Here is a 230,686-nt window from a genome sequence, read left to right as displayed (position 1 = left end):
AAAACGTATTTATTACCAACCTTAAACTCTTTGGTATCCATCCAGCAAAGCATTGCTTCGACAGTCTGGCTACTGATAGGTTGGATATCGGATCGTACGATGAGGTCGCCCCGGCTAATATCGACATCCGTTGCCAGGTGTAAAACAACTGACATCGGCGTAACGGCCTCATCCAGCTGGGTTTCAGCTATTTCGATGGCATCAATAGTCGATGTTTCTCCGGAAGGTAATACCGTGATTGCATCGCCTTTGCGAAAGATACCACTGGTTATTTTACCCGCATAGCCCCGATAATCGTGTAACTCGGCAGTTTGTGGGCGGATCACATACTGAACTGGAAAACGACCCGGATGATGATCTTCCGTCTCTCCGTTGGCATCGTCATCGATCACTACCGTTTCCAGGTGTTCAAGTAAAGTCTGGCCTTCATACCAGGGCATCGTTTCTGACCGATCGACAACATTATCGCCATTGAGCGCACTCATTGGAATGTATGTGACATGATGAACATTCAGCTTTTTCGCTAGCTCAGCGTACTGAATGCAGATATCGGAGAACACATTCTGAGAATAGCCAACCAGATCCATCTTATTGATTGCCACAACAATGTGCGGAATGCCAAGAAGCGAAGCAATCAGCGAATGCCGACGGGTCTGTTCAGCCACGCCATGCCGGGCGTCGACCAGAACAATAGCTAACTGACAGTTCGATGCACCCGTCACCATGTTGCGGGTATACTGAATATGACCCGGCGCGTCCACAATGATGAACTTCCGTTTCGGTGTCTGGAAATAGCGATAAGCGACGTCGATCGTAATCCCCTGTTCGCGCTCCGAGCGAAGGCCATCGGTCAACAAGGCCAGGTCAATTTCGCCGTCGTCGCGGCTTTTGCTGGCTCGTTCGATCGCTTCGAGCTGGTCGGCCAGAATGGATTTAGAATCGTAAAGAAGCCGCCCGATGAGCGTACTTTTGCCGTCGTCTACCGAACCGGCGGTTATAAATCGTAAAAGATCCATTAACTCAATGAGTGATTGAGTGAACGAGTGAATAAGTGAATGATTTTGCGGCTGTTACTATTCGCGCATTCGCTCATTCAATCATTCACAATTAAAAATAGCCGCCTTTTTTGCGGTCTTCCATGGCTGCTTCGCTGAGTTGATCATCCATGCGGGTTTCGCCCCGTTCGGAGATGCGCGTAGCCTGAATTTCGTCTATAACTGCGTCGAGCGTATCGGCCTGCGATTCAGAAGCCGCCGTGCAGGAAATATCACCCACTGTGCGGAAGCGCACACGCCGGGTCACGAGCTGATCATCGGCTTCGGGTTTGATAACTCCACCGGCAGTGGCCATTAGTTTACCATCGCGGATGAGTAATTCGCGTTCATGAGCGAAATAAATGCTGGGCAATTCGATCTTTTCGCGCCGGATGTAATTCCAGACGTCAAGTTCAGTCCAGTTCGAGATCGGGAATACACGCACATTTTCGCCCTTATGTATCCGTCCATTGTATAAGTTCCAAAGTTCAGGACGCTGGCGTTTCGGATCCCAGGAGCCAAACTCATCCCGTACAGAGAAAACGCGCTCCTTAGCCCGTGCTTTCTCTTCGTCGCGTCGTGCACCTCCAATACAGGCATCGAATTCAAATTCTTCAATGGTATCGAGCAAAGTGAAGGTTTGCAGGCCGTTTCGGGTCGCATTCCGGCCCGTTGGCTCCTTGAGTTTTTTCTCGCGGATCGTGTCCTCAACGTACCGGACAATGAGTTTTTCGCCGAACCGTTCGGCCAGGTTATCGCGGTAATCGAGTGCTTCCTGAAAGTTATGGCCCGTATCGATGTGCACGAGTGGAAACGGAAATTTCCCCGGTCTGAAGGCTTTCAAGGCAAGATGGACCAGGGTAATGGAATCCTTGCCACCCGAAAACAGCAGCGCGGGACGCTCAAATTGACCGGCAACCTCCCGCATAATGTGGATGGCTTCGGATTCGAGCTGATCTAAATAATCGAGTTTCATTCGTTTAATGAGTGAAAGAGCAAATGAGCGAAAGAGTGGAGAACAATCGCTCAGTCACTCTTTCACCTTTACGCTCATTTAACATGTAATCCACACTCTTTCTTCGAGTTATCTTCCCACCACCAGCGGCCAGCACGGAAATCTTCGCCGGGTTGAATGGCGCGGGTACAGGGCTGACAACCGATACTGACGAAACCCCGGTCATGGAGCGGGTTATATGGTACGTTATGGTCTTTTACGTATTGTTTCACCTCCTCAAACGTCCAGTCCATCAGCGGATGAAATTTAAAGAGGCTGTGAGAATCGTCCCATTCGAGTTGGGTCATGGTCTGTCGGTTAGCCGACTGTTCGGCCCGAATGCCCGTAATCCAGATTTTCTGCCCTTTCAGTGCCCGGTTCAATGGTTCTATTTTACGAATACCGCAACACTCTTTCCGATTCTCGACCGAGTCATAAAAGCTGTATGGGCCTTTTGTCGTCATTAATGTCTCAACGGCATCCGCTTTCGGGAAGTAGGCTTCAATCTTTGCATCATACCGGTCGTTCGTTTTCTTCCAGACTGAGTAAGTTTCTGAAAACATCCGACCCGTATCAAGGGTGAAAATCTTGATAGGAATATCATTGGCCAGAATCAGGTCTGTTATGACCTGATCTTCGTAACCCAGACTAGTCGAAAAAATAACCTCGCCCGGAAATAGCTCGGACAGTGTTCGCAGTGCTTCAATATTGCTCAGGCCGTGTAATCGCCCGGCCAGACTTTCGAGCGTATAGGTGGTAGGTTCGGCAATCATAATTTCTGTTTTATTGATACGGCCCTACGGTTTTAGCCAACTGGCGGGCAGCACCAAGAATTTCCAAAACAATCACATTGTTCCCTAATGACGTTAATTCATCCGGTTTAGTTTCCACATGAATGTGCTTTGCAGACTACGCAAACGGGTCAGTGGCAAGGGCTTCAGGCTATGAAACTTCGCTGGCCTGTTCTTATTTTTGTCTTACAGCCGAATCCGCATTCGGACTTCATACACCGTAAAGTCATAACCCGTTTGCCCGTCTAATTTCCCGTCTTTTCGGGCAAAAAACCTGTTCCGGGAAACCTGAATGCTCGTCTGTTCAAACGGCCAAGAAAAAAGTTGTCAACCCCCCAACGCTTAGCCGTGTGACGCATACGTTAGGCGACTTTCTCTTTAACCACTTCGGCAGATTTTTCTACTGCCTGCGTGAAATCCTCGATCAGATCCTCAATCGCTTCCAGACCCACCGAAATACGAATGAGGCCCGGCGTAATACCTAAGGCAGCCTTTTCGTCAGGCTTCAATTTGGCATGTGTCGTTGTGTTCGGGTTCGTTACAATGGTACGCGAATCGCCGAGATTTGATGAAAGGGTAGGAATAGTCAATGCATCGAAGAATGCTTTCACACGCTCGAATCCACCTTCAAGCTCGATCGTTACAATGGCGCCACCCGCGCTCATCTGCCGCTTGGCCAGATCATATTGTGGATGGGAGGGAAGGAATGGATACAGCACCCGTTCAACTTCGGCGTGTGTATCCAGCGCTTCGGCCAGTTGCAGCGCATTGCGACAATGACGCTCCATACGTAAATCAAGCGTTTCCAGACTTTTCGATAAGATCCAGGCATTAAACGGAGATAGCGACGGCCCCGTATGCCGCGCAAAGAACCGAATCGGCTGAATCAATTCTTTTGAGCCAACAACGATACCACCCAGTACACGTCCCTGACCATCCATAAATTTGGTAGCCGAATGAATCGATAAATCGGCGCCAAAATCAATTGGGGTTTGCAGAATGGGAGTGGCAAAGCAATTGTCGACGTTCAGAATAAAGCCGTATTTCTTTTTCAATCGGCTCAGCATTTCCAGATCAACCAGTTCAAGACCTGGATTCGAGGGAGTTTCCAGGTAGACCATCCGGGTGTTGGGTTGCATGGCAGCTTCCCATTCCGCTTCGGAGGCTGTGGCGTCTACATAGGTATGTGTAATGCCCCATTTGCTGAGAATCTGCGTGATGATCTGATGGGCCGATCCGAACAAGGCCCGACAGGCCACCAGATGATCACCTGATTTTAATAAACCAGCCATACTCGCAAACACGGCCGCCATGCCCGTACCGGTGGCAATGCCATCTTCGGCATTTTCCAACATGCAGACCTTATCGACAAACTCGGTCACGTTCGGGTTCGAGAAGCGCGAGTAAATATTGCCTTCTTCGGTTTCTTCAAACAAGGCTTTTCCCTGTTCGGCACTTTCGAAGGCAAAACTTGATGTTAGATACAGCGGTACAGAATGTTCGCGATTTTGCGATTTCTGCGCCTGAGTACGGATGGCTTTGGTTTGTTTTTTCATACTTATCTGAGCCAGATTTCAGTTTGGCCCGTGTAATTTGACAGGCGAAGTTCCCGCTTGGCCCAGCTACTAAAAGAATAGAATAATTTTGCGCAAACTTACCAAAATCACCACGATTCCGACTAAAATCATCATCGTTTTAACGGGTAGTTTCTGCGACAGAATAGCCGCAATGGGAGCCGCAATCATACCACCGAGAATCAAACCTAAAATAACAAGGCCATAATTCCCTAGTCCGGCGTAGAGTGCAAATACGACTGATGAGGCAAAGGACACAAAAAACTCGGCCAGGTTGACTGAGCCGATGGTATACCGAGGGTGTCGTCCCGAAGCAATCAGCGTTGTGTTCACAATTGGCCCCCAGCCTCCTCCACCAATGGCGTCGACAAAACCACCAAACCAGGCCAGCAGCCCAATTTGACGAACCGGTTTTTTCTTCGTCCGTTTGACAAGGGCTTTTTGGAGAATAAGAATACCTAAAATGGCGGTATAGACTGAAATTGCAGGAGAGAGATACTTGGACACTACTTCCAGGTCAGCCAGTTTGGTGATCAGAAAAGCTCCGAGCGCTGCTCCAATGACACCTGGAATGAGCACAATTTTAAACAACCGACTATTTACGTTGCCAAATTTCAGGTGCATATAGCCCGAAACACCCGAGGTGAAAATTTCAGAGCTGTGTACACTGGCTGTTGCAAAAACCGGACTGATTCCTACGCTGGTTAGAAAAGTGGTGGCCGTCACGCCGTAGGCCATACCCAGCGCCCCATCAATCATTTGGGCTACAAAACCCGCCAGTATAAAATAGAAAATGTCGGGAGTAAGGTCGATATCATTGGCAAGCAACGTCAAACGGTCCAGCGTAAAATAGCTGAAGAGCAAATGACCAACGATCATCAGAGCGAGTGCTGCGAAAACGTAGATCGCAATTTCGGTGCGGGTGCGACGTCGAAGTAATGGTTGCTTAAATCGGGGAGGAGAATCGGTCGTGGTTATGATCTCTGCGTCAGGAAAAGCAGCCCGAAGCGCAATAGCTTGGGCTTCAGTCTGATTCAGGTTGCCCTGTAAGTTGATTTTTAAGCCGTTTAGATCAAATGGAAGTGCGGTCGGTGCGACGGTTGCTCCGGTTGATGCCAGTTCGGTCTCGTCCTGACTATTCATAGTGCTTAAATTCTATCGAATAAATAGATTTGTGTATTTATGAAAAGCGGCACAATAAAGTGCCGCTTTAGTTTAACGAAGTGCGAGGGTACAAAGATACTGTAATGAGATGTGTAAATACAAATTACTGACAAATTTCGTATAAGGCTCAGCGTATCAGTGCAATGCTGCCTACTCGTTTTTGGTGATTTTCCCCCCGGAGGATAACATCGGCTTCGTAAGGGTATTGTCCCGTTGGCATCCGAACCCCCCGATTCGTTCCGTCCCAACATTCTCCTGGATTACTGCTGTTTAGGGGAATATCACTGGCGTCGAAAATAATTTCGCCCCATCGATTCCAGATGCGCAGTCGTACAATACGCGTTACGCCCGTGTCGCCGAAGAGTGTCCAGGTATCGCCAATTCCATCCGAATTGGGGGTAAACGCTTCGGGTGCCACAACTTCGCAGGGCAGTACATTTATGGCGTCCGGGCGACTGCTTGAATCGGCACAAACACCCTGATCGTAGCTGACGGTCAATTTGACATCATAGCGGCCTGGTGGTAGCGCCAACTCTGGTTTGGGTGTTGTCAGGACCTGACCATTACTGAGTTGCCAGCGGAATTGCGTGGCATTGGGGTCGGTGCTAATAAGCCGAACAGGGCCAGGTGTACATACATCGGCTCCGCCTTCAATGCTAAAATCGGGTTTTGGCGCATCCCGAACACTGACTGGTTGGGCTAATGTAGAGGAACAACCGGGTGTAGCGCCTATAACAGTTAGCGTAACGTTGTAATTGGTTTGTGTTCCGGAAAACGTGTGCTTAGGGGAAAAGTTGACGGAATCGATGGGGGAGCCATCGCCAAAATTCCAGCGGAACCGATTCGCCGGATTGCTTTTATTCGTGAAAGCGACCGACAGACCACGGCACACATACGGAGCTGCCAGGGCGAAACTCGCCGGTGGAGGAGTTGTTGTCTGGATGGTTCGACGTAGGGAATCATAACCGCAGGGTGTATACGCGATCAGGGTGATCGTATAGGTTTTATTTGCTTCGGGGAAACGATGTTGGGGATTCGGGCTTGTTTCTGTGGTTCCATCGCTGAACCGCCATACCCAGGACGTTGGGCGCGGAACGGTTGCATCCGTAAACTGAATCGCTTCTCCCGCACACGGGCGAGCATTCGACAGGTTAAACAGGGGGCGCACAAGACTCGGATAAACCCGAATCGAAACGGCATCCGTATCGCGGCCACAACTGTTCTGGACAATAAGGCTCACCCGAAAGGTTCGGGCAGAATCGCGGGCCGAGAAGAGGTGCAAAATAGTATCCTGCGTGGTTTGGCGGGAAGAACCATCCCCAAAATCCCACAGGCTGGTTTGTCCCTGGCCAACGGAGCGGTTCGAGAAACGGATGGTTGCGGGTGTGCAGCGAACATTGGTCGAATCGACGCCAATTTCCGCAAAGGCAAGTGGTCGAACGGTAAGACCGGCGGTCGCGGTTTGCGAACCGCATCCGTTAGCTGCTGTTAAAGTTGCCGTGTAGGTTCGGGTCGTTTGCCCCGCGTTCTGGTAGGTATGACCTGTGGCGGTGAAATCAGTGGCGGTCACGCCGTCGCCATAATTCCAGCGGTAGGTAACACCGGCCTGAGCAGTTCCATTGACAGCGAACGTAACGGCCAGGGGCGCGCAGCCCGCTGGATTATTTGGGGTGAGGATCACGGTAGGAGGGGGAGCCGTTAGGGTTACGACCTGCTGGGATTCGTTCTGGCAACCCCCGGATTTAACCCGCAAGGTTACCGTTTGAGGACCAGCCGGTAAGGTTAATGCTGGTTGCCGACCAGTTGCGATGGTCATACTATTGACGATCCACTCATAGGTGTCGGCTCCTGTTGAGGTGTTATTGACAGTGACCGGTTTATCGCTGCATTGACCAGTGATTGAAAACGCGGCCTTGGGTTGTCCCACTGTAACCGTAAAATTAGCTGAAGCCTGACAGCCACCCGCATTGCTTACCTGATACGTAAATCGCAGCAGGTTGCTCGTCAGGCCGCCTAATATGAGCGAATCGTTCCGTATACAACCCGAGCAATCAGTCGTTGTCCAGGTTCCTCCCGCCGGGCTACCCGATAGCTTGACTCGCCCTTCGCTGGCGCAGGCTGTAATGTTACTGGCCGAAACGCCAACGCCCGAAACTGTCACCTCAACCTGGTCAGTTACGCGGCAGGCGCCCTGACCAAGTGAATATTCGAGCTGGACCGTGCCGCTACCGCCAACGATCAGCGTTGTATCGCCTGCCCTTGCATTAAGTTGTATGCCCGATATGGTATTTTTCAGGGTCCAGGTTCCACCGGGTTGATCCGCCTTTAGCTTTATCGGATTACTGTTTGCACAGACGGTAGATGATTTTGGTAACGAGGTTATCTTAACATCGCTGGGTTTGTTGACAAAAAATGTAATTGAAACAGGCCGGGAACCACAGAGATTTGCTGTGGAGGCCGAAACAACATAGGGCGTTGACGTGAGTGCTAATGGGACGCCTACAATGGGGTCAAAAGGCTGCCCATTGAGCGTGTAAGTAGCGCCGGAAATAGGATTTGCGACGGTATAAGTGAAGGGTTCACAAACATTGGGCTGCGATTTTAGCGTGGGACTTGGTAAGTCCAACACCCGCACAACAAGTTTGATCTGACTTGGAATACGACATGGATTATCCACACTAAGCGTTACTGTATAATCGCCCGCTCTGGTAAACTGTACCTTAGGCTTAGGGGAATTGCCGTTGGTTTTATCCAGATAAGTAACTGATCCCGGAATGTTCCAGTTATAGCTGGTAGCTCCGGTAGAATTTGTCCCATCGAAGCGCAGGATTGCTCCGCTGGTCAGGCAAACGAATGCCGTATCGTTACTCATTTTGACAGCTCCTGAATCGGCAATAGCCGCTTTTGCTTTTTCCAGGACCTCTATCGGTGCAGAATAAGGGCCGCTGGTTCCACAAACACCCGATACACTTAACGTTGCCGTATATGTGCCTTTGTTGGCATAGGTGTGGCTGTTGCTGGAACTGGGTAGACCCTGGTCACCAAAAGTCCAGGAGTAAGTGTTCTGACTGCTGAGTGGACAAGTCTGGTTCTGGAGGGTAATTTGTTGACCAGCACAAATGGGTGAGGCTGTAAATTTGGGCCGTGGCGTATTTCGGAAGGTAATGTCGAAACTGTTGTTGGCTGGATTTCCCGAGCCGCAATTATCGGTCTGCTTAAATTTTATGGTTTTGTCGTCGTCATTCGAGCATCGTTCAACGAAATCTTTAACATCGTACTCATGCGATAGCTCCAGTTTATTCGGATCATAAACGATCTGATCGACTTTGCCATCGTCCCATTCGATCTTAAAGTTGTTGAGGGTACAGGTGGCCCCTGCCGGAACATCGAGGAGAATTGTAACTGTAACTTTGGTCTGACCTTCTTTCAGGCAGATGTCGTAGCGGCCATCTTTCGGTTTAATCGATGGCCCGATCTGACCCAATGCAGAAATAGCCGGTAGAAGCATAATCAGCACTAAATGGCTGATTAATAGACGAAGTGTTGAGGTTCGCATTTTTGAATAAGGAGTGGATGCTGGCAATATAGTAACGTTTACTCAACTCGCTGGCAATAGTGGGTCAATTTGTTGGTGAAACTACTTTTCGGACGTTTCTTTGTTAATCCACTCCAATTCGTAAAGGTAACATGCCCCTATTCCTCCGAAACGTTGTATTAAGCGCTTTGCTGGTCTGCTGGTCAATACTAAGTTATGCCCAGGACCCTCAATTCTCCCAGTTTTACGCCAACCCGATTTATCACAATCCTGCGTTTGCGGGCGGTGCCGGATCTGCCCGACTGATTGCCAATTACCGAAGCCAGTGGCCTGCCTTACCAGCCAGCTACCATACCGCAGCTTTTTCGTTCGACTCCTACGATGAAGACCACCGACTGGGGGCTGGTGTTCAACTTATCGGTGATTGGCAGGGGAGTGCTTTTCAAACCACCCAGGTTAGCGGTCAGGCATCGTATATGGTGCCACTGATGCAGGATTCTGATCGGGAAGCCCGACTGATTTTTGGGTTACAGGCCGCTTACATTGGTAACCAGATCAATCCGGGTGGTATGTCGTTTGCCGATCAGTATGCATTGGGAGGGCTGGTTAATCAAGTGAGTAATGACCCGTTATCGCAGGGGACGTTTACGCGGAAAAGTGTCGATTTTACGGGTGGCCTCCTGTTTGAACACGAACTTGGCGATAATCTGGCATCGTACTGGGCCGGGCTTACGGTCAATCACATTGGACGCTCGCAGCTTCGGGGCGATTGGCTGGGTCAGCGAATTAGTGGTATGGCCGGTATCAAATTGCCATTTGAGGGGCGGGTCTGGAATAAAGGATACGCGCATCAGCAAAACCGAGACCAATCCATTGGCCTGACAGGTTATCTGCGCCAACAGGGAAACAATCTGCAATTGGATGTTGGGCTGAACCTCATTTATTCACCCTTGATGCTGGGACTCTGGTATAGGGGCATTCCGCTTCGAAAAATAGGGCAAACAACCTTTCAGAGCGACGCGCTGGTAGGTATCATCGCCTTTCAGTTCGATCAACTGATGGTTCAGTACAGTTATGATGTGACTCTGTCATCCATGCGGTATGCGACAGGTGGAGCCCACGAAATAAGCATCTGGTATGGCTTTGATTCCCTTTTTCAGTTTGGTGGCAAGAATCGCAACCTCAAACGACAACGCCGTTGCCAGCAGTTTTGATTGGTTTAGCTGTTCATTTCACGGCTTGCCAAACTTCCAGTGGCCGATCTGTAGACATAATGTCGGCCCCGTTTTCGGCGAATTTTTTATAGGCCTGATCACCTTTGGCCGCAGCCTGTTTGTCCAGGTTTCCGAGGGTGCCCAGAATGCAGGCTATACCTTTTTGATGCAGAAATTGATACAGCTCAAGTTCAGGTTCTTTAACGCCAACGAAGGCAACCATCCGATTGTCAGGAATACCCAGTTCATGAAGCCGATCATATTCTGCGTGATTCCGGATCGTGACCGAAATCATTAAATTCGGATCGAGCTTATTGAGCCTGGCCGCATCCTGGGCATTGTAGGTGATTACAGCCGCATAATCGGCCATCCCGGTTTTGCGAACCATATTTATGACCTTTTCAAAGGACACATTGCGTTTGACATCGAGCGTAAACGCAACCTTCCCTTTTCCCCAATTGAGTACTTCTTCCAGCGTAGGAATTTTGTATGGCGTTGCGTTCCCCAAGTTGTCTTCCAGTCGATACTGGGCTAGCTCGGCGTAGGTTTTGTCGATCAGTTTGCCTGTACCGGTCGTTGTGCGGTCGAGCGTGGCATCATGCATCATCACCATAACGCTGTCTTTGGTCAGGTCAATATCGCATTCAATAATGACGGGTAACTTTTTAGCCAGAAACGCAAACGATTCAATGCAGTTTTCGGGGTAGCCTTTCAGATCACCTCCGCCCCGGTGGGCCGAAATTTTTGCCGGACCGTTGTTGGATTTATAGCTGAAAAACGTTGGGCCACCACCCGTTGGAATTTTAGTGTAAGTGGCTGGTGAACAGGTAGCCAGGCTGAATCCTAAGCCAAAGAGTAAGATGTATTTTGTCGTCATGCGTATTAAAAAAAAGCAGCAGGAATTCCCGGAAAGCGTTATGTCACTATATACTCCAAGGAACCGTTCTGATAAGTCGTATTGTTGCTGAAGCAGTGATTTGCCGATTGACTGAATAATAATGGGTGGTATCTGACCCTGTAAACGCCGTGAAAATAGAGTCCCCAAGCCACAATTCATAACCGTTTCCGGTTGCTACGCAACGCCAGGTCTATTTAACAGCAAGAATTGACCATCTCCATTTTCATGGGCTATTCTTTTAATGAATTAATAACCAGGGTTTTCGCCCGAAGCCGTGCCACGGTTAACTAAATTTCATACACAAACCGTGGCACGGCTTCGGGCGAAAGCCCAGATTACATCAACGAAGTATGATTCCCTTTTCAATTCTGGATCTTTCACCCATTGTTGCCGGTAGCACCGCATCGCAGGCTTTGCATAATTCACTGGACCTCGCCCGGCATGCCGAACAGTTGGGCTTTAATCGCTACTGGGTCGCCGAACACCACAATATGCCGGGGATAGCCAGCGCGGCTACTTCGGTTGTTATCGGTTATATCGCCGGTGGTACAACAACGATCCGGGTAGGAGCGGGCGGTATTATGTTACCTAATCATTCACCCCTGGTGATAGCCGAGCAGTTTGGTACGCTGGAGTCCCTTTATCCGGGTCGGATCGATCTCGGATTAGGCCGTGCACCTGGTGCCGATCAGGTAACTGCCAGGGCGCTCCGCCGGGAGGCTACCGATGTCGATACGTTTCCGCAGGATGTTGTTGAACTGATGCACTATTTTCAGCCCGATGAGTCGAATCAGTTTGTGCAGGCTATACCGGGTGTAGGGCTCGCTATTCCTGTCTGGATTTTGGGTTCGAGCTTATTTGGGGCACAACTGGCCGCCATGCTTGGATTGCCCTATGCGTTTGCTTCCCATTTCTCCCCAACGCAGCTCATGCGGGCGCTGGAAGTTTATCGGTCGCGGTTTAAACCATCTGAGTACCTGAAAGAACCCTACGCAATGGTCGCAGTAAATGTGGTCGCGGCTGATACGGATCAGGAAGCAGAACGCCTGTTTACATCGGTTCAACAACAGTTTCTGCACATTCGTCGCGGAAAAGCCCGCCAGATGCAACCTCCCGTCGATGACCTGACTGCTCTCTGGCCAGATTATGAACTGGCGGGAATCGAACAGGTACTTAGCTGCTCAGCAGTCGGTTCACCCGAAACTGTTCAGCGCGGACTGGCCAACCTGATTGAACAGACCAAAGCGGATGAATTGATCATTTCGGTTCCAATTTTTGATCATCAGGCGCGTCGACACTCGGTCGAAATTGCGGCAAAGGTACGTGAAGCACTGGCTTCTCAGCAGGCCGTGTCGAGTATAAAGTAACGGACATCAGTTTAATTTTATCTCACAGGGCTTTGGCATGTTTTTCTCACATCCAGACGAACGGCATGACTAAGCCCTGCGGGGAATTCCAGGCTATTAAAAGCTTGCCCTGTCCTGAACCCGGATGCTGTATTCATCTCTGGGGAAAAGGTCGGTATTGATTTCAAGTTGCAGCCCGGTAACCTTTGGCAACAGGCGCATTTCCAATCGGTAATGATTCAATAGTGGCCAGATATCGATTCCAGATCGGGCAAAATGTTGCTGGCTGAAGGGGGTCTTCGCCCGTTGTTCAATGACTGGCCAATCTAGAGAAATAGGCTGATTGCTTCCGAGCAAAACCAGTTTGTCGCAATAAGCAACATAGGGGAAAACTGCCCGAAAAGTATGCAGCACACGGGCTGTAGGACACCAGGTAACGGCAATCCCGCCTGGCTTAAGTCGTTCCCGAATCAGTTCAAAATATTCTTTTGAGTAGATGTTACCGGAATAGGCTGAAAGGGGACGGAGCGCATCTGCTTCGATAACATCATACCGAGTTTTACTGTTGCGAATGGCATAGCGCCCGTCACGGAAAATCAAATGCAGTCGTGGATCACTCAACACCCTATTCACAGTAGTATCGCCAACGCGGTCGGCATAATTGGCTAATACCAGCGCCTGATTCGATGCGATCTCAAAGCAATCGATCCGGTTCGTTTCCGATCGTCCGGCAATTCCATTGACCGTTCCACCCGAGCCCAGTCCAATTACGGCAACCTGCTTCGGATTGGGATGAACCATTACGGGTAATGCGCCCAGAAGCGTATGAACAGCATCAATATGATATGGGAGGCCACTTTGCCCAAGGCCATTTACAAATACAGTGCCTGTTCGTTGATCGGGTCCTATTTTGATAACTGATACTGCTGATTCGTTTTCATCAAAAACAAAAAGCTCTGATTTCGTCACTCCATTAAGTAGCTGCCAGAATCGGGCGTTGTCGGGAATACTTAGCATCGCTGCTAGAGATAATGCCCCAGCCATCATCGTAGTCAGTACAGACCAATGCCGACGGAGGAGTAAAATAACCATATAACCAATACTTAGTGCGGCAATACTTTTTAATAGCGTTGCTGTACCGATATAGGAAAAACCGATCCAGGTAACTGCCCACGCCCCTAAAGCTGAACCCACGATGTTAATAAACTGCAACCAGCCCACCTTTCGACCCACCTCGGTGTAATTGTCCTGAATCAACGACTGTGATAAGGAAAAACTCAAGCCCATCAGGAAGGTAGGAAGACCCAATAAAAACAGAGGCACAGCCCCATATGTAAACAGGCTGAAACGGGGGCTTAAAACAGGTTCACCACTGTTAAAATAATCCCAAAGAAATTGTAGACCGGATAGTCGACTGATGGCAATGACAAACACACCTGCCGACAGGGCTGTATAACAGTAGAGTAGCACCTGAGCAACCAGAAAGGTTCGTTCCCGGCGGGCGGTTGACTGATACACAGGTCGGCGCACGAGCCAGGTACCTACTGCTGTGCCAATGGCTAAAGAGCCAAGGTAAACGGCAAGAAGCATGGCGAACGTTAGTGACACGGATTTAATCAATGTTTCCAGTATACGGAACCAGATAAGCTCCAGCGAAAGAGCCGCAAAGCCTGATAAAGCATACTGAACTGACCAAACCACAAGCGTACGCGTTAGACGGAAGGGAGTTGGTTGCAAATCGATGTTTTTCAGCATCGATTCCCCGAACTCGCTGTGTCTCTTCGATGCTTTATTTGAGATTTCTGACCAGCGCCCCATGCTCCATGCACCAATTACACAGAAACCATTCATTAGGGCACCAACCCAGATGGCGTTATCGAAGCCAATTCGGCGAACCAGCAAAAAACCGGTAACAAAAGCACCTACAGCGGCTCCGAGCGTATTGATAAAATACAACATACTGATGTATCGCGACTGCTGCTCCATATCGCCGAATTGAAAGGCGCGCGACAAGACAGGTAAGGATACGCCCATTAAAAAAGTAGGGAACAGGACAATACTAAATACAATGGCATACACGGCCAATGGCTGATCCGTTGGTAAATTATTGGACTGATAAAGAACGTCGTAGAGAATTGTTTTGCTGAAAAGGGCAAAAAACATAATGCCCAGCTCAGCTCCTACAAAAAAACGCAGATTCTGCTTCGGCGACGACCGATCTGCCAGCGATCCGCCAACCAGGTAGCCAATTCCTAAGCCCGTCATAAAGGCCGATACAATCAGACTGATGCTGACCGTATCGGAACCTGTATAGAATACCAGCAGGCGCTGCCAGACTACCTGATACAGCAGAGCCGCAAAACCAGATAAAAAGAAGAGTAGCAGCACCACAAGGGGCTGGCGGGTCGTAGAGGTAGGCATAGTCAGGTTAAGTAAAGGAATACGAAAAGAATAAAGCCGACATGCTGCCGGCTTTATTCTTTTCAATGACACTGTGAATTAGGAGTTAAATGACCACATTCACAATTCGTTTTGGTACGACAACGACTTTCTTCGGCGATTTTCCCTCCAGCCATTTCTGGACGATTTCGTCGGCCAGCACTTCGCGTTCGATTTCGGTCGGGGCGCGGTCGATGGCGAAACTGATCGTAGTCCGAACTTTGCCGTTGATCTGGATCGGGTATTCGAACGCATCCTCAACCAGATAATTCGGGTTGAACGTTGGGAATGTTGCTTTGGAGATGGTTCCGGGTTCATTGCCAAGGGCGGCCCACAACTCCTCCGTAATGTGTGGAGCATATGGCGACAGAATCAACACCAGATCCTGCAAAATGGCGCGTTTGTGGCAATTTAACGTGGCCAGCTCATTCACGCAGATCATAAACGAACTGACCGACGTGTTGAACGAATACGCATCTATATCGCTTTCCGCTTTCTGAATCGTCTTGTGCAGAATTTTTAACTCAGCGGGTGTCGGCTGCTCATCGGTGACAATCCATTGACTTTCGCCGGTAGCGTTGTCTTTGTAGAATAGTCGCCAGAACTTACGGATGAAGCGATATACACCATCAATACCGTTGGTATTCCAGGGTTTAGCCTGCTCAAGCGGACCGAGGAACATTTCGTATAACCGCAAGACGTCAGCACCGTATTTCTCCACGATCATATCGGGATTGACGACGTTGAACTTCGACTTCGACATCTTTTCAACCTCTGCGCCAACGATATAGCGACCATCTTCTTCCAGAATGAACTCCGCGTTTTCAGTCAAATCCGGGCGGGATTTTCTGAATGCGTCAATGTCGAGCACATCGTTTTCAACGATATTGACATCGACGTGTAAAGGAGTAACCTCACGATTACCAACCTGACCCAGCGAAATGAAAACGGGCGAAGACCCTTCGACTCCCGTACCTTTCAGGCGATACACAAAGTTTGACCGTCCCTGAATCATGCCCTGATTGATCAGTTTCCGAAATGGCTCTTCCTGAGGGACATTGCCACGGTCTTTCAGGAATTTGTTCCAGAAACGGCTGTAAAGCAAGTGGCCTGTCGCGTGTTCGGTTCCCCCGATGTAAAGATCCACGTTCTGCCAGTAGTCAATGGCTTCTTTGCTCGCGAAAACCGAATCGTTCTGCGGGTCCATGTAGCGATACCAGTACCAGGACGAGCCCGCCCAGCCCGGCATCGTGCTCAACTCATAGTCATACTCGCCCTTGTATTTCCAGCCTTCGGCGCGGCCCAGCGGTGGTTCACCTGTTTCGGTAGGTAGATATTTATCAACGGCAGGCAACTCCAGCGGCAAATCGCTTTCGTCGATCAGATAGGGTAATCGACCTGTCGAACCGCCATCCTTGAAGTATACAGGAACGGGTTCACCCCAGTAACGCTGACGGCTGAATACCGCATCGCGCATCCGGTAGTTGATCTTTCCACGGCCTAATCCTCGTTCTTCCAGCCAACTAACCAGCAAGGTAGTGGCTTCTTTATAGGTCAGTCCGTTAATGATCCCTGAGTTGATGTAGTGACCTTCTTTTGTGTTATCAGCCTGTTGGTCGATATCCTTCTGGGCATCCAGAATCGGTATAATCGGCAAACCGAAATGGGTGGCAAAATTCCAGTCGCGCTGATCGCCCGACGGAACGGCCATGACTGCACCGGTGCCATAACCCGCTAAAACGTAATCGGCCAGATAGATCGGGACTTCTTCACCAGAAAGCGGATTTATGCAGTAACTGCCCGTAAATACACCCGTAACGGCTTTTGTATCAGCCATCCGGTCGCGCTCGGAACGGAGTTTAGCCGCGTCGATATAGGCTTTTACGGCTTCCTTTTGTTCGGGAGTGGTCAAGTCGGCGACCAGTTCATGCTCAGGAGCCAGTACCATGAACGAAACGCCATAAATCGTATCGACACGGGTCGTAAAAACTTCAATGTAGGATGAAGGCACGGACACCTCTTCGCCACCAATGCGCTGTTTCGAGCTGATCGGGAATTTTACACTGGCTCCGACTGATTTGCCAATCCAGTTGCGTTGCTGTTCTTTCAGAGATTCGGTCCAGTCGATCGTGTCCAGACCCGTCAAGAGTCGGTCGGCGTAGGCCGTGATGCGCATCATCCACTGGCGCATGAGCTTCTGCTCGACCGGGTAGCCACCCCGCTCCGAAACGCCGTCTTTTACTTCGTCGTTTGCCAGAACGGTACCTAATGCCGGACACCAGTTTACAACGGCTTCCGCCAGATAGGTCAGGCGATATTTTAAGGTTATCTCGTAAGATTCCCGCGTTGACATGGCATTCCATTCGGCGGCCGTGAATGTCGGAACATCATCATCACAAACCGCATGGACATCAGTTGTGCCGTTGGTGGCAAACTTATCTGTGAGCGTCTCAATCGGTTCAGCCCGGTCAGTGTCTTTATTGTACCAGCTGCGGAACAACTCCATGAAGATCCACTGCGTCCATTTATAGAACGCCGGATCGGAGGTGCGAACTTCGCGGGTCCAGTCATAACTGAAACCGATGTTTTTGAGTTGTTCGATATAGCGGGTCAGGTTCTGCTCAGTCGTTAAGGCCGGATGCTGCCCTGTTTGGATGGCATACTGTTCGGCTGGTAGACCAAACGAGTCGAAACCCATAGGATGCAGCACATTAAAGCCCTTCAGCCGCTTATAGCGCGACACAATGTCGGATGCAATGTAGCCGAGTGGGTGCCCAACGTGCAGGCCTGCGCCCGATGGATACGGAAACATGTCGAGTACGTAGTACTTCGGACGGGCCGTATGAGTTTCTGGTTTGTAGGTATGGTTATCGTCCCAGAACCGTTGCCATTTCTGCTCGGTCTGGCGGTGATTGTAATCCATATGAACGGATAAAATAACTGCGAAAGAATGCACAAAGATACCAAATTTTGACCGTTTTGGCTGTTCCTGGTGAAGAAGTGCCCTCAGTCTGTTTATACATATGATGAAAAATGCGAGAATTGCCGGTTTAGGCTATTATGTTCCGGATCGGGTTGTGCCCAATGTTGAGCTGGCTCCGCTGGTTAATGTTTCTGAAGACTGGATACAGGGACGAACAGGTATCGAGCAACGCCATTACCGCAAGAAACATGGCGAAACGACTACCACGATGGGGGCCGCAGCTGCCCGCATCGCCATCGACCGGGCGGGTATTTTACCCGCGGACGTTGATTTTATCATTTTTGCCACACTTAGCCCCGACTATTATTTTCCCGGCAATGGCGTATTGCTACAGCGTGAGCTTGGCATCACGCACCAGACCATGGGTGCGCTGGACATTCGGAATCAATGCTCGGGCTTCATTTATGCCCTCTCGATTGCCGACCAATTTGTGAAAACCGGGAAATTTAAAAATGTGCTGGTGGTAGGGGCTGAAACGCATTCGAGGAATCTGGACTTTTCGCCTTCAGGGCGTGATGTGACGATTCTGTTTGGCGATGGAGCAGGTGCCGCTGTCATTCAACCCTGCGACGAGCCGGGGCGCGGCATTCTAACGACTCACCTCCATGCTGATGGTACATATGCCGAAGAACTGGCCTGTTTCAATCCTGGAGCCCATGCGGGTTATTACTTTGAAAAAGATCATTTTAAGTTTACGGATGAGGAAATAGAGTTTATTTCACTGCACGACGACCATACCAGTATTCCGCACATGAATGGCCAGACGGTTTTGCGCCATGCGGTAACCCGTTTTCCGGAGGTTATACTGGAAGCGCTGGATGAAATGAACCTATCGCCGAAAGATATTGATCTGCTGGTACCGCACCAGGCTAATCTTCGCATTGCGCAACTGGTGCAGAAACGCCTGGGCTTAACCGACGAAAAAGTGTTCAACAACATTCATAAATTTGGGAATACCACGGCTGCATCCATTCCAATTGCGTTATGCGAAGCCTGGGAGCAAGGAAAAATCGAAGATGGTTCTTTACTTTGCGTGGCCGCGTTTGGGAGTGGCTTTACGTGGGGTTCGGCCCTGATTCGGTGGTAGATGCGCAAAAACACGCTTTGGTATATCGCATTAATTAGTCTGACGGCCGGGCTGGGAAGCCTGGCCGTTGGTGATTTCAGCTTACCGCTATCCGACGGAAATGATACGGATCAATATGAATACGTCGGCTATTTTTTCAACAAAAACTTAATGCTCTGGCCGCTGCCTCACCTGAACCTGTTTAACACCCAGACGTTTTATCCGTATGGTATCAATCAGGTTTTCCTGGACTGGGGGTTCGAGCGCGACTATTGGTATGCCCTGTGTTATCGGCTATTTGACGGGCCGGGGCCCTACCTTCAGTTTTATTACGTATACAGTTTACTCGTTACTGCCGTTGGAACGTTTGCGCTTATTGAACCTCGTTTTGGTCAGCTAAAAGCTTTCATTCTGGGTTTGATCGTATCGGTATTCAATTTCTATGCACTCTGGAAGTTCCCCGTTCACATGAATGTCTGTGTCGATCACTGGACGGTTCTGTGCATGGTGGCGACTTACCGACTGTTGCTGGATGTTTTGGATCGGCGTACTATTTCCCTTTCGTTTTTGCTGGTCTGGGTATGGCTCCATCTTCAGGTACTGGGGCAGGAGCTCGGCTATGTGGCAGGATATGCACTGACCTTAACAACGCTGACGATGCCTGTTTTGGTGGGGACGCTTTTTCGGCAGTTTTCAGTGCCTGGTCGGTGGCCGTTGCTGGTCCGGGACTATATAGTCGTCCAATGGAAACACCAGTCAATGCTTATTTTAGGTTGCCTGATAATCATAGCTTTAAGTGCATGGCTATATCTGCCGCTGACCATGCAAATTGCGATAACAGCCTGGCAATTCGATTTTGGGGTAGTGCCGGAACTCAGGGCTTGGTCGCACCCTGTGCGATTACTAATTCCGCATCTACCGGGCTTTCATACGTTCGATTTTGATTATAAACCCTATTTGCGGGACACATTCGAGAGCTACGCTCAGGGCAGTCCGGGTTTATATCTGGTTGTTTTAGCGGGTATTGGCTGGTGGCAAATCCGACGGCGGGTCGGGTTATGGCTGCCTGGTGTACTAATGCTTCTTTTGTGTCTTCTATATCATCCCGTTTTGTTGCCTACCCTTAAGCTATTCCCCTGGTTTAGTTTTAACCGACATGGGGGTCGATCCAGTTTAATTTACCCAATTTTGCTGGGTATGCTGGCTATATGGGTAACTCCGCCCCGCCGGCTGCCGGGTCAAGTGGTGGTGGGGCTGCTGGTTGTACTCATGGGAGCGGAGTGGTACACGGGCTATTCCCAGCGATTAAGAATGCCCGTCAATCTGGCTTCTGAAAGTCTGATTCAATACTGTGATTTAGTGAAGAAACAGCCCGGCGTTGCTGTTCTTGACTGGCCGTTCTGTACGATTGGGGCCGATGGTGTAGGGGCGAAAGAAGGACTTTGCCCGTATTACGACCAGCAAAATGCCGTTTTTACATTCCGACGGTTCTACGATAAAAATGGTGTCGGGCAATATTTTGGGCGGCTTCATCCCGATCAGATTCAACCCTTTCTGCGCGATGGCTGGCCCCGACTTCTAAAGCCCGGTTATTCGTTTACAGATCAGGATTGGCAATTTCTCGATTCGTTTTTGCGTACCAATAATTTCGCTGGCATCAATCTATATCCTGATTTATTGACACCCGAACAGGCAACCGCTTTCTACCGCCGATACGGGAATCCTATCGCAGAAACCCGGTTTCCGGCGGCCGGACGGGTCGTGTTTATACCTCTTTCCAGAAAATAATTGATAGCGTCGATAAGGTACGCAACGACTTTTCCGTTTTCTGCGTATATCTACCTAAACGAACGATTATCGACTGAGCATGAAGTGATTTGTACGCTATTATTAGTTTTTTCTTTCTTCACTTTCGTACAGACTCATGCGACGTTTACTCCCGTTTGCGACACTAATCAATGTCGCTCTTGTTGGCGTTAGTTTATTCGGCTGCCAGACTGATAGTACGCTCGAACCGACCGGCTTTTCGGCCGACTGTCTGGTTAAAGCTTCTTCGAATAATGGGGTGGCCATTGCCGGTTCTTACATTGTTACGTATCAGCCGACAGAATCACTGCCTACTGCACCCGGAGCCCGAATCGCTGCTGCCGAAACCTCAGCCGAACAATTCCTGATACACTATCAGGTAGCCAATGTTCAGGTCGAGGTGCTGGGATCGGGCGAACAGACCAGTTTTCTGGCGAATCTGACGACCAGCGAGCTGGAGCGGGTACGACTGGACCCGGCCGTGGCATCGATTGAGCAAGACCGGATCATGTCTATTTGCAATTGTGTAGATGTGCAGACAACGTTGACACTGCTCTGGAACATTCAGCAGACCGGATACGGGCGTGGTGATCTGCAAACGACCAAAACGGCCTGGATTATTGATACCGGCATCGATCTGGATCATCCGGATCTGAACGTCGATACGGAGCGTAGCCGATCTTTTGTGAGCGGACAAACATCGGCCGATGATGAGAACGGACACGGCACTCATGTTGCCGGGATCATCGGCGCGAAGAACAACAACGTTGGTATAACAGGCGTTGCTTCCGGCGCGCGTCTGGTTGCACTGAGGGTTTTGGACGATGATGGAGAAGGCCGGTTGTCGGGGATCATACAGGCGGTTAACTATGTGACGCTAAACGGTAAGGCTGGCGATGTTGTCAACATGAGCCTGGGGGGTGAAGGAATTTCGGCAACGCTGGAAAACGCCATTCTGAAGGCAGCTAATGCTGGTATTCTGTTTGCAATTGCGGCTGGCAATGACAGTAAAAACAGCGACAATTATTCGCCTGCCCGCGTCAATCACGCCAATGTCTTTACTGTATCGGCAATGAGCCAGACGAACCAGTTCGCTTCGTTTTCCAATTTTGGCAGCAGCGTGGATGTCTGCGCCTACGGTGTACGGATCACATCGACCTATAAAGATGGAAAATATGCTACGTTGAGTGGTACATCGATGGCGGCCCCTCACGTTGCGGGGTTATTGTTTATTCGGGGAAATAATCTGCCAACGCACGGCACTGTTCAGGGTGATCCGGATGGAACCCCCGATCCAATGGCGGGAGAATAAAAAAGTAGCTGAAATTACCGTCTTTTTTCCTGAATGAATTGCAATGGACGGTTACCACAGATTTCCAGAAAATTGTTGCTGAAGGTAGACAGGCTTTCGTACCCGACAAGATCGGCTAATTGCGAAACATTGTCATGACCCGTCTCGATCAACTCCAATGCTTTCATGATACGGGCTATTTTGCAGAAGCTCGAAAAGGAAGTGCCCAGTTGCTGTGTAAATAGCCGGGTTAACGTGCGAACCGATAGCCCAAAATGACGGGCTATCTGCTGGATGTTGACTTTTTCGGACAGATGCAACTGGATATAATCGATGACCTGAGCTAGCTTCTCATGCCGGGTAGAAGGTAAACAAACAGGTATTGCCTTTTTGATCTCATCCGGCAGCAGATTCTGAATCGCCTGCAAAAACGTATGGACAGGCAGCTCCTCCTGATCGCTCTGGCTCCATTTTTCAGTATAACGGATCATTTCCCGGAGCAAAGCCGAAACGGGAAACACGGAAAGCTGATCGTTGAGGGACTTGTTGACAGGCGATACCGGAAAGCAGATCGCCCGCATGTGTAGATGAACACTGTCTGACCAGATTTCGTGGTATGTATCGGCTGGAATCCAGGCACCATACCAACCAGGAAGTAATATGGTTTTTCCTACGCAGGTTAGATGGACACAACCCTTTTCGGCATAGATCAGTTGACCCCAGGAATGCTGATGCCAATCGGAGTGAAAACAGCCCAGTTGCTGATGATAGATAACGAACGGGCTGGTTGTCTGGTCAATAATTGATGAACAGCTTACAAATTGTCTACTCATGGCCTAAACAAACAAAACTTAGTCCTTTTTTCATAATTTCCCTGCCGTTGATGCACCTAGCTTTGCAGCCAGATTTATAACGCTAGTCAAATCGATCATGGCAAACCATCCTAATCTCGACCTTATACATAAATTTTTTGAGGCATACGCAACCAACAATCTGCCAGCCATTGAACAAATTCTTTCGCCTGCTATTCGGTGGCATATTCCTGGAAATCACCCGTTGAGCGGTGTGAAAAACGGCATTGCTGAGGTTATGGCCTATTTTTCTCATTTAGGTAAGGCTGCTTTTCAGGCCAGCCCGATTGTGATTGGGGTTAATGATCACTTTGTAATTGACTGTCACCAGAACTGGAGTTCGCTGGAGGGTGACCATAACCTGAATGCAATGTCGTGCCTGCTCTGGAAAATTGACGGTGGAAAGATCGTTGAAGTCTATAATTTTCCTGAAGATCAGCACAAGGTAGATGCATTCTTTCAAGCCGTTTATGGCGATTAACAGTTTATAAAACGATGAATGACCTTGACCGACTACACCAGCGATTCAATGAGTTAGTCCCGTTAACGGATGAACAATGGCTTCGTTTCGTTCCGATCGTTGAGTCAGTTGACTATGACAAAAATGAGTTTCTGATCGAGGCTGGGGAGGTTGAGCGATACATTTATTACATCGCTGAGGGAATGGTACGTTTATCGTTCAATCATGACGGGAAAGACATTTCAATTGACTTCGTGTTCAAACACAATTTTGTTTCGGCCTATTCATCCTTTCTGACAGAGCAACCCAGTGAATTTAGTGTACAGGCCTTGACCGATGTGCAGGCATTGCGGTTCAGCCGCACAAATCTTTATCAGTTGTATGAGGAGTCTCACCCAGCCGAACGCATTGGCCGACTGATTGCCGAGCAGGCTTTTCTGCGGAAAACAAGCCGCGAGGTTCAGTTTTTGACCAGTACAGCCAGGCAGCGTTATGCTCAGTTGGTTGACCAGAATCCGGTTCTGGTTCAGACGATTTCCGTCCGTCATCTCGCTTCCTACCTTGGCATTGAACCCGAAAGTCTGAGTCGTATTCGTAGAGCGCGTTGATTTCCTAACAAATGTTAGTGGATAGGGGCGATCTGCGCCGGAATTTTGCCATACGAATTAAACGACACATTCATTATGGCTTTCTTCCTTGGATTAGTATCGATTGCCGCTTTACTATACGGAATCGGCTGGATCGCTCAAAATAACTATTTACTGACTTTCCACAATGACATGCTTTGGGCCACTACCACGATGTTTGTGCTGATTGGACTAATGCATCTGCGCAAACCGGACCAGCTTACGTATATGATTGCCAACTTTATGCCTAATGCACGGTTGCTGGTGTTGTTATCGGGGGTTGCCGAAGTTATGCTCGGTATTGGTATGGTGTTTTCCGAAACCCGCATCTTGGCTGCCTGGGGCCTGATTCTACTGCTTATGGCCATGTTTCCCGCCAATATCAATGTTGCTGTCAACAAGTTGCCTCCTCCGGGTAATTTGCCAGCCAAACCGTGGTATGTTTGGTCACGGCTGTTGTTTCAGCCTATCTATATTATCTGGATCTGGTATGCTGTTTTTGGGCGGTAGCCGGGTGGCCAAACAGGCTAGCTTCTTTTCTTTGATTTAGCATAATAAACCTATAGTTATAAATTTATGCTGAGGAATGGGTAATTGGCGATTAATTATTTCTCATACTTTAGGAATTGCCGTATATTGTGCTGACTGCCTTTGTGGATAATTTTTTCACTATGGCCATTTCTCAGTATACTTTCCCTGCTCGTGGCTGACTCTATTTTTATTCTCTTTGTACTTTGCCTGAACGTTATTATCTGTGAATGGCTCATTAAAAAGCCAGGTTTTCGTCATATCGGAACGGCTTTACTGGTGATTATCCTGACCGCTATCGAGTCGAATCTAAAAATCATTCCCACGACCGAAACGCCCGTCTATGAGGGCATCTTTAGTTATGTTGCCCCTTTTGCCCTTTTCCTGTTACTTCTAGGTGTAAATCTGAAAGATTTGCGACAGGCTGGCCTGCCGATGCTGACAATGTTTCTTATTGGGTCGGTCGGGACAATAATCGGCGTTTTAGTCAGTGTGTGGGCGTTTTCGGCTCCACAAACTGTCGGGCAGCTGTTTTATGCACTGGCTGGTATGTTTACAGGAACCTATATCGGTGGAGGAATTAACTTTAATGCGGTTGCCCTGCACTATAATGTTTCTAAAGCGGGTAATCTGTTTGTAGCTGCTACGGCCGCCGACAATATCATGACAGCGCTCTGGATGGTGGTAACCTTACTGATACCCCGCTTTTTACAACAGCGTTTTCCGCATCAGAAAACAGCCAGTCAGATTACCACGCAGCCAACAACGGCGACCGATATGATCGATGACCCTTTTTCGGATACAGAAACGATGACCCCCAATGATCTGGCCCTATTGCTTGCCCTGGGGTTTGGGGCTATTTCTCTGTCAAAACTACTAGCGTTTTTTGTTCCTGCGGCTCCATTCGTGTTGATCCTGACGACTCTGGCGCTGCTATTGGCGCAATTCCGGATAATCAATAACCTTCGTGGGAGTAGATTACTGGGCATGTTTGGCGTCTATATTTTTCTGGCAGTTATTGGAGCTTATTGCGATGTTGCCGCTCTGATCGACGATGGCCAACTCGCTTTTGTTCTGTTTGGAATGATCCTTTTATTGGTTCTGATTCATGCCGTTTTTGTTTTTGGCCTTGGAGCCCTCTTTCGTCAGGATTGGGCAGTACTGGGAATCGCATCGCAGGCTAATATAGGAGGAGCCACGTCGGCATTGGCTTTGGCGAGGAGTCTGAACCGTTCGGATTTACAGCTTCCGGCTGTTTTGGTCGGCACCCTCGGTAATGCGATCGGCACCTATCTGGGCATTTTTGTCGCAGAAATGCTACGGTGAAAAACGATATGGGTTTTTCGGAGGGCTGGCGTAGTCCTACCGAAAAACCCAAATAAAAGTCTAACTCTGCAAGCCCGTTTAAAATGAGTATCGCAAGCCCAACTGCATCCGCCAGCGAGACGTCAGTTGGGAGTCGTTGAAGAACGTCGATTTCTGGCTTGTATCGAAGCTATAGGTCGGAACCCCGGTGCCATCTGTAGTAACGCCCAGCGGTTGTGCCAGACCCGTATAGGAGGCAAACTGACGAACTCCCCAGTTACTATTGAGCAGATTGCCAAAGTTGAGAATATCCAGGCTCAACTGGATGGTATGTTTGTTGGCCAGCATCAACTCCTGCAACACGCGCACATCGAGAGTGGAGAACCAGGGGGTAAAACTGGTAAATTTCTCTGCAACCTGACCCCGGTGTGAACTTAGATATTTATCCTGCTGAATATACGATTCAAAGCCTGCCCGTTGCGCAGTCTGCTGAACATCTGTACCTGTAAATTTCATCTGCCCTAACTGGCTGCTGGTTGGAATAAACAAAAGGTCGTTGTCGAATGCGCCGTCGTTGTTGATGTCGCCCGCGTACGTGAAGCTGAATCGGCTTCCTTCGGTATATTCGGTTACGGCCGATAGGGTAGTTGCCCAGCGTTTGCCATAGATAAATCGTTTGGAAGCCGACGCCACTATGCGCTGACGGCTACCATAAGAAGCCTGCCCAAGCATGGCCACATTCGAATTGCCATAGGTTGGATTGCGGTCGTAGGCATCCGACGAAATCTCGGCGCTTAGTGATGATACTTCCTTCGCTGCCAGAAAATTATATCCTACACTTACGTAGAAACCACTGGCCCATGTCCGTTGCACCTGAAGACTCGTATTGAACGAATTGCCTAAACTCGTATTGGTGAAAACGAACGCATCGGTTTGACCGCCAAAGGCATTGACCGCCCGATCCGATACTTGATAAATGGGACGGCTACTTGGGTCCTGAAGGCGCCCGTTTGGCGTTTTTAGACCATAGTTCCGGACCACCATGGCGTTGATGTCTTTATTGTAAAGAATATCCACAGACGTGATCCAGCCGTTTTTAAACTTATGATCGTATCCCAGACTACTCTTCCAGACTTGTGGAAATTTGAAGTTCGGATCGGTGGTACAATAGAAAAAGAAGCTGGGATTGGCCACCTGGTTGCCAATCCAGACAAAGGGAAACCGACCGGTGAAAATGCCCGTTCCTCCGCGCAGTTTCTGTGTTCCATCACCCTTGATGTCGTAGTTGAAACCAACTCTTGGCGAAAACAGGGGCGTTTGCTTCGGCAGATCCAGTGAATTCAGCTTAATAGGATTGCCGTTGGCATCGTAATACTGGTTATCAGGCTGATAGTTGGCTCTGTTGCGGTCGATGTTCTCCTGAATTTTCTGTTTCGTATCGAAATACATGGGAAAATCGACTTTCAGACCGTAAGTCAGGATAACTTTTGGCGATACGGCAAATTCATCCTGTGCATAAAGCCCTAACTGCCCAACGCGCGTTTGGGCCAGTGCCCAGTTGCCCGTTTGGAACGTGTTACGGGCATTGCTCACTGATGTTTTGAATGCATTGCCGGAGGCCGCCGTTATAAAATCCTGAACAGATGTGAAATCGGAGAAAGTACCGTCGTAAGTGCCCAAATTAAAGGAATTGTCGAAGCTGAATTTTTCGAAACTGCCTCCGAGCGTAACGGTGTGTCGGCCTGCGTAGATGTTGAAGTTGTCTGTGATTTGAAATACATCCTGCGTTAATCGGTTGTTGATCGAAAAGGGTTCATGCCCGGCCACAATATACCGAACGCCGTCTTTGCCGATATTGACCGTTGGAAAGGGGGCTGAAAATGGATCACGCGTGTCGCGGAAAGCCGTATAACCGACCTGTAACTTATTGGCGTACTTGCCGTTGAAGTTTGAGTTGAGTTCAACAATGCCGCCGTTCAGCTTATTGTTAATCCGGTAGCCTGAACTATAATACTGCAACGTCAGAAAATCCGGTCCGCGCCGACCCAGGGCCGAAGGGTTTGCCGGTTTGTCCTGAAAGGCATCCAGAAAGTTATAAATCACCGATAGTTTGTGCGTCTGGTTGATGTTCCAGTCGAGTTTGGCAATACCTTTCGAGTTTTGGGTCTTGTGCGTGAAATTTTCGTAAGGGCCTGTATCATAATTATAAAGCGTTTTCAACGTACTCGACACCAGGTCGAGGTCCGATGCCGACACCCGCGAGACGTTGGCACCCGTTAAGCCCGGACGAGCGGCTACCCAACCAGCCGTACCAAGGTCTGAGCGACGGTCGAATTCGGCATTGACAAAAAAGAACAGCTTGTTTTTGATGATTGGGCCACCGACGCTAAACCCATATTGGATTTGATTCGACTCCGGAACAATGATGTCGGTTCCTTTTACCTTTTTTCCGGTCAGGTCCTGGTTGCGGTAAAAGCCAAACGCGGTCCCATGAAACTGATTCGTGCCTGACTTTGTAACCGCATTCACACCCGCACCCGTGAAACCCGACTGCGTAACGTCGTAAGGTGACAGCGCCACCTGAATCTGTTCGATCGCATCGAGCGAAACGGGTTGCGCATCCGACTGACCCCCCGGTGTCGAAGCATCCAGACCAAAGGGATTGTTGAAAATGGCCCCATTCAACGCGAAGTTGTTGAAGCGGCTATTTCGTCCGCCAAACGATCCATCTCCCCCGGCCATTGGATTCAATCGCGTGTAGTCGAATACCGAACGCTTGATGGTGGGAAGGTTGCGTAATTGCTCACTGCTGATATTGGTTTGTGGGCCGGTTCGTGTATTATTCAGCACGTCGTTGGCATTCGACCGAACGACAATCTCGCTGAGTTGATTCGAGCTACTTTTCAGCGTAAGATTCAGCGGTAGTTTCTGCCCCAGACTCAGCGAAATGTTTTCAATGGTTTCTGACTGATAACCAACAAACGAGATGGTGATGCGGTAAGGACCGCCTATTCGCATATTGGGGATGTTAAATTGACCTTCGGTCCGGGTTGTAACGCCGTATGGAGTGCCCGTTGGCAGGTGAATGGCCTGTACCGTGGCACCGGGTAAGCCGTTACCGCTTTCATCGCTGATGACTCCCGAAATGGAAGAGGTAGTCACCTGAGCCTGTGCAGCATAATGGCCAAAACAGGTAAGTAAAACGAATAAAAATAAGTAGCGCATAATTGAATAGGATATGGTCTATGGTCGAATTTAGATGAAATGAACTCATTATTAAAATTTTGACAAAAAGATAATATTAGATTTATAATATTGATGTTTAATAAATCAGTAAAATAATATTTGTAAAAAAAATAAAGCAGATGATGGCTCAGTTTGAAATTTGAATGATGATCTATAGAGGATAGTACTTTCTACGTGGGTAAAAGAAATGAAATAAATTAGTGTATGACTAAAAATAAACGAGATTTGAAAAGGTAAAGAAAGTAACTCATAATTCACTGGTTGCTATGAACGAACAAGAACAAATCGACGAGTATATTACCAGCCAACCTGAACCAAAACGTAGTGACATGGAAGAGTTGCACAGGCTCATTCTTCAAGTTTTACCAGGATGTAAATTATGGTTCGACTCGGGTAAAAACAGCGAAAATAAAACAGTTACTAACCCTACTATAGGCTATGGATTTCAAACCATAAAATATGCTGATGGAAAGGTCCGGGATTTTTTTCAAATAGGTTTGAGCGCAAACAAAACCGGAATCTCAGTCTATATCCTTGGGGTCAACGATAAGACCTACTTAGTCCAGACATTTGGGAAAGAAATAGGCAAGGCGAGCGTGACCGGGTATTGCATTCGATTCAAAAAATTGAAAGATATAAACATCAACATACTTGAAGCGGCAATACGATATGGGGTTAAGTTTACAAATGATAATTAACTATCAAACGGAGACACTATCTAAAAACAAGAAACGCCACTCAGTTATAAGTGGCGTTTCTTGTTTTATTCAGTAAGAAATCTCAGTGCATCATTCTGCTACTGTAATGATTGGAGCAACTTCTTCAGGATCGTTATCCGGCGATGCTTTCTTCGACTTAAGTGCTTTTCTGGCGGCTTTTTTCAGCGTCACGTCATAAAGGTCTGTCCGGCGGTCTTTGAGTACCTGTACGGAGCCATGTTCATGAAGCTCTTTCAGCAGACTCAGGTCGACATCGGCAATGAGCACCATCTCGGTGTTGGTCGTTGCTTCGGCCTTCACCGCATTGGTCGGGAACTGAAAGTCGGAAGGTGTAAATACGGCCGACTGTGCGTAATTGATATCCATGTTGTGGACTTTGGGGAGATTACCGACGCATCCCGAAATCGCCACATAGCATTCATTCTCAATAGCGCGTGCCTGTGCGCAATGTCGCACCCGAGAGTAGCCATTCTGGGTATCGGTCAGGAACGGTACAAACAGGATCTGCATGCCCTGCTGAGCCAGAATCCGGCCGAGTTCGGGGAATTCGACATCGTAACAGATCAGCATACCAATTTTTCCACAGTCGGTGTCGAATGCCCGAATTTCATACCCACCTACCATGCCGTAATGCCTTACTTCATTAGGTGTAATATGGATTTTCCTGTATTCTTCCCAGGACCCATCCCGGCGGCAGAGGTAAGCAACATTATACAACTTCCCATCATCGTCTACGAGGGGCATGCTTCCGCCCACAATATTGACGTTGTAGGAAATGGCCAGTTCACAGAGCTTTTCGCGCACAGGCTCCGTAAAATCGGCCAGTTTGCGAATAGCTACCGGCTCCGGCAGGTCGTTGAAATCGGCCATAAGGGGCGTGTTGAAAAACTCCGGCAGCACCATGAAATCCGCCCGATAATCACTGACCGCATTAACGAAGAACTCGATCTGATCCAGAAATGAATCCAGATTTTTAAACAGCCGCATCTGCCACTGAATCACACCCAGCCGAATGATTGAATCGGTATGCGGTTTTTTGTCCTTCTCAACAACGTAATAAATGTTTATCCACTCCAGTAACGTAGCGTATTCCTTCGACTCCGTATCGCCGGGCAGGTAACCACGCAGGACTTTCCGAACGTGGAAATCGTTGGAGAGCTGAAAGGTCAGCGTAGGATCATAAATTTCTTTCTGCTTTACTTTCGCGATGTATTCACGCGGGGTCAGGTCATCCGCGAATTTATTGTAATTCGGAATGCGCCCTCCTGCCAGAATCCCTTTCAGATTCAGTTGTTCGCAGAGTTCCTTGCGGGCGTCATAGAGTCGACGACCGAGCCGAAGGTCGCGGTAGTCAGGGTGCACAAAAACCTCAATGCCATAGAGGTAATCGCCCTCATCGCTGTGCGTTTTGAATGTGTATCCCCCCGTTATTTCGTAGTAGGTGTGATTATCGCCAAACTGATCGTATTTAACCCGAATTGCCAGGGCACTGGCTACCACCTTACCATCTACTTCGACGCAGAACTGCCCTTCCGGAAAAATTGACAGCAGTTTTGTAATCGAGCTTTTGGGCCAGTAATCACCCCCAATACCACTATAGACCTCAATCATGGTTTCTTTGAGGTCGTGATAATCTTCTTTTTGCAGTGTTCTGGTTTGTATATGCATTTTTAGCGTGTTGGCCTGATGGACAGTAGTGAACAGGCAATGGAAACTGGATTTCAGGCGTTCATTCCAATGGCCAGAATCCCATACCTAACAACTGCTATCCAGCGTCATCTTTTTCTCCATTTCCGTGATCATCTCATCTGTCAAATCCAGATGCGTGACAAAGCGCACCAGGTGCTTGCCAAACTGAACGCCACGAATGCCTTTGGAGTCTAATTGTGCAACGTAATCGGCGGCTAAGAGGTTTGCCGGAAGCCTAAAAATCACGATGTTCGTGTCAATCGGGAGAATTTCTTCGACTTCGGGCAGTTTTTCGAGAATAGCGCCAATTTTTCGGGCGCGGGCATGATCAATTTTTAACCGGTCGATGTGGTGATCCAGCGCGTAGATGCCCGCTGCGGCCAGGAACCCCGCCTGTCGCCAGCCGCCCCCCATCAGCTTACGGTAGCGCCGGGCCTGGCGAACCATAGCTGCTTTGCCGAGCAGAAGCGACCCTACCGGACAGCCTAAACCTTTCGACAAACAGATACTGATCGAGTCGAACAACTGACCGTACGCTTCAGTCGGTTCGCCCGTTTCGACCAGGGCATTAAAAAGCCGCGCCCCATCGAGATGCAGGAGTAAGCCGTGTTCGTCGCACACATGCCGGATGGCCGCAATTTCGGGAACGGTATAATAGCAACCCCCGCCTTTATTCACCGTATTTTCGAGTACAACTAACCGAGACAGTGGCTTGTGCGAATCAGACGGGCTGTAAATGTAATCGCGGATAAGGTCAGGAGTGAGCTTACCGCGTTCGCCGTGGGCCAGACTTGCAGACGCGAGTGCATTCACCGAAATACCACCCCCTTCGTACTGGTACACATGCGACAGGTAATCGCAGATGACATCGTCGCCGGGGCGGGTGTGGGTACGAATCGCCAGCTGGTTCGTCATCGTACCGGAGGCACAGAACAAAGCGGCTTCCATGCCTAACATGGCGGCAGCTTTTGCTTCGAGGGCATTGACAGTAGGATCATCGCCGAGAACATCGTCGCCCAGTTGGGCCGTAAACATAGCCTCGCGCATGGCGGGCGTGGGTTGAGTAATTGTATCGCTACGCAGGTCAATCGTCATAAAACAAAGGTCGCACAGAATGGAATTACGGGCAACCAGACAGCCCTTGTTTCCGCTTTTTTATATCTTGGCCTCTCAAAATCGGCCTACCTAACGAATGACCACGAACGTTTCAGCCCAATCTTCCCTCGATTTAGCCGCCATCACCCGCGACATTTGTACAATTGCCACCGATGCCGGTGCATTTCTGCTTCAGGAGCGAAGCAAATTTCAGCGAGAAGCCATTGAATACAAAGGCTTGAATAATTTAGTGTCCTATGTCGATAAAGAAACGGAAAAACAACTGGTTGTTCGCCTGAGTCAGTTGTTGCCACAAGCCGGATTTATAACTGAAGAGGGAACTACTGGTCAGGAAGCCGACCCAACTGCGCTCAACTGGATCATCGATCCGCTCGATGGTACAGCCAATTTTATTCATGATCTACCCGTTTTTTCAGTCAGTATTGGGCTGGCTCAGGGCAGTACACCCCTTGCCGGCGTTGTCTATGATCCGAACCGTGACGAATGTTTTTCGGCCTGGAAAGGGGGAGGAGCCTATTGCAATGGTACTAAAATTTCGGTTTCCCCGGCAACTCAACTGGGTGAGAGCCTGATTGCAACGGGTTTTCCGTATTATACCTTCGACAAGATGCCGAAGTATCTTCAGATTCTGGAATCATTGATGAAGCAAACCCACGGTCTGCGTCGGCTGGGTTCAGCAGCGATCGATCTGGCTTACGTTGCCTGTGGCCGATTCGAGGCTTTTTATGAGTACAATCTTCACTCCTGGGACATGGCAGCGGGCGTACTGCTCGTACACGAAGCGGGCGGGATCGTCACTGATTTTGAGGGTGGCGACGCATTTCTGTTTCGGGGCGATGTCATTGCGGGGTCAGGCATGCAGCCGGAATTACTAAAAGCGATTCAGGAATACTGGCACTAACTGGTTTCCGGTTTATCGAGTACAGCAAGCTAAACACCGAATCAGGTAAACCCTAAATCGAATAAGTTACAAACTATGCAGGAGCAAGACCTATACAATCTCCGTTACCCCATTGGCGATTTTGCGTATGGGAGTATTTTTACAACTGAGCAGAATCACGAACACATCGCGATTATTGCCGGGATGCCCAGGAAACTGACCGAACTCGTAGGCAGGTGGGACGATGAGCGCCTTGATACGCCCTACCGCCCCGATGGCTGGACCGTTCGGCAGGTCGTACACCACGTCGTTGATAGCCATATTAATGCGTATGTGCGGGTTAAACTGGCTCTTACGGAAAACAATCCGACCATTTCACCCTACGAGGAAGGCGATTGGGCTAAACTAGCTGACTATACACTTGACGTTGCCCCATCTCTGGTCATCTTAAGCAATTTACACCTGCGCTGGGTAACGGTACTAAAATCACTTACTGAAGACCAACGGCAACGCACATATTTCCATCCGGGAAGTCAGCGTTCTTTCCCCATATCGGAGGTAATTGGGATCTATGCCTGGCATGGCGAACATCACTATCAGCACATTAATCAACTGGCCGTTCGGAACGGTTGGGTATGAAAAAATGTTGGGCAATTGACCGTTGACTCTCCGGTTTTGGACTTCAGACGTAAGCAACCAATCGGGAAGAGCTAACCGATAGAAATTCAAATCATGCAGGAGTTCATCATCTTTCTGATCTTTGCTTTTGCCGTAGGTTATATGGGTAACCGGGCTTACCGAAGTTTCTTCAAAAAGCAGGCAGGCTGTGGCAAAGGATGCGGTTGTGAAACCGACGCAAAAACGTCGGCGATAACTACCGCGAAATGAATATCCGTTTACTTAATTAACATTTTCGAAATCTGATAGTTTGATGTTGCAGTGAACACTCAACGTCTCATCGGATTTTTTATAGTATTTGCGGCCCTTCTGGCTTCCGTAAGTTGTAATCGTGTCCGGTCAAAGCCGCCGGCAGCGCAGGATTTTGAGCCGGCCATTCCCGACCCAATATCGTATGTGGCAGGCGATATAACGTTTAAGATCGCAGATCTGGAGCGGAAGATCAATAAATCGCTGGGCGTTGTGCTGGTTCCTGAAGAAACCTTCGAAGGAAAGAAAGGTGAAGCCTGGCACATTCGCGTCGAACGAACAGGCCCCGTTCGTATTCATTATGCGAACCGAAAGGTTTCTTTCTCGGCCCCCCTGCAAGTGTGGTACACCAATCCGATTGGGCTGCGTAAGATTCGGAAACGACGTCCGCTTTGTGCCCTGGCAGTTAATTTTGTAAGCCCACTTTCAATTGGTTCCAACTGGCGATTAGCCACCCGATCGAGGTTTGAAAACTACCATTGGATACATAAGCCAACGGTTCAGATGTTGGGCATAAAAATTGGCGTAACGAAACTGGCCGAAAGCATTCTTGATAAACGAAAAGCCGAAATAGAGGCCGCTATCGATAAAGCAGTACATACGGAATTGCGGCTGGACCGGCATGTACGGAAGGTTTGGCGCGATATGCAGAAACCCTTGCGCATCGCTAAAAAGCCTGAAGAAATCTGGATCATTCCAAAACCATTCAGTATTGCAGCCGCCCCCGTTTTCGGGGATGAAAAACGCATTACGGTTCCGCTGCAAATTGCATTTCGGGTCGATACAAAAGTAGGCCCAAAACCAATCGTAACGGAGCTTGAACGGCTGCCGCGCTTATTAAGACGCGCCAAAACGCCGGAGGCATCGCGTCTGGAAGTGCGGGCTTTTATTCCCTTCGAGGATGCTAACCGGGTGTTAGCCAAAGCACTGGAAGATCAAAAGATCAAGCTGGCGGGTGGGAAAGTGAAAATTAAGAATGCTACTGTATATGGCGGTGGACGCTCGTTGATTGTGAAAACAGAAGTGACTGGCGCTGTCAATGGCACTTTATATTTTCATGGGCAGCCTAGCTATGATACATTAAACAATACGCTGGAGATCAAGTCGCTGGATTTTGATGTAGATACCAAAGAACGCTTATTTGCTACCGCTGACTGGTTACTGCACGATCACTTTCGCGATTCTCTTCAATCGGTGATGGTTATTCCCTTACGGCATCAGATTTCTGAACTGCCCGAAAAAATTGAAACAGCTTTTGCCCGCGGTGGAGCCGGGCGAAAGACAACGCTGAATATCGATTCGTTCCGATTGGTGCCGCAGCGGGTTGTGGTTCGACCCGAGGGCGTTCAGGTTCTGATTAAAGTAGAGTCGAAAGTGGCCGTCAGAGTGAAAAAGTTATAACATACAGTGTACCGCTAACCACTACCCTTCGCTTAGAGCGGCTTCCAGCGCCATAAATACCGACTGGCTGTTGTTCGGTAGGGTCGCCAGGCGTCGGCAATCTGATGCAGGGCTTTGTAGAGTGCTTTACCCGTCAGACCATTGGTTTGCTCTGGATACGCCAGCAACATTCGCTGACGAATGACCAGATCGTCGATCGGGAAAACGTCTGGTCGATCCAGTACGAACATAAGCAGCATCTCAACCGTCCAGCGGCCAACTCCTTTAATTGGCAGCAGGTACTGCACGATTTCTTCGTCCGTCATCGGATCAAGATGAGCCCGGTCCATTGGATTGGCCAACGAAAATCCGGCTACACTTTGCAGGTACTTGATTTTCTGGAACGACAAACCGGCACTACGCAACTCGTCGGCTGACTTCAGGAGCAACTCATTGGGATGTGGATAACCATCGGCGAACAGTTGCCGGAATCGGGAAAAAATGGCATCGGCTGCCTTCACCGAAATCTGTTGGGAAACGATACTTTCGAGCAGGGCCAGATAGACATCACCGGCATAGTCATTAAAGATTTTGGGTGATGGTGTCTCCTGTATCAAACGAGCCATAACGGCGTCCTGAGCAAGATAGTCCAGCGGGGAAATGAGATCGGTAGCGGGCTGCATGAATAAATGATTGTGCCGACTAAGATACCCATTTTTGCCGTAAATTCAGCGGATAAAGTACCGGATATATCCGCTGAATTTCACTCAATCAGGACTTTTGCTTCGAGCCGTGCCACGGTTACTAATGATGAGCATACAAACCGTGGCACGGCTCGAAGCGAATGTTCCGCCATTGGGAGAAACCGCAGATTCGGGTTATAGGTCAATCAGTCACGTATGTTCCTGAGTCTGCCAGATTCCTTTCAGATTATCCAGATATTTCTGACCAGATCCTGTATTCAGCAGCAGAATGTGTTCGTCAGAACGTAACCAGCCCTCGTGTAGCAATTGCTTCGTAGCGGCCCAGATTGCACCACCTTCGGGGGCGACAAAAAGTCCTTCATGACGACCCAATTCTCGAACGCCCTCCAGCATCTGTTCTTCTGAGACAGCAATAGCCGTACCACCCGATTCCTGTAATACATTCAGCATCAGTGGTTCCCCGATAGGCCGGGGAACCGCCAGCCCATTCGCGAGGGTAGGGCGGCCCATGTATTGTTTACTGTTGGCCTGCCTTCCCCAGAACGTTTCAACAACGGGACAACAGTTTTCTGCCTGAACCGCCACCAGTCTGGGCAATGGCTGGTCTGCTGAGAGCCAGCCTAGTTCTTTCATTTCCTGAAACGCTTTCCAAAGGCCAATGAGCCCCGTTCCACCGCCCGTAGGATACATGATCACATCGGGTAGCTGCCAGTTTAATTGTTCGGCAATTTCATACCCCATTGTCTTTTTACCTTCCAGCCGATACGGTTCTTTCAGGGTAGAAACGTCGAAATAATCGCCGTAACGGTTCAATTCCTGAACTTTAGCCGCACAGTCATTGATCAGACCGTCGATTAGGATAACAGTAGCTCCATACGCGAGGCATTCTTCCCGAAATGCTTCCGGAGTGTGCCGAGGCATAACCACGACAGCCTCAAGCCCGGCCCTGGCACAATAGGCGGCCATGGCAACCCCGGCATTACCGGCCGTTGGCACGATGCAGGCCGTTTCGCCATTTTCCTTAGCCTTTGAAATCGCCAGACTCAGTCCACGCGCTTTAAACGATCCGGTTGGGTTAAGGCCTTCGTCTTTAAGCGTTAGCTGACGCATCGAATACGTATTAGCCAGCCGGGGAAGTGCCAGCAGTGGTGTAAAGCCTTCACCTAAACTAACGCGGTTTCTGGGGTCAAGAACCGGAAGGAGTTCGGCATAACGCCAGAGCGATTTTTCTCGGAATAACAGTTCTGCTTTGTTGAGTCCCTGATTGAGTTGATAACTTGCCAGCAAAGGCATCTGGCAACAAACCGACACCGTTTGTCGGGTGAATGGCGAATAGCTCTGTCCACATTGCGAACAGTGCAGCGATTGAAGTAGTGATGAAGAGATGGCTGTATCCATGGCCGGTTAACTTTTTTGCAAGTTGTCCGACCGAAGCGTTTAGCGCAAACGACGTTTTGATATGAGTTATTCCATTTCTGAATAGTAGCGCCGGGTATATCGAATGAATGCGTTCACGAGTTGATTGTTTTCGGTACCCTTGCGCTGGATAAACTGGAACGTACGCTCAATGGACAGGTTCTCGATCGGCACCTCAACTAACTCACCGGTAGCCAGTTCTTTCAGAATGGCCCGCTTCGGCAGAAAAGCCAGGCAGGTGTCGGCCAATACGAAATTTTTAAGCGCTTCAGTACCACCAAGGCGTATAAGAATCCTTAAATCGGCTTGTCGAATTCCCTGTTTCTGCAACGTATCCTCAACGACAGCGAGCGTACCTGACCCTTGCTCACGAAGGGCTAAAGGAAGTTGAGGAATTTCGTCAATGCGTAGTGTTCGGTTACGAAGTGGGCTGTTTCGGGAGCAGACTGCCAGCACCTGATCGGTGATAAAAGGTATGTATGTCAGCGTGTTAACCTGTGTTAAGGTTTCAACGATGCCTACATCGATTTCATGATCGAGCAATGCTTTCTGGATATTGCTTGAGTTGCGGTTCAGCACCTGAATCTGCATGTTGGGATGCTGACGCAGATAGGCCGACAGAACGGGAGGCAATACATACAGACTAATGGTAGTGCTTGACCCTACCGCCAGCCGGGTTGTGGGTAAAAAACTGGCACTGAGTTGCTGTAGTTGCTGGTGTAATTCGGTTTTTAACTGACTGGCTTCCAGTCCTTTCTGGTATAATAGCTGACCTGCCTGCGTTAGGCTGATGGTATTGCCATGGCGTTCGAATAATGCCGTTTTATAAAACGCTTCCAGGGCTTTTATGTGTTTACTAATGGCTGATTGGCTCAAAAATAAGATCTGACTGGCTTTGGTAAAGCTAAGCAGGCGGGCGACTTCCAGAAAAATTTCGTGTTGTAACGAGAGCATATAAAGCAAAGCTTTCAGCAAAGAAACGAAGCCGTTTATAAATAATAGATACCGTGTATCTCGAAAAATAGCATGATCCGGCGATTACGATGAAACGACTACATTACTTGATTTTCCTGATAATCTCCTCTGGTCCGACGGCTTCAATCTCTGGTGGTCCAGCGGGGTAGTAGCGAAACGACGTTTTCTCGATCAGCGATGGGTAAGGTTTGAACGTAATCCATCGTAAGGGCAATTTGCGAACCCATAAAGCCCCCCTGATTAAGCCGGTAAACCAGCCAGGGGGGAGTTTATAGCCAAAAGCCAGCCGCAATTTGTCGTTAATCAAAGCGGCAAACGTTGGCTGTACCAGGGCATGTAAAAAACCTGGAAACCAGCCCTGCACAATCTTTACGGTCGAGTCGGCAATCCGTCGGTTACTTTCCGTGTATCGAAAGTACTGCGCTTCGTAGGCATCGGTAAACGCCCTCATCTCGGCTGGTGTTTCGGGCAAGTTACTGAGATTCATCTGACGGCCAACTTCCCGGAAAAAGTAAAACAGAGCCAGTTCCTCCGTGGTGGTTAGTTTTCGCCAGCCATATTGATTGAGCCAGTCAATCGGATAAAAAACAAACGTGGCCAGCACAAACAAAAAGTCCGCGTTGTCGATGCGGTAATGCCCATGAATCAGATTCATGTGGGCAATGGCTCGTTGCCCTTTTTCACTCGCATAACCCGACTCCATAAATTCTGAAATCAGGCGACTCGTGTCGTCGTACCGTTTTTGTCCATGACGCTCGAATTCGCCCGTGCGAGCCAGCAAGCCCGACACGCGTGGACTGGCGTAGGTATGAAAAAGCGCCAGTTCGAGCGCGCGGGTAATGTCGAACGGAAATTCATAGGCCGTCAGCAGATGAACCATGCGCTGGTGATCGCGGACTGGATCTAACGTTTGCAACTCCTTTTGAACCGCTGGATCGCGGAATATGCCCAAACGTTTTTTATAAACAACCGGCATGTTTTTTTATAGTTAGCAGTAGGCAGTTAGCAGTGCCAACTGAAGACTGGGAACTGCCTACTGAATTTACCAGACAGGTGGCGGATTAATTTGCGAGGATACGGCACGTTGGTGCCAGTAGGGATAAATAGGGTCCCGGTGGCTGGCTGCATCGAGCCGGGCAACCTGCTCTTTCGTTAAATGCCAGCCGATTGCTCCCAGATTCTGGATCAGTTGTTCCTCATTGCGGGCACCGACAACCAGGGTTGAAACCGTAGGGCGCTGCAAGAGCCAGTTCAAGGCTACCTGCGTTACCGATTTTTCGGTTTCGGCTGCAATTTCGTCCAGCATATCAATGATTCCGTAAAAAAAATCGTCTGGAATAGGAGGACCTTCGCCACCACCCTGAGCAATTCGGGCATCTTCGGGTATTGGCTGATTCCGGCGGTATTTACCGCTTAACCGACCGGCCGATAGGGGACTCCAGACCAGCGTACCCACGTTCTGATCCAGGGCTAGTGGCATCAATTCCCATTCATACTCGCGACTGACGAGCGAATAGTAAGCCTGATGGCCTATATAGCGTGCCCAGCCATATTTTTCGGATATTGCCAGCGACTTCATCAAATGCCAGCCCGAAAAATTAGAGCAGGCAATGTAGCGCACTTTTCCACTTTGAACCAGACCATTTAGTGTATGCAGCGTTTCTTCAACCGGAGTGAGTCCGTCGAAGCCATGCATGTGGAAGATATCGATGTGATCGGTGTTTAAGCGACGAAGGCTGTCTTCACAGGATTTGATAAGATGGTAGCGTGACGAACCCATGTTATTCGTTTCGGCGCTCATCGGGAACGTTGCCTTGGTCGAAATAATCACTTTGTCGCGCAGACCCGTGAGGGCTTTTCCCAGAATTTCCTCTGATATACCTCTGGAATAGACATCGGCGGTATCGAACAGGTTCACGCCAGCATCGAGGCAGAGATTGACCATTCGGCTGGCCTCGTCGACCTGCGTGCTGCCCCAGGCTTTGAAAAATTTAGTACCGCCCCCAAACGTGCCAGTGCCAAAGCTTAAAACGGGTACTCTTAAACCAGAAGCCCCTAATTGCCTATACTCCATGAATTACGTTGATTATTGATTGGAAGTCTCAAATATAGTTCACGAATAAAAGCGTGATTCAGGATTTTACGTTAACTGTGAATTGGTCGGGTGTCATGAAACTAAGATAAGCACATTCACTACCGTTTCTAAGCCTAAAATCAATAACTTGCCATGAGCAAAACAGGCCGTCCTGAGCTGGCAATTTATTGACAATGTCTGACGAATATGCTGTTGACTGCCCACTAAAGACACCAAGACCATCATCAATCGAACAAGTATGCAAGACACCCAGCCCAACAACCCGTTGCACGGCAAAACGCTCGAAACAATCCTCAATGAACTGGTGGATTATTATGGCTGGCAGCGGCTGGGCGACCGGATTGCCATCCGCTGCTTTACCGACAATCCAAGTGTTAAATCCAGCCTGACTTTTTTGCGCAAAACGCCCTGGGCGCGTCAGAAAGTAGAAGAACTTTATCTGAACCTGAACCGATAAATGCGCAACAACTAATGCGAAAACGACTACCTGACACCAGACTGATACTCCTGCTTTTTTCGGTATTCCTGTTCTGTGCGTGGATAGCTTCTGACCAGAATCAATCCAGCTTGCATACCGATGACGAGTTTCCGGCAGAGCTTGTTTCATTTACACCGTATAAAAACAATCCGGTTTTTGCGGGTACGGGCGAAGATACCTGGGATCTGAAAATTCGTGAACGCGGGTATATTCTGCATGAGGGGGATACCTATCATTTGTGGTATACGGGCTACCGGGAAAGTGGCGATAAAACGAAATACCTTGGCTATGCAACTTCGCCGGATGGGCTGACCTGGGTGCGATCGAAGAATAACCCAATATTTAAGTCAGATTGGGTAGAAGATATGATGGTGGTCAAAGCTGGTGAAACATACTATATGTTTGCCGAAGGTAAGGATGATATTGCGCATCTACTGACATCAACTGACCGTATCAACTGGAAAGAGCAAGGACCGATCAACATTCGATACACCAATGGACAGCCGCTGAGTAAAGGCCCCTATGGAACCCCAACGGCCTGGAAGGAAGGCGATGTGTGGTACCTGTTTTACGAACGGAAAGATCAGGCAGTTTGGCTGGCCACGTCAAAGGATCTGAAGGTATGGACGAATGTGCAGGATGAACCCGTATTGTCGAAAGGCCCCGGCGACTATGACCGATATGCGGTTGCCATGAACCAGGTAATTCGACACAAAGGATTGTATTACGCCTATTACCATGCATCGGCGTTTGCGGACTGGCATGAATGGACGACTAATGTGGCAGTGTCGAAAGATCTGATTCACTGGAAGAAATATTCGGGGAACCCACTTGTTGGCGGCAACAAATCGAGCGGTATTCTAGTTAATGACGGCCAGAAATACCGACTCTACACAATGCATCCGGCTGTGAATGTTTTCCTGCCAAAATAGAGTCGTTTCTGAAAACACGGGTGGTGTATCGAAACATATCTGAAACGCAATGAGAGTGTACTATTTATTGCCCCGCGTTTTCATCAGCATGATTTTAATCGTGCTGGTTGCTTATGGCTGTAAGCGGAATGCTGACCCCGTACCGACCCCTGTCTTACTGACCGACTTGTTTGCACGTACCTTAACCGATTCGCTCCAGAACCGGAATCTGGGGTATGGCTTCGTTATCTACGAAGGCAACGAATTCAAAGCATCGGGTAATGGTGGTTTAAAATCCCGAACCGTCGATGCTCAGGGTGAGAAGCCCTATTCGATCGATACGAAAATGCACATAGCCAGCATGAGCAAAACAATTACGGCCATGGCTTTTACGCAGTTGGCCGCTCAGAAAGGCATTAAAACGACCGATAAAATTGGTAAATACCTCCCGCAATCCTGGCCAAAAGGGGAGAACATAGACCAGATCACGTTTCGTGAGTTGTTCAACCACCGGAGTGGTATCATTGGCCTTGGGGGAGATTGTCGCAATGGTAGTTATACGGAAAATATTTATTCGGGTTTAAAACAATTGATTGCCAAGGGGGTCAAGACCACTAATCGTGGGCAGTATTGTTATCAGAACGCCAATGTTGGCCTGTTCAGACTACTGATTCCGGCTTTAACGGGCTATGTCTTTACGGGGAACGACGATACCGATGATCGACGGACGCAGCAGCTTTATCTTACGTTTGTCCAAAAAAATATCTTTGAAAAAATCGGGCTGACCGATATTCAGCCCAGTCAGCCCGTGAGTGGACCTACCTATAATTACGACTATCCGTATTCGGGCCGGAAAGGCTGGGACCCCGGAAGTTTTTATAATACACTGGGCGCTTATGGCTGGTATCTGACACCTCAGGAAGCGGGTAAGCTCTATGCGAGTGTACTGTCATCCTCCGACCAATCCGTATTACCGACTGCGTATAAAGATACGCTGTTGCTGAATAATTTAGGCTGTTTTCGGGCGTCTACTACACTGGGCGATCTGGCTTACCATGATGGATGGTGGTATTATGACAGCAAAGTTCCTTATTTTGGTTTGCGAACTACCTGGATGAAATTGCCTGGCAACCTGACTGTCGTGTTATTTACCAATGCGCTAAATAGCCAGACCGGCTTTTTCCCCTCAACCGATGGGACGGACATCGTGCCGTTTGTTTTTCGTGCTTATGATCGGGCACGCAAGCTTAAAGGGGCACGTACGGAACCCGCGACCATTGTGCTGGAACACCCGGAGCCGCATTGACCGGAAAAGCAGAATCAGTTCATTATTGCCCAGTGGATGTAAAAATTGCACGAAACGATAGAACCGTATGACAACCGAAAAGCCCAGCAACATTGACGAGTATATCGCAGGATTTCCAGCCGATATTCAAAAAAGCCTGGAACAAATTCGTGAGACAATAAAAAACGCAGCACCGGAAGCCGAAGAAACGATCAAGTATGCCATGCCGACTTACACGCTGAACGGGAACCTGATTCACTTTGCCGCCTTTAAAAATCACATTGGCCTTTATCCGACACCAACAGGCATTGAGGCATTCAAAGAAGAACTTGCTCTGTATAAAGGGGCGAAAGGATCGGTCCAATTCCCGCTTGACAAACCGATGCCCTTAAACCTGATTGCCAGAATTGTGAAGTTTAGAGTAATGAAGAACCTGGAAAAACCGGCGCAAAAGAAATGAGCGAATCGGTAAGTATGATTTGACAAAATTAAGCCGGGCGCATAAAGACAGAGGCCCTATTTCCAGGAAAAGGTCTCTGTCTTTGTACGCCCGGCATGTGTTACTTCTTACTGAAATAGAGCACTTCGGTGCTGGCGTCACCCTTGGGCCCAGTGTACAACAGAAGCTGGCCAGTATTGGCTAGTTCAAAATAGATGGCTTTTCCCAGATTGTTATAGTAAGTCGTTTCAGCCTGCATGTCTTCGGCTGAACCCGCCATCTTGGTCGAAATCAGGCCGTCTGTGGAGATGACCAGACCTTTCGACTCGTCCAGACTAAAGGAACCACCATAATAGTTGACAAAACTACGACCACCCGCTTCCAGGGTCTCATCTGTCTGTTTCTTAAGTACGAGGGTTGCCCGATTTTGTAAAGTAGGGGCCAGTGGTTGGTTTTTATAATTAGTCAGTACCCATTCGCCAGCTAATGAACCAAAACTTGCTCGCATCGCCTGCAAACCGGCCGATGAGGATGGATTGTCAGTATCAACAGGGGTTGTGGTACAGCTAAACGAGCACAGGCAAACTAGTACTGCAAGAAGAAAATGCCGCGTTGCTTTTAGCATAGTCATAGATGTTTTAATTTAGTGAGAGACTACGTTTCAACTATACTATAGAGTCAGGTGGTTTGGTGCTGGTTGGAAAAGCAGGAAAAAAAAGACACTTATTTTCTGCCAGCGTAGCGAAAATCCTGCCTGTTTGTGACAAGCTGAGGTGCAGTTTCATGGGACTTTTTATTCGATTGGGCTCTATTATTCATCACTTCAAAATGAATTGGCTGGTTTACAGAGCAACAAAAAAACAGTTTTGTCTCGTCGGACTGGAGCAAATGCTCCGCCGGTTAGTCTGTAAACAAGCTAGTCAATGCTCATGAAAACACGAATATTCCTGCTGATAACCACCCTTGCTTTGATCGGTACTGCCTGTAAAAAAGAAATTGCCGGGAACGATAATCTAACGCCACAACAGGGTTTTGTCAGTGGCCGGGTGGTCGATACGCAGGGCAATCCCATTGCGAATGCCAGTATAGTCGTCAACAACACCCAGTTTTACAATCACAATATCCTGGGCCGAACCGACGCGTCCGGGCGCTACAAACTCGAATTGACGCCCGGCTCCTGGTACATTCGGGGAACAACCGAGATTAAGTTCGACAATAAAAGGTATGTGCTTGATCTTCATTCAGAAACCGATGTGGCTTTTTCGGGGACGGAGGGTGCCGTTCGTAATCTAAGTTTGAAAATTGCCGGTGAACGCACCGGAGAATTTGGGGATGTGGGGTACTATGGCGGACAAATTGAAGTGGTTGGCCTGGGAATTGACACGGAGGCCGTCGAGTTGACACTACAGCCCGTAGGTCCCTTGATGGATGGGAAGAACGGAAAAGCGCTTACGGCAAAACCCGATCGGATGTATATCGATGATGTGCCGTTAGGGAAATATACCGTTACGGCACGCTATGGCACTGACCGTAAACCATTGAAGCTCCGTATCCTTGACTCCGGCCGAGCCTATGGTTCATCGTTAACAGCTAGCTTCGATCCGGCTTATTCGGGTGCCCAGGGACGCTATAAATTAAACGTTGAGGTAGCTGAATAAGCTCCCTTGTGCCTACTTGTGCCGTGGGGTGCGGTGCCACGGTTATAAACCGTGGCACCGCACCCCGCTCTGACAGGAAAGGTTTAATACGTAGCCCGACCACCCGAAAGATCGAAAATAAACCCGGTGGTAAAACTGGCTTCTCTGGAGACGACCCAGGCTGCCAGAGAAGCTACCTCATCGACAGTTCCCAGACGTTTCATTGGGATTTTTGCCGTCATGTAAGCCAATTGTTCCGGGGCTGTGTTCTCGTTCATGGCCGTCCTGATTACAGCCGGAGCCAGCCCGTTGACGGTAATTCCTGTTTCGGCGTATTCTTTACCGACTCCTTTAACCAGCCCGATCAATCCGGCTTTCATGGACGAATAACCCGCCATCAACGGATTTCCTTCCTTGCCTGCAATAGAAGCCATGTGCAGAATCCGGCCATAATTGGCTGTTTCCATGACTTTCAGCGCATATTTGGTCATCAGAAAAGCGCCCCGCAAATTAATGCTGTAGACCTTGTCATACTCAACTACGTCATAGTCGATAATTTTGGTATTCGTCGGCCCCACAATACCGGCAGAGTTAATCATGATGTGGAGTTGACCAAACGTTTCACCGACAGTTCGAACCGCTTTGGCAACGGCATTTTCCTGGGAAATATCGACAGCGTGCCCGCTAACCTTATACCCCTGTCCGGTATATTCATCGACCGTACGTTCCAGTAAAGCCGCGTTTTTATCGAACAAAATGACGGTTGCCCCTTCAGAAGCAAGCCGTTTGGCAATGCCTTTACCTATGCCCTCGGCCCCACCCGTAACGATGGCTGTCTGGTTTGTAAATCGATTCGACATGATTAACTAATCCTTTGTAATTGAACAACAATGCTCATTGAGGTAACTGGTTAATCGAGCACACTTTGACCACTTAGCTGCCTCTAAATCCCATAATCACCCAATTACTGGGTAAAAGCCAGATGGATTCGTGTCTACTCTTCTTGATCAAAGAAGGATGACTATTCGTTTGATGAACTAATCAGTAGTAAAATTTATAGAAACAGTTGAAGTATTTGTTAAGCCCTATAAGCTTTATGTACCTAGTGATTGCTAGTGTAACGAACGTTTTTGAAAACTTGTAATGTCGTCTTTATTGCATGGTTAAGCCTGCTTATTATATCTCGTTGCTGGGTGCTGGCCTTATTTGTCTCGTAAGCTTTACCTCGAAGCTTGGAAGCCTGTTGGGCGACGAACCGTCACCGGCACGAACGCCAGCGGAAGAACTGACTACCTTTCAGCTCGAACCAGGCCTGAAAATTCAGCTTGTTGCGGCTGAGCCACTGGTTCAGTCGCCAGTGGTGATGACCTTTGATGAAGATGGCAGGCTCTGGGTGGTAGAAATGCGTGGTTTTATGACCACTATAGACGGTGAAGACGAAAATAAGCCAACCGGCCGCATAACGGTTCTTGAAGATACCAACGGCGACGGCCAGATGGATGTCAGCAAAGTATACCTCGATAGTCTGATCATGCCCAGGGCTTTAGCTTTAGTTCCGGGAGGGGCGCTGGTCGTTGAAAACAAAGCCTTATGGATGACCAAAGATCTGAATGGTGATCTGAAGGCAGATACAAAAACTCTGATCGATAAAGATTATGCCGGGGGTGGCCTGCCCGAACATTCGGGAAATGGGCTCTGGCGCAGCATGGATAACTGGTATTACAACGCCAAATCCCGCTTTCGCTATCGGCTGATGGATGGAAAACTACAGCGAGATTCGACGGAATTTCGTGGCCAGTGGGGCATGAGCCATGATGACAGAGGCCGACTGTATTACAACTACAACTGGTCGCAGCTACACGCCGATCTGGTTCCCCCAAATTACTTGTCCAGGAATAAAAACCATACGCCGACGACCGGTATCGATTATGGATTGACGATCGACCGTCGAGTCTATCCAATTCGGCCAACACCAGCCGTTAATCGCGGCTACATACCCGGAACCTTGGATAAAGAAGGACGTTTGCAGGAATTTACGGCTGCCTGTTCCCCCCTTTTTTATCGCGGCAAAGCTCTGCCGACTGCATTTTACGGCAATGTGTTCGTCTGCGAACCCGCCGGTAATCTGATCAAACGAAATATTGTTGAAGATAAAGGCTTGTTAATCAGTGCCCACGACCCGCATCCGGGGAAAGAGTTTCTGGCATCAACCGATGAGCGGTTTCGGCCGGTAAACCTCGCTACCGGACCGGATGGTGCTTTGTATGTGGCCGATATGTACCGGGGACTTATTCAGCATGGAGCCTACGTAACCCCATACCTGAAAGAACAGACGCTGGCTCGTCATTTGATTCAGCCCGTTCATAGTGGGCGAATCTGGCGAATCGTTCCTGAGAACTGGACTTCCTCAAAACCAGCGAAATTGTCTACAGCGTCACCCACCGACCTGGTTGCTCAGCTCTCGAACCCCGATGGTTGGTATCGGGATATGGCCCAACGACTGCTGGTTGAACGCAACGACAAAAGCGTACGAGAGGCATTAACCAGTGTTGCGCGGCAGGGAGCATCGAATCTGGGCCGTTTTCAGGTTTTATGGACGCTGGACGGGCTGAAACTGAGCAGCCCCGATCTACTGTTGCCACTGGTTTCTGATTCGGACCCACTCGTTAGTACAACCGCTTTGCGGCTACTGGAGCCTTTTGCAAAAGCTGATAAAATCATTCAGGAAAAACTGGGTAAGCAACTGCTAAGTCAGTGGGAGAAAGCACCGATTGAACAAATTCTACAGATGGCATTATCGGCCAGGGCACTCGACCCCAAAACAGCTCACCCGTTGCTGGCGAGTATTGTTGACCGGTACGGTGAAACAGCTTTGATACGGGATGCCGTTATCAGTAGTCTGCCCAATCAGGAATTTGCCTTTTTACAAAACCTGCTGAAATCTCCTCAATGGCAGACGCAGAGTCCATCGAAGGAAATTTTTCTGGAAATGCTGACTACATCAGTCGTTCGGAAGCGAAACACGGCTGAACTCACGGCACTATTGGCGGGACTAAATGCTAAAAAAGGATCGCTGAGCTGGCAGGATAAAACGGTACTTACTGGCATGTCGATAGCAGGTTCGGCTGGTAAGCTGAAACCGGTAAAGCTGGCTTCGGCACCCGCAATCCTGACAGCTGCCAATTCGGGTATTGACCCATCACGCCTTAGTGCCTTGTCGGCCATGTTCGAGTGGCCGGGTCATGTTGCTGCTAAAACGGCTTCGGTGAAGAAGAGCCTGTTAAGCGATGAAGAACAGAAACAATTTGCACTGGGAAGGCAGCATTACCTGAGCACATGCGCGGGCTGTCATGGGACAGATGGCGCGGGCTTAAACCGATTTGCTCCCCCATTGATTGGGTCTGATTGGGTATTGGGCGATGAGAAACGCCTGTCACTGATCATCTTACACGGCATGGAAGGGCCGGTAGATGTGGCTGGTAAAGTGTATGATGTTCCGGATGTACTTCCCGTTATGCCCGCACATTCGACGATGGACGATGGGGCTATAACCGCCATCCTGACCTATATCCGAAACGAATGGGGAAATCAGGCAGGACCAATTGGCAAACGGGTTGTGGGTATGACGCGCGTTACCTCACAGGGTCGAGTTGTTCCCTGGACGGCTAAAGAACTCAATAAGTATGTGCTTGAAGCCAGTTCTGCCAACGGGAAATAAGTGTGCAGTGGGCGGACTCCAGTAGGCAGTATACAGGCCTTAGTGGGCCGTCAACCGCTCGCTGCAAACTGCCCACTGAAGACTGCCTGCTGCCTGCTGAAACTGCTTACTAAAGACTGTTCACAATATTCCATTTTGTAATCTGATGTATAGACGCGAATTTTTGCAAAAGGCTGGTGTCGGAGCAGTGGCTCTTTCGATGCCCCAGATGCCCGATTTTTTCAAGACGACCGGCATGGGTATTGTCGTTCACTCCTACGCCAGTCGCTGGAACCCCAAAACACCCAGCAGTGCCTATCCCGGCTTCGCGAATGCGCTGGACCTGCTCGATCATTGTCATGAAATTGGAGCAGGAGGAGCGCAGGTTGTGGTTAACGACTGGTCGGCAGAGTTTGCCAAAAAAGTCCGCGAAAAGCGGGAGAAGCTTGGCCTGTATCTGGAAGGATCGATTGCTTTACCCAAAAAGCCGGGCGATGTCGCAAAATTTGAGCAGGAAGTTGTCAATGCGAAAGAAGCCGGTGCGCAAATTTTACGTACAGTCTGTTCATCGGGTCGACGCTATGAAACATACCATTCGGCCGAGGCATTTCAGGAGTTAAGAAAGAATGCGCTGGTTTCCCTGCAACTGTCTGAGCCGGTTCTTCGGAAGCACAAAGTCAAACTCGGTGTCGAAAATCACAAAGACTGGCGTGCTAAAGAGCTGGTGGCACTCATCAAGCAGATGAACAGCGAGTGGATAGGCGTTACGCTGGATTTTGGCAACAGCATTGCCCTGCTTGAAGACCCGATGGAAGTCATTCAGACGCTGGTGCCGTATGTGTTTACGACGCACGTGAAAGATATGGCCGTAGAAGAATATGCCGATGGTTTCCTACTTTCAGAAGTACCATTGGGACAGGGTCTCCTGAACTTGCCAACGATCATTGAACTCTGTAAAAAACACAATCCGGCCGTCACCTTCAACCTGGAAATGATCACCCGTGATCCGCTGGAAATCCCCTGCCTGAAACCGGATTACTGGGCTACGTTTGACAACGTGCCGGGTTCCGATCTGGCCCGAACGCTTCGCATGGTCCGGGAGCACAAGCCCAAAACGGCCCTGCCAAGAATCTCGCAATTATCGGCTGATAACCGGCTTGCGGCCGAAGAGGGGAATATTGTTGCCTGTCTTTCCTACAGCAAGGATCATATTGGACTTAAATAAAAAATTAGCCTCAATGATCAGCCAATCGGGCGCATCGGCGAGACATTTCTGCTATACAAACAACCTGAATCAACCAGATGAGTAAAGAAGTACTTCCAGGAATAAAACAATTTGACCTGAGTGGGAAATCGGCCATTATTACGGGAGGCTCCAAAGGGCTTGGTCTGGCCATGGCCGCTGGATTAGCGTCGGCAGGAGCCAGCATCATGGTAGTTAATCGAAATGCGCAGGAGGGAATTGATGCAGCCAGTCAGCTAGTGAGCGATTTCGGCATCAATGCCATCGCATACAGGGCCGACATTACGGATGTTGACCAGACGGTAGGGATGGCGAAAGCAGCCGCTGACGCGTTCGGAAAAATCGATATTCTGATCAACAGTGCTGGTATCAATATCCGGGGTGCAATCGATGAAGTAACCCCGGAAGATTTTTCAAAAGTGATGCAGATTAATGTCAATGGCACCTGGCTTTGCTCCAGAGCTGTGACACCTTACATGAAGCAGCAGGGGAGTGGTAAAATCATCAATCTGGCCAGCACACTCGGCCTGGTCGGGCTTGCCAACCGAACGCCCTACACCGCAAGCAAAGGTGCCGTTGTGCAAATGACCCGCGCACTTGCTTTAGAATTGTGCCCGTTCAATATCAACGTAAATGCTATCTGTCCCGGCCCTTTCCTGACCGAAATGAATGAACCCATTGCCCATACTGACGAAGCCAAGAATTTTGTTGTAGGTGCCACTGCGCTTGGTCGCTGGGGACTTTTGCGTGAAATTCAGGGAGCTGCCATCTTCCTGGCCAGTGATGCCGCGACATACATGGTTGGCTCCATGATCACGGTCGATGGAGGCTGGACGGCTAAATAGCGCATGTGTTCGATCAGCCAATAACTCTCTTCATTTGCATGTGAATTTGCTTTTGTCATGTCTGCCCGCCAGTCCTGAATTTGCATAAACGTACCTAAACCAACCGTTCAAACCAATGAAACAGCAAGGTATATCCTTCCCTAAAACACGGGCACGTTACGGGATGCTGGCGCTCGTATTCGTCAATGTTGTGATCAATTACCTGGATCGGAGTAACCTCTCGGTAGCCGCTTCTGCGTTAAGCAAAGATTTACAACTGGCTCCCGAGCAGTTAGGGTATGTTTTTTCGGCATTCGGGTGGACCTATGCGTTGCTGCAGATTCCCGGCGGACTGGTTGCTGACCGTTTTGGCCCTCGTGTACTCTATGCTTTCTGCCTGATTACCTGGTCAATAGCAACATTGTGCCAGGGCTTTGTCAAAGGTTTCGCCAGTTTGTTCTCGCTTCGGCTGGCAACCGGTGCATTTGAGGCACCATCGTATCCCATCAACAACCGGATCGTAACAAGCTGGTTCCCCGATCATGAACGGGCGTCGGCCATTTCCATGTATGTTTCCGGGCAGTTCATCGGACTGGCATTTCTGACCCCAGTTCTCGTGACCGTTCAAGCGTATGCGGGCTGGAAAGGTTTGTTTATTGGCACCGGCATGGTCGGTATCGTGTGGGGAGTGATCTGGTATCTGTTCTACCGTGACCCACTAAAGCATTCGGGCGTCAATGAGGCTGAATTAGCGTATATTGAAGAAGGGGGTGGACTGTTCAGGGGGAAGAAGTCCGGAACATCACAGACCGTGTGGAGTTGGGCAAATTTGCGTCAGGTCTTTTCCAGCCGAACCTTATGGGGTGTTTATATTGGGCAGTTTGCCGTTAATGCCACACTCTGGTTTTTTCTGACCTGGTTCCCCACGTATCTGGTGCAGTATCGGGGTCTGGACTTCATTAAATCCGGGTATCTGGCATCCGTACCGTTTCTGGCTGCCTGCGCCGGTTTACTCCTGTCTGGATTTGTATCCGATTATTTAGTTAAAACCGGAACCTCGGTCAGTGTCGCCCGAAAGGCTCCAATCATTGCCGGACTACTTCTGTCGATAAGCATTATCGGAGCCAATTATACCAACGATACCGCCATGATCATTTTCTTCATGGCACTGGCATTCTTTGGGTCTGGTATGGCCTTGATTTCGTGGGTATTTGTGTCAATCCTGTCACCGAAACACTTAATAGGCTTGACGGGTGGCGTCTTTAATTTCATGGGAAATCTGGCGTCTATCGTGGTTCCGATCGTTATTGGTTATCTCGCAAAAGGGGGCAATTTTAAACCCGCTCTTGTCTTTATCGGTGCCTTAGGATTAGTAGGCGCTTGTTCCTACATATTTCTGGTTGGAAAAATAGAACGGGTGGTTGTCCGCGAGCATACAAGAGAAAAAATACCGAACTGAGTTGCCCATTATGAAAGTGCGGCCAACTGGGTTCCCGAAAAAAATACGTGAGAGGCCCAAAAATCACCTCAATTTTCGGGCCTCTCACGTATTTTCCTGTTAGCATGTCAATTTGTTTTTACGATTCGCACCGTTTTTGTTTCACGATTGGTACTAACCCGTAGCAGTAAGACACCAGCCGATTGATCGGATACCGAAAAGCGAAACCGCTCGGTCACATGAGCCTGTTCGGTCTTGTTATATCCAATCAGATTCCCCTGCATATCGGTCAACGATAGGTTTAAATGAGATCCTTCAGCACTGGTTACCTCAACATCAACAGCATTATGCACTGGATTTCCCAGCAGCTTTACCTGAAGTGCAGAAATAGATTCGTCTCCAATTCGTGCTCCCTGTCCGCAGGCCGCCAACCAGTTGTAGACGTAACTGGCTTCGGTAGCCGTTCCAGCCTGAGTCGCCTTTAACGTAATGACCGGGTTGTCGGTATACAGGTTAAGCGTATAGGGCCCGGAGTTGAAGGTTGGCAATAGTTCATTAACGACTGAGAAGCTTATGGGCTGACCATTGATACCGGCATAGGTCGGGGTGAATGTCAGCGAACGCAGACCAGCTGATACGGTAGCACAATTGACGGATGTTACCCCCGTAATGGCAAAGTCTGCGGAAGGTGGAGGATTTGACTCGCAGGCAGCCAGCCAGTTGTACACATAGCTGACTTCTGAAGCCGTTCCAGTCTGGGTCGCTTTTAAGGTAATGACTGGATTGTCGGTATACAAGCTAAGGGTATAAGGCCCTGCGCTAAGTGTAGGCGATAGTTCATTAACCACCGAAAAGCTTATAGGTTGACCATTGATACCGGCATAGGTCGGGGTGAATGTCAGTGAACGCAGACCAGCCGTCAGTTCGGAGCAGTTCACATTCGTTACACCTGTAATTGAAAAGTCAGACGGGGGAGAGGCCGAATCCAGCTTATAAAGTTCTACACCCGTTGTTGCAGGATCGGCATGGGTAAAGAAAAGGGTTCCGTTTACATTCGTCAGGTTATAAGTAGGGTCTGACGATGTAAAAACAGCTACTGCTGAATTGGCCGACGGATCTGTTTTATAAATTGAACCTGGCCCGCTTAGAAAATAAAGGGTTCCGTTGACATTTGTCAGCAAACTCGGGTTAACAGCGTTCGCTACTTTTATCGTACCCGCCGAAGTACCGTTCGATTTCCAGAGATTACCGGCAAAAACGAAGTAGAGTGTTCCTCCCACGTCGATAAGACTGGAAGGAGAAGCAGCCTGATTTGCGGTCGCATCATAGGGAATATTCGTATCGATGAGTGGCGTGTCTGCCGTTGATTTAATAAAAGTCCCCACAAAGCTGGTTCCGGGAGAATCCGTACCATCGGATTTGAAGAGTCCCCAGTAGCCATAGCCCCCTTTTGCTATTGAGCTTGTATAGTACAAGGTCCCGTTGACATTGGTGAGGTTGGCAGGGTTTGGGGCTTCGGCCGGATTTCCGATCCCGTCTTTGAGTTTTACCGTACCGTTGGCAGTGCCATCCGATTTCCATAGCCTTCTTACCCCTGAACTTTGACCATCGTCGGCCGTAAAGAACAGTGTATTGTTGACGTTAATCATATTCTGGATTTCGATGTTTCCGGGACCCGGCGCAATAGTTTTTACTTTAACAGTTCCCACTAGTGAACCATCTGATTGCCAGAGAGCTCCGCCATAGGTGAAATAAAGGATACCGTTCAGAACTGTTAATTGCGAGATTTTAAAAAAGTTAGGTGGTTCACTGGGTAGGTATGTAATTCGTCCAGTACCAGGCGCATTGGTTCCATTGGATTTCAAGAGATTGGTGTAGCTATAGCCACCCAGTGAAAGGGTATTGGTGTAGTAGAGAATACCGCCCAGATTCGTCAGATTGTCTGGATTTTTACTTTCAGCTTTATTGCCTTGTCCGTCTAACAATTCGACTGTGCCATCGGCTGTCCCATCCGATTTATAAAGCTCATTTGCCGGCCCGAACGCGCTGATAATTTTAGCGCTGAAAAATAATATCCCATTTACATTCGTCAGATGTTGAACCTGTCCGTCTTCTACACCTGAAGTAATGTCTTTAACCAGAACCGTGCCCTGCTCCGTGCCGTCCGATTTCCAGAGTTCTTTGCCATGGATACCATCGTTGGCGACAAAATACAAAGTACCGTTAATACTGGTCAGTTGTTCAGGAGAAGACGAGCTGGCTCCTGGCCTGATGTCCTTGATGCGGGTTTGGGCATGGCTAATGAGATTTGTTGCGAGTAATAATACCAGTAATGGGATAAATACCTGTTTGTAGAACACATTCATCGTTGTAAGTGATTTTTAAACTATACTTGATTAGGATCGCCATCCATAGGTATCTGGGTAGCCGGGATGCAGGTACTAGGTATTATCAGAAAGCACTACTGAACCTGATTTGCCGCATCAATGGAAACTTGAAAGGATGTTCGCTGTTAGCAGCGCATGCCTATTCATACAGTACGATTTTGCGATATGCTCAGAAACAGCTAGCTCCCTTCACAAATATAGTTGGGTAGCTAGTAATCCGTTACCGACGATGTATAAGAGGAGAGTTTGACAGAACAACAGGTGACTATTTGAACATAATTAACGGTTGTAGACAAAGGAATCACCAGTGAAAAACTGTGATAAGTAGGAAACCTTGCTGCCCGTGCTGATTTGCAGCAGTATGTTGTTGGCGAGGGCAATCCGTTCAATCGATGTAGAAAACGGAGCCAATAGGTAAGCCAGTGATAAAAAAGAAGGGCTGGTCACGAATTTACGTGACCAGCCCTCTTTGTAGGAAGTAGCGGGCTCGAACCGCTGACCTCTGCTCTGTCAAAGCAGCGCTCTGAACCAACTGAGCTAACCTCCTTTATGAATGAGTAAGCCCCGGCTAACGACTTATTACTTGCTTCCGGGGCTGCAAACTTACAAAACTTCTGCGTTCTCCAAACGTACACCGTAAATTTTTTGTGATGGAATTCGCATTAAAAGTACAAACCCGATCACGAACAGGACTAACAGGGCCAGAACACTGTTGCGCATACTGCCCGTTACCTGCTCGATCAGACCGTAGACCAGGGTGCCAAACACGATGGATAATTTTTCGGTTACGTCGTAGAAGCTGAAATAGGAAGCGGTATCGTTCGAAGCCGGAATCAGTTTAGAATAGGTCGAACGTGAGAGTGATTGAATACCGCCCATAACCAGCCCAACAACGGCAGCAAGGGCAAAAAACTGGGATTCGGTTTGTACGAAATAGGCACAGGCACAGATCGCGATCCAAATGACTACAGCCGTCATCAGGGCGTAAGTGTTTCCCAGTCGTTCCGATAATCGGGAGAAGCCATAGGCACCGGGAATGGCAACCAGCTGGATGAGCAAAATCGTAATAATTAAGCTCTGGCCGGGTAGTTTAAGCTCGTCGCTCCCGAAAATGGTTGCTACGTACATTACCGTCTGAACGCCCATGTTGTAGACAAAAAAAGAAATCAGAAACCGTTTGGCCAGCGGTCGGTCCTGAAGTTCAGCCCAGACGTGGCGCAGTTCTTTAAATCCGTTCAGAATGTAATTGCCCGCTTTTTTTACCTTCCTTGTTCCGTCCGGTAGTCGACTGAACGGAATTTGCGCAAAACCGATCCACCAAAGCCCGACCGTCAGAAAAGCGATACGGGAGGCCATACCTTCGGAGATATTACCAAACCAGTCGCGTTTAAGGATTACGAGCAGATTCAGGATCATCAGCGCAACACTGCCAATGTAGCCCATCGAAAAACCGCGGGCGCTCACCCGATCGAACTGGTCTTCGGTGGCGATGTCGGGCAGGTATGAGTTGTAAAAAACAATACTGCCACTCCAGCCAATCAGGCTCAGCCAGAAGCAGATAACGGCTAACGTGGTCGTTTCCTGAGTGAAAAAATAGAGCAGGCTACAACTAATGGCCCCCGTATAGCAAAAAAACTTCATGAACGTTTTTTTCTGTCCGCTATAATCGGCGATGGCCGAGCAAACAGGCGACAGCAGGGCCGTAAACAGGAAAGCCGCCGAGACGGTATATGAAAAGAGGACCGAATTTTTGATCGAAAGCCCCAGAAAGTCAATCATCGGGCCACCAGTCTCATTGAGGGCGGTAGCCGAAAAATAAACGGGAAAAATACTGGATACAATGACCAGTGAATGCACCGAATTAGCCCAGTCGTAAATGGTCCAGGCTGTCAGGATACGGGGGACGTTTTTCATTTTGAATAAGCCAATTACTTAGTCGCTAATTCACTTGTTAAAAAGTTTATGACGGCCTTCGTAAATGCATGATTTGAGTCTCCGGCAACCATATGGCCGGCATCGGCTACACTGACGCTCTGAACATGAGGCACTGTATCTAAAAATTCGATCATCACCTTTTCACTCACAACATCACTGATACCACCCCGCACAATCAACGTCGGAACCGTCAACGAGTGGGCAGCCCGGTAGAGTCGTTCTTCGTTTCGGGTATTGTGAGCAGGTCCCGTATGCTGGCGCCATAAATTGAGCATGCTAGGGTCCCAATGCCAATAATACCTGCCCTGACGAAAGCGAAGATTTTTCTCAAGGCGACTATGATCCGACGGTCGGGGGCGATGGGGAAGATAGGAGGCTACTGCTTCCGCAGCTTCGTCCAGACTGGCAAAGCCGTTCAAGTTGCGACTCATAAACGCAAAAATTCGCTCGATGCCCTTCTGCTCCGCGCGCGGAGCAATATCGACGAGAACAATGGCCGAACAGATAGGGTCAGTATCGGCTGGCCGTTCACCTTCGGCGATAAGTGCCGTCATGCCACCCATCGATGCACCTACCAGAGCAGGTTTCTGGTTGAGTTGAGCAATCACAGCCCGTAAATCACGGGCTAAGTAGTCAATCTCGTAATGCCCCTCGGTCGACCAGTCGCTATCACCGTGGCCGCGTGCATCGAGAGCGATCGCATACCAGCCGGCATCGGCCAGAAAGCGTGCAGTATCGCCCCAAGAATGGCGTGTTTGCCCACCCCCATGCAGCAGTAAAACAGGCGGGTTGGCGGAGTCACCTTCAGCGTCGGCTGTGACAAAGAAACCCGGCTCTGTTTCAAATCGGAGAATTGGCATATTCTATTGGCTGTGAATGGATTCTATTGGGATCAGCTTTATCGATCAGCCAAAGGTACACACGATATAAATTCAATTATCGCCAATTGTGAATTTCTAAAACAGCTTTATTTGATCTTCAAAGCTGATGGGTACAAAACTCACAGCGAGGGGGCGAATTCCAGATTAATGTCCGATTGTACGCCACTGACTGGAGCCCGCTGGCGGAGTGTAAGTTTAGTCCGGTTCAGTTCCAGAATTGGGAAATTGCCTTTAAAACCCGTTACGTCCACATCAATTGACTTATTGTCGGCAGCCAGTTTCCAGGTCCCACCGTTCGGAATCTGACCCGTTAAATGATTGATGGCTTTAACGGTATTGTCGGCATAAAACTGCATATCCAGCTCGAAAAGAAGGAGTGTCGTTGTATTCATCTGGTTCTTGCCAATAGTCTGGTCATTGCTGGTTGCTACTCGCTGAAGCAGCCATTTATTAGAAACCAACAGCTCAGTTTGGGAGGCAGCTGTGGGGGCCGGGTTATTGCCGTCATCATTTTTGCAGTTCAAAAGACCGGCAATCAACGACATCAGGAGGATAACAATGCGAAAGTGTTTCATAGTAGAGTAATAGCGGATATACATGATTTTTCTGATGGATAAAACGAACGTAACCGAACTATTCGTTTACCGCTAATCCATCAGCCGCCCTAAAATTCACTAGTTTTAGGGAAAAAACATAGCTATTTTTCGAAGAAAGAACTAGAGAATCGCTAAAGCAAAAGCAAGTCTGTCTAAAAATAGATCGTAAATCCTGCTGATGGCTGAGCTGTAAAAAACAAAGTCCTTTCGCTCACCGCCGAACGAAAAGAGTCAAGTAGAGTAAGAGAGAATCCTCAGCAGTAGAGCGACAAAGTCGAACTATTGCATCAATTGGCCCAGGTTAATCGTAAGGCTGTAATAACCACTTTGGCCTGTCGACGGGATACGGGTATGATGATCTGTTTGTTATTTAGCTGTACCGTCAAATCGGTATTGCGTAGATTTTCATGCCGGATATTGACAATATAGGCCGGATTAACCGCGTACCCTTTATGAACCCTCAGTAGATTTGGACGTAATGCCGATAATCGCTTAATCGAATAGCTCATTAGATCAACCTGGCCATCCTCGTAATAAATATAAGTGTACTGAACCGAACCCCGGAGATAAACTATCTGCGTATTTGGTCTCAAATGCGTAAAAGATGGAACTTCAACGCGGTAAAGGCTGGATGGATTGGTAAGTGTAGACAAAAAAGTAGTGATTATAAGGCTTATTTATTTTAAAATGAGCAGATAAGTCGTCGATATAGAGGCATGAACATTCAGTTTGGTTGCAATCGTCATTTATTTAGTTCGTAACCAGATTACAGGGTGCGAAATAAGTAGCTAACTTTATGTATATAATAGGGTGATTAATGGATAATTTTTCGTAGATCGCTATTATTGGTCATTCAGATTCAAGATTGCTGCCCCAGGAAGGTTTCAACTTCCCTGATACGCCGGCGGGATACTTCAAGGCGCAAATTCGTTTTCATGACAACATGGCCAATTGGTCGTTTTCCCATTTTTAGCTGATATTGATTAATAAATCCTGGATTGATAAGGGCATGCTTATGAATCCGAAGTAATTCAGGCCATCGCTGAGTAAACCAGCTAAGCGTCCGGCTAACGTATAAACGCTCTCCATTTATCAGGTGTATATAGCTATAATTCCCATCAGCTGTGACAGCGATCACACTGTCTGGCTCAATCTGGTGGCGTACGCCAGCACCGGGTCTTGCTTGCATAATCTATACAGGATCGTGTGAATATTTAGAGAGTAGTAGACGTCCTACTTAGAAAAGGGTTGAGTACAAATCGTTTTGCAAATTGTATTTTTCCGTTCGGATGTGTTTTTGGTTGGCTAAAGTTCGGTTTGAAAGAGATAGAGAGCCTGCTCAGAGTAAACCCAGCCTGGGAAGTAAACGTGTGGATATAGGCAGAAAGCGATATTGATTGTTCGTTGGCTTTGTCAACTGAACAGGGCTCTACGGTTGCATGGGGAAATCCCCTCTTTAACAACCCAAAAGTATCCAGAGGCTACAGAAAAGCGCTTATCAATTTGGGACAGATTCTATCAAATTTGGGACATATCCCTCTTTTTAGCATTATTTAACACATTTAGGCTAAAATTCAGGCCAAATGAAAAGCCAGGCAGACTAGATGGATCGAGTAAAAATCAAGGCTGGAGCTTGCCGATGTTTATATTAATTTGACAGGAAATCGGAAGGTGGTTTTTTGTAATATTCCTTGAAAACAGTAGAGAAGTGCGATGGCGTTTTGAAGCCAACAAGATAAGCTGTTTCCGTAGCATTATGACCAGACCTTAATAAGTCGACGGCTTTCCGGAGCCGGAAATGACGGATCAATTCGTTTGGTGCCAGATGAGTCAGGCTGTCAATTTTGCGATAAAGTGTTTTACGGCTCATCGCCATTTCATCGGCCAGCCAGTCAACTGTTAGGGAGTTGTCGCTAAGATTTTCTTCCAGTAACTTATAGATGCGATCCAGAAACAGGTTCGGCGTTGGTGCGGATAAGGCCACTGCATTGGGCTGGATGAGTTGCTGATGATATTGTTCACGCAGTTTCTCCTGACGCCTGGTCTGATTGCGTAAACGCAACTGAAGTTCACCCAAATGGAATGGTTTACTCAGGTAATCATCAGCACCTTCTCCTAAACCCATTATACGATTGGGCTGCGATGCTTTGGCCGTAAGCAGGAGTACGGCAATGTGGTCAGTTGATGGATCGCTTTTGATACGGCGCGTGAGTTCATAGCCGTCCATAACGGGCATCATTACGTCCGATATCACGATGTCGGGGAGTTCGGTCTGCGTTAAGTGCCAGCCTTCTTCGCCATTCGATGCCGTAATGATCCGATAGGAGGTTGCTAGTTCATTAGCCAGAAACCCACTCAGATCATAGTTATCTTCGACCAGGAGCAGTAACGGAGCCGACGAAAGATCAATCGGCGCAGTCTCAGCGGCAACATCCCTTGAACTGGTCAATAACACAGGGCTGCGATCCGTAATGAGCGAGTGGGAGGAGGGTAAAGTAGATACAGGAACCTCATCGTCAATTGTCGCTTGTTGCACCGGTAAACGCAGGGTAAACGTAGTGCCTTTACCAGGTTGACTTTCGACATCAATTGTGCCGCCAATCAGCTCGGTTAATTCTTTGACTAAAGCCAAGCCAATACCTGTGCCTTCATACGCACGGGTATGTGACGTATCGACCTGATAAAAACGGTCGAAAATATGCGTGAGGGCTTCAGCGGGAATGCCCGTACCCGTGTCTGAAACGATGAGTTGTAAGGTCGTGGTTTGCTCGTCCGAAATAGAATCAGCTAACGGCTTGAGCGAAACCGTAATAAGCCCGCCTGATGGCGTAAATTTTATCGCATTCGAGAGCAGGTTGAGCACTATTTTACTCCACTTGTCGGCATCAAACTGTTGTTCGTCCGGCAAGTTGTCAGTCGTAAAGGTTAGTTGTAACCCTTTTTGGTCAGCAGCGGGCTGAAAAGAGTCGACAAGTTGCTGAACGAAATCCTCCACTTTACCATGCATCAGTACAACGGGCATACTGGCGGCTTCAAGCTTGGCTAAATCCAGGAGTTGGTTGATAAGCCCCAGTAATTGCTGGGCATTCCGGTTCACCAGCGATAAGATCTGACGAATTGGCGGATTGATGTCTGTTTCCTGAAGCAGCTTTTCAACGGGTGAGATGATCAATGACAATGGTGTACGAAACTCGTGAGTAATGTTGGCAAAGAATCTGTTTTTCAGTTCATCGACGGTCTTAAGCTGCTCGGCTTCCCGTCGTTGGAGTTCTATCTCCTGCCGCTGACGAATTCGTTCTGTCTGGAAACGCAGGTAACCCAGAATGAGGCCACCGGCCAGGAGTGCATACCCAAAATAAGCCCAGTAGGTAGCCCACCAGGGCGAACGAATGGAAAGATGAACAACGGCTTTTTTTTCATTCCAGAGTCCATCACTCGTCGAGGCTTTTACCTGGAATGTATAGTCTCCGGGAGTCAGGTTTGTATAATTGGCGAAATGGCGCGTACCACTCTGAATCCAGCTTTCGTCAAGCCCAACGAGCCTGTAGGCGTACCGGCTTTGCTGGGGAAGGGTATACGTTAAAGCGGCAAACTCAAAAGACAGAAAATTCTCATCGTGATTCAGACCAATGATCGTATCTGTCAGCGGCCTGCTCTGATTCATCACTTTAAAATCGGTGAGGACCACGGGGAACGAGCTGCTATTTTCCCGAATGCTATCTGGACTAAACGAAATGAGCCCGTTCAAACTGCCGAAGTAAAGTCGATTATGGTGGCTAAAGACCGCATTTTCCAGAAACTCATTGCTGGCAAGTCCAACATTGTAGTCGTAGGTTCTGATCGTTCTTGTACGGGGATCAACCCGGCAGAGACCCTTGTTGGTAGTTACCCATAAATAACCTGCTATATCGCCTGTTATACCCACAACACGATTACTGGGAAGGCCATCCTGAGTTGTAAAATGGGAGAATAAGCCAGTTCGGGGATCGAAGCGATTCAAGCCGCCCTGGTTTGTGCCTGCCCAGATTATGCCCTTCGTGTCCTCATAAAAGGTGAGAACTTCATTGTTGTTTAACTGGCCAGCTGTTAATCCGGCCTCATAATGCGTAAAGTACGATGTCTTTGGATTTAATCGACTAATTCCCTTGCCATTTATGCCCACCCAGATATCGCCCGTTCGGCTGGCCAACAGCGCATAGACGAACTTGTCGGGGAGCCCTGCTTTATTGCCTGGGTCATGTTTGAAATAAGTGTACTGACGGGTACTGGGATTAAAGGACGCGATACCGCCTTCGCCCCCGATCCAGATATGGCCGTTTGGGGCTCGGCTGATTAATTGACCAGGGACCTCAGCTGGGTAACCTTCGTATCGATTTGATAGCTGGTGATACTGGTATAAACCATCCCAGGTGCTAAACCAGATGCCTGCCGATGAGTCGGGCAACATCGAAAAAATATAGTTCGTGTGCTGATTCGTGGTTCCAAAAGCAGAGGCAGGAATCGCCATTGGTCGTTTCTGAGCCGCATCGGTTCGATAAACCGTATGCTGATTGCTGAGCCAGAGTTGATTTTTTTTGTCGATCAGCAGCGTATTGACTTTATTTTCCAGGAGGTTGGCCGAACCAATACTCGATTTCACCTGATAGATAGCAAATGGCTTTCGATTCGAAGCCTGCTGATCAATTCCATTATCCGTGCCTGCCCATATCGTGCCGCTTCGATCGCAATAAACGGTTTGAACATTCGTACTGCTCAGGCCATTCGGTTGATTACTCTCAGGCCTATACGTCACAACCTGGTGAATCTTCGGATTAACGCACTGTAAACCATCGGTTGTACCGACCCATAACCTACCCTGTGCATCACTACGGACAGCATTCAGACAGATGTATCGATTGATGCTGCCATTCGGATTATAAGCCATCAACTGTAGGGAAGGGCTGCGTAGGTTCAGTTGGAACAATCCATCCCCGGCAGTACCGAGCCAAAGCGTCTGACTGGCATCCAGATAGAATGAATTAAAGACCGGCTGCTGCCCATTTTTTGCGGACCAGGTTAGCTGCTTGTATGATCCGGTTACCCGGTCGAAGGCATACAACCCTTTAAACGTAGCTACCCATAAACGATGTTGGGGGTCTTCAAAAACGCTTTTAATGGGCATCTCCTGTAGTGGCGACGGATATAGCCTGAAGTAATGCCTGTTAGGGTCATACCGGGCAAGGCCATTATATGTACTGAGCCAAAGCAGGCCATGACTATCGGAAAAGATCGATAATTGGTTATTCCATCGATGGGCATTCTGGCCCCGAATCGCATGGGGGATCATACGGCCGGTTTTTCGATCAACTTCATACAGACCGCTTCCTTCCGTTACGGCCCATAAGCGGTGCTGTTTGTCTTCACAGAGTCCTGATACCCGATTACTGTGGAAACTCGTAGTAAGCGTTGCCGAATTGGGCTGAAAGACCGTGAAGGTGTAACCGTCGTATTTATTGAGTCCATCGTTAGTGCCGAACCACATGAACCCATCACTATCCTGAAGAATGGAATTGACCGAATTGTGAGAAAGCCCATCTTTAATCGACAGGTGGTTAAAGCGAATACCGGTTGTCTGGGCCAAGGCAAGCGGGCATACTAAAACCAGTGTAAGCATGAGTAGTAGGCGAACAGGGTTGGTTCGATGCCTTACCCATTGAATTTTGTCTATTTTCCATGCGGAAACGAAGCTCTTTCTACGCACAAACCGACGTAAGAACCCCTTGAAATTTAACAAATCGATTCGTATGGTTAGGTTGGGTCGGTGGTATTGGTTTGGCATTCGTGCTGATTGACAATACTATCTGTCAGTCAATATAAGATTATTACTCATATCGTTCTACTTATTTTGTTTTACTGGTTTTGGCTTACTTCTGGATAATCAAGACCCGAGCCAAAACTGATAGCGTTAGGCTAAATCAATTGAAATCAGACAATTCGTTATGTACCTGTTAATTCGATTCAGAAAATTAGATCATCAACGACGCATTGAGAAGCGGTTGTTCTTCCAGCAGCTTGAGGTCTGATGGTTTGAATAAACGTTCCATGGTTTTCAGGTCGCCGGGTCGGTGCAGATCACTACCAATAAAGTCGATACAATGCTGATTGAGTAAATACCGCGCCTGTTTCTCCACATGGGAGCCATAACGTCCGCAAAGGGACATCCAGTTTAGTTGAAACAAACAGCCAATGTCCCGTAACCGCATTAAAACCGCTTTGTCGGTGTGATAATAGACGTAACGTTCGGGATGGGCTAACACGGGGATGTAGCCGTGCGTCTGGATGCGAAACAGCATATCATTCAGGCGAAGAGGAGGAGACGACCAGCCCGTTTCGACGAGAATGTAGCGTTTATTGCCAAAAAAAAGAATATCATTCTTGTTAAGAAAATCCAGAAAGAAGTCATCGAGAAGATACTCAGCGGCAACCTCGATGGTTAGGGGAAGCTGTTCCTGCACAATGAGTTCCTGTACAGTTGCCAACCCTTGCCGGATAGCAGCCGTACCATTGGGATACCAGTCGCGGCTAACGTGTGGGGTCGTAATGACTTTCTGAATACCCCAATCAGCTAGTTGCCTGAGACAGATCAACGTATCTTCGGGACTCTTAACGCCATCGTCCAGACCGGGCAATAGGTGTGAATGTAGGTCAACCTGCCAGAAACAAACATTCTGTTTCGTGTCGGGGGACTTAGCGTGTGGAATAAATCGTTGCCAAAAGCTTTTCGTAAGCATGTAAGGACAAATGTACGAAGTTCGTTGTTACTTACGTAATGGTTTGGTTAAACACATTGTTAAACTGAAAGGCAGAGTGTAGGACAACCTTACTCCTTTGGGCGTCTGGTCTGATCAATGAAGACGATAAAGCCCGAGAAGTTTAAATACGAAGCACTAAAGGCTCAGAAAAAGCCGAATCCATCGTTTCACGAGTTTTTTAAGATAGTTTTGGCGAAAAAATGCAGTATGCGTGTTCCGATTATTCTTTTTGCTGGCTATATCGTTTGTTTACTGGAATTACTTACTCCCGATTCGGTGGCCCAGACCGTCTGTGCCGACCGATTGACATTTACCCCCGTTAGTCAGCCGAATCAGATCGAATGGACTAAATTTCCAGATTTTACATTGCCGTTTCCAGTCATATATGGTGGTCCCCGCTTTACGGACCAGCAGGCAAGCCCGCTTCGGCATGGCTTCAGTCATTTGGTTACGGTGAAGGATAATGAAATTGGCTCATTGGTAACGGCCCAACAACGAGCTATTGTTTATTATGGCTTTGCGACTGGGATTAATCAGCCCTGGGAGACACTCTCCAGTCCCTGGAACAATGACCTGAACGCTTACAGAACGAAATGGGACAGTTATCTGGCTAGCCTGTCGGGAGGACAAACGAATTCGGCCGGGCAATATAGAATACCTTTCAACCGATTCTCGCTCGATATTGAACGCATATTGCCCAGCGATACGCGAATCCTTAACCTTAAAAAAGAAACATCGGTGCCCGCCGTTTACCGCCAGTTATCGGATGCCGATTTTCTGGCAGCCTACAAGAATGCCATTCGGAATCTCTACGCCGAAGGGCTCAAATACGTTCGCCTGCATACCGATCTAACGAATACGATCGTCAGCAGTTACGCCGATACACCTATCCTGAATACCTATCTTAACGTGATTGGCAACAGCTGGACCGACTGGACGACGAACCTGAGCCGGGTTAATTACCTGGTGAAAGATTCGACGGATCGTGGGGTGGGTGGGCCCTATTATACCCAACTGGACGCGTTGTCGCCATCATCCTACTATTATTACGACTATCCGAATCCGTTGGCACGCGATTATCTGTCTTACCTGCTGTTTCAGGTGGAGGTGAATCGGGCCTGGAGTAATAAACCTGTTGTGCCCTGGGTTTGGCTCCGGTATCATGACAGTTCGAGTAGTTACCCAAATTTCATTCAGCCGTTTATGGCGGAAGCTACGGCCATTTTTCCTTTTTTTTCGGGTGCATCGGGCCTGTGGCTTTGGGAAAATCCGGGGCTCGAACAAACCCGGACCGATACCTACGCAGCTTATGAACACTTCACGCATGGGCTCTATCGGCTTTCGCGGTTTGCCGATATGTTTCAGGGAGCGTATGAACTGGTCATTGAAACGCCCGCCCGCGATCTTATGGATAAAAAACTGCCTGTTTGGCGTGGGGTGGTTAAGGAGAACAACATCCTGATTGCGGCTCAAAACTCCTACGCCGAAGAAGGGCAGAAAACCAGCCTTGTTGTGCGGTATAAAAACTGGCAGCGAACCATCGAACTGACTGGACGAGAGGTGTATCTCTGCCGATTCGACATGAGTGCCGTTACGGCAACTGAGCCGGTACTGGGTTCAGTGACGGTATCGCCGAATCCTGTTAGTACTGTAGTTACCCTAACATTTCCGCAGTTGCCAAACACCCCAACCGAACTTGAGTTATTTACTATACAAGGCCAGAGCGTCGTAAAAAAGGCGGTTAACAGTGTTAAGGAGCTGTTGAATGTAGCGCAACTGCCCGCCGGTTTATATATACTCAGAATTCAAAACACCACAGAAAGTCATACCCAGCGGATCTTAGTAACCCATTGAGGTAAAAGTCCGCATGAATTGCGGATAAAAAACTACTGCCGTAAACTGCCTACTTCGTTATGCCCAATCAACTAATAAACGAAACAAGTCCCTATCTGCTTCAGCATGCCCATAATCCGGTTGACTGGTATCCGTGGAGCGAAGAAGCATTAAACCGGGCCATTACAGAAGATAAACCTATTCTGGTCAGTATTGGCTATTCGGCCTGCCACTGGTGCCATGTGATGGAACGCGAATCGTTCGAGAAGGAAGAAGTTGCACGGGTAATGAACGAAAAGTTTGTCTGCATAAAAGTGGACCGGGAGGAACGCCCGGATGTTGACGCCATTTATATGGATGCCGTTCAGGCGATGGGCGTACAGGGGGGCTGGCCGCTCAATGTGTTTCTGATGCCCGATGCCAAGCCATTCTACGGTGTCACGTATCTGCCCCAGAAAAACTGGGTGAACCTGTTAAGCAGTATCCGCGATGCTTACGAAGAACACCGACCTGACCTTGAACAATCGGCCGAAGGATTTGCCCGCGAGCTTAACCTGACCGATGCCGACCGCTACGGCCTGACGCAAAGTGATCCCTTATATTCGCCCGAAACGCTCGATGTGCTCTACCGCAAGGTGGCCGTTAAAGCTGATGACGAAAAGGGCGGAATGCGCCGTGCACCCAAGTTCCCGATGCCCAGCATCTGGCGGTTTCTGCTTCGCTATTATGACGTTACGGGCAATGATGCGGCTTTGCACCAGGTGCGACTAACCCTCGATAGAATGGCGCTTGGTGGTATTTATGATCAACTGGGCGGAGGATTTGCCCGCTACTCGACCGATGGCGATTGGTTTGCCCCTCATTTCGAGAAAATGCTCTATGACAACGGACAACTACTGACGTTGTATGCCGAAGGCTATAGTCTGACCAAAAGTCCGCTATACCGGCATGTTGTGTATCAGACAATAGCCTTTGCGCAACGGGAGTTATTAAGTCCGGAAGGGGGCTTCTATTCGGCGCTTGATGCCGATAGCGAGGGCGTAGAAGGCAAGTTTTATACGTTTACGACACCAGAGCTTCAGGCCATTCTCGGCGATGATTATGACTGGTTTGCCGATTTATACAATCTTACTGATGAGGGCAACTGGGAGCACGGGCGAAATATTCTGCACCGGACAGAATCCGATGACTCCTTTGCCGAGCGTATGAGTTGGGAACTGGCTGACTTGAATGTTCGACTGGATGCCAGTCATACACGACTGATGCGCGTGCGTGATGAGCGAATCCGCCCCGGCCTTGATGACAAGATTCTCTGCTCCTGGAATGGGCTGATGTTGAAAGGGCTGGCTACGGCGTACCGGGTGTTTGGTGAACCCGAGTTTCTGGCACTGGCGTTACGCCTGGCGTATTTTCTGCTGAAAAACATGCACGATAGCCGGAATGGTCGTCTCTGGCATACCTACAAAAATGGCCGGGCCCGGCAGACTGGTTTTCTTGATGATTACGCGGCCGTTATCGATGGGCTAATCGCGCTCTACCAGGCTACGTTTACCGAAAGCTGGCTTTCTGAAGCGGACCGGTTAACGCAGTATGTACTGACAAACTTTGCTGACTCAGATCCCTCTGCCGATGATCTGTTATACTTCACGGATAAGAACGGCGAAGAACTCATCGCCCGTCGTAAGGAACTGTTTGACAATGTGATCCCTGCGTCAAATTCGATAATGGCCGAAAATCTGTATGCGTTAAGCCTGCTTCTGGAACGGCCAGCGTATGCTGAGCGGGCCGACCGAATGTTGGGTCGTGTGCAGCCTCTGGTTCAGCAGAACGCCGATTATCTGACTAACTGGGCTTCCCTGTTTGCCTTACGAGTCAGACCAACGGCTGAAATCGCCATAGTTGGACCTGGTGCTGAACAGCTACGTACTGAGTTGGACGCCGAGTTTTATCCGAACAAAGTGCTCTGTGGCACAACCGAAAAAAGCGATCTTCCCCTGTTGCAACAGCGTGGCGCGATTGGCGGCAAGACCGCCGTTTATGTTTGCTACAACCGGGCCTGCCAATTACCGGTAACGAGCGTTGCGGAAGTGTGGCAGTTGCTTCGTTAGATGTCAGTGAGCAGTGGTAGTCTTCAGTTGGCAGTAAGCAGTTACGCCTTCTACTGCCAACTGAAGACTGCCACTGCTCACTTATTCTTCACCCCAGGCTGTTAGAACGAGCGTTCGGCGACCGCCATTGTTGCGATGTTCGCCTAAGTATATGCCCTGCCAGGTTCCGAGGTTTAGCCGTCCATTTGTGATCGGTATGGAAACAGAATGGCCCAGCATAGCCGCTTTCAGGTGAGCAGGCATGTCGTCGGAGCCTTCATAATCGTGTTGATAATAGGGGGCATTTTCGGGGACTGTCTTATTGAAAAAACGCTCAAAATCGCCCCGGACCGTTGGGTCCGCATTTTCATTGATGGTCAGACTGGCCGAGGTGTGCTGAATGAACACATGCAGCATCCCAATCCGAATCTGTTGGATGTCCGTAAACTCGCGTTCTACAAGGCGGGTAATCAGGTGAAAGCCGCGGGGGTAGGCGGGGAGATGAATGGTTTTCTGGAAGGTAGGCATACGTAGTTCAGGCAATACGAGCGCGAACAAACACTACAGTATCCGGTCCGAATTTTCACTGACAAATCCACCCCACGCGCCTTTTTTCGTCTTCTTGCCCGATACTTTTGGCAACGCATTTTCGTGAAAATGGTGGCAGACCGCAATGGCGAGCGCATCGGTTGCATCAAAAAACTTTGGGTCCAGGCTCTCACGCAGCAAGTGGCTGACCATTTGTGAAACCTGCTCCTTGGTGGCGTTCCCATTACCCGTCACCGACTGTTTAATGCGCCGGGGCGCGTATTCGACGATGGGTATATTGCGCGATAAAGCAGCCGCCATAACAACCCCCTGTGCCCGGCCTAACTTAAGCATGGCCTGCACATTCTTGCCGAAAAATGGATCCTCAATTGCCATCTCGTCGGGGTGGTATTCGTCTACCAGTCGCAGGATGGTTTCGTAGAGTTTCTGGAGCTTCAGCTGGTAGGTACTATATTTGCTCAATTGAACAACACCGTACTGAATCATGGTCATTACCCCCGCTTTTACCGAAATAATGCCATAACCGGCAATCTGTGTGCCCGGATCGACTCCCAGAATTATTTTTTCCGGGAGAACATTAGCTGGCTTGGGAGTAATTATCATGGACGTGGCGTTGTGCTCTTTGCAAAGTAACGTGTTCTCCTACGTTTTGTCGCTGAAACCATCTAAAAAAATCATCTTTTGGGCTAAAATCATCGTTTTTGCCGGACTTGTGACCTATATCGGTTACGTATTAAGGCAACAGCAGTTCGATTGGTCCATTGTGCAGCACCAGCTCCGAACGGTCGCTCACCCCGAACGTTGGGCAGTCGCTCTGCTCGTACTCACACCCATTAACTGGGGGTTTGAAGCGCTTAAATGGCAGATTCTTCTCCGTCGGATCGAAGGGGTCAACTTTTGGGGAGCTTATAAGGGCGTACTGGCCGGTGTCGCGCTGGGGTTTGCTCTTCCTGCCCAATTGGGCGATACGGCTGGCCGGGTGCTATCGCTGCGTACCAACCGAACGGGTGCGGTGGGGGCTTCGCTGGTGTCGGGCGGTATGCAATTCTATGTCGCCCTGGTATTCGGAACTGTAGCCTGGGCGCACCACCTGACGGTAGTGCCAGAGCGGGCATCATCGGGTGGAAAACTTCTGCTTCTGATCCTGGTCGGACTTTCGGGAGGGGGCATCGTTTTTGGATTAGTCCGCCGTCCACTGATCCGCTGGCTGGAATATAGAGCAGGAGCGGGTCGATTTGCGGACTTTTGGGTTGTGGCCGGGCAGTACGACGATCGTGAAATTGCACTGGCTCTTGGGGCTGCTACCATTCGGTATCTTGTCTTTTCTGTTCAGTTTTATCTGGCATTTCGATTGCTCGGTATCGTTTTGCCTGTGGCTGAATCTGCGTCAGGTATTGGGTTAGTATTTCTGGCCAAAACGATTACACCAGCGTTTAATCTCCTGAGTGATCTGGGAGTTCGGGAAGCCGCTTCCTTATGGGTCTTTGCCCCATTCAACGTACCCGCTCCCGTATTATTGACGGCTACATTAACGGTATGGTTCGCGAATGTGTTAACGCCGGTTCTGGTAGGATTGATCTGGGTATGGAAATTGAAACTGACCGCTGAATGACGACTATCCTGCTGGCAGTTAGCCTTCTTTACGCGCTTTTTACGTTCACGCTTTGGCTGAGCTGGCTCCGGATGCCCACTTTTAACGCTACTGGCGGTCTTGAAGACGGGCCACGCATTACGGTTATCATTCCGGTTCGCAATGAGGCAGACAACATTAGGGCCTTGCTGGATGATCTTGCCCGACAGACCTATACCAATTTCGACGTGATCGTGGCCGATGACTCCTCTACGGATCAAACTTTGGCTATCGTTCAGGAATACGCCCACACCGCTAGGTTTCCGCTGCATGCGCTGGCGCTGGCCGATGAGCGAACTGCGTCACCCAAAAAGCGGGCGATTAGCCAGAGTATCGCTATGGCGCGGGGTCAACTGATTGTTACGACCGATGGCGATTGCCGGGTCGGCCCGGACTGGCTCCTGACCATTGCTGCTTTTTACCAGAAAACGGGTTTGAAACTAATCTCAGGCCCGGTAACTTTTACAACCAATCGTACCCTTTTTGACTCCCTGCAAACAGTTGAATTTGCGAGCCTGATTGGTTCTGGGGCCACTACAATGACACTTGGGCGGCCAACCATGTGCAATGGTGCTAACCTTTGTTATGAAAAACAGGTTTTTATGGAAGTAGGCGGATTCGCTGGTGTCGATCAGCTTGCATCAGGCGACGATGAGTTCCTGATGCACAAGATTGCGGCCCGATACCCGACCGGTGTCGGATTCCTGAAAAGTGCTGATGCCCTGGTCAGAACAATGCCGCATCATTCGTGGTCTGCATTTTATAACCAAAGGAAACGCTGGGCCAGCAAATGGCGTATGTATCAGAGTTGGAGCCCGACAGTGCTGGCTGTATTTATTTTCCTGAGCAATGCGGCTCCTGTAGTAGCATTGGCTGGCTGGATAGCTGGTTTTTTTACCGGAAACACAACTCTTTTCGTTGTTGGACTGAAGGTTCTGCCAGAGTTTTTGTTTTTACGTCAGGTTCTTGTTTTTTTACAAAAAAAATCGTCGGTGATCACCATACCACTGACGCAATTGATTTACCCATTCTACGTCGTGTTCTTTGGACTGGTTGCTCAGGGCAAAGGGTATCGCTGGAAGGGGCGGGAACTCAGTTGAACGGGTTTTTTGGGCTTACAGGCTTTAGCGTACGATAGTCACCAGGTTAAGGTGTCAACTCCAGATTCTAAAAACTATAAACCGAAAGCCACAAACGATAAACTAATTTGTCTTTCTTTCTGCATAAGTCAAATTTTTTGCTCCGAACGGTTTATCCCGAGTTCTGGTGGAAGATCGAGGACAGCGCCGAACCAACCATTTATCTGACGTTCGACGATGGGCCGATTCCGGAAGTGACGGAATTTGTTCTGGAGCAACTGGATCGATACGCGGCTCAGGCGACTTTTTTCTGCATTGGCGACAATGTCAGAAAACACCGCGATATGCTCTATAAAGTCCTCGAAGCAGGCCATATGGTCGGTAACCATACGTTTAATCACCTGAATGGCTGGAAAACAGAGGATGAGAACTATCTGAAAAATATCCAAAAATGCCAGCAGCAATTAGGCGTTGAAACCTCCCTGTTTCGCCCACCTTATGGACGAATCAAAAAGACCCAGGCAGCCGAAGTGATGGAAAATTATTCCGTGGTGATGTGGGATGTGCTGAGTGGCGATTTCGACCAGCGTTTGCACCCGGATGTCTGCCTGCGCAAAACAATCCAGTATACCGAACCCGGTTCCATCGTTGTTTTTCACGACAGCCTGAAAGCATGGCCGACAATGCGTTATGTTTTGCCGCGCATGCTGGCGCATTTTGCCGAGCGGGATTATTCATTCCGCGCTGTTCCACAACCCGTTTATGCCGGATACTGATCGACAGCTCATCAGCGCAAATCCATCTGTCAGTATCCTGATTGCTGCCCGTAACGAAGAAACAACCATCCTGAGTTGCCTGGAAGCTATTGCACGGCTTAATTTTCCGCCCGATAAACTGGAGGTGCTTATCGGCAATGATCAATCGACGGATCGAACCGAACCACTTGTTGCAGCTTTCATTGCCGATAAGCCACAGTACCACCTGCTTGCTATCTCGGAGACACTTAACGGGCTAAGTGGAAAAGCAAATGTGCTGGCGCAACTGGCCCGTCAAGCGAAAGGAACGTATCTTTTTTTTACCGATGCCGATACGCAGGTTTCTTCGGCATGGGTATCTGAAATGTTCCGGAGTCTGACGGGAAAAGTTGGTATTGTAACTGGCGTTACCCTCCCGGAAGGCCCAAAGCTGGTTGATAAACTTCAAACAATAGATTGGCTGTATAGTCTGACGCTGACATTCCTGGTCAGTGCTATGGGTATTCCGGTTACGGCCATGGGAAACAACATGGCCGTGAGTCGAACCGCCTATGAGTCTGTTGGTGGATATGAATCATTGCCTTTTTCAATAGTCGAAGATTATACGCTGTTCAGGTCCATTGTTCAACAGGGGTTTGACTTTCGGACGGTTCTGAATGAGGAGGTATTGGCCCGGACAAAAACAGTCGATACGCTTCAACAGTTTTTACATCAGCGGAAACGCTGGATGCGCGGAGCCGTTCAACTCCCCGTTTGGATGGTTATCTCACTTTATGTTCAATACATGATTTTGCCGGTATTGCTGATACTAGTTTTTATCAGTCCAATACTGGCTGTTGGGTTGTATATCGTAAAATTATTCGTTCAAACACTTGTGATTTCGTTCGGTTTAAACCGACTGCGTCAAACCAAGTTGTGGCGCTATATGTTGCTCTTTGAAGTATACCAGCTAATCATCGGGCCAATTGCGGTCTTATTTTACTGGTTACCAACACAAATTACCTGGAAAGGAAGAAGTTATAGGTAGACATCGGCAGGTACTTTACCGCAGAGGACCGCTTTGCGGGCTGCCCCCTGAAAACGGCTCATTCACGATTGACTATGATACTTATTGACACCCACGCCCATATTTACGACCCTCAGTTTGACGAAGACATTGCTCAGGGAGGTCGGAATGCTATGCTGAAACGGGCCGAATCGCAGCAAATTAGTCAGATATGGATGCCCAATTGTGCCCGTGAAACCGTTCCGGGTATGATGGCTTTGGCCGAACAATATCCCGATCGATGCTTACCCATGATGGGGCTGCACCCAGCCTATGTAAATGATACAGTTGAAGACGAGCTGGCCGCTGCTGAGGAATACCTGAGCCGGAACGCCTTCATGGCTGTAGGCGAAATTGGGCTGGATTTCTATTGGGATATGACGTATGTCGAACAGCAGTTTGCTGCCTTCGAAACCCAGCTCCGGTGGGCGGCAGAACAAAACCTGCCCGTTTCCATGCATACTCGTTCCGGTCATGATCGGAATGCATTTATGGAAGCTGCTGATATCATAGAGAAACTAGCCCTTCCCGGACTGACTGGCATTTTTCACTGCTTTGTTGGCACGCTCGACGAAGCGAACCGCGCCATAGAGATGGGATTCAAGCTCGGCATTGGGGGTGTTAGTACGTTCAAAAATGGAGGATTGGACAAAGTACTGCCTCATGTTGATTTGGCGCATATCGTTCTGGAAACGGATGCTCCATATCTGGCTCCTGTTCCTTACAGGGGCAAACGTAACGAGCCATCGTACATTCGGATTATTGCGCAGTGCGTGGCCGATCTCAAGAAAATTAGTATTGACGATGTGGCTCGTCACACAACGGCGAATGCATTATCACTTCTTCCGTCGCTCTACGCCAATTTGCTTCCGCAGTGAGTCAATCCGAACAAAAAAGTAATCAGCTATATTCATTACACGTACCGAATGCCATACAAGACAGTTCGCATAAATCCAGTTCTACCGAAACAGCCCCGTTCGTCGGTTTTAGTCATTTATACCGGGGGAACATTCGGGATGGTCTATGACCCCAAAGCAAGCCAGCTGATCCCCTTTGATTTTGAACAGGTACTGGATCGTGTTCCAGAGTTAAACCGACTCGACATTGAAATCACACTATTAACGCTTCACGAGATCATCGATTCGTCGAATATGAAACCCGCCGTCTGGGTCGAACTGGCCCACTTAATTGAGGACAACTACGATCAGTACGACAGTTTTGTGATCCTTCATGGTACCGATACGATGTCTTACACGGCTTCGGCGTTGAGTTTTATGCTCATCGGTTTGAATAAACCAGTTATTCTGACGGGGGCACAATTGCCGATCGGTATCGCACGTACTGACGCCCGTGAAAATTTTATAACTGCTCTGGAGATTGCCGCTGCACAGGAAGATGGGCGTCCGGTCGTGCCGGAAGTATGCGTTTATTTTAACTCATTTCTGTTGCGGGGAAATCGATCGACAAAGCATGAAAGTGTGCAGTTCAATGCGTTCACGTCGGAGAATTATCCCCATTTGGCCACGGCTGGCGTTAGCATTGACTATAACAGACCCTATATCCGCCCGTATCAATCCGATTGGTCGCTACGGATACGAACTGTGCTGGATCCAAACGTAACGATCCTGAAACTATTTCCTGGGATCACCCAACCGGTTGTCGAATCGATTGTAAACATCCGGAATTTGCGGGGTATTGTGCTCGAAACATTCGGTGCTGGCAATGCCCCAACCGATAGCTGGTTTTTGGAGACGCTGAAAGAGGCAACTAATCGGGGCGTTGTACTCTTTAATGTATCACAGTGCAATGGAGGGCGCGTTACCCAGGGACGCTATCAGACAAGTAAGATGCTTCAGCAGATCGGCGTAGTGAGCGGGGCCGATAGTACGACCGAAGCGGCCATTACTAAACTGATGGTTTTGCTGGGTCAGGAAAGTGATCCGGCTCAGGTTCGATTGCTTCTTGCCCGATCACTTAGTGGCGAAATAAGCGAATGAGCGCTATTTTTTTGTTGAATCGTATTGCGTCATAACTAACAATCGTGCATATTTGCACTCCCAAACGAGAAAGAGAGCTGCCGGAGTGGTCGAACGGGTCTGATTCGAAATCAGAAGTACTCGCAAGGGTACCGGGGGTTCGAATCCCTCGCTCTCTGCACAATAGACTGAAACGTTACCTGATGCCTGATACGAAGCTGTATCAGGCTTTTTTTTTGCCCTATTGTAAGAATAAGCAACTGATATTCTGAATTGAGTTCAATACTGGTCTCACCTTAACAGGACTGGTTACACCACTTGCTAAACATGATGATCTGTTAGTAAATATTGTGCCGCTTACTCAATGGTTTGTAGAGTAATGGCCTGCAAATAGTCCACACCCCCGCTGTACCAAATACAGCGAAACATGATTATTTCAAGAATGGAATTAAGCTTTTGGAGACGTCGAAGTAAACAGAAGGGGAAAACCCAAATTTACTGCCGCATTTCAGTAGCGGGTGAGCGGGTCAGCATCGGCAGTACTGGCCTGACAATTGACTGGGATCACTGGGATGGTGAAAAGGTAAAGATCGCTGATCAGGAAGCGTACTTCAAAAATGAGCATCTAGACACGATGCGCAACCAACTGAGGGCTATATTTAATGACCTTTTTAGAAAAAGGGAGACCATTACAGCTGCCAAAATTAAGCGGATCTATTTAGGCCAAGGCGGTTCCGTCAGCTTGCTCTCCGCCTTCGACTTCTACCTGAAAGAGTGCCGCTCCGACTCAGAGCGCAACCTTGACCCGGAAACCATTACGGTTTATGACAATGTCCGGAAAAAACTCACCGATTTTCTCATTGCGAAAAAAGCTCTCGATCTGCTGGTAGAAGACTTTGACCTCAGTTGGGTAAAAGCGTACCGCAACTGGATGAAAAAGGTTAGGCTCCACAGTGGTAAAATCGGACATGCCGACAGCTACGTTGCCAAGCAAACCCAGACGATTAAAAACGTGATGATCTGGTCAAAACTCAATAAATTAGTCGATCGTAATCCCCTCGACGGTTATAAAGTAAAGGGAATCGTCTACGATGATCCCGTATTTTTAACCGAGGAAGAATTTACCAGGCTCCGGGCGTACAAATTCCGAAGTCCCCGGCTCCAGCAAATTGCTGATGTGTTTGTGATTTTGTGTCGGACTGGCTTTCACTATGGCGATTTACAGGATTTTATCAAACAGCACAAAACGGCTACTCGGCGCGGTATCGATGGCGAAGTCTGGATCATGAAAGCCCGAATTAAAACGGAGGTGACTTCTAAAGTCCCGGTTTTTGATGAGGTGAATGAAATTATTCAGAAATATGGTGGCTGGGAAAAGCTCCCACTGGTCAGTTTGCCCAAGTTCAATTTCTGGCTCAAGCTGCTCGCAGCGGAATTGAATCTGCATCCGGATCTTTCGAGTAAGGCAGGGCGTAAAACATTTACTGACTGGTGTTTTAATACGCTGAATCTAACCACAGATGCGGTAATTGTGCTCTTGGGACGAAAGACAGCTGACGGCCTCGAGGTGTACGGCAGGCCCGACGAACGCCGGGTTTCCTCAGAACTGAAAGGGAGCGAAGTGATGCAACAGCGAAAGCAAAATAAGAAAGCATCGTGAAAAAGCCTGGTCATTCGGCCAGGCTTTTTTTATATTGAAAGATATAGCTTGGTAGACAACCTAAATGCAAAAAAAAACATCTACTTATGGATAGGATATATTCATTAAAATCAGCCTTATAAATCGATTAGCACATATGAAACTCTATCTTCTAGTAATTGCATCCACGCTATTGTTACGAATCTCCTTTGCTCAAATTATAATTCGCCCTGAAACAGTTAAGAGTCTCTTACTTGTAAGCTTTAAAGATACTACTGAGGTTGGTCGAGGGACTGGATTTGTCATTAAATCAAAGACTAGATTTTATTTAATAACTAACTGGCATGTAGTAACCAATAAAGATCCGAAAACCAAAAATTGGATAGATAAAGAGAAAGCTAAACAAATAGAACCCAACAAATTAGCCATAATTCACAACGGAAAAAACCTGGGTGATCATGTCATAAAATGGGAAGCTTTAACTGACTCAAAGGGGTTGAAACAATTTAAAGAATATAATCTTGGTGCCGGAATGGTCGATGTGATTGCTTTACCATTGAAGGATACAATTCCTGATTTGACAATATATACAGTTGATTACCATCCTTTACCCGATTCAGTTTATCTGTCTCCGACCGAGCGTTTATTTGTTGTGGGCTTCCCGCTAGGGATTACAAGCAACTCTTCCTTTCCAATTTGGAAATCTGGTTTGATAGCTTCGGAACCAGATTTAGATCAGGAAGGTAAACCGATAATATGGATTGATGGAGTTGGCTATCCAGGCATGTCAGGTTCACCCGTATATTTTTTAACAGACAAGTTGATTTATAAAAAAGGAGGTTCTTTTAATAGCGTTGGCCCTCCCATAACATATTTTATTGGAGTATATAGTCATATATACCCCAGTATAGGCCTTGGAGCGTTGTGGAAAGGAACATATTTGAAAAGGCTGTTCGACCAGCTCCCATAATTTAGTCAAAAAATATATTTTAAAAAAGGGCCTGTTCATCGCGATCAGGCCCTTTCTAATTCGTTTGCAAAGCCGCCAATGAACCACTAAAGGCGATGCCCAAAGATACGAATTTATGCGCTTTGTTTGCTATAAATATATTTTAGTTTTATCATAGCGGTAATTCTTTTGCAAACCGTTATGAGAGACCAGATTGACCACCTTAAACCTGGCAGTATTGTCAAGGCAGGGGTATCAACCAGATACCTGATTCCTTTCTTTTCTTCAATGGTGCAGGGCGGCTTTGCCTCGCCGGCTGAGAACTATATTGAGCGCCGACTGGACCTCAATGACCTCTGTATTTCACACCCTGAGGCCACGTATTTTGTGCGCGTCACGGGCGACAGCATGAGCGGAGATCGCATTGAACCCGGTGATGTACTTGTCGTCGATAGCTCCCGAAGCCCATCAGAGGGCAAGATTGTTGTCGTTTTCTATGACGGAGGCCACAGCGTCAAGCGCATCCGTTACGTGGGTAATATGGTCATGCTCGAATCCTCCAACCCCAACTACACCCCTATCTATATCCATGCTGGTGAAGCCTTCTCGGTCATGGGCGTCGTCACTCATAACATCCAGGCCCTTCGGTAATATGTTTGCACTCGTCGACGCCAACGCCATGTACGTCTCCTGTGAGCGAAGTTTTAACCCGGCGCTCATTGGTAAGCCTGTTATTGTACTCTCGAACCGTGATGGTTGCGTTGTCGCCCGTTCGGATGAGGCCAAAATATTAGGGATAAAAATGGGCCAACCTTTCTTTGAAACCCAGGAGCTGCGGGAGCAGCACGACATCGCCGTGTTTAGCTCGAACTATACGCTGTATGGGGACATGAGTTCCCGACTGATGAGTCTTTTGAATCAGTTCGTGGAGGACGTGGAAGTATATTCGATTGACGAGGCCTTTCTGCAGGTGGATGGCTACCAGGGGTTATACCCGACATTTCAGGGCCTGGGGGAATCGATTCGAAAGACAGTCAGTCAATGGCTTCGGATTCCAGTGTGCGTGGGCTTCGGTGCTACGAAAACGCTGGCTAAACTGGCTAACAGGATCGCGAAGAAACGCCCCGAACTCGGTGGTATCTGCGTAATTGATAGCGTAGAAACGGCTAATGAAATCCTCTCCAGCTTCAAGGTTGAGGATTTGTGGGGCATTGGGTACCGGTATGCCCGAATGCTTAAGAAACACGGCATTGAAACAGCTGCCCAGCTACGAAACGCGAACGATGATTGGGTGCAGCAGGTGATGACTATTAACGGCTTACGACTTGTGCATGAGCTCAGGGGTATGCCCTGTCGAATGTTGGAGGTCAATGCACCGCCAAAAAAGACCATTTGTGCCGCTCCTTCGTTCGGCAAGATGATTCCTGATTTTCGCCAAATTCAAGACGCGTTAACCAATCATCTCTGTAGAGCGGGCGAGAAGCTTCGACGACAGGACTCGCTGTGTGGTTCCATTACGGTCTTTATTCACACGAACCGCTTTCGCAAAACACCAGGCCGCCCGGATCTGCCCAGTAAGCAGTATTCCAATTCCCGATCGGTTGATTTGCCCCATCCGACCAGTAGCACACCCGAACTACTCCGGTACGCCATGGAGGTGCTCAAATCCATTTATGCACCGGGCTACCAGTATCAGAAAGTAGGCTTGATTTTATCTGATCTTGTGCATGGCGATTATCGGCAGAAAGGGGTATTCTCGGAAGGGCCGGACGAGCGGTTGATCAAGCTGGCTAAAGTGATTGACCGGATTAATCACCGGCACGGCCAGGACAAATTGAGGCTGGCCAGTCAGCTTTACAATCCGGAATGGCCTATGAAACAGTCCTACCTGTCGAAACGCTACACGACCAACTGGAAAGAAATCTTACAAGTGAAATAGTAACTTTGCTTTATGGAAATAACGCAGAATCTGCTTATGAGTCTAGGCTTTGTGAAGGATTCCTCCACTCGCTATCACTATAAGGCATTTGCGGGCACACATGATGAGCAAGCCGGGGTATTTTTCTTCGATGGCTTTCGGTTCGGTGTCGCCTTCGAGCATGACATGCGGTTTCTGCTTAACTTGATCGACTATGAGCAGTAGATAAATTAACCCTGTCAAAAGGCTAACAAACTCCGGATCACCCGATCCGGGATTTCCCCTTCTAGCCACATCGTAAGTTTGTTAGAACAGGTCGCGCTCCTGATGTTTCTGCTGTTGGATGGCTGGTTTATGAAAGTTTCTACCCACAAAGAGGAATAGAGCCCGATCAAATTCCCGGATTTGACGTTCGAGCTCGCTGGGAGTGGGTGATTGTTGATCAGGCATATACATCAATGGATTTGGTAAGGCAATGACATCTGAACTGTGTCCGCTCAAACGTCAGTATGCATCGGATAAATATCCATCAATAGCGTTTCGCATGGCTCTCCATAGTCGAGAATCAATTGCTCATACTGGAGTACGTCCTCTCTATAAATGGGAAATCTGAACAACCGATGAGCAAAGTGATGAACATTTTCATCGGCTATACCCAGTAAATGCCGCTGTAAAGCTGCCAGAATAACCTCTTTATTAATTATGTTTTGAATCACCTCTCTTTTATTCATGTCTTAACGTGATAGCAATGCGAAGCTAAGCATGACGACGAGAATGTACACAGATTTTATGGTAATGATAAACCAACCAATTTACACCGATTTGGTAACTTCGCCAAAATTGCTAACTTCCACCTATGAAACTGGTATTAGTTGAATGGCTGGAAAGTCACGATGTTATATGCACTACCCTGTATATTCTATAAGGGCGTTAATAACGGCTTTACTTGTCATGTTACTTAGTTGCAACAAAGAGAAAGGGATTCAGCCAGCCTATTTGATTGGCAATTGGACTACCATTCCGAACGGTCAACCGTATTTACGCTGGACTTTAGACAAGGAAACGTTGGCTGAAACGCCGGTTAAATCAACCAGTTGTGAGCGAGTACTTTCATTTGTAGCTTACCCATACGCCGTGGTGAAGGATACGCTTGCTATTAACTGGGGTGTTCCTAAGCAATTACAAGACAACTTCTATCTTATAAAATCTTTAACGCCAACGCGTATGGTATTATACAGGACTTATTTTAAGGAAGAGGCAATATTTGAAAAATGCCAATAAAGTAAGTCGTTATTCATCCGTTGTAAAATCTTGGAACAAGCCGTATTTACCAAGTGTAAATTGCTATGTCATTACCAATTTTATTAGTTCGAGTACCATCGACGATTGATAAGTTAACTCATCAAAAAAAGCCCGGATCTAGTGGTCCGGGCTTTCCGCTTCTATCCACACCATACAAAATATGATTCGAGGTAAGTTAAGTCTTTTTATTACCCTTTTCAAAATTCGCTGGTACAGAAAAACGACCGTTTATCTAAACCTACCTCTTGATTCTACAAACAGTCATTTTTCGCCCAAAATTTGTACAAAAAAACGGTTCGATTAAATAGGCTAATTATTCGTATCTTGTTAAGGCTTATTTGAACCATTTTTATGTCTGAGTACCATAAACCCAGCCTACCTCAATCCTTCGATTCCTGGCTTGTCGAAGTAGTCGATGAACTGCGCGAGCTACATCATACAGATCCCCTCAGCCAGCAAGAGTGTGACTGGCTCTATAATGTCTGGGAGAACTATGATCTATCTATTGCTGAAGCGGCACAATCATTCATTAACGAAAATCCTGTCTAATGAAAATCGGCTACGCCCGCGTGTCCACCCAGGACCAGAATTTATCCATGCAGCTCGATGCTCTCAAAGCACAGGGCTGTGAAAAGATTTTTCAGGAAAAAGCCTCGGGAGCCAAAGGCGACCGGCCTGAACTGACGAAACTACTCGAGCACGTGCGCGAAGGCGATACGGTAGTAATCTGGAAACTCGATCGGCTCGGCCGATCCCTAGCTCACCTGGTAGAGATGGTTAACGTACTGGAGAGAAACAGTATTGGACTCATTAGTCTAAACGATCCCGTCGATACCACGACAGCACAGGGTCGACTCGTGTTCCGAATCTTTGCCAGTCTGGCGGAGTTTGAGCGGGAGTTGATTAAAGAGCGTACCCAGGCAGGTTTGCAATCCGCTCGACGGCGTGGCCAACTGCTCGGTCGGCCGACCGGATTATCAAAAGAAGCGGAGAATAAATCACGAATTGCTGAAAGCCTCTATAAAGAAGGGAAGTTACCTGTGAAAGAGATAGCCAGGCAGCTGGGCATATCAAAGTCTACGCTGTACAGTTATCTGCGACATCGTGGTCTAATGCAAACCAATTAACACTTAAACCATAAGACATATCAGATGAGGATCAAAATATATACTGATCAGCCTCCACTTACCAAATTCGAAACTGACGATTTGCCTGATTTTGTCGTCATTACCGGCATCAATGGGGTTGGAAAAACAGCTTTGCTAAAACAGTTAACCAGAACACTGCAAGCTAGAAATACAATGGGGAAAAATGTAACTTCTCCAGCCGTAGATATTATAGATACTACTCTTACAAACAACTGGGTTTCATTAGGTGCCGATTGGCCAGAGCTTAAAAGTGCTACTGGCAATATGATGACTTATTTAACTGATATGAAAGCCCTATATGAAGGATTCTTTAAAAGAGAGCTCGAAGGCCATCAAGGTCCAAAGCCCATCAGCGATCATCTCAAGGCTAAAGGATTAGATATCAACAACATTACATTTAAAGAATTTGACGAAAATTATCGACCACAAACTAGTATACAGAATGTCAGTTTAGCCTCAATTAACCAGTATTTCCTTACATATAAGGCGAATTACCTGAGCAAAATAAACCTTAGAGGCTGGCCTCATGAAAAATTTGTTGAATTATATGGAGATGAGCCATGGGACATTCTAAACAGCTTATTGGCTAACGCTAACCTTCCATATAGGATTACGGTACCTACGGAAAAGGATTACTCTTCCACCTTTCATTTGACTTTTATTGATATAGATGGTCCTACTGGACACGATAATCGTATTGAACCCTCCTATTTATCTTCTGGTGAAAAAGTGATTATCACGCTTTTGCTCCACGTTTTTGTTGGGCAAGTCAATGGAGAAGTACCTTCATTGTTTTTATTAGATGAACCAGATGCTCACTTACACCCTCAATTGGCGAAAAATTTCATAGAAAATATCGTTAATACAATTGTAAAAAAGTACGGCGCTAAGGTGATCATGACTACACATTCACCATCAACGATTGCATTCGCCCCTGAAAGTTCAATTTATGAAATGACAAAATATAAAACCGCAATCCTTCCCTCTAAATCAAAAAGTAGTACTATTTCTTTATTAACATCAGGCTATCTCTTTGTCGGTGAGCACACCAAATACGTTCTTGTGGAAGACAAGGATGATGTTTCGTTTTACACAACTATTTACGGCCATCTTAACGATGTCGAATCCTTATCTCGCGATCGGCAAATTGTATTCATTCCTGCATCCACAAACGAAAAATCTGGCGGCAAAACTGTAGTTGATAATTGGGTAAAAAAATTAGTCAACTCAGGATTGAACACCTTTATATATGGTTTAATTGATGAAGATGCCGGAAATGAAAGTTCCCCGAATTTATTTGTATTAAATCGTTATAGCATAGAAAACTATTTAATCGATCCAATTTTGGTCTATGCTGTAATGCTGCACTTTGATAAGGCTCCAAAGATTGCGGGGGTCAATATAGCGTTTGGTCAGGAAGCCAAGTTTACAGAGATGTCTTCAGTTGAATTACAGTTAATAGCAGACTATATCTTCAACCAAGTAGAGCCGTATCTGAAAGCAGCTACTTTAACTAATAGCCCAACAATTGATTACACACCAGTGGAGGTAGAGTTTATTGGGGGACAAAAACTAAACTACCCTGCCTGGTTATTGAATTGTCGGGGTAAAGATTTAATAAGTGAAGTTTTTTTAAAGGCATTTACAAAAAATCTTTACCATTTCCGCAATGCACTTTTAGTCTTAAAGAAGATGCATTCGGTTATTCCAAAAGAAATGATCACGCTATTTCAGAGTATTCAGTTTTCAAATTGATCTTTTCGTTTAAGAAGGCTAAATATCGGGCCAAACCTTTACCTCACATGATGCAGGAAGATATCCGGTCGGGCTATAAGACGATCCAACAACTTCAGAATGCTGTTGCCATAACCCGCAAAGATGTCATTGTTGCTGCTTTTAACCGATTGAACAGGAATTAAGCTAAATACTAGAGTAGTGTTCTTCCAAAGAATTACGGTTTAATACTTGATAAAAAGCAAGTTACGGTGGGTACGGTATAAACAGGAAAACCAGTTTTTATTGTTGATTGGCCAGTGATGAGCTGAGTTTTTGCGCCTGGGCAATACTGGTATTTAATCCTTGCTGTAACTGCTCAATTTTACTGCGTAGAATAAGGATACGCGCTTCGAGCCGTTCGAGTTTTCGACGGTCGATTTCGGTCTGGGAAAGTTTGGGCATAACAGTGATGGCTACCAGCAACAAACAGGCGGTGCTGCCTGACCCGCTGCTGAGTTCACGCCCAAGGGTCGAAAAACTATCCGGACTATTACAGTCAAACGGATACGGGGGTACAGCACCGCCTGTTTGCTGGCGGTGCCGACCCTTGGAATAAATGAACTCAGCGTCGCAAAAGTAACAAAAAAAGCCCATCCTATCGATTGGGCTAATTTATATATAACTGTCCTAGACTAGTGAAACTACCAGTCTTTTTCGGCCTTCTTCTGCATGTGCCGTTTGAGCATCTCCAAGAGGTTTAAACTCTGCTGCTTGACATCCGCCATAAACAATCGTTCTGAGGTAATGGTCGAGTCCAGATTCTTTTCAGCAGATTTGATAATAGTTCGCTCCATACTCATGCCAGCAGCCTGCTTGCGAACCAGTTCCATATACTCATCCCGGCCCATTGACCCCCGGTTGGCTGCCAGTACTGCCCGCTGGCCAGCTGCACCAATTTCATAATTGTTTAAGGTAGCCCGGTATCGACCTGGTCTGGCTTCAATGGTTAGCGTCTGGTAAACTGTGATAGCTGCTGTCGTCACCTGATTCCCATAGTAACTGGTTCGTGTAACGGGAAACTGACCTTTCACGATAAGAATGCCTGTTTCCGGATCAAACTGCTGCACTACATCATTCGCACTCCGGTAGGCTGTGGCTACCCAGTTTTTGGCCTTCTGAACAATGGCTTTGGTATCCAACGATGGGTCGAGCGTAACCACTTCCCGGAACTGTATGCCTCCAGAACTACTATCGATTGGCATTTCGACGGGACTCGGATTTAATTGACCAAAGCAGGCAATGGAAACCACAAGGCCAATCAAGGTAAATACTGATTTCATAGGGATTAATTATATGGATAAGTCTGGCAAGTTACCAATTAGATGAATAGTGATAAACCAACTTTAGTGAAAGGCAAAAAAGCCTGACTTTTACGGTCAGGCTTTTTTACTTACAATTTATTATCGATCCGGGCTTCTTCCAGATTATCCCGATACTGCTCAAACAAGCGGTAGTTCAAGGCAACGTTCTGGCTGTTTTTCTTCTCCAGGGAACTGCGCGTCAGGCGCTGTTCCTGAAGGAGCAGCATCAGCAAATCATCATTGCTGCCCGAATTGCTGCTCGATGGAGCCGACGTTGCTGAGGTACTGGCCTGAGCCTCTGCCATCAATTGCGAGTAATTACCCGTTCGCTGGGCTACATCCATCATGCGGGCAAAATCGGCGACGACTGGATTTTGTAGAGCGCGGTTCGAAATGACAAACTCCCGGCCGGCTTCGCCAGCAATGTACGATCGACGGCCCATGTTAAACAGCGTTGGCCCATTGGTAAAGCCGCTGGGTCCACCAGCACCCGGATATAATTCCCGCATGCCCGTAAAACCACCGTCCGCTTTGGCGGCCAGTTCACCAATCGTAGTCCCCACAATCGAGGCGATGCTGATACCAGCCCGAACTTTAGCGGCCGTCGCATTAACTGTTTTTATGGCGAGTCCACCGTCTGGCATCAGCGACCAGGCAGGGTTTGCATAAATCTGGGCAATCTCCCGATTCAGATCGACAACAACCTGGGCGATGGCGAAGGCTTTCTGAGCAATCAAAGCCGCTTTATAGGCAATCGTACCTTTTCCTAAAAAGCCCATCAGCACCTCCAGTCCCTGCTGCATGGCGGCACGTTTGGCATCCTGAAGCGCCCATTCGGCCTGCTTCATCTGCTCGGCATACTGGTGCTCCGTGGTCGCCCGAAGTTTTACCTGCTCATTCCAGTTTTCAGTCAGCTGTCGCTGGGTGTCGGCGGATTGCTGGGCAAAAGTTTGCTCGAGTAAAAGTTTCTGCGTCAGATAAACCTGATCAGCCTGGAGCTTCTGCATCTGCACCTCGGCATCACCGATGGCGGCCGGCGCTTTGGCCTGCGTTCGCTCGATGCTCCCAATGGTGTCCGAATGCGTTTGATCGGCCTCATTCAACGCAGCCTCAAAGCCAATCTTATTGTCCTTTTCCTGCTGTTTACGGGCATCTTCATCCTGCTTCTCGTAGAATCGCTTTTCGATCTCAGCCCATTCAGCCAGGCTCAGGATTCGGATTTCATTAATTTTAGCCTCGTTGTCCTTGGCCAGCGTGTACATTTTACTGTATTTATCGGCAAACGCTGCGACTTCGTTTTCGTACTGGGAGCGCTCTCCCCGCATGGTCCGCTCGCGGGCATCAGACAGCATCCCTTCCAGTTCATCTTCCTGACGCCTGGCTTCCGCTTTCTTTTTATCGGTTTTACTTTTCGCATCTTCCGGATCCGTGATGGTACGGAGTTTTCCCCCGCCCGTTTTGGTCGGTTTTTCGTAACGTTCGATCTGTTTGAAGATCGAATCGTACTGTTTCAGCTGGCCCTCGACGGCGGTGATTCCTGCCGCAAACTGCTCCCGGACACCCCGCATGTTGTCGGCTACCTGCTGAGTGACATTCTGAGCCATTTTAGCCGGATCTCCTCCTGACTTGATAGCAATCCACAGTTGCTGCCAAAGGGTTGGTTCGGCTGCCAGCATTTCCATTTCTTTCTCGCGTGCCTTCATCCGGGCCAGCCGACTCTCCAGATCGAGCCGGGCCACGGCTACATTTTTGACGTACTCAGCCCGTTCGGCACTGGTCATTTCCGTGTAATCCTGAAGCTGCTCGTTGAGCGTGGCCAGCGTCTTGCTTTGCAGTTCAGTTAATACCTGCATATCGCGTTGAAGACGAACTTTCTCTCGCTCCAGCCGAATGGCCGTTTCTGTATTATCAGAATACAGTTTGACCGCATAAGCCAGGGCAGCCATGCCGGCGACAATAACGCCGATCGGGTTGGCCAGCATAATGGCTGATAGAGCCGACCAGGCTCCCCGTGCTAGTGTGACCGCAGCTGTCTGAAGGGAAATCTGACCCGTCAGTACGGCCGTGGTAAAGGCATAGGCTTTCGTGGCTGCTTCCGAAATAACCAGCCAACGAAAGCCTATTTCATAGGCAGCCTTACGGGCCAGTTCAGCGGTTGTATTAGCAATCGCAGCTGCGGTGGCTTTGATCAGATTGCCATAGTAGACGACGGTAGCAGCGGCTAATAGGTAAAGCAGATCTTTATTACTGGAGAGCCATTTTCCTACCTGGGGCAATACCCGAATAAACTCGACGGCATTGTGGGTCGCTGATACCAGAAAATTCTGTAGCCCTTCGCTGGTGAGCAGGCTATTAAACCATTCGTTTAATTCCTTCAGATCACGAGCCAGCTGGTGATTTTTCTTGTCGAATTCAGACGTGAGGGAAGTCCCCTCAATCATCGCTTTATTAGCTAACTGCTGTTTTTCGGCAACGAAGTCAGTCTGATCCGCCAATAGGCTCATCACCTTGATCGATTCCTGGGACTCCACTTTTAGCTCTTTTAACCGCTGTGCGACCTGCGTAGAGCTGAGGCCCTGAAAGCTTTGGGCCAGCATCATCAGGAATTTATTGGGATCCGTATTGATGAGTTGCTCCAGCGCTTTTTTGCTCATGCCCAGATGCTGAGCGAACAGATCGGATTTATTAGCCGCAGTTAACATCAATCCTGACAAACCACTGGCGGCAATCTCGGCCGTCAAACCCAGTTCCTGCAGGGCGGCTCCCAAACCCAGTGTTTCATGCAGTTTGGGAGCCAGGTTGCCCAGCTGACCCATGCGGGTGGTAAACTCGGCTACGACCGGCGAGGTAGCCGCCCCAGCGGCACCCAGTTCGTTGAGCGCTGAGCCGATGCTGTTGATGCTGGTACCAATCGCCTGGCTCCGGGTTTCGTCGAAGAGTTTGGCGATGCCGCCAATCTCCTTGGCCACCTGGTCAACACCACCCGTAAATTCATCCCCCAGGGCAACGACGGCTTTATCGACATTTTTAACAAAGTCCACCAGCTCATCATTGGCCACACCCAACTGACCGCCGGCGACGGCGATATCGCGCAGTTCCTTGTTGCTGGTGCGCGTATCGATGTTTTTAAGTTCCTTGTTGAGTTTCTGAACCCCTTCTGCACTTAGACCCGTTGCTTTTTCAATATCGGCAAAGGCATCCTTGAGCTTCATGGTCCGATCGATCGTACCTGGAATCAGAGCGGCTAACTGCTGGAGAGCGAAGGTGATCACATTGCCTCCTACGACGCCAACGGCAACGGTAGCCATCTCTTTTTTGAATCGTCCCCAGGCCGTTGTCGAATCGTTGATCCGGGCCGTCATGTCCCGTTGGGCTGAAACCAGCTTGTGCATTTCGGCGAGTTTCGCCCGGTAGGCCTCCGGATTGTCGGCCTCCTTCATTTTATTCAGCTCGCTGCGCGTTTTGGTGACGGCCAGGCTGACTTCTTTCAGCGTCGTTTTGGCTTGCTGACCATTGATCACTAAATCAATGACGGCGCGCTCGGTTTGGGTTTTAGCCACTGGAGTGTTGGTTAATCGTTCCAGTGAGCCAGGCTAGTTAAGTGTGGTGTCAGGCCGTTAGTTCGACCTTGGTGGTTAAGGCATTCTCCAGCATTTCGAGGGGAATGTCAATGTGGTATTTGACCAGTAATTCACGGAGCCGGTGCGTTTCGTAACCTTTTCGTTTACTATACCAGCGAACCGGCCTGCGGCTGGGTTTTTCTCCATTCTTTCGAACACCCTGGTATTTCGCCAGTGCGTAATTCAGTCCCGGTCCAACACCCATATCGACGAATCGCCCATACAGTAAAAAGCTAAGTTGTGCCGATCGGACATCATCACCCGACCCGTTTATACTTTTACGCCAGTTGTTTCGCAGATTTCCGGTTCGATACAACTTTTTCCGTTTTCTGCTGCGGGGCTTGTTGTAAAGTTTTTTATCCAGATCTTCCTGAAAGCGCTCTTCCGAGATAGCCAGCCAGGCCTGTACCAATCCTCTCAGGTTGATGCGCTGATTAATATCCAGATTAGAAGTGTCCAGACCGGTCATGTCAGTAGATTATAGCCTTCGCCGGGGTCGAGTTGAAGCGTTTGGCGCAGGGAATTGGGTTTATCACCAGTGTCGCTGATCACGGGTCGGACCTGCATGATGATGTAATTGGTTTCCAGGACTTGCGTTGTGCCATTCGCGGTGTAGTGAAGCTGTCCTTCATCATACACCTCCCGGAACAGACTCGTCAGGGCATCATAGCCGACATACCGTTTCCGGCGAAGGGTCAAATCCAGATTACTGACAACAGCTGGTGTCGTCTTGGCCTGATCGGCCCAGAATTTCACCGAGTAAGTTTTCACCGTCGTTTCATTGCCGATGGAACCGGTTCGCGTTTCAGCGCTGGCCACCCACTCCACCCACACGATCGGATCATCGACATCAGCTGCCTGATCGATACCGGATGGCAAACTAAGCACTTCGAGACGAACCATTGATTTTCCCGCCAGACCCGGTGAATCCGCCTGTAATTTCGATATTAGGTAAATCCGACGGATCTGATCCTCCAGACAGAGTGCTACGGCCCGGTGCAGCTGCAGCTGGGCGAGCACGGCTACCGGCAATAAGAGCGGTACCGACACTTTCTGGGTGTTATCCCGGAAATAATAGTAGGCCCGTAAAAATTGCCGCCAGGCTCCATACCGGCCCGATATCGTCAGGGCCTGCGATCCGGTGATGATTTGACGACCATCACGCACGTCATTGGTTGCAAATGGGTAAAGATGGCCAGCGCTGTCCTGCGTCATACCCCGATAGGAGAGCAGTTTTAGCCCGATATCGTTTTGTCGTTTGCCCTGGTCGTTGAGGTAGCGTTGCGAGACTTTGTAGGTTGGATCAAGCGTGTTACCTGCCTGACGCATGGTCGGAACCTGCCACTGCGCGGTTTGACCCGTTGGCGATAAAGGTGAGGGTTCAATAATCATCTGGCAGGTGCCGACTTTCAGACTAATCGGCTGGCCACCTTTACCTGTCACATAAGGAGCAGGGCGAATGACATGGCCTTTTTGATCCTTAAACAGATCGTCACCCTCATCGATAAACTCTTCAACCGAGAATCCTTTTTGTTCCGGCGAATCAATATCATAGCTGCCTGATTGGTAGTCAGTCAGATCGATGGCTGCTCCTGCTCGAACCACATCTAAAAACCGCTCCATGTAGCAGGTGCGGGTATTGGCATTGAAACCGAAGACCAGGCCAAACCTTCCTTTAATGGCTTTCAGAAAATCCGATACACTCATATCGGGCAGGTGCATACCGGCCGTCACCCGGTGGCCGTGTAGAATCCCAGTCGGGTCGGAAAAGATTGGGCCAATTTTCGAGTTAATAGCGGTCTGGTTGACAATCACCAGGCGCTGCACTTCATCACTGGCCAGCCAGCTTGACTCAATCCTGTAACCGGCCAGGGCCATAATGCGCTCCAGCACCCACGATAAATAAAATTGCGGTACAACTGTGAACCCTTTTTCATTCGGCACAAAGCCGCCATCCTGGTGAAAACCTGGCTGACCGGTGGGAAGTCGTTGCCAGACATTCACATAAGTTTGGCGGGTAAAACCGGGTAGCGTTTCCGCCGTCAGGCTATCCTCATAAAATGTCTCGTTTCGAATGGGAAAGAACGTGAGCGGAAACTGACCGGGGGGCATAGCCGCAATGGCTTTCATTCGATCGGCCAGGATCGGCGTCACGTTACCCACTGCATCGATAATACCCGTTCCTAACCGTATGACATCCGGAAAGGCCTCCAGTAAGGAGAGTTTTCTAAGTTTATCATACACCTCAGCACTGTCGATCTTCAAATACCCGTTTAAATTTCCATTCTGAACTTTAAAGGAAAACACACAGCGACGGTACAAAACGCCCTCCAGCTGTACGCTGACGGGTAAGTTTTGACGAGGCAGAGCCGCATCGACCCGGTAGCCATAGCCGACGAACTTCTTGTTGGCATCGTTTAACGGCGCATCGATCGGATAGGAAATCTCGGCCGGCAGCTCATCGTCGGTCAGCCAGGCGACAGCCTGCTCGGTGATTAGGTTCTGATCGGCGAAGAGCTGGAGCGTTTCACCGGCTTCGTTGGTGATGGCGATCATAATTCCGTTAGGTTCATGGTGCGGTTGGGCGTCTGGGCCAGTGCCGATACCGACACCAGCCACAGAATGAGCAGTTTTTTCATACTTACACTTTACGGAATCGGTACGGAATTAAATGGCCCCCGTTGGTGATGGGCAGACCTTCGTTGACTTTGGTGGCCCGTAGCCCCACGCTGGTAACAATCCCGTTCCAGTTGGGATCGGCGGTGCTGATCGAGTACGTCCGCCGAACACCATCCCCGATCAGGCCGGTGAAGGCTTTGCGGTGAACTTTGCTCTGGTCGTTTTCTTCGCCAGGCTTGTACCACTCCAGCCAGAGCGCCGTGATACCCGTTACGGCCATATCAAACTCGATGGTCTGGATACCTGAGGCCTCCCAGGCTCCATAGGGAGCGGCAAAAATGCCGTTTGCGGAGGTGACGTTGTTATCGGTTTTAACGTCCCCGATGTAGACTTTCCACAGGCCATTCTCCTTGATCATCCGGCAATCGAAGTTCCACCAGCGGTGGTTGTCGGTCGTAAAATCAAAATCGAAGCTCTGGTCAGGTCGGGGCAGGGCGTTGACTTTACTACGGACGTCGGAAAACGAGGTGCCCAGGACGATGTAGCCCGCATTTTCGTAGGTGCCCGGATTGTCGTAATTGACCAGCGGGTTCGCATTGACGTAGCTGGAGGCATTGTCATCCCATTCGCCAAACACGCCCACAAACTGGCCCGTATTAAAGCGCGAATTCAGGCCAACCCGAACCCCATCCCCCCGATCAATGCCCGGTGTATACAAGCCTACGGTCACACTGTCCGGCCCTTCTCCGTGGGTGACCAGGCATTCGGGCGTCATGTAGGCTTTGGTGAAGTTTTGGTTATCCGAAAAATCGGATTTGAACCGATCCACGTACGAATTGGTCCACGGAGCGGAATTGGCATCGGCCATACGAACGTAGGTGAACGGCGCCAGAGAATACAGACAGGGCAGCTCCTGCGCCCGGGCCTGATAGATCATCTGCGGATTGGTAATGCCCGGCCCGATGATCTGGCGGGAGAAATAAGCAATGCTGGTCCCCTGTAGCCAGGCCCAGCCCTCCTCGACGATATCGACGTATTCATCCGGAACAGCCCAGACTCTGGGGCGGATCTTTGAGTAAAACATCTGGCCATACTTGGGGTGATTGTAGATTCGGCTTGCCAGCACTTCGGATTCATCGTAAAACGGTCCCAGGCTACCTCCCTCGACAACGTTGCCACCGGTATCGAAGCCATATTGGTTCGTATTCTTGCCGGGGACCACCTGCCAGCCCGAACCCGGTGTCCAGTAGAGCGACCCTTTCCACATCCACTGCCGACCCTTATCGCCAAAGACGGTGCCGTGACGCGGATCGCCAGGCAACGCATTATCGACCTGGTAGTCGTTAACCAGATTTCGATTGGTCGATTTAAACGCGGCATAACCGATTACAGCCCCCGTATCGCGCAGGAAGCCGACCTTGATCAGATCGTTTTCGATGTATTTGAGCTTGAGGTTATCGTCGGTTTTCGACCAGCCCTCATCCGTCTGCGAGACGAAATCACTGCTGGCCGATGAGCCGGTGGTAATGCCGAGTTTGCTCGCCTTGCGTTCAGCGATCAACTCATGGCCATCGTCATTCCAGTGCCGGGCAATGCCGGCATCGTCGTAATCCGACTGATAGGCCGGATAATCCACCCGGTCGGAAAAGTCAACGAACAGGTAATTATGCAGAGTCGCGTATTCCTGCAGGGCTGCACTGGAGACGGTATGCCCACCCCAGAATGAACTCCGCAGCATCACCGTGTAGGTGGCTGCTTTGGGAATGGTGGCAATGAGCTGATCAAGCTCCGCAAAGAATTTGGTTTTATTGAATGTGCCGTCGTCGATATTCTCCCCGATCGAGAGATCGATCAGATCGAAGGCTGGTGGGCTATTGCTGAAATTTGTATTCAGATCGCCCGTGATCCGGGCTGCATAATTGTAGTCATCGGTCAGGTATTCGGTCTCGAAGGGAGACAGCTGGGAGGTAACGTATGCCTGAAAAGCCGGATACCGGGTTTTGATTTTTGCTTCCAGCCGGTGAGCAAAATCCTTGTCCAGACTCGAGGCCGCCATGCCTGATCCATGCGTCCATTCACTGCTTGGAATAATGGGCACGAAATTGAAGCTGTTGCCGCCAAAATAGCCCCAGGAGTAAGTGACTGGCGTTGGATTTGGATTACTGGAACAATCCGGTGGAATCAGTGTCAGGCGGGTTCCCTTGGGAATCACGCAACCCGTGCCGACCACCGTACAGGGGAAACCGCCGCCCCGCACGGCCTTTTCAAAGGCTTCATTCCCTTTTATTGTTCGGGGGAATTTAGTCAGATCCCGCTCGACGGTGATCTGATAGGCATTCGCGCCAGACGAGAAGGACTCGACGATTAAGTGTTCGGTTGCCATGTTATGCTGCCGGTGGGGGTGTTGGGTGATTGGTAATTTTCGCCGTACGGTAGTCCATACGCTGCGTAATCAGCTGATCGGTCAGGCTTGGAAATTGATTGTAGACGTCCTTCGGCGTTGCGCCAGCGGCTGCGTCGGGTAGTTGCCAGTAATCCAGAAAAGGCTTACGCCCTGCCATCCGGGCCACATACGTACCCGTGACAGGGCCATTGCCCTTATTGATCCAGATCTTGACGTCCGTCACCCGGTCCACATCCTGACAGGGCCACCAGGCGAACAGCCACATGGCCGGATGCCCGTCTTTTTCGGCCAGACCGCCCAGAATGATGGGTTTACGGGCAAAGTGCTCATCGGGGTCAGCCGGGCCATTGATGCCCTGTTTGAAGATCCAGAATTTAGGCTGGAGTAATTGCCAGGACGTGTCGTGTATCCAGTTGAGGTTAGCCCCCCGCTGAAAGCCTTTCGCATAGATTTCGGCGGATGCCCTTGCCTTCGAGCCATAATCATTGTCCTCCCCTAAATCCTGAGGTTGCTGGGAGCGCATCCAGCCCCGTAAATACTCCGCGAACAGATACATCAATAGCGCATACCCTTCAACCATATCGGGAGACAAAGGCCGCTCGTTGAGAGCCGGAGCGTCCGGTCGAGGTGAACCGGATTCGCCTTCGCCATCAAGACGAAACTGGGACACCTGCCCACGCATGGCCTCCCAGCCCGGTTGCCGATCGGTGGAGAGGGGCAACCGTTTACCCCCGGCCATATAGTCCATATTGGAGCAGAACTGCGCTACGATGCCGTAGAGCTTCATCATGCTCATGAAGTAATCGTCGATATAGATCGTGCACGACTGGCCGGTGATGGTCGTTGTCCGTTCGTCGGTTCGCCAGAGGGGATTGCCATCGCCATCCAGCACAAAAGCACTGCCATTTTTCTGGAAATAGGTCTGGCCATCCATCGTATGCTGGAGGTACCGCCCTACCCCAAAATGCGCTTTGCCCGTTTTAACCAGCGTGGCCAGTACGGAATTTTCACCCAGGGGCGCAGTCAGCGAGCTGCCCTGGTAGGGTTCGTCCAGCGTGCTGTAATGCATGTACTGGGGAATACCCGCATTGGGTTCGGCGAGTGGATTGCCGTTTCGGTCATGCGTCGCGGGTAAATCGTAAAACCAGGGGGCATAAGTCGTCAGGTTACCAAATTCACCAGAATAGCCTGACCGTAGTGTTTTACCATCCAGCGCTGCTGCGGCAATACAGCCTTCAGTCACCCAGCCCACCATCCGATATTGCTGCTGATGGGCATTGAAACCGATACCATCGCGGGGCGTCATGTGCTCGAAATTGACTGAGAAAAAGTCAATCCCCGCACCGCGCCAGCCTGGATTATCCCGAAACAGAATCCACCACTGCCGACCGTAGTACCGCCCCGAATCGGGATCGGTAATGATCAGGTGTGGTCCTTCAAACGAACCATCGGGTTGCTGCGGCCCGGCCCAGTCGAGCAGTTGCTGTTTCTTGGGATCACCGGGAGACAACGAGTCAGCGGCATCTTTGGCCAGACTGTAAAACGAGCCCTCAATCATCCGACGCAGGGTTGTCGGGTAATTGTCCACATCGACCGGTTTGGCCGATTCGGTCACGTGGGTATAGCCCCGGCCAATGATATCGGCTACATTGTCCCAGTCGGTATAGAGGGCACCGGGATAACCGATCACCTTTTTTTCGTGCACCGTAAACGTGGGCAGCCGCTTGGGCAAAACGGTATTTAAGGCCGTCTGAGCCGTAAAGACGTAGTTGTTGCCGGTCAGCCGGGGCTTGAGTTGGGTAACGGCCGTTAGCCGGGGGGCAGGCGTCGAGATAAAGGTGTTACCGAAGGCATCCTGCCCTGATTGGGTATAGCTGTAGCTGGGATCAAACCCATCGCCCGTCGTCGGATCAGGATCGACGATCACGTAATCGGGGTCCAGAATCACCCGCACGTCCCCCATCGTAGCGGCCAGCTCGTAGGTATTGTCGGCGGGTGCAACCGGCCGGTTCGGCTGCGTTTTGGTCGCTTTTTCATCGGGGGATAAGCCCAGATAGCGGGCTTTGGCTTCGGCTTCCGCCTGCTGTTCCGTTTTAGGCGGAACGGGTTTGTCGTAGAGGTAAAACCGAAGCTCGCCTGCCTTGAAGTCTGCCGGGGACGTCCCCCCGACATTGATTACTTCGATGTAATTACTTGTTGAGGACATAGGTGTCGCCGAAGACGGTTTCTAGGGTTTTTACGGAAGCAGAGCCAGCCTTGAGCCGGTAATAGGTTGCCCCATCGACGGGGAATTTGACCACATCGTAGTCTTCCAGGGGCGGCACAAAACCAGCGGGTGCTTTCACGCCCCAGGGTGATTCAGGGCCAGTAGGTTTGGTTTTTCCCGACAAAACGGTGTAGCCCAGGTTGAACCCGGCGGGCATGAACGCATCCGGATCACTGCCCAGAACCACGATCAGGTTGGTGGTAATGCCTGTCCCCAGATAGACGCCATAGGTAGTGCCTTTATCATTGGTCCAGTTGCCGATCAGCGAACGGGGAGCCCCATACAGTTTGCGGGGCACGACAACCGGCGGATCAATCACGGGCGGGTCAATTACCGGAGGAACCGGTGTGGTTAGATCCAGGTAGTCAATGACCTGTTGTCGGGTGAGCTCGACAATTTCCTTGGTGTCGATGTCGAGGGCGAGGAATTTTAGGTTTCTGGTTGCCATCAGTCTGTTGGTTACGGAGCGGTATAAATGGTTTGCCGGGCCTGGTTGGCAACCGGCCGGGTGATGGTCAGCGGGAGTTCAATCGATCGATTATCCGCTGTGCGCAGGTACAGCGTAAATTCAGGTGGGGTGTCCCGAACCAGGCTACAGAGTTTTTGGTAGCCGGCAGGATCCCCGTCCACGGTTGTGCCCACCAGCCAGATAATCAGTTTCGCCTGTGCCGCATAGGCGCCTTGCGCTGGCCATTCGATGTTGTACTCGACACCGGCAGCCAGATCGGTTTTGACATACCAGTGGAAGGTTGCCGAGGTACTATGGAAGTAGCGGAAATCAACGGCCAGGATTTGGCTGAGCACCGGCAGATCGGGCTCGGTGGCATGAATCGTGAAATTGTCGAACGCACTTAACCCGCCCGGATCGGTTACGATGCTGCGGAATAAATAATCAGCCTCGTCTGGCGGAGTCAGGCTCAGCACACCCGAAGCGAGCGACGCCCAGGCGGGTAGCGTGCCGGTGTAGGCCGTACCGTTATGAAACTGAAGGCTATGGGTCAGCGCATCCCCATCCGGATCGGTAAAGTGGGTACCCGGTGAGAGGTTGAAAACGGACGCTTCGTCTACCGTGGCGTTCAGCGTACCGATTGGAGCAGCCAGGGTCGGTGCATGGTTGACGACGACGGTCCGGTTGACGACCAGCTCAAAATCATAGGGCACCGCAGGATGCAGCCCATCGCTCCCATACAGCCGGATCAGGTAAATTGCATCGGCCAGGGCAGCTTTTAGCCGGAACTCTTCCGCATCGGCATCAAATTCGAGATTGCTCACCAGACCAGCGCCGGTCTGCATGAAGGCCGACAGGACGACCGGATCGCCTTCCGGATCGACAAAAAAACCATCGGGGACCGGCACCGTTACATCGCCGGCCGTCGTAACGGGCGCGGGCGTCCAGCTGCCCGGTACGGGTGGGTAGTTGACCGGAGCCACCCCGGCGGTGAGAATAAACGTATCGCCAAACACATAGTCCGGCTGGCCGGTCGGTGTCGTGGAGTCACACTTGGGTAATTGCGCAAACGTACGCCCATACAGGTCCCGGCCAGGCGAGTAATCCGCCATGCAGGGAACGGGGGTTTTGGTGGTGCCCTTGACGAATTGACTTTCCTGCCCTTTTTTGACCACTTTGGTCACGGGCGTGCTGGAAAGGACTTCGTTGGTGGTCGTATTGATCACCTTCAGGGTGCCCTCTATGATCTTGCGCTTTGCCATCTAGAAGGTCGTGGCTAAATGGGTTTCCACTTCATGCGCGATCAGGTAGCTGGCGTGGCCCGGCTCCAGATGAGCCGGATCCGAATAGGGATGCACCCAGTCCGGCATGTAGAACCGGATGCCATCCATGTTCAGACTGGTACAGCCGGGATCCTGCGCTTCAGCCAGGGCTTTGTTGCTGAAATGGGGCTCTTCATCCCAGTTGGTCAGCGTATTGGGGATTCTTCGTAAGTTGAAGGGCAGTTTTTTCCAGATCTCCCAAATATCAATGCAGTGATAGGCCGCTACCTTCTGCTGTAATTGGGCAACTTTGGGGGTTTTCTTGTCGGCGTAATGCCCCTCCAAAACAATCTTGGCACGGGGTTGCAGGCCCCGGATGTAATCAATGATGTAGGTAATGGCCCCAAACGCAGTGGTTCGGTTCGCAATCTCGGTATCGGTCGGATCAGCCAACCATTCCGCCTCGATTTCCCCCAAAAACTGATCATTGTACAAAACCGATAGCACAAACACATCGGGCATCGCATAGGTACCGTTCAGGTAGGGCGTCAGGTTGCTCTCGTAGCTGCAACTCAGGATAAATGCCTGCTCGCCCGAGGTAAACGACGTCGGAGCCGATGCCCAGTTGGTGTTGCCCAGGTTGGCCGAGCGAAGGGCTGCCCAGCCCGAAATCAGGGCGGCTTTTTCCGCCAGGGTATGCGCCCAGGCATAGGCGATGTTCTGCCAGTTTGCACCCCCAACACCGCCTGACCGATCCTTGATGCGTACCGATGAACTGGGCACGGCCTTATTGATGCAGGTCATGCCCAGCGCCCGGCAGGCTAATTCGTGATAGCCCGATCCAGCCGGAATGGACGTGCCGAAAACGATCTCGGTTTTACCAAAAGCCGCCGTGCTGACCTTGACCTGGGGATCCAGGAAGCTGCCGTATTCGATGTAAGCCATCGGCAGATCAAACTGGCCCTCCACGATCATGTAGGTGTTCCGGTTGGCTGTATTGAAGGTGGCCCGGATGTAGGCCGTTTCGCTGGTCGTCTGGAATTTGGCCGCTGGCCGACTGGTCAACGCCCCCTCACCCAGGCGCTGGAAGTTCTCATCGAAGTAGGCAATGAAGTTGCCGACCTCCGAGGGGGTGTACCAGGTGGAGGCTTTAACTTTAATAAAGTGGGTGACGCTGGTGGTCAGGAAAGCCCCCAGAAATCCCTCGTTGTTGATGTACTGGCCGGTCAGGATGGAGCCATCCCGGCGGTTAAACAGGTTGGCGGTGGGAATCAGCAGCGCGTTGATGCTTTCGGCAATGGCCAGTGCCTGCGAGCCGTCCTGGGTAGTTCCCTTGTATTTTTTGTACCAGGGGATATAGCGGGCGGGCAGCGTCTGGCCTTTCACCAGCATGAAGCTGTCCAGATTGGCCGTATAAACTGTGGGCCGAATAAAGGCGACTTTGTCGGTGGTCTGAAATTTGGCCGTGCCCCGATCATAGCGGGGAGCATTTCCAAGAGGTTCTTTGTCTTCGGTAAACCAGCCGATGCCCAACAGATCGGTGGGGGTATACCAGGTGTTGGGTTCTACCGGAATAAAGCCGCCGACCGATACGTCAGCAAAATCTTCCAGTACGCTGTTTTCATTAATCAGCTTGTCATTGATTAGGTCGGAATCGGCCTTGTTGAATAAATTGATGGAATAAATAATTTCGTCGGTGAAGCTTTCAGCCATCTGTTTTGCGTCGAGTGCTGTTTGTTTGATGCCCAGCGTGGTGGGCAGAATGGATTCGAGAAGGGGGACAAAAGGCTGATAGGTAGCCGGCAACACCTGGCCAGCCACCAGCATGAAGCTGGCGAGGATCTCGATGGGTACCGCAATCAGCAGGTATTCGGTCAGGGCTGGCGTGAAGAATTTATCCGTCGGCCGGTTATACACCCCCACATCCGAGGGGATCAGATTGCCGGCCGCATCGAAAAAGGCCACAAAGGTTTTGTAGCTGGGCGTGTACCAGCTCAGCGCCGACACTTTGATTAAGTGCGATACCGTATAGGTCGAATCGGCTACGTACAGGCCGGTGTTGGTGATGTAGCGGCCAGTCTGCGTAAAGCGGCTGGCCGCTTTAAATAGATTCAGGGTGCCCCGCTCGACGAGGGCGATGGCCTGCGAAGCTTTCAGATCGATGGCTGCTTCGCCCAGGGTTTTGCCCTTGACGATCTGCACAAATGGCTCGTAGTCGCCCAGCTCTTCGCCTTCGACAAACAGAAAGCTGTCAAAGAGCTCGTCCGGAACGGTGACCAGCGCAAATTTTGCGTTGCCGGGCGTGGTGAACGTAAAGTCATCCCGATCAAAGCGTTCGCCACCGACGTGCCGACCCAGCTGATCGTAAAAGGAAATAAAGGATTTGAAACTGGCTGTATAGGCCGTATCCCCGTTGACGAAAATGGGGTGGGAAACCGAGTTGGTTGGATCAGCACTGTAGACACCTTTCTCATCGATGAATCGGCCCGCCTGAATCAGCTCGCTGTCTTTATCGAATAGATTCCGGCCGGTCGTAAAACGGGCCTGGTTGATCTGGCCCAATAAAAGTGCCTGACTGGCGCGGGCCGAAATGAGGGCCTGCTGGGTGGTTTCCCCCGGAAATATCAGTTTAAAATTCTCGTAATCGGTCGCCGTTTCGCCTTCCTGCACCTGAAACGAGTGCAGGATGTTGTTCGGCACCGTGCAGAGAATGTACACGCAGCCCGGTGGTGTTCGGAATTTATCTTCCGTGCGCACGTTGGAGGCTCCATCCAGTTTGGCTCCCGTAGCCGAAAAATAAGCGACCATCTGCCGGTTGCCCGTCGGATCAGTCGTATCTGAGGAGGGCGTGTACCAGGTATCCCCTTTGACCAGCATCGGATGGGAGATGGTGTAGTTGGGCTGATTCTCGTGGACGGTGCCCGTATTGTCGATAAACTTGCCCGACTGATTAAGCCGGGAGAGCTTATTAAACAAATTGGTGCCCGTACCCAGAAAGTCGGTATTGTGGGGCGATACGGCCAGCGGAGCCAGGTACAGATTGGTGATGATGCCGGCCGATAGCCCACCTTCCGCTTCTTCATCGCAGCCGCAGTCATCGATCTCCAGAACAGTGGTCGTCGAGCCGGAGTTAAAGCCGATCGCGTTCAGGGCCGCCGCGATGAGCAGGGTCGTTTCAGGCCGGATGGCCGTCAGCAACACATGCAGCAGCCCATCCTTTTGTAAAGAGTCCAGGAGCTTGACCAGGGCGATGAGCGACTCGGAGCTGGCCTCGCCAAAGGGGATCTGGCGATCAGCCGTCAGCTCGGCCGTAACGTTTCGACAGTAAACGGTATAAACCGTGCCGAGCACAAACGGATCACCCGAAGGCAGCTCGAAGAATTTGTTCGAGGCTTGCCAGTTGAGCTGATCGAGGGAGTATTCCCAGTCAGCGCCGATGGGGGTGTCACAGCGAATGCCTGCCATAGTCTTATTGCGGCTCTACATTGCCCGTCCAGCTGGTCAGGACGGGCCGAATGCCGAGTGTATTTTTGAGAAGTTTTTTGGTTTCTTTCGCCGTCAGCACGTCGGAAAGTCCCGCCGAATCGCGGCTAAAGGGCTTGTTGATCAGGTCATCCTGGTAGTCGATCTTGGTATCCTTGCGGTAGAAGAGCTGGGAGCCGGTCGCCTGGGTCAGATAGCCCTGGGCGGCATGCGAGCCCCAGGCGTAGGCCTGGTTCCAGTTAGCAACTTTCTGATCGGTGATGCCCCGAACCACGTCCGGCACGGTGTGATCGACGCTGTCGACCACTGTCGGCTGCTCGATGGTAATGGGGCCGGCTGGCTCCAGACCAATGGGTGGCACTCCATCCCCAATTAATTCGGGATCGTCTTCAGCAGTGAAGAAGTCATCTTTCCAGCGGTAGACGAACTGAAATGAGTGGGCAAACTGGTTTGCGCCATCCTTACCCTGCTTAATGGATTTACTAACCAGGGCAATGGGCAGCACCTTGAGAACCTGCATGTGAAACAGGTAGGGCGAGCGGTAGAAATCATTCCAGAGCCGTAGTTCGGCCTGCGGACGGTACCCCGTCGTGACTTCGAGCGATTGCTGGATGGCCACGTCGTACTGTTCATACTGACCCAACTGGGCATCATAATGCGCAGGCTGATAACGCTGAGCTTCTTCGTAAAACCGGTTCAGCTCATAGGAACCCTTGCCAAAGGTGGCCAGCGTTTCCACTGCACCCAAACTACTCAGGTAAGCGAAATAGCGGGTATACGCTTCATAGCGGCTATTGATGACAAACCGATAGCTGGTCGAGTAATAAGCTGTGGCGTTCTGATTGCTTAGTCGAACAGAATACTCGACCAGGGTTTCATTACTCGAAATATGATCGGCAATCGAGAGCTGATTGAAACCGACTGCATACGTGATTTTACTGCCCAGTGGCCAGGCTTGTTGCGCATACCGGTTGTAGAATAATTCAACGGAATTATCGGCAAAGGTCAGTTTGACTTCCAGCACAACACCTGTCCGATCGGCACGGGTATTGAGAAAGGTCAAGAACTGGGGTTCTTCGGCCCGTACATAACGCGTAAAACCACCCAGGCGAAGAGCCCGATCCGTTCCGGAATCGGACTGGCTAGCGACAAAGCTGGCCAGTTCAAAACCAGTGCCAGCCTGATGTTGGTAATCAGCACCCCCAAAATAAGCCTGGCGCACATCGTCTTTCTGGATCTTGCCGACCTGCTGGGGCTGGCCAAACGACTCGGCGTAGGTGACGTAGTAGCTGAGCTGCGAATTGGTGGAACCAGCCGGCTGGTTGAAACTCCAGGTGGGCCAGTCGGGTCCTAACTGGGCGTGCAGAATTTTGCCCACGTCCATGGTCGCAATGCCGAGGGTATTGCAGGCAATGGTGGGCGCAAAAATGCGGTTGAATGTAGTTTCATCTGGGCGTTTGACCCATACCTCAGCATAGACACCATACTGCTCGCGAACGATCGGATCCGCACCGGGTGTACCGACCACGACCTCGATGGCATTGCTGACCGCTGGTGCAGAAATGTTGTATTGAGCGCCTGGCTTTTTGCTGGCCAGCACAATCTGATGCAGGTTGATAAAATCAAGCCGTTCGGCCGTAAAATCCTCGTAAAAGGGAAAATAGGTCTGAAAGAACTCCAGCAGGGAGTCAACATAGTCCGCTGAGCCATCGCCCGCCGGAAACTCGTTGGCCTCGGTTGGACTCGTGCGGGCGATGATGGAATGTTCAGTGCCATTCCATTTAAGCCGAATCACTGTACCGGCCAGTACGGGTCCTGAAAAATTAATAAAATTCTGGGCCTGGGTACCGAGCGTTGCCTGCTGGCCTGATCCCTGGAACTGAAAGACCATGCGGCCTCCACGGGTCAGGGCAAAATCATCGGGCGTGCTGAGAAGAGTCACTGGCATAGCTGCGAAATTGTCAGCTAAGCCGGCACTGGCCCGTTACAGGCGTGATGACAGACTAGGGCAGATCGGCCCAGTCGTCGGGGCTGACCGCTACAGAAGTAGGCATGGACCATTCAAATGGATAGCCCCACCCGGTAGCGATTTCGGCCAGTATGGGTGCTGGCTCGCCCTGGAATTGCATCGAAGGATTTATTCGTTTACTCGCTAGAATTCCATTGGGATGCCGGCAATCGCGGTACATACGGTTGATAAAGGATAGCGCCAGCTGACGGGCTTCCGCGCGTGCTCGCCGTACATCATCCGGATCCTGCTTTTTACATTTAACCAGTACGGACAGACCACCCAGAATGGTTGCCCGAAAATTATCACTGGAGCGGTCCAGATCATCATAATACTGATCCAGCACCAGGGCGGGTAACAGTAGTTTACTGCGCACGGCCTGCTCCAGATCGGCCCGGTTGTCATCCCTTAGGACGTAAAAACGAGGCTCCGTATCCGTGTGCAGCAGCGCCTTATGCTGTCGAGCCAGGTACTCAAAATAGTCGATGTATTCCTGTTCGCTCATTTTGTTTTCATTTTTTCCAGTTGCCGCTCCATCTCTTCGGCCTGCCACAACTGTTCATTTAATACTTTCAGGGCCAGGTACAGATTGGTTTTTTCAACCAGGGCTACCTTGGTCACATCGAGCTTGGCCATGCCAATGGCTACGTCGAGCCAGTTGCCCGCTTTTTTTGACTTTTTGGCGGTCGTATCCGATTCTGTTTTTTGGGGAAAGACCAAACCAAAACTGCGTTGCAGCAGCAGTAGCGTGGATCCATAGGCGAACGCAATTCGTTCCAGCAGGGCTGCATCGAGCCGGGCAAATAAACGCGCGCGCGCTTCGATACCATCCCGGTCGAGTGGCTGTGGCTCCTCAGGGGCATCTATCAGTACTGGTCGGTAGAGAATGGCTGCCATCAGGGCCAGTTTGCCTTCCCGAAACGCTTTGTCAGCAAACATAAACTCGGCAAAGGTGCAGCTGGAGAGAGCCGCTTTGGGGCCAGCGTATCGCTGTTTGTGAAGCAGCCGCTTCAGCCAGATCCGGGGTGTGCCAAACTGATAATCGTAAAGCTGGAAGCTGGCTGGGAAACTGGCCGCTGAATCGTCCTGACCAATCCAGTCAAGGGAATCCAGCAGCTGCTGTCCCATATCCAGGGTGAGCAGTATGGACTCCTCATCAAGCTTTTTTCGGCGTAGGAAGCGTTCGTCGAACAGCCACTGTTGCTGGCGGTGGTTCATGCCATAGAGCAGCTTGATGGCCACAAACAGGGTTTCGGGTTTTGTCTGTACCTGCGCCCGCAGTCGCATTAATGAAACGGCCTGCTGATTCGACAATTCGGACCAGCTGGACGGCCCGCTGAAGCGATGCAGTTTCCCTTTAATGTACAGTTCCAGGGTATTCATCGGCCCAGGTGGCGAATGCGATAGACAATATAGGCTACCAGTAGGGTAAGGGTGATGCTGGACCACTTCATCACCCGGTCCATTTCGAGGATTTCCTTCGGCTTGCTTTTGATCCGGATTGTCCAGACCCGGCTGGCGAGCACCAGCCCAACAGCCAGTCGATACAGATAGGGTATAGCCGGAATGGTATGTTTAAGGGTCCAGATGGCGGGTTGCACCAGTATGGCCAGGCTAAAAATGAGCATCAGGAATAGTGGAATAATTTCATACCAGGATCCGTGGCGGGAACGGTGCAGCAGCACGGCACAGCTGACGATGGACAGGACAAGACCCAGTTCACCCAGCCAGAAATAAGGATTGGCTAACATAGTCGTTACGGTTTGGGGGTTAATTCGTCGTTTTCGAATTGTTTTTTGGCTCGTTTCAAGACATAATCGGCCAGTATCCAGCCAATGAGTCCCGCTATTATCGTACTCAGTTCAGGGCTGAGCTTGGTAAAATTCATGACATCTTTCCAGCCTGCCATGGCGATAACGGTACCACTGATGGCAATGGAAGCCCATTCCCAGAATGGTTTGTGAATGGGCTGGCCATTGGCGTCCTTTTTTCCCTTCAGGGTAGCGATCGTTGCCCCCGCAAAAGCCCAGGGCAATTTGGTCCAATCGACACCCAGCGTCAGCACCCAGGTGCCAACCTGCTCCAGCCAGCTCAGCAGAATGGCTGAATACGTCGGCCAGCTAATGGCCAGTGAATTGCGAAATGTGATCAGACGTTTCATAAAAAGTTACGGTTGTAAAAAGCCAGTGGCTATTTACAGGCGTGAAAAATTAAGGATGGGCCGTATGCCAGGCAAAGCGACTGGCCAATCGGGTATCGTACTGATTTTTCTTGTACTGTTTCCCATTATAAAGCCTGGCTAAATCCTCCCAGCGATGTTCGCGCAATTCGTCATCGAGGCCGGTCGTCAACAGGAAAATGACTGTCCGCTCCAACTGGGAATCTTCGGACTTCTCCATCAGGCTGACAAACTGCTTCAGGTTATTACACCCACAATTGGCAAAATTGAACCCCATGACCTGGAACATGCCCCAGGAGGAGCTAAGCACAGCAGCTGTGGCGTTCAGGTCACAGGCTTGATTAAACAGCTGGTAGGAGTGTTCGGTACTGCGGGGAATTTTGGGATTCCATTCCGGATAGCTCAGCTGCGGATACGTCGCATCGTAACGGCCTTTTGTTCGATCATGGAAAATATGCGGTTCAAACCGGATCGTTACCCGGCCGTCATCGAGAAAGCCCTGGCCACTTGACTCAACATCAGCCAGCGTTTTGATTTCAGCGATGCCAGTACGAAGGGTTTGCGCGGCCGAAAGCAAACCCGCTTGCGTGAGGATTTTGCTCATGGTTAGAAGAGGTGTGCGATAAAGCCCAGGAAAACACCACTGCCCGCTGCCCAGCCTGCCCACTTCCATTTCCGATTTTGCAGTACATGGATGTAGGTCACGGTTGCCGCAGCAATCTGATCCGGAGTAGCCTGCTGGAGTTGATTACGAACCTTGCGGGGTAGCTCCTTCACTATAGCATCACGGGCCAGCGAAGCTTCCCGGAGCGTCGTTTGCGCCTGGATGAGCTGGCCTTGTAAGCTATTGAGTTGAGCGAGCAGGGTTTTCGCTTTGGCCTCATCGTACTGATTCAGCCGAAACTGATCGTCGATCACTTTACGAGTGGCCACGATTTCAGCCTGAAGGGCTCGGATCGCCCGCTCAGATGCAGACCGAAGGGAATCCGCTGCGAGCAATCTGGCCCGTACTTTTACATAAAGCGTGGTATCCATCGCCACACCACACGGATACGGGAACGGCTGATTTTTGACCATTGCCTGTACCATCGGAATGGGTTGCGACTGGCCATAGGATAGCTGACTGAGCAGAATGCCAAGGGCGATGCTAAGGCAGAGTAACGCTGCTTTTATCAAATTTCTCTTTAGCTTTTTCATAGTCGGTTACGGCAGATTTTGAATTTTCTTTCGTGGTTGCCATGCCTTTACTGGTCGACCACTGGACTTCTCGCTCAAGTTGTAGGCGAACGGAATCAACAGGGAGCGTAATGGGGACGGATTGAGGGGGATTCTGTGGCTTGGATTTGCAACTGGAGAGTTGGCCAAACGCCATACAGAAGATGAAGATGATCAGCCAGTTTTCTAGTAAAATCAGAAGAATCATCACCAGTTTATCGAAGATAAACTCGATCCAGGCGGGTACTTGTGGCTTATTAGGTTGGATTTCCATGGGCGTAATTGGTTCGTAGATTGGCAGGTTTTACAGCATTGTGACAGGTCCACCGCCCAGGATGCCCTGGCCCATGGTTTCTTCCTGAATTGGTGCAGGAGAGGCGGCTATGACGGCCGTATCGAAGGCACTCCAGGCCAGATCGGCCATGCGCTCCAGATTGCTGGTCACGAAAGCCAGCTGGTCTTTACTGGGTGGCTCGAAATAGGTAGCGTTCCCAAATTGGGATGCATAGTTTACCTGCACATTGACGCCCTTCAGCTCGACGGATAAAAAGGGTAATCCTTCCAGCACACTCTGATAGGCCAGAGCGCGCAGCAGCTTTTTCTCCAGACTGGTTCGGGTGGCAGCTTGCAGATCTGTCAGCGCATCGATCCGGGCCTTACCGGCTTCGCCCTGATTCTCTTCAACAGCCCGGATAAAGGGGCGGAGTGCCCAGAAGGTAAGCCAGCGCTCCTGGATGGGATAGTATTTGCTGAATTCAGCCGGGGATTTAAACAGCGCCTGCTGGTGCTCGTCGTAATAAGGGGAGTCGGGCCAGCCCGGAAACAGATCCGGTTTACTGTCTACCAGGCGAATTAATTCATCGACGGCCCGCCAGCCTACCTCCAGTAGCGAACTGGTCAGCTTGTTGGTCTGGTATTCGAAGGCGGCTTTTCGTCCTTCGACGGCCGTAATGGTAATGCCATCATCACCGATCTGCACTTCGCAAAATGGTAAATAGGCCGCAAAGCCAATGCGGGCGACGGCTGTTCGCGCCAGGTGTAAAGCCTGTTTTTTGTAGGGATCCGTCAGGTCCTGCTCATCAGCCAGGGCAACGAGTTGGCTGGCTAGCGTTTCGCCAAAAAACGTGGGCAAAATACGCTGCTGCGTCTGCCCGAGTTCGGGCAGCACATCCGGTACCGAAAAGTTGATGGTAATGCCTGGTACATAGGCTCTAAACTGCTTGATTTCTCCAGTGAACAGGGCCATTAGCTTAAAGTTTTCTGGGTGCCGGCACCGGTATCCAGAGTGGTGAGCAGTGTATCCCGGAAGCGGAAACGCAGATTGGGAAAGCGGGCTTTCCAGCCATTGAATTCGGCCACGAATTCGAGCGGCTCGATGAGCATATCCCGGAACGGTGCCAGCATTTGCAGGGCAATCAGGTAGGCTTCCCGTTTATCGGAGCCGCCGGAGCGTTCACCCTGTTTGGAGCCACCGGCAAACCCAACCAGGGTAGGATCGACACCGAGCGTATAAAAGATATTGGCAGCTGCTTCAAGGTTATCCTCGATGTACTTACCATCTTTCATGGTGTCAGTAATCGGGACAATCTGCACGTAATCGCGGGTCGATTTGCCGTCCAGTGACTGAGCGATGCTGGTCACGAGCATGGCGCCGGCGTTCTCGACGTTGGTGAGCATTTTGATCACATCGTCGATCCACTTTTTGCGCATCGCCCTTTTTTTCTCTTCCGATTTCTCGTTAGTGTAGGCGGATCCGTAGAGCTCACCCCAGTACTCCTTGTCGACCTTAATGTGCTGCTTGATCGACATCTGGTTTTTGAGGAGGAATTTTTTGAAGGCGGGCACCGCCAGGTGCACATCGAGCCAGCCCGACTCCACAATCGAATAGTGGTGAGCCAGTGAATAAAACCGCTGGCCCGGGGTTGGATAGGAAATCGGATAAACGCAGTTGTAAAACGATTGCCCGCGTAGCCAGTCTACCCGGTCCCATCGGTAGGGATCGAGCGCCTGTACGGTTTTGGTCCTCGGATCGGAGGTGGTGACGTTGGGCCAGTTGGCATTAACCCATACATACGGCAGGTTGCCGTTTTTATCCATTCGGCACCAGCGAACCTCTTCGGCATTCAGCGGGTGCAATTGCACAATTTTCTTGCGATCCTTACTGAGCAGCATTTCAGGCCAGCCGTTGAAGAACCAGGCCACGTCGGCCGACATTTCGCGCAGATAGAGCTGAAAATTGATGTTGTTGAGGAAAGCATTGATTTCGGCGGTTATAAAATCGTTTTTGGGCAGGGCCCGTACAATTTCGTCGCCATTGTCGTCGAGATCTTCTTCGACGGCCATGACGCCCCTACCCTTGAGCATGGACGCTACTTTTCCCAGGGTTGTGGGAATGATGGGGTCTTTCTGGTAGAGACTGACAATACGCTGGGGAAAATCATTGGCTTCGCCCCAGGGCATCAGATCGCCACTCGCTGAGGGGTACATGGACCAGTCGGGTATGACTGATGTTGGTTTACCAGCTGGCGCATCGAAGGACGAGGTAATGATGCCCGATCGATGCTGAGCGGGTTTATCGTTTTCTAGTGCTACGCTGATGCCCGCAGCACTTAAAATGGCTACGTCGTAAGAGTCCCCTGGGAAATAATGAACGCTGCTCATGAGACTGGTTGCCCGTTGAAGTAGATGATCAGATCGAGGCTAACCAGAATCGGGTTTTTGGTACCAAGGGGTTGCAGCAGCAGCATACGGTTGGGTGTGCGCTTCCTGGTAAGCAGCACAGCCTTGTGTAATTCGCGGAATTGACCACCCTTTTTTCGTTTCCGATCGGCGGTTACGTAAATGCAGCTGAAGGGTTTGGGCTTACCCAGCCCAACCGTCAGCCGCATCTGTTTCACCATATCTACTACCTTGATCATAAAGGGCAGCAAATTGGCCGGAGCAGGCTCGGATGGGCGTTACAGGCGTGATGACAGAAAGAAGATAGATTACCTATAAAATCTGCTCTAATCAGCGGTTACGTCTAGGCCAATACGGATCAACAATTTGAATTAATTAGATAAGTGACGTTACGCCAGTTAATAATGGCTTCATTAAAATCAGGGTATTATAATTTAATTAAAATCCTCGAAAATAAGGATATAATTATTGAAATTGAGCACTTTACATTGTCGCTTTCTTTTACAATCCACTTAACAAACAAGCCCACAAATCATGAAAACCAAACTATTCCTTCTTGCTTCGTTTGTACTGGCTTCGTTTACAACCTTCGCTCAGACACCCCGCTCGAAATCAGGCGAAACCGTATGGGTTATTGTGAATCCGGTGAAAGCAAACAAAAAGGCTCAGTATGAACGGTTTATACACGAAATATTCTGGCCTGGTGCCAGTAAGCTGAGTAAAGAAGAGCAGAAATTATTTAAACAGACGCGCATTTTACACCCGACCAAAGCTGAGAAAAACGGCACGTATGCTTACTTGTTCGTTATGGACCCGGTGATAAAAGGGGCTAATTATGACATTCATCCGATGCTCAAAAAAATGTATGGCGAGCCTAAGGCAACAGAGTATTATAAACTCTATACAGACGCAACGGCTGGCCCCCAGATTCAATACATCGAAACCCAGTCGAAAGATTAACTCGGTTTAATAATCGTAACATAAGTTATCTCGATTCCATCAAATCTCTTTTTAGTTAAATTTCAAATAGCAAGTACACTCCCAAGTGTACTTGCTAATTTACATCTGATGTTACACCAGCTTTTGGGCGGACGGTATAAATTTGGGTATGCAAACAAATCTTGACCTCTAGACCGATTACCTGCTCAGTAGCTTAGGACAGACGACGGCCACCGGCCTGGCTCGCTTAACTGACAGGGGGGTGGGCCATGATGCGGTTACCGACCTGCTCAACCGACTCGAGGGTAACAATATTTAAAGATCAAGCAGCTCTTCTTGGGTTTGGGCTAAATTGGATTTTTTTTAGAAAATAGTTTGCATCAATAAAGACTTGTAGAGGCGTTATGAATTCATAACGCTTTTTTGTATTTTTGTGCATGGCAAGCAGCGAAAAAACCACGCACGACGCATTCGACATACTGGTCAACGACCCGTATTACTGGTCACTAACGGGCTTACCGACCGCAGATCGTCGCCAGGCGGCTTTCATGCTCAAAAACGGCAAAGGCATCACCCTGGATCGCAAGGAAGCTTTGCTGGAGAAAGCAGGCTTTCTGGTTAAACAGGAAAAGATATGGATACTGCCAGGCTAGGCAGTCAAGAACTTAAATGTGTAATTATTCACCCTCGGAGCTTTGCGTCGGGGGTGTTTTGTTCTTACTGAAAGCGTCAGCAAGTGGGTAGAGGCTGCTTCCTCGGCAGGCCAATAGCGGGCTTTTCTTTTTTTGCTTCTTTATTTCTTTTCCCCAAGCAAGGAAAAGAAAAAAAGAAGTCACTTCGCTACAAATCAACTAATCTTTTAGTTATACAAGCCACAAAAAAGCCCATAGCAGGGTGCTACGGGCAACTAGTACAGGAAGCTGTTTGATTAGAATGCGGGGTGAATCTGTCCTCCAAACTCTTCTGCTACGATATTTTTGGAGGCATCGTAATAAATATTCCAGATCACGCCTTTGGTAAGCAGGGTTTGCGTACGAGATGAAAACCGATTCCAGAACTCTAGGCGAATAATGGTATCATCTTCGCGGCTCTTTAAAATAGCCTGTCGGGGCTGGCTGGTGGCGGGTTGTTCCTCGGCTGGCGATAGTGGTAATGCCTGAGCTGGTTGTGCGGGGGGATGATCGGTTGGCTTAGGGTGCTGTCCGGCTACCTTGTGTACGCTCATGGTAAACAGACCGCCCACATGAAAACTGTTCAGGGTTTTACTTTTGTGGTCGTGGCTGGCTTGTGCTTTCTGGGCCGTACAGCGCGGATAAGCGCGGTTTGCCTGACTGACTAACTGTTCAACCTGCGTAAAAATCGTCTCGGCATCTTCACAAAGAAGGTGGTCGTATTTTTCAACCAGTTTTAGAATATACTCTTGGAGCCGGTTTGCGGGGTTATTCTGGTGTGATATTCTGATAAAATAATTCATGGGTAGAATGGGGGTTTACATCAATCCTTCATCGGCAAACGAATAGTAGAGGTGCGGATCTGGCCCTAAAATCAAATGATCAAGCAGGGTACAATCTAACAGCTTTCCAATTTCCTTATAGCGTCGGGTTAGCTGTTTATCGGCTTCACTGGCGGCCATGTTGCCACTGGGGTGGTTGTGGGCAATAATTAAACTGCTGGCATGGCAACCCAGTGCAACCTGAAAAACGATTTTAGGGTCAGCCAGTGTGCCCGATGTGCCACCCGTGGAAACCAGATAAATACCTATTGCTTCGTTATTTCGGTTCAAACAAAGGATGTAAAATTCTTCCAGCCGGTTTATCTGATTACTCCAGTACTGGCGCAGAATGTAAAAAGCGTCAAGGCTTCCTTTTACCTGTTCGCGTTTTACGTTTCGGTCTGTATTGTACTGTACGGATATTTCGCCCACCGAAAACAAACGGCTGGCGGCTTGGGGTATTATGGTCATAATGGTAAAGGCTCAATGAGTTCAAACTGTGTATTATTCAGCGTAAAGCACAAGGGGTGCAATAGATTGGCAGGATACCAGAAAATGCGGAAGCCTATCTGATGACGGTGTGTCAGTCGAAAAATTCCGGCTGTATAGTCACATTCTAGGACTTTTACCGGGGGGCGAGTGCGCCGAAATTCCCGGCGCAACTCGTCCACTAGCAATAAATCAAACTCACTCACGATTTAGAGACGGTTAGCAGTTCGTTCTCTTTCTCCTCGATCTTTTCACCGAACAGCGTTTTCAAGCTCTCTACGACGATAGCGGCCAGACCGTGATTTTTGCAAATAAACTCCCGGTTGGCATCGTCATAGATGACAATACGCCCATAGCGGTAATCTTCGTCCTTATCGACTGCGTAACTAAACTGCTTTAACTCGGCTTGTTTAGCTTTCAAACTCAGTAACTGCGTGTTAATGAGTTGCAGTTTCTGCGCTTTGTCAACCTGAAATTCAATTTCTTCGGCTCGGCTCCGGCTGGCTGGCGTTTCGACAACGAGTGTAGGCTCCGGTGCAATTGCACTCGCGGTTTGGGGGGCTGGCGTTGTTTCTTCTGGTTCAGGTTTCGCGGGTTGAGGGTAGGTTGTCGGCTGTTTAATCGCGTCCGGATTCTGCAATTTTGCCTGTTCGATCAGTTTGCTTACGGGTACGGCTTCGCCCGGTGTGATGGTAAACGGTGAATTGTTTTTAGCTCCGTTTGACGAGGTCTGACCGTTGACGTTTGGGGTATTTTTCATGGCTTAAATGTGTAAATTGATTGATTATGAATTAATTAAGGTACTACGTAAGGTGATAATTTGGGGTGTATTCGCCCGCCCCCGCAAAAGCGGGGTGCTAGGCTATCCAGAAAAAAGGAGGTTTAAGCGGTTAGCTCTAGGAGGTAGCTATAAGCGGCTTGGGCTTCGCTGGCCGACTCCCACAGGAAACGGCTGTTCTTTTTGAGTACAGCTATCCAGTGCGCCAGATAACTTTCTGTATTCTGCTGCGTTTCAGGGGTGTTTATGCCGTGATGGTGGCACAAAAAACAGGCTCCTAATTCTGCAATCAACTCTTCTTTACTGTAATTGGTATCGCCAAACTTAAGCGCGTCGGTTACGGTGGCACGGTTCAGCCGTGAACTGTGGCCCGTCCAGTGGGTTAGCTCGTGAAACAGCACACCGTAATAGGCTTCTGAACTGACAAACCGGTTTAAATCAGGCATCATAATGTAGTCCTGCACTTTTTCAAAATAGGCACCTTCTATGGGTGAGTTTAGAATGCGGGGGCCATTGTCAAGACTGGTTAAAAAATCCTGACAAACGGCAAGCGGCTGATTGTCTTCATTCCCAAATTGGGAACTAGGTTTGATGGGGCAACCTTCAACATCGGCCATGTTAAAAACCGGATATAACCGTAGATAAGGGTATTTTTTGACGGTTTTGTCTCCCGATTTAATACGCTCGGTCGCTTGGGCCTCGCTGAGTCGTGCCCCATTTTTGTCTTTGTAAATGCAATCGTGAAAATAAACGGCAGTGCTTTTGCTCCCCTTCTTTACCCTCCCTCCTGCGTCGTTTATCTGTTTGATGGTGCCAAAATAGGGCGTTTGGTAGTTGTCCATGAGCATTAACAGCGAGTTAATACCCCGGTATCGATGGCCCGTAAAGTGATTTTGCGCGGGTTCTACGAATCCCCAAGGTTGATACCAAGGCACTACACCCTTTTCCAGACTGGCAATAATTTTGTTGGTTACTTCTGCAAAATGATCGCGTTTTGCGTTTGACGTTTCCATGTTTTTTTAGTGCTTAAATGTGTATAACTCTCTGACTTTCACTACATAAAGATACACAAAGCGTTTGTAATTACAAACGCTTTTATTACTTTTTTTGCAATTCAGAATTAGTCTAAACTACTCTGTTTCAGGGAGTTGGTTGTTTTTTCTGGAACGCTTCGCGTCTTTCTGGGCGAATGCCCCCAATGCCACGCACAGGGGAGAAATGCAATTGCACAGGGGGTGGGGGGGGGCATATATGACAAGGGGCTGATGTGTTATCAGCCCCTTGTTTTCACAGTCCAGATGTGTTTGATTATCAGTTAGCTGATTGATACGTGTTACGTAACAGGCATCAACAGGCAAGCCACTAGGTCAGGAAGATGCTATCCAGTGCGCCACTTGATGACTCGAAGCGGTGTAACAGGTGTGCCCCATACAAGAGGTTATCAATGGCATCAGAGAAGTGGGTCGTTTCGCGCTGATCGAGGTGCAATTTCTTTTCGTCCTTCTTGTCTTTCCGAAAGCCTACGGTGCCTTGCTCAATCTGAGCCTGTTGCATGGAGATACGAACGAACTCGGTATTGTGTCGGTTGAAGGCTACCCGAAACAACCGGTTGTCTCCTCCTCTTAGCGCACGGCCCCATAGTTCATAGCGGTTCTCGGCATCAGGCGTGTGGCCTAGGTAACGATCCTCTACTGTCCACCCTTCATTCATTAGATACTCCTTGAAGACATCCTTGGGTGAGCTAGCCGAGGTAGCCGTTGTCCCAATAGCGGTATGATCAAAGAAGTAATTGACAATCTTAACCGGATGGTGTTTGTAGTAGCGACAGAACGCGCGCGCCAGATCAGCTACCCGGTCAGGGTGCCTGACGTATAACTCCATGAGAATCCGATACTCCCTACCATGTGGCTGGCCTACCAGCATGGGGTTGATGTGTGCCCCATAGTCCAGACTAATATCGAGGGGCCGATACTTATCGACATCAGCATCCTTACGGCTATCATCAAATAAGCCCTTACCAAACAGATCGACGGGCTGTAAGTCCAGAAACGCATGATCTTCCTTATCGTAGAAGTGATGCTCATCCAGATCCGGATAAAAGGCGTTTTCAGTTAGAAACGGGCGACGGTTGAGAATAGCCGTCTGAAAGATGAAGGTCGGTAGCTTCTCCCGAAGCCGGGCAATGTTTTTGGCACCGAATCCGTGGATGTTATCCAGCGTACTGGCCTCCGAGAAATAAACCGTGTTCTTTCGCAGTTCATCCCAGAAGGTCTGGAACTTGATGATTTCCTTCAGGATGGATTTACGCTTGCCCGGATAGGCCGCTAGTGCTCCATACAACGAATAGATTTTGGTGCGCAGGTCAAGAAGGGTCTGAATGCGCTTTTTATCCATCCGTTTTTCTTCCTCCAGTATCCACATCGCAGCTTTGGAGGTGGGCATATCGGTGCAGAAGAGCAGACTATGAAATTCAGGGATGCCGCCAAAGTAGCGTTCATCCCCCCGGTTGGTCATCAGCAGTTCATTGTCAAGCTTTTGTTTATCTAAAAACTTGGCTTCATCCCCGGCGATCCAGTGCACCGTTTTACCATTCGCACTACCGGGCCGATCCTGCGAAACCATGCTGGCCACCGCACCATTGCGAAAGAAAATGCAGTGTTCGGTCGTGATGGGCCCAACAATGGGCTGGGGAATGTTGAGGTGTTTAGGCGGACGCTCCCGGATCCAGAAATCACGGCCCCGCTGCCAGCCCATCTGCTCCCAGCCCTTAATAACCGGCGGCAGGGTTCGTTCAAGCAATTGCAGATACGTCGAACCCACAAAACAACCGTGCGAGCGGGGCATGATCTCTACGTTTCGAAACGTTCTGGGTGCAATCAGCCCTTCCGATTTCCCCGTACCACGACCCCAGACGGCATACTCTTCATTGGCCCCTACCGACATCGAACGCAGCTGCGGCTTATTGAAATGCCGGTGCATCGTTGTCACGTCCTCGGAGAGTGTATTCCAGTCCAGCCCGACGTGTGCCAGTCGCACCGAGGCTTCCAGATCGGATTTTAGCAGCTCCTCCAGCTGATAGCGGTCAGGCAGGATTTTGGGGGCTTGAGACATCTTCGTAGTCGGAGAATAATTCTTCCTGTTTTTTCCTGTCTTCGCCCAGCAACCGCTCGACCATACTTTCCAGGGCGGCATCCGAAATCTGCTGACCACCCAGCTGTTCGGGATTGTAGTTGATTACGTTGATAATGGTGCGGTTTTCAACCGGGTTGATCGGCTTATCAGCACCAATCACTTCCGCGTACAGTTTGCGAAGCGGAGCCAGCGATCGCATGTCGCCTTTCTTTTTGCAGATCCGCATGTCATCCCGTAGCTCCTCAATGAGCATGACCCGCTCGTAGGCCAGATTCGGCTCATCGGTAATGGCAAAAAAGCGCCGGGTATCCTCCAGGTAATTGCGGGCCGTTCGGGGTGAAATGTTGGGGATGGCCTTTAGAATGGCATTGATCTGCTGGCTGGTTTTGGGGTAGCGGCCAGTCGAGAGCAGGGCATGAATGGTGATCCAGTGGCCTAACTGCTTTTGCAGATCTTTGGCGAGTTTGATCTTTTTGGGATCATCATCAGCCCGTCGATCCCTGTAATACTTGACGATCAGGTCAAACTTATCATCAAAGCGCGTTAATTCATTGGTTGTTAAGGTGAGATCAGTACTCATAATTCTCGGGCTTCAAGGTCATCCAAAATGCGCATGGCCAGCGTCTGAGCTGGCGAACTGCCCTGTTTGGCGAGGGTGAGAATGGATTTGCGGAGTTCAAGCTTTGATTTAAGCTTGCCGCGTTGGTAGGCTCTGTAGATGGTACTGGTTTCGTCGAGCAATTCGTCTTCCAACTGATCGGTATCGACATCGAGGACGATAGCGATTTCGTCAGGACTGAATAAATAGCTGGCCAGGCTTTCCAGCTCAGCCAATTGATCGTTAGATAGGTTCATCGTCTCGTTTGGCTCGGATTTGATAGTCCCAGTGCACTTTTTCTTCAGCATCGGGATACGTTCGCACCAGGTGTAATTGAATGCCCTGCTGGCTTATTTTGCGGATGAGTGCACCGAGTAGTTTATGCTCCAGTGTTCGTTCGTTTGCGGTCACTGTGAAGGCCAGTACGGGCTCATCCTGTTCATCCAGGGTTATTTGTATCAGATCGGATTTCATCGTTGTGAGGAGCGTTTTTTGGGGGTTGCATCGCCAAAGGGTTTGGCCTTTTTCATTTCAGCCTCGATCCAGTTCTGATGGAATCGGGCAACGTCTTCACGTTCGGTGACGACTCCGCTTTCAATGCGGGGATTGTTGGTATAATTGGCTGAGCCAACAATGCTGATATGCCAATTCTGATTGATGAGCACTGATACTTTCGCATGACAGGCGGTTATACGCACCTTGTCGGCATGGGCCTGCACAAACGCATAGGCGCTGGCATTGCGCCGAATAACGCGCGCATCGATCAGCAGATCGAGCGATTCAATCAGCCCACTGGCCAGTCCCTGGACCAGCACCCGAACGGCATCCTCGGTCATTGACCAGGTGGCGATCCAGATCCGGGCTGGTCCGGTTTGTCGGAGCAGGTGCAACAGCAAGTCATGGGAACTCCACAGGCCTGCGGTAGCGTAGTGGTAGCTGTGTCCGGACTGGATGGGTGGGAAGACATCAGCGACAGCATCCGATACTCGACCAAGGAGTGTATGCGGATGTGACTCAGTCGTTTCACGGACGCCGGCCTGTCGATGTTGGGGAATAGCGTAGTCGCTGGCATCGTCAGTCGAGAATAGGGTTGCCATCGTTGGTAAGGGCCGTTAGTTGCTGATCAACCTGGTGCAATTCACTCTGGTATTGCTGGAGCAATTGCACCCAGGACTGCTGCTGTTCGTCGGTGATCAGCGGTTGTTGCAGTCGGTTTTTATAGCGGGTGACGTAGGTGCGCAGGGTATTGCGACGCTTGAGCAGATCGGCCTGGTTTTGTTCGGGGTCGATGCTGGTCACTTCGGGCAGATAACCATGCTGATCGAAGAAATCACGCTCACCATAGATAGCTCCCAATTGGTCCCGAATGTCAAGCACCCGGAAAGCCCACTCCTCTGTCTCCTCGTCACCAGTCGAGCCACTGTTGAGCTTCATGCGAAACCGTTCTTTCGTAACGGTACGCTCGTCGAGCAGCAATTTCTCGTCGGCTTTAGCCGCAACAATCGGTTCGGGGTAGGCCAACTGGCGGGCCCGTAAGGTACTGGCCAGTTCATCGCGCTTTGCCTGGAGTGCATCGGTTAACCGCTGCCGGTTGTAGTCGTCCGGGCCACGTTTGAGCATGGTCAGCAGGAAACCGGCTCCGATCAGCTGCTCATAAAGCACAACGCCTTCGGTATACACAGGCCGATCGAGCCAGTGGCTGAGTTGCTCCAGCTGGTTAATTTCTGAGTGCGATCCCCGGTCTGACCAAAGGTCTAAAGCGAGTGTACTGAGTTCCTGCCTATTCATGGGCGATTAAAAAATAAATCATGGTTGATAGTGATTCGATCAAACAAAGAAGCCCGGCAAAACCGGGCTCATTTGCCAATTACCACCACACTAGACGCTCGCCTGGCTCACATCTAATTTCTTCAGGTAAGGAACCTGCTCCGGAAACTGGAGGAGAAAATCCCTTTCCTCGGCCGACAGATTCGCCAGGTCGTATTCACGCCCGGCGAACGCTATCGGCATCCGGTCGGCTATCTGAAGGCCGACAATGTCGTAGGACCGTGTAGGCTCTGCCTGTAGAGCCTGCACGGTGGGTTGGGTTGGCTTAGCCATTCGGGTTCAATTAAGCACCAGGTGTCAACGGCACAGCGGCCGCGTACCGGTAGATGTAAGGCGTAAAGCATACGACTTCGAACTCCGTACCCCGGCCACGGCCGCTGGTTGTCGTCGTTTTGAAGTTACCCGTCAGAGTCGCAAAGAAGTTGCGGGCGCCGATCTGAAGCATTTTACCATCCGGCAATTCGACGATAAACAAAAACTTATCGTTTTTGGAGTCGTTGACGAATTGCAGGGCATCGTCGGTCAGTCCTGGGTAGAAGAACTTAAAGACGGGTTTAAAGCTTTTTCCATCCGCTTCTCCGTTTGAGCCAAATTCAACTTCACCCGTATCCTGGGTGATGTAGACTTTGGTAAACTTCTTGCCCGTTTTCATCACGTGGGCTACGGTCAGGATGTACTGATTGGCGGGGGATGCTGCCGGCGTCGCAAACGTTAAAATGTCGTCAATCCGGGCGAAATAGGCGATCTGGGAGGTCCCCCCCATGTTCACCTCGGTGCCGTCAGGCCCGGTCAGGTCGTTGTAGTTCATGAGCTGTCTTGGAAGAAAATGTCGGTTAAATACAGTTTCGCAGTGGCCTGGATTATGCTTTCAGCAGGCGCAGGTTGCCTGCTTTTTCCTTGACCAGTTCAGCGACGAGTTTAGCGTCTTCCAGTAGCGTTTCAAGAGAGACTTCCCGGCCGCCGTAGTAGAAATTGCCACCCACCAGTTCGTAGGTTTCTTTCCCAAGTTTTACGGTTGGAAGCTCTACGGTGCCGATTCGCTTTTCGGCCAGTTGATTCTTGAGCTGCTCGACAACGCTGGCTGCATCCTCCAGATCTTTGTCTTTCTGCGTCACAGCTTTTTTCAATTGCTCATTCTCACTGGAGAGCGTTCCAGCCTGCGCTTTCAGCTGTTCATTCTCTTTACTGAGCGATCCAGTCTGCGATTTGAGTTGGACGTTCTCTTTGGTGAGTGTTTCGTTCTGCTTGGTTAAGGCCAGAATTGTTTTGTCTTTGTCTTCCGCTTGGTCTGCCATGGTTGGCTTGATTTTATAGGGCCGGCAACTCACGTGGAGCTACCGGCCGGGGGGTTGGAGTTATCGAGTAAGGGCAGGCAGGATTAAGCCTGATCGTTAACGAAGAGTACTTCGAGGTCAGCGATCTGGAAAGCCAGGATCATTTTCATGATGGCCTTGTAGCCGTGCAGGAATGGAACGATGTTGCCGATCGAGCTGAAGGCACTCGTCTGATCGGTACCCATTTGCAAGTTGCCATCGAGCGTCGCGATGATACGGCCCGATCCTGCCATCCACGTGCAGGGCTTAATGATCCATTTGCCATCCGATCCGTAAACCGAAGCACCCGGTTTGCCAGGTACCTGAAGCAGGCTGGTGCCGTTGGTGAATTTGTTGAGGGCCGACAGCATGTACTTGTCGTACGTAGACTGCGACACTTTAAACTCACCACCCAGCGGGCGAATTTCCTCCGGCAACGAGGTATAAAAACCAGTAATCTTATCGAAGCCGTTGGTGTTATCCAGGGCACCCGTTGTGATTTTGTTGCGGGCAGGAAGAGTGGAATACTCTTCGGCGATGATCGTACCGAGACCTTTAGCAACCGACGAGTTGTTGATTTTCTTGAACTTGGCTGGGTGCGTATCGGGCGTTTGACCGGCTGAAGTGGCCGTTACCACTTTATAGAAGCTCTTGTTGTACTGGACCTTCTGATCAACGTTATAGGCTGTTCCCGCATCAAAGGCTGTGATATCAAAGGAATCCACGCCGTAGAAGCTGTTATTGTTGATTTCAGCCTGAAGTTTTTTGATTTGCGCTTCCCAGAAATACTGCGCAAAACCAGCTGGATACTCTTTCGCGTTTGGATCCAGACCTTCCGAGAGGAAGGTGCCGCGCAGATCTTCCGGAACGATTTTAAGGATCTTCATCCCGGTGCGTGGGATGAGTTTACGAACCCCGAATGTACCCGACGAACCGTCTGGTTCTTCGATGGAGGTATCCACCGGCCGGAATCCGTCTTCAGCCGAGAATTTTGGTAAGGTGACGGGAGCCGTCAGGTTACGCCGAACCGTCAGATCTTTGGCGATATCGAGGCCATTGACGATTTGCGTAATGATTTTTTTGTCGAATGTTCCCGCGTAATTCTGAATCGCGGTGATGTCGGTTTGCGTTACTGTTGCCACTTAATTTAGCTGTCTGATAAGTTACGGAAGGGGAAATGTGCGGCCCTACCCGGCCGCTGGGGCATGGGCAGGGCTTACTGCATTTGGGCCTTCATGGCTGCCAGATCGGCATCAGTCTGGCTGATGTAGGTGTCTTTTTCGACCGTCGTGATTTTCTCCTCGACTTTTTCGGATTTGGTCGGCTGGGCACCAGGCTGCGATCCGAACTTGGCGGCTTCAGCGCGGGCATCGTCACGCTCTTTGGTTAGTGTTTCGACCTCGGCATTTTTCTGGTTGAGTGCCGCAATGGATTGCTTGGCCTGCTCCAGATAAGTCGTACTGATGACGCGTACGCCCGTAATTTTTTCAGCATCCAGTTCGGCATTGGCCGCGTTGAGCTGCTCATTTGTAATTTTTGAGCCTTCGACACCGGCCAGGCCCGAAAGCACCTTGTGTGGGTTACCAAACAGGGACATAGTTGTAGAGATTAGATTGGATTGAGAGGTAGTAGGTTCGACAGAGGCAGTAGGCTCGTCACTATCGTCGTTGTCGGGCAGATCAACGACTTCAGGCGTGTTATCGCCGGTTTCGTCATGGTCATCGGGAAGCTCTTCCACCGCTTCCCCTTTGGGTTTGCTGGCCAGTTCGGCTACTTTGGCAATGGCTGTTTCCAGATTACCGTAGCCATCGATCAGACCCAGTTCAATAGCTTTGCCTGCGTAAAACAGACCGCCTTCAAACACATCGGGACCGCCTTTTTTGGCAACCTTCAGGCGCTTGCCTCGACCCTGCTCGACAGCAGCCCGGAACAGGTCCGCAGCCTGGTTCAAGTCTTCCCGGATGAGTTCGGTTTTTCCTTCTTTAGCATCCCGGAAGGGCCTGTTTTTCTGGCTGGAGCGATCGGAATAGATCGTATGGCGCTTAATGCCCATTTTTTCACGGGCCTCGGTGGCATCGTCAAATTCGATGTACACACCGATGCTGCCGATCTGATCGGTTTGCTGGCTGGCGTAGATATAATCGGCACCACAGGAATACCAGTAAGCCGCCGAGGCCATGAGTCCTTCATTGACGACGACCACAAAAGGCTTGATCGGATCCCGAATGACATCGTACAGCGTGGGTGTTCCCGACAGCTGGCCACCGGGACTGTCGACCAGGCCGACGCAACCAATAATTTTTTCGTGGGCATACGCCTGGCGAATGAGCCGGGCGTATTCTTCGGTACCGATCGAGCAGCAGTTCGACTCTTTGACGACGACGCCCCGCATATCCAGCACGTAGACGGAATTGTCGGGCAGTTCCGGATCGTCAAGCGCGTAGCGATTTTGGACGGCATAGTTACTGCCTGACTGAGCAGCAATTGCGAACGTTTTGCCAGCAATTGGATCCTGGGTTTGGGTTTCGTCGTCTTCATTGGTTTGGATGGGAAACTGGCCGCTCAAAAAGCTTTGAACGAGTGGTAAATGCTGTTCGGCCCAGATTGGCTCGATGCACCAAAGGGTACGTAACAAAGAAGAAATGGTTCGCCATTGCCGATTCATAGCCCGAAGGTGGCCCGATCAGGGCCCCTCAGCCGTTACAGGCGTGATGACGCTTTTTGTATCTTTGCAGGCTTTATCCGTAAACTTCACTTCGCCTATGTATCAAATCCCCGGATCTGTCCGAACACTTCCGGCCCGATCGGCCGATGAACTCTTACGAAACTGGCACCGCCAGAGCCGTTTTTTCAAATCACCAACCCTGAGCGGGTACATGGCTCAATTCGCAGACGTCTTTCACCAGGTGAGTGGTGGCCTTCAGTTACGTACGGATACACCCGAAAATTTTGTGGCTGATCTGATTCAGCATGGCTGGCTGGGCAAGGCATAAAAAAAGCGTGTGTGCAGGGCATCCACGCTTTTTGATCACTTAACCATCGTAAAAAAGTACCAAAAATTACAACTGCATTGTCGCTAGGCCAGTATTAGCCCATCATTCCATAAATCGGGGACCAATCCATCCCATTCACTATCGATCGATAGTTGGCCAGCCATGAACCGCCATTGGTAGGAACCATTCAGTAATTGATACAGATCCCGCTGAATGGCCAGATCTTCGTAAAAAGGAACCTGACCGGCTCCATACTGATCGGTAATATGGCTCTGGCTTATTTGGGAGCAGAGCGTCTGGGTTTGTTGACTGGAGAGAAAGTTGGCGGTTTTCATGGTGGTGGTTTAGTAATGGAGTAGGGGTGGGGCTTCGGTGAAGCTTTGCTTGAAGCTGAGCGTATATCCACGCCGGCCGCCCATCTGGGCATCAATGCCGAAGGTGTAGTTAAACTCCAGGGTTTCGGTCATCGTACCAACCCGGCGCATCAGGCCGGCATTGTCTTCCACTTCCAGGATGAACCGGTGACGAGTCATATCGGCCAGCGCCCTGCGCCGTATCTGATCATCGCCGGGTAGAAACAGGGAAACGGTTATGCTCCAGAGGGAGCCGTTATCATCCATGCTCTGCTGTTCCTGGTAGTTTTTCGTACCTTCTGTTCCATAGCAAGTAAACCAGCGGTAACCGGCCTGAAAGGTGGGCGCTGTGGTCAGGCCACCGGTGGCAGGTGTGGGCAGCGCCTGGATGCCGACCACCGGCACGAACCGGATTAGGGAGTTGCCCGCTATGTTGTTGCCATTGTCGAACGTAAGATCCGTCATGGAACAAACCTAGCTTTAGCAATGAGGCTACAGCGTTACAGGCGTGATGACAGGGTATTAGCCGATCAGCAATATCCTTCTTTACAGATTACCCGGTCACGAGCAGCGATATGGCCGCGTTTGGTTCGGCGGGATTTTTTGGGAGTTGCCCGCTCCAATGAGTTATAGCCGACAATTTGAAACTCATCCAGCGCAATGGATCGGAAAAATGGCCTCTGTTCCTGAAGAGTCCAGAATTCTTTAGCAAATTCGGCAGCCCGCTCGGCTACCTGCTCTGCGGCTATTTCCAGCTTGACCTGACTGTCCATCATGGCCTGCCGATCGAGCGCCAGCTGAACCGTATTGGGTATTACTTCGGCGGCAATGTTCAGCGCGTGGCATTCAGCCAGTAACCTGGCCATGTTGGAAGGGCAACAGCCAAGGATTAAAATCCGTCGACGGCTGGATGGGGTAGTTTCTTCCTGCATGGCTTAGTAGTCTTTAGGGGCGTTTCTGGCCTGAACCCAATCTCCCCAGATAATATGCGTCCAGAGCCCAATGCGTTCGCCGACGGTAATCGACTCGCCATTCTGGATTACTGTATAATACGTTTTCCCCGCGTTGATATCGGCCACGTGATCTGGGTTATGGCACTCGACCAGGAGTCGATATTGGGCTGGATGATACACTGTATGACAATGCGTGCCCTGTTTGTCGTGGGTGCAGGAAAGCGAGGTGTAAGCGTCTTTAAAAATGTGCTGACGAACAACGCCAGGGCAAAAGCGTTTTTTGCCACCGGCGCAATCAACCAGGGCGAGCCCCATCAGCACTACAAAAACTAAAAAGAGGAAAGGTTTTACATCATCATTCATGGCAGACAATTGGCTTAGTTCGGGCTAAACCTATTGTCTGCCATGGGGATTGCCCGTTACAGGCGTGATGACTTAGGCGGCCATTTCGTAGGCCACAAAATGCTGAAGTTGGGTAACGCGAACATCGAAGTTGGTTGCCGCAAGTCCTTTTCGGAATCGCCAATAGGCAACGCGCAGGGATCCTTCGTTGAGATCATCTTCCGAAAAATCGTACCGATCGGTGAACTGCTTGATGAGTAACAGGGGGGGACTCGATTGATCCTGCTGGCAAAACGACACCATTTCGTTGAGAATGATGTAATCAACAAACTGAGAAAAGACCTCCAGCTCAGCGTGGTTCAAAAGATACTGGTGGCGTGATTTGTGAAACTCACTGATACCAAGCCCTAGGCGCTCAGTCATGTCGAGGGGAGCAATGATGCGGCCCGAACCGTCCTGAAGAAAGTTTTTTCCGGCCGCTCCTCGTCGCCAACCGGTTTGCAGCATAACTTTTTCAGATTGCGCCATTGCCCAAAGCATCAGGCCGGCTCCCTGAGCGTCTGGAGTAACCAGCAGGGGCTGTGGGCGGCCGTCCGCGCCCTGGAGTTTGACGGCGATGTACTTTCTAATCCGCGGACGTACCGGGATCTCGAAAAGTACTGGTTCAGAGAAGTACATTATAGTTACGGAGAGTATTGGAAAATTACTGGAAAGATAACCAGAAATAAGTAAACTTTAGCGAGAATAAAACTTCAAAATTTTTTTTAAAGATGCTTTTTTTAGTAAATTTTGAAATCGGATAAGATGTTAAAATGAAATCAAATCAAATCAAATCAAATGGAATTCCATCCTCCTTTTCTTTTTTGATCACCTGACCGAACAGCGAAAGTATGCTGGATTGTATTGGCAATGGTTTTCCAGATTTCATTTCTATTTAGCGAGCGCGAAACAGGCAATGCATCTTTAGGAAGTATCTGAATTGATCGAAGTGGAGTTTTTTCCCACAGGCAGTCATCTACAACAACACCAATCATGAGTGCATCGCCATCTATGTGGCGTTGAATAGCATTTGTCATTTCGACGTCATAAATGTAATCGGAATCAAAAAAGGCGGCTGTCAGCATCAGAACGATTACATTCGCTTCTGCCAGATGTCGCATAATTTCTTCATTCCAGTTATCACCTGGAAGCAGCCAGCGGTCATCCCAGACCTGCCAGTGACCTTCCCGTTCCAATGGACGAATCATGCTCCGAAATTCATTTTTCAGATCTTCATTTTTGTGGGCGTAAGAGATAAAAATTCGGGGCTTATCCATATGTTTAAAACAGTTTTAATTTATAAGTGTAGATTTAAAATGCACTGATTATAATGGCAGAATACTGCAATATTATGCCGTGCAACGAATTCAAATTAAACTAACGTGTAATTGAGACGACTCAATCAAATCTGCCATGCAGGCTAGCTTGGCGGATATCTGAGATCGCTATGTTGCTATTGATGACAAAAGAGGGTTCTAGTAAATTTAATTTGTTTAATTTTTCTAGGTCCCACCCGCTTTTACGTTTTCTCTTTCCCTCCCGAATGGCTAAAGTTTCCTTTATTTTATTTGCTACAGTTTTCCAGATTTCAGCTCGATTAGCAAAACGTACAACAGGTTGTCCGTCTTTGGGAATCATCTGGATTTTTGCGAGCGGCGTCTCTTCCCACATACAGTCACTGACGACAATACCAATAACCAAGGCCTCCCCAGATTCGTGACGTTGAATAGCTCGGGACATTTCAATATCATAGATATAATCTGAATCAAAAAAATCAGCCGTCAACATCAACACAATCACATTGGCTTCTGCCAGATGTCGCATAATTTCTTTATTCCATTGATCTCCTGGTAATAACCACCGATCATCCCAGATTTTCCAGTGACCTTCCCGCTCCAATGGAGCAATCATTGTGCGGAATTCACCTTTTAAGTCTTCGTTTTTGTGCGAGTAGGAGATGAAAACTCGGGGTTTATCAAAGTATTCAATTCCATCAAGAATCTGATGGGCTGGAATTTTTTTTCTTTGGCCATTTCTACATTTTACCTCGTCGTTATCTTCAGCATCTTGCTCTAATTCATGCAAGGGAAACGTAGTAGGAGTCGAGCTGTCGATACAGTCCGGGCAGTTACAGGCTACTAATTCATCAAACTTTAATCCAAGAAAGTTTTTGTGAAGATCATAAAGCGTCTTACGAATTTCTGCGAGTCTGCGTTTACGTTCGGTACCCGCGACGCGAATAACAATCTGACGAGAATACTGATTTTCAATTATTTCTGCGATCGTTCCTTCATCCCATTGAAGGGTTACCCCCATACGCCAGACATACGGTGTTTTAATGTAGCGGCTCAATCGGGCAATTAATCGAGTGAGCATACCAGCAGGCATAAATGTATAAGTAAACTGGTGTATAATTATTCCATTAGTAGGAAAGGCAGAGTCGCGAATCCCTTCCAGCGGAAGTAATTGTGGAGCTATAAAATTAGAAGTACCTTCTACTGGATAACACAGATCGAAATGCTGCATGAGCTTGAGCAATTGCAATCTGTTGCCAGAAAATCGATTGTCCGACCATTTGCGAGCCAAGACATCTTCATTGAAACGCCCATTATTGTTTATAATCTCTTGGGTATCTAAGGCACCATAAATTGCATCAATACACCATTGCATTTTCAGAATAATTAAATACTCCAACCCAAAGACATCTGGGAAATAAAGTATTACTCCTAAGTTATGTAGCGTTTGAGCTAAAATACGCATTTGTTGATCGTCCTCAACTTCGCATTGATTACAGATTTGAGCAAATCGTGCCCAACTGATGTGTTCGTCGGTTAATTTACCTAGCATTTCGCGCACTTTTACCCAGTAAGCGGGAAAGGCCTTACCGAGTACGTCAAGCTGAGAGAAATTTTCTTCAATAAGTTCTCTCATTCCATGGACTTTAGTTAGATCCTTATCTGCAAAATTGACATCTATGACTTGCGGAACAAGATTTTCAAATGCAAAAAATAATTCATCACTTAAAACAATCTGACGGACGGCATTGTCTTTAGCATTAAAAACCAGTAAGATTGGACATTTTTTGCTGGCTCGAAGGGTAACTATATTGAGCCAATAGTAAAAGTCTGTGTCGTTTTTTCGATTATCATTTAATAATATGTAGAGAGTATCTGGTGTTAAAAACAGTTGGTGGGTTGTATGATAAAGCTCCTGACCACCAAAATCCCAAAGATTTGCCTGTAAGAATTTGGGCTGACCTTCTATTCGCCTGATAAATGCATAAGAATTTACCTTAATTCCTTCCGTGCGTTTATCTTCTAAGTTTGGTACTTGGTGGGTAGGATCAAGAAGTTTCTGAATGAGCGTAGTTTTCCCTGATTCACCAGCACCAACAATGACAATTTTTGCTTCATATAATTTTTCTTCGCCCTGCTGATTTTTGGCCTCAAAATAGCGCAAAATGGCTTCATTCCCCTGCTTAGCAATTTCAGATGGAGGTTCAATAAGTGGGCAATCCCTTATATGAATACCATCTCCCCATAATTTCCAGTTCACAGATAATCCTTTTTCGAGCAACGGAAGAATTGGTGAAAGATCATCAACTTGGGTCTGCGATATTGATAGGTTTGTGAGCTTATTAAAGTTAATCCAGGTAATAGATGATAAAGTTTTAATGGGCGTTTTGTAACAATATAATATTCTTAATTGAGTACAAGCAGATAATGGAGATAGATCCTCAACTTTTGTATCATAACAAGAAATTTCCTCTAAATTTATTAGGCAGCGTAAAGGTGATAAGTCCCTGACTAATGTTCGAGGGAAAGACAATTGCTTTAGCAGACTTAAGCCTGATAAAGCGGATAGATCTTTAATCTGTGTCTCATCACAGTATATTTTTTCAAGCAGGGTTAGGCCGGCTAAGGGCGACAAATCTTCAACGGAGTTATTGCTACATGATAGGACCTTCAGATTGGTTAGATCGACTAATGGAGATAGATTGCTAACCTGCGTCTCAGAACAGTATAATTCTTCAAGCAAGGTTAGGTTCGATAATGGGGACAGATCAGCAATAGCAATTTTTCGACAATTAAGAACCTTTAGTTGAGTTAAGTTGGCTAAGGGGGATAAGTCGCTAACCTGTGTCTCAATACAGTATAATTTTTCAAGCGAGGATAGTCCCGCAAGGGGGGACAGATCAGCAATGGTAGTCTTGGAACAACTAAGAATAGTAAGTTGGGTTAAGTTGGCTAAGGGGGACAGATCGCTGACTTGCGTCTCAGTACAATAAAATTTTTCAAGCAAGGATAGTCCTGCTAAGGGAGACAGATCAGCAATGGTAGTCTTGTCAAAAGCTACCAGTTTTAGCTGGGTTAAGTTAACTAAGGGAGACAGGTCGCTGACTTGCGTCTCAGTACAATAAAATTTTTCAAGCAAGGATAGTCCTGCTAAGGGAGACAGATCAGCAATGGCAGTCTTGTCAAAAGATACCAGTTTTAGCTGAGTTAAGTTAACTAAAGGAGATAAGTCGTTGACTTGCGTCTCGTTACAGTTTATTTTTTCAAGCAAGGATAGTCCTGCTAAGGGAGACAGATCAGCAATAGCAATTTTTCGACAAGTAAGAATCTTTAATTGGGTTAAGTTGGCTAAGGGGGACAAGTCGCAGACCTGCGTCTCATCACAGTATAATTCTTCAAGCAGGGTTAGGTTCGATAATGGGGACAGATCGGTAATGGTAGTCTTGCCAAAAGATACCAGTTTTAGCTGAGTTAAGTTGGCTAAGGGAGACAAGTCGCTGACTTGCGTCTCAGCACAAAAAAAATTTTCAAGCGAGGATAGTCCCGCAAGGGGGGACAGATCAGCAATGGTAGTCTTGTCAAAAGATAGAATCTTTAGCTGAGTTAAGTTCGCTAAGGGAGACAGGTCGCTGACTTGCGTCTCATCACAGTATAATTCTTCAAGCAGGGTTAGGTTCGATATTGGGGACAGATCGGCAATGGTAGTCTTGGAACAACTAAGAAGAGTAAGTTGGGTTAAGTTAACTAAGGGAGACAGGTCGCTGACTTGCGTCTCAGTACAATAAAATTTTTCAAGCGAGCATAGTCCTGCTAAGGGAGACAGATCAGCAATGGTAGTCTTGTCAAAAGATACCAGTTTTAGCTGAGTTAAGTTGGCTAAGGGAGACAAGTCGTTGACTTGCGTCTCATCACAGTATAATTTTTCAAGCAAGGTTAGGTTCGATAATGGGGACAGATCGGCAATGGTAGTCTTGGAACAACTAAGAAGAGTAAGTTGGGTTAAGTTGGCTAAGGGAGACAAGTCGTTGACTTGCGTCTCATCACAGTATAATTTTTCAAGCAAGGTTAGGTTCGATAATGGGGACAGATCGGCAATGGTAGTCTTGGAACAACTAAGAAGAGTAAGTTGGGTTAAGTTGGCTAAGGGAGACAAGTCGTTGACTTGCGTCTCATCACAGTATAATTCTTCAAGCAGGGTTAGGTTCGATAATGGGGACAGATCGGCAATGGTAGTCTTGGAACAACTAAGAATAGTAAGTTGGGTTAAGTTGGCTAAGAGGGATAAGTCGCTAACCTGTGTCTCAATACAGTATAATTTTTCAAGCAAGGATAGTCCCGCTAGGGGGGACAGATCAGCAATGGTAGTCGTGGAACAACTAAGAATAGTAAGTTGGGTTAAGTTAACTAAGGGAGACAGGTCGCTGACTTGCGTCTCAGTACAATAAAATTTTTCAAGCAAGGATAGTCCTGCTAAGGGAGACAGATCAGCAATGGCAGTCTTGTCAAAAGATACCAGTTTTAGCTGAGTTAAGTTGGCTAAGGGAGACAAGTCGTTGACTTGCGTCTCATCACAGTATAATTTTTCAAGCAAGGTTAGGTTCGATAATGGGGACAGATCGGCAATGGTAGTCTTGGAACAACTAAGAAGAGTAAGTTGGGTTAAGTTGGCTAAGGGAGACAAGTCGTTGACTTGCGTCTCATCACAGTATAATTCTTCAAGCAAGGTTAGGTTCGATAATGGGGACAGATCGGCAATGGTAGTCTTGGAACAACTAAGAATAGTAAGTTGGGTTAAGTTGGCTAAGAGGGATAAGTCGCTAACCTGTGTCTCAATACAGTATAATTTTTCAAGCAAGGATAGTCCCGCTAGGGGGGACAGATCAGCAATGGTAGTCGTGGAACAACTAAGAATAGTAAGTTGGGTTAAGTTAACTAAGGGAGACAGGTCGCTGACTTGCGTCTCAGTACAATAAAATTTTTCAAGCAAGGATAGTCCTGCTAAGGGAGACAGATCAGCAATGGCAGTCTTGTCAAAAGATAGAATCTTAAGCTGGGTTAAGTTAACTAAGGGAGACAAGTCGTTGACTTGCGTCTCATCACAGTATAATTTTTCAAGCGAGGATAGTCCTGCTAAGGGAGACAGATCAGCAATGGCAGTCTTGTCAAAAGATACCAGTTTTAGCTGAGTTAAGTTGGCTAAGGGAGACAGGTCGCTGACCTGCGTCTCATCACAGTAGAGTAATTTTAGATGTAATAAACTATTAAGTGGAAGCAAGCTTTGCACTTCAGTAAAAGAGCAAGTAAGCTGTTGTAACTTTGTGAGAGTTTTAAGTAGAGATAAATCTTTTAATCCCCATTTATTACTTTCGCTTCCATTTATCCAAAGGTTTTTTAAGTTAGTTAATTTAATAAAAGATGGAGGTAAGCTGTCAATTTTGTTTGGTAAGCCAATATTGGATGTTGAATTTAGGGAATTGAAATTATACCATTCTTGAGAAAATGACAACTCTTCCAACCAGATACAATCTCCTATTTCTTCCGGTACTTCACCAACTATACCACAGTTTCCAAGATCCAGGAATTTTGCTTTAGTTCTTCTATTTGCTTTAACCAGTTTTAGGGCTAGTTCGGACATAGTGTGTGGATTCTAAAGTAAAAGAATAAAAAAATATAATTTTTTGGGTTATTGTGATGTTGTAATAAAGTAGTTTTTGTTTCTATAATCATTATTGAATCACTTCAAAAAACCATTAATTTAATAAACGGCTGCCAAGGATAAAGCCTCTGTTAGTTAAACTAGCAGAAAGCCAGACTACAAGGCTGTCTGGCTTTATATAAAGTTGAAAAGAATAATATAAAAGGAATTACTCCCCAATGTTATACATCTGGGTAATGGGGATCTGATAATTGACAATTGCATGGTCCAGCTTACCCAGAAAAAGTTGTTGATGACTGGTGAGGACCATCGACAGCATATCCAAGTATAAAGCTTTAGCGACTACCTCCGGCATAGAAAACGAATAGAGTTTATCGGCTCGTCGCTGACTCCAGCTGATCATTTTTAGGGTTTTCCAGCTTTTGAGATAATTTAATAACACAAGCGTGTTAACTGATTTGTGGACCAGAGGTACTTGATCCTGACCATTGAGATTAGCGCGTAGATAACCAATCATCACGAGCACATCTATTGGATACAGCTTGAGTGTTAACATGGCTCATTCTCAGCGTTTACTGGCGTGTTTTCCATACAAACTATTTAAACCAACTTGAGCGGCCTGAGCAGCCTCCAAAGTACTGGCTGTGTGTATTGTATGGGCTAAGGCTTCACTTTTATCTGCCTCAAATAATTCAGGTTGGAAGTCGGCGTGTCGGTAAAACCAGCCAGTCATGCACTGAGCTGAGTATTTGGAAAATTTGGACTCGCAGAATGCTCGTAGTTGCTCCAACGTTTCAAAATTTTGTTTGCTGTGATCTAATTCGGCGAAATAGACCGTCTGACGTACATTTTTCCGACGATCCTCAATTGGTGGCATTATACCGGTATGCACATATTCATTGTAATACGTCGAAAGAAAATCGGTTATAACGGCAGTTTCCTTGACCCAGCCATGAGCAACAAAGTCGTGAGGATAGAGCTCGAGAATTTTAGGTTGAAGCTGCTTGAGAATACGTCTATCGTTTTCATAAATGACGATCAAATCACAGCGAGTTAAATAGGGTAAAACAGGGTTAATCAATTTTTTATAAAGCAATTCTAGCCTGTTGGTATTCTCAAAGCCCATGCCTTTGCTATAGCCATCCATTAAAGGGACGCTATTGCCTTTACGACCAGCAGTCAGATATAGCTCCCAGCGAAAGGTGCTGTTGATCGGATCGGCTTCGAATTTTGGTATACCGGTATTGGGCTTGCGAGCAATTGTGCCGGAGGATTTCATAGCGAGATAAATTTGGGAAAGATGCGCCCTACTAGGTGCGCGTTGAGCCAATGTGATGGGTGTTAGGGACTAGATGAGAGGGGAATCGGTTTCGATTTTTTCGCGCGCCCTAACTCAGTTAACCTGTTAACCTGTTAACGAGGTTGAGTAACGGTAGAACCCTAGATTAACCAGATTAACTTTTTTACATACTCTACCCTAACCGAATAACTGCAAATCGGGTCCCAAAAAAAAGGCTAATCAGAAATGACATAGTCTTCCCGATCAACTCTCGAATCGATTTTTTTTCGAGGGTATAGCAGGTACGGGATGCGCGTAAGCATTCGACTGATCTGATTTGCAACTCAGACCAGGCATCCGGGGGCGATATGACCACCTACATAGTTAGGGTGGGGTGTAGAAATAGCGGGCGAATGGATTTCGCATGATTATATTTTCATCAAAACGGCAAGTGGAATCCTACCGTAGTGGCGAGGAGCGGGGATCGAACCAGCGACCTTGACTTTTAAAGAGTCATGCTCTACCAACTGAGCTATCCTGCCAAGTTTACCAGGTCAAAGTTGATCTGGTAATACTCGCTTCTATCCACACCATTGCCCTCAGGCTCTACCTATCTCCCCCCGAAGGCCTGCCGGTGACGGCAGATCGTTGATCAACCAACGGCTGACCTATATCATGAGAACAGCCTCGCCTGCTGCCCTAAATCAGCACGTACAGCTACGTTATTGGGTGCCAGTTCGCCCAGGAGCCGGTCGACCTCAGCCTCAACCGTTTTGGCTTCCGAAAGCTTCTGGTTCGTTTTAAGGCGGAAGTAATCCTTCTGGGCTTTCCGCATTTTGCTGACCGAGGCCGCGAATTCTGTTAGTGTAACCATATCACAAAGGGTCTAAACCAAAGTCTAATGCCAGGTGCGCAACCTCATCGAGTTCGGCCCAATTGGTCACTGCCAGGGCCTGCGCTTTCAACTGCTCAAATTCCTCAGTAGCGTGCAAAGTCCAGATCGGCGCATGTACTAGGTATATCGCCCACTGGCGCAAAACCTGAAAGTCGTCGTCCGATAGCGGAGGCTCAGGCAGTAATTTGCCTTCTTCTGTAACGCAAACCCGATAGTACTCATTGATCCGCTCCCGGATCGACTTAGACGGCATGCCTATCTCGGTAGACAGGCTGAAACTGTCTGGCTGGAACGGGAACCCACCGGGATAAAACGGCTCGCCCAGGTACTTGGGAATATAGAGCAGTTCTTCCAGTTGTTCCTCGGTGAAGATCTGTGTCAGCATATGACCAATTTTGCGTTAAGTTTGCGCTGTGATGCTTCTATCACAATTTTGATATATGATACTTACAGCTCGTTTCCACCTGGTAGCGGGCTGTTTTCGTTACCACCGAAGGGCAGCTGGGGAAGCAGTTTGGCTAATTTGCCATACTTCATTTTCCAGATGTTGTCTGCCCGATCGTAAGCAAAGTGGCACCGCGCGCACATCGCCATCAAGTTCTCGTCCGTCGTTTCTTCAGGCAACCGGTTTAAATGGGCCGTCTGAAGCCTGACTATTTTGCCTGTGATTGGATAGGGTTCGCCATGCACGGCTCCGCATCCTTTTACTTCGCAACGCCCACCCGCCCGATCGAATCGGATTCGTTTGCTGATCTGCTTCCAGTCCGGCGGGTAGCGTTTGCGATCAATTGGCATTCAGCGCTGGGTAAGGTTGCATGATCCGTTGCCTGGCGCAGATCAATTGCCATCTTTCCTTGGCGAATTCGAGAAACTGCATAGCGGCGTGCTCTGAATAGTCGACAATAAATTGCCTGGCCATTTCAGGCTGATCGAAATAGGCCCACTCGTCAAACCGGTATTGGATGGTGACGTACGTGCTGATCATGACCTGCCAGCGGCCGTCTTCCTCTTCCATTCGATCGAGCAGGATTACCTTTTCGCCCAGGTTAAAAATCCGATGGTCCATCTGACAGAAGAGTCATGCCGTCGATACCACGCCGGCCGTTTAAAATTGATTGTATTTTGGCCTGGAGATCCGTCAGCTGTTTGATCCGGGCCATGCCCATTGCTCCCCAGCTGCTCGCTTTTAGTTCGCCCAGCTGAAACTCGATCATGCCCTGTGCAGCCTCGAGCACAGATGTCTCCGCATTGTTATCGACCTGGCCACTGTCCAGGATCTGCTGTATACTCATGGCGATCGACGTGGTTTAGTAGGATGATCTTTCGTTCGAGCAGGGGCAACCAGTTTGATGGCCAGCAGAATCAGGGCCATCGTCAAAGTGAAGTATACATACTGCACGTGCAGTTGCAGCCAGTCAATCAACTTGGTTGTTTGTATTTGCATAGCTCATCCCAGGTTAAAATTTTAGTCACTCGCTTCAGGGTAGCCTCCATGACAGCCATTAAGGCCATCTGCAGGGTGTACACTGAAATATCTTTCAATCGGCTTGTGCCATGCGTGGCCAGCCAGCGCAATTCCTTGCCCAGGTATTTTCTAAGAATTCGATACTGTTCGGGATTAAGAATCAGTTGTGCATGATCGCTATGGAGCGTATTGTCCGGATCGCGGCAGGGGAGTACTGCCTGCAGCTTGAGCAGCTCTGGTAGTGTAATATCAAAGGGCGTGTAGCCCAAGGGTGGAGTCGCCCTAATCTGGGCGTAATCCTTAATCATTAACTGGTGCAACAGGTAGTATCCCAGTAGGCATTGGTAATCGACGTCGAGCGCCACATTGTAATGCTGATTTGTTGCCGGCTTTGGCCGTGGTTGAACAGGTTCCGGTGTGATCCGGGTGAGTAACTGTGCGACTAGGCCTATGGCCCGTGACGGATGTGATTTAACTTGTGCTTCCATTTTACAAATTGATATATGATATGAAAATTGACGGTCCGCCGAGCGGTAATACACAATTAGCGGCCAACTGCTTGACCAGCAGAGCACTCAAGTTCCCGAACCCGTTGCGACTGGTATTCGAGGATGGCTTCCCGGAGCGCGGGATCATCGATAAAAATTTGGATCAACAACTTGTTCTCAGAATCTCGAAAACAGATGCCGATTTCGGGTGTGGTCTGAATATGTTCCAAAAAACGTTGTTCTGATTGAAGTGATGAGATCATCTGGAAGGTCGGTTTAGTGTTGATATGAGGATAAAATCTGCTCGACCTCCTGCTGTTGCTGCTGAGCAGAATCCGTAAAAAACGAGTAACTGATGCCCAATTGCCTGACCAATACGGCAGCACAGGCGATGTGCGTATTGCCCAGTTTCCACTCTGAGCGCAACACACGCTGGCGATAATGCTCCCACTTGCCAAGTGCTACCAGGTCCGCTTTGATCGCTCTCCGCTTTTGCCAGCCAATGGGCTTTGGCAATTGCCGCAGCAATTGAAAGAGTGGATTTCTGTTTGGCACACTTGGCATAGATATATACATTTGTCGTCCACTATATTTATAAATCCAGCGATATGACTGACGATGAATTACGCTCATACGCTACCACCTATGAACTGCTTATTCTGCGTGGCCTGGGGGACGCTTATGTCAACCAGAGAACCCTTGCCGAGCGTGCTGATGGATTCTGGATTTTGGTTGAACACGAGCGAAATGACAAGCTGGTCAGTATTGCCATCCGTGAGCAGACCAAGAGACAAGTGATCCGGTTGATGGCTAAAGCCCTGCTGCACCTGAGTAATCATATCGCTTATCGGGACAATCCGTACCCGCTTCGGACTTTGGGCAAAAAAGCCTTGGGAGCCAGCTCGTCTGCTGACTTGGTATTGATCCTTGAGCAGCTTAACTCGCTGATGTTCCCGGTAAAGAATCGGCAGCATCAACTGATTGGGTAGACTAGTTGCCATGGTTATGCAGGTTTAAAGACTTGATGACTACGGGAAATGCACCCTGGGCATCCTCGACGAAGACAATACCCATCCGATCGGGATCACCCTGAGGAGGAGAGCACTGAAGTGTATCGCCCACGTTGTAAGTAGTGAGCTTGGCTCTTGCCACGAGCACCGAAACGTGAATTTCGGCTGGCCCCATACAGCCAGCTATATAAAGGGAATCAGATACTGGCGCTGGTGCCAAGTCCGATTTGGTTTGCTTAGGGTTGCAGGCTGCCAGAGCAGCATACAGAAGGGGTAAAATCAAGGTTTTCATCGGGGTGGAAATATTTAGGAATTAAAAATCACAAAAAGCATATGACGCCTATTAACCAATAATCGTCTAATGATGTAGGGCTTGGTCGATTGTCACACCGAAAAGCGGAGCTGTTTCTGGCATCAGTTTTATAAAGATGTCTCTCAATTGAGCATTCGCTTTTCTTTCAAGGTCATAGCCTTCTTTACAAGCTACCGTCTGCCAATGCCGATAAACATTCCGTTTTTTCAATTCAAGAATTACTTCTGCCCGTACAATTGGGTTGGCCATTTTGTATTTAAGCCACAGAGGGTTCTTTCCAACAGGCACTTTTTCCATTGTTGCCATACACATTACCGATTTTAGTAATAGGCATTACTTGTTTTTGTAGTTGCCAACACCAATTTTTGTGTTATAGAACACAAGATTTTGTGCTGAGTACAATAATTTGCAATTCTTAGTACAAATATTTGTACTGCAATACTAATATATATTTGGTTTTAAAACCAAATATATATTCATTAAAAAGTTAATATTTTGGGTGTTAGTTTCACAATAACTTGATTTCCAATGGAATATAATTTTAGGGAGTCTATTGAAAAACTGCTCGAGGAAAGGCGGAGAACGAAGAAAAGCCTATTTGAGCATCTCAAAATGACCGGCCAAGGATTTGATGCGATGCTCAAGAACAACACAATTTCGGCTATCAAACTGGCACAGATTGCAGAGTTCTTAGAGGTGCCAGTGTCATATTTTTATGGTGATGGGCCAAGCACCACAAAAAATGATATTCCCAAAGAAACGTTTGGCGATCAGATAGCAAAAAAGATGGCTGAAGACATCGGTGAGTTAAGACATTTCTTTGAAGAAGAAATTCGCACTAAGAATCGACAGATTGATGGTCTTCAGCGGATGCTTGAATCAGTACTGGGAAAGTCTGAGGGTGATACCAATCAACCGACTTTAGGTTATGAGGCAGTAGTCGAAAATGCATTACTTGCTATGAACAGACTTGGATTAAGTTTAGTCAATGCACCGTATGCTTTTAGAACGCATATACCTCTGGCTTCAAAGTAGGCATCACCCCGTTGAGCTATGTGCTTAACACGGTAACAATCAGATTATTAGATAGTAGAGGTTCAATCCCTCGCTCTCTGCCACCCCTTACGGGAATTACTTGGGAAAGCCAGTTAGCCTAGAAAGCGAACTGGTTTTTTGCGTTTATAACCCCTTCTAACTTTCTGGTTTTCATACTACTTACGAAACGGGTACAAATCCGGGGTCACCACTTAGGATGACCGGGTACACAACCCATGATCTTTTAGTGCACGATTAGTTAAAAATAATGAATTAAATAAGTATTTAATTTTTGTATTTAAGTATCATTAATGTATGTGCAATAGCTCACCAAACAGGCGTGAGCTATGTTTTACCAAAATCGAATGCAGGTTCTGTTCAAACTCAGACGCAATTACCGACCTTCCAAACGGGGCAAGCCGAAACCGGCTGAAGTGGCTCTTTATGCCCGAATCACGGTCAACACCTACACGGCTGACATTTCAACCAATGTCAAGGTAAACCCCAGGCACTGGAACCAGGCAAAACAGAAAGTTACTGATGCTGCACCCACGGCTGATCTGGACAATCAATTGCTCGAGCGAATGAAGGTGAAGCTAAAAAAAGCCTTCAATCTATTAGACCAGGACGACGTACACGTCACCGCCCAACAAGTTCTGGAAGTGTATCGAGGGCAAAAGCGAGTCCGCTACACCATTCAGACCATGCTGGAACGGTTATTAAAGCAGCACGAAGAACGGATTAGCGATGACCCTGACGAGTTGGCCACCAGTAAAGATGTAATTAGCGGTGATACCTACGAAGCCTACCAGAAATACACCAACAATATCCTGGACTACCTGGTCGACAGCAAGCAGACCAGGGCTTATATTGATGAGATTGACGAAGCCTGGCTCAATGAGTTTAAAGCGTGGGGGCAACGCAAATTTGCGATCAATTATCTGGGAAAGCATCTGTATTACATCAAAAGTCTGCTTGATTATGCCGTGCTCAAAAAGGCCGTTCGGAGTAATTCCATTAAACCCTACAAGGTGGAAAAAGACGAACCTGATCCTGACGATATGGTCTTTCTTTATCCCGATGAGCTGGCTCTGCTCCAAACCTTCAATTTTCATTCATTGTCCATCAAGCCCGAGCGGGCTGTTCGACTGGAACGGTTGCGGGATGCCTATATTTTTATGCAGCAGATTGGCACCCACCACGCCGAATATAAACAGTTTGTGGCTGCTCCATCAAGCTATTTGCGGGTGGTATCGGGCGTTTCGTTCATTCGGATGAAACGGAAGAAAACCAAAAAGTATTTGATAGCCCCACTCAAGCCAATAAACTTTAGCCTGGCAGAAAAATACGGCGGGTTTGATAAACTACCGACCTGCTCGCTGACGCAGTTTAACGACGGTCTTACGCTGATTTCAGCCTATTTAGGGTTTCATAAAACGTTGACCACTAAGTCAGCCCGAAAGACGTTTGCCGACCATAATTTGAACGAACATGCCACTGACGTACACACGACGGCTCGAATGATGGGATTAAGTTCAATAGAATATTTGAAGCACTACGCTCATATTGACGAACGGCGAATGATCCGGGAAATGAATTTGCAACCAGATCCGGTTTCAGAGTCTTAAGCTGATAACCTTCAAACAGAATAATCTTTGGAGAAGAACTAAAATTTAGCCGGTGCCGGCGGCTGATCAGGCCCGAATCCGAGCGATATCAACCAGGCTCGAGCAGGAATTTACAATTCAACACCGAAGATTATTCTGTTTAACAATGTATTGTAAATACGTCTTTAAAATGTATTTACAAATTCTTACTATTGTGCTCAGTTTAAACCACCGTTTACTATGAAAAAGATCTGTTTACTGTTCATCATTACACTACTTTTTGCCAGTTGTAAAAAGAATGATCCACCCCCAAAACCCATTGCCGCCTTTTCAATAAACTATCAGGCTAATGGTCGAGTCTGGCTAAATAATGATTCAAAGAATGCGTCTTCTTTTCAATGGATAGTTAGTGACGGGCGTACAACTATCGACCAATCACCAATCATAGATTTCTCGAATAATGGCGATTACAATGTAACTCTAATAGCCAAAGGTGAAGGCGGTACCGATAGTGCTGTTAGAACTATTCAAATCCGAAATCTGCCTACTACGGGTAACGTTGTTTTCTGGACAAATTTCAATGGCCCATACATTGAAGTGTTTGTAAACAATCAGTTAATAGGAACAATGACTCAATATATTACCTCTGGTGGTGCTCCTGGCTGTGGTCAACAAGGTTTTGTAACAGTTACCCTACCTCAAGGCAGTTATAGTTTTGTTGCTAAGTCAAAAGCATTGATTCCAGCAAAATGGGAGGGAAGTATTACAGTTATTAATGGACAATGTCGGTCAATGCAGTTGAATAAATAAACAATAAACCCCGCGCCCAAGTTAGGCGCGGGGTTTTATACAACTTATTCAAAATATTAGAAGCAAACTAACCCTTTTTCTTAAAGATTAGCAATAAGACCAGCACAACAATGCCAGCCCAAAGCAGGTAATTGAACACATTAAGCCGGTCATATTCCTGATTAGTCTGCTCTAAAATATCCTGTAAACCGGCAAGATCTGCTTGATAGTATGCAATTTCTTCGTTGCGTTTAGCCGTATTTTCACTGGTCGTATCAATTATACCGCCAATGACCTGGCCAGCAATACCAACCCCCAACCCGATAGCTGTACCGATACCAGGCAAGGCACTTGAAAGGCTAGCCACTAAACGGCTAATCGTACGTATATCAACGGCCGTATGATCAATTACGTCCTGACTCCCTAAATCACGTAATGCTTTGCTAATAATGACCGCGCGTTGCATTAAGAGCGTCTGTCTCCGTTTTAGCCAGGCTAGCCGTTCGCTGTTGCTGTTGCCGGTGTAGGGCTTATTGATCTGATCGATCAGGTAATTGACCTGTTGACAATTTTCTGACAACGCGTGATAGTTAGCCGATAGGGGCGAAATGACCTTACAATCTGCATTGATATAGGCTGAATAGTACGGTTCGGCGTATTGTGGGGTAGTAGCCATTCTTTAGGAAGATCTACGTTTTACGACCAGAATTAACAAGACCAGGGCGGCTAGAATAAGCAGATACGTTGTGTTGACGCGTGGTTTAGGGTCAGGGACTTCGGGCTTCGTTGAATTGGCTATTGTTAGCGTGGTCGTATTATCCTGAACCTGGCTATCCGATAAAGGCATACTTTGTTGAAGATGAACTTTTTCTAAAGCAGCATTATCCGCTAAAATTTTTTTCTGAACAAATTCACTCGCGATGAATTCAGGATCAAGGGTATATTGATTGATGTCAGTAGCGCTCTGTAGCCGCTCCTTTCCATCCCAGGCTGTTGAAAGGCTGCTCTTTACGGTCAATACCCACAAATTGACATCGCTCAAATAGCGTAACCGCCAGACATACGTTTCATCAACCCAATGGCCAAGTGCGGGAATAATGCCATCACCTACTCTATATCTAGTACTCCAGGTGCCGACGATATCACCACTTTTATAGGTCGTTGCCATAACTTATTAGTTAGCCTGTTTAGAGATGTCAAGTATGAGCCGATCCACCAGCGGCCGTATCTTGGAAAATTCGGTTTGGGTTTGGTAACAGCCGATCGACTTGGCTAAGGACTTGTATTTCTCTTTGTGCAGGAACCGGTTGGTAATGCCTTTTTCCCGCATTTTGTAGTTCACCCACACTTCAAACAGCCGCGCCCAAAGCTCATTGTGCCGAAGCCAGTACGAATCCGATTCCCCTTTCGTGACCAGGCTTTTACGCATGTATCGATAGGATCTGGTCTGTTGAATGGCCCGGATGATTTCAGTCATTTGATACCTGAGTGAGCCTTTTTTGTCGATGTTCTTGGTAATGAGTGATGTATCAGAACCGTAGGTCAGGGAGCGGTAAAACTTGCTTTGCTCGACGAACGTGCCAAAAAAGTAATCCAGGGCGTGTCCGTATTCATGGGCAAGCGCCCCTACACCACCCGTTTCCATGAACTTTACCTGCTTAGGCACATCGATGCGCCTACCCGAAAGATCTTCGATGTAGCGTTTATAGCGGGTCAAATTGATCATAAACGTATCCGGCTCAAAATGTCCGGCTGCCCGTTGGGAGCCACGGGCACCAAAGGCAATGCCTATCGTACCATTCAACCCAATATTACTGTACCCTACGATCCTGGTTAGATCATTGAGCGCAATCACTAAAGCAGCCAGGTAATTGTAGGCATCTTCGTTGGTTAGCCAGTTACCAAATTCAATTCCCTTCAAGCGGAACTTAATCACCGCCCGGTTAATGTCGTCTGCGGATACGGTTCGTTTTGTTCTGGAAAAGCCTTTGTAGATCGGCGTAAACCCGTTCTCATCCCAATAGGCATTTACCCGACTACCAACGCTTACCCATGTATTGGTATCGACATATTTCTGACTGGCAAAAACGGGTACCAGGCCCAATCGTCTTTCCTTGGGTCTTACTGTTCCGATAGGTTTCTTGAGCTGCAACATCTTAAATCACTCGTTTATAGCCTGCTTTCTTAATCATGGCCCGAAGCTGGCCAGGTGTTACGGCTGTTTGGGTACCTGGCAGATCCACCGGCGTATAATGCACCAGGGCGAAATACACCAGTTCCGCGCACGTCCACTTATCCCAGGCCTGTTTTTGTAAGGGCAGTCCGTAGGTAAAAAACACACCTTGCCAGTCATAGCCCCTACCGATCTGGGAGCGTATGAACGCATCTAAACCGGCCGTGTCGAAACGTCCCAGGTCATAGACTTCCCAATAGGTTGGGTTCCTCAGGGTTTCGGTGGTGGGGCGAGCCACTACGCCCTTTGTTTGGGCCCAACTCGAAACGGATACACCATCGGGGTAGATCAGCTCCGTGTGAATCCAGTTTGAACCCGTACTGGCGGCAATCAGTACCCCGGCCAGGTCGTTTTCATGAAATCTATTTTTAAAGCCAATAAGCATCGATTAGCAAAGTATAGCTCCCGATCGGACAGGAGCGTCCGGGATAGCATCGGTGAGAGAGTGGGCAAACCAGCGGTTTGCCCATCTGCTGACAGCGTTGTACTTAACCCAAGACGTGTGAAAATGACGGCAATCGCCGTTAGTTTGCGTGACCAAAGTCTGTCTGTTTCGTTTTAAGTCCATGAAAAAGTCGAGTCACTTACCTAAGAATACTACCTTCATGTTAACCCCCGGCTTACGGGCCGAAATCTTCTGGCAGACCACTAATTGCGATCATTTCATGGAAAACTACCGGGCTGATCTGGACGCACCCACGGCAAAATCCCGGTTTCATAATCTGCGATTTAGCCAGGTATCTAAAATGCTTTCTGGCAATCTGTATATTACTCAATCGCCTAAATCAGACGATCCCAATAATTACTATGCCATTTCATCATATGGGGGCAAATACTATTTTACTACCTTTACCATTGAGTCTCGAACCGATTGCCCCGATACCCTGTTTGCAGTAATAATTACCTCCTACATCACCTATGAAGACCGCCACATTAAAAAGCACAAAGCCTACGTCGAAGAACTCCGGCGTCAGTTCAACCGGTAAGCGTCAGGGCATTTTGCCGGGTAAAGGGCCGTGGGTTAGTCTGGATGGTAAATGGTATACCAAAAACACCGCTGGTGAATGGGTACCCATGAAAGCCAATTAGGGCGTTGACCGTAAACGCCCCAAACCGTAGGTAACAAAGCAGAGCGCAATCAGGGCAGGAATGAGCTTTCTGGATAGAAACAGCGCTGCCGTTATTCCAACCGCCACAGCCAGAAAAGCGATTTCCGAATTGGGCAAAAACACCCGCGCATTGCTGATGCCGAGCACCGATGTGCTGACCACGTTACTAGTGTATTCGGTGGCCAGGACTGCCGATTTGGGTTTGGTTTTATTGATGACCGCCAAGAGTGAATTAGCCCAAAGTGTCGCGTAAGCGTCCCAATCGTCTACCCGTAAGTGAATCGTATCGTCACGTCCCGCACGTTGCTGCCGTAAAGCCAGTAAATCAGCTCCCACGTAGCAATTGGGTTCACTGGCCAGTACGTCACTGGTTCCTGCACGCATTTGCTCCGAATCAATCTCGATACCACCATCTTCCATCGCCAGCAGCCAGGCGACGTCAGGAATTTTATAGGTTTCCCGGCTATGCTGAATAACCGTTCGGTACTGATCAGCAAATTGCTGCCGGTTGCTATCGTTGCGGTCGTTCACCCCGTGGTGCACCAGAACCGCCCGGATACCAGTCGTCGGAATGTATTTATTGAGGGTTGCCCGGAGCGGTTGGTAGGGCATTCCCAGGTTATATTTGATAAAGCTATGGTCAAAGGGCAATGGTTGGGCTTCATTGATTGATCTATATTCTGGAAAGGATAACAGTATACAGCCTACTTTGACGAGAAGCATTATTCGCACGATCTTGGAACCGTTTGATCATCGTTTCAAATCTGTAAAGAATAGTTTGAACCTAAACAGCTACTGTTCGAATCTGGTATGTGTAGAATAGAAATCTTTAACATTTACACTGTCTTTATGAATGAAAAAGAGTCTTTATTCATTTATGGGGGTAGCTTTTCAGTTTGAATTTCTGCCCAGCCATAAACGGTAAAAGCCCCTAAGCGACCAGATCGCCATTAAAATTCCAAACGGCCAATAGTTATCCAAAAAAGCATAGCTGGAACATAATATGCAAGATAATGCGAAACCGAATGTCCACCACTTTGACCGGTCTTGAAGATAATAGCAAATGGAAGAAATAGTGACAACAATTAGACCAAAAACTGTTAAAGCGTTCATCGTCATTTACCTTTTAGGTAGTTTGAACTTTAGCCGTCAATTCAACTATCTGCTGAATAGTCATTGGCCGATGGCTAATTTAGCTTTCATAGCAGGAACCTTTATATGCTGCGCTAATCAGGAATGTTAAAGGTTTGTCTTGTAGCTTCGTAGTCGGTATAATCAACACTCCCTTTTCGGCCTCCAACTAATGTAGCGCCTGGTATTATGACATACCTGAATTGCTGGGGGGTTAGCAAATAGGCCAATCTTACTTCAATTCGAGCGACATAAAATCGTACGTGAACAGTAAGCGTTGTGTTGCCAGTTGTCTCGGCATAAGGAAGACTAATTACACGATCCCCATCTTTCCAATAGATACGTATATCGGCTTTGTCAAGTACATCCTGCGTAATAGGGAGCGCATTTATTATGCCTACATAGACATTTGAACTTCCGGAAAAAGTGGTTGTGATCCAGGGAGAATATTGAACGTTGGCGGTTCCGGTTGCACCAGCTGAACCTGCCGGTCCCGTTGCTCCTTGAGCGCCATTGGCCCCTGTATCCCCTTTCGGTCCTGGATCACCTGCTTTAGGTTGACATTGCTGAAAACACAACAGACACATAACGAGGTAGGTAGTTAAAGAAAAACCCTGTAAGTGGCTCATGGAATTAGTGATTTTAAGGGTGGTAATCCATATTCTTCCCAATGTCGATAGCATTCCACACCCAGGCAATCTTTCACGTATAAACCACGTACTAATACGCTAATTATCAGTATAAGTAGTACTATTTTCCAGGCAACTATTTAATTAAAGTAAACTTTTTTTAACCAGCGAATTAGGCCTAACACGAAAGTCTTACTTTCTGAATCATATTTTATAGCATGTGGATAGAAGCGCAAAGCCTGGATCATTAGTCCAGGCTTTTTTATGACCATATCCTCACTAATTAACCCAGTAGTAGCGTCCAAAAAAAAGTTGGCCGTTTTGTGTATATAAATTTTTGTTTACTCTCCTTGTTGACCTGAAAATAAATAGTAAACATTTAATGGCCTAAATAAACTGCTAATCCCTCAATGAATTTCCTTATTGACCTAAAAGGTTATAACTTAGACCTCTATCTATCCAACCTGCAATGGAAAACAACGATCAAATGTTCAATCGGTTTTTTGAAAAGTACCTCCATCGTACGCTCGAAAAATATATTGATCAAGTTGATAAGGATACCCAAACTCAACTGATCAAGTTTTACAGTAGCCTTCACGATCAACTATCCGCTGAACCGTCTAAGTCGATTTCCGACCTAAAGCCCATCGGGCAGGCGATTAAATGTGAAAGTGGACATGTAGAAATTGTCCAGCGTTTACTGACGAGCCACCAAAGTATAATTAAGGCTAATTGGTTAAATATTCAACGAATAGATGTACTCATCGAGCGAGCGGAACAGCGTCTATCTCCCACGGCTGAACAGGTTAGGTTGATCAATCATTACCGATCCATACGAAAAAGGTTTGTTGTCTCCATGGAGCACGCCCAATCGTTTTGCCAGAATGAGCTATTCAAGCAGGTCGCCCAACTAGAGTAAATGACCAATCATGCTTAACTTAAATTCAAAAGAAGACACAACCCGGTTTTTGTTTGGTATGAATAGAACGTTTTCTAAGCCAGTCACTTTTCATTGATCTCATACAACACAAACGGTTTGAACGGAAGCTGGGGCTGAAAGATCTTTAAATTGCTAATCATGAACTCCGCGTTGGTTTTAATACCTGAAACCGGCAAATCCATAGTCTGATAGGTGTCATATGGTTCGTAAAATCGGAAATGTTCTTTCCCAAGTCTCCTTCAAAAGGAATAATGCTGTTCACTAACTTGTTTTTGCGCTCAAAATCATGGGTAGTTTCACGATACTACTTCCGGTAAAGCATCTGGCAATTTAATTGGCTTCATGGCCGGAGCAAACAGGTGAATGCACAGCCAGGCTAGCAGATAGGCACTCCCACATAATACAAACAGATAATTATAGCCAATCGAAATGTCTCCCGCGGTTTTGTAGGTGTCCAGCAAAGACCCTACCAGAATCGGGAAAAGTAGCCCGCCCAGCGAACCAGCCATGCCACCAAGCCCAACGACGGAGCTAACCGCATTTTTGGGAAACATATCCGATACCAGAGTGAAAAGGTTGGCGCTCCAGGCCTGGTGTGCAGCAACAGCCAGACTTAGCAAGCCAACGACCTCCCAGATGCTGGTCGCATAACGGGTTAAGGCTATTGGGACAATACACATTGCATAAAGCAACATGGCCGTTTTTCTCGAACGATTGATCGTCCAGCCCAGCCGGAGGAAATACCCTGACAGATAACCACCCCCCACGCTACCGAGGGTAGCCGCAGTATAAACAAAAATTAGCGGGAGACTTGGTTTCTTAAGATCCAGATTAAACGACGACGCAAAATAAGAGGGCAACCAAAACAGGAAAAACCACCATACCGGATCGGTCAAGAGCTTCCCCAAAATAAACGCCCACGTTTGGCGGTACCGAATCAGGTCGATCCAACGAATGGCGGAGTTTCCTTCATTACTTTCTGCATCGCTGGTAATATAGGCCAGTTCCTGCGGTGACACGTGTTTGTGTTGTTGTGGGCTGTCATAGTTCCACCACCAGAAAAAGAGCCAGACAAAGCCAATCAGGCCAGTCAGCAGAAAAGCGACCTGCCAACCGTATACGCCCAGTACCCAGGGAACCAGGATGGGAGCCACAACAGCACCAATGTTTGTTCCGGAGTTAAAGATTCCCGTCACCAGTGCCCGTTCCTGCCGCGGAAACCACTCGGCCACGGTTTTGATAGCCGCAGGGAAATTTCCACCCTCGCCCAACCCCAGCAACGCACGATATACGCCAAACCCGAATGTACTCGTTGCCACAGCATGCAGAACGGCGGCTATACTCCACAAAAATACAGCGATCAGGTAGCCTACTTTGCTTCCGATTTTGTCAATCAGCCGGCCGAATGCAACGTAACTGAGGGCATAGGCCGCCTGAAACGCCATAACGATATGACTATAATCAGTTTCGGTCCAGTTAAAAACGGTTTCTAAAGTCGGTTTGAGCAGACTGATGACCTGACGGTCCAGGTAATTTATCGTCGTAGCAACAAACAGCAATCCAACGATTCTCCAGCGGTAGTTGGTCATAGAGCATAGGGCATGACCCGTTGAGTTCGATTACTTTCCACGGCTAAATCGATTACGCGGGTAAGCCGTCGAATTTCGGCAGGTGTAATAGCGGGTTCTGCTCCATTTACGATGGTTTCATACAAATTGTCGTAGAATGGGGTATAATTACCCGGCAGGCTTTCGACCAACTCGGCCCGACCATCGCGGTAAAGTGTACCCCAGCGATCGTCAGGCTCGGCCCCCCATCCAGCCTCATTCGGCAGCTGATTGAGTCGTAGTCGTTCTTCCTGTGCATCTAAACCACCTTTGATAAACGAACCTTCAGTTCCATGAAGACTATAACGCAACTGATTATGATAAATCATCAGACTGGACTCAAGCCGGACGACCTTGTCAGCATAGCCCAGTTTTATATCAAAATAATCGGCGACCTGGCTATCGGGGCGAATGATTCGAATGGTAGCCTGAACCGTATCGGGATCACCAAACAGGTTTAATGCCTGATCGAGTAAATGCGGTCCTAAGTTATAGAGGTTTCCTCGGCCTACGCCCGGTTGTTCTTTCCAGCTTCGGGCATTCGGGTCTATAGGCGAGAATCGATCATACCGACATTCATAATCAACAACGGTTCCTAAAGCTCCTTCGGCCATCAAGCGTTTGATTGTTAAAAAATCAGAATCCCACCGGCGATTCTGGTATGCGGTTGCCAGGCAACCCCGCTGCCCGGCCAGCTCCAGCAATTCAATGGCTTCAGATTCAGTAATGGCAAACGGCTTTTCGACCACAACATGTTTTTTATGCTCCAGTGCTTTCCGGGCGTACTCAACATGGGTCTCATTGGGTGTACAGATAAACACGAGATCAATAGACGGATCGGCAAATAGCTCATCAGCCGTTGCCACCCACTCTATCTTCTCATCGAACTGATGAACAGCGTCGGGACGACTACTGGCTATTTTCTTTAGATGAAATAGTGGATTAACGGACAGGAACGGCGCATGAAAATACCGTCCCGACAAACCAAAGCCAACTAATCCAACCTGAACAACAGAAGGCATACTAAAAAGGCAGAAAAAAGATGAAAAACTCAGAATACAGAGGGGAAAGCACTTTCAACATACTTATCTCCTGTACCAGATACGCTAAATAATTAGCGTCAATCGCGTAAAATCAGTTTTGCGTATAGGCATCATCGACTGAGACACCCTTCTACCCATTTCGTTTTAAGTATTTGTTTTCAAATTGACTTCAGAGGGATACATGACTATATGGCAACCAGGAATACAACACTTTTATGCTTATTCGCTATCTTTGATTGGTATTCTGTCCGCATAATGATTCATTCTGATAGTAATTTAATTAAGGATATTGAGCGCGTAAGGCAACTCTCCATCGTCCCGACAATACTTGATGTAGTTTGCCAGTCTACAGGAATGGGGTTTGCCGCCATTGCCCGCGTAACTCAGGATCGATGGATCGCATGCAGTGTTCGTGACGATATTCAGTTTGGCCTGGTTTCTGGTGGAGAACTAGAGATCGGAACAACGATTTGCAATGAAATCAGGGATAGCCATCAGGCAGTAATTATTGATCACGTCGAGGAGAGTGATGACTTCTGCAATCATCCGACACCCCGAATGTATGGATTTCAAAGCTATATTTCCTTTCCTATCATTTTGAAAAACGGTGCATTTTTTGGTACACTTTGTGCCATTGACCCCAAACCCGCTCTACTTAACAATTCGAAGATTATTGGCATGTTCAGTTTATTTTCGGATTTGATCTCCTTCCATTTACAGCAGTCAGAGTTACTCGAACGAAGTACGATTGCGCTTCAAAATTTGAATCAGAAACTTCTGGATTCCGACGACGAAAACCGCCAGTTTCGACATATTTCCAATCATAATCTTCAGGAGCCGCTTCGAAAAATCAGGTTATTTAGTGGCCTGCTGGTTGATGCAACCGAAAAGAACGATGTCGATAAAGCAAAGAGCATTGCCTTTAAAATCGATTCAAGTGCCCAAAAATTATCAGTAATGATTAAGGACCTGTCCGTATTTCAGAGCTAAACGATGATGAGGATTCGTCTTTTGAACTTGTCGATCTGAACGAAATCATTGCTGATGTATACTACCAGTTAAGTTCTCAGGTGAAAGCCAGAAATGCAACCTTTAGAAGCGAACCATTACCCCTCGTAAAAGGTATACCGGTGCAATTGGAGCATGTTTTTTATCATTTGCTCGCCAATGCACTAAAGTTCTCTAAACAAGCTGAGGCACCCGTTATATCGGTTTCAGTTAGGGAATTGTCGAAATCTCAACTAAGTCATCCGCTTCTGTCAGTGACCGAGTCTGATTTTGTCGAAATCCAGATCCAGGATAATGGGATTGGAATTGAGCGATCTCAACTTGAAAAGATCTTTGATATATTTTCTCAGGTCCCATTTAACAGTGTTCGGGAGGGCGAAGGTTTTGGGCTAGCCTATTGTCGCAAAATTATTCGCAATCACTCTGGGATTATATCGGCCCAATCTGAATTGGGAAAAGGCACTACTTTATCAATTATTTTACCGCTCGCAAAAAGTTAGCGCTATTGCCACTTTAACTTATGACTTAACGACCTCATAAAGTGGTCAGTCAGCTGGCTTATCTAGGGGTCTTTCATTATCTGATTAGAGCTCACAAACATTTCTATCTCAAAGCAGTATTTTGCTGATAGGTAAGGCCTTATAGATCTAATTCAAACCTTTAAACAGCTGGCTATGAAACTGAAAGATACTCTTCTCGCTGCGTTGATCGGTTGTTTGGCCCTTAGCTTTTTGGGCTGTAGCAAGATAAGCAATGGAATTCCACCGGCACCGACTGTCAATAAGTTTCTTAATGGAGCAGATGGCCCACCTCTTTGGCTGGTTGACAATGTTGAAGTTGTCAACCCTCAAGAAAAGGGTAGTATTAAGATTAACCCTAATGATATTCAAAGTATCACTGTTCTTTCACCCGTTTCAAACAGTGATTTAATCAGACGCTTTGGTCTGAAAGGCAAAAATGGTGTCGTGCTTGTGGCAACAAAAAGAGCAGGTAAGTAGCTGTCTTTAATTCACCAACAAGCTTTATATTAATAAATCAGCTGTTGTACTTTAATTAATACAGTCCTTGTACGTCGTCAGGTAAAATTAGACAAAATAGCCGGGGCGGTGGAAATAGAAAGAGGTGATACGGTACTGCGGCAATTCAATAAGCCTACGGCAACGGCCAACTGACGGCGTCGTAATGGCGCACTACCGCGGTTGTTTCAGTCAAATCACCTTAGTTATGTCTAATTTCCTCTTCTAGTCGCCCAGAGACGGCTCAACCAGTTACCCGTAAACCGGCATTATTCGACGGCTATACGTCTATTAACAGCTGATCGGATCGATTTCTATGTTCAGCCAGCACCGGGGGGAATAAAAATCTTTATATTTTCACCTGCATAGAACATAGCGATTCCCGCCGGAACGAAAACGCTATGAATCAACTTAATGCGAACGATTATATAAATGGGACTACCCAGCATGGAAGGGGAGGTCGCAAAGGTTAGTTGTTTAGGATTCGTGATGGATTTGAATTCATTGGTAATAATCAGTAACTAGGTGGCAATGATTGGCTGAATTCCTTTGACCGATTGCACATAGCCGTATTGTTCCTTTATGTAAGAGTCAATCATAATCGTAGATGTAATCCCTGCTTAGACCTGTTTATCAGTGAGTCAAATGTGGTTAACAGACCCTCATCTCTTTTCATCTGAATCTGTCCACTTTTGGCAGATGACGTACATTATTTAATTGACCAAAGGCTGACTTAATTCATTTAAAACTGGACTTTCGCTGAATTATCATTGCGACCAGGTTTTACCGCGTCATAGTTGGCTGAAGGCCCACCAATGCGTACTTCGTCATAATAGATGCTCTTCTCTTCGTAAGTGGCCTTTGCCATCCAGCAATAAAGACCACACTTCCAATAGGGTTTGCGTTGCTGTGGGTAACCGATGGAAATGCCTTGTTCGTTTACAATCCGCTTGCCATCCTGCCAGATTTCGAGTAAACCGGTTTTACCGGTTGGGTCCCACTTTACGTGAACCACATAATCCACCCACCGGTCGTAGATGGCAGCACCCAAATCGAGCCGCTTGTTGCTTGTTGAGTTTTGGAGCGCTTTGGTGATAGCTACATTCGATGCGCAATACCACAGCTTCAATCGATCTGAATTTAATTCAATACATAGAGGAGGAACGCTATCTTCAAAGCCGGGGTCTGGTACGCCGTGCCACTGGCTAACAATTACCGTCTGGTCGTCTTTTGCCATTGAAGCCGATGGCATATAGGAGCTGTAGCCATACCAGCGTTCAGCTACATCGCCCGGTGCAATGGCGGATGTCGCTAGTTCAGAATGAAGCATCTTGTTGGTACCATTGGCCTGGCTAGGCTTCCAGGAAAAACGCATAGCCTGGTTACCTACTCGATGCAAGTCATTGACAAGCTTACCTGCTGTGGGGGTGAAGAGTTCCTTTGACCAGAAGCTACCAACTTTATCGCTTTCAAACCCATCTACATTCAGGATACTGGCATTTTCCCGAGCCGCCGAGTGATTTTCGCTTTCGGGAGCGATACTGTCACTTTGTGAGCAGCTGCTCAGACTAAGGTTAAATAAGGGAATTAGGACTAAGAGAATAAACAAACGTAGTGCTTTGGTGGTGAGGTTAGAAAAAGTCTTGTTTTTGTTGGTTGAAGTGGACTGAGTGTTCGTAACGTAGTTCATTTCTTTGATCGTTTTTGCCTTTTGCTTGATCAAAGTTGGCCCTGAAATAGCGCCTGTAGGGGAAGGATTCGATGAACTGTAAGATTCTTTAGGTTTTTGGTACAGTTTGTACTTTTTTCAGTTTATTGACTCTTGTTCGAAAAATAATTTCCTTTAATTCTTTTTTAATAAAAGCCCTCAGAAACGCAAGAAGCGCACAATTTGCTTATTTAATGCAGTTTTAATCTTTTAATGACTTCTTAATGTTAATTGTTGTAGTATTGTACTTTATTAATATAGACTCCTATTCGGTAACATTCAGCAAGAACGAAACGTAAGCACTTTCTAAAAGACCCGTCACTCTTCTAGCATCATTTGACCAGGATGATAAAGGAAGTTTACCTTTTGATCTAGGTAGAGCCAATATTGTTCTAGTAACTAAATTATTTTGCAGTTACTGGATACGACCACAGGACAGTATATCGCAAAGGCAATTGCGCCCGTGTCATGGGCCATTCCGGATTGACATTTGGCAAGCTAATCGAAGCTTATCCAGGCCATGCAGGTAGTTGATCCGGTCGATTACCCCAGCTAGTTTAATCAATCGGTCGTCAGGGCCATCGATGCAACCCCCTCTTGATAGTAGTCAGTGGGTATGATATTGGAGAGCATAATGACAACCTTCTGATATTCGTACCCAAAGGCATAAATTGATTTTTTGCGATTCGTTGGCATAGCAGAGCCTTTCAGCCATATTACTGGTAGGGTGCGACAATTGAACATATAGTGAATTGTAGTACTGCCAGGAAGCCAGATCCGGTCGGCAATGCGTTTTCAGATACCGGTTGGTATGCAGAAAGATGGTAATGGTGTAGCAAAGTGAATCCTGGTGTTGCAATATCTCACTGAATTTACACGGATGATTGGTCAATGCGTCCTGAATTTGGCGAAGATCCGGAATCGTCAAACCAAAAAAGGGGGAGCAAAATTATCCATTGGGGTTGCGTATTCACTTTCAGCATTGGCTTGGATACCCCCTGAGTTCATGTACGAGTTGTTAGCTGTTTATCGTCATGATTTGCTGGATACAGTCATCATTCATGGAGTTAGCGTAGCCGTGAGAGAATATATTACCGCAGAGTTTGAATGTTATGAGTGACGAAGTCCATGACCATTGAGGCTTAATCAGCAATACATATAGATGGGTGTAAAGTTTGGATTGGACGATACGATCATCACTGAGGGGCCTATAAACTGGATACGCCTGTCGTTCTGACAACCATAGCAGAACTCCCCAACGATCTTGCACTTGGTTCGTTATTTGGAACAATTGACGACCCGTACATTGCCAGATTCAATCCTATCCCCACTCATGCTGCCCCCGGTGATACACATGAAATAGGCCGCTTAGGGATTTGTAAAAAAGAGTTATAGAGATTACGAACACGCTTTACATAATCCAGCGTCAAGCCGTTTTGGGCATATCGATTTGTTCTCTATTGCTATAAATAAGTAAGAAAGTGAGTTAATTAAAGCTGCATACTTAACCTCCATAAATAAAAAATTCTCTGTATGCGCTTGCTGCTGGTGGCCCCTTCGGTAATTATCCACTTTGTTGTGTCTTTCTTAGTCTGCCTTTCCCTTCTTACCTGTAAACCGGCCAGTACAACACCCGAAGAGTCAGATTCAGCGGAAACGGTTTATGTCACAAATACTGAGGGAAATCTGTTTGCTATAGATGCGAATACAGGCAATGCAAATTGGGGATTCCGGTTAGATAATCACTCTTTATCCGGACCTACATACGTATACCGAGGGTTTTTATAAAACGCTGAAGGGATTTCAATATGGTGAGCTTGTCATTGATTTTCATTGTTTTCCCTTCAGCATTCCCTGCTAAAATGAACGTGTCTTGTCCGAAAAACTAAGGCAACTATTTAATGACCTGCAATGATTTGGGAGGAGATTGCCACAGTACATTCACAATCATCCAGTGGTCATTTTCCTTGATTAGGTGTAGGTAATCGATACCCCAAACAGCCGTCACTTTGGCCATCGCTGTTTTGTCGGCTACCTCAAATACATCGACTTGCCGGGGTGAATCAGAATTAGCGCGTTTGCCTTCTTTATTCCACACTTTCGCCAGCCGGATCAAGGCCGGAAAAGGCATTTCCAACTGTTTCGAGTAACTCCCCGTTTTTTGTTCGAACGCAAAGCCACGTTTCTGAAGAGTTGGGTGTACACTCTGATAAGCCAATGTAGTATCGGCTTTGTAAAACGTATCGATGTAATTGAAGCAGGCCTGCCGAACCCCAGTCACATCATCGGTGTTCGTTTGAGCAAAGGCGCTGGTTAATACAAAGCTGAAAAGCAAGGCAACAGTACTATGTTTCATAGATTTATAGAAAAGAAGAGGGTTAATCAGTATGTAAGCTCTTCACGGGATTAACAAGCGCCGATCTGAGGCTTTGAAACGTGACTGTAATAAACGCTAGTAACAACGCCAGGGCACCAGCCCCAACGAATACCCACCATGGAATGTCAATGCGGTACTCGAATAACTGGAGCCATCGATGCATGGCGTACCAGGCAATTGGTGAGGCAATCAGAATAGCGATGAAAACCAGTTTCAGAAAATCTTTGGTGAGTAACAGCACAATACTGGTTACTGACGCGCCGAGCACTTTGCGCACACCGATTTCTTTCCGGCGTTGTTGTGCGGCAAACGTAGCCAGCCCGAACAGACCCAGACACGAGATCAAAATGGAGATGATCGTAAATGTGCGCACAATCCGCGACGTACGGGCTTCTGCCTGGTAGTTTTTCTGAAAATCTTCGTTCAGGAAGGTATATTCAAACGGTTCGTCGGGACGTAACGCCTTCCATTTCTGCTCTAGAAAGCCTAGAATGTTCGTCATGTTGGCCGTGTTGACGTGAACGATGATATAATTGAAACTTGGGCGTCGACTCAACAAGAACGCATAGGGCGTAATGGGTTGGTGCAGGTCTTCATAGTGAAAGTCCTTCACGACGCCTACAATTTCAAAGGGTGTTGTTTGGCCCTGCCAGTCGAAGTCCAGCCGTTGACCAATGGCTTTGGCCTCGGGTATCTGAAATTTACGTAGCGTAGCTTCATTAACGATAAGTCGATTAGCTGTGTCTCCAGGAAACTGCCGCGAAAACAAACGGCCCTGTTTTAGTTGAAAACTCATGGTTTGCAGGAATTCAAAATCGACCCGATTGGTGCGGATATCCTGTCCTTGTGTAACGCTCTGGTCGGGCCTATGAAACACCATATCGCTCTGGTTAGCAATACCGGGGTAGAATTGCGTCCCAGCGGCTGATATAACCTGATTGTTTCGCAAAATTTCGCTGCGGAAAGCGGTGTAGACAGCACGCGACTCACCGCTTCGGAATGGAATGGCAATCTGCTGATCCTGCGTAAAACCCAGTGGCTTGTCGCGCAGGTAATGCATCTGTTTCTGAATGACAAACGAGGCCAATACCAGGCCAACTGACACCATAAACTGAAATACGACCAAACCACGACGTAACGCTACTGCCGACAATGAATTCGTAAACTTGCCTTTTAACACCTTCGCCGGGTCAAATAACGACAGATAAAAAGCCGGATAACTGCCCGCTAACAATCCCGTTATCAAGGCCATTCCCAGCAAAGCGAAAAGCGTTCTCGGCTCAAATAATTCACTCATCGACAAGGCCTTGCCAGTGAGCTGGTTGAACATAGGCAAGAATAAAACACCCAGTCCTAACGCAATCAGGAACGCCAGGAAGGTAAGTATGACTGATTCGCCCAGAAACTGCCACACAAGCGCGCCCTGCTGCGCCCCCATCACTTTTCGAACGCCTACTTCCGCTGCCCGTTTGGCCGAACGTGCCGTCGCTAAGTTCATGAAATTAATGCAGGCAATCAGCAATGTAAAGAGGGCAATCGATCCCAGTATATAGAGGTACGTAATACTATTTGTCGGCGTAACCACCGACTGAAAATTAGGATAAAGGTGCAGATCTGGAACGGGTACTAGAAATAACTGCCGATCGAAACCCACTGATTTGAGGTCAGCGCGGGCATATTTTTCAATGAATGCGGGCAGCTTTGCGGTTAATGCCCGGGGATCGGTATTGGGTTGTAGCCGAAGATACGTCAAAAACATGTTGTTATTGGCAAAATCCAGCTGGCCCTCCCGCAGGTAATTTCCCAACTCGCCCGAGGCAAGGGGAATAAAGAAGCGAGCGTCGATGTGCGAGTTGGTCGTGGTGTTCTGGTACACCCCTGTCACTTTAAATTCCTCGCCCATACCAGCTTCACCCCCGATCCGAACCAGTCGGCCGAGCACCGACGTAGTGCCAAACAACTTGGCTGCCACCACATCTGACAATACCACCGAATGCGGGTCCGTCAGAGCAGTTCGGGAATCGCCTTCTGTGAAGGTGTAGGTAAACAAATCAAAGAAGGTTGAATCGACCTGATACCCTTTCGTTTCGTAAAACGATTTCAGCGGCTTTCCCGGCTCGCGCACCTGGAGCAACGACTTTTCATCGGCGATGTATAATCGGGCTATCTGCGCAATTTCCGGATATTCAGCTTTAAGTGCTGGTCCATAAGGCGCAGACGCCATCGGAAACTCCTGCCCTGTATTCTGTCCAATTGTCGCCCGTGAGCCCACCAAATACAAGCTTTTGGCGTATTGGTGTTGCGTATCGAACGATAATTCACTGCGTATGTAAAGCATCAACAGCATGCAACAGGTCATGCCCAGCGCCAGTCCAAATACGTTAATAGAGGAGAATGATTTGCTTTTAATAATGTTGCGCCAGGCAACTTTAACATAATTGAGTAACATAGTCGGATTAAGGCTATTGGGTTGGGAATAATCCTGGGTTTTTTGGGCCCTAAACAAGGGTAACGGACGTATTACCCGCAGTACAGCCCAGACATACCGCCAGTATGCGCCCTGTACACCGACGGTCTTCACCCAGTAAGCGTACATTTCGAGCAGATCGCCATGTAGCTCATCTTCCAGGCCGGGCGGACAGAACTGGCTCAATAGCCACTCGGCCCAGTGGGGCGGTCGGGGTTCCGGTGGCTGTGAATACCGCTTGTCATCATCCGTTAAGCGCCCCATAGTTGTAATACGGGTGTTGGAATTTGCTCCCACAGTTGGCTACGTACCAGCCGACACTCGATCAGGGCACGCTGACCAGCCACCGTGACAGTAAAGAGTCGTTTTTGTCGTCCACCCCGCTCGGCAGTTGCGCCACCCATCTGGGAGGAGACAAATCCTTTCTCGGCGAGTCGTTGCAGGGTGGTGTGAACCGTAGGAAAGCTGATGCTACGGGCCATCTGCTGGTCAATCGTTTGCGTAATCAAGGCGCAATAAGCCTGTTCTTGCAGTGCGGCCACTGTCAATAGAACAACTTCTTCCAATTCCCCTAAAAAAGCTCGTTTCATAGTAGCACGAGATGATAATTAGTATAGACTTTGTCGTACAAATATTTTGCCAAATTATTAAAAGTGGTGTATAGGACCAAAATGGGCTTTACTCTAGGCTCTGCCGCTAATAACTTGTCCAAAAATGGACAACTTCCTATACAGAAACGGACATTGGTTTTGCATTCAGAGAAAGATTCTGAAACTAGATCTTAACAAATGTGCAATGTGCAGCCTACTCTTTATTCAAATTAAAAATTGAACTTTAGCAATACTTTCTGAACGATTGCCTTTTGTTGACTGCCCGTCTTTGTATAATCCCTTGCACAGAATTCAAACACTATAAGCAAATAATAGCAACAGAATTCCCTGCCACGATAGTAGCCAGCAGTGATTGGCGAAAACGTTTACCTTGAAAAGCAAGGAACTTGGTGGACTGTTTACCAGTCAACAATTTGCCCCTGACCGTTCGGGCGAACACATCTCATCAGAATTGCATTGAGAGGTTATGCTCACCCAAATAAAAGCCTTAGCAGTGACGATGTATGCTATTGACGCACCGACAGGAAGCGGACTTTGGCATTGGATGGTATATACAATTCCGGCTTCAACTACGTCGCTGGAAAGTGATGCTGAAAGTCTGCCAAAAAAGCAACCTGCCCAAAGGAGATGGGGGCAGCAAAACGACACTAAGCTACCTGGTCGATATTCTGTCAAAGGAGATAGGTCATCGGAGCGTTACGGTAAACTCGATCATTCCATTTGCCGTTGATTATTCCGGCATCTTTACCGACTCGGCCAGCTATCCTGATCTATGAAAACAATTGCCTGAAAGCTGCCCAATGGGTCGATTGGCCGACGTAGACGATGTGGCTAACGTTGCTGGGTTTTTTGCCAGCGACCTGTCTTCCTTTATGAATGGGCAGCACTTGTTAGTGAATGGCGGGGCAACCAATTGATTCGCATACCGTAAAGGTAGCTTGCAACTGTTTGCAACCCAGAGATACACGACCCGATCGGCAAAGTAACCTGAGCCGTTAATGGATCGAGATGCTTGGAATAAAATGCTTGTACTCTGGCTTTACGTTAAAGGGAGGTTTTTTCACGGTTATAACATGAGATTCTATCTGTTTGGCGGTCAGATCATCACACCGATAGCAGACAAACAGGAAAGAATCCGGATCACTAAGTCGGGCAAGTGCCCAGTTCCCGGAACCGGTACAGTGCGCCATAAGTCGATTGTAAATGAAATTTCCACCCGTAGCAATGCCAATATAAGCCACCTCAAAACCACCCCCATTTGGGAAAAGAAGCTGATAAACACCAGTTGCTCTGGGAGCATGAGTACTGATCATGCTTAGTGAAAAAGGAAACGGGCCTTCCCATTCACGGCCGTAATCGTCCTGATACATAGTTGATTATAGTTTTATGCTGTTGGTAAATTAGTCGTTTTACAGTAACGGGCAAACAAATTCTATGTAAACGGTTTTTAGTATTTCCAGTATTTACCTGACCGGTCCATCTCGCTGGATAATTTTACGAATCACTCCTTCTAAAACCGTTGGTTTTGCTTGCGTTCTTGTTGAAAAGAAGTGGCATATCCGTTAGAATCAGCTCAGTAGCAAACCGAATTCAACAAGTTTTTACTATGAATTTGAAACTGATTCCAACCAAAGTTGTAGCCGAGAGGTCTAGTGATTTAGGTTAAGTACAAGTTACAATCAGCCGACGTTTCGGTGTAGAATCCCCGCTCCAGTTGAGGGCGGGGATTTTTGTGTTCAATTCAAAATGTAACCAGAGTTCAATGGAATCAGGATCATTGACAGCGAGGCTATTTCTCTGGCCATTGTCGGATAACATCGGTCCTAAATTGAGTGTCCACATTAGTACGTTTACTGTCCGTTTCTGGACACAGCTACAACATTAGATATTTATCAAATAGCCTTAAATAGTGTACAGAAGGCACTTTCTTAGTTTGGCAGGGCATTTGTTATGTATATGTATAATAAACAGCCAGCAATGGAAGATACATGCTTCGGCCGTTCAAAAAGGTTGCCCTGAGAACCGTAACCAGTCGGCCGGCCGAGGCTGAGCGATCCATTGTTGCAGGTAAAATTATGTATCAGATGAAACGCTCTACGAACCACAGGAAGGAGGCTCAACTACTCGGAAGGCAGATTCAGGAAGAACCATTAAAACTGCCTGGTCATGAAGACGCCATCTGAACAGCAGCCTCCCCGACCCGTCGGACCACGCTGGGCTACCCGTTTTTTGCAGTGGTTCTGCGCTCCGCACCTGGTCGATGAGATGGAAGGTGATCTGGACGAGTTGTTTCAGGAGCGGGTTCAACAAATTGGCCTGAAAAAAGCGCGGCTTCGCTATATCCGGGACGTAGTGAGTTTACTCAGGCCCTTCGTGATCAAACGTAAACCCACTGATGGGCTGGACAGGCTACACCAACAGACTAAAATAACCGCACATCATCAACGATTCGGCGAATACCCTCATCCCTCAACTCTAGATCCTATTATGATTCGCAATTATTTAAAAGTTGCCTGGCGCAATCTGATCAGGGCAAAAGGCTATGCATCCATCAATATTGCCGGACTGGCTGTTGGAATGGCGGCCTCTTCGCTCATTTTCCTCTGGATTCAAAGTGAGCTCCACTACGACCGCTTTTACAGCAAAACGGACCGTCTTTTTCAGGTTTATAATCGGGATAAATTTAGCGGAACCAGGCAGGTTTGGGGGACTACACCAAAGCCTTTGGCACCTGCGCTAAAGCAGGATTATCCCGACATCGAGGATGTTTCCAGATTCCGGCCTACCACGTTTCTTCTGACAGCAACTGACAAAAAGCTGAACATCTCCGGTGCTTTCGTTGATCCGGCTTTCCTGAACTTATTTGATTTTCCATTCATTTCGGGCAATCGCCAAACGTCACTTTCGGGGAGCAACGGAATCGTCATCACAAAATCCCTGTCGGAAAAATTGTTTGGAACAACCGATGCGCTGGGTAAAGTGGTTCAGCTTGATCGTAAGGATAGTTTTTCTGTGACAGGAATTCTGGATGATTTGCCTGACAATACTCAATTTAGCGGTATATCCTATCTGTTGCCCTGGGCCTATTTTGTAACACCTGCCTGGGACTCTGACGAATGGAGCTCGAATAATAATTATACGTATGTGCTTTTGAAAGACAAGGCTAATCCAGATGTTGTCAATGAGAAGATCAAGCGTGTTACAGCGGGACACCTCAAAGGAGTAATCGATGATGTATCGAACAGGCAGATTTTCCTGCATCCGGCCAGTAAATGGCACCTGTACTCTAAGCAGGAAAATGGCTACCTGACTGAAGGGAAGATTGTTACCGTACGTCTATTCGGCATTATTGCAGGCTTAATTCTGTTGATTGCTGCTGTCAATTTTGTTAATTTAAGTACCGCCAGAAGCGAAAAACGAGCTAAAGAAGTCGGCGTCAGAAAAGTGGCCGGTGCGCAGAAATCGGCGCTGATTTTTCAGTTTATCAGCGAGTCGATGTTGCTTGCTTTGCTGTCAGGAATACTAGCGTTGCTCCTGATCGTTTTGTGTATTCCTCTGTTTAATGACTTAACTGACAAGCGGTTATCCCTGGATCTTGGGACGGTAGATTTCTGGCTGATGGCTGTTGCTTTTGTTTTGTTTACGGGCTTGCTGGCAGGAAGTTATCCAGCTTTTTTCCTCGCTAACTTTCAACCCGTCAAGGTTATTAAAGGAACTTATCAGTCCGTAAATGCCATATTCTCGCCCAGAAAAGGATTGGTAATCGCGCAATTTACCTTTGCTATTGTGCTGATAATAGCCACGTTGGTGATTCAACATCAACTGAATTACGCCCAGAATCGGGAAAGCGGTTATAACCGCAATAACCTCCTGTTTTTCTACCTAACGGGTGACCTGCCAAAGCACTATGGCTCGTTACAACAGGAATTACTCCAAAGCGGAGCCGCGATTTCGGTTAGCAAATCACTTGGTCCTATTACGACGATCAACTCCCGCCAATGGGGCCTTTCATGGCCTGGTAGTACAAAAACGGATAAAGACATCGAGTTTGATCGATTTGGAGCCGATGAGGATTTTCTAAAAACGACTGGCACGAAATTACTGGCGGGCAGGGAGATTGATATTCGAAAATACAGTACGGATTCATCGGCGGTTTTGCTGAATGAAACCGCCGTAAAAACAATGCATTTGAAAAATCCTGTTGGAACGAGTATTCATTTCGATGACCGGGATTGGCAGGTGATTGGTGTTGTGAAAGATTTCATTTTTGCCTCTCCCTATGAGTCGATTAATCCGGTGATTGTCAATGGACCAAAAGGTTCGGTCGACCTGGCATGGACAAGTATTCGGTTAAATCCGGCGAACACGACAGCCAAAAATCTGGAACTTGTTGAGACGGTCTTCAAAAAATATAATTCGGGCTATCCCTTCGACTATTCATTTGCCGATGAGTCGTATAAAGCCAAATTTGCTGACGAACAGCGCACCGGTTTATTAACCGGCCTGTTTACTGGATTGACCATTTTCATTTCCTGTCTGGGGCTATTCGGATTGGCCGCTTATACCGCTCAACAACGGACTAAAGAAATCGGTGTCCGCAAAGTATTAGGGGCGACCGTCACCAATATTGTTCGCCTTTTAACCAAAGATTTTATTCAGTTAATGGGGATTGCATTTGTCATTGGGGCACCGATTGGCTGGTTTGCCATGGAAAAATGGTTGCAGGATTATACCTATCGCATTACCATTGGGGTAGGTATTTTTATCGTGACCTTAGTGTTAGCGCTCCTGCTCGTTGTGTTGACCGTTAGTTTCCAGGCGATCAAAGCGGCCGTAATGAACCCTGTCAAAAGCCTGCGAAGTGAATAAGCTTTAATCGGGTCTACTTCTGGAAAGCACCCTATAATTTACGGTGTTTTAATGGGGTAGGCCCGATTGGTGTAAATCCTAAAAGGAGTCAATACACCTAAAATCGTGTTGAATTTGATCCATCGTCTGCCAGATAGCCTTTGTTTTGGATTGAGGGGAAAACTCAAAAAGGATCGCTGTTTTAGCGGCTGAGGGGCAATCGCTTACGAATGCTTTGAAATGCAACTCGATCACCTGGTTTGTCATAAAGGGGTCGTACAGGCTAATTACCCCGCTGTAAGCCGCCACATTACCTGGACTGGGTGCTTCAGCACTGACCTTTACTTTCGGTTTAGGGATACGCCTTACCTCAATGGATTTATTGACGACATTGAGCTTAATTAACCCCGTGTAATAGGCTTCCAAATCCCGCTGTAGTGTTGCGATATTGATAATTGGCTTGCCGTCAAGCCACCACAGCGAGGTATAGGACCAGAATTCGTCGCTACCGACCTGCCCCCAACCAGGCGCAAATCGCAGATCAGCAGTGCCTTTATAGGACAGGTTAGAAGCGAACTCAAGGGGAAAATCAGTTAGTTCGGTTCGCCAGTTGGCGGGGGTTGAATATGCGTAACCACCCGACGATAATCCCTTTATCCATTGGATACACTCTACTTCATTGACAATCGACCAGGAGTGCGGATGCCTCATGCCATTACTTCGATACCCTTTTCGATCAGACTGGACAAACTCAGCCCGCTGATTGCCCAACACCAGTAAACGATTGATCATCTCTGAGGAATCGGCATAATTGGCGTCAAAAATGCTTCGCCTTCGTTCCTTCAGATACCAGTTAATATCCACATCATGATAGACCCGGACGCTCATATTTTTTAAGAAACGCTCATTACCCGGTTCGTTGAGGTCTCTATAAAAAGGAGTCAGTTGCTTATATTGGGACAGATTGGATGTTGGAGTCCCATATTCCTGAGCCATAACTTTTGTTATAAAGCGGGCTTCGGAAACCCCTGCCTCAGCAAAATTTCGGGCGATCTCCCGCTCGAAATAGCCCCATAAATTTATCAGATCAACAGGCGAGTCTATGGTAAATACGCCTTTAGGGTTTATTGGATAAGCAGAGGGGGATTCTTTGCAGAGTTCAGCATAACGTAACGCAATCGTACCACCAGCGGAAAAGCCACCTAGTACGAATTGATCGGGCCGCACACCATATCGATTGATAACATCTTTAAAGACCTGATTTAATTTAGGCACAACGATCGAATCGGCATAGATTTTTGGCCCTTCGGCAACCGCAATTACGAGTATATTATTGACATAAGCGACATTGTGAAGCCTGGTTTCTGGAAAGATACTTTCGGGCGTTTGAGCATAACCGGGTAGCAGAACCAATACGTTTGAAATCGTATGGCTAGCCGGTTGGATGGCCAGATAGTAGCCAGTGAGACTGTCTTTCGGATTAACAATAATCTTTTCAATGGATTGAGCGTACCCAGGATTTTTTAACCAGAACAGGGCGGCAGCAAGGGAGAGAAGGATCATTACGTTCATCTAATTAGACAGGTAAGTCGTAAGAAGAACAAAGATCAGAGATAGAGTCTCTGTATTGACAAGCAGGCTGTTAAAGAATGTTAAGGCGTGAAAACTAATTGATGCATTGCCATTGGTAGCCCAAACCCGGACGCGAAATCCGGGTTTGGGTGCATCAGCCTTAATCATTAATTAGTGAATCAATAAGTCCAACAACATCTGATTATTTTCGGTCTTTTTTGCTAGGTACTACTATACCTGGTGGTGTAATACCAACATCCTTCTGTTCATATTTTGGGACTTTGGGGCTACCATGTACTTTAGGAGCTTTGGTAGCTACTTTTTTAATATTCTTGTTCTTCTTTTGTTCGTGCGCCATGTGCTTGGGTTTTCTATAGAACACCAAACAGGCATAAACGCTTTATTTTAAATCTAACGATCAATTAATTAGTCAGCAGAAAAGAATCATTTTGCTGGATACGGTAGAAGAGATCGTCCTCTTATTCCGAAGAGCCTGAGAGAAACCGGCTGAGATTAGTTATGTTCAACTATGGCGGTCATTATTGGGCGATTTTCTGAAAGTATAAATAAAGTATTTACGGTATTTTCGTAGTGGTACAATGCAGTAACGCTTATCTTTCCTGTTAGAATTACTCCTTACTTGTTCGTGGATGTATGTTGATTGCACCAATTCCTACTAACGAAGTACAACGGCTCGAGTCGCTAAGTCAATATAATCTGCTGGATACAGCTCCTGAGATAGAGTATGATCGGGTTTCCCATATTGCCTCTCAACTCTGCCAAACACCCATTGCTATGGTGAGCCTGATCGATCGGGATAGGCAATGGGTAAAATCATTCTATGGGCTAGCGGTAAGCGTCATCCCAAGGGAGGTTTCGCTTTGCGCTCACACCATCATCAATGAGCAGCCATTGATCGTGGAGGATACCACGAAAGATATCCGGTTCTGGGATAATCCAGCTGTAACGGGTCAGCCCTATATTTTATTTTATGCGGGTATACCGCTGCTTTCAGCAACCGGTCTGCCCATTGGTTCCCTTTGTGTCATTGATCATCAACCCCGCCAGCTGGCCGCATCTCAGCAACTGGCGTTACAGGCTTTGGCGGATCAGGTCATGCTACTGATGGAATTGCGCAGAACCAACGATCAATTACGCAAGGCGCGGACAGATGCCGTCGAACTTGCCCACCAAAAGGCTCATTTGCTGGCAACGCTAAGCCACGAAATTCGCACACCACTACATGCTTTAGAAGGATACACCCAACTATTACTGGATGAAGAACCTCACCTAAACCAGCAGAATAGCGTACTACGCCTTCAAACAACTGGCCGTACACTGGTTAGTCTGGTCAATAATATTCTCGATTATAGTAAACTACAGGCTGGTAAGCTTTTGTTAGAATCAATTCCGTTCTCATTGCAGGAATTGATTCAACAGGCGCTTGAGATGCAGGCCTGGCAAGCGAAGCAGAAAAAACTTGACCTGGTCTCTGAAATAGATACTCGATTACCGGCCCGATTAGAAGGTGATGCAACCCGCCTGTTGCAGGTTTTACTAAATCTGGTCAGCAATGCCCTTAAGTTTACCCAGAGTGGAAAGGTGAGTGTTCAGGCTAAACTGGTTTCAGCAACACCTGAAGCGGTTACCGTAAAAATGGAAGTTAGCGATACGGGCATTGGCATCCCCCAATCTTCGCTGGCATCACTGTTCAATGAATATACACAGGTTTCTGCCGCAACCACTCGGCTTTATGGAGGAAGCGGCCTTGGCTTAGCCATTACCCGGCAGTTACTGGAGTTAATGGGTAGTACGCTGGAAGTCAACAGCCAGGAGGGGAGAGGATCGACGTTCGGCTTTTCGTTGACCTTACCCATTGTTGAAGTGGCTACGAAGCGATTGTCTGGTCTACTTCGGTCCGATGAGTTACTTATGGCTGTTGACGACAATCCAATGAATACTAAGATACTGTCGCACTTAATCAGCAGATATGGCGGTCAGGTCGCAGTGTTTAATTCGCCACTAGAAGCACTTGAATCGGCTCGTAATACTCCCTACAAAGGGATTCTGCTGGATTTATATATGCCCGAGATGGATGGCTATGAACTAGCGGAGCGCTTACAGGAAATTCAGCCAGATGTTCCGTTAATCGCCTTGTCGGCCGACGACAGTAGCGAAACAATAGAGCGGGTAAAAGCAACGGGTTTTCGATTCTTTCTACGCAAGCCATTTCTTCCCGATGAATTAATACATATGCTGACGAAATTTATTTAAGCTTAAAACTGGGCAAATTGATGAAGTTAAATGCCCTGAAACCGCATCCAGGCAACAAATAAACAGAGCAGGAAAATGCCAATAGTAAACCAAACGGCTTTGGGTTCATGTCGCCGGTAATGAATGATAGAGGCTGGAATCATAATGAGTCCTAATCCAAAGGCTGCTATGGATGTTACCAGTACCTGAATAGTGAGCAATCCGGGTACGATCAAACCAACCACACCCGCCAATTCAGCCAGGCCGATAAACCGAATCAAACGAATCGGCAAATGCTCTACCCCAGTCTGACCGATCGCCACCAGGTGAGCCTCCGATTTGGTCGACTTCATCCAGCCTGAATACGTAAATACGATTGCCAGAAAAAACTGGCTTATCCAGAGAATAGTGTTCATGAGTTCCGTTTTTGAGCTTTATAAAACAAAACTCCGACGGAATGCGCATGACTCCTTTGACAATTATCAAAAATTAGAACTGAGCCCGAATCCGGCTTAGTGTTTCCTGGGTTACGCCAAGATAGGAAGCGATCATACCTAAAGGAACTCGTTGAAGAAGTGCCGGTGTGTTGGCCATCAATTGCTGATAACGTTCTAAGGCCGTAGCGAAATGTAAATCATCAAATCGTTTCTGCATAAGCACCAGCCCGTGGCTGACCAGCAGTCGGCCCAGCCGCTCTATGTCGTGATAACTTCGGTACAAATGCTCGAGGGCCGAATTCGAAATGGCCCACAGGACGGAGGGCTCCAGCAACTGAACAATGCGCCGATCGGGCTGTCGGGTGATAAAACTGGCCATAGAACCCGCAAACTGACCTTCTGCACTTAGCCAGTCGGTAATATCTTTGCCATCTTTGTAATAGTACGTTCTGGTCAGGCCCCGCTCTATGAAATAGATGTATTCACTAACCGAATCCTGCCGAATCAGAATATGCCCCTTGTCAAGTTCCAGTCGAAGAGAAGCCTTAGCCAGTGCTAGCTGACTGTCTTCGGAGAGTGAACTAAAGTGAGTAAGTGCCTTTACAAATGGATTCACCATTTTAGTACAGGTTGAAGTCGTACATCGTTTTGCCAAATAAAGCAAAATGAATTGGTTTTAACAGCTACATTTACCTGGCTGGATTTTAGACGCCTATCACACGTGGAAAAACCTCTGCAACTCATTTTGCCCGCTGTAGCCGCCATCATCTTCGATAACCAGGGCAGGATTCTATTACAAAAAAGACGGGATGTCAATCAATGGGGATTGCTGGGCGGTCATGTCGAATTTGGCGAAACGGTTGAACAGGCGATCTATCGGGAAATCAGCGAGGAAACAGATGTACAGGTTCGCATCGATCGGTTAATCGGCGTCTATTCTGAGCCCGCATCGCAGACTTATACTTACCCCAACCGCATTGTTCAGTATGTAACGACTTATTTTAAAGGAGAGTTGCTGAGTGAACTTAACGAAGGGTTTGCCAATGAAGAAACGCAGGCATTACGGCTCTTTGGGGTAGATGCCCTTCCGGATGAACTAGCCAGGCTTCATCCGTTCTGGCTCGATGATGCATTAACTGCCAGCCCGAGTGCGTTTACGCGTTAGAAATGTAGCTATTGGACGTACTAAATTGAATGGTGAAATCCCATTTATTGAGGCTGAATGAACAGTGTGAGTTTAGCCTCAATAAAGATTTTATGATCGAAAATACATACGTTTAAAACCTTCTTCGTCAGCCTGAGTTACGAGTACATTCCAGTCGCTTTGGGCTATCGATCCAGAATAAGCTCATTCGCCCAATTGCCCGACACAATACGTTGCATGTATGGATCGCTGAATCTCTTTAGTTGCCTTTACCTTTGGCTGCATGCTACATGCACAAAAAACCTAAATCACATATGCGTAAATTAGTGCCAATTGTCTGTTTGGTTTTGATTGGGTTGCCACTGGTTAGTTTCCGACAAACCGATAGCTGGCTTGGAACCTGGACGGGTGAACATCCCGATGGCGTTACCTACTCTTTACAGGTAGCCGATCAATACCGGGGCATGAATCTATGTGAGCTTCGCGCCGAGGGAATTCAAACATTCTACCGACTGGAGTGCTGGGCAACAGGCACCTCCGGTTTATTAAAGGTGTATTACAGATCAACCAAAGAGGGGGCTTTTTATGCCAAAGACCGAGTGAAGATTAATGACCCCTTACTCATATTGAAGCGAGAGAAGGGCAAGGTCATTTGGCAATGGCAGCAAGTGTTCGATGGAAAGCTGGTAATGCGTAAGAAATAGTCTTAAAAAACTAATTTTTCACTTTTTGAGCTGTTTAGTCCTGCCAAAGCAAGTCAAGATTTCGGTTTGCGTTGGCAGGACTAAAATCGTTCATTTAAATCTTAATCGCCCATTCATTGAGCATCGGGCGTCCGAGCAACGCATTTGCTTCTGCATCATTTTTAAATATTTCCTTCTTCGGGTTCCATTGCAGGGGCCGTTTTAACTGGTAGGCAATATTGCCAATATTACAAACCGATGCCGTGCGGTGACCTATTTCCACATCACAAATGGGCTTGCTCCGTTTCCGCATGGCGTCCAAAAAGTCTTTGTAATGATTGTCGCTATGGTACACGTGTTTTTCGGTCTCGCCAATAACCTTCGTGGCCAGTGAGGCCGGCGTCGTTTCTAGTTTCCGACGTTGCACCCGTAGTTCACCCTCTGTTCCCGTAAAGAGAATGGCGTTGCTCCAATCCCATTTTTCATGGGTCATCACAATCCCATTATCGTAGTGATACGTCAGAAAGGGGTGCTCTTTACCATCGGGTGCAATTACTTCGACCGGACCGCTGTTGTCCATATCCAGAGCCCACTGCACAATATCGAACATGTGCGCACCCCAGTCGGTTACCATGCCACCGCCAAACTCTTTGTAGTTGCGCCAGTTGGGAAATACGTCTTTTGAGGTTGGTGGCGCTAATTCCGAATTAAAAGGAACCGGCGTATTAGGGCCAAGCCACTTGCTCCAGTCCAACCCATCAGGAATCGGCTCTGCGGGCAGATTGTAGGGAGTTGGAGGAGGACCGACGTTAACTTTAATGCTCTTGACCTCACCGATATAACCATTGCGGACCAGTTCGGCCGTTTGCCGGAATTCAGGCCATGACCGCTGCATACTTCCAGTCTGAAACACCCGGTTGTATTTGCGGGCGGCATTCACCATGGCGCGGCCTTCTTTGACAGTTAGCGCCAGTGGTTTTTCACAGTAGATATCTTTACCGGCCTCAGCGGCACGAACGGCCATAGCCGCGTGCCAATGATCGGGTGCGGCAATCACAACCGCGTCAACGTCTTTGCGAGCCAGGAGTTCCCTGAAATCAGTATGAACGGGAATATCTGAGTAAGCACCGAGTTGCGTATTTTTTTCGTAATGCGCTTTTATTCGATCGAGAGTCAATTGAGCCTTGGCTTTATACACCTCGCTAATTGCCACAATCCGGGCTTCGTTCGTACTGAGAAAGGACGATGTCAAGCCCCGTCCCTGCTTGCCTGTGCCGATAAAACCTAGTGAAATGACGTCACTGGGTGCTATGTATTTCGAGCCGTCGGCTCGTTTCCCGCCCAGCACAAAACGGGGGACAATCATGAAACCAGCCACTGCCGTAGCTGTTTTTGCGATGAAATCCCGCCGATTAATTGACTGTTCCTCTTGCATTATAAATCTGAATTAAGGGTTATTGACAAAATAGTTAGTTCACGATCAGAGTGTGTTTTCCTGAATCTCTACTTTATAGAAAAAGAAAGTCAGGTTTATATACATTCCTAATGGGTTTTCCCGCTAAAAATAATTGTACCAGCCAATTGGATGGGTGATCGTGGCGTAGTCGGGAGTTATAACAAACTCACTCGCAGAGCGCATTACAGCCTCGCTGGAACCCAAAAGGAAAGCATGGGAAACAGGTTTATCGCACAGAGGCCATAGCCGTGCCACGGTTCAAAACCGTGGCACGGCTATGGCCTCTGTGCGATAAACCTAATAAATAGCAGCTACAAAAAGCCATGCTAACAATTGGGAAATCAAGCATGGCTTTTCTGGAAAGACCAGTAGACTCACAAAAGCTTATCCGGAGTTATAGGCAATTCACGGACCCGTTTGCCTGTAGCATTGAAAACGGCGTTGGCAACAGCAGCAGCTACGCCAACAATGCCTACTTCGCCAATTCCTTTAACCCCTAATTTATTGGCGAGCGTATCTTCTTCACGGATAAAAATAGCTTCCATGCTGCCAATATCCAGGTTGGATGGAATGTGATAATCAGCAAATGAGCGGGTAACAAAATTGCCCCAGCGCGGGTCGACTACCGACTCTTCAGTCAGTGCCATACCAATGCCCCAGACGTTGCCACCGATGATCTGCGACCGGGCGGTTTTGGGGTTCAGAATCTTGCCTGCCCCCGTTACGGCCAGGAAACGGGAAACACGAACCATGCCGGTAGACATATTTACCCGGACCTCGGCAAAATTCGCATTGAAACTATGGGATGAGTAAGCTTCCGCACTTTCCAGCGCTTTGGAATCTACGCGGGCCTGATAAGCACTTATATTTTCCGAAATCATTAACTGAGTAGCACTTGGTCGGACAAAATATTGCTTACCCGATTTAGCTACCAGTTCATCCATTAGTTTTTGGCAGGCATCATTGACCGAATTAGCATAACTGGTCGCACCGACCGACCCCACCGCACCGGCAGCCGGGGGCAGATTCGAATCGCCAATCGTAACGGTTATTTTGGAAAGTGGCATGCCCAATACATCGGCTGCCGTTTGGGCCAGAATGGTGTAAGTGCCCGTTCCCAGATCCGCAGCGGCCAGTTCAATGGTCGCCCGAACATCGCTGCCCTCCCGCTTCAGCTTCACCAGGGCTGAACTCGGTCGCTGATGGGCCGGATAGGTGCCACAGGCAACACCATAACCGATCAGGTAATTACCCTGCTGATTCTGGCGAGGCTCTGGCTTGCGCTTTTCCCAGCCGAACGCTTGGGCACCTTCCTGTAAACATTGAACTGTCTTCCGCGAAGACCACGGTTTGCCATTGGACGGATCACGCGTGGGTTCGTTCTTAATCCGAAATTCGATCGGGTCCATTTTTAGCTTGTATGCCAGCTCATCCATGGCCGATTCGAGGGCAAAGCTTCCCGTCGATTTTCCGGGGCCACGGGTATAGGTTGGCAGGATCATATGCATCGGCACAACCCGGTAGCTAATGAGTGCGTTAGGCACATCGTACATGATCTTCGAGCAGTCGCCACAAGGTTCCACAAATTCAGTTTGTATGGCACAATGGGTCGTAATTTCATGGGCCAATGCGATCAGTTTTCCGTCTTTAGTAGCCGCCAGACTTACTTTCTGATAATTTCGTTGCCGAAGCCCGACCGAATTGACCATTTGCTGGCGGGCCAGTGCCAGTTTTACGGGGCGGTTAACCGCTTTAGCCGCCACAGCCGCCAGCACCAGATTGGCCCACTGACCCCCTTTGGAGCCAAAACCACCTCCGATATAGGGGGAGACGATCCTGACGTTTTCCGGCTTGAGATTAAGCGTGGCTGCCGCTGCGTTTTGCGCCCCGTTTACGATTTGCGAGCTATTGTATAGTGTCACATGGTCTCCATTCCATTCGGCAATGGTGGCATGGGGTTCCAGTGGGTGATGGTGCTCGATTGGTGTTGCATACACTTCCTCAATCGTGTAGGCGGCTGTACTCATTGCTGCTTTCGCGTCACCCCGCTTTTCTTCCGCAGGGTCTTTGGGGGGTACTGCCTGGTTCGCCAGTTTGCTAAAATCAACCTTAGCCGCAGCCTTTTCATAGTCTACCCTGATCAGACGGGAGGCATACCGAGCCTGTTCAAACGTTTCGGCAACGACCAGCCCTATGTGCTGGCCGTGAAATTCAATAACGGGACTTTGCAGCAGCGCACCCCCGCGAAGGCCTCCTTTTACATTGAGTTTAGGCGCATTTTTGTGGGTGATCACCGCCAGAACACCCGGTGATTTTTCAGCAGAGGAGGTGTCGATGTCTACGATCGTTCCTGCCGCAATTGTACTTTTGAACAGAACCGCATAAGCGACATTCTTAACCGGGTGGTCTGTGGAATAATCCGCTTTGCCAGTCACCTTCAAAATTCCGTCGATACGGCTGACAGGTGTTCCGGTTAGCTTATTTTTTTCTTGCATGGCATTAAGGGCGTATACACATCAGGACTTGTTCCCATTTCTGGCCAGTTGGAGCGCGAGCGCCAGGCTCCGGCTGCCCAGTTCAACTTTAAATTTATTGTGCGCCAATGGTCTGGCATCCGACATCTCTGCTGCGGCCGCTGCCCTGAAATTCGCTTCGGTCGCTTCTTTTCCGGCGAGCAACTGTTCTGCTTTCAACGCCCGCCAGGGTTTGTGCGCCACACCGCCCATGGCCAGACTGGCCCGAATGATTCGGTTACCATCCATTTCAAGAGCGGCAGCTACCGAGATCAGCGCAAATGCATACGAAGCACGGTCACGAACTTTCAGGTAATAAGATTGGTCGGCAAACTTATTTTTAGGCAGCTCAATGGACGTAATCAATTCGCCATGACTTAGATTCGTCTCTTTTTCCGGCGAATCACCCGGCAACCGATGAAAATCGGCCAATGGAATTCTACGCTCCTGTCCGGCTGTATTGCTGACAACGACGACAGAGTCCAGCGCGGCCAGCGCGACAGCCATATCGGACGGATAGACCGCAACACATTTATCCGACCAGCCAAAGATCGCATGCATTCGGTTAATGCCTTCCAGCGCCCCACAGCCCGTTCCCGGCTCGCGTTTGTTGCAGGGCATGGCCACGTCATAAAAATAGGGGCATCGGGTTCGTTGCATCAGGTTGCCGCCATTGGTCGCCATATTCCGGATCTGACCGGATGCGCCAGCCAGAATAGCCTGGCTAAGAAGCGGATAGTTTTGGCGAATCAGCGGATGATTGGCTGCGTCTGTATTCCTGCCAAGTCCGCCGATCGAAATGCCTCCCTGATTTGCTCCGGTTGAAATGGCCCTGATCTGGGTTAGTGGTAGACGGCTGATATCTATCAGTTGATCAGGTCGTTCCACATCCTCCTTCATCAGGTCCAGCAGATTGGTGCCGCCAGCCAGAAACTTTGCGCCACGATTAGCCGTCAATTGTTTTACGGCCGATGCGATGTCTTTGGCGTATGTATAGCTAAAAGGTCTCATGAGATACAGGTTGGAATGGGTTAGCCGACAAACTGCCAGGTCTGTTCTACGGGTTTTCCGCTGTGTACTTCCTGAATGGCAGCCACAATGTTTGGGTAAGCACCGCAGCGGCACAAATTCCCCGACATTCGCTCTCGAATCTCCTCGTTCGACAACTGGACCGGTCCTGATTTTTGGCGAATATTGTCGGTTACATAACTCGCATCTCCATTCTTAGCTTCGTCCATCAAAGCCACTGCCGAGCAGATCTGGCCGGGTGTACAGAAGCCACACTGGAACCCATCGTGTTTAAGAAAAGCAGCCTGCATGGGATGCAGTTCATTGCCTTGGGCCAGTCCTTCGATCGTTTTAACGCTTTTCCCCTCGCAGGTTGCGGCCAGAGTCAGACAGGACAAGACGCGTCGACCGTCCACCATTACGGTGCAGGCTCCGCATTGACCGTGGTCACAGCCTTTTTTAGAACCAGTCAGTTCCAGCCTTTCGCGCAGGGTATCCAGTAGCGTCATTCTGGAATCGACCAGTAGTTTTCGGGCTGCTCCATTGACCCTGAGCGAAACGGTAACCCCATTTTCTATAGTTGCTGGTGAGGGATTGTCAAACGGAAGACTGAGCGATCGGGTTAGCACCTGCTCTGCCGTAGCTGATTGTGCTGCCAGTATACCCCCGCCAGCGAGTGTCAACAGCTTTAAAAAGTGGCGCCTGTTCACGCCAGTATCCAGAATTTCGTTAAGATCCTCTGGCATCAGATCTTCAAACAGCTTCTTTTCGTCCTCAGTCAGTTGAGGGGTTTCGTTGCCTTCCTGCATGCAGCTTTTGGGAAAGTCCCGGTTTTTGATTGACCAGATTAGATTTAGGGAGGTTATTGTTTGACGGCAGGATCAATAAAATAACCGTCCAGCGGAGAGATTGTTATACGAACGTATGTGCCATGAATGAACGCGCCAATTGTTCCAGTTGATCATGTATTGGTGAGTGCTTAATCAAGTTGATAAAGTAGCTAACCAGTCTGACACCAGTTGGAAGGTATTGACGGGAGGGCAAGTGTTTAATCCAGGGTAAACCATTCTGGCTGAGTCGGTTTTAAGAAACCAACAATTCATTAACTACCTTACTGACTCAGTCACGGTTCAAGTGAAGGTAAGCCAGTAAGGTCAAAAAGAGAAGCTGTCTATATTTCGTTTGGCGAAAAACCGATAGTTACATGCTGGCCTTTAGCTCATTGTTGACTGGATACATCAATCCCTTGTTTAAGCGATTGGGTAAGAAGAAACATGTGTAAGTCAATTATACGATCTGCAAGAGCCGACATTCGCAAACGTTTAGGTTAGGTTCCAGACGGATGCCGATTTAGATCCCCACGTTCATACTCCCTGTTACTTTTAGCGATGAATCAGTCTTCCTGATTAATAGTCTCTTTTTTTGTTGCCAGCTCTTTCCGGATAACCGGTGCTATTTTGGTGCCGAATAATTCGATGGCGTGCAGCGTTTTTTTATGGGGAAATTGTTGTCCACCAATCAGTTGGGCCAGGTAACGCGTATTCTGGAACAGCTCATGGAAGTGCAGGATCTTGTCGATGATCTGCTGTGGGCTGCCTACTGTAAGTGGTCCATATTGACGCATATACTCAAACTGCTCCCGTCCCAGAGGAGGCCAGCCGCGTTCCTTGCCAATCCGGTTCATCATGAGCTGATAGGGCGGATACAACTCATCAGCAGCCTGTTGCGACTGATCGGCTGCATAAAAGTGAGAATTGATGCCTAGTGGTAATTGCTTTACATCATGCCCGGCGTCTTTGGCCGATTGCCTGAACAGGTTAATTAAGGGAACAAACCGATCGGGCGTGCCGCCCAGCATAGCGAGGGTCATAGGAAGGTTCATTCGGCCCGCCCGCACGGCTGAAGCCGGTGTACCGCCAACGGCCAGCCAGATCGGTAGGGCAGACTGATAAGGCCGTGGATAAACGCCCAGATTGTCAATAGCAGCCCTGTGTTTACCGTGCCAGCTAACCAACTCCTGCCGGTTAATGTTGACCAATAGATCCAGCTTTTCGGTAAAAAGCTCGTCATAATCCTGTAAGTCGTAACCAAACAACGGAAAGGACTCGATAAATGAACCACGACCGGCCATGATCTCTGCCCGCCCATTGGAGATAAGATCCAGTGACGCAAAATTCTGAAATACCCGAACCGGATCGGCTGAACTCAGAACCGTAACGGAGCTTGACAACCGAATGTTTTTAGTAATGGTAGCTGCGGCTGCCAGAATCACTTCGGGAGCCGATATCACAAAATCGGGCCGATGGTGTTCGCCCAGCGCAAATACGTCAAGCCCGACTTCATCAGCGAGTTTTATTTCTTCCAGCAGTTGCTGCATCCGCTGGTGTGCATTGATCGCTTTACCAGCTACGCCATCGGGGCTAATCTCGCCAAAGCTACTGATGCCTAATTCCATTGTTATATCGTTTAATATTTTGATCGTTCGAATTCATTCAGAGCTGGTGCTTCCGACAAATGATGTTAACATTACCCCATTTTCTGACTTAAATCAGCTGGTTGCACCGTTTGACTACGAACGGAAAATCGGGTAGGCTAAGTTTCCCTGATTATCCAATCAGGGTTGGTTTGGCGATTCAAACAGATCTACAAGCCATTCATCGACCCAGTCATACGCTTCAATAATAAATAGTTTATTGTCCTGCAGTTCTCTGTTCACTTTTGCGTACGATTGCTTCCTCAAAGCCCGAAAACGGTCAATACCTTTTGAAACGATACACAGATGTTTGGATACATTTTTATTTTCATTACCTTCTTTTTCTACATTGGCTTGTCTCTGCTTACTGCATCGAAACCTTCACTTTCTGGCGATAATGCAATGGGCTACGGTCTGGCCCTGTTTTTTCTGGGGATAGGTTTTACCATAAGCAGCCTGATACTAACGATTATTATTAACTCAAATGGCGGATTTAGCTGGTTTTTGGGCGGGGGAGGCAAGAACACTGTTCTTGTATTCCTGATTTGGCTGTTTATGGCCTTAACTACTTTCTTTTGCGCACTTTTTAAATGGGAATGGCACGATAACACCATGTATCCCCAGTTTTTACATTGGCTAGCCGTACGTCATGGTCAGGTTTGGATACCCTTGTTGTGGCTGATCGTGTGCTTTCTATCTCTTAATGCCGGCTGGCAAGCGACTGTTTCGATCAATGTGTTTAAAATCATATTCTGGGTTGTCCTGGGAATAGGAGCAATCTATAGCGGAGGGCTACTAATTGGCTATTTACGCGATTCGGCAAAGACGGCACAAGCAGAAATGGCCAGCCGAATCGAGCAGGAGGACCGGTGGCACAAGGAGGGCTTAACCTATATTGCGAGCCAGAAACCTGAAGATCCGATCATCAACCTTTTAAGTTATTCAACTCGTTATCAGCCCGAAGATACCCGGAATGCGGCCCTTGCGAAAATCAAAGCGCATCCGGAATGGGAAGCTGAACTACTGGCGCTGTTGAGCGATAAACGATCCTATCGGGAAGTGTATTATTTCCTGGATAGCAATCGGGTGGAGCACCCGGAACACTTTGTCAAGCCGCTGAACCAGAGCATTACCTGGCTATCGGCATCCATAAAAGCCGACATTAAAGACAGTAACAACCTACAACACTGGAGCTTTGATTCGTATGGAATAGAGCGGCTACTGACTGCTATTGACGATCAGTTTCAGAATCAGGGCGTCGATTTTTATCCAAACGTACTCGGTCTGAAGCAAGCCCTGGACACCACGCCCCCCGAACGGTTCAAAGATGTCCGTTTTACGATAACGGGCGTAGTGAATGATTGGCTGAGAAAACACAAAAAATAGCTTACCGGAAGTCTCCTCTGCGTGTAATTAGCCAAGGTGATCACAATACAGATTCCTTACTGCCCGCACCCGTATCGAGCGTCAATTTACCGGAGCTGTCCTGATCAATAAACAGCATAGCGTTGGAATGCCGTCGCAATATAGTCGAAGGGTACTGTTCCGAAATGGGATCGACCAGTGTATGATGAATGGCTTCGGCTTTATGGATGGCTGGCACCATACAAAACAAAGCAGTGGCTTTAAACAGAGCCGGAATGGTAAGTGTCAGGGCGTATTCCGGCACTTCCTCAAGCGTCGAAAAACAGCCGTCGTGGACCTGTTGCCAGCGGCTTGTCAGGTCCAGTCCTACTTTTTTGACGAGAACAGGGTCGTCAAAATCAGCAACATGGGGGTCATTGAAAGCAATATGACAGTTTTCACCAATACCCAGGCAGACAATGTCAGTAGGATAATCAGTTAGCAACGATGCGTATCGATTACACTCCTCGTCGGGATCGTTGTTGCCATCAATATAGTAAATAACGCCTATAGGTACTTTATCGAATAGCTGATTCTTAAGGTAATTCCCAAACCGTTGCGGGGCGTTGTCGGGCAGGCCGATGTACTCATCCATATGGAACGCATTGATACGTTCCCATGCGATATTTGGCTGCTTTGCCAGAGCCTCCAGAAATTCATTTTGCGAAGGTGCGGCTGCAAATACAATATTGATAACAGGCTGCGTATGCAGTAACGAACTGATTCTGGCAGCGGCCAGTCTGGCTGCATTTTCGCCAAGGCTACGGCGATTGTCGAACAGGTTAACCTTGAGCTGGTCTACGGTGAATTCGTTCATCAAAACAATTTTTATTAGTCAATATCTAAACGGTCTGCATGGAGTTGGTTTTGATAAGCCAATCGATTCCCTACTGAAAACTATTTTTCGTACACAATATTCCCCTGAATCATTGTCAGGCCAATGGTGAAATGCTCATCAAAAAGGACAATATCGGCGTCTTTGCCTTTGGCGAGCGACCCCTTTTTATGATCGATGCCCATAATGCGGGCGGGTGTCGTGCTGGCCATTCGAACTGCTTCTGTTAACGATACATCGGCCAGTTTTACCATATTCCGGACGAGTTGATTGGTCGTTGCCACGCTGCCCGCAAACGATGTTCGGTCGGGAAGTTTGGCAACGCCATCTTCCACAATCACCTTTAAGCCATTTTTTAACGAGCCTAAGGTGCTTTCGCCTTCGGGCATACCGGCTGCCCGCATCGCATCGGTGATCAATGCGGTTCGGTCTGCCCCTTTAATTTTATAGACGAGCTTGAGCAATGGGGGAGGCAGGTGAATGCCATCCCCAATGATTTCAACGTCGAGATCGAGCAAAAAAGCACTCTCGATCACACCCGCATAGCGAAACGCATTCCGGCGGGTAACCCCCGACATCGCTGAATACAGATGGGTTACCAGCGAGTAGCCGTTTTCGCAGGCAGTTACAACATCATCGTAGAGCGCATCGGTGTGAGCTATTGCGGCTATAATGCCTTTTTGGTGTAGTCGTTGCCCAAAAGGAATAGCACCTTCCAATTCAGGTGCTGCACTCCAGCGGACAATTGACGACGAGTGATTCAGAATCTGTTCGTATTCGTCCGGGTCGGGATTTCGGATGTAACGCGGGTCCTGAGCGCCCCGCTGATTGAGCGCGAAATACGGTCCTTCCAGGTGAATACCCAGAAAAGTGGCTCCACGGGTATTGCTTCGGTTTGCCCGCTCATAGACATCCAGCGTTTGCAACAGATCATCGCGCTCAGCCGTCAATGTAGTTGGAACAAGCGCCGTTGTGCCATATCGGGCGTGAAGTTCAGCGATTTTCAGGAAGGCTTCTTCGGTGCCGTCCATGAAATCAAAGCCACCTCCACCGTGTACATGAATGTCGATAAAACCAGGTGCCACAAACTGGTTTTGTGCATCGATATCGACGGCGTCGGGCACATCGACCGGCCCATCGTGGATACCCAGAATTTGACTTCCATCAATGACCAACGTTCCATTCCGGATCGTTCGGTAGGGTGTCAAAATCGTGCCGTTACTTATTTTTTGCCGCATCACAATCTGCTATTCATCAACGACCATCGTTTTACCGTATGCCCATACACGGCATAATAAACCAGATACAAGTAACAGGGGAAAAGCACCCAGTAAGCAAGTCGCACCGTGTATACATCCGCTAAATAACCGTAAAAAAGGGGCATAATGGCATTCCCGCACAAGCCCATAATCAAGATAGAGGCACCAATTTTCGTGAAACGCCCCAGCCCATCCAGCGCCAGCGGCCAGAGCCCGGCCCAGACAATCGAGTTTGCTAACCCTAATAGCACCACAAACCAGATGGAGATATCGGCGGTGTATCCGAGAAACGAAACGGTTCCGCTGGTGAAAATGATAAGCAGCGTGAAGGCAGTTCCAAGCAATGTGCAGGTCCGTAAGGCATTCACCTGACTGACAAATCGTGGAATACAAATGATACCGATAATATACCCACAGATGGTACAGAACAGCGTATAGGATGGAAATGCCTTCGCTTTTAGTAAATCGATTCCCATTGAGTTGGCATAGCCGATAATGGTGTCGATGGCGATCACCTGCGTACCAACGTGCAGGAAAATGGCCACTGCTCCCAGAATCAGATGCGGAAACTGGAGGATACTCGTTTTTCCCGCATTGGCTGTGGCTACATCGGCACTTTCGTGTTCGGTATTGATTTCGGGCAGTGGCGACCGATACACCAGATAACCCAGCGCAAACAGAAACGTACCCAACACGGCATAGGGTGGAATGACCCGACGGACCAGTTCGTCGAGGGCCGCCCCCCGCTGAGTCGGGCTCATCGTGCTCAATTGGGCAAATAGATCCGTATCGGTCGGACGTAGGATTACGGCCGCGAACACAAGGGGCGACAGGATGCCGGCCGCTTTGTTGCATATACCCATGATACTGATTCGTTGGGCTGCCCGTTCTATCGGACCCAGAATGGTAATGTATGGGTTGGTAGCCGTTTGCAGAATGGCCAGGCCGATGCCGATGGTGAAAAGCCCCATCAGGAAAACGGCGTAGGTTCGGGTCATGGCAGCCGGAATAAAAATGAATGCGCCCAGAGACATTGCCCAAAAGCCAATCATCATTCCTTTCTTGAATCCAACGGCTTTTAACAGGTAAGACGCCGGAACAGACATGATAAAGTAGGCGATGTAAAATGCAAACGCGACCAGATAAGCCTGAAAGCTGGTTAGTTCGCAGGCTATTTTGAAATAGGGGATCAGGATGGAGTTAACCCACGAAATGAAGCCGAAGATGAAAAACATCAGCCCAATCAGAAAAATTGAAATCGTGGTTTCCCGCTTGCTCAGGCTACTGACATCAATTGCTAGTGCACTCATTCGTGGCCGGTATTTAATAAATTGCTGGGATTATCATGCGGGGATTCATTTCGGAAAGCGTTCACAATTGTAAGCAATAAGCGAATTGCAAACACTATTAATGTGGCTATTAAGCCGTTGGTTCCCAGCCTTTTTCATAATCACGCTGCCAGAATTTTGCCGCAGCTTTGTTGTTCAGAATATGACCGTTCGACGGATCGATGTCGAGCGCATTGCCTGAGCGCAGCGCAATGTTCCCCAACTGGCAAAGCAAGGTGCTCTGGTGGCCACCCACAATGCCCGAAGCCAGTGGCGTTCCTTTCTGGATGGCTTCGACAAAGTTTTGAAGGTGGGTGGCATCGAGTGCCTGCGACGGATTCATTCGGTTGCGGGGATCGATGGGTAAATCATTCTTTACATCTTTGACCAGTTTGTTATCGAGGTCAAAGATTTTATAGGCGTTGCCACCCCCGTATTGTAAAGAGCCCGTTTCGCCATAAAATGTCACGCCTACGTCGCTTCCTTCAACGGTTCGGCCATTGCAGCTTCTGCCTTCCCAGGTCATGGCCGTGTTGTTGTTGAAGGTCAGGTTTATGACCTGCGTGTCAGGCGCTTCCCAGTCGTCTTTGTACCGATAGCGCCCACCCAGCGACGTAACCTTATTCGGGAATTCGACATCGAGTCCCCAGCGCATCAGATCGAGCATATGTGTTCCGTTATTGAGCGCTTCGCCCGTTCCCCAATGCCAGAACCAGTGCCAGTTGTAGTGAATAACGTTATTTTTATAGGCTCGACGGGGTGCCGGTCCCTGCCATAAGTCATAATTCAGCCAGGAAGGCGCGGCTTCTTCTTTACCAATGCCAATCGTTGCCCGGTTGTTGGTATACCAGCCTTTAGCAAAATAAGGTCGACCAATTGCCCCCCGTTTAATATCCTCGATAGCTTGCTTCACATTGGGCCATGATCGCCGTTGGTTTCCCATCTGGATCACGTTTTTGTACTTCGCAACTACGGCGACCAGCAATTCGCCCTCATGCGGATTATGGCTGCATGGTTTTTCCAGGTACACATGTTTACCCGCTTTCGAGGCCAGAATGGCAGCGGGAGCGTGCCAATGGTCGGGTGCCGCAATCACCAGCGCGTCCATGTCCTTGTCTTCGAGGGCTTTTCGGAAGTCGGGCTGATTTTTAGGCTTCGCTGTCTGAATGCCGGTGACGGTTGTAATGGCTTTTTCGGCCGCTCTGGCGTCAACATCACAGATCGTTGCCACTTCGCAGTTGGGTTGTAAGGCGAAATTGCTCGACAGGGCCAGCCCACGGCTATTGACGCCCATAACACCGACGCGTACTTTTTCATTGGCTCCCAGAATCCGACCGTAACTTTGGGCACTGAATCCTGGTAAGATTCCACCTACCGACAGGGCAGCTGTACCGATAAATGCCTTTTTGACAAAATCGCGCCGGGTGTTTGATACTGGACTATTCTCAACGGTTTTCATGACAACGGGGTAGGAGATACTCTCTTAAAAATCCACTGGCAAATCCATTAGACATGTATTAAAAGGAACAGACCGCCGTGTCATACTATTTCCAATCCAGGATGTATTAGACCACCCCGACGCGACTTGGCTATCAATCTACTTTTGGCTAGAATCGTACTGTAAAAACTCCATCCGGTTGCCAAAAGGGTCGCGAATGAAAAAACGCTGACGCCCATCGATCTCCGATGAGTACTCAAGTGTAACATCGTTCTGCATGAATTCCTGTCGAGCTGACTCAAGGTCGATCACTTCAAAGGCTGGATGCCGGGACGAATAAGGACCCACTTCTTCTTCCCGCAAGTGCAACTCAATATCAGCAATTTGGAACCATATTGCACCCTTCGGATGCTCACCGGGGATTTCGCGCAGTCCCAGCACCTGGCTATAAAAAGTTCGCGCCTGGGCCGTTTTGCCCTCCGGAATCGAGATAAGGATATGGTCTAACCGTTTGAACTGAATCATGATTGACAGTTATTACAACGAATTACTGGTATGTGCTTTTTGCAGGATACTCGATTAACCAGTTCCTTTGGTAAAGAACAAATAAGCAAGATTTACTGGCTCAAAATAGAAGTTTCGATTTTCACAATTCCGAAAAATTGCCTCATTCGGGTTATTTATTTTTCAATTCCCAAGTATATACCCAGACTAACCTGCATTTGGAATTATAGGCTGTGTTAACCATTCAAAAGGGGAAAATAGTAGACTGGTCTGCTTTGCGGCCAGTAAGTTCCCGACACAAACCTTCCATTGCCATGATGAGACTACTTCTCCTAATTTGCCTTGTTGGCATCATTCCGTCTGGATTTTCGCAACAGGTAGCTATATATCAGACTGATCAATCCGCACAGACACACTATGCAGCCGGTATGTTGAAAAAAGCACTTCTGGAGCGCCGATATAAGCTTGACCAGAACATGACCGACTATACCATTCATCTGGCGATCGATGCCCAAAAACTGGGAAACGAAGCATACGCCATTGCCTGGCATGACAAAAACCTGACCATTACCGGAGGTGATCCACGGGGGCTTATCTATGGGAGCCTTACGGTGGTCGAGGAGCTTAACAATGGCGTTTCTCTTTCGCAAATTAAAGCCCGTAGTGAAAAGCCGCACCTGGCCTTAAGGGCCATTAAGTTTGATCTGCCCTGGGATACGTATCGGCATAGCTACGCGCTCGACCTGCACTATGAGACCTGCCGGGACACGACTTATTGGAAGGGGTTTCTGGATATGATGGCTGCGAATCGCTTTAATGCGCTGAGTTTATGGAATCTGCACCCTTATCCATTTATGATCAGGCCAGCCAATTTTCCGGCTGCAACACCCTTCAATGATCAGCAAATGAAGGAATGGCAATCGTTGTTCCGGGCTATCTTCCGGATGGCGAATGAACGGGCGATCGATACCTATCTGGTTCCCTTTAATATTTTTACTAGCCCCGAATTTTCGAAAGCCTATAATCCCAATCCGGCACTCAACAATCTGGAACATCTTCACTTTGTCAATGGCGATACATCTGAGGTCGTCAGGCGGTACACGCGGGAGTGCGTTACCCAGGTACTTCAGGAGTATCCGGAACTGACCGGTTTTGGGCTGACGCTAGGCGAGGGCATGGGTGGGATGACTCCCCAGCAACGTGAAAACTGGATGAAAGCGACGATCCTTGACGGGATGCGGCTGGCAAATCGAAAAACAAAGCTTATTCACCGGATTCCATTTTCCAGTACGACCGGTTCCCTGGGCGTAACCAGTATTGAAACCGAAAAGCTGACGCGAAAGTCCATCGAGCAGGAGGGATCACTAGCCTTTATTGAAGGCCCGATCTGGGCTGACTTAAAATACAACTGGTCGCATGCCCACTCGACGCCGAAGCTGGTAAAAGTGCACGGTGGAAAGTTATACGATACCTATTTCAAGCCAGATCCAACGGCATATAAAATCACCTGGACGGTGCGGAATGAAGATTTCTTTTGCCTGCGCTGGGGAGTACCCGATTTTGTTCGGGCACACATTGCCACCAATAATCAGTCGTATGTGGGCGGCTATTTTCTGGGTTCCGAAACGTACATTCCGGCCAAAGACTATTTCACCAAACCAGGTGGGCCAGTCGATTGGAAGTATGCATTTGAACGGCAATGGCTGTTTTATAAACTTTGGGGCCGGTTACTGTACAATCCGGCAACGCCCGATGCGGTTTTCAGGGCTGAATTCGTTCGTCGGTATGGTACCGTAGCCGCTCCGTTGCTCGACGCTTATGCTTCGGCGTCGTCGACACCGTTGCGGCTGGCATCGGCCTTTGATTTTACCTGGGATTTTTCGCTGTATAGTGAAGGGATGATGGCCCATGATGCGAACAAGAACGTGTCCTATATTTCAGTCGATCAGCAAATTACACAGGCCGTTCTTGATCCGGATTATGTCTCGGTAAGTGAGTTTGTGAAAGCAACATTGTCGGGTAAGTCATTTGATAAGACGAAGATTACGCCCCCGATTTTGGCTCAGATGCTGGTACGGGATTGTCAGAAATCACTGCAACTTGTGCAATCGATAAACACATCGGCGAATCGTTCGCTCCAGTATGAAGTGGCTGATGTTCGGGTATGGGCTAATCTGGGTTTGCATCTGGCCGAAAAACTGAAAGGAGCCGTTGCTTTACAAACATACAGAACTATGGGTGTTGAATCGACTAAGCAGGAGGCTGTAAAACATCTTGAGGCAGCCCTGCGCTATTGGGATGAGGTCGTTTCGATCACAAGTCCCCTGTATAACGAGATGCCATTGGTTCATTTGAGCGAGCAAAAAGGCAGTACATGGGCACAAAATGACAAGCTGCGTTTCCATTGGGAAAAACTACGACCAGTCGTTGCTCAGGATGTTGACATCGCGAAACGAGCGCAGTATGTTGTGACCAAGTGATGTACAGAACCAGCCTGACCGCAACGAATGCCCAATATAAACAAGCTAGTAATTGATCTGGGCCTGCTTGGGGGCAATACCGTATTTGGTTTTAAACGCCCGGCTGAAATGTTGTACCGAGCAGTAGCCTAACTCAATGGCAATCTGGGTAATTGACTTTTCCTTCTGTTGAAGCGCATGTTGGGCCAGTTCAAGGCGTGCTTCGGCCAGATGACCGAAAATCGTGGTGCCGAACAATTCCTTGTACCCCTTTTTTAACTTAAATTCATTAAGACCTGCCAACTGAGCGAGTTCGGTGATGCTGGGTGGCATTTCCAGATGCGCCAGCATGTAGTCGCGGGCAAAAATGATCCGCTCCCTGTCATACTCTGTTTTGGCATAAACCGATTGGGGAAGTAGCATCCGATTGTGAGCCTCTGCCTGTAAGACCAGCAGTTCCATCGCTTTTGACATAAAAAACAGACGTTTCAGGGAATCGGAAAAGGAACAGCTCAGGATCGCATTGATGCAGTTCTGGATAGAGGCATCAATGTATAAATTACTTCCGGATAACGTTGCCGGTTTTCCTGCCGCGACCTGATCGGCAAAATGCCGGAGTGTATCATTGCCACCGCTGGCGATCCTGATAAAAGCATCCTTCGTGAATTGGACCATAAAGGATTTCAGTCTGAGTTCTTCCGCTCTCATCGTGCCAGCGGCTTCTGTATCGTAAAACATGTTCTGCTGGTTCGTGCCAAGATCAATCCTGTTTTGCTTATTTCCCATTGACACCCGGCCTTTCAGGTTAAAATAGAGGGTTACCACATCCATATCGCCACGCCAGTCGAACGACACCGGATTTTTAAAAAGACATTCGCTGTAACCGAACCTGATTCCGTCGAATAGCCATTGCTTCATTTTTAAATCACCCATCGGAAAGGATTGGTGAAGCCATTCTCCCCTTAAATCGCTGATGCCAAAGTTATTTGCTTCCAGTTGATTGCTGTACTGAACACGGCTATCGTCACCGTTTTGAACGATAAAAGACATACTTTCTCATGTATAAGTTTTACTCCTTTAAATATAACACCCTCCCCGCAAGGTCGTCTACTTTTGATCCACGAATCGTGATCGACCGGATCACTGCAAGTTTTCAACATAAACCAATAGAACAGTATGAATAACAAGGCAATCATCATCGGTTGTGGGATTGCTGGCCCAGTCATGGCACTCGCTTTGAAACGAGTTGGTATTGACGCCACTATTTATGAAGCCCAACCCATGCCCAATGATACTAAAGGGGCTTTTCTGGGTATATCGCCAAATGGCTTGAACGTGATTAACGATTTTCTGCCACTTCAGGAGATATTGACCGATTACACACCGGGGAAAATCAGTTTTTTTAATGCTCAGAACAAACCCATTGGCCTGATCGATAACGCTCACCAGAAGGATTTATATGGTAGCGAAACCGTTCAGTTAAAACGCGGTTTGCTCAATGGTGCGTTGCGGAAAGCTGCCGAACAGGCAGGAATTACAATTAAGTTTGGTAAACGGCTAATCTCCCTTTCGCAAGGACATGAAAATACGGTGACGGCTTTTTTCGAGGATGGTTCGCAGGCGGAGGGTAATTTGCTGATTGGTTGCGATGGCATTCACTCGGCTACCCGGAGCTGCCTTTTTCAGGATGCCATTAAACCCACGTATACGGGGCTTTTATCGACTGGTGGGTTTACCATGATTCCAGGTTTAAGTAATCTGGCCGGTTCAATCCGGATGACGTTCGGGCAACGCAGTTTCTTCGCTTATGCCCTTTCCAATAAGGGCGAGGTATGGTGGTTCAATAACATTTCCCAGCCTGACGAACCCTCCCAAAGCGAACTTAGCCAACTTGAACAGGCAGCTTTAAAAGAGAAACTGCTGGCTTTGCACAAACACGATCCGTACCCCATTGCTGATATCATACAGGCCGCTCAATCCATTGAAATTTATCCGGTTTATGATATACCCTTTTTACCCCAGTGGCATAAAGGAAGGGTCTGCCTGATTGGGGATGCTGCCCATGCTACCGCTCCACATATTGGGCAGGGCGCTTCGCTGGCGCTGGAAGATACGGTCGTGCTGGCCAAATGTATTCGGGATTTGCCGTCACTGACTGAAGCTTTTAATCGATTTCAATCACTGCGTCAGGAACGGGTTCAAACGATGATCAGACAAGCCCGAAAAGTAGGCGATAGTAAGACGGTTCCTAATGCTTTCCAACGGTTTTTTCGGGATCTACTTTTGCCTTTTTTTGTTAAAATGGAGGCAAAAAAAATGGACTGGGTTTATTCGTACAAGGTCGATTGGGAAAGTAAAATAACATGAACATAATTCCAAAGGCCTGCTTATTGGTTATCAGGCCTTTTTACGGCTCACAACCATTTTTTATAAAAGGCCATTATATCGGTCCTCATCGCTGCTGTCTCCTGATGACCCACATCGTAAATTCGCAATTGCCAGGCATCGGGCGCACCGTCCTGTTGATAAATTACCTTGAGTGAACGGTCAATTTTTTCAAGGCCCGGCAACGGGGTTAACGCATCAAATCGCCCCGCTAAACTAAAATGAGGGCGGGGGGAAATAAGCCCATTAATATCCGACGTTGTAAAATGGGTCAGTAAGTCAGGTACGTAATAGTAGATTCCGTGTAAACCGAGTCCTTTCGCATCCAGAAGTGCCTGATAATCGGTAAGGCAACACAAATCGACACACACCTTGATCCGTTCGTCAAGAGCGGCCAGCCACCAGGCCATGGTGCTGCCCATAGACATGCCCATTGTCGCTATTCGTTTGGTATCTACATCCGGTCTGGTTTGCAGGTAGTCGAGAGCCCGCAGGTTATCGTAAACCATCATGCCCCACAGCACCTGACCATGCCAGAGCATTTCTTTGAAGGTATCTAATTCCTTGCGGTTTTGCCGCTCGCCAAAACACCAGCTATCCAGACACAAACCCGCGTAACCCGCCCGACCCAGCGCCAGGGCAAAAGGTGGTTGCTGCATCTCGGGCCTGCCGCGTACAAATTCTTCCTTGCCCACTTCATACTGACCGAAATGGGAGTGGTTAAATAACACGATGGGGAGTTTGCCGGTGTGGTTTCTGGGCTTCGTAAAATAGGCAGGTACCAGCTCCTGGCCATTGATATCCAGGAGAAGTTTTTCAATAATCAATTCATCCGTTTCCTGCGTAGATAGGAGCGTAACGGAGATTGGTCTGTTTCTGTCGGGTAGTTTTCCGAGCAGCTGGTACAGCTTTTTTAGCTGCTCCTTTTTATTGGTAATCAATGGTTTAGGGGGATTTTTGCTGGCCGTTAGGATGTGCGTTGGTGCTGCGTTTGACAGATTTGTCCGAAATTCAGATTTATAGAATGCCAAAAGGAGAACAACTCCCAACTGTAACCACCATTTCTTGAGCATATCCGTTATTTTAAGACTAGTCAGAAAACAGGATCGTGCGAAAAAGTTACTCAATTGCCGAGCCTGATTTTATGATTACGGCTGATCCGTCGGCCAGAAATACCGAATGGGGTGGTTGCTCAAAAAATGGGGAAAACAGCGGCCCGTACAGGTTTGCTACATCGCAGCGGATATCGTGACTGGTTACCGGATAGATGTTCCACGGCGGGTGCACGACTTCATATTCCGACGTTCGTTTTGCGCCACGACGCGTGTAGCCCCAGTAATGCTCCGTAATAAATGCTTCCTCACTATCGAGCGTCAATGGATGACCGTTACGGTCAGCACCCACCCGGATATGATTCCACGAAGAGCCGACTTTAAATTCGTAGGTAATATGTTGGGTTCGTTCGTCTACTTCCCAGCGATGGCGCATGGGATGGGTAGCATAAGGCTCACCGTATAACGTATTGGCAACAAAAGAGATGGCAAATTTAGGAACAAGCTCTTTAACAAAAACGACACCCCGTTTCCAGCCGGTTTGTGTTTTGCGTCGGACATAAAACCGTAGATTAAACTCTTCGAACTCGCGATGAAAGGGCACCGCTACTTTTCCAAACAATTTGACCTGCTCAAAGTAAAACCCGACCAGACTACCGTAATAGACACCATTAAAATCATCGAGTTCTGTACCATACGGTACCATTGGCTCTAACACCTGTCGGTCCAGCGCATAATTGGCGAAAATTAGGTTTCGCCACTCGGAGGTCAAAAAGGTAGTTGCCATTCTAAAAAACAGTAATTTGAGAGGCTGGTGATGCTTATAGAGAAAGACTCATTTTCTTAATTCTGCACCAATATACTGTACTACTACAGACAATAGGAAATCTTCCGTGTCGGTTTGAAAGTAAAGGCTGTTAATAAGATACTTAGTCGATTTACGTAACTATTTTTGGATTAAGATTGAATTAATAAGTAATTTCGGCGCTTAACTGCCTTAAATAGGAAGATTGATTTACTACACGAACTGCCTAAATGAAAACTAACCGCCGAACTTTTTTGCAAAATGCTGCCAGTTTGCTGGCACTAAGCCCTTTAAGCTTGTCTGCGACTCTTGCTAACTGCCACCCTTCAATCAGAACTAAAGCAGAAAAACCGTATATCGTATTTGTTACGGGCGATCATGAGTATAGTGGTGAACTCACTCTGCCGTACATTGCGGATGAGCTGGAGAAAAACTATGGTATGCGAACGAAAATCCTGGAGGCTTATCCTGATTACAACAGCGAAAAAGATATTCCGGGGCTTGAGGCACTCAAGGAAGCCGATCTGGCAGTTTTTTTCCTTCGCTGGCGTCAATTGCCTCAGGAGCAACTTCAGTACATTGATGATTATCTAAAATCGGGAAAGCCGGTGATGGGCTTCCGAACTACGACCCATGCCTTCAATTATCCCGATGGTGATGAACGGAAACGCTGGAATGCATTTGGCGAGTTTGCATTCGGGGCTCCTCCTGGCTGGGGTGGAGTAGCCAAGCATACGCATTATGGTCATAAGAGTACTACCGATGTTACAATTATTCCCGAAGCCGCAAAGAACCCGATTCTGACTGGTGTCGAACCCGCTTTTCATGCCGCATCCTGGCTTTATCGTGTCCTGCCTGATTATCCGGCCAAGGGTGCAGTTCCGCTGTTAATGGGAAAATCGGTTAACCCTGATAAGGAAGCTATCGACAACCCTGTGGCCTGGACATGGAAAAACCAGTGGGGTGGAAAGGCATTCATGACTACGTTAGGCCATCCGGAAGATTTTCGGGTGGAGTCGTTTCAGCGTTTAGTCATCAATGCCATACACTGGGAGTTGGGGAAACCTGTGCCTAAGTGGAAAGGTAAAATTGACATCGACGTACCGTACGGGCATCCTAAAAAATCATAAGTCGTTTGCGATTACCCTTTCACTTAAAATTCAGACATCAATATTATACCTAAAATGGCAAGAACCAGGAAAAATAGCATCATCGGATTGCTAAGCATATCTGGACTATTATTAATTGCGTTTAGCGCTTTTCAGGCCAATAGATCAGCATCAATACCCCTCGAAAAAGGAACACGTATTATGTTGATTGGTAATAATCTGGGATCACGGATGATGAACTACGGTCATTTTGAGACTGAAATGCAGGTTCGCTATCCTGATCAGATGCTCTACATTCGGAACATGTGTGATCCCGGCGATACACCCGGATTCAGACCCCGTTCGAGCCGGTTCTCGCCCTGGGCATTCCCCGGAGCCGAACGGTTTCAAACGGAGTACGCGAATCCATCCGATAGTCAGGGTACATTCGAGTCGCCTGACGAATGGTTGACCCGGCTGAAGGCGGATGTGATCGTCGCATTTTTTGGCTACAATGAATCCTTTCAGGGAAAAGAAGGACTGGCTAACTACAAGGCCGAACTGGATGCCTTTATCAAGTGGACACTCAAGCAAAAATACAACGGAACAGCCGCTCCGAAGCTGGCCATCGTTTCTCCCATCGCGTTTGAGGATTTATCCGCAACCTATGACCTCCCGAACGGTAAAAAGGAAAACGAAAATCTGTCGTTGTATTCGAAGGCGATGAAGGAAATTGTCGACCAGAATAATCAGGGTGGAGATCAAGTCCTTTTTGTGGATGCCTTCACGCCTTCTCAGCAGTGGTATGACACCAGTGCAGAGCCCCTGACCATCGATGGCTCACAGCTAAACGAGGCTGGCTATAAGAAATTGGCAGTTTTACTCACCGATGAGGTTTTTGGCAAGACAGCGGCTAAAGCCGAAGCCAACCGGGCACTGGTTCATGATGCCGTTCTGGAAAAGAACTGGATGTGGCATAATGATTACAAAATTCCAAATGGTGTACACGTGTATGGTCGCCGTTATAATCCGTTCGGTCCGGACAATTACCCGGCTGAAATTGATAAAATTCGCGAGATGACGGCCATTCGGGATACGGCCGTTTGGCTGGCAGCGACTAAAGGAGAAAAAATGGATGTTGCCGCTGCCGATAAGAAAACCAAGCAGCTGCCGTCAGTAAAAACCAATTTCAATCCGGAGAAAAACGGTAGCCTCCAGTACCTCTATGGGAAAGATGCCCTGAGCAAACTAAAAGTGCCCCAAGGGTATAAGATCGAGCTTTTTGCTTCTGAGGAAGAATTTCCGGATTTAGCGAAGCCGATGCAGATGTCGTTTGATAACAAAGGCCGGTTATGGGTAGCGGCAATGCCCAGTTATCCGCACTACAAGCCCGGAGATGCCAAGCCAAATGACAAAATTCTGATCTTCGAAGATACCAACAACGATGGCAAGGCCGACAAGCAAACAGTTTTTGCCGATGGCCTCCACCTGCCGCTTGGTTTTGAAATAGCGAAAGAAGGCGTCTATGTATCGCAGGGTCCCAATCTGAAGTTGTTAACGGATGTCGATGGGGATGGCAAGGCCGACAAGAAGGAGATTTTATTGAGTGGCTATGACGATCATGATACACACCACAACAGTCATGCATTTACCGTCGATCCGTCGGGCGCCATTTATTCGGGCGAGGGTGTATTTTTACATACGAACGTAGAAACCTCATACGGTCCGGTTCGCGCTACCAACGGCGGATTTTACCGATACAGCCCACAACTCCATAAACTGGAACGCACCGCACAACTGTCGATTCCGAATCCCTGGGGTATTGCCTTTGATGATTGGGGGCAACCCTTCTTCGCGGAAACATCCAGTCCGGATGTGCGCTGGATGATGCCCGGCAGTGTATTGCCCCGCTATGGTGAAGCGACGCACAAGTCGGTTCAACTGGTGGAAGAGGCTCATCGTGTACGCCCAACTTCTGGCCTTGAATTTGTTTCCAGTCGGCATTTTCCCGCTGAAATTCAGGGCGATTTTCTGATCAACAATACCATTGGTTTTCTGGGAACGAAAGAACATACCTTAACCGATGATGGCACCGGCTACAAAAGCCACCACAGAGCTGATCTTGTTGTTAGTGAAGACCGGAACTTCAGACCGGTCGATTTGGAATTTGCCCCCGATGGTTCACTGTACGTGATCGACTGGCATAACATCCTGATCGGCCACATGCAGCATAACGCCCGTGATCCCCTGCGCGACCATTCACACGGTCGTATATACCGGATTACCTATCCGTCGAGACCGTTGGTTAAACCAGCCAGTATTGATGGTGCCAGTATTGACGTGCTCCTGGATAACCTCAAACTGCCCGAATACCGGACTAGATACCGGACACGGCGCGAACTTCGTGGACGGGATGTGAACCAGGTATTGACAAGACTGAATACATGGGTCGCCGGACTGGATAAAAATGACCCGAGGTACGAACATCACCTGCTGGAAGGGTTATGGGTAAGTTGGGGTATGAATAAAGTAGATCAGAAGCTATTACGGCAGGCACTAAAAGCAAAAGACTACCATGCCAGAGCGGCTGCTGTTCAGGTTGTGCGCTATACCGGTCATCAGGTTGCCGATCAGGCCGATTTATTAATGCAGGCTGTTCGGGACGACAACAGCCGGGTTCGGTTAGCTGCTATTGTGGCAGCCTCCTGGATCGGGAAAGAAAAAGGGTTGCCCATATTGGCCGAAGCGACCAAAAAACCGCTGGATGACTGGATGATTCACGCGCACGAAACAGCCGTTGCTCACCTGAACGGGGTCAATGTTAAGAAAGAGAAGGAAGTCGCCACCAAATCAACGCTGAAGGGTGATGAGCTTGCCCTGTTTAATTTGGGTAAAGAAATTTATGCCAAAGAAGGGTTTTGTGCCACCTGCCATCAACCCGATGGTAAGGGACTTACAGCTTCCGGATTCCCACCCCTTACCGGTACGAACTGGGTAATGGGCAATGAAGATCGTTTGATCAAGATTGCGTTGAAAGGCCTGATGGGCCCTATCGATGTAAGTGGTAAATCATATCCGGGTCAAGTGCCAATGACACCATTCGGTGGTTTGCTCAAAGACAAGGAAATAGCTGCTGTGCTTACCTACGTCAGGAATTCATTTGGAAATAACGCTCCGGCCGTACTTCCAGAAAAGGTTGCTAAAGTCCGGGCCGCTACTGAGGCTAAAAAGGATTTTTACGCTCCCCAGCAATTATTGAAAGATCATCCAATGGAAAAGTAAGTAAAAACAATGGTAATGGAGACAACAAAGGACTCCATTACCATTGCTTTGAAGGATTGGTAGTACACGAATTTATACCTTCTAAAAACGATCAGCCTTAAAAATCTTCTTTTTTCTTCTATGTCAACAGTAACGATGTCACCAATTGGATTCAATTTATTGGCCTGGTCGGCACCTATTTCCGAGAAAATGAATCCAATTGCTGAGCGACTAAAAGCCATTGGCTACGACGGAATCGAATGTTTTATCGACAATCAGGATATTTCTGCCTATCGCCAGTTTGGTAATCATTTACAGCAGCTTGGATTGCAAAGTACCACTGTTATGGTTGTTGGACCTGATGAAAATCCAGCCAGTGAATCTGCCAGAATTCGCGAACAGGCATTGGATTTTCTGAAAGGAGCCATTGACCGGGCTCATGCGATGGGTGCAACAATCATTTGTGGCCCAATGCACTCGGCATTTGCGACATTCAGCCGACGTGAGCCACAACCAGAGGAGTACGCATATAGCGCAGAAGTTCTTCATGCGGCTGGCGAATATGCCAAACAGGCCAATATCGTATTGACACCCGAAGCGTTAAATCGCTTCGAATGTTACCTCTGTAATACGATGGAACAATTGCTGGATTTAATTCGCCGAACCGACCACCCGAATGTACAGGCTATGTTTGATACCCATCATGCCAATATGGAAGAGAAGCGTTTCCCGGATGCCATCCGTACGATTGCACCTGTTTTGGCCCATGTTCACATCAGCGAAAATGACCGGGGAACGCCGGGTGATGGACATATTCCCTGGGACGATACGTTCCGGACACTGGCTGAACTGAACTATACCGGCTGGATGACAATTGAAGCTTTTACCCGCAATGATGTAGATTTTGCCAATTCAATCAATGTCTGGCGGGAGTATAATGATCCGTGGGATATTGCCGAAAATGGCCTCAACTTCATTAAAAAGATGCAGGCCAAATACGCTAGATGATTGAACCCAATAATCTTGGCTATTGTACAACGCGGGTGAAAACCCGCGATTTTTGTTTGTAAAAGTGAGCTACATGAGAGACAGACAGAATTTGGCTCATTTTTGTACCCGTAACGTTTTCCATTCACCCCTCCGTAATGAAGTATTCGGTATTTATTCTGCTGGTTATCAGTCTGGCGTGTTCATGTCGCACCCGGGTCGATAGTCCACGATCCATGAACCCAGCCGCGGCCATCCGTCAGAAAGCCATTGACGAAATTCGGGAAACAGATCAGAATTTCAGCATTATGTCAGAAAAACAAGGCATGTCGAAAGCTTTTATAACTTATGCCGCAAACGATGTCATCCGGATGAATGAGGGGGCAGCTCCAACGGTTGGTTTTGATTCCCTCCGGGCGCAAATGAGCCGAATACCTGCAAATGGCTCAGTATTGACCTGGCAGGTGCTTAAAACTGATGCGGCTCAGTCGGGCGAGTTAGGGTATACGTTTGGCCAGTGGATGCTGACGAGTAAAAACGAAACCGGGAAGCGTAACGAGCAACATGGTGTTTATGTAACCGTGTGGAAACGTCAGCGTAATGGACAGTGGCGATTTGTACTTGATGGAGGCAATACAACGCCAGAGCTAAAATAAAGTCGGTAGTTTGTGGAGTTGTCAGGCTGTTTGCCGTTCGTTGTTCAGGAGAACGGGCTAACTTTGCAGCCACAAACTACCAGTACAAACTTGTCTCTCTTTCGCTCAACCTCACGCGGCCCCTCTCTTTACACGCTCTCGTTTTGGTTGCTGTGTGTCAGTAACTTCCTGTTTTCGGCAAGTTTTTCGATGATGATTCCTGAGCTTCCCGACTACCTGACGAAGCTGGGCGGGCGGGAATACGTGGGGCTCATTATCGCCCTGTTTACGCTTACCGCAGGTGTTTCACGGCCATTTAGTGGAAAAATCACCGATACTGTCGGGCGAGTACCCGTTATGGCATTTGGGTCGATCGTCTGCTTTTTATGCGGGTTTTTGTATCCTTATCTCCTAACCGTATGGGGGTTTCTGACCCTCCGACTCATTCATGGTTTTTCGACTGGAACCAAACCGACCGCTACATCGGCCTATGTTGCCGATGTAGTTCCAGCCACCCGGCGGGGCGAAGCAATGGGTATGCTCGGCCTATTCACAGCAATGGGCATGTCGCTGGGGCCTGCTATTGGCAGTTGGTTAGCCGACGACTATTCCATGAATGTCATGTTCTGGACTTCATCGGCTTTTGCGTTGTTATCGATAGGCATTCTGCTCCAGATGCCTGAAACACTGGTCAACCGGCAGCCGTTCCGGTTTGGTTTATTACGCCTGAAACGAGAAGAACTGTTTGATAAACAAGCCCTTCCACCGTTTTTGGTTCTCCTGCTTCAGTCATTTTCGTCGGGGGTGATTTTAACCGTAATTGGCACAGTCAGCGCATCGCTTGGGATCGCCAATAAGGGATTGTTTTTTACCGTTTACACCATTGCATCACTGGCTGTCCGGTTGCTGTTCAGTAAATCATCGGATCGCTACGGACGATTACCGGTTTTGTTTATCTCAACTGCGGTACTTGCCTTTTCGATGGTACTACTTATTCTGACCGACCCATCGGATCGCAATGCGCCCAGTTGGTTCTGGACAGCAGCTATATTCTATGGTATGTCGTGGGGAATGAATTCACCGACCATACAGGCGTGGACGGCTGATCTGAGCAATGAAGCGACGCGGGGCCGGGCCATGGCGACCATGTATATTGCGCTCGAAGCAGGCATAGGAATTGGCGCACTGGCATCGGGCTGGCTGCTCAATCACATCACTGGAGAAGCAGGTATCGATTCATCCTTTGCGGTGTCAGGGGGACTTGCCATGATTGCTGTTTTCTACCTGGGATGGCTCTGGCGCCAACGACAAAAGCCAGGTCGTCACCCGATTGATGAGGCTGACGAAATGGCGCTAATCGACGGAGAGCCATGATCACTGACCTCGAACCCCACATCCGGCCGTTGGTCGAGGCTTTGAATGCAACGGGAGTTGTGCGTACATTCTCGAGTTGCGAAGGACATTTTCGCCCCGACGAGCAGACGATTGTCGATCGAAATCGGGCTGAAGTCCGGTTTGTGCCTGCGGATGGAATAATGATTGAAAAGGTAGAACGATTCGTAAGTTTTATATTGACCCGTTTCAAGAGCCAGCATGGACTGATCCCAATTAACGTTGTGGGTTATAAGCTATACACGCCCATTGACGACGAAACCGTTGACGAAACGTTTGTTCTGGAGCTTCGTCCTTTCAATCGATTTGACCCACCCGACCGTAAACGATCTGACACAGATCGGGCCGTTGACCAGGTGATTCAGACACTTACTTTGTGGTCGAAAGATCGCTAAAGCCCGGATGCAGGTTTTCGTACAGCCTGGCCGTCTCGATCTTCCGACCACGTTTATAGCTTACAAAATAAATTGGCTTAAATCGCGGTTTTGCACTAAGCCGTCGAGTTTTTCATTGACCAGCTCTTTCGTAACCACTACGTGCGCATTGGCTCCGATAACGTCCGGAATATCAAACATGAAATCGTTCATAAGATGGCTCAGAACGGTCTGTAGTCGTCGGGCACCAATGTTTTCAACCTCGGCATTGACTTCGAAAGCAATATGAGCCATTTCGCGCAGGGCATCGTCCTGAAAACTCAGTTCTACCCCTTCGGCAGCCAACATCGCCACATATTGCTTGGTCAACGCATTTTTTGGTTCTTTTAAAATCTGGTAAAAATCATTCTCCGACAGGCTTTGCAGCTCGACCCGGATCGGGAAACGGCCCTGTAGCTCCGGAATCAGATCGCTGGGTTTGGTAACATGGAAGGCGCCGGCAGCAATGAACAGAATGTGATCGGTATGGATAACACCATACTTGGTATTGACCGCGCTGCCCTCAACGATGGGCAACAGATCACGCTGAACACCCTCACGACTTACATCGGGGCCACCACCATTACCCGAACGGGAAGAAGCTACCTTATCGATTTCGTCGATGAAAATTATACCGGCATCTTCTGCTTTACGGATCGCTTCTTCCTTTACTTCGTCCATATCGATCAGCTTAGCCGCTTCTTCTTCAAGTAGAATCGTTCGGGCTTCAGCGATAGTGACTTTGCGTTTTTTGCCGCGTTTGGGCAACATGCCCCCAATCATTTCCTGAATGTTCATCATCGACAGGTCATCAACGGCACCGCCCATGATGCCGATGTTCGGCGTCTGACTTTGCTGGACATCGATATCAATCTTACGGTCGTCCATTTCGCCGGAGCGTATCTTCTCGCGGAACCGCTCACGGGTTCGTTCATTCAGCTCGGCATCGGGATCTTTGACATCAGTCTCAAAACCCAGTTGGCCATTCGCCGATTTTACGGGCGGAATCAGAATGTCGAGAATGGCATCTTCAACGAGTTGCTGGGCCCGAACCTGAACGGCCTCTTTTTTTGCCGCCCGCACCATATTAACCGACTGTTCGACCAGATCGCGCACCATGCTTTCGACATCACGACCGACATAACCAACTTCGGTAAACTTCGAAGCTTCGACTTTTATAAAGGGCGCATCAGCAATTTTTGCGAGTCTTCGGGCAATTTCGGTTTTCCCAACGCCCGTTGCGCCGATCATCAGAATATTGTTAGGCGTAATTTCACGCTGCATATCGGCCGTACTGTTCATCCGGCGCCAGCGGTTACGAAGGGCAATCGCTACGTTGCGTTTGGCATCGTTCTGGCCGATGATGTATTGATCCAATTCGGCAACAATCTGCCGAGGGGTAAGGTCTTTGAGTAATTGAGTCATTGATAAAACGGGATGCCTTCTGCACCCCGTCAAAGAAACACAGGAAAAATGAAAATGTGCGAAAGGGAAGGGGATTTTTGGTTAAACCCGGACTCGTATTCTGTCAAATTAGCAATAAACCTACTAAATGCGATACCTCATTACTGTGGCTATAAACCATCAAATGACCACCTTGCATAACAATGAGGTCAGGCGTTGTGAACCGAATTGGTAGGATTTTGTCATGTGTACCATGAATATGGATGACAGAAGTAGGTATGCGTTGATTATCCCAGGTTAAAATTGCTCGAATTGCCCATTTCATGAAGACTTTATCGGTATCAAGAAGTATTTGCTTTAAAAGAAGCTTCGTCGCAGCGTCTTTTGCTCCAAAAAGCCAGTAAGTAGGTGCTATAGGTAAGGCAAAAATGGTCACAGGAATAAATCGATCGAGTGAGAGCTTGCCAAAAAAGCGCCAATACCAGGGCAAGCCTGCAGAAAGACCTATACTTGAAATGATAATTGTTTTCAGTGGCTTCAGTTTTTTTGCTATTTCAGTCGCAATCATACCACCAAATGAGACACCAATTACATAAAACGGTACTGATGTATCAATCAGTTGTGCCATTCGAAAAGCATAACTTTCCAAAGTATCACTGGGCATAACAGGTAGCCAGTCCAAATAAATGAATTGGTAATAGTCAGGTAGTACTAATTTTTGAAAAATACGCTTGTCAGCGCCCAGCCCACTAATGAAATAGATATTCAACCCTTGTGCATAGAAAATAAGTAATACAAAAAAGGATCATCCCGCCGAGTAAACCCGTAAACCGATAATGCCAACGCCAATAAGTGTCAGAAAAAACAGTTCGGTCAGGGACCAGTTGGTTTTGAAAATAAACACATCGACGGCTTTGATCAATGCCAGGGCCATAGCAGTCCAGACCGCAAAGGCGGTTGGTGTTGGAATCTGTTTAATGGCCTGTGAGAAAAAATAGATATTGGCTATCCCAAATACAACATAGCCAACAAACGGAAGCAGAATTGGCAAACCGACATTCGGGGTGTAAAACGTATTCCAGCGGAGCGTTTTCAACAGATCGAACGTCATATATTTAACGGAATAGGTCCAGGCAGTTTCAAAGGAAGCTGCGATGAACAGAAACAACCAGGCTTGCACAATCAGTTTACGTTTTCAGTTTCTAATGGCGAGGGATTCGTTTGTCGGTTGAGCCGTTTCTTCATGAAACGCAGCAGGTTGGGGCGAAGCATGTAATAGCGTGTAAACCATTTATTGGTCAAGAGCTTTCGTTCGTCAAACCGTTTCACTGAAAAAGCGTGCTGCAAAAAATAGTCTTTCGGGTAATCATAATATAAGCCCCAGTTTTCCGGAAGATTGCCTGGCGTATGTTCAGGATCGTAGGCCGTGCCAAGCAGATAGTCGAAAAACGAAAACTTCGTGCCAAAGTTAGCATGGAAAACTTCCTGATAATTAGCATGATGCCACAAATGAAGGTGCGGACTATTAAAGATATACTTTAATGGCCCTAGCTTAACCCGAATATTGGCATGGATAAACATCCCGAACATAGCATCCAGCAACGCTTTGATCGGAATTACGGCCGGATCGGCACCGAGCAGAATAATGGGCGCAAACTCGATGGTCTGGTTGATGATGATCTCGACAACATGGGAACGCGATCCAGCCAGAAAATCGACCTCCTTATTGGAGTGATGGGCTTCATGTGTACGCCAGAGCCACTTGTTTGCGTGTTGAAAGCGATGAAAAAGGTAAATGTACAGGTCGTGGGTAAACAGAAAAAAGAACACCTGTACCCAAACTGGCCAGTGCCTGACAAATTGCCAGTCTGACCAGTCGAAGTGCGTTTGCAGTGGAGCAATAATGTAATCAAAAATCAGGATCTTGAGAAAGTAACTCTGAATAAGGGTATACCAGACCAGGTCAACCCAGAATCCTTCACGAAACAGCGGAAGCCCCTTGCGGTAGGGTGCAACCCGTTCCCAGATAAGAATGCCGACGATCCAGACCACCAGAATAGCGGTCGTGATTCGTAATAATTCTGCCTGCGGCATAATGTTTAACAAGTGTTTGAGGGTGATACGGTAGCTGGTGTCGCCAAAGTGTATGATTCATCAATTGTATCATACAAACCGTATCGTTCTAAAATAATGTTCCACCGGCATAAGACTTTTGCTTCGAGCCGTGTCACGGTTACTAGATACACGATTAGTTACCGTGACACGGCTCGAAGCAAAAGTCCTAGGGCAATTAAACCGAAAAAGCGGAATTAATATTTAACCGTAGCCGCTTCATCGGCCCTAGTTCAGTTTCATATACTTTTTTTACTCCATCGCCGAGGGCGGTTTCGACATCGCGAATGTCGCGGACCAGCCGCTGTAATCCCTGTGGTTCAACCGAAGCGGCATGGTCAGAACCCCACATAGCCCGGTCGAGGGTGAAATGGCGCTCCACGAAGGTTGCTCCCAGCGTAACCGCGGCAACCGTTGTCGAAAGGCCTGTTTCATGTCCCGAATAACCAATCGGAATAGTTGGGTATGCAGCCTGGAGGGTTGGGACCATCCGTAGATTTAATTCTTCGGGTTTGCAGGGGTAAGCCGAGGTCGAATGAGCAACCAGAAGCGGGTAGTCGGTATCGTATTCTTCAACGAGTGAAATCGCTTCTTCGATTTCAGCCATGGTCGACATGCCCGTCGAGAGCATGAGTGGGCGACCCGTATGCAGAATTTTTTCGATTAGCGCCAGATCGGTCAGGGAGGCAGAGGCCAATTTGTACAGACAGGGATCGAAGGCTTCCAGAAAATCGACGGACTCTACATCCCAGGCCGAAGCAAACCAGTCAATGCCCTGTTCGTGACAGTACTGATCGATGGCCGTATATTCCAGCTTGCCAAATTCAGTTTTGCGCTTGTAGTCGATGTAGGTCATTCGACCCCAGGGCGTGTCGCGCATGACGTTCCACTGATCGCGGGGAACGCATACTTCGGGCGTCCGTTTCTGGAACTTCACCGCATCGGCTTTGGCAGCGACGGCTTCATCGATCAATTTTTTTGCCAGTTCGAGTGAGCCGTTGTGGTTAATGCCAATTTCGGCAATAACATAACTGGGTTGTCCCTGGCCAATTTTTCGGCCAGTGTTAAGTGTAATGGTTCTCATTGGGTTGTATGGTTGATGCAAGTTGAACGGATACAATATGTTTGGCGTCAATAATCAGCTCAGCCAGTTCGCGGAAGCAGCCTTCGCCACCTTTCGCATCGCAGCAGTAATCTGAAATGGATTTGTTATATCGGGTCGCGTCGGCGGGGCAAGCCGAAAATCCTACGGCTTTCTGGATCTCCAGATCGTTGACGTCGTCGCCGATGAACGCTATCTCCGACGCATCTAAACCCTTGCGTTCCAGGATCTCGGCCAGTAAAGACAGCTTATCCTTACTGCCAAGGTGCAACTCTGTAATCTTTAATTTGGCCGCCCGTGACACAACTGATGGCGATGATTCGCCGGTTATAATTCCCGTCTCAACACCCACCAGTTTCCGTAGTCGCTCAACGGCCATACCATCCCGCATGTTAAATTTCTTCAACATTTCGCCGTTTTCGCCGTAATAAACGCCTGCATCGGTCAGAACGCCATCGCAGTCCGTCAACAGGAGTTTTATGCGAGCTGCTTTTTCGATTAATTCCTGATTCAAATTGTTTTACGGTTTATGGTTTATAGTTATCGGGAGCAGACGTATTATCAACCGACTTCCATAAACCAGTTCATTAAATAGCCGTCCAGCCACCATCGACTACCAGATTGGCCCCCGACATGTAAGCCGACGCATCGCTGGCCAGAAAAACAACAGCCCCCTGATACTCATCGGGTTGGGCCATTCGACCCAGTACAGTTTTAGCGGAGTAATTCGATATGAAATACTCGCTCTGGCCGTTTTCTACACCGCCCGGCGAGAGCGTATTGACCCGAACGCCTTTCTGCCCCCAGTAGGCAGCCAGAAACCGGGTAAAATTGACTACGGCACCCTTGGTGGCCGGGTAAGCCGCTGTTTTATAAAAAGTCTGTTCGCCTGCTTCGTTGCGGTAAATGCGCTGGTCGGGACCCACAAGCCCATAGGTAGAGGCTACGTTGATAATACTGCCTTTACCTTGTTGGGCCATCACACTCCCGAATACCTGGGCGCAGAGGAAAACGCCCGTTACATTTACTTCCAGCGATGCCCGAAACTGGGCCACCGGAAAGTTTTCGAATGCCGTTAATTCCAGTGCCATGGCCGGATTTTCGACAGCTTCGTTTAAGGCTGCATTGTTGACCAGTACATCAATTCGGCCATAACGTTCCAGAATCCGGTCGCGGACTTGTTTGACTGTCGCTTCATCGGTTACATCGAGTCCGATGCCAAAATGAGTATCGCCCAAATCAGAAGCGAATGACTTAGCCGCTTCTTCGTTCAGGTCGGCCACAACGACCTTGGCTCCAGCTTCCGCCAGCGCCTGGCAGTGGTTGCGTCCGATCAGCCCAAGTGCCCCGGTCACAATCGCCACCCGATCGGTAAGTGAATATTTTTCAACCACAGTAAAAAAGTTTTCGATTTTTTGCTTACAGGCTTCAGTGCTAATGTCTTGTTGTACAAGGTACTGTGATTATTTTCAGGCTGTTATTTTCGGTTTGATGTTGTAATTACTCGTTTTGCGGAATACTGCTTCGAGCACTTCACCGTGCAGATACGATTTAACGTTACCACTTTCGATCGCTTCCTTCATAATCGGCAGCACATCCCTGTAGGCCGAAAGCGTATAGGCAATATCCTCATCGGAGTGACTGAAACACATATTGTGAAAACCCGCCCACAAGATGCCCCGCTTGATCATTTCCTGCTGCATCAGGGTTTTGAGTTCCAGTCCATTGCCTGCAGCTGGCTCGAACGTAACCATCGATCGGCAGTTATAGCCAATGCACCTGGTGATGTGCGACAGGCCTAGTTCAGCAGCCAGCTGGTTATAGCCATCTTTCAGTAAGCCGCCTTTTTCGTCGAGATAAGCCGGTACCTGTTTATCGCGCAGTTCGTTGATTGTAGCGATGCAGGCTGCGAGGGAGAGTGCTTCTCCGCCGAAGGTTGTGTAGCTAAATACCTCGCTGTTAAAGAGTTCCATCACATCAGCGCGGCCGGTCAGGAGGGCGATAGGCATGCCATTCGCGCAGGCTTTGGAATAAACCGCCAGGTCGGGTTTGACATTGAAATACTCCTGTGCACCACCGATCGCAATCCGAAAACCAGTCCACATTTCGTCGAAGATCAACAGAGTTCCGTTTTGGCGGCATACCTCAGCCAGTTCTTCCAGAAATCCGGGTTTAGGCGCTTCGAAGATGAACGGTTCCAGAATCAGCGCAGCAACGGTTTCGTCAAGCGCAGCTTTGATGCTGTCGATGTCGTTGTATTCAAACGTATAGGTCATATCCTGAATCGCATCCGGAATGCCCGCATTCCGGCTCGTAACGGCGATGTACCAGTCGTGCCAGCCATGATAGCCACAGCAGAAGACTTTTTCGCGACCCGTAAACGCCCGGGCCACACGAATAGCGGCCGAGCAGACATCGGCACCGGTCTTACTGATTTTTACCGCTTCAGCATTCGGTATAACTTCCTGAATCAGCTCCGAGAGTTCAACTTCGAGCGGATGCATCAGCGAGAAAGTGATTCCTTTGCTGAGCTGCTGTCGAATAGCCTCATCGACAACCGGATAGCAATAACCCAGCGAAACCGGCCCAATTGCTGCGTTGAAATCAAGGTATTCGTTGCCATCGACATCCCAAACGTGTGCGCCTTTGCCACGATCAAGGTATTTCGGGGCAATCCCTTTCGTAAACTGCCCTGGTCCTTTGGCAAGCGTCTGGGTGATGGGCTTCTGAACGGCCAATGCCCGTTCGTAATACTGATCCGACACCGTAATGTCAGGAAAGGTTTCGTTAAATCGGATACTATTCATGAGATGATGAGTTATACAGAATGAATGGCTAAGCGAACGAATCCTGGATCGCCTGGCAACATTCTCAGTCAGTCGGCTAGATTTTCTACCAGATGCTCGATAATAGCCCGGGCTAGTTGCGCCCCGGTAAATCCTTCATGCTCCAGAACTTCATTCAGGCGGCCCGGTTTATACCATTTTCCTTTGAGGGCAAAGGGGTGAACATGGGCCGTTTTGCGGTATTTAAGAAGTGTTTCTGCCACGATACTGTACAGCCCGCCGGTAAGAAAATGATCCTCAACGGTCACGACCAGATCCGAACTGGCACAAATCTCCAGAATGACCGCTTCGTCAACCGGTTTCAGACTGCGCATATTCACCAGACCAACCGAGTACCCATCATGACGTAGAAAATTGGCGGCAATCAATGCCTGTTCGAAGAGCATACCGTAAACGAGAATCGTTACATCAGAACCCCTCGACACCACTTCGGCGCACCCAATTTCGAAAGGTTGTTTGTGTTGATAGGTGGCTGGTCGGGTTGAGATCCGCACGTAGGAAGGCGATTTCGACGCCCAGATCGAGGGTAGCATCTGGAGTAGATCCTGTTCGTCAGCCGGGCAAAAGACCTGCATGTTCGGAATACCCCGCATCAGAGCAATATCTTCAACCGCCTGGTGCGTAGGTCCATTACCGTCCGACAAAAACCCCGGAATAAAGCTGCTCAGTTTGACGGGTAGATTGCCTATTCCGACGTCCGTACGGATAAATTCATAAGCCCGCATCGACAGGAAAGCCGCCAGGGCATGAACAACGGGAGTTCGGCCCCGTAGCGCCAGTCCCGCAGCTGCACCAATCATGGTCTGTTCCGTAATGCCGGTGTCGACAAAGCGATTGCCAAGATTTTGGGGCATATTCCGCACCAGTGCCCGGTTTTCAGCGGTCATAACGACAACCCGTTCATCGGCAAGAGCAGTTTGGGTAAGTAATTCCTCGTAAGTCATTTTTTTAGTTGCTCTAAGGTGTATACGATAGGCTGTAAACGGCTTGATCGAAGGGCTCGGTCCCCTGATTCTATCGCCAGCTCATACCGCCAATATTCCTTTCTTTTAGCGCACAACAAGCGTTTCAGATTCCAGTGTAGCCGTATGTTCGCCGTGGAGTTCAGCGAGCAGAGCGCCTACCTCATCGTGGGTAAAATTGCAGAACCAGCGATCGGCACGGGCCTCAATACTCGGCAAGCCTTTGCCCCTGCGCGTATCGGCAATGAGCACATTGAGCTTCCCGGACTGGAATGGAAATATGGATAGCGCATCATCTAACGCTGTAAAGTCGTGCCCATCTATCCGTTTGACCGCAGCCCCAAAGGCCGAAAATTTATCGACCAGCGGTTCCAGCGGAATGAGTTCTTCCGTAGGCATATTGGCCTGAAAGAAGTTTCGATCGACTACAAAGAGCAGATTATCAAGCTTATAGGCATTGGCTACCAGAACGGCTTCCCAGACGGAGCCTTCGTTTAATTCGCCGTCGCCCAGAATACAGACGACCTTATTGGGTGATCCGGTTATTTTGCAATCCAGGGCGACGCCCAAGGCTACTGATGGCAAATGACCCAATGATCCGGAATGAAATTCAATACCGGGGACTTTCACATTTGGGTGCCAGTAAATGGAATCCCGCGTCGATAAATGATTGTTGAGCCGTTCGACGGGGAGCCATCCCAGTTCGACGAAGGTGCCGTAAAGGGCGGGTACATCATGGCCTTTCGACAAAAACAGGTAATCGCGACCTGGATCATTCAGTGTTTCTTTCGTTATGTTCAGAAACTGCTTGTAGAGGTAAACGACCAGATCCGTCGCCGAGAGTGACGCGCCGGTAAAGCACCCTCCATCCGTAGACATTCGAATGATGTGTTCCCGAACATTCAGGGCTATTTTTTGTAGATCAGTTAACTGTTCATTATTCATGTATTACTTGGGTTTATGGTTTACGGCGTTCTGTTTTTGGTTCCTAAAAAAAACCGCAAAATGACTACGGCAAACCCATTAACTAATTACTGAGTACTCTCGTTTGATTGGGTGAAACGGTGTGGAGTTCGTTTAAATGATTGCGGTACCAGTTTACACCCGCTAAATCGGCATTGATGGCATAGATTTCGGGTTTACGCTCAAGTAGAGCCAGAATGTCTTCGCAGGAAAAGGATGGATTTTCAGGATATAATTCCTCGTATACAGTACGGATGAACGCATAATCTTCTTGGTAGTCAATTGTGAAGCGGTGGCTCATGGAGTAATCCAGGCCCGTTTGCCAGCTCAAATTACCCCTGCGGAATGATTCGGGTGCAGTATCCCAGATATAGGGCGTCGTGTGTTCGCGTTCGAGGGGCTTCGTTGCTTCGAGTTGTGTTCGTTGGAGACAGGCTCGGGTCATAATTTCGACATCGTTGCCATCGGGCCAGGTAGCCGGGTGAAGGTTACTGACGAAGTCATACTCTCCAGGATGATCCAGGAAAAACTGTAACGTCTGATCGACAACACGCGGGTCGATCAATGGGCAGTCGGAGGGAATTTTAACCGCGATGTCTGCCTTCCAGCGTTCAGCAATCTGGTAATGCCGATCCAGACAGTCATCCAGGCTTCCCCGAAAAAAAGCCACATGCTCATCCCGGCAAAATTGCTCAATCTGATCGTCGGACGGGTCTGTTGACGTTGCAACGACTGTCGTGAACGGTGTCTGGCACTGGTTCAATCGCTCAAGCATTCGGGCCAGTAATGGTCTGCCCAGAATAGGCATCAGGACTTTGCCTGGCAGGCGGCTCGATGACATCCGGGCCTGAACGATGACAACAAGGGCTGAGCGGTTCATATACTCAAAACAAACGGCACGTAAACACCTGATTCAAATTAATTGCGCTAGTTACAGCGAAAGTCGTTGCCGGTCATAAGCCACGGCTTCGTATTGATACGATTTAACAAAATGTTCATCTGGGCCCATATCACGTAGGAAGTCACGGCAGATGCGGGCGATGTTCTGAGCCGATGTGCCGCCGTTCTGAATGGGTGTTAATCGACGGAGTTCATCGACATCGAAGTAAGATGAAACCGGCTTTTTTAAGGCCATTCCTACATACACTACTGTTGAATACTGTGTGATGAGTTCCGCGCAATTGGCAATCATTTCGTTCGTATTGCCTTGCTGAAAAATCAAAGCATCGGGTGGGGCAATCTGCCGGATTTCGGCTTCGGCCCGCTCCCAGACTTCATTCGGATGGAGTTTGAACAATAACTGGCGTCCATTAGCCATTGAAACTGCCTTCCGAATAAATCCCAGACGATCTTCGCTTCGGAAAGTTTCCCGGATATCTGAAGTAGCCACCATGACGTAATCGTGATGCGGGAAATCATTCGTCATATACTGGCGAACGTTATCGAAGTTGGGAATGCCCGTCACGAAAATTTTGCTGGCTTCCGTGCCCATCCCCGTAAAAAAGGATTTATAGCCTTCTGATGCTGCACAATAGATGTTACAGAGGTTCGACGCACCGTTCAGCGAAGTGCCAACGCTGAAATAGCGCGGTAAACCCAGGGCTTTCACGGCTTTGGTCAGCCAGGTTACTTCATCGACCATGCCTTCCTGTACCCAAATGCTTTTCGTTGACCTAACCGCCCCCGGCACAACCAGGTCAGAGCATACCACGATGAGGTCATAGCGGTTTTGTTTTGCCTGATAATCGATGTTGAGATTAAACGAGCGCAGGTACGTTTCGGCATCCGTCCGGAATTTGCCCGCCAGAATGGTATGATCGAGCCAGCCCTGCCGGATTCCCCAGTTAATTAACTTAGCATCAGCATAGAACTGACTAAACCAGCAGTCATATTCATCGGCAAGCTGCGCCGAAATCTGGTGCATCTGCGAGGTCTGATTAACGGAACCCACTATGAAGAGTATTTTCTTTTTCACAGGAACAAGTTACTAATTTCTAAAAATCGAACTTCATTCTAAAGCGGATACCATAGCCCTGGGGGGCCAACGGATTATCGAGATAAGTCAGTCGTTTGATCAGGTCGACCCGGAGGATCTTGAAGATGTTGGCTATACCAACGCTTGCCTCCATGTAAGGCCGGGAATCCAGTGCAAATGAAACAGGCTTACCATTTTCATCCGTTGGTAGTCGGAGCAGCCCATCAGACTGTCCGGCCGTTACATTGTCGGGGCCCGGTCGGTTTTCAGGGCGTAACCCGCCCCACAGACCTTTGAACGTAACTACTTCACGCAGTTTGAGTTTTTTTAACAAAGGGATCTTATTGAAAATGAACCCATTGAAGTAGTGATCGGCAAAGACAGCTCCGTAATGATCACTGACAAACTCCAGGAAATTCATCATGTTATACGACTCCGGTTGATAAGCGTAAGTCTGGTTGGCGCGATGAATGGTTAGCAACGGGAAGGGTAGCCGACCAAATGTCTGCCCGCCTTCGAGCGTAATGTCTGTATAGCCGATGGGGGCTACATAAAACCGTTTATTTGCATAAACCATCAGACGCTGAAAGTTGTATTGCCCATCAAGTAATCCCTTAATCCCGGCCGTAAAGCGGATTTGGATGATCGGATATTTGTTTACGATGGGAACCCGATAATTTTTACCCTGATAAAACTGCTCGTGCGGAGCATACCGTAGGCCTGCCGTTAGTTCAGTACTTGTTACGTTCGATATGGGTAATACTCCCCCTTCCGGTACATACTGGTCAAACGTAAGTGCCCCCGCCGGTGTTTGTTCAATGCGTTTTACATTGAGGTTTAGGCCAAGTCCGCTCTTCGATTCGTTAAGGTAATCGATGGCGAAAACCTGGTTATAGGTCCGGCGGTTGTTAGGGCCCCGTTTGAACGAGAGCAAAAAATTGTCTTCCTGCACAAACTGAAGTTCCTGCCCCGGAATTTTCAGATCGTTCTGAACACTTACCTGCAAATGCTTGATCGGGTAGGTATAGGTGTTATGGTCCGTCAGTGAAAAGGTGGCTGAGGCAAAATATTTGACCCGTTTGTCGCGAAAGCCATACGCTCCGTAGGTTTCGAAAGCCATTCGGTCGCTAAAGGTGGTTGTTGTTCGTCCACCCACGCGAAGCCTTAACCCTTCGACCGGATTGAAACTATAGAATGTATTGACCGGTCCAAGCTCAAACGGACCGAACGGTTTATAACCTTCCAGTAGAAAAAGCGCCGTGTTCATAAATTTCTGGAACACCGGGACTTTTCGAACGCTATCGACCATTTCATAGATTCCCAGTTCTTTATCGGAAAGGGGTTGATGGCGAGCCTGCGCCCAGAAAGATTCTGATCGTGTCAGGGCATCTTTGCTGACATCGCTCGATAAACCGCTGAATCGTTTGGAGTCAATGGGCTGATTCACAATGTAATCCCGATACGAAACACTACGCTGTCCAAACAAACCCATGCCGTTCTCTTTTTTGAGGAGATTGAACTCAATGGCCAGCTCATCTTTGGTGAGCATCAGCCCCTGATCCTGCACAAAGTCATATTCCTGGGCCAGCCGCATGTCAGTTACGAAATTGACGTTAATGTCTTTCGAAAAACCCATGACCACTTTCCGAATCGCGTAGCTTGAATCGAGCGCGATTGCCATTGTTCCCTGAAACAGTAAATCAGTTTTGTTTCGGGGCGAAAAGCCAAGATTTACGCAACGAACGCCTTTGATTTCCGTTGAATCAATGATGACGTATTTGTAAAATTGCGGAGCCAGGGGCGAGGTCGGGCCGAGGAACTGATTCGATAGCAGCATGATGCTGTTATCGTACACATTGACATCCTGATAGAGGGTTTCCAGATAAACCTTGATGCCATTATTGTCCACGTAATTTCCCAGCCCGGTCATTTTTTCGCCTTCTACGAATTCTTTTCTTCGCTCGGGGTTACGGCTGTAAAGCACATTGGAAATGGATTCCTTCAGATAAATGGGGAGATTTACCTTACCCGTTACCTGTGAGGTGTCGAGGTAATTGAAGACAAAATCGAACTTCTTGAGCGATCGCCGATTGCGGAATTTTTCGGAGATATTACTCAGGTCGAATTCAATCTTTTCGTATTTGTTATACTGGTAAAACGAAAGTGCTTCCTTGCGGTTCTGACCCTTATGAGCGATCACTTTTTCGATCAGTAAAACCGCCGGATTATCTTTATTCCGGTAGCGTTCGCGCTTCCCCCGAACCGTCACCTCCGACAGGTTCTTTTGCTGCGGCTGCAACCGGAAGTTGAGCACCAGTACTTTCTGCGAACCATCGATGGTGATAGTTTTTGATTCCGGCGCATAGCCAACAAAGGAGGCCCGGAGAGTAATCGTACCTGGCGATAATTCCAGTGCATAAGCCCCATTCAGGTCGGATTGAGTACCCATTGTTGAGCCTTCGACCAGAACGTTTGAGAACTCAACCGCAGCATTGGTACGTGCGTTAATCACTTTACCCCGAATGATCGTTTTTTGTGCAAACAGTTGACTGACAGTTAGTAAACACAAAAGGAGGGAGGCCAGCCAGAATCGGTTGGAACGAGTGAGAGAGGGATAAAAAGCATCCCGGTCAGACGAGCCCGTATAGTTTTCGTCCATAAGCAAGATGAATCGTTGAATGGCGTGCCAACCCCATTTCTATGAAGTAAACTCGGTTGACTACACACATACAGTGTAAGTCCAAAAAAAGTTTTCACTTATTTTAAATTCTTGTTTAAAATAAACGTTTACTTTATTTTGTCCAAGAGAATACTGGTCAAGGATAATTAAAAGGGTAAGCTTTTGTGGCTAATGAATACGTTTCATAGCTGACAATCGGAACTGCGCAGACCCCTATCTGAACCATGATAAAACAACAAAATGAAGGCTGAAATAGAAGAGTTACCGAAGACGTTTAAGGTAGAATCGTACCGGTACGATTCAAATGGCTGGAAATCTACAGTTTATTGGATTTTTACGAGGCAGTGACAAGCATCTATCTACCCTGATTGACAGTTGAAACTAATAACAAAACACCCTCATATTGTCGCGATTGCCCCTCATGCAAGTACATCGTTCGTTTTAACTTTGTGCAAACAGTAAACGAATAGCAAACAACATGAGAAAGATCCGAATCCTGGAACATATCTCGCTGGACGGCGTGATTCAGCACGAAAACGACGAAAACTTTACGCATGGCAATTGGACGATGCCTTTTCGAAGTCCGGCAGGCTTAGAGGCCGTTGAAGAGGCACAGGGCAGTCCCTTCGATCTGTTGCTTGGCCGTCACACCTACGATTTGTGGTCCGACTACTGGCCCAAAGCCGGGAATTTTCCGATAGCCAACGGTCTGAATGCTGCGACCAAATACGTCGCCACCCACCGACCGGACAGCCTGGAATGGGCCCCGTTTATGGATTTAGGCACGGACATCATTGCGGGTATTCGTAGCCTCAAGTCAACAGACGGCCATGACCTGATTGTCTGGGGAAGTTCAACACTGACGCCGGTGTTGCTCGACCAGGGATTGGTTGACGAGGTCGTATTGCTGATCTACCCGGTTTTGCTGGGCCGGGGCAAACGTTTTTTTTCAGACAGTGTGGACCCGTGCGAACTGGCTTTGGTCAGCACGAAGGTTACGCCCACGGGCGTACTCATCAATAAGTACCGGCACGTTGGATCGCTGCGAACCTAAGTTTGCACCAATTCGGGTCTTTTTCCAGGGTCCTGATCTGCTTGAGCTTGAAGCGATTAGGGAAAACCTTTTCAAGGATCATTAATGTAGCAACCGGTCCAGATCAATGCGTATGGAAAGCTGGCTGGTTCCGGCTGTGGGAACCGAGGAGAATCGGGCATAGGTAAGCTGGAAACCACGAGCCTGTACGGAAGCGCCAAACGAAATACCGGCCCCACCGCTACCCGTTGCTACTTTACCTTCCTGGCGTTTTTGGTGATTATAGCCCAGGAGTAAATGCACATTCCGGCTAACCAGAAGTTCGGCACCAACACTCAAATGGCGCGCTATTTTTTCCGTTACGCTCGTCGTTTGTGAAATCAGATTGCCATTCAGATCATAACGAACGTTCAAATTGGGATCGTTATAGCTGATGTCGAAGCGTTGCAAATGGTGAGCCGTTACGGTCAGGCGTATGGGTGCGTGTTTGGGCTTTACGGTAACCCCAGCCTGTAAATCGAAAGGCAAATCAGCGCCGGTAGGCCCGTAATTTTTGAGGAGATAGCCGACGTTTTTAGCCACCAGACCGAAGGTTAAGTCCTGTTCGGGATGCCGCCAGATACCGCCCAGATCGGCCAGGATGCCAAATGCTGAATAGGTCTCGATGCTTGAACCGACTGCTTTTATTGTTGCACCAAGCGTAAAATTACCTTCTGTCCGGGCATGCGTAAGACTCAGCGCGTAGTCATTGGCAGTGAATGTGCCGAGCGAGTTGCCAGCCGGATCGGTCAGATTAAACTGACCATAGCTAAGGTATTGTAACCCAATGCCCCACCGGGCATGCCGGTCCGCCAATCCAGATGAGATGGGTAGACCGTACTGTAAGGTGTAATGCTTCGCGGCAGCCAGATAAGGCATCAGGCTAATAGCCAGTTGATTATCCCTACTTGAATCGGCCAGTGCCGGGTTATTGAGGTGATACGAGCCGTCTGGTTTAGTGGCAGAAGCGACCTGCCCGCCAAGGGCCGCAACACGTGCGTTTGTGGGCAGATCCAGAAACGAAAAAACGCGTTGTCCACCGAGGGTTTGAGCGTCAGTGATTCGAGAAAGGATGGAAAGGAAAATCAGCCCCAGATAACGTTTTCGCACAGATCAGACAACTAGTAGTTTAGCAAATGTCGGCGAAAAAGCCTGAAAGCTCAACTTCAGGACGCTATAAACCAATTCCAATTTTTAGTCCGGCAGCTACGCTTAGCTGAGGACTACGGCCTTGCTGAAAGCGATCGGGCAGAAACCCACAGCCACATTGCCGTTCATCGGGAGTTGTTTGCGTAATACCGTAACGCAAGCCAGCTCCAATGTATAGATCCAGCAATATGCGGGAAAGACTGTTAACTGACTCACCGGGGATGGCAATCTGACGTCCCCATTTTACATGGCTACCCAGCACAAATCGACTGATGGATTCCTGAGAAACCTGGGCATTTAGTGCCGAATAACTACCTTCTTTTGTGGCATTGATCTGTTTGGCAAATCCTTCAACAGCGATGTAATTGCCTAGAGGGAAATTGCTTCGAAAGTGAATATTTTGCCGATTGTTCGTGCGGTAGTGGTTGGTGTAGTGACGCCATTCCGATCGAAAGCGCCAGATCGACCAATCCGCAAAGTTTTTCTTCTGATCCGTTGTAACCGATAACCCTTTATGGCCGTAGCCAATTTCGGCCTGAACTGAATTTTGACGACTGATACGAACTTCAACAGCCCCCTGAATGGTTGCGTCGGGATCGAGCAATAAAGACAATGGAGCCAGTTTTAGAATAACGCCCGTCGAGTGTTGATAATGGATTGTCGAATCCTGAGCCGATACGGATCGCGTAACGAGCAGAAAAAAGAACAGGTAGAGTCCTTGTTTCATCGGGTCTGTAAATAAACATTGGTCAAAATAACGATACAAAATTCCATAAAATCGTTGGAATTGATAAGAACATTTAACTTTGTCTAATTCGCTTTCGCAACGATCAACCCCATGCAAACAGAAACCCGTCCCGATACCGATTCCACTTCAACTGCCAAGCTCTCAAAAATAGAAATTCTGGCCCGAAAAAATACCGAAGCCGAACTTGGTGGAGGACAGAAACGCATTGATAGTCAACACGCCAAAGGAAAGCTGACCGCACGCGAACGAATTGCACTGCTCGTAGATGAAGGGTCATTTGAGGAAATCGGGAAATTCGTCATGCACCGCACCCGCGACTTCGGGCTGGACAAGGAGCATTATCTGGGCGATGGTGTTGTAACGGGATACGGTACGATCGAGGGTCGGCTGGTCTACGTTTTTGCCCAGGACTTTACGGTATTTGGGGGGGCATTGTCCGAAACCCACGCTGAAAAGATCTGCAAGCTTATGGATCTGGCCATGCAGAATGGAGCACCCATCATCGGATTGAACGATTCGGGCGGTGCCCGGATTCAGGAGGGCGTTTTGTCGCTGGCGGGCTATGCGGATATTTTTTACCGGAATACGAAGGCGTCGGGTGTGATTCCGCAACTATCGGCGATTATGGGCCCTTGTGCTGGAGGTGCCGTTTACAGCCCAGCCATTACTGACTTCATTTTTATGGTCGAGAACACGAGCTATATGTTCGTAACGGGTCCTAACGTAGTGAAGACCGTTACGCATGAAAGCGTTACGGCTGAAGAATTGGGCGGAGCCAGCACCCATAGCACAAAATCGGGCGTGACCCACTTTGCCTGCGAAAATGAACTGGCTTGTATTCAGCATCTTAAGAGGCTCCTGAGTTATATCCCACAGAACTGCGAGGAAGACCCAACAATGCTGCCCTATGAACCGGGTCAGGACGAAGCCCGACCTTCACTCAATGGCATCATTCCAGAAAATCCGAACCAGCCCTACGACATGCGCGAAGTGATCGAGGAACTGGTGGATATGGGCAGCTTTATGGAGGTTCACAAGAATTTTGCTGAAAACATTGTCGTAGGATTTGCTCGAATTGGTGGGCGCAGCATTGGTATCGTGGGGAATCAACCGGCTGTACTTGCTGGCGTTCTTGATATAAATGCCAGTACGAAAGCGGCCCGGTTCGTTCGTTTCTGTGATTGCTTCAATGTTCCCTTGCTGGTGCTCGAAGATGTGCCGGGCTTTCTGCCCGGAACCGATCAGGAGTGGAATGGCATAATTACGAACGGGGCAAAACTTCTGTTTGCCTTTTGCGAAGCCACCGTTCCGCGGGTTACGGTCATTACACGTAAGGCATATGGTGGTGCCTATGATGTCATGAACTCGAAACACATTGGAGCCGACCTCAACTATGCCTGGCCTTCCGCCGAAATTGCGGTGATGGGTGCCAGTGGTGCCGCCGAAATTATTTTCAAACGCGAAATTGCGGAAGCCGACGATCCGCAGGCAAAGTTGCAGGAAAAGGTACAGGATTACACCGAAAAGTTTGCCAATCCGTATCGGGCAGCTCACCGGGGCTATATTGACGAAGTAATCATGCCTGACCGGACACGCCAGAAACTGATCCGGGCGTTTGGAATGCTGGAAAATAAAGTAGCCACGATGCCAAAGAAAAAACATGGCAATATTCCGTTATAAAGCGGCTGAAAAACAGCTCATTCCCGGCTATAAACTAGAACAACCATGTATTCTTAGTGAAACTTTGTGCATCTTTGTGTAAGAACCTCCACCAACAGTGACGAACGAGTATGGCAAATCAATCCACCAAACCACCAGGTAGTTTATTGAAAACCGTACTAATCGGCTTATTGATTATTTTCAGTCTTGCCCTTGTATTAGGAACACTCTCCGTGGTGTTTCCTTAGTTCGTTAAGCGTCAATTGCATCGAGAATTACGGCACAGGCTTCCCGAATCTGCTTTTCGGTAATAATTAACGGAGGAGCAATTCGCATTGAATTATTGCAGAAAAGAAACCAGTCGGTGATCACTCCTTTGTCAATGGCGCGGTCGATAACGGGCTTTACAACCTCAAAGGAAGCAAATTCGGCCGCAAGCATTAATCCTTTGCCCCGTATTTCATGAAGGGCCGGATGCTTTAATAATTGCCGGAACAATTGCCCTTTTTCTTCTGCGACCTCATGAAGTCGTTCATCCCGAATAACCGTAAGTGTTGCCAAGGAAGCTGCACAGGATACCGGATGCCCCCCGAAGGTAGTAATATGCCCAAGTATTGGGTTGTTTTTTAAAACGCTCATGATGTCTGCCGAACCAATAAAGGCCCCAATCGGCATTCCACCCCCCATGCCTTTGGCACATAGGAGCAAATCTGGAATTACTCCAACGCCTTCAAAAGCCCAGAATGTTCCGGTACGGCCAAACCCCGTCTGGATTTCGTCGAAAATAAGCAAGGCACCGACATCGGTGCAACGCTGGCGAATAGCCTTCAGGTAGGCAGGATCGAGTACACGAACACCTGCTTCGCCCCCGATCACTTCCATAATGACGGCCGCCGTTCGGGAGCTGATCTTCTCAATATCATCCCAAATGCCAGAATGAATATGCCGGATATCAGGTAGGAGGGGGCGGTAATTGCGTTTAAAGTTTTCATCGCCTGAGAGCGACAGTGCCCCCTGCGTTGAACCGTGATAGGCGTTAAAACAACTGATGATTTCGGTTCGGCCGGTATACCGTTTGGCCACTTTCATGGCTCCCTCAACGGCTTCCGTGCCGGAGTTGGTAAAATAAACATTATTCAGACTTGCCGGCAGGGTTTGTATCAGGGCGTGAGCAAGCTGCGTTTGCGGAGTCTGCACGTATTCGCCATAGACCATCAAATGCAGGTATTTATCCAACTGATTCTGAATGGCTTCTAAAACGCGCGGATGCCGGTGGCCGACATTACTGACTCCGATGCCCGAAATCAGATCCATATAGGCTTTACCAGTCGTTGAGAACAGATAAATGCCTTCGGAGCGTTCAATTTCCAACGCTAAAGGAAAATCTGAGGTCTGAGCAACGTGCTGAAAAAATAATTGTCGGTGTGTCGTACTGTTCATGTTAACCAAAAAACGTTAATGAGGCTTCATCTCAACCCCTCAGCCGGAATATTCATATTCTGGCGCTAGCTTCTGTTTGTCAGCTAATTACAATGCTAGATCAATAGTGTTGACTGATTTCCTACCTGATCTGTCAATTGCTAAATGTCAGTCAGTTGCTTTCAGTTCATTTTTGAATGAAACAAAACGCCCGGTAGCGAGAGCTGACCGGGCGAATGTTGAGGGTGTTGGTGATCGATTTAGTTAGCCGTTAACATGGAGACTATCGGGCTTGATTCCCCCGGCGCAGCTAACCGGAAGCTAGTTGTTTTCGTGGCTAGTTTATCGGAATCAATCCAAATTCGACCTTTTCCAACAGGAATCAAGGCGCTATTATTATCATCATTGGTCTTTTCCTTCAAGACAAAGGCATACTGAAAATTCTTTATACCGGCATCCGTAATTTCTCCTGACATTACAGTGATCGTTTTATAATTGACGGTTTTAGATACGCCAACATCCTCTGAAAAGATCGTAAACGTATTGCCATTGCCCGAAATAAAAGCGCCTTTGCCTGATCCGGTATCCGATCCATCATTCTTGTAATCGTACTTGATCTTGCCATCGGTAGTCTGCTCATAAAATTTATATTTATAATCAGCGATTACCTTTCCCTTTTGCCAGGAATCTTCAGTACCATACGGGCTCAGTAATTCCCAGGGTGAAGCGACAACGATTGTACCTGCTAAGGCCGGTGGAACTTTGCCTTCATTAATGGTCATTCCCCGTGTTCTGAGATCGTCAATGATCGTAGTCGGAACAATGTTCTGAATTTGCGTGGTAAATCCTTTGGTTGGGTCGTCAGGAGCGTCAGATTTCTTACAGGAGTCGAATAGGATCGACAAGGCAAATAGCGCCAACAGGGCCAGGGGCCACGTAGGGAGGGACATTTTCATAAGTTTGGTATGGATATGGTTTAACGCTGCAAGAATACATCGGAAAAACTAATTGTATGCGCAGTCATTGGCCGGTAACTGGCGAACTTATTAAACGGTGCTTCTGACGATGACCGCTGGGAAATTGGTACAAAACGCCCGGTTTCACTATAAATCGCGCCTTTTGCAGTCAGCTACACCATATTTAGTTAAAATCTCGTTGAAAGGATAGTAGGCACAGAATTTACAGACGACAAGTCTTAATTCTTGTTAATATCTCACCTTACAAAACCATCATAGTGTTTTAAGTGAGAACTTTACGGCTTTATTGTTGACGTTGTATCAATAGTGAAATGCAATGCTATTGATACGGGCAGCCAGTTCGAGCAACAACAAAAAAAAGGCAGCATACCAACTGTATACCAATAAATTAGGTCTTACTTAATGATTGAATAAAATAGAAGGTTGAATGTGCACTGTGAGTGATTTTTAGTTACTTTGTGGAGTGGAACTGAAAAGCTCAACTTTTCAATTATGAAAACAATACTTCTACTAGTGTTCTTTTGCCCATTGGTCTTGTGGGCACAAGGTGTGAAAATAACCCCTGAGGACATGGCCCGCAAGCAATCATTTCTATTGCTGCGCGATGGTTCGGTGGTGCGAGGGCAAATCATCAGGAACGATAATTCAGGGGTTACCGTCAGAAAAACCGATGGCGATATGACTTATATCGAGATCGATCAGCTACTGGGTATCATGCCCATTCGTCCGCGCCCGGCCAGTCTGACTCCCCGTACATCTCTGTTCTCGACCTTTGTCCTTAAAGATAGCACGCGGATAGAGGGTAGCTTTGTAAAGCGGGACAGTACAATGATCACTGTTCGAAAGCGCGATGGTCAATTGACTTACTTTGAGCCGGAACTGGTGGCCCGTATCGATTCGGTATGGATGGAGCCACGAACAATTACTGAATCGAATCGTGTGTTTTCAAACCGGTTTTCACCCTGGTTGCTTATCGGAGAAACGGCTTACAATCCCGAAAAAGGCCAGGTTTATTATCGAAACAAGTGGCTCTTTCAGAATGAATTCCACTATGGAATTACCCGTTTCTGGAGTATTGGAGCCCGGATTACTACACCAATTCCTTCACAATATCAATCAGGCTTCTTTACGAATATCGACAATGGAATGCGTACGCCCAGGCTTTCATCGAAATTTAGTGTGCCAATTGGCCGCAAAGTTCGCGTTGGCCTTTCCGTCGCTTATCAGCCATTAACAAGCGCCGAATCATATCGGCGTGGAGCATTGACGTTGCAGGCACTTGGTTCATTTGGCAACAGCCAGCGAAACATAACCCTGGGCTACGGTCTGGTTAACTGGGGAAGTCAGCGAGTTTATCAAATCTGGTCTTCCTCTTACCCAACGCCTTTCACCACGGAGCACATACCGAATCAATCGTTCCTTACACTGGGTATGATGCAAAAGGTTCGGCCCGGCCTGACATTATTAAGTGATAACCGGATCAACCTGGAACAAGGTTATAAATTTGGTGATACCGGACAACGGGCTACTTTATCGTTTGCTTTCCGGCTCGATCGCAAACGGCATGCATTTGATCTGGGCCTTTACAGTTTAATCTATCGGAATAACTATCTGCCCGATGGAAAAATCATACTCTTCTATCCGTACATTGGGTATAATTTGATTTTTGGAACAAAGTAATGCCCGAATAAACGTAGAAGTCATGATTCGAGTTAGCACGGATGGGCAATGTGAGTTGGGCGACTGCTCAGGAGAATATGTATGAGTAAGTAAAAACAGACCAGGCACCGTCTGCTATTTCTCGAAAAAACAGACGGTGCCACCCACCCAATCTTTATTCTTGTTAAAATTGACACCAATCATTTCACCCCGGCTCAGGCGACTCAGGTTTGTCAGCAGGGTAGGGCGTGCATCGGCCTTAGGCCAGATAAACAGCATCCGGATTTCTGATTTTACCAGGCCATCCGGTGATTGAATAACGGGTTCATATTTTACCTTCCGCTGGAGAAGATAACCCTGGCGCTGCACCTCCGGAATGGCATCGAGGTCAGCGGTGGTGATGTGCAGTTTGACGCCACTACCCGCAAACGAAAACAAGGGCTTCAGTACGTAATTTTCCAGATCGGCAGGATAATTTGTCAGATCAGACAAAAAGTAACTTTCTGGCACATAAGGACTGTGCAGTAAGGGTAAGGTATACTTGCTGATTCGGAAAAACCAGTTTGGGTGTCCAACCCACTCAACATCTACGTCGTCGGTGAGGTGAAAGTCAGTTTGAAGATCAGGAAAATTCTGTAAATCGTCGAAAATAAGGCGGTTATATATGCGTTTGATCCGGACTAACCGGCCATCTTTCTCATAAAATAAGTGCCGTCCATCTTTTCGAATCTTCGTCAGGCATACCGCTGCAACGCCGAGATACTTTTCTGTCAGCGTAAAATCGATGCGGGTTTTTTGCTTTTCGGGATAAATCTCCAGCAGAATAACCTCTTCCGGATTACAATCTCCAACAATCATCTGGCGGAGACGATCCAGGTATTCCGCGTTTGTTGAGACGTTGAATAAATGAGACAGGTTATCCGGAATGGGGAACTGAGCGCGAAATTGGCTCGCAATGTAGGGCTGGAATCCATACAGGGACGGAAAGCCCTGTAATTCAATGAGCTGTGGCGTTAACTCGCCGTGTGATGGGCCACCGGATTCGTCCTTACAGACGGCAAAATCGACCGCCATGAACTGCGTATGCTCGTCTTCATTCGGCACACGCTGACCTTCCGGAATGGCTTTATCAGTTAGTGATTTGAAATCGTCTCGCGTAATGACGTTCACAATGTCATCACAGGCAGCAAGGAGTTTGACGGTTAAAACTTTAGGAACGAAAACCGGTGTTTCGGCCACGCGAAAATCGAGCTGACCGGGTAAATCGAGTTCAATTTTTTCCAAAAAAGCCCGGTAACGTTCCGGGCTGAAGGCTTGGTTGAAGGTCTGACGTATGGGCTGGATCATGGAATGGGCTATTATTGGCAAGAATACGGCCGGGCCGGTTACCCTAAAACAGATATACCCGCCTGGCCGTATTCGTATCAACTAACAAGTTCAGATGATAACGACTGGATAGCCTGACGCAGAAAACTGGGCAGGATAACCGACTCGGTCAACGCAATTTTATCCGGGTCCTGCAAATAAGAGACCATATCATCGTATTTCTCCTGGCCGAAATTGGTCACGATCTGATTCCGTTTCTCATCAGTCAGGAAGTACCGCAGCATGCCTTCATTATCCGCTTCCGGATGAAACTGTGTTCCGATTATTTCTGGTGAAAAACGAATGGCCATGATGGCCCGATCGAGGGGTACATGGGGTCGGATTTTCTCCAGGCAAAGGATCGATGCACCCATCTCGTTCAGGCGCTCCAGATTGGGTTCCGTAATCTGGTAATCCCGCGAATCGACAGCGTAAAATGGATCAGGTAAGCCCTGAAATAGAGGCTCGGTATAGCCGTCATCGGTTTGATGAATCGGGAAAATACCGAATGATGTTGATTTGCGCTTACTGAGTAGGCCTAATTCCAGATGACGAACGGTCAATTGAAACGAATGACAGATCAGAAACACAAATTTCTTCTGCTCATGCGTACGATTCCAGGCGAAAAGCTGGTCAATTAATGCAAAGTAAGGCGGTTCCCAGGCTTCGTCGGACGGCAACGGGCTACCTGGTCCGCCCGAAGAAATATAGACATCATACTCGAGGCCGGGTAGTTCATTATTACCCCGAACATTGAATACATCAAATGCCAGTTCGGCTTGATCTTTACCCTGGACGCTTCGAATCAGCTGCAAAATACAACGCATGCCTTCGTTGGCATGGTTGTTATTCATGTCCAGTACGGCGATTTTTACTAAGCTCATAGTGTAGAGCGGCTTCAGTTTCCGCAGTCAAAAAATAGTGGCTTGGAAAGCCATCTAAAGCTTTTTAAACTAGTTAACTCCGAAAGAAGTTTCCTCGACAATGTAATCCACAACCCGCTTCAGGTCGTTGTGCTGCTGGAAAGCAGCCAGTTGACGGTCAGCGCCTGTACCCATTTCAAGAATTTTTAGTACGTACTCACATTCCGACCGGCTACCCAGATCATCGACCACATCGTCAATAAAGCTGAGCAGTTCATGAATCAGGTGGTGTGTTGGTACTTCTTCCTGCTTGCCAAAATCGATCAGTTTTCCTTCGATGCCATAGCGGGCTGCCCGCCATTTATTTTCGTTAATGAGAATCCGGCGATACGGTCGAAAATTCAGATTCTGCTGATGGAGTTTGTATATTTTGGCGACCAGAGCCTGCATAATGGCTGCTAAACAGATCGTTTCATCTATACGCATCGGTACGTCGCAAATGCGAAACTCAATCGTGTTGAAGAACGGATGCAACCGGATATCCCACCAGATTTTCTTGCCATTGTCGATGCAGTTTGTCTTCACCAGCAGGTTAATGTATTCATCATATTCGGCCGCCGATGAGAAAAAATCGGGAATGCCCGTACGGGGAAATTTGTCGAATACCTTAGACCGATAGGATTTAAAACCGGTATTACGACCCCGCCAAAATGGTGAATTGGTCGACAGGGCGTAGATGTGTGGCAGAAAATACCGAACGGCGTTCATAATCTGGATGCCGTCGTTCCGATTCTCGATACCCACGTGGACGTGCAGGCCAAATATGAGGTTGGAGCGAGCCACATCGCGCATTTCGTCGATAAGACGATCGTAGCGTTCATTGGGCGTAATAAGCTGGTCCTGCCAGTCCGAAAAGGGATGCGTACCGGCAGCTGCTATCTTCAGATTCTGTTTTTCGGCCAGTTCGATGATCATCTTGCGGAGATACGTTACCTCCTGACGGGCATCCTGAATATTGTTGCAAATGTTCGTACCAACTTCTACAACGGCCTGGTGCATTTCAGCTTTGACGCGTTCCTGAAGAACAATCTGTCCGCCGTCAACTATTTTCGACATGTGGGAGCGCAACTCGCCCGTGCTGGGGTCAATAGTCTGAAATTCTTCTTCAATTCCTAGGGTGAATACAGGCATTTGCGCAGGGATTAAGTATCGATGGGTTGGTTTTGCCGTAAAAAACACGAGTAATATACTGGTTTTTTATAAACTCAAAGTGGGAAAGATGGTTTTTATTGATGACGACCAAATAGAACGTAAGTGTTGCAGAAACTGGATCGACAGCAGAAATATCCCGTATAATTAAACCGTATTAGTCGTAGAAAATGACTGTCTATACGCAGCAACTTGAGGAATTTATTCAGGATGTGCTCATTACAATCCATGCGAACATTCGGGATCTTGAAGAGAAAAAATCCTTTGCTGACCCGGAAGAACAGGATTACATTGATGGACGATTGTTCAGCTACATCGAAATGCTGGCAGTTCTGCGCGCTTCAGCCCGCGATGCTGGTATTGATCCGGCATCGATCGGATTATAAGGAATGAAGCTGTATTTTTAACGAGAAACGGTTTACCTATGTACGCGCGTAAACGTGCGGGTGGCTGTGGGTGATTGCCTGAATCCTAATTCAAAGAAATTTTCGACCATCAGCCTATCGCCCTGTTGTTCGATGGCATAGTCGGCTCCCAGCGACGAACTTGACAATAGATTTCGAACGAAGATCCGTTCACCCTGTAGCTCATAGATATAAATACCGCTGCCAATTTTAGGTAATAAATAACCCGAAGAATTGCGCTCCGTACCCCGCTTAACGGTGAGCGAAGCCGGTAACGAAGCCCCCACGTGATCGAGATTGAAGATAAGGGTATCCTGCCGGGCACTAACTTCAATCCAGGTGCCAGTCAGGGTTTCGGGCGAAATCGTATCTGATTTTTTGCAGGACAGAACGGTCAGGCTGAACAGGAGCAGGGTATAAAATGGGCGCATAGCTGAATATTTTTGCATAAAGATTCCAACTTTTAATGAATGGTTGGAATAGAGCCTGCTCCTTATCCTACAACCCGATTTGCCAATCGACAGACGACTAATTTAGGGCCGGTATTTCCACAAAAAAACGATGATATGACAGGCTTTTTACCCGTCATATCATCGTTTAACTACGCTAAAGCCAGTTTTTATGCCTTTGCTTTTTTACTTTTTTTCGGCTTTTCTTCTTTCGCTTCTACCTTGGCTGCTTTTTCTGGTTTCGGGGCTTTCGGTTCCTTCTCTGGCGATTTTTTCATTTGCGACCTTTGCCAAAGCAGGAATTTCTCCACCTATAGAATTACGGACAAACGTACCCCAAGTCAGATTATCTTTCCCTTTCTGCGCCTTTTTGGCCCGTTCGATCGCCATAGAAGCGGCTGCTTCAACCACCCAGTCAAAATTCTCCTGGCCGACCGAATTTACATCGGCATCGGGAGCAGGATTACAGAAATCGATGGCAATGGGTATGCCATCGCGGACTGCAAATTCAACCGTATTGAAATCATAACCAAGACCATGATTCAACGCTAACACGTACTCGGTCATTGTTTTTAGCAGCTTCTTGCCCGCGTCGCCGGTTGTCTTCATTTCGGCGGCATAGCGCAGATGATGCGGATTCCGTGGCTCATAGGGCATAATTCGAACATCTTTTCCGCCGATGCAATAACACCGGAAGTAATCGGTGAAGTCGATGGCTTCCTGATAGAGCATAACCAACTGACCAGTTTCGTCGTAGGCTTTAAACATCTGCTCAGGATTATCAACCTTATAGACGCTTTTCCAGCCTCCTCCGGCATGAGGTTTCATAAATGCAGGGAAGCCAATGTGGTCAAAGATGCCGTCCCAGTTCATGTGTTTCAAATTGCGGAACGAATTATGATTCGTATCGTCGGGACGCTCTTTGGATGGTAGCAGAATGGTTTTCGGAACAGGAACTCCTAATTGAACAGCCAGCGCGTTATTGAAAAACTTCTCGTCGGCACTCCACCAGAACGGATTGTTAATTACGGCGGTGCCGGTCAAAGCCGCATTTTTAAGAAATGCCTTGTAGAAGGGCACGTCCTGCGAAATGCGATCAATGATAACAGCATAGTCAGTTGGGACACTTTGTTCAACCTGTTCTATACTGACAAATTCTGCCGGGAAAGTACGTTGCTTTTCATTGACACGATCTACAAATGCCTGTGGAAACGTATTCTCCTGACCAAATAAGATACCTATCTTTGGCTTGTTGCTCATAATCAGATAGTTAAGTGTGTTTTTGGATTTAGCCAACAAGATTAGCAAAACAATGCTCTGAATTACTGGCGTTTATAGGGGTAAACATACGTAGTTATTGTTTGTTCTGGCAAGCCTTTACTCCATTCTAATTTTTCAGGTTTGTCTGCATGGAGCGTTTCCGGTGAAGGCTCGCCAGCTATCACCTAGCTACAAATTTGTTGAGATACGTGGCTATTTTCATTCGTCATTCACAAGTAAATACTTGTGTTCGGTGCCCGATTGTCATAGATTTGTTTCGCTCACAGAACGGATAAATAGCTATAAACGAGGTGCTTGCTCTTGAATTACCTGGGTTATGAGTAAAATGAACACAGTCAGGAACAGGGTAATTTGGTGTGCTGATTTCGAGGCTGGAAAATAGTCCGATAGGTACGGCATGACCGATATACAAATCAGAGTGTACATTTACAGGTATAATAATGGTAAAGAGCATTGGTCTTTTTCTTGTTAAAGCAGATGAAAACACGAAATCAACTGACCAATAAATAACTATCCCATCATGAAAAAGAAGCTGCCGATGTACCTTTACATCATCATTGGACTGATCCTGTTAGCAATGGGTGTGGCGTATTATTTATGGTCCAGCCCAACGGAAATTCCATGAAAAGTTCGACACCAATACCACACCATGAAGAAACGTACATTAATTCGTCTGCTTCAGCAAAAGGAACGGCTTGAAGCCGATTTAGTCGCTAATTGCCTGGAAGCGAGGTCGGTCGAGGAATTTCTTTCTGATGTTAAACCAGAGACTTGCCTTCTGTTAAAAGCCAAATTACGTCGGTTTCATACGAATGAAAATCGAACCGGGTATGCCCTGGCTGCAGAATATGGGCAAGTGTTAAGCCAGCTGAAACAACCGTAAGTAGTTTAATTTATGAGCAATCCGCGAATCCGATCCGGTACTTTGGTCAGCGGCAAACCCGAAAATTTAAGCTAATTTCCACCTTACCTTATAGCAACGTTTTTAGATGATGCTCCAGGTGAGCTACATAATCATTTATAAGCCAGCCTAGCGTTGATTCAGGTTTGTCGGGTTGCCCGAACCGAATCGGGTGGGTAAGCGTCTCGCTCGTCATACTTTCGGCTACATAAAGAATCTGCTCGTTCAAACTTCGCCAAAGGGCGATTAAATGAGCCAGGGGTATCGATTGATAGTGGTTGACAATCACCAGCTTATCCTGATTATACCCTTGGATGAGGTAGGCTTCTTCGGTAAATTGTGCATCTGTAAATCGCTTGAGGTTATTCACCGCCGAATCGATCAGGTGTCCCAGAATTTCTTTACTCGACCATTTGCCGGGCGCTTTTTTTGTCAGCTCTTCGTCTGAAAGGCCCAGTACATTTACCGGAACCTGTACTACATGGGTACGGAGCCGTTGCAGGGCGTCGGCTATAGCGCCCGGAAGTTGGGGGTCACTCATGAGTTGTGCTTAGAAAAAAGTCGATTAGCTGTCTGCTAAAGCGATTTTGGCGACACGGCATTAAATCATACTCAGATACCGGGGAAACTGGTCTTTCCAGACTGGCCAGTCGTGGTTGCCCCAGGGAGTAACATCGAGCTTATGGTGAATGCCCTTGCGGTGCAGAATGCCCGACATTTTATAATTGTCATCTTTACAGAAATCATATTCCGACGTGCCCAGCACGATATTCATGTGGTAAAATTCGCTATTCTGAGCGTTTGGCAGAAAATCGGGCGGATTGTTGAAATAAACATTCTCGTCGTAGTACCCGCCCAGGAATGACCGGATATCGAAAGCTGCGCCCATCGTGAGCAAATGACCGACCTGTTCGGGATGGCGAAACGCAAAATTCAGGGCATGGTAGCCGCCAAATGAGGCACCCGATACACCTATTTTTTTGACATTGCATTCACGCTGGATTCCCGGCACTAATTCCTCATGCAGAAAGCGATCATAAAGAACGTGGTTCCAGATGCGCGTGCCAGGGTGCAGGTGCTTGGCATACCAACTATCGCGGTCGATGCTGTCAATACAATATAATTTAACTTTACCCGTCTCCACAAACCAGCGCGCCGTTTCCGTCAGGCCGAAGTCTTTATACTCATAATAGCGCCCCATTGAGGTCGGAAACAGCAATACGGGATAGCCCCAGTTGCCATAAACGAGCATCTCTATATCGCGACCGAGGTGATGTGAGTACCATTTACGATGATCTTGCTGCACTGTACTGTTTGTTTAGAAGTGGCCTGTTTTTTCGGGTGAAAAATAGAGGAAATAGCTCGTATCGACAAAAATAGACCATCATAAGCCGAAAAAATCCCTACTTTGCATGTTGTGATACCATTAATTCTGACATTCTTTGCGCTTATGGCTGACCATTTACCGGCCTTCTTTCCGGCCGAGTCATCCACCGTAACGGTTCGGCACGATGATTCGTTAATTTCTGTTCCGCTTCGTCGAGCTATTCATCTCGACATTATTCTGCCTCCAGATTATTCGCAACGAAGCACACCTTATCCAGTTTTGTACCTGAACGATGGCCAGGATCTTACCCGGTTGCAAATGACCCGTGTGCTGGATTCTCTCTATCAAAAGAGGGCGATCCAGCCGTTTGTACTCGTGGCAATTCATGCCGGTGATCGGATTCAGGAGTATGGCACCGCTGCCCGACCCGATTACATGAATCGGGGTAGCAAAGCCGGATTGTACACCGATTTTGTGCTGACAGAACTGCTTCCATACGTTAAAAAACACTATAACATTAGTAGCGAACCGACGAAAAGTGTCTTTGCAGGTTTTTCACTGGGCGGTCTGTCCGCGTTTGACATCGTATTTCATCACCCGGAACATTTCAGCCGATCAGGGGTATTTTCGGGGTCATTCTGGTGGCGGAGTAAAAGCACGGAAGATGGCTACCGCGACGAAACCGACCGGATCATGCACGATCTGGTCCGCAAAGGTTCGCATCACCGGCAGCTGAAATTCTGGTTTGAAACCGGTACTGACGATGAAACCAGCGACCGTAACAACAATGGCATCATCGACTCTA

At 48.3% G+C, this 230,686-nt stretch carries 216 protein-coding genes, 2 tRNA genes and 2 pseudogenes (2 of these 220 cut by a window edge); 76 read left to right on the top strand and 144 right to left on the bottom strand.

Features of this window, described 5'->3' with window-relative positions; translation table 11 throughout:
• The 6 genes from G8759_RS20500 to G8759_RS20475 form a co-directional block, all read right to left on the bottom strand.
• Positions 1-1,016 carry the 5' portion of a sulfate adenylyltransferase subunit 1 gene (locus tag G8759_RS20500; protein WP_167211673.1) on the bottom strand. It extends 250 nt beyond the left edge of the window, so the window shows 1,016 of its 1,266 coding nt (coding positions 1-1,016); its start codon is at positions 1,014-1,016; its stop codon lies beyond the left edge, outside the window.
• Positions 1,017-1,107: 91 nt separating this feature from the next.
• Positions 1,108-2,010, bottom strand: a complete 903-nt coding sequence (gene cysD / locus G8759_RS20495; protein ID WP_167211669.1) for a sulfate adenylyltransferase subunit CysD — start codon at positions 2,008-2,010, stop codon at positions 1,108-1,110.
• 74 nt (positions 2,011-2,084) lie between these two features.
• Complete coding sequence (locus G8759_RS20490; RefSeq protein WP_167211666.1) at positions 2,085-2,801, bottom strand: phosphoadenylyl-sulfate reductase; 717 nt, start codon at positions 2,799-2,801, stop codon at positions 2,085-2,087.
• Between the two features lie 380 nt (positions 2,802-3,181).
• Complete coding sequence (locus tag G8759_RS20485; RefSeq protein WP_167211663.1) at positions 3,182-4,375, bottom strand: trans-sulfuration enzyme family protein; 1,194 nt, start codon at positions 4,373-4,375, stop codon at positions 3,182-3,184.
• A 69-nt stretch (positions 4,376-4,444) separates the two neighbouring features.
• On the bottom strand, positions 4,445-5,536 hold the full coding sequence (locus G8759_RS20480) for a sulfite exporter TauE/SafE family protein (RefSeq protein WP_167211660.1): 1,092 nt from the start codon (positions 5,534-5,536) through the stop codon (positions 4,445-4,447).
• A 148-nt stretch (positions 5,537-5,684) separates the two neighbouring features.
• Positions 5,685-9,113, bottom strand: a complete 3,429-nt coding sequence (locus G8759_RS20475; RefSeq protein WP_167211657.1) for a PKD domain-containing protein — start codon at positions 9,111-9,113, stop codon at positions 5,685-5,687.
• A gap of 131 nt (positions 9,114-9,244) precedes the next feature.
• Between G8759_RS20475 and G8759_RS20470 the strand changes: the two genes are divergently transcribed.
• Complete coding sequence (locus G8759_RS20470) at positions 9,245-10,306, top strand: PorP/SprF family type IX secretion system membrane protein (RefSeq protein WP_167211654.1); 1,062 nt, start codon at positions 9,245-9,247, stop codon at positions 10,304-10,306.
• A 13-nt stretch (positions 10,307-10,319) separates the two neighbouring features.
• Here G8759_RS20470 and G8759_RS20465 read toward each other — a convergent pair whose 3' ends face one another.
• On the bottom strand, positions 10,320-11,183 hold the full coding sequence (locus G8759_RS20465) for a glycerophosphodiester phosphodiesterase family protein (RefSeq protein WP_167211651.1): 864 nt from the start codon (positions 11,181-11,183) through the stop codon (positions 10,320-10,322).
• A gap of 371 nt (positions 11,184-11,554) precedes the next feature.
• On the opposite strand from G8759_RS20465, the gene G8759_RS20460 reads away from it, so the two are divergent.
• Positions 11,555-12,571 (top strand): LLM class flavin-dependent oxidoreductase, encoded by a 1,017-nt coding sequence (locus tag G8759_RS20460; protein ID WP_167211648.1) that lies wholly within the window; start codon positions 11,555-11,557, stop codon positions 12,569-12,571.
• A gap of 96 nt (positions 12,572-12,667) precedes the next feature.
• Here the strand turns inward: G8759_RS20460 and G8759_RS20455 are convergent, their stop codons facing one another.
• Positions 12,668-14,971: a fused MFS/spermidine synthase gene (locus tag G8759_RS20455; RefSeq protein ID WP_167211643.1), complete on the bottom strand. Its 2,304-nt coding sequence runs from the start codon at positions 14,969-14,971 to the stop codon at positions 12,668-12,670.
• A gap of 85 nt (positions 14,972-15,056) precedes the next feature.
• A complete protein-coding gene (leuS, locus tag G8759_RS20450) occupies positions 15,057-17,912 on the bottom strand; it encodes a leucine--tRNA ligase (RefSeq protein ID WP_167211640.1) in 2,856 nt (951 codons plus the stop codon).
• Positions 17,913-18,015: 103 nt separating this feature from the next.
• On the opposite strand from leuS, the gene G8759_RS20445 reads away from it, so the two are divergent.
• The 3 genes from G8759_RS20445 (at position 18,016) to G8759_RS20435 (ending at position 22,156) form a co-directional block, all read left to right on the top strand.
• Positions 18,016-19,059 (top strand): 3-oxoacyl-ACP synthase III family protein, encoded by a 1,044-nt coding sequence (locus G8759_RS20445; RefSeq protein WP_167219134.1) that lies wholly within the window; start codon positions 18,016-18,018, stop codon positions 19,057-19,059.
• The gene (locus G8759_RS20440; RefSeq protein ID WP_232073884.1) at positions 19,060-20,826 is read left to right on the top strand and encodes a hypothetical protein; all 1,767 of its coding nucleotides are present in this window, start codon (positions 19,060-19,062) and stop codon (positions 20,824-20,826) included.
• 136 nt (positions 20,827-20,962) lie between these two features.
• Positions 20,963-22,156: a S8 family peptidase gene (locus G8759_RS20435; RefSeq protein ID WP_167211637.1), complete on the top strand. Its 1,194-nt coding sequence runs from the start codon at positions 20,963-20,965 to the stop codon at positions 22,154-22,156.
• Between the two features lie 14 nt (positions 22,157-22,170).
• Here G8759_RS20435 and G8759_RS20430 read toward each other — a convergent pair whose 3' ends face one another.
• Positions 22,171-22,968: an AraC family transcriptional regulator gene (locus G8759_RS20430; protein ID WP_167211634.1), complete on the bottom strand. Its 798-nt coding sequence runs from the start codon at positions 22,966-22,968 to the stop codon at positions 22,171-22,173.
• Between the two features lie 97 nt (positions 22,969-23,065).
• Between G8759_RS20430 and G8759_RS20425 the strand changes: the two genes are divergently transcribed.
• The 4 genes from G8759_RS20425 (at position 23,066) to G8759_RS20410 (ending at position 25,926) form a co-directional block, all read left to right on the top strand.
• Positions 23,066-23,467, top strand: a complete 402-nt coding sequence (locus tag G8759_RS20425) for a nuclear transport factor 2 family protein (protein ID WP_167211632.1) — start codon at positions 23,066-23,068, stop codon at positions 23,465-23,467.
• A 14-nt stretch (positions 23,468-23,481) separates the two neighbouring features.
• Positions 23,482-24,054, top strand: coding sequence for a Crp/Fnr family transcriptional regulator (locus G8759_RS20420; protein ID WP_167211629.1), 573 nt, complete (start codon positions 23,482-23,484; stop codon positions 24,052-24,054).
• Between the two features lie 75 nt (positions 24,055-24,129).
• Positions 24,130-24,582: a DoxX family protein gene (locus G8759_RS20415; RefSeq protein ID WP_167211626.1), complete on the top strand. Its 453-nt coding sequence runs from the start codon at positions 24,130-24,132 to the stop codon at positions 24,580-24,582.
• A gap of 192 nt (positions 24,583-24,774) precedes the next feature.
• Positions 24,775-25,926 carry a DUF819 family protein gene (locus G8759_RS20410; RefSeq protein WP_167211623.1) on the top strand — a complete coding sequence of 384 codons (1,152 nt, stop codon included), beginning with the start codon at positions 24,775-24,777 and terminating at the stop codon, positions 25,924-25,926.
• Between the two features lie 78 nt (positions 25,927-26,004).
• On the opposite strand, the gene G8759_RS20405 is transcribed toward G8759_RS20410, so the two are convergent.
• The gene (locus G8759_RS20405) at positions 26,005-29,130 is read right to left on the bottom strand and encodes a TonB-dependent receptor (protein ID WP_167211620.1); all 3,126 of its coding nucleotides are present in this window, start codon (positions 29,128-29,130) and stop codon (positions 26,005-26,007) included.
• Between the two features lie 287 nt (positions 29,131-29,417).
• On the opposite strand from G8759_RS20405, the gene G8759_RS20400 reads away from it, so the two are divergent.
• Positions 29,418-29,849 (top strand): DUF1801 domain-containing protein, encoded by a 432-nt coding sequence (locus tag G8759_RS20400; RefSeq protein WP_167211617.1) that lies wholly within the window; start codon positions 29,418-29,420, stop codon positions 29,847-29,849.
• A gap of 90 nt (positions 29,850-29,939) precedes the next feature.
• Here the strand turns inward: G8759_RS20400 and G8759_RS20395 are convergent, their stop codons facing one another.
• Together G8759_RS20395 and G8759_RS20390 are read right to left on the bottom strand one after the other, a co-directional pair.
• A complete protein-coding gene (locus G8759_RS20395; RefSeq protein WP_167211614.1) occupies positions 29,940-31,538 on the bottom strand; it encodes a carbon-nitrogen hydrolase family protein in 1,599 nt (532 codons plus the stop codon).
• Between the two features lie 87 nt (positions 31,539-31,625).
• Positions 31,626-32,654 carry a threonine aldolase family protein gene (locus tag G8759_RS20390; RefSeq protein ID WP_167211611.1) on the bottom strand — a complete coding sequence of 343 codons (1,029 nt, stop codon included), beginning with the start codon at positions 32,652-32,654 and terminating at the stop codon, positions 31,626-31,628.
• Positions 32,655-32,751: 97 nt separating this feature from the next.
• On the opposite strand from G8759_RS20390, the gene G8759_RS20385 reads away from it, so the two are divergent.
• From G8759_RS20385 to G8759_RS20370, 4 genes are all read left to right on the top strand, one after another.
• Positions 32,752-33,576, top strand: coding sequence for an inositol monophosphatase family protein (locus G8759_RS20385; protein ID WP_167211608.1), 825 nt, complete (start codon positions 32,752-32,754; stop codon positions 33,574-33,576).
• Positions 33,577-33,651: 75 nt separating this feature from the next.
• On the top strand, positions 33,652-34,194 hold the full coding sequence (locus tag G8759_RS20380; protein WP_167211605.1) for a YfiT family bacillithiol transferase: 543 nt from the start codon (positions 33,652-33,654) through the stop codon (positions 34,192-34,194).
• Positions 34,195-34,287: 93 nt separating this feature from the next.
• Complete coding sequence (locus G8759_RS20375; protein WP_162387145.1) at positions 34,288-34,443, top strand: FeoB-associated Cys-rich membrane protein; 156 nt, start codon at positions 34,288-34,290, stop codon at positions 34,441-34,443.
• A gap of 51 nt (positions 34,444-34,494) precedes the next feature.
• Positions 34,495-35,883, top strand: coding sequence for a DUF4403 family protein (locus tag G8759_RS20370; protein ID WP_167211602.1), 1,389 nt, complete (start codon positions 34,495-34,497; stop codon positions 35,881-35,883).
• 32 nt (positions 35,884-35,915) lie between these two features.
• Here the strand turns inward: G8759_RS20370 and G8759_RS20365 are convergent, their stop codons facing one another.
• The 5 genes from G8759_RS20365 to G8759_RS20345 form a co-directional block, all read right to left on the bottom strand.
• A complete protein-coding gene (locus tag G8759_RS20365; RefSeq protein WP_167211599.1) occupies positions 35,916-36,545 on the bottom strand; it encodes a DNA-3-methyladenine glycosylase family protein in 630 nt (209 codons plus the stop codon).
• Between the two features lie 210 nt (positions 36,546-36,755).
• On the bottom strand, positions 36,756-37,964 hold the full coding sequence (locus tag G8759_RS20360; RefSeq protein ID WP_167211597.1) for a threonine synthase: 1,209 nt from the start codon (positions 37,962-37,964) through the stop codon (positions 36,756-36,758).
• Positions 37,965-38,030: 66 nt separating this feature from the next.
• On the bottom strand, positions 38,031-38,936 hold the full coding sequence (locus tag G8759_RS20355; protein ID WP_167211593.1) for a LysR family transcriptional regulator: 906 nt from the start codon (positions 38,934-38,936) through the stop codon (positions 38,031-38,033).
• Positions 38,937-39,039: 103 nt separating this feature from the next.
• Entirely contained in the window at positions 39,040-39,933 is an 894-nt protein-coding gene (locus G8759_RS20350) for an oxygenase MpaB family protein (RefSeq protein WP_167211590.1), read from the bottom strand.
• Between the two features lie 66 nt (positions 39,934-39,999).
• Complete coding sequence (locus G8759_RS20345; protein ID WP_167211587.1) at positions 40,000-41,031, bottom strand: aldo/keto reductase; 1,032 nt, start codon at positions 41,029-41,031, stop codon at positions 40,000-40,002.
• 259 nt (positions 41,032-41,290) lie between these two features.
• Here G8759_RS20345 and G8759_RS20340 point away from each other — a divergent pair, with 259 nt between their 5' ends.
• The 4 genes from G8759_RS20340 to G8759_RS20325 all read left to right on the top strand — a co-directional run bounded on the left by G8759_RS20340 (position 41,291) and on the right by G8759_RS20325 (position 44,186).
• Positions 41,291-41,509: a VF530 family protein gene (locus tag G8759_RS20340; protein ID WP_167211582.1), complete on the top strand. Its 219-nt coding sequence runs from the start codon at positions 41,291-41,293 to the stop codon at positions 41,507-41,509.
• Positions 41,510-41,523: 14 nt separating this feature from the next.
• Positions 41,524-42,462, top strand: coding sequence for a glycoside hydrolase family protein (locus G8759_RS20335; protein WP_232073883.1), 939 nt, complete (start codon positions 41,524-41,526; stop codon positions 42,460-42,462).
• Between the two features lie 49 nt (positions 42,463-42,511).
• Entirely contained in the window at positions 42,512-43,747 is a 1,236-nt protein-coding gene (locus tag G8759_RS20330; RefSeq protein WP_167211578.1) for a serine hydrolase domain-containing protein, read from the top strand.
• A gap of 67 nt (positions 43,748-43,814) precedes the next feature.
• Positions 43,815-44,186 carry an iron chaperone gene (locus G8759_RS20325; protein ID WP_167211576.1) on the top strand — a complete coding sequence of 124 codons (372 nt, stop codon included), beginning with the start codon at positions 43,815-43,817 and terminating at the stop codon, positions 44,184-44,186.
• Positions 44,187-44,286: 100 nt separating this feature from the next.
• Here the strand turns inward: G8759_RS20325 and G8759_RS20320 are convergent, their stop codons facing one another.
• Positions 44,287-44,790: an META domain-containing protein gene (locus tag G8759_RS20320; protein WP_167211573.1), complete on the bottom strand. Its 504-nt coding sequence runs from the start codon at positions 44,788-44,790 to the stop codon at positions 44,287-44,289.
• A 304-nt stretch (positions 44,791-45,094) separates the two neighbouring features.
• Here G8759_RS20320 and G8759_RS20315 point away from each other — a divergent pair, with 304 nt between their 5' ends.
• Positions 45,095-45,823, top strand: a complete 729-nt coding sequence (locus G8759_RS20315) for a carboxypeptidase-like regulatory domain-containing protein (RefSeq protein WP_167211570.1) — start codon at positions 45,095-45,097, stop codon at positions 45,821-45,823.
• Positions 45,824-45,906: 83 nt separating this feature from the next.
• Here G8759_RS20315 and G8759_RS20310 read toward each other — a convergent pair whose 3' ends face one another.
• Positions 45,907-46,662: an SDR family NAD(P)-dependent oxidoreductase gene (locus G8759_RS20310; RefSeq protein WP_167211567.1), complete on the bottom strand. Its 756-nt coding sequence runs from the start codon at positions 46,660-46,662 to the stop codon at positions 45,907-45,909.
• A 299-nt stretch (positions 46,663-46,961) separates the two neighbouring features.
• Here G8759_RS20310 and G8759_RS20305 point away from each other — a divergent pair, with 299 nt between their 5' ends.
• The 4 genes from G8759_RS20305 (at position 46,962) to G8759_RS20290 (ending at position 53,025) form a co-directional block, all read left to right on the top strand.
• A complete protein-coding gene (locus tag G8759_RS20305; RefSeq protein WP_167211564.1) occupies positions 46,962-49,520 on the top strand; it encodes a DUF7133 domain-containing protein in 2,559 nt (852 codons plus the stop codon).
• A 145-nt stretch (positions 49,521-49,665) separates the two neighbouring features.
• Positions 49,666-50,724, top strand: a complete 1,059-nt coding sequence (locus tag G8759_RS20300) for a sugar phosphate isomerase/epimerase family protein (RefSeq protein ID WP_167211561.1) — start codon at positions 49,666-49,668, stop codon at positions 50,722-50,724.
• A 77-nt stretch (positions 50,725-50,801) separates the two neighbouring features.
• Positions 50,802-51,587, top strand: coding sequence for an SDR family NAD(P)-dependent oxidoreductase (locus G8759_RS20295; RefSeq protein ID WP_167211558.1), 786 nt, complete (start codon positions 50,802-50,804; stop codon positions 51,585-51,587).
• A 115-nt stretch (positions 51,588-51,702) separates the two neighbouring features.
• The gene (locus tag G8759_RS20290) at positions 51,703-53,025 is read left to right on the top strand and encodes an MFS transporter (RefSeq protein WP_167211555.1); all 1,323 of its coding nucleotides are present in this window, start codon (positions 51,703-51,705) and stop codon (positions 53,023-53,025) included.
• Positions 53,026-53,132: 107 nt separating this feature from the next.
• Here the strand turns inward: G8759_RS20290 and G8759_RS20285 are convergent, their stop codons facing one another.
• From G8759_RS20285 to G8759_RS20245, 9 genes are all read right to left on the bottom strand, one after another.
• A complete protein-coding gene (locus G8759_RS20285; RefSeq protein WP_167211552.1) occupies positions 53,133-55,370 on the bottom strand; it encodes an ELWxxDGT repeat protein in 2,238 nt (745 codons plus the stop codon).
• Between the two features lie 493 nt (positions 55,371-55,863).
• Positions 55,864-55,938, bottom strand: a tRNA-Val gene (locus G8759_RS20280).
• Positions 55,939-55,994: 56 nt separating this feature from the next.
• Positions 55,995-57,305: an MFS transporter gene (locus G8759_RS20275; RefSeq protein ID WP_167211549.1), complete on the bottom strand. Its 1,311-nt coding sequence runs from the start codon at positions 57,303-57,305 to the stop codon at positions 55,995-55,997.
• Between the two features lie 14 nt (positions 57,306-57,319).
• Complete coding sequence (locus G8759_RS20270) at positions 57,320-58,186, bottom strand: alpha/beta fold hydrolase (protein WP_167211546.1); 867 nt, start codon at positions 58,184-58,186, stop codon at positions 57,320-57,322.
• Positions 58,187-58,326: 140 nt separating this feature from the next.
• A complete protein-coding gene (locus G8759_RS20265) occupies positions 58,327-58,782 on the bottom strand; it encodes a hypothetical protein (RefSeq protein ID WP_167211543.1) in 456 nt (151 codons plus the stop codon).
• A 308-nt stretch (positions 58,783-59,090) separates the two neighbouring features.
• Positions 59,091-59,456 carry a LytTR family DNA-binding domain-containing protein gene (locus G8759_RS20260; RefSeq protein ID WP_167211540.1) on the bottom strand — a complete coding sequence of 122 codons (366 nt, stop codon included), beginning with the start codon at positions 59,454-59,456 and terminating at the stop codon, positions 59,091-59,093.
• 206 nt (positions 59,457-59,662) lie between these two features.
• On the bottom strand, positions 59,663-59,992 hold the full coding sequence (locus G8759_RS20255; protein ID WP_167211537.1) for a LytTR family DNA-binding domain-containing protein: 330 nt from the start codon (positions 59,990-59,992) through the stop codon (positions 59,663-59,665).
• Between the two features lie 459 nt (positions 59,993-60,451).
• Positions 60,452-64,456 carry a hybrid sensor histidine kinase/response regulator transcription factor gene (locus tag G8759_RS20250; protein WP_167211534.1) on the bottom strand — a complete coding sequence of 1,335 codons (4,005 nt, stop codon included), beginning with the start codon at positions 64,454-64,456 and terminating at the stop codon, positions 60,452-60,454.
• A 352-nt stretch (positions 64,457-64,808) separates the two neighbouring features.
• On the bottom strand, positions 64,809-65,573 hold the full coding sequence (locus G8759_RS20245; protein ID WP_167211531.1) for a tyrosine-protein phosphatase: 765 nt from the start codon (positions 65,571-65,573) through the stop codon (positions 64,809-64,811).
• Positions 65,574-65,690: 117 nt separating this feature from the next.
• Here G8759_RS20245 and G8759_RS20240 point away from each other — a divergent pair, with 117 nt between their 5' ends.
• Both G8759_RS20240 and G8759_RS20235 read left to right on the top strand, forming a co-directional pair.
• Positions 65,691-67,448, top strand: coding sequence for a T9SS type A sorting domain-containing protein (locus G8759_RS20240; protein WP_232073882.1), 1,758 nt, complete (start codon positions 65,691-65,693; stop codon positions 67,446-67,448).
• Between the two features lie 59 nt (positions 67,449-67,507).
• Complete coding sequence (locus G8759_RS20235; RefSeq protein ID WP_167211528.1) at positions 67,508-69,535, top strand: thioredoxin domain-containing protein; 2,028 nt, start codon at positions 67,508-67,510, stop codon at positions 69,533-69,535.
• 81 nt (positions 69,536-69,616) lie between these two features.
• Here G8759_RS20235 and G8759_RS20230 read toward each other — a convergent pair whose 3' ends face one another.
• Both G8759_RS20230 and ruvC read right to left on the bottom strand, forming a co-directional pair.
• Entirely contained in the window at positions 69,617-70,042 is a 426-nt protein-coding gene (locus G8759_RS20230; RefSeq protein ID WP_167211525.1) for a secondary thiamine-phosphate synthase enzyme YjbQ, read from the bottom strand.
• A gap of 33 nt (positions 70,043-70,075) precedes the next feature.
• A complete protein-coding gene (gene ruvC, locus G8759_RS20225; RefSeq protein WP_167211522.1) occupies positions 70,076-70,666 on the bottom strand; it encodes a crossover junction endodeoxyribonuclease RuvC in 591 nt (196 codons plus the stop codon).
• 46 nt (positions 70,667-70,712) lie between these two features.
• Here ruvC and G8759_RS20220 point away from each other — a divergent pair, with 46 nt between their 5' ends.
• From G8759_RS20220 to G8759_RS20165, 12 genes are all read left to right on the top strand, one after another.
• Positions 70,713-71,675 (top strand): lysylphosphatidylglycerol synthase domain-containing protein, encoded by a 963-nt coding sequence (locus tag G8759_RS20220; RefSeq protein WP_449448593.1) that lies wholly within the window; start codon positions 70,713-70,715, stop codon positions 71,673-71,675.
• The gene (locus G8759_RS20215) at positions 71,672-72,793 is read left to right on the top strand and encodes a glycosyltransferase family 2 protein (RefSeq protein ID WP_167211516.1); all 1,122 of its coding nucleotides are present in this window, start codon (positions 71,672-71,674) and stop codon (positions 72,791-72,793) included. Before G8759_RS20220 ends, G8759_RS20215 begins: the two co-directional genes overlap by 4 nt.
• A gap of 107 nt (positions 72,794-72,900) precedes the next feature.
• A complete protein-coding gene (locus tag G8759_RS20210) occupies positions 72,901-73,548 on the top strand; it encodes a polysaccharide deacetylase family protein (RefSeq protein ID WP_167211514.1) in 648 nt (215 codons plus the stop codon).
• Complete coding sequence (locus G8759_RS20205) at positions 73,535-74,554, top strand: glycosyltransferase (protein ID WP_167211511.1); 1,020 nt, start codon at positions 73,535-73,537, stop codon at positions 74,552-74,554. Before G8759_RS20210 ends, G8759_RS20205 begins: the two co-directional genes overlap by 14 nt.
• 74 nt (positions 74,555-74,628) lie before the next feature.
• The gene (locus G8759_RS20200; RefSeq protein ID WP_167211508.1) at positions 74,629-75,450 is read left to right on the top strand and encodes a TatD family hydrolase; all 822 of its coding nucleotides are present in this window, start codon (positions 74,629-74,631) and stop codon (positions 75,448-75,450) included.
• A 48-nt stretch (positions 75,451-75,498) separates the two neighbouring features.
• The gene (locus tag G8759_RS20195) at positions 75,499-76,569 is read left to right on the top strand and encodes an asparaginase (protein WP_167211505.1); all 1,071 of its coding nucleotides are present in this window, start codon (positions 75,499-75,501) and stop codon (positions 76,567-76,569) included.
• A gap of 71 nt (positions 76,570-76,640) precedes the next feature.
• A tRNA-Ser gene (locus G8759_RS20190) sits at positions 76,641-76,727 on the top strand.
• Positions 76,728-76,990: 263 nt separating this feature from the next.
• Positions 76,991-78,208: a phage integrase SAM-like domain-containing protein gene (locus G8759_RS20185; protein ID WP_167211502.1), complete on the top strand. Its 1,218-nt coding sequence runs from the start codon at positions 76,991-76,993 to the stop codon at positions 78,206-78,208.
• Positions 78,209-78,344: 136 nt separating this feature from the next.
• Positions 78,345-79,157 (top strand): S1 family peptidase, encoded by an 813-nt coding sequence (locus G8759_RS20180; protein ID WP_167211499.1) that lies wholly within the window; start codon positions 78,345-78,347, stop codon positions 79,155-79,157.
• Between the two features lie 180 nt (positions 79,158-79,337).
• The gene (gene umuD / locus G8759_RS20175) at positions 79,338-79,787 is read left to right on the top strand and encodes a translesion error-prone DNA polymerase V autoproteolytic subunit (RefSeq protein WP_167211497.1); all 450 of its coding nucleotides are present in this window, start codon (positions 79,338-79,340) and stop codon (positions 79,785-79,787) included.
• Position 79,788: 1 nt separating this feature from the next.
• Entirely contained in the window at positions 79,789-81,075 is a 1,287-nt protein-coding gene (locus G8759_RS20170; RefSeq protein WP_167211494.1) for a Y-family DNA polymerase, read from the top strand.
• A 12-nt stretch (positions 81,076-81,087) separates the two neighbouring features.
• Positions 81,088-81,279: a hypothetical protein gene (locus G8759_RS20165; protein ID WP_167211490.1), complete on the top strand. Its 192-nt coding sequence runs from the start codon at positions 81,088-81,090 to the stop codon at positions 81,277-81,279.
• Positions 81,280-81,360: 81 nt separating this feature from the next.
• Here the strand turns inward: G8759_RS20165 and G8759_RS20160 are convergent, their stop codons facing one another.
• Both G8759_RS20160 and G8759_RS20155 read right to left on the bottom strand, forming a co-directional pair.
• Positions 81,361-81,504, bottom strand: a complete 144-nt coding sequence (locus G8759_RS20160) for a hypothetical protein (RefSeq protein WP_167211487.1) — start codon at positions 81,502-81,504, stop codon at positions 81,361-81,363.
• A gap of 47 nt (positions 81,505-81,551) precedes the next feature.
• Positions 81,552-81,785, bottom strand: coding sequence for a hypothetical protein (locus G8759_RS20155; RefSeq protein ID WP_167211484.1), 234 nt, complete (start codon positions 81,783-81,785; stop codon positions 81,552-81,554).
• 220 nt (positions 81,786-82,005) lie between these two features.
• Between G8759_RS20155 and G8759_RS20150 the strand changes: the two genes are divergently transcribed.
• From G8759_RS20150 to G8759_RS20135, 4 genes are all read left to right on the top strand, one after another.
• Positions 82,006-82,335, top strand: coding sequence for a hypothetical protein (locus G8759_RS20150; RefSeq protein WP_167211482.1), 330 nt, complete (start codon positions 82,006-82,008; stop codon positions 82,333-82,335).
• Positions 82,336-82,707: 372 nt separating this feature from the next.
• Complete coding sequence (locus G8759_RS20145; protein ID WP_167211479.1) at positions 82,708-82,905, top strand: hypothetical protein; 198 nt, start codon at positions 82,708-82,710, stop codon at positions 82,903-82,905.
• Entirely contained in the window at positions 82,905-83,483 is a 579-nt protein-coding gene (locus G8759_RS20140) for a recombinase family protein (protein WP_167211475.1), read from the top strand. Before G8759_RS20145 ends, G8759_RS20140 begins: the two co-directional genes overlap by 1 nt.
• 24 nt (positions 83,484-83,507) lie before the next feature.
• Positions 83,508-85,259: an ATP-binding protein gene (locus G8759_RS20135; protein ID WP_167211472.1), complete on the top strand. Its 1,752-nt coding sequence runs from the start codon at positions 83,508-83,510 to the stop codon at positions 85,257-85,259.
• Between the two features lie 261 nt (positions 85,260-85,520).
• Here the strand turns inward: G8759_RS20135 and G8759_RS20130 are convergent, their stop codons facing one another.
• The 21 genes from G8759_RS20130 to G8759_RS20030 all read right to left on the bottom strand — a co-directional run bounded on the left by G8759_RS20130 (position 85,521) and on the right by G8759_RS20030 (position 111,003).
• Positions 85,521-85,874: an ABC transporter C-terminal domain-containing protein gene (locus tag G8759_RS20130; protein ID WP_167211469.1), complete on the bottom strand. Its 354-nt coding sequence runs from the start codon at positions 85,872-85,874 to the stop codon at positions 85,521-85,523.
• A 47-nt stretch (positions 85,875-85,921) separates the two neighbouring features.
• A complete protein-coding gene (locus G8759_RS20125) occupies positions 85,922-86,560 on the bottom strand; it encodes a DUF4468 domain-containing protein (protein WP_167211466.1) in 639 nt (212 codons plus the stop codon).
• Positions 86,561-86,670: 110 nt separating this feature from the next.
• Positions 86,671-90,141 (bottom strand): phage tail tape measure protein, encoded by a 3,471-nt coding sequence (locus tag G8759_RS20120; RefSeq protein WP_167211463.1) that lies wholly within the window; start codon positions 90,139-90,141, stop codon positions 86,671-86,673.
• 49 nt (positions 90,142-90,190) lie between these two features.
• Entirely contained in the window at positions 90,191-90,670 is a 480-nt protein-coding gene (locus G8759_RS20115) for a hypothetical protein (RefSeq protein ID WP_167211460.1), read from the bottom strand.
• Positions 90,667-92,757 (bottom strand): hypothetical protein, encoded by a 2,091-nt coding sequence (locus G8759_RS20110; protein WP_167211456.1) that lies wholly within the window; start codon positions 92,755-92,757, stop codon positions 90,667-90,669. Before G8759_RS20110 ends, G8759_RS20115 begins: the two co-directional genes overlap by 4 nt.
• A gap of 85 nt (positions 92,758-92,842) precedes the next feature.
• On the bottom strand, positions 92,843-95,203 hold the full coding sequence (locus G8759_RS20105) for an SGNH/GDSL hydrolase family protein (RefSeq protein ID WP_167211453.1): 2,361 nt from the start codon (positions 95,201-95,203) through the stop codon (positions 92,843-92,845).
• Between the two features lies 1 nt (position 95,204).
• The gene (locus G8759_RS20100; RefSeq protein ID WP_167211450.1) at positions 95,205-97,430 is read right to left on the bottom strand and encodes a hypothetical protein; all 2,226 of its coding nucleotides are present in this window, start codon (positions 97,428-97,430) and stop codon (positions 95,205-95,207) included.
• Positions 97,414-97,938 carry a hypothetical protein gene (locus tag G8759_RS20095; protein WP_167211447.1) on the bottom strand — a complete coding sequence of 175 codons (525 nt, stop codon included), beginning with the start codon at positions 97,936-97,938 and terminating at the stop codon, positions 97,414-97,416. The genes G8759_RS20100 and G8759_RS20095 overlap by 17 nt, the downstream gene beginning before the upstream one ends.
• Before the next feature lie 11 nt (positions 97,939-97,949).
• The gene (locus G8759_RS20090; protein WP_167211443.1) at positions 97,950-99,164 is read right to left on the bottom strand and encodes a hypothetical protein; all 1,215 of its coding nucleotides are present in this window, start codon (positions 99,162-99,164) and stop codon (positions 97,950-97,952) included.
• Positions 99,165-99,200: 36 nt separating this feature from the next.
• Positions 99,201-102,665, bottom strand: coding sequence for a hypothetical protein (locus G8759_RS20085; RefSeq protein WP_167211440.1), 3,465 nt, complete (start codon positions 102,663-102,665; stop codon positions 99,201-99,203).
• 4 nt (positions 102,666-102,669) lie between these two features.
• Complete coding sequence (locus G8759_RS20080; RefSeq protein ID WP_167211437.1) at positions 102,670-104,631, bottom strand: hypothetical protein; 1,962 nt, start codon at positions 104,629-104,631, stop codon at positions 102,670-102,672.
• Positions 104,632-104,686: 55 nt separating this feature from the next.
• Complete coding sequence (locus G8759_RS20075) at positions 104,687-105,196, bottom strand: hypothetical protein (RefSeq protein ID WP_167211434.1); 510 nt, start codon at positions 105,194-105,196, stop codon at positions 104,687-104,689.
• Positions 105,193-106,074 (bottom strand): hypothetical protein, encoded by an 882-nt coding sequence (locus G8759_RS20070; protein ID WP_167211431.1) that lies wholly within the window; start codon positions 106,072-106,074, stop codon positions 105,193-105,195. The genes G8759_RS20075 and G8759_RS20070 overlap by 4 nt, the downstream gene beginning before the upstream one ends.
• Positions 106,071-106,442, bottom strand: coding sequence for a hypothetical protein (locus G8759_RS20065; protein WP_167211428.1), 372 nt, complete (start codon positions 106,440-106,442; stop codon positions 106,071-106,073). The genes G8759_RS20070 and G8759_RS20065 overlap by 4 nt, the downstream gene beginning before the upstream one ends.
• Before the next feature lie 5 nt (positions 106,443-106,447).
• Entirely contained in the window at positions 106,448-106,852 is a 405-nt protein-coding gene (locus G8759_RS20060; protein ID WP_167211425.1) for a hypothetical protein, read from the bottom strand.
• A 49-nt stretch (positions 106,853-106,901) separates the two neighbouring features.
• Positions 106,902-107,474 carry an N-acetylmuramidase family protein gene (locus G8759_RS20055; RefSeq protein ID WP_167211423.1) on the bottom strand — a complete coding sequence of 191 codons (573 nt, stop codon included), beginning with the start codon at positions 107,472-107,474 and terminating at the stop codon, positions 106,902-106,904.
• A 2-nt stretch (positions 107,475-107,476) separates the two neighbouring features.
• Positions 107,477-108,067, bottom strand: coding sequence for a hypothetical protein (locus G8759_RS20050; protein ID WP_167211419.1), 591 nt, complete (start codon positions 108,065-108,067; stop codon positions 107,477-107,479).
• Positions 108,018-108,359, bottom strand: coding sequence for a hypothetical protein (locus G8759_RS20045; RefSeq protein ID WP_167211416.1), 342 nt, complete (start codon positions 108,357-108,359; stop codon positions 108,018-108,020). Before G8759_RS20045 ends, G8759_RS20050 begins: the two co-directional genes overlap by 50 nt.
• A 30-nt stretch (positions 108,360-108,389) precedes the next feature.
• Positions 108,390-109,331, bottom strand: coding sequence for a DUF6712 family protein (locus tag G8759_RS20040; RefSeq protein WP_167211413.1), 942 nt, complete (start codon positions 109,329-109,331; stop codon positions 108,390-108,392).
• Positions 109,331-110,746 (bottom strand): hypothetical protein, encoded by a 1,416-nt coding sequence (locus G8759_RS20035; RefSeq protein WP_167211410.1) that lies wholly within the window; start codon positions 110,744-110,746, stop codon positions 109,331-109,333. Before G8759_RS20035 ends, G8759_RS20040 begins: the two co-directional genes overlap by 1 nt.
• Positions 110,743-111,003 (bottom strand): hypothetical protein, encoded by a 261-nt coding sequence (locus tag G8759_RS20030; protein ID WP_167211405.1) that lies wholly within the window; start codon positions 111,001-111,003, stop codon positions 110,743-110,745. Before G8759_RS20030 ends, G8759_RS20035 begins: the two co-directional genes overlap by 4 nt.
• Before the next feature lie 295 nt (positions 111,004-111,298).
• On the opposite strand from G8759_RS20030, the gene G8759_RS20025 reads away from it, so the two are divergent.
• The 3 genes and pseudogenes from G8759_RS20025 to G8759_RS20020 all read left to right on the top strand — a co-directional run bounded on the left by G8759_RS20025 (position 111,299) and on the right by G8759_RS20020 (position 112,356).
• On the top strand, positions 111,299-111,724 hold the full coding sequence (locus G8759_RS20025; RefSeq protein WP_167211402.1) for a hypothetical protein: 426 nt from the start codon (positions 111,299-111,301) through the stop codon (positions 111,722-111,724).
• Between the two features lie 181 nt (positions 111,725-111,905).
• Positions 111,906-112,016 (top strand): annotated as a pseudogene (locus tag G8759_RS36565) (IS701 family transposase); the annotation flags it as partial.
• Between the two features lie 124 nt (positions 112,017-112,140).
• Positions 112,141-112,356, top strand: a complete 216-nt coding sequence (locus G8759_RS20020; protein WP_167211399.1) for a hypothetical protein — start codon at positions 112,141-112,143, stop codon at positions 112,354-112,356.
• Between the two features lie 275 nt (positions 112,357-112,631).
• Here G8759_RS20020 and G8759_RS20015 read toward each other — a convergent pair whose 3' ends face one another.
• The 15 genes from G8759_RS20015 to G8759_RS19945 all read right to left on the bottom strand — a co-directional run bounded on the left by G8759_RS20015 (position 112,632) and on the right by G8759_RS19945 (position 123,967).
• Positions 112,632-113,177, bottom strand: a complete 546-nt coding sequence (locus G8759_RS20015) for a hypothetical protein (protein WP_167211396.1) — start codon at positions 113,175-113,177, stop codon at positions 112,632-112,634.
• 15 nt (positions 113,178-113,192) lie between these two features.
• Entirely contained in the window at positions 113,193-113,666 is a 474-nt protein-coding gene (locus G8759_RS20010; protein WP_167211393.1) for a JAB domain-containing protein, read from the bottom strand.
• A gap of 220 nt (positions 113,667-113,886) precedes the next feature.
• Entirely contained in the window at positions 113,887-114,444 is a 558-nt protein-coding gene (locus G8759_RS20005; RefSeq protein ID WP_167211391.1) for a hypothetical protein, read from the bottom strand.
• Between the two features lie 122 nt (positions 114,445-114,566).
• A complete protein-coding gene (locus tag G8759_RS20000) occupies positions 114,567-115,475 on the bottom strand; it encodes an ArdC family protein (protein WP_167211388.1) in 909 nt (302 codons plus the stop codon).
• A gap of 349 nt (positions 115,476-115,824) precedes the next feature.
• The gene (locus G8759_RS19995) at positions 115,825-117,573 is read right to left on the bottom strand and encodes a hypothetical protein (RefSeq protein ID WP_167211385.1); all 1,749 of its coding nucleotides are present in this window, start codon (positions 117,571-117,573) and stop codon (positions 115,825-115,827) included.
• On the bottom strand, positions 117,545-118,174 hold the full coding sequence (locus G8759_RS19990) for a hypothetical protein (protein ID WP_167211382.1): 630 nt from the start codon (positions 118,172-118,174) through the stop codon (positions 117,545-117,547). The genes G8759_RS19995 and G8759_RS19990 overlap by 29 nt, the downstream gene beginning before the upstream one ends.
• On the bottom strand, positions 118,171-118,449 hold the full coding sequence (locus tag G8759_RS19985; protein WP_167211379.1) for a hypothetical protein: 279 nt from the start codon (positions 118,447-118,449) through the stop codon (positions 118,171-118,173). The genes G8759_RS19990 and G8759_RS19985 overlap by 4 nt, the downstream gene beginning before the upstream one ends.
• Positions 118,436-118,666: a hypothetical protein gene (locus G8759_RS19980; protein ID WP_167211376.1), complete on the bottom strand. Its 231-nt coding sequence runs from the start codon at positions 118,664-118,666 to the stop codon at positions 118,436-118,438. The genes G8759_RS19985 and G8759_RS19980 overlap by 14 nt, the downstream gene beginning before the upstream one ends.
• Positions 118,663-119,289: a phospholipase D-like domain-containing protein gene (locus G8759_RS19975; RefSeq protein ID WP_167211373.1), complete on the bottom strand. Its 627-nt coding sequence runs from the start codon at positions 119,287-119,289 to the stop codon at positions 118,663-118,665. The genes G8759_RS19980 and G8759_RS19975 overlap by 4 nt, the downstream gene beginning before the upstream one ends.
• Complete coding sequence (locus tag G8759_RS19970) at positions 119,267-119,980, bottom strand: hypothetical protein (protein WP_167211370.1); 714 nt, start codon at positions 119,978-119,980, stop codon at positions 119,267-119,269. The genes G8759_RS19975 and G8759_RS19970 overlap by 23 nt, the downstream gene beginning before the upstream one ends.
• Positions 119,981-120,070: 90 nt before the next feature.
• A complete protein-coding gene (locus tag G8759_RS19965; RefSeq protein WP_167211367.1) occupies positions 120,071-120,292 on the bottom strand; it encodes a hypothetical protein in 222 nt (73 codons plus the stop codon).
• 10 nt (positions 120,293-120,302) lie between these two features.
• Positions 120,303-120,827, bottom strand: coding sequence for a hypothetical protein (locus G8759_RS19960; protein ID WP_167211364.1), 525 nt, complete (start codon positions 120,825-120,827; stop codon positions 120,303-120,305).
• A 52-nt stretch (positions 120,828-120,879) separates the two neighbouring features.
• Entirely contained in the window at positions 120,880-121,314 is a 435-nt protein-coding gene (locus tag G8759_RS19955; RefSeq protein ID WP_167211361.1) for a hypothetical protein, read from the bottom strand.
• Between the two features lie 83 nt (positions 121,315-121,397).
• Positions 121,398-122,474 (bottom strand): carbohydrate-binding protein, encoded by a 1,077-nt coding sequence (locus G8759_RS19950; protein ID WP_167211358.1) that lies wholly within the window; start codon positions 122,472-122,474, stop codon positions 121,398-121,400.
• 74 nt (positions 122,475-122,548) lie between these two features.
• A complete protein-coding gene (locus tag G8759_RS19945) occupies positions 122,549-123,967 on the bottom strand; it encodes a S49 family peptidase (protein WP_167211354.1) in 1,419 nt (472 codons plus the stop codon).
• Positions 123,968-124,094: 127 nt separating this feature from the next.
• Between G8759_RS19945 and G8759_RS19940 the strand changes: the two genes are divergently transcribed.
• A complete protein-coding gene (locus G8759_RS19940) occupies positions 124,095-124,325 on the top strand; it encodes a hypothetical protein (protein ID WP_167211351.1) in 231 nt (76 codons plus the stop codon).
• 83 nt (positions 124,326-124,408) lie between these two features.
• Here G8759_RS19940 and G8759_RS19935 read toward each other — a convergent pair whose 3' ends face one another.
• The 18 genes from G8759_RS19935 to G8759_RS19850 all read right to left on the bottom strand — a co-directional run bounded on the left by G8759_RS19935 (position 124,409) and on the right by G8759_RS19850 (position 137,654).
• Positions 124,409-124,660 carry a hypothetical protein gene (locus tag G8759_RS19935; RefSeq protein WP_167211348.1) on the bottom strand — a complete coding sequence of 84 codons (252 nt, stop codon included), beginning with the start codon at positions 124,658-124,660 and terminating at the stop codon, positions 124,409-124,411.
• 9 nt (positions 124,661-124,669) lie between these two features.
• Complete coding sequence (locus G8759_RS19930; protein WP_167211345.1) at positions 124,670-125,143, bottom strand: hypothetical protein; 474 nt, start codon at positions 125,141-125,143, stop codon at positions 124,670-124,672.
• Positions 125,144-125,208: 65 nt separating this feature from the next.
• Positions 125,209-125,610: a hypothetical protein gene (locus tag G8759_RS19925; RefSeq protein ID WP_167211343.1), complete on the bottom strand. Its 402-nt coding sequence runs from the start codon at positions 125,608-125,610 to the stop codon at positions 125,209-125,211.
• 3 nt (positions 125,611-125,613) lie between these two features.
• Positions 125,614-125,994, bottom strand: coding sequence for a hypothetical protein (locus G8759_RS19920; protein WP_167211340.1), 381 nt, complete (start codon positions 125,992-125,994; stop codon positions 125,614-125,616).
• Positions 125,995-126,066: 72 nt separating this feature from the next.
• The gene (locus G8759_RS19915) at positions 126,067-126,651 is read right to left on the bottom strand and encodes a hypothetical protein (RefSeq protein WP_167211337.1); all 585 of its coding nucleotides are present in this window, start codon (positions 126,649-126,651) and stop codon (positions 126,067-126,069) included.
• A gap of 155 nt (positions 126,652-126,806) precedes the next feature.
• Positions 126,807-127,289 carry a toll/interleukin-1 receptor domain-containing protein gene (locus tag G8759_RS19910; protein WP_167211333.1) on the bottom strand — a complete coding sequence of 161 codons (483 nt, stop codon included), beginning with the start codon at positions 127,287-127,289 and terminating at the stop codon, positions 126,807-126,809.
• A 121-nt stretch (positions 127,290-127,410) separates the two neighbouring features.
• Positions 127,411-132,942: a leucine-rich repeat domain-containing protein gene (locus G8759_RS19905; protein WP_167211330.1), complete on the bottom strand. Its 5,532-nt coding sequence runs from the start codon at positions 132,940-132,942 to the stop codon at positions 127,411-127,413.
• Positions 132,943-133,171: 229 nt separating this feature from the next.
• Complete coding sequence (locus tag G8759_RS19900) at positions 133,172-133,519, bottom strand: hypothetical protein (protein ID WP_167211327.1); 348 nt, start codon at positions 133,517-133,519, stop codon at positions 133,172-133,174.
• Positions 133,520-133,528: 9 nt separating this feature from the next.
• Positions 133,529-134,242: a hypothetical protein gene (locus G8759_RS19895; protein WP_167211324.1), complete on the bottom strand. Its 714-nt coding sequence runs from the start codon at positions 134,240-134,242 to the stop codon at positions 133,529-133,531.
• Between the two features lie 673 nt (positions 134,243-134,915).
• Positions 134,916-135,116 carry a hypothetical protein gene (locus tag G8759_RS19890; protein ID WP_167211321.1) on the bottom strand — a complete coding sequence of 67 codons (201 nt, stop codon included), beginning with the start codon at positions 135,114-135,116 and terminating at the stop codon, positions 134,916-134,918.
• A 1-nt stretch (position 135,117) separates the two neighbouring features.
• Positions 135,118-135,522 carry a hypothetical protein gene (locus tag G8759_RS19885; protein WP_167211318.1) on the bottom strand — a complete coding sequence of 135 codons (405 nt, stop codon included), beginning with the start codon at positions 135,520-135,522 and terminating at the stop codon, positions 135,118-135,120.
• Between the two features lie 62 nt (positions 135,523-135,584).
• Positions 135,585-135,932 carry a hypothetical protein gene (locus tag G8759_RS19880; RefSeq protein WP_167211314.1) on the bottom strand — a complete coding sequence of 116 codons (348 nt, stop codon included), beginning with the start codon at positions 135,930-135,932 and terminating at the stop codon, positions 135,585-135,587.
• Positions 135,922-136,203, bottom strand: coding sequence for a hypothetical protein (locus G8759_RS19875; RefSeq protein ID WP_167211311.1), 282 nt, complete (start codon positions 136,201-136,203; stop codon positions 135,922-135,924). Before G8759_RS19875 ends, G8759_RS19880 begins: the two co-directional genes overlap by 11 nt.
• Positions 136,184-136,429 (bottom strand): hypothetical protein, encoded by a 246-nt coding sequence (locus tag G8759_RS19870; RefSeq protein ID WP_167211308.1) that lies wholly within the window; start codon positions 136,427-136,429, stop codon positions 136,184-136,186. Before G8759_RS19870 ends, G8759_RS19875 begins: the two co-directional genes overlap by 20 nt.
• Positions 136,426-136,581 carry a hypothetical protein gene (locus G8759_RS19865; RefSeq protein ID WP_167211305.1) on the bottom strand — a complete coding sequence of 52 codons (156 nt, stop codon included), beginning with the start codon at positions 136,579-136,581 and terminating at the stop codon, positions 136,426-136,428. The genes G8759_RS19870 and G8759_RS19865 overlap by 4 nt, the downstream gene beginning before the upstream one ends.
• Entirely contained in the window at positions 136,557-137,090 is a 534-nt protein-coding gene (locus tag G8759_RS19860) for a hypothetical protein (protein WP_167211302.1), read from the bottom strand. Before G8759_RS19860 ends, G8759_RS19865 begins: the two co-directional genes overlap by 25 nt.
• A gap of 56 nt (positions 137,091-137,146) precedes the next feature.
• Positions 137,147-137,353 carry a hypothetical protein gene (locus G8759_RS19855; RefSeq protein ID WP_167211299.1) on the bottom strand — a complete coding sequence of 69 codons (207 nt, stop codon included), beginning with the start codon at positions 137,351-137,353 and terminating at the stop codon, positions 137,147-137,149.
• A gap of 13 nt (positions 137,354-137,366) precedes the next feature.
• The gene (locus G8759_RS19850) at positions 137,367-137,654 is read right to left on the bottom strand and encodes a hypothetical protein (RefSeq protein WP_167211296.1); all 288 of its coding nucleotides are present in this window, start codon (positions 137,652-137,654) and stop codon (positions 137,367-137,369) included.
• 44 nt (positions 137,655-137,698) lie between these two features.
• Between G8759_RS19850 and G8759_RS19845 the strand changes: the two genes are divergently transcribed.
• Positions 137,699-138,079, top strand: coding sequence for a hypothetical protein (locus tag G8759_RS19845; RefSeq protein WP_167211293.1), 381 nt, complete (start codon positions 137,699-137,701; stop codon positions 138,077-138,079).
• A 1-nt stretch (position 138,080) separates the two neighbouring features.
• Here G8759_RS19845 and G8759_RS19840 read toward each other — a convergent pair whose 3' ends face one another.
• Together G8759_RS19840 and G8759_RS19835 are read right to left on the bottom strand one after the other, a co-directional pair.
• Complete coding sequence (locus G8759_RS19840) at positions 138,081-138,392, bottom strand: hypothetical protein (RefSeq protein ID WP_167211290.1); 312 nt, start codon at positions 138,390-138,392, stop codon at positions 138,081-138,083.
• Between the two features lie 66 nt (positions 138,393-138,458).
• Positions 138,459-138,719 (bottom strand): hypothetical protein, encoded by a 261-nt coding sequence (locus G8759_RS19835; protein WP_167211287.1) that lies wholly within the window; start codon positions 138,717-138,719, stop codon positions 138,459-138,461.
• A 222-nt stretch (positions 138,720-138,941) separates the two neighbouring features.
• On the opposite strand from G8759_RS19835, the gene G8759_RS19830 reads away from it, so the two are divergent.
• The 3 genes from G8759_RS19830 to G8759_RS19820 all read left to right on the top strand — a co-directional run bounded on the left by G8759_RS19830 (position 138,942) and on the right by G8759_RS19820 (position 141,865).
• A complete protein-coding gene (locus tag G8759_RS19830; protein WP_167211284.1) occupies positions 138,942-139,448 on the top strand; it encodes a hypothetical protein in 507 nt (168 codons plus the stop codon).
• Positions 139,449-139,795: 347 nt separating this feature from the next.
• Positions 139,796-141,076 carry a phage integrase SAM-like domain-containing protein gene (locus tag G8759_RS19825; RefSeq protein ID WP_167211281.1) on the top strand — a complete coding sequence of 427 codons (1,281 nt, stop codon included), beginning with the start codon at positions 139,796-139,798 and terminating at the stop codon, positions 141,074-141,076.
• A 219-nt stretch (positions 141,077-141,295) separates the two neighbouring features.
• On the top strand, positions 141,296-141,865 hold the full coding sequence (locus tag G8759_RS19820) for a PKD domain-containing protein (RefSeq protein WP_167211278.1): 570 nt from the start codon (positions 141,296-141,298) through the stop codon (positions 141,863-141,865).
• A 67-nt stretch (positions 141,866-141,932) separates the two neighbouring features.
• Here G8759_RS19820 and G8759_RS19815 read toward each other — a convergent pair whose 3' ends face one another.
• Genes G8759_RS19815 through G8759_RS19800 form a run of 4 tightly spaced genes read right to left on the bottom strand, consistent with a single transcriptional unit; the run spans position 141,933 to position 144,462 of the window.
• The gene (locus tag G8759_RS19815) at positions 141,933-142,520 is read right to left on the bottom strand and encodes a hypothetical protein (protein WP_167211275.1); all 588 of its coding nucleotides are present in this window, start codon (positions 142,518-142,520) and stop codon (positions 141,933-141,935) included.
• A gap of 3 nt (positions 142,521-142,523) precedes the next feature.
• Positions 142,524-143,012: a hypothetical protein gene (locus tag G8759_RS19810; RefSeq protein ID WP_167211272.1), complete on the bottom strand. Its 489-nt coding sequence runs from the start codon at positions 143,010-143,012 to the stop codon at positions 142,524-142,526.
• A 6-nt stretch (positions 143,013-143,018) separates the two neighbouring features.
• Positions 143,019-143,999 (bottom strand): LPD1 domain-containing protein, encoded by a 981-nt coding sequence (locus G8759_RS19805; protein WP_167211270.1) that lies wholly within the window; start codon positions 143,997-143,999, stop codon positions 143,019-143,021.
• Position 144,000: 1 nt separating this feature from the next.
• Entirely contained in the window at positions 144,001-144,462 is a 462-nt protein-coding gene (locus tag G8759_RS19800) for a hypothetical protein (protein ID WP_167211267.1), read from the bottom strand.
• Between the two features lie 181 nt (positions 144,463-144,643).
• Here G8759_RS19800 and G8759_RS19795 point away from each other — a divergent pair, with 181 nt between their 5' ends.
• Positions 144,644-145,063 (top strand): hypothetical protein, encoded by a 420-nt coding sequence (locus tag G8759_RS19795; protein WP_167211264.1) that lies wholly within the window; start codon positions 144,644-144,646, stop codon positions 145,061-145,063.
• A gap of 99 nt (positions 145,064-145,162) precedes the next feature.
• Here G8759_RS19795 and G8759_RS19790 read toward each other — a convergent pair whose 3' ends face one another.
• Positions 145,163-145,798 carry a hypothetical protein gene (locus G8759_RS19790; RefSeq protein ID WP_167211261.1) on the bottom strand — a complete coding sequence of 212 codons (636 nt, stop codon included), beginning with the start codon at positions 145,796-145,798 and terminating at the stop codon, positions 145,163-145,165.
• Positions 145,799-146,412: 614 nt separating this feature from the next.
• Positions 146,413-146,946 (bottom strand): collagen-like triple helix repeat-containing protein, encoded by a 534-nt coding sequence (locus G8759_RS19785; RefSeq protein ID WP_167211257.1) that lies wholly within the window; start codon positions 146,944-146,946, stop codon positions 146,413-146,415.
• A 469-nt stretch (positions 146,947-147,415) separates the two neighbouring features.
• On the opposite strand from G8759_RS19785, the gene G8759_RS19780 reads away from it, so the two are divergent.
• Positions 147,416-147,865: a hypothetical protein gene (locus tag G8759_RS19780; RefSeq protein ID WP_167211254.1), complete on the top strand. Its 450-nt coding sequence runs from the start codon at positions 147,416-147,418 to the stop codon at positions 147,863-147,865.
• Between the two features lie 317 nt (positions 147,866-148,182).
• On the opposite strand, the gene G8759_RS19775 is transcribed toward G8759_RS19780, so the two are convergent.
• Positions 148,183-149,475 (bottom strand): MFS transporter, encoded by a 1,293-nt coding sequence (locus G8759_RS19775; RefSeq protein WP_167211252.1) that lies wholly within the window; start codon positions 149,473-149,475, stop codon positions 148,183-148,185.
• On the bottom strand, positions 149,472-150,515 hold the full coding sequence (locus tag G8759_RS19770) for a Gfo/Idh/MocA family oxidoreductase (protein ID WP_167211249.1): 1,044 nt from the start codon (positions 150,513-150,515) through the stop codon (positions 149,472-149,474). The genes G8759_RS19775 and G8759_RS19770 overlap by 4 nt, the downstream gene beginning before the upstream one ends.
• Positions 150,516-150,791: 276 nt before the next feature.
• Between G8759_RS19770 and G8759_RS35965 the strand changes: the two genes are divergently transcribed.
• From G8759_RS35965 to G8759_RS19755, 3 genes are all read left to right on the top strand, one after another.
• Positions 150,792-151,526, top strand: a complete 735-nt coding sequence (locus G8759_RS35965; protein ID WP_167211246.1) for a GAF domain-containing protein — start codon at positions 150,792-150,794, stop codon at positions 151,524-151,526.
• 80 nt (positions 151,527-151,606) lie between these two features.
• Entirely contained in the window at positions 151,607-152,044 is a 438-nt protein-coding gene (locus G8759_RS35960; protein WP_167211242.1) for a sensor histidine kinase, read from the top strand.
• A gap of 174 nt (positions 152,045-152,218) precedes the next feature.
• Complete coding sequence (locus G8759_RS19755) at positions 152,219-152,542, top strand: hypothetical protein (RefSeq protein WP_167211239.1); 324 nt, start codon at positions 152,219-152,221, stop codon at positions 152,540-152,542.
• 760 nt (positions 152,543-153,302) lie between these two features.
• On the opposite strand, the gene G8759_RS19750 is transcribed toward G8759_RS19755, so the two are convergent.
• From G8759_RS19750 to G8759_RS19730, 5 genes are all read right to left on the bottom strand, one after another.
• Positions 153,303-154,250: a polysaccharide lyase gene (locus G8759_RS19750; protein ID WP_167211236.1), complete on the bottom strand. Its 948-nt coding sequence runs from the start codon at positions 154,248-154,250 to the stop codon at positions 153,303-153,305.
• 579 nt (positions 154,251-154,829) lie between these two features.
• On the bottom strand, positions 154,830-154,964 hold the full coding sequence (locus G8759_RS36195) for a hypothetical protein (RefSeq protein ID WP_262890615.1): 135 nt from the start codon (positions 154,962-154,964) through the stop codon (positions 154,830-154,832).
• Positions 154,965-156,162: 1,198 nt separating this feature from the next.
• Positions 156,163-156,624: a nuclear transport factor 2 family protein gene (locus G8759_RS19740; protein ID WP_167211230.1), complete on the bottom strand. Its 462-nt coding sequence runs from the start codon at positions 156,622-156,624 to the stop codon at positions 156,163-156,165.
• Between the two features lie 22 nt (positions 156,625-156,646).
• Positions 156,647-159,376: an ABC transporter permease gene (locus G8759_RS19735; RefSeq protein ID WP_232073881.1), complete on the bottom strand. Its 2,730-nt coding sequence runs from the start codon at positions 159,374-159,376 to the stop codon at positions 156,647-156,649.
• Positions 159,364-159,702: a PadR family transcriptional regulator gene (locus G8759_RS19730; RefSeq protein WP_167211227.1), complete on the bottom strand. Its 339-nt coding sequence runs from the start codon at positions 159,700-159,702 to the stop codon at positions 159,364-159,366. Before G8759_RS19730 ends, G8759_RS19735 begins: the two co-directional genes overlap by 13 nt.
• A 487-nt stretch (positions 159,703-160,189) precedes the next feature.
• Between G8759_RS19730 and G8759_RS36320 the strand changes: the two genes are divergently transcribed.
• Positions 160,190-160,453: a hypothetical protein gene (locus G8759_RS36320; protein WP_167211224.1), complete on the top strand. Its 264-nt coding sequence runs from the start codon at positions 160,190-160,192 to the stop codon at positions 160,451-160,453.
• A gap of 52 nt (positions 160,454-160,505) precedes the next feature.
• Entirely contained in the window at positions 160,506-160,640 is a 135-nt protein-coding gene (locus G8759_RS35950; protein ID WP_232073880.1) for an SDR family oxidoreductase, read from the top strand.
• Positions 160,641-160,718: 78 nt separating this feature from the next.
• Here the strand turns inward: G8759_RS35950 and G8759_RS19715 are convergent, their stop codons facing one another.
• The gene (locus G8759_RS19715; RefSeq protein WP_167211221.1) at positions 160,719-161,093 is read right to left on the bottom strand and encodes a GIY-YIG nuclease family protein; all 375 of its coding nucleotides are present in this window, start codon (positions 161,091-161,093) and stop codon (positions 160,719-160,721) included.
• A gap of 618 nt (positions 161,094-161,711) precedes the next feature.
• On the opposite strand from G8759_RS19715, the gene G8759_RS19710 reads away from it, so the two are divergent.
• Positions 161,712-161,906 carry a hypothetical protein gene (locus G8759_RS19710; RefSeq protein WP_167211218.1) on the top strand — a complete coding sequence of 65 codons (195 nt, stop codon included), beginning with the start codon at positions 161,712-161,714 and terminating at the stop codon, positions 161,904-161,906.
• Positions 161,890-164,592: an ABC transporter permease gene (locus G8759_RS19705; protein ID WP_167211215.1), complete on the top strand. Its 2,703-nt coding sequence runs from the start codon at positions 161,890-161,892 to the stop codon at positions 164,590-164,592. Before G8759_RS19710 ends, G8759_RS19705 begins: the two co-directional genes overlap by 17 nt.
• A gap of 78 nt (positions 164,593-164,670) precedes the next feature.
• Here G8759_RS19705 and G8759_RS19700 read toward each other — a convergent pair whose 3' ends face one another.
• On the bottom strand, positions 164,671-166,143 hold the full coding sequence (locus G8759_RS19700) for a hypothetical protein (RefSeq protein WP_167211212.1): 1,473 nt from the start codon (positions 166,141-166,143) through the stop codon (positions 164,671-164,673).
• Positions 166,144-166,345: 202 nt separating this feature from the next.
• A complete protein-coding gene (locus tag G8759_RS19695; protein ID WP_167211209.1) occupies positions 166,346-166,501 on the bottom strand; it encodes a hypothetical protein in 156 nt (51 codons plus the stop codon).
• Positions 166,502-166,797: 296 nt separating this feature from the next.
• On the opposite strand from G8759_RS19695, the gene G8759_RS19690 reads away from it, so the two are divergent.
• The gene (locus G8759_RS19690; RefSeq protein WP_167211206.1) at positions 166,798-168,417 is read left to right on the top strand and encodes a GAF domain-containing hybrid sensor histidine kinase/response regulator; all 1,620 of its coding nucleotides are present in this window, start codon (positions 166,798-166,800) and stop codon (positions 168,415-168,417) included.
• A gap of 26 nt (positions 168,418-168,443) precedes the next feature.
• Here G8759_RS19690 and G8759_RS19685 read toward each other — a convergent pair whose 3' ends face one another.
• Together G8759_RS19685 and G8759_RS19680 are read right to left on the bottom strand one after the other, a co-directional pair.
• A complete protein-coding gene (locus tag G8759_RS19685; RefSeq protein WP_167211203.1) occupies positions 168,444-168,812 on the bottom strand; it encodes a DoxX family protein in 369 nt (122 codons plus the stop codon).
• A gap of 73 nt (positions 168,813-168,885) precedes the next feature.
• Positions 168,886-169,452 (bottom strand): Crp/Fnr family transcriptional regulator, encoded by a 567-nt coding sequence (locus tag G8759_RS19680; protein WP_167211200.1) that lies wholly within the window; start codon positions 169,450-169,452, stop codon positions 168,886-168,888.
• A 102-nt stretch (positions 169,453-169,554) separates the two neighbouring features.
• Here G8759_RS19680 and G8759_RS19675 point away from each other — a divergent pair, with 102 nt between their 5' ends.
• Together G8759_RS19675 and G8759_RS19670 are read left to right on the top strand one after the other, a co-directional pair.
• Positions 169,555-169,998, top strand: a complete 444-nt coding sequence (locus tag G8759_RS19675) for an NUDIX domain-containing protein (protein WP_197933032.1) — start codon at positions 169,555-169,557, stop codon at positions 169,996-169,998.
• Positions 169,999-170,291: 293 nt separating this feature from the next.
• Positions 170,292-170,681 carry a DUF5991 domain-containing protein gene (locus G8759_RS19670; RefSeq protein WP_167211197.1) on the top strand — a complete coding sequence of 130 codons (390 nt, stop codon included), beginning with the start codon at positions 170,292-170,294 and terminating at the stop codon, positions 170,679-170,681.
• A gap of 94 nt (positions 170,682-170,775) precedes the next feature.
• Here the strand turns inward: G8759_RS19670 and G8759_RS19665 are convergent, their stop codons facing one another.
• The 5 genes from G8759_RS19665 to G8759_RS19645 all read right to left on the bottom strand — a co-directional run bounded on the left by G8759_RS19665 (position 170,776) and on the right by G8759_RS19645 (position 178,092).
• Positions 170,776-172,095, bottom strand: a complete 1,320-nt coding sequence (locus tag G8759_RS19665) for a Gfo/Idh/MocA family protein (RefSeq protein ID WP_167211194.1) — start codon at positions 172,093-172,095, stop codon at positions 170,776-170,778.
• A gap of 395 nt (positions 172,096-172,490) precedes the next feature.
• The gene (locus G8759_RS19660) at positions 172,491-174,611 is read right to left on the bottom strand and encodes a xanthine dehydrogenase family protein molybdopterin-binding subunit (protein ID WP_167211191.1); all 2,121 of its coding nucleotides are present in this window, start codon (positions 174,609-174,611) and stop codon (positions 172,491-172,493) included.
• Positions 174,612-174,632: 21 nt separating this feature from the next.
• Positions 174,633-175,640, bottom strand: a complete 1,008-nt coding sequence (locus G8759_RS19655; protein WP_167211188.1) for an FAD binding domain-containing protein — start codon at positions 175,638-175,640, stop codon at positions 174,633-174,635.
• 20 nt (positions 175,641-175,660) lie between these two features.
• The gene (locus G8759_RS19650; RefSeq protein WP_167211185.1) at positions 175,661-176,446 is read right to left on the bottom strand and encodes a 2Fe-2S iron-sulfur cluster-binding protein; all 786 of its coding nucleotides are present in this window, start codon (positions 176,444-176,446) and stop codon (positions 175,661-175,663) included.
• Between the two features lie 584 nt (positions 176,447-177,030).
• Positions 177,031-178,092, bottom strand: coding sequence for an Atu2307/SP_0267 family LLM class monooxygenase (locus G8759_RS19645; RefSeq protein ID WP_167211182.1), 1,062 nt, complete (start codon positions 178,090-178,092; stop codon positions 177,031-177,033).
• 324 nt (positions 178,093-178,416) lie between these two features.
• On the opposite strand from G8759_RS19645, the gene G8759_RS19640 reads away from it, so the two are divergent.
• Positions 178,417-179,496 carry a hypothetical protein gene (locus G8759_RS19640; RefSeq protein ID WP_167211179.1) on the top strand — a complete coding sequence of 360 codons (1,080 nt, stop codon included), beginning with the start codon at positions 178,417-178,419 and terminating at the stop codon, positions 179,494-179,496.
• A gap of 40 nt (positions 179,497-179,536) precedes the next feature.
• Here G8759_RS19640 and G8759_RS19635 read toward each other — a convergent pair whose 3' ends face one another.
• The 5 genes from G8759_RS19635 to G8759_RS19615 form a co-directional block, all read right to left on the bottom strand.
• Complete coding sequence (locus G8759_RS19635; RefSeq protein ID WP_167211176.1) at positions 179,537-180,331, bottom strand: glucosamine-6-phosphate deaminase; 795 nt, start codon at positions 180,329-180,331, stop codon at positions 179,537-179,539.
• Positions 180,332-180,411: 80 nt separating this feature from the next.
• Entirely contained in the window at positions 180,412-181,587 is a 1,176-nt protein-coding gene (gene nagA, locus G8759_RS19630; protein ID WP_167211173.1) for an N-acetylglucosamine-6-phosphate deacetylase, read from the bottom strand.
• Positions 181,587-182,918, bottom strand: a complete 1,332-nt coding sequence (locus G8759_RS19625; protein ID WP_167211170.1) for a sugar MFS transporter — start codon at positions 182,916-182,918, stop codon at positions 181,587-181,589. The genes nagA and G8759_RS19625 overlap by 1 nt, the downstream gene beginning before the upstream one ends.
• A gap of 109 nt (positions 182,919-183,027) precedes the next feature.
• Positions 183,028-184,395, bottom strand: a complete 1,368-nt coding sequence (locus G8759_RS19620) for a Gfo/Idh/MocA family protein (protein WP_167211167.1) — start codon at positions 184,393-184,395, stop codon at positions 183,028-183,030.
• 138 nt (positions 184,396-184,533) lie between these two features.
• Entirely contained in the window at positions 184,534-184,899 is a 366-nt protein-coding gene (locus G8759_RS19615; protein ID WP_167211164.1) for a VOC family protein, read from the bottom strand.
• Between the two features lie 293 nt (positions 184,900-185,192).
• On the opposite strand from G8759_RS19615, the gene G8759_RS19610 reads away from it, so the two are divergent.
• On the top strand, positions 185,193-187,358 hold the full coding sequence (locus G8759_RS19610) for a glycoside hydrolase family 20 zincin-like fold domain-containing protein (protein WP_167211161.1): 2,166 nt from the start codon (positions 185,193-185,195) through the stop codon (positions 187,356-187,358).
• 45 nt (positions 187,359-187,403) lie between these two features.
• On the opposite strand, the gene G8759_RS19605 is transcribed toward G8759_RS19610, so the two are convergent.
• Entirely contained in the window at positions 187,404-188,387 is a 984-nt protein-coding gene (locus G8759_RS19605) for a helix-turn-helix domain-containing protein (protein WP_167211158.1), read from the bottom strand.
• 126 nt (positions 188,388-188,513) lie between these two features.
• Here G8759_RS19605 and G8759_RS19600 point away from each other — a divergent pair, with 126 nt between their 5' ends.
• The gene (locus G8759_RS19600) at positions 188,514-189,704 is read left to right on the top strand and encodes an FAD-dependent oxidoreductase (RefSeq protein ID WP_167211155.1); all 1,191 of its coding nucleotides are present in this window, start codon (positions 188,514-188,516) and stop codon (positions 189,702-189,704) included.
• 47 nt (positions 189,705-189,751) lie between these two features.
• Here the strand turns inward: G8759_RS19600 and G8759_RS19595 are convergent, their stop codons facing one another.
• On the bottom strand, positions 189,752-190,795 hold the full coding sequence (locus G8759_RS19595) for a dienelactone hydrolase family protein (RefSeq protein WP_167211152.1): 1,044 nt from the start codon (positions 190,793-190,795) through the stop codon (positions 189,752-189,754).
• A gap of 46 nt (positions 190,796-190,841) precedes the next feature.
• On the bottom strand, positions 190,842-191,561 hold the full coding sequence (locus G8759_RS19590; RefSeq protein ID WP_167211149.1) for a YqjF family protein: 720 nt from the start codon (positions 191,559-191,561) through the stop codon (positions 190,842-190,844).
• Between the two features lie 248 nt (positions 191,562-191,809).
• Here G8759_RS19590 and G8759_RS19585 point away from each other — a divergent pair, with 248 nt between their 5' ends.
• From G8759_RS19585 to G8759_RS19560, 6 genes are all read left to right on the top strand, one after another.
• Positions 191,810-192,709, top strand: a complete 900-nt coding sequence (locus G8759_RS19585; RefSeq protein ID WP_167211145.1) for a ThuA domain-containing protein — start codon at positions 191,810-191,812, stop codon at positions 192,707-192,709.
• A 54-nt stretch (positions 192,710-192,763) separates the two neighbouring features.
• The gene (locus G8759_RS19580; protein ID WP_167211142.1) at positions 192,764-195,949 is read left to right on the top strand and encodes a PVC-type heme-binding CxxCH protein; all 3,186 of its coding nucleotides are present in this window, start codon (positions 192,764-192,766) and stop codon (positions 195,947-195,949) included.
• 135 nt (positions 195,950-196,084) lie between these two features.
• Positions 196,085-196,936, top strand: coding sequence for a sugar phosphate isomerase/epimerase family protein (locus G8759_RS19575; protein ID WP_167219125.1), 852 nt, complete (start codon positions 196,085-196,087; stop codon positions 196,934-196,936).
• Between the two features lie 137 nt (positions 196,937-197,073).
• On the top strand, positions 197,074-197,571 hold the full coding sequence (locus G8759_RS19570; RefSeq protein WP_232073879.1) for a YybH family protein: 498 nt from the start codon (positions 197,074-197,076) through the stop codon (positions 197,569-197,571).
• A 90-nt stretch (positions 197,572-197,661) separates the two neighbouring features.
• Positions 197,662-198,924, top strand: a complete 1,263-nt coding sequence (locus tag G8759_RS19565) for an MFS transporter (protein ID WP_167211139.1) — start codon at positions 197,662-197,664, stop codon at positions 198,922-198,924.
• Entirely contained in the window at positions 198,921-199,337 is a 417-nt protein-coding gene (locus tag G8759_RS19560; RefSeq protein ID WP_317166701.1) for a hypothetical protein, read from the top strand. The genes G8759_RS19565 and G8759_RS19560 overlap by 4 nt, the downstream gene beginning before the upstream one ends.
• Positions 199,338-199,397: 60 nt before the next feature.
• On the opposite strand, the gene hslU is transcribed toward G8759_RS19560, so the two are convergent.
• From hslU to G8759_RS19495, 13 genes are all read right to left on the bottom strand, one after another.
• On the bottom strand, positions 199,398-200,780 hold the full coding sequence (hslU, locus tag G8759_RS19555) for an ATP-dependent protease ATPase subunit HslU (protein WP_167211136.1): 1,383 nt from the start codon (positions 200,778-200,780) through the stop codon (positions 199,398-199,400).
• A gap of 103 nt (positions 200,781-200,883) precedes the next feature.
• Positions 200,884-201,528, bottom strand: a complete 645-nt coding sequence (locus G8759_RS19550; RefSeq protein WP_167211133.1) for an alpha/beta hydrolase — start codon at positions 201,526-201,528, stop codon at positions 200,884-200,886.
• Between the two features lie 36 nt (positions 201,529-201,564).
• Positions 201,565-201,939: a DMT family transporter gene (locus G8759_RS19545; protein ID WP_167211130.1), complete on the bottom strand. Its 375-nt coding sequence runs from the start codon at positions 201,937-201,939 to the stop codon at positions 201,565-201,567.
• A gap of 2 nt (positions 201,940-201,941) precedes the next feature.
• Positions 201,942-202,853 carry a sterol desaturase family protein gene (locus tag G8759_RS19540; protein ID WP_167211127.1) on the bottom strand — a complete coding sequence of 304 codons (912 nt, stop codon included), beginning with the start codon at positions 202,851-202,853 and terminating at the stop codon, positions 201,942-201,944.
• Between the two features lie 196 nt (positions 202,854-203,049).
• Positions 203,050-203,955, bottom strand: a complete 906-nt coding sequence (locus G8759_RS19535) for an N-acetylneuraminate synthase family protein (RefSeq protein WP_167211124.1) — start codon at positions 203,953-203,955, stop codon at positions 203,050-203,052.
• Positions 203,936-204,487 carry a KdsC family phosphatase gene (locus G8759_RS19530; RefSeq protein ID WP_167211121.1) on the bottom strand — a complete coding sequence of 184 codons (552 nt, stop codon included), beginning with the start codon at positions 204,485-204,487 and terminating at the stop codon, positions 203,936-203,938. Before G8759_RS19530 ends, G8759_RS19535 begins: the two co-directional genes overlap by 20 nt.
• 73 nt (positions 204,488-204,560) lie before the next feature.
• On the bottom strand, positions 204,561-205,367 hold the full coding sequence (locus G8759_RS19525) for an SDR family oxidoreductase (RefSeq protein WP_167211118.1): 807 nt from the start codon (positions 205,365-205,367) through the stop codon (positions 204,561-204,563).
• Between the two features lie 75 nt (positions 205,368-205,442).
• On the bottom strand, positions 205,443-206,780 hold the full coding sequence (locus tag G8759_RS19520) for an aminotransferase class III-fold pyridoxal phosphate-dependent enzyme (protein WP_167211116.1): 1,338 nt from the start codon (positions 206,778-206,780) through the stop codon (positions 205,443-205,445).
• A 68-nt stretch (positions 206,781-206,848) separates the two neighbouring features.
• On the bottom strand, positions 206,849-207,763 hold the full coding sequence (locus G8759_RS19515) for a transketolase family protein (protein WP_167211113.1): 915 nt from the start codon (positions 207,761-207,763) through the stop codon (positions 206,849-206,851).
• Positions 207,764-207,868: 105 nt separating this feature from the next.
• Complete coding sequence (locus tag G8759_RS19510) at positions 207,869-208,726, bottom strand: transketolase (RefSeq protein WP_167211110.1); 858 nt, start codon at positions 208,724-208,726, stop codon at positions 207,869-207,871.
• Between the two features lie 82 nt (positions 208,727-208,808).
• A complete protein-coding gene (locus G8759_RS19505; RefSeq protein WP_167211107.1) occupies positions 208,809-209,624 on the bottom strand; it encodes a cytidylyltransferase domain-containing protein in 816 nt (271 codons plus the stop codon).
• Between the two features lie 51 nt (positions 209,625-209,675).
• Entirely contained in the window at positions 209,676-210,719 is a 1,044-nt protein-coding gene (locus G8759_RS19500; RefSeq protein ID WP_167211105.1) for a UDP-N-acetyl glucosamine 2-epimerase, read from the bottom strand.
• Positions 210,720-210,738: 19 nt separating this feature from the next.
• Positions 210,739-213,378, bottom strand: coding sequence for a DUF5686 and carboxypeptidase-like regulatory domain-containing protein (locus tag G8759_RS19495; protein WP_167211103.1), 2,640 nt, complete (start codon positions 213,376-213,378; stop codon positions 210,739-210,741).
• A gap of 499 nt (positions 213,379-213,877) precedes the next feature.
• On the opposite strand from G8759_RS19495, the gene G8759_RS19490 reads away from it, so the two are divergent.
• Positions 213,878-214,453 carry a dihydrofolate reductase family protein gene (locus tag G8759_RS19490; protein ID WP_167211100.1) on the top strand — a complete coding sequence of 192 codons (576 nt, stop codon included), beginning with the start codon at positions 213,878-213,880 and terminating at the stop codon, positions 214,451-214,453.
• A gap of 81 nt (positions 214,454-214,534) precedes the next feature.
• Here G8759_RS19490 and porQ read toward each other — a convergent pair whose 3' ends face one another.
• Both porQ and G8759_RS19480 read right to left on the bottom strand, forming a co-directional pair.
• Complete coding sequence (gene porQ, locus G8759_RS19485; protein WP_167211097.1) at positions 214,535-215,581, bottom strand: type IX secretion system protein PorQ; 1,047 nt, start codon at positions 215,579-215,581, stop codon at positions 214,535-214,537.
• 64 nt (positions 215,582-215,645) lie between these two features.
• On the bottom strand, positions 215,646-216,347 hold the full coding sequence (locus tag G8759_RS19480; RefSeq protein ID WP_167211094.1) for a hypothetical protein: 702 nt from the start codon (positions 216,345-216,347) through the stop codon (positions 215,646-215,648).
• A 111-nt stretch (positions 216,348-216,458) separates the two neighbouring features.
• Here G8759_RS19480 and G8759_RS19475 point away from each other — a divergent pair, with 111 nt between their 5' ends.
• Positions 216,459-218,048 (top strand): acyl-CoA carboxylase subunit beta, encoded by a 1,590-nt coding sequence (locus G8759_RS19475; protein ID WP_167211091.1) that lies wholly within the window; start codon positions 216,459-216,461, stop codon positions 218,046-218,048.
• A gap of 231 nt (positions 218,049-218,279) precedes the next feature.
• Here G8759_RS19475 and G8759_RS19470 read toward each other — a convergent pair whose 3' ends face one another.
• On the bottom strand, positions 218,280-219,467 hold the full coding sequence (locus tag G8759_RS19470) for an aspartate aminotransferase family protein (RefSeq protein WP_167211088.1): 1,188 nt from the start codon (positions 219,465-219,467) through the stop codon (positions 218,280-218,282).
• A 239-nt stretch (positions 219,468-219,706) separates the two neighbouring features.
• On the bottom strand, positions 219,707-220,402 hold the full coding sequence (locus tag G8759_RS19465; protein ID WP_167211085.1) for a hypothetical protein: 696 nt from the start codon (positions 220,400-220,402) through the stop codon (positions 219,707-219,709).
• Positions 220,403-220,915: 513 nt separating this feature from the next.
• Between G8759_RS19465 and G8759_RS19460 the strand changes: the two genes are divergently transcribed.
• Positions 220,916-222,103 (top strand): hypothetical protein, encoded by a 1,188-nt coding sequence (locus G8759_RS19460; RefSeq protein WP_167211082.1) that lies wholly within the window; start codon positions 220,916-220,918, stop codon positions 222,101-222,103.
• 114 nt (positions 222,104-222,217) lie between these two features.
• Here the strand turns inward: G8759_RS19460 and G8759_RS19455 are convergent, their stop codons facing one another.
• From G8759_RS19455 to G8759_RS19445, 3 genes are all read right to left on the bottom strand, one after another.
• On the bottom strand, positions 222,218-223,429 hold the full coding sequence (locus G8759_RS19455; RefSeq protein WP_167211080.1) for an ATP-grasp domain-containing protein: 1,212 nt from the start codon (positions 223,427-223,429) through the stop codon (positions 222,218-222,220).
• A gap of 77 nt (positions 223,430-223,506) precedes the next feature.
• Positions 223,507-224,331, bottom strand: coding sequence for a type 1 glutamine amidotransferase (locus G8759_RS19450; RefSeq protein ID WP_167211077.1), 825 nt, complete (start codon positions 224,329-224,331; stop codon positions 223,507-223,509).
• Positions 224,332-224,400: 69 nt separating this feature from the next.
• A complete protein-coding gene (locus G8759_RS19445) occupies positions 224,401-225,501 on the bottom strand; it encodes a carboxylate-amine ligase (protein ID WP_167211074.1) in 1,101 nt (366 codons plus the stop codon).
• Between the two features lie 188 nt (positions 225,502-225,689).
• On the opposite strand from G8759_RS19445, the gene G8759_RS19440 reads away from it, so the two are divergent.
• Positions 225,690-225,905, top strand: coding sequence for a hypothetical protein (locus G8759_RS19440; protein WP_167211071.1), 216 nt, complete (start codon positions 225,690-225,692; stop codon positions 225,903-225,905).
• Positions 225,906-225,937: 32 nt separating this feature from the next.
• Here G8759_RS19440 and G8759_RS19435 read toward each other — a convergent pair whose 3' ends face one another.
• Together G8759_RS19435 and G8759_RS19430 are read right to left on the bottom strand one after the other, a co-directional pair.
• Positions 225,938-226,372 (bottom strand): hypothetical protein, encoded by a 435-nt coding sequence (locus G8759_RS19435; protein ID WP_232073878.1) that lies wholly within the window; start codon positions 226,370-226,372, stop codon positions 225,938-225,940.
• A gap of 170 nt (positions 226,373-226,542) precedes the next feature.
• Positions 226,543-227,632 (bottom strand): annotated as a pseudogene (locus G8759_RS19430) (ATP-grasp domain-containing protein).
• A 670-nt stretch (positions 227,633-228,302) separates the two neighbouring features.
• Between G8759_RS19430 and G8759_RS19425 the strand changes: the two are divergent.
• Positions 228,303-228,536 (top strand): hypothetical protein, encoded by a 234-nt coding sequence (locus tag G8759_RS19425; protein WP_167211063.1) that lies wholly within the window; start codon positions 228,303-228,305, stop codon positions 228,534-228,536.
• A gap of 88 nt (positions 228,537-228,624) precedes the next feature.
• On the opposite strand, the gene G8759_RS19420 is transcribed toward G8759_RS19425, so the two are convergent.
• Together G8759_RS19420 and G8759_RS19415 are read right to left on the bottom strand one after the other, a co-directional pair.
• A complete protein-coding gene (locus tag G8759_RS19420) occupies positions 228,625-229,095 on the bottom strand; it encodes a DinB family protein (RefSeq protein WP_167211060.1) in 471 nt (156 codons plus the stop codon).
• A gap of 60 nt (positions 229,096-229,155) precedes the next feature.
• Positions 229,156-229,860: an esterase family protein gene (locus tag G8759_RS19415; RefSeq protein WP_167211057.1), complete on the bottom strand. Its 705-nt coding sequence runs from the start codon at positions 229,858-229,860 to the stop codon at positions 229,156-229,158.
• A 144-nt stretch (positions 229,861-230,004) separates the two neighbouring features.
• On the opposite strand from G8759_RS19415, the gene G8759_RS19410 reads away from it, so the two are divergent.
• Positions 230,005-230,686, top strand: the 5' portion of a protein-coding gene (locus G8759_RS19410) for an alpha/beta hydrolase (protein ID WP_167211053.1). Its footprint extends 155 nt past the window's final position; the window shows 682 of its 837 coding nt (coding positions 1-682); its start codon is at positions 230,005-230,007; its stop codon lies off the right edge, out of view.

The organism is Spirosoma aureum, assembly GCF_011604685.1.
GTDB classification, from domain to species: Bacteria; Bacteroidota; Bacteroidia; order Cytophagales; family Spirosomataceae; genus Spirosoma; species Spirosoma aureum.
Note: the sequence above shows the minus strand (reverse complement) of the source record. Positions and strands in the feature narration are given on the sequence as shown.

Coding starts and splice junctions, on each gene's coding strand:
- umuD (WP_167211497.1), top strand. CDS start 79,338: ATGAGAGACCAGATTGACCACCTTAAACCTGGCAGTATTGTCAAGGCA.
- G8759_RS20445 (WP_167219134.1), top strand. CDS start 18,016: ATGAAAAATGCGAGAATTGCCGGTTTAGGCTATTATGTTCCGGATCGG.
- G8759_RS19965 (WP_167211367.1), bottom strand. CDS start 120,292: ATGGCTAAGCCAACCCAACCCACCGTGCAGGCTCTACAGGCAGAGCCT.
- G8759_RS19590 (WP_167211149.1), bottom strand. CDS start 191,561: ATGGCAACTACCTTTTTGACCTCCGAGTGGCGAAACCTAATTTTCGCC.
- G8759_RS19655 (WP_167211188.1), bottom strand. CDS start 175,640: ATGAGACCTTTTAGCTATACATACGCCAAAGACATCGCATCGGCCGTA.
- G8759_RS20255 (WP_167211537.1), bottom strand. CDS start 59,992: ATGCAAGCAAGACCCGGTGCTGGCGTACGCCACCAGATTGAGCCAGAC.
- G8759_RS19440 (WP_167211071.1), top strand. CDS start 225,690: ATGACTGTCTATACGCAGCAACTTGAGGAATTTATTCAGGATGTGCTC.
- G8759_RS35965 (WP_167211246.1), top strand. CDS start 150,792: ATGATTCATTCTGATAGTAATTTAATTAAGGATATTGAGCGCGTAAGG.
- G8759_RS20165 (WP_167211490.1), top strand. CDS start 81,088: ATGGAAATAACGCAGAATCTGCTTATGAGTCTAGGCTTTGTGAAGGAT.
- G8759_RS19560 (WP_317166701.1), top strand. CDS start 198,921: ATGATCACTGACCTCGAACCCCACATCCGGCCGTTGGTCGAGGCTTTG.
- G8759_RS20330 (WP_167211578.1), top strand. CDS start 42,512: ATGAGAGTGTACTATTTATTGCCCCGCGTTTTCATCAGCATGATTTTA.
- G8759_RS19640 (WP_167211179.1), top strand. CDS start 178,417: ATGTTTGGATACATTTTTATTTTCATTACCTTCTTTTTCTACATTGGC.
- G8759_RS20010 (WP_167211393.1), bottom strand. CDS start 113,666: ATGACCATAATACCCCAAGCCGCCAGCCGTTTGTTTTCGGTGGGCGAA.
- G8759_RS19795 (WP_167211264.1), top strand. CDS start 144,644: ATGAAAAAGTCGAGTCACTTACCTAAGAATACTACCTTCATGTTAACC.
- G8759_RS19425 (WP_167211063.1), top strand. CDS start 228,303: ATGAAGAAACGTACATTAATTCGTCTGCTTCAGCAAAAGGAACGGCTT.
- G8759_RS19815 (WP_167211275.1), bottom strand. CDS start 142,520: ATGGCTACTACCCCACAATACGCCGAACCGTACTATTCAGCCTATATC.
- G8759_RS20070 (WP_167211431.1), bottom strand. CDS start 106,074: ATGAATACCCTGGAACTGTACATTAAAGGGAAACTGCATCGCTTCAGC.
- G8759_RS20310 (WP_167211567.1), bottom strand. CDS start 46,662: ATGTCGAATCGATTTACAAACCAGACAGCCATCGTTACGGGTGGGGCC.
- G8759_RS19600 (WP_167211155.1), top strand. CDS start 188,514: ATGAATAACAAGGCAATCATCATCGGTTGTGGGATTGCTGGCCCAGTC.
- G8759_RS20285 (WP_167211552.1), bottom strand. CDS start 55,370: ATGAATGTGTTCTACAAACAGGTATTTATCCCATTACTGGTATTATTA.
- G8759_RS36195 (WP_262890615.1), bottom strand. CDS start 154,964: ATGCCAACGAATCGCAAAAAATCAATTTATGCCTTTGGGTACGAATAT.
- G8759_RS19695 (WP_167211209.1), bottom strand. CDS start 166,501: ATGGCGCACGAACAAAAGAAGAACAAGAATATTAAAAAAGTAGCTACC.
- G8759_RS19595 (WP_167211152.1), bottom strand. CDS start 190,795: ATGCTCAAGAAATGGTGGTTACAGTTGGGAGTTGTTCTCCTTTTGGCA.
- G8759_RS20080 (WP_167211437.1), bottom strand. CDS start 104,631: ATGCCAGTGACTCTTCTCAGCACGCCCGATGATTTTGCCCTGACCCGT.
- G8759_RS20015 (WP_167211396.1), bottom strand. CDS start 113,177: ATGAATTATTTTATCAGAATATCACACCAGAATAACCCCGCAAACCGG.
- G8759_RS19650 (WP_167211185.1), bottom strand. CDS start 176,446: ATGCAGGAAGGCAACGAAACCCCTCAACTGACTGAGGACGAAAAGAAG.
- G8759_RS19740 (WP_167211230.1), bottom strand. CDS start 156,624: ATGAAACATAGTACTGTTGCCTTGCTTTTCAGCTTTGTATTAACCAGC.
- G8759_RS19460 (WP_167211082.1), top strand. CDS start 220,916: ATGAAAACAATACTTCTACTAGTGTTCTTTTGCCCATTGGTCTTGTGG.
- G8759_RS20095 (WP_167211447.1), bottom strand. CDS start 97,938: ATGGCAACCAGAAACCTAAAATTCCTCGCCCTCGACATCGACACCAAG.
- G8759_RS19670 (WP_167211197.1), top strand. CDS start 170,292: ATGCGTAAATTAGTGCCAATTGTCTGTTTGGTTTTGATTGGGTTGCCA.
- G8759_RS20105 (WP_167211453.1), bottom strand. CDS start 95,203: ATGGCAACCGAACACTTAATCGTCGAGTCCTTCTCGTCTGGCGCGAAT.
- G8759_RS19690 (WP_167211206.1), top strand. CDS start 166,798: ATGTTGATTGCACCAATTCCTACTAACGAAGTACAACGGCTCGAGTCG.
- G8759_RS20315 (WP_167211570.1), top strand. CDS start 45,095: ATGAAAACACGAATATTCCTGCTGATAACCACCCTTGCTTTGATCGGT.
- G8759_RS20375 (WP_162387145.1), top strand. CDS start 34,288: ATGCAGGAGTTCATCATCTTTCTGATCTTTGCTTTTGCCGTAGGTTAT.
- G8759_RS19615 (WP_167211164.1), bottom strand. CDS start 184,899: ATGATTCAGTTCAAACGGTTAGACCATATCCTTATCTCGATTCCGGAG.
- G8759_RS19850 (WP_167211296.1), bottom strand. CDS start 137,654: ATGCCAAGTGTGCCAAACAGAAATCCACTCTTTCAATTGCTGCGGCAA.
- G8759_RS20030 (WP_167211405.1), bottom strand. CDS start 111,003: ATGATCAAGGTAGTAGATATGGTGAAACAGATGCGGCTGACGGTTGGG.
- G8759_RS19860 (WP_167211302.1), bottom strand. CDS start 137,090: ATGGAAGCACAAGTTAAATCACATCCGTCACGGGCCATAGGCCTAGTC.
- G8759_RS20320 (WP_167211573.1), bottom strand. CDS start 44,790: ATGCTAAAAGCAACGCGGCATTTTCTTCTTGCAGTACTAGTTTGCCTG.
- G8759_RS20205 (WP_167211511.1), top strand. CDS start 73,535: ATGCCGGATACTGATCGACAGCTCATCAGCGCAAATCCATCTGTCAGT.
- G8759_RS20355 (WP_167211593.1), bottom strand. CDS start 38,936: ATGCTCTCGTTACAACACGAAATTTTTCTGGAAGTCGCCCGCCTGCTT.
- G8759_RS19465 (WP_167211085.1), bottom strand. CDS start 220,402: ATGAAAATGTCCCTCCCTACGTGGCCCCTGGCCCTGTTGGCGCTATTT.
- G8759_RS20185 (WP_167211502.1), top strand. CDS start 76,991: ATGGAATTAAGCTTTTGGAGACGTCGAAGTAAACAGAAGGGGAAAACC.
- G8759_RS20435 (WP_167211637.1), top strand. CDS start 20,963: ATGCGACGTTTACTCCCGTTTGCGACACTAATCAATGTCGCTCTTGTT.
- G8759_RS19455 (WP_167211080.1), bottom strand. CDS start 223,429: ATGATCCAGCCCATACGTCAGACCTTCAACCAAGCCTTCAGCCCGGAA.
- G8759_RS20170 (WP_167211494.1), top strand. CDS start 79,789: ATGTTTGCACTCGTCGACGCCAACGCCATGTACGTCTCCTGTGAGCGA.
- G8759_RS20385 (WP_167211608.1), top strand. CDS start 32,752: ATGACCACGAACGTTTCAGCCCAATCTTCCCTCGATTTAGCCGCCATC.
- G8759_RS20485 (WP_167211663.1), bottom strand. CDS start 4,375: ATGAAAAAACAAACCAAAGCCATCCGTACTCAGGCGCAGAAATCGCAA.
- G8759_RS19680 (WP_167211200.1), bottom strand. CDS start 169,452: ATGGTGAATCCATTTGTAAAGGCACTTACTCACTTTAGTTCACTCTCC.
- G8759_RS19665 (WP_167211194.1), bottom strand. CDS start 172,095: ATGCAAGAGGAACAGTCAATTAATCGGCGGGATTTCATCGCAAAAACA.
- G8759_RS19810 (WP_167211272.1), bottom strand. CDS start 143,012: ATGGCAACGACCTATAAAAGTGGTGATATCGTCGGCACCTGGAGTACT.
- G8759_RS19610 (WP_167211161.1), top strand. CDS start 185,193: ATGATGAGACTACTTCTCCTAATTTGCCTTGTTGGCATCATTCCGTCT.
- G8759_RS19775 (WP_167211252.1), bottom strand. CDS start 149,475: ATGACCAACTACCGCTGGAGAATCGTTGGATTGCTGTTTGTTGCTACG.
- G8759_RS20425 (WP_167211632.1), top strand. CDS start 23,066: ATGGCAAACCATCCTAATCTCGACCTTATACATAAATTTTTTGAGGCA.
- G8759_RS20130 (WP_167211469.1), bottom strand. CDS start 85,874: ATGGGCTTTTTTTGTTACTTTTGCGACGCTGAGTTCATTTATTCCAAG.
- G8759_RS19450 (WP_167211077.1), bottom strand. CDS start 224,331: ATGAGCTTAGTAAAAATCGCCGTACTGGACATGAATAACAACCATGCC.
- G8759_RS19885 (WP_167211318.1), bottom strand. CDS start 135,522: ATGCTGACACAGATCTTCACCGAGGAACAACTGGAAGAACTGCTCTAT.
- G8759_RS20235 (WP_167211528.1), top strand. CDS start 67,508: ATGCCCAATCAACTAATAAACGAAACAAGTCCCTATCTGCTTCAGCAT.
- G8759_RS19420 (WP_167211060.1), bottom strand. CDS start 229,095: ATGAGTGACCCCCAACTTCCGGGCGCTATAGCCGACGCCCTGCAACGG.
- G8759_RS20020 (WP_167211399.1), top strand. CDS start 112,141: ATGGCAAGCAGCGAAAAAACCACGCACGACGCATTCGACATACTGGTC.
- G8759_RS19780 (WP_167211254.1), top strand. CDS start 147,416: ATGGAAAACAACGATCAAATGTTCAATCGGTTTTTTGAAAAGTACCTC.
- G8759_RS19620 (WP_167211167.1), bottom strand. CDS start 184,395: ATGAAAACCGTTGAGAATAGTCCAGTATCAAACACCCGGCGCGATTTT.
- G8759_RS20390 (WP_167211611.1), bottom strand. CDS start 32,654: ATGACGATTGACCTGCGTAGCGATACAATTACTCAACCCACGCCCGCC.
- G8759_RS20240 (WP_232073882.1), top strand. CDS start 65,691: ATGAAGACGATAAAGCCCGAGAAGTTTAAATACGAAGCACTAAAGGCT.
- G8759_RS19865 (WP_167211305.1), bottom strand. CDS start 136,581: ATGCAAATACAAACAACCAAGTTGATTGACTGGCTGCAACTGCACGTG.
- G8759_RS19820 (WP_167211278.1), top strand. CDS start 141,296: ATGAAAAAGATCTGTTTACTGTTCATCATTACACTACTTTTTGCCAGT.
- G8759_RS19605 (WP_167211158.1), bottom strand. CDS start 188,387: ATGTCTTTTATCGTTCAAAACGGTGACGATAGCCGTGTTCAGTACAGC.
- G8759_RS20140 (WP_167211475.1), top strand. CDS start 82,905: ATGAAAATCGGCTACGCCCGCGTGTCCACCCAGGACCAGAATTTATCC.
- G8759_RS19535 (WP_167211124.1), bottom strand. CDS start 203,955: ATGAGAACCATTACACTTAACACTGGCCGAAAAATTGGCCAGGGACAA.
- G8759_RS20490 (WP_167211666.1), bottom strand. CDS start 2,801: ATGATTGCCGAACCTACCACCTATACGCTCGAAAGTCTGGCCGGGCGA.
- G8759_RS19920 (WP_167211340.1), bottom strand. CDS start 125,994: ATGAATGATGATGTAAAACCTTTCCTCTTTTTAGTTTTTGTAGTGCTG.
- G8759_RS20265 (WP_167211543.1), bottom strand. CDS start 58,782: ATGAAACACTTTCGCATTGTTATCCTCCTGATGTCGTTGATTGCCGGT.
- G8759_RS20065 (WP_167211428.1), bottom strand. CDS start 106,442: ATGTTAGCCAATCCTTATTTCTGGCTGGGTGAACTGGGTCTTGTCCTG.
- G8759_RS19505 (WP_167211107.1), bottom strand. CDS start 209,624: ATGAACCGCTCAGCCCTTGTTGTCATCGTTCAGGCCCGGATGTCATCG.
- G8759_RS20460 (WP_167211648.1), top strand. CDS start 11,555: ATGATTCCCTTTTCAATTCTGGATCTTTCACCCATTGTTGCCGGTAGC.
- G8759_RS19990 (WP_167211382.1), bottom strand. CDS start 118,174: ATGAGTACTGATCTCACCTTAACAACCAATGAATTAACGCGCTTTGAT.
- G8759_RS20040 (WP_167211413.1), bottom strand. CDS start 109,331: ATGGCCCTGTTCACTGGAGAAATCAAGCAGTTTAGAGCCTATGTACCA.
- G8759_RS19790 (WP_167211261.1), bottom strand. CDS start 145,798: ATGCCCTACCAACCGCTCCGGGCAACCCTCAATAAATACATTCCGACG.
- G8759_RS19645 (WP_167211182.1), bottom strand. CDS start 178,092: ATGGAATTAGGCATCAGTAGCTTTGGCGAGATTAGCCCCGATGGCGTA.
- G8759_RS20470 (WP_167211654.1), top strand. CDS start 9,245: ATGCCCCTATTCCTCCGAAACGTTGTATTAAGCGCTTTGCTGGTCTGC.
- G8759_RS20005 (WP_167211391.1), bottom strand. CDS start 114,444: ATGAAAAATACCCCAAACGTCAACGGTCAGACCTCGTCAAACGGAGCT.
- G8759_RS20395 (WP_167211614.1), bottom strand. CDS start 31,538: ATGCATATACAAACCAGAACACTGCAAAAAGAAGATTATCACGACCTC.
- G8759_RS19905 (WP_167211330.1), bottom strand. CDS start 132,942: ATGTCCGAACTAGCCCTAAAACTGGTTAAAGCAAATAGAAGAACTAAA.
- G8759_RS20145 (WP_167211479.1), top strand. CDS start 82,708: ATGTCTGAGTACCATAAACCCAGCCTACCTCAATCCTTCGATTCCTGG.
- G8759_RS20465 (WP_167211651.1), bottom strand. CDS start 11,183: ATGACGACAAAATACATCTTACTCTTTGGCTTAGGATTCAGCCTGGCT.
- G8759_RS19570 (WP_232073879.1), top strand. CDS start 197,074: ATGAAGTATTCGGTATTTATTCTGCTGGTTATCAGTCTGGCGTGTTCA.
- G8759_RS20325 (WP_167211576.1), top strand. CDS start 43,815: ATGACAACCGAAAAGCCCAGCAACATTGACGAGTATATCGCAGGATTT.
- leuS (WP_167211640.1), bottom strand. CDS start 17,912: ATGGATTACAATCACCGCCAGACCGAGCAGAAATGGCAACGGTTCTGG.
- G8759_RS36320 (WP_167211224.1), top strand. CDS start 160,190: ATGCTCACCCAAATAAAAGCCTTAGCAGTGACGATGTATGCTATTGAC.
- G8759_RS19685 (WP_167211203.1), bottom strand. CDS start 168,812: ATGAACACTATTCTCTGGATAAGCCAGTTTTTTCTGGCAATCGTATTT.
- G8759_RS19970 (WP_167211370.1), bottom strand. CDS start 119,980: ATGAATAGGCAGGAACTCAGTACACTCGCTTTAGACCTTTGGTCAGAC.
- G8759_RS20475 (WP_167211657.1), bottom strand. CDS start 9,113: ATGCGAACCTCAACACTTCGTCTATTAATCAGCCATTTAGTGCTGATT.
- G8759_RS20300 (WP_167211561.1), top strand. CDS start 49,666: ATGTATAGACGCGAATTTTTGCAAAAGGCTGGTGTCGGAGCAGTGGCT.
- G8759_RS20400 (WP_167211617.1), top strand. CDS start 29,418: ATGAACGAACAAGAACAAATCGACGAGTATATTACCAGCCAACCTGAA.
- G8759_RS20035 (WP_167211410.1), bottom strand. CDS start 110,746: ATGAGCAGCGTTCATTATTTCCCAGGGGACTCTTACGACGTAGCCATT.
- G8759_RS19825 (WP_167211281.1), top strand. CDS start 139,796: ATGTTTTACCAAAATCGAATGCAGGTTCTGTTCAAACTCAGACGCAAT.
- G8759_RS19875 (WP_167211311.1), bottom strand. CDS start 136,203: ATGGACCATCGGATTTTTAACCTGGGCGAAAAGGTAATCCTGCTCGAT.
- G8759_RS19435 (WP_232073878.1), bottom strand. CDS start 226,372: ATGCAAAAATATTCAGCTATGCGCCCATTTTATACCCTGCTCCTGTTC.
- G8759_RS19895 (WP_167211324.1), bottom strand. CDS start 134,242: ATGAAATCCTCCGGCACAATTGCTCGCAAGCCCAATACCGGTATACCA.
- G8759_RS19880 (WP_167211314.1), bottom strand. CDS start 135,932: ATGCCAATTGATCGCAAACGCTACCCGCCGGACTGGAAGCAGATCAGC.
- G8759_RS20455 (WP_167211643.1), bottom strand. CDS start 14,971: ATGCCTACCTCTACGACCCGCCAGCCCCTTGTGGTGCTGCTACTCTTC.
- G8759_RS20275 (WP_167211549.1), bottom strand. CDS start 57,305: ATGAAAAACGTCCCCCGTATCCTGACAGCCTGGACCATTTACGACTGG.
- G8759_RS20345 (WP_167211587.1), bottom strand. CDS start 41,031: ATGGAGTATAGGCAATTAGGGGCTTCTGGTTTAAGAGTACCCGTTTTA.
- G8759_RS20115 (WP_167211460.1), bottom strand. CDS start 90,670: ATGACCGGTCTGGACACTTCTAATCTGGATATTAATCAGCGCATCAAC.
- G8759_RS19705 (WP_167211215.1), top strand. CDS start 161,890: ATGAAGACGCCATCTGAACAGCAGCCTCCCCGACCCGTCGGACCACGC.
- G8759_RS19995 (WP_167211385.1), bottom strand. CDS start 117,573: ATGTCTCAAGCCCCCAAAATCCTGCCTGACCGCTATCAGCTGGAGGAG.
- G8759_RS19835 (WP_167211287.1), bottom strand. CDS start 138,719: ATGGCAACAATGGAAAAAGTGCCTGTTGGAAAGAACCCTCTGTGGCTT.
- G8759_RS19635 (WP_167211176.1), bottom strand. CDS start 180,331: ATGAACGAATTCACCGTAGACCAGCTCAAGGTTAACCTGTTCGACAAT.
- nagA (WP_167211173.1), bottom strand. CDS start 181,587: ATGCGGCAAAAAATAAGTAACGGCACGATTTTGACACCCTACCGAACG.
- G8759_RS20305 (WP_167211564.1), top strand. CDS start 46,962: ATGGTTAAGCCTGCTTATTATATCTCGTTGCTGGGTGCTGGCCTTATT.
- G8759_RS20000 (WP_167211388.1), bottom strand. CDS start 115,475: ATGGAAACGTCAAACGCAAAACGCGATCATTTTGCAGAAGTAACCAAC.
- G8759_RS19805 (WP_167211270.1), bottom strand. CDS start 143,999: ATGTTGCAGCTCAAGAAACCTATCGGAACAGTAAGACCCAAGGAAAGA.
- G8759_RS20335 (WP_232073883.1), top strand. CDS start 41,524: ATGCGAAAACGACTACCTGACACCAGACTGATACTCCTGCTTTTTTCG.
- G8759_RS19510 (WP_167211110.1), bottom strand. CDS start 208,726: ATGAATAATGAACAGTTAACTGATCTACAAAAAATAGCCCTGAATGTT.
- G8759_RS20045 (WP_167211416.1), bottom strand. CDS start 108,359: ATGGAAATCCAACCTAATAAGCCACAAGTACCCGCCTGGATCGAGTTT.
- G8759_RS20050 (WP_167211419.1), bottom strand. CDS start 108,067: ATGAAAAAGCTAAAGAGAAATTTGATAAAAGCAGCGTTACTCTGCCTT.
- G8759_RS19960 (WP_167211364.1), bottom strand. CDS start 120,827: ATGAACTACAACGACCTGACCGGGCCTGACGGCACCGAGGTGAACATG.
- G8759_RS19890 (WP_167211321.1), bottom strand. CDS start 135,116: ATGGTTACACTAACAGAATTCGCGGCCTCGGTCAGCAAAATGCGGAAA.
- G8759_RS20440 (WP_232073884.1), top strand. CDS start 19,060: ATGCGCAAAAACACGCTTTGGTATATCGCATTAATTAGTCTGACGGCC.
- G8759_RS20060 (WP_167211425.1), bottom strand. CDS start 106,852: ATGAAACGTCTGATCACATTTCGCAATTCACTGGCCATTAGCTGGCCG.
- G8759_RS20350 (WP_167211590.1), bottom strand. CDS start 39,933: ATGCCGGTTGTTTATAAAAAACGTTTGGGCATATTCCGCGATCCAGCG.
- G8759_RS19940 (WP_167211351.1), top strand. CDS start 124,095: ATGTATCAAATCCCCGGATCTGTCCGAACACTTCCGGCCCGATCGGCC.
- G8759_RS19520 (WP_167211116.1), bottom strand. CDS start 206,780: ATGAATAGTATCCGATTTAACGAAACCTTTCCTGACATTACGGTGTCG.
- G8759_RS20215 (WP_167211516.1), top strand. CDS start 71,672: ATGACGACTATCCTGCTGGCAGTTAGCCTTCTTTACGCGCTTTTTACG.
- G8759_RS20245 (WP_167211531.1), bottom strand. CDS start 65,573: ATGCTTACGAAAAGCTTTTGGCAACGATTTATTCCACACGCTAAGTCC.
- G8759_RS20100 (WP_167211450.1), bottom strand. CDS start 97,430: ATGTCCTCAACAAGTAATTACATCGAAGTAATCAATGTCGGGGGGACG.
- G8759_RS19955 (WP_167211361.1), bottom strand. CDS start 121,314: ATGGCAGACCAAGCGGAAGACAAAGACAAAACAATTCTGGCCTTAACC.
- G8759_RS20125 (WP_167211466.1), bottom strand. CDS start 86,560: ATGAAATCAGTATTTACCTTGATTGGCCTTGTGGTTTCCATTGCCTGC.
- G8759_RS19660 (WP_167211191.1), bottom strand. CDS start 174,611: ATGCAAGAAAAAAATAAGCTAACCGGAACACCTGTCAGCCGTATCGAC.
- G8759_RS19870 (WP_167211308.1), bottom strand. CDS start 136,429: ATGAGTATACAGCAGATCCTGGACAGTGGCCAGGTCGATAACAATGCG.
- G8759_RS19975 (WP_167211373.1), bottom strand. CDS start 119,289: ATGGCAACCCTATTCTCGACTGACGATGCCAGCGACTACGCTATTCCC.
- G8759_RS19585 (WP_167211145.1), top strand. CDS start 191,810: ATGAAAACTAACCGCCGAACTTTTTTGCAAAATGCTGCCAGTTTGCTG.
- G8759_RS20135 (WP_167211472.1), top strand. CDS start 83,508: ATGAGGATCAAAATATATACTGATCAGCCTCCACTTACCAAATTCGAA.
- G8759_RS20415 (WP_167211626.1), top strand. CDS start 24,130: ATGGCTTTCTTCCTTGGATTAGTATCGATTGCCGCTTTACTATACGGA.
- G8759_RS19770 (WP_167211249.1), bottom strand. CDS start 150,515: ATGCCTTCTGTTGTTCAGGTTGGATTAGTTGGCTTTGGTTTGTCGGGA.
- G8759_RS20340 (WP_167211582.1), top strand. CDS start 41,291: ATGCAAGACACCCAGCCCAACAACCCGTTGCACGGCAAAACGCTCGAA.
- G8759_RS19715 (WP_167211221.1), bottom strand. CDS start 161,093: ATGTATCAGGACGATTACGGCCGTGAATGGGAAGGCCCGTTTCCTTTT.
- G8759_RS19910 (WP_167211333.1), bottom strand. CDS start 127,289: ATGGATAAGCCCCGAATTTTTATCTCTTACGCCCACAAAAATGAAGAT.
- G8759_RS19735 (WP_232073881.1), bottom strand. CDS start 159,376: ATGGGGCGCTTAACGGATGATGACAAGCGGTATTCACAGCCACCGGAA.
- G8759_RS20290 (WP_167211555.1), top strand. CDS start 51,703: ATGAAACAGCAAGGTATATCCTTCCCTAAAACACGGGCACGTTACGGG.
- G8759_RS19625 (WP_167211170.1), bottom strand. CDS start 182,918: ATGAGTGCACTAGCAATTGATGTCAGTAGCCTGAGCAAGCGGGAAACC.
- G8759_RS19480 (WP_167211094.1), bottom strand. CDS start 216,347: ATGAAACAAGGACTCTACCTGTTCTTTTTTCTGCTCGTTACGCGATCC.
- G8759_RS19580 (WP_167211142.1), top strand. CDS start 192,764: ATGGCAAGAACCAGGAAAAATAGCATCATCGGATTGCTAAGCATATCT.
- G8759_RS19855 (WP_167211299.1), bottom strand. CDS start 137,353: ATGATCTCATCACTTCAATCAGAACAACGTTTTTTGGAACATATTCAG.
- G8759_RS20200 (WP_167211508.1), top strand. CDS start 74,629: ATGATACTTATTGACACCCACGCCCATATTTACGACCCTCAGTTTGAC.
- hslU (WP_167211136.1), bottom strand. CDS start 200,780: ATGACTCAATTACTCAAAGACCTTACCCCTCGGCAGATTGTTGCCGAA.
- G8759_RS20075 (WP_167211434.1), bottom strand. CDS start 105,196: ATGAGCGAACAGGAATACATCGACTATTTTGAGTACCTGGCTCGACAG.
- G8759_RS20155 (WP_167211484.1), bottom strand. CDS start 81,785: ATGAATAAAAGAGAGGTGATTCAAAACATAATTAATAAAGAGGTTATT.
- G8759_RS20085 (WP_167211440.1), bottom strand. CDS start 102,665: ATGGCAGGCATTCGCTGTGACACCCCCATCGGCGCTGACTGGGAATAC.
- G8759_RS19470 (WP_167211088.1), bottom strand. CDS start 219,467: ATGAACAGTACGACACACCGACAATTATTTTTTCAGCACGTTGCTCAG.
- G8759_RS19475 (WP_167211091.1), top strand. CDS start 216,459: ATGCAAACAGAAACCCGTCCCGATACCGATTCCACTTCAACTGCCAAG.
- G8759_RS20180 (WP_167211499.1), top strand. CDS start 78,345: ATGAAACTCTATCTTCTAGTAATTGCATCCACGCTATTGTTACGAATC.
- G8759_RS20270 (WP_167211546.1), bottom strand. CDS start 58,186: ATGCCAATTCTCCGATTTGAAACAGAGCCGGGTTTCTTTGTCACAGCC.
- G8759_RS20430 (WP_167211634.1), bottom strand. CDS start 22,968: ATGAGTAGACAATTTGTAAGCTGTTCATCAATTATTGACCAGACAACC.
- G8759_RS19490 (WP_167211100.1), top strand. CDS start 213,878: ATGAGAAAGATCCGAATCCTGGAACATATCTCGCTGGACGGCGTGATT.
- G8759_RS20150 (WP_167211482.1), top strand. CDS start 82,006: ATGTTACTTAGTTGCAACAAAGAGAAAGGGATTCAGCCAGCCTATTTG.
- G8759_RS20480 (WP_167211660.1), bottom strand. CDS start 5,536: ATGAATAGTCAGGACGAGACCGAACTGGCATCAACCGGAGCAACCGTC.
- G8759_RS20250 (WP_167211534.1), bottom strand. CDS start 64,456: ATGCTTACACTGGTTTTAGTATGCCCGCTTGCCTTGGCCCAGACAACC.
- G8759_RS19985 (WP_167211379.1), bottom strand. CDS start 118,449: ATGAACCTATCTAACGATCAATTGGCTGAGCTGGAAAGCCTGGCCAGC.
- G8759_RS19935 (WP_167211348.1), bottom strand. CDS start 124,660: ATGAAAACCGCCAACTTTCTCTCCAGTCAACAAACCCAGACGCTCTGC.
- G8759_RS19930 (WP_167211345.1), bottom strand. CDS start 125,143: ATGACGGATCTTACGTTCGACAATGGCAACAACATAGCGGGCAACTCC.
- cysD (WP_167211669.1), bottom strand. CDS start 2,010: ATGAAACTCGATTATTTAGATCAGCTCGAATCCGAAGCCATCCACATT.
- G8759_RS20025 (WP_167211402.1), top strand. CDS start 111,299: ATGAAAACCAAACTATTCCTTCTTGCTTCGTTTGTACTGGCTTCGTTT.
- G8759_RS20195 (WP_167211505.1), top strand. CDS start 75,499: ATGCCATACAAGACAGTTCGCATAAATCCAGTTCTACCGAAACAGCCC.
- G8759_RS19755 (WP_167211239.1), top strand. CDS start 152,219: ATGAAACTGAAAGATACTCTTCTCGCTGCGTTGATCGGTTGTTTGGCC.
- G8759_RS19495 (WP_167211103.1), bottom strand. CDS start 213,378: ATGGACGAAAACTATACGGGCTCGTCTGACCGGGATGCTTTTTATCCC.
- G8759_RS20365 (WP_167211599.1), bottom strand. CDS start 36,545: ATGCAGCCCGCTACCGATCTCATTTCCCCGCTGGACTATCTTGCTCAG.
- G8759_RS19785 (WP_167211257.1), bottom strand. CDS start 146,946: ATGAGCCACTTACAGGGTTTTTCTTTAACTACCTACCTCGTTATGTGT.
- G8759_RS19515 (WP_167211113.1), bottom strand. CDS start 207,763: ATGACTTACGAGGAATTACTTACCCAAACTGCTCTTGCCGATGAACGG.
- G8759_RS20380 (WP_167211605.1), top strand. CDS start 33,652: ATGCAGGAGCAAGACCTATACAATCTCCGTTACCCCATTGGCGATTTT.
- G8759_RS19915 (WP_167211337.1), bottom strand. CDS start 126,651: ATGTACTTCTCTGAACCAGTACTTTTCGAGATCCCGGTACGTCCGCGG.
- G8759_RS19980 (WP_167211376.1), bottom strand. CDS start 118,666: ATGAAATCCGATCTGATACAAATAACCCTGGATGAACAGGATGAGCCC.
- G8759_RS19700 (WP_167211212.1), bottom strand. CDS start 166,143: ATGAACGTAATGATCCTTCTCTCCCTTGCTGCCGCCCTGTTCTGGTTA.
- G8759_RS19710 (WP_167211218.1), top strand. CDS start 161,712: ATGCTTCGGCCGTTCAAAAAGGTTGCCCTGAGAACCGTAACCAGTCGG.
- G8759_RS19830 (WP_167211284.1), top strand. CDS start 138,942: ATGGAATATAATTTTAGGGAGTCTATTGAAAAACTGCTCGAGGAAAGG.
- G8759_RS19540 (WP_167211127.1), bottom strand. CDS start 202,853: ATGCCGCAGGCAGAATTATTACGAATCACGACCGCTATTCTGGTGGTC.
- G8759_RS19840 (WP_167211290.1), bottom strand. CDS start 138,392: ATGAAAACCTTGATTTTACCCCTTCTGTATGCTGCTCTGGCAGCCTGC.
- G8759_RS19445 (WP_167211074.1), bottom strand. CDS start 225,501: ATGCCTGTATTCACCCTAGGAATTGAAGAAGAATTTCAGACTATTGAC.
- G8759_RS20160 (WP_167211487.1), bottom strand. CDS start 81,504: ATGCCTGATCAACAATCACCCACTCCCAGCGAGCTCGAACGTCAAATC.
- G8759_RS20420 (WP_167211629.1), top strand. CDS start 23,482: ATGAATGACCTTGACCGACTACACCAGCGATTCAATGAGTTAGTCCCG.
- G8759_RS19800 (WP_167211267.1), bottom strand. CDS start 144,462: ATGCTTATTGGCTTTAAAAATAGATTTCATGAAAACGACCTGGCCGGG.
- G8759_RS20230 (WP_167211525.1), bottom strand. CDS start 70,042: ATGCCTACCTTCCAGAAAACCATTCATCTCCCCGCCTACCCCCGCGGC.
- ruvC (WP_167211522.1), bottom strand. CDS start 70,666: ATGATAATTACTCCCAAGCCAGCTAATGTTCTCCCGGAAAAAATAATT.
- G8759_RS19730 (WP_167211227.1), bottom strand. CDS start 159,702: ATGAAACGAGCTTTTTTAGGGGAATTGGAAGAAGTTGTTCTATTGACA.
- G8759_RS19845 (WP_167211293.1), top strand. CDS start 137,699: ATGACTGACGATGAATTACGCTCATACGCTACCACCTATGAACTGCTT.
- G8759_RS20110 (WP_167211456.1), bottom strand. CDS start 92,757: ATGATCGCCATCACCAACGAAGCCGGTGAAACGCTCCAGCTCTTCGCC.
- G8759_RS20360 (WP_167211597.1), bottom strand. CDS start 37,964: ATGGATACAGCCATCTCTTCATCACTACTTCAATCGCTGCACTGTTCG.
- G8759_RS19575 (WP_167219125.1), top strand. CDS start 196,085: ATGTCACCAATTGGATTCAATTTATTGGCCTGGTCGGCACCTATTTCC.
- G8759_RS19900 (WP_167211327.1), bottom strand. CDS start 133,519: ATGTTAACACTCAAGCTGTATCCAATAGATGTGCTCGTGATGATTGGT.
- G8759_RS20055 (WP_167211423.1), bottom strand. CDS start 107,474: ATGAGCAAAATCCTCACGCAAGCGGGTTTGCTTTCGGCCGCGCAAACC.
- G8759_RS20405 (WP_167211620.1), bottom strand. CDS start 29,130: ATGCGCTACTTATTTTTATTCGTTTTACTTACCTGTTTTGGCCATTAT.
- G8759_RS19925 (WP_167211343.1), bottom strand. CDS start 125,610: ATGCAGGAAGAAACTACCCCATCCAGCCGTCGACGGATTTTAATCCTT.
- G8759_RS20295 (WP_167211558.1), top strand. CDS start 50,802: ATGAGTAAAGAAGTACTTCCAGGAATAAAACAATTTGACCTGAGTGGG.
- G8759_RS19750 (WP_167211236.1), bottom strand. CDS start 154,250: ATGAACTACGTTACGAACACTCAGTCCACTTCAACCAACAAAAACAAG.